General features: G+C 61.9%; 194 protein-coding genes, 5 tRNA genes and 2 pseudogenes. 81 read left to right on the forward strand and 120 right to left on the reverse strand.

Annotated features, from left to right (window positions below; all coding sequences use genetic code 11):
* Positions 1 to 367 precede the first annotated feature (367 nt).
* The 22 genes from gmhB to HB860_RS17945 all read right to left on the reverse strand — a co-directional run bounded on the left by gmhB (position 368) and on the right by HB860_RS17945 (position 21,778).
* Positions 368 to 910, reverse strand: a complete 543-nt coding sequence (gmhB, locus tag HB860_RS17840; RefSeq protein WP_247627504.1) for a D-glycero-beta-D-manno-heptose 1,7-bisphosphate 7-phosphatase — start codon at positions 908 to 910, stop codon at positions 368 to 370.
* Between the two features lie 113 nt (positions 911 to 1,023).
* Positions 1,024 to 2,208 carry an elongation factor Tu gene (gene tuf, locus HB860_RS17845; RefSeq protein ID WP_025328607.1) on the reverse strand — a complete coding sequence of 395 codons (1,185 nt, stop codon included), beginning with the start codon at positions 2,206 to 2,208 and terminating at the stop codon, positions 1,024 to 1,026.
* 54 nt (positions 2,209 to 2,262) lie between these two features.
* Positions 2,263 to 4,368: an elongation factor G gene (fusA, locus tag HB860_RS17850; RefSeq protein ID WP_139439119.1), complete on the reverse strand. Its 2,106-nt coding sequence runs from the start codon at positions 4,366 to 4,368 to the stop codon at positions 2,263 to 2,265.
* 75 nt (positions 4,369 to 4,443) lie between these two features.
* Complete coding sequence (gene rpsG / locus HB860_RS17855) at positions 4,444 to 4,914, reverse strand: 30S ribosomal protein S7 (protein ID WP_010675949.1); 471 nt, start codon at positions 4,912 to 4,914, stop codon at positions 4,444 to 4,446.
* A 93-nt stretch (positions 4,915 to 5,007) separates the two neighbouring features.
* The gene (rpsL, locus tag HB860_RS17860) at positions 5,008 to 5,382 is read right to left on the reverse strand and encodes a 30S ribosomal protein S12 (protein ID WP_005306278.1); all 375 of its coding nucleotides are present in this window, start codon (positions 5,380 to 5,382) and stop codon (positions 5,008 to 5,010) included.
* 182 nt (positions 5,383 to 5,564) lie between these two features.
* Positions 5,565 to 5,843: a sulfurtransferase complex subunit TusB gene (gene tusB, locus HB860_RS17865; protein WP_247627505.1), complete on the reverse strand. Its 279-nt coding sequence runs from the start codon at positions 5,841 to 5,843 to the stop codon at positions 5,565 to 5,567.
* A gap of 7 nt (positions 5,844 to 5,850) precedes the next feature.
* Positions 5,851 to 6,207 (reverse strand): sulfurtransferase complex subunit TusC, encoded by a 357-nt coding sequence (gene tusC, locus HB860_RS17870; protein ID WP_139439123.1) that lies wholly within the window; start codon positions 6,205 to 6,207, stop codon positions 5,851 to 5,853.
* A gap of 9 nt (positions 6,208 to 6,216) precedes the next feature.
* Complete coding sequence (gene tusD / locus HB860_RS17875) at positions 6,217 to 6,609, reverse strand: sulfurtransferase complex subunit TusD (RefSeq protein WP_247627506.1); 393 nt, start codon at positions 6,607 to 6,609, stop codon at positions 6,217 to 6,219.
* Positions 6,610 to 6,695: 86 nt separating this feature from the next.
* The gene (locus tag HB860_RS17880) at positions 6,696 to 7,076 is read right to left on the reverse strand and encodes a RidA family protein (RefSeq protein ID WP_041206542.1); all 381 of its coding nucleotides are present in this window, start codon (positions 7,074 to 7,076) and stop codon (positions 6,696 to 6,698) included.
* A gap of 26 nt (positions 7,077 to 7,102) precedes the next feature.
* Complete coding sequence (locus HB860_RS17885) at positions 7,103 to 7,819, reverse strand: helix-turn-helix transcriptional regulator (RefSeq protein ID WP_025328613.1); 717 nt, start codon at positions 7,817 to 7,819, stop codon at positions 7,103 to 7,105.
* Between the two features lie 196 nt (positions 7,820 to 8,015).
* On the reverse strand, positions 8,016 to 12,320 hold the full coding sequence (gene rpoC / locus HB860_RS17890) for a DNA-directed RNA polymerase subunit beta' (RefSeq protein ID WP_139439129.1): 4,305 nt from the start codon (positions 12,318 to 12,320) through the stop codon (positions 8,016 to 8,018).
* 90 nt (positions 12,321 to 12,410) lie between these two features.
* On the reverse strand, positions 12,411 to 16,439 hold the full coding sequence (gene rpoB, locus HB860_RS17895; RefSeq protein ID WP_025328615.1) for a DNA-directed RNA polymerase subunit beta: 4,029 nt from the start codon (positions 16,437 to 16,439) through the stop codon (positions 12,411 to 12,413).
* A gap of 222 nt (positions 16,440 to 16,661) precedes the next feature.
* Positions 16,662 to 17,024, reverse strand: a complete 363-nt coding sequence (rplL, locus tag HB860_RS17900; protein WP_025328616.1) for a 50S ribosomal protein L7/L12 — start codon at positions 17,022 to 17,024, stop codon at positions 16,662 to 16,664.
* 51 nt (positions 17,025 to 17,075) lie between these two features.
* Positions 17,076 to 17,576: a 50S ribosomal protein L10 gene (gene rplJ / locus HB860_RS17905; protein ID WP_025328617.1), complete on the reverse strand. Its 501-nt coding sequence runs from the start codon at positions 17,574 to 17,576 to the stop codon at positions 17,076 to 17,078.
* Positions 17,577 to 17,833: 257 nt separating this feature from the next.
* A complete protein-coding gene (rplA, locus tag HB860_RS17910; protein ID WP_100860916.1) occupies positions 17,834 to 18,535 on the reverse strand; it encodes a 50S ribosomal protein L1 in 702 nt (233 codons plus the stop codon).
* Positions 18,536 to 18,539: 4 nt separating this feature from the next.
* A complete protein-coding gene (gene rplK, locus HB860_RS17915; RefSeq protein WP_016352267.1) occupies positions 18,540 to 18,968 on the reverse strand; it encodes a 50S ribosomal protein L11 in 429 nt (142 codons plus the stop codon).
* A gap of 134 nt (positions 18,969 to 19,102) precedes the next feature.
* Positions 19,103 to 19,654, reverse strand: a complete 552-nt coding sequence (gene nusG, locus HB860_RS17920) for a transcription termination/antitermination protein NusG (protein ID WP_005323644.1) — start codon at positions 19,652 to 19,654, stop codon at positions 19,103 to 19,105.
* Positions 19,655 to 19,663: 9 nt separating this feature from the next.
* Complete coding sequence (secE, locus tag HB860_RS17925; protein ID WP_025328619.1) at positions 19,664 to 20,035, reverse strand: preprotein translocase subunit SecE; 372 nt, start codon at positions 20,033 to 20,035, stop codon at positions 19,664 to 19,666.
* A 60-nt stretch (positions 20,036 to 20,095) separates the two neighbouring features.
* A tRNA-Trp gene (locus tag HB860_RS17930) sits at positions 20,096 to 20,172 on the reverse strand.
* 52 nt (positions 20,173 to 20,224) lie between these two features.
* Complete coding sequence (gene tuf / locus HB860_RS17935; RefSeq protein ID WP_025328607.1) at positions 20,225 to 21,409, reverse strand: elongation factor Tu; 1,185 nt, start codon at positions 21,407 to 21,409, stop codon at positions 20,225 to 20,227.
* A gap of 171 nt (positions 21,410 to 21,580) precedes the next feature.
* Positions 21,581 to 21,655: transfer RNA gene (locus HB860_RS17940), tRNA-Gly, on the reverse strand.
* A 38-nt stretch (positions 21,656 to 21,693) separates the two neighbouring features.
* Positions 21,694 to 21,778, reverse strand: a tRNA-Tyr gene (locus HB860_RS17945).
* 263 nt (positions 21,779 to 22,041) lie between these two features.
* Here HB860_RS17945 and coaA point away from each other — a divergent pair.
* A complete protein-coding gene (coaA, locus tag HB860_RS17950; RefSeq protein ID WP_139437877.1) occupies positions 22,042 to 22,980 on the forward strand; it encodes a type I pantothenate kinase in 939 nt (312 codons plus the stop codon).
* A gap of 77 nt (positions 22,981 to 23,057) precedes the next feature.
* Here the strand turns inward: coaA and birA are convergent, their stop codons facing one another.
* Complete coding sequence (birA, locus tag HB860_RS17955) at positions 23,058 to 24,023, reverse strand: bifunctional biotin--[acetyl-CoA-carboxylase] ligase/biotin operon repressor BirA (protein WP_247627507.1); 966 nt, start codon at positions 24,021 to 24,023, stop codon at positions 23,058 to 23,060.
* The gene (murB, locus tag HB860_RS17960; RefSeq protein WP_247627508.1) at positions 24,020 to 25,057 is read right to left on the reverse strand and encodes a UDP-N-acetylmuramate dehydrogenase; all 1,038 of its coding nucleotides are present in this window, start codon (positions 25,055 to 25,057) and stop codon (positions 24,020 to 24,022) included. Before murB ends, birA begins: the two co-directional genes overlap by 4 nt.
* 125 nt (positions 25,058 to 25,182) lie before the next feature.
* On the opposite strand from murB, the gene HB860_RS17965 reads away from it, so the two are divergent.
* Complete coding sequence (locus HB860_RS17965; protein ID WP_042650608.1) at positions 25,183 to 25,836, forward strand: potassium channel family protein; 654 nt, start codon at positions 25,183 to 25,185, stop codon at positions 25,834 to 25,836.
* Positions 25,833 to 27,188, forward strand: coding sequence for a TrkH family potassium uptake protein (locus tag HB860_RS17970; protein ID WP_247627509.1), 1,356 nt, complete (start codon positions 25,833 to 25,835; stop codon positions 27,186 to 27,188). Before HB860_RS17965 ends, HB860_RS17970 begins: the two co-directional genes overlap by 4 nt.
* Positions 27,189 to 27,268: 80 nt before the next feature.
* On the opposite strand, the gene HB860_RS17975 is transcribed toward HB860_RS17970, so the two are convergent.
* Positions 27,269 to 29,239, reverse strand: coding sequence for a DNA topoisomerase III (locus tag HB860_RS17975; protein WP_247627510.1), 1,971 nt, complete (start codon positions 29,237 to 29,239; stop codon positions 27,269 to 27,271).
* Positions 29,240 to 29,586: 347 nt separating this feature from the next.
* Here HB860_RS17975 and HB860_RS17980 point away from each other — a divergent pair, with 347 nt between their 5' ends.
* Both HB860_RS17980 and torA read left to right on the forward strand, forming a co-directional pair.
* Positions 29,587 to 30,717: a NapC/NirT family cytochrome c gene (locus HB860_RS17980; protein WP_247627511.1), complete on the forward strand. Its 1,131-nt coding sequence runs from the start codon at positions 29,587 to 29,589 to the stop codon at positions 30,715 to 30,717.
* Positions 30,718 to 30,739: 22 nt separating this feature from the next.
* Positions 30,740 to 33,220 (forward strand): trimethylamine-N-oxide reductase TorA, encoded by a 2,481-nt coding sequence (torA, locus tag HB860_RS17985; RefSeq protein WP_247627512.1) that lies wholly within the window; start codon positions 30,740 to 30,742, stop codon positions 33,218 to 33,220.
* A gap of 126 nt (positions 33,221 to 33,346) precedes the next feature.
* On the opposite strand, the gene HB860_RS17990 is transcribed toward torA, so the two are convergent.
* The 4 genes from HB860_RS17990 to HB860_RS18005 form a co-directional block, all read right to left on the reverse strand.
* Complete coding sequence (locus HB860_RS17990) at positions 33,347 to 33,808, reverse strand: hypothetical protein (RefSeq protein WP_247627513.1); 462 nt, start codon at positions 33,806 to 33,808, stop codon at positions 33,347 to 33,349.
* A gap of 122 nt (positions 33,809 to 33,930) precedes the next feature.
* The gene (locus HB860_RS17995; protein WP_139437893.1) at positions 33,931 to 35,280 is read right to left on the reverse strand and encodes a sensor histidine kinase; all 1,350 of its coding nucleotides are present in this window, start codon (positions 35,278 to 35,280) and stop codon (positions 33,931 to 33,933) included.
* Between the two features lie 37 nt (positions 35,281 to 35,317).
* Complete coding sequence (locus HB860_RS18000; protein WP_025328630.1) at positions 35,318 to 35,974, reverse strand: response regulator transcription factor; 657 nt, start codon at positions 35,972 to 35,974, stop codon at positions 35,318 to 35,320.
* 81 nt (positions 35,975 to 36,055) lie between these two features.
* A complete protein-coding gene (locus HB860_RS18005) occupies positions 36,056 to 36,388 on the reverse strand; it encodes a PepSY domain-containing protein (RefSeq protein ID WP_139437895.1) in 333 nt (110 codons plus the stop codon).
* 63 nt (positions 36,389 to 36,451) lie between these two features.
* On the opposite strand from HB860_RS18005, the gene HB860_RS18010 reads away from it, so the two are divergent.
* Positions 36,452 to 36,700 (forward strand): PepSY domain-containing protein, encoded by a 249-nt coding sequence (locus tag HB860_RS18010; RefSeq protein WP_005332668.1) that lies wholly within the window; start codon positions 36,452 to 36,454, stop codon positions 36,698 to 36,700.
* Positions 36,701 to 36,745: 45 nt separating this feature from the next.
* On the opposite strand, the gene HB860_RS18015 is transcribed toward HB860_RS18010, so the two are convergent.
* Positions 36,746 to 37,384: a protein-methionine-sulfoxide reductase heme-binding subunit MsrQ gene (locus HB860_RS18015; protein WP_247627514.1), complete on the reverse strand. Its 639-nt coding sequence runs from the start codon at positions 37,382 to 37,384 to the stop codon at positions 36,746 to 36,748.
* A 97-nt stretch (positions 37,385 to 37,481) separates the two neighbouring features.
* Positions 37,482 to 38,486 (reverse strand): protein-methionine-sulfoxide reductase catalytic subunit MsrP, encoded by a 1,005-nt coding sequence (msrP, locus tag HB860_RS18020; RefSeq protein WP_247627515.1) that lies wholly within the window; start codon positions 38,484 to 38,486, stop codon positions 37,482 to 37,484.
* A gap of 370 nt (positions 38,487 to 38,856) precedes the next feature.
* On the opposite strand from msrP, the gene HB860_RS18025 reads away from it, so the two are divergent.
* Positions 38,857 to 39,339 carry a DUF1097 domain-containing protein gene (locus HB860_RS18025; protein ID WP_247627516.1) on the forward strand — a complete coding sequence of 161 codons (483 nt, stop codon included), beginning with the start codon at positions 38,857 to 38,859 and terminating at the stop codon, positions 39,337 to 39,339.
* A 43-nt stretch (positions 39,340 to 39,382) separates the two neighbouring features.
* Here HB860_RS18025 and HB860_RS18030 read toward each other — a convergent pair whose 3' ends face one another.
* From HB860_RS18030 to HB860_RS18045, 4 genes are all read right to left on the reverse strand, one after another.
* A complete protein-coding gene (locus HB860_RS18030) occupies positions 39,383 to 40,663 on the reverse strand; it encodes a sigma 54-interacting transcriptional regulator (RefSeq protein WP_139437902.1) in 1,281 nt (426 codons plus the stop codon).
* Positions 40,664 to 40,724: 61 nt separating this feature from the next.
* Entirely contained in the window at positions 40,725 to 41,234 is a 510-nt protein-coding gene (locus HB860_RS18035) for a hypothetical protein (protein WP_247627517.1), read from the reverse strand.
* Positions 41,235 to 41,338: 104 nt separating this feature from the next.
* Positions 41,339 to 42,751 (reverse strand): sensor histidine kinase, encoded by a 1,413-nt coding sequence (locus HB860_RS18040; protein WP_139437906.1) that lies wholly within the window; start codon positions 42,749 to 42,751, stop codon positions 41,339 to 41,341.
* Positions 42,752 to 42,853: 102 nt separating this feature from the next.
* Positions 42,854 to 42,946: a YnhF family membrane protein gene (locus HB860_RS18045; RefSeq protein WP_106885551.1), complete on the reverse strand. Its 93-nt coding sequence runs from the start codon at positions 42,944 to 42,946 to the stop codon at positions 42,854 to 42,856.
* Positions 42,947 to 43,071: 125 nt separating this feature from the next.
* On the opposite strand from HB860_RS18045, the gene HB860_RS18050 reads away from it, so the two are divergent.
* Positions 43,072 to 43,620, forward strand: coding sequence for a 2-amino-4-hydroxy-6-hydroxymethyldihydropteridine diphosphokinase (locus HB860_RS18050; RefSeq protein WP_247627518.1), 549 nt, complete (start codon positions 43,072 to 43,074; stop codon positions 43,618 to 43,620).
* A gap of 70 nt (positions 43,621 to 43,690) precedes the next feature.
* On the opposite strand, the gene HB860_RS18055 is transcribed toward HB860_RS18050, so the two are convergent.
* A complete protein-coding gene (locus HB860_RS18055) occupies positions 43,691 to 44,395 on the reverse strand; it encodes an SDR family oxidoreductase (RefSeq protein WP_247627519.1) in 705 nt (234 codons plus the stop codon).
* 129 nt (positions 44,396 to 44,524) lie between these two features.
* On the opposite strand from HB860_RS18055, the gene HB860_RS18060 reads away from it, so the two are divergent.
* A complete protein-coding gene (locus HB860_RS18060) occupies positions 44,525 to 44,929 on the forward strand; it encodes a CBS domain-containing protein (protein WP_247627520.1) in 405 nt (134 codons plus the stop codon).
* Here the strand turns inward: HB860_RS18060 and HB860_RS18065 are convergent.
* Positions 44,926 to 45,462: a DUF2301 domain-containing membrane protein gene (locus tag HB860_RS18065; protein ID WP_247627521.1), complete on the reverse strand. Its 537-nt coding sequence runs from the start codon at positions 45,460 to 45,462 to the stop codon at positions 44,926 to 44,928. The genes HB860_RS18060 and HB860_RS18065 overlap by 4 nt on opposite strands.
* 83 nt (positions 45,463 to 45,545) lie before the next feature.
* Here HB860_RS18065 and HB860_RS18070 point away from each other — a divergent pair, with 83 nt between their 5' ends.
* Positions 45,546 to 46,310 carry a substrate-binding periplasmic protein gene (locus HB860_RS18070; RefSeq protein ID WP_247627522.1) on the forward strand — a complete coding sequence of 255 codons (765 nt, stop codon included), beginning with the start codon at positions 45,546 to 45,548 and terminating at the stop codon, positions 46,308 to 46,310.
* An 8-nt stretch (positions 46,311 to 46,318) separates the two neighbouring features.
* On the opposite strand, the gene asnC is transcribed toward HB860_RS18070, so the two are convergent.
* Complete coding sequence (gene asnC / locus HB860_RS18075) at positions 46,319 to 46,780, reverse strand: transcriptional regulator AsnC (protein WP_139437917.1); 462 nt, start codon at positions 46,778 to 46,780, stop codon at positions 46,319 to 46,321.
* Between the two features lie 153 nt (positions 46,781 to 46,933).
* On the opposite strand from asnC, the gene asnA reads away from it, so the two are divergent.
* Entirely contained in the window at positions 46,934 to 47,926 is a 993-nt protein-coding gene (asnA, locus tag HB860_RS18080) for an aspartate--ammonia ligase (protein ID WP_139437918.1), read from the forward strand.
* Between the two features lie 387 nt (positions 47,927 to 48,313).
* On the opposite strand, the gene HB860_RS18085 is transcribed toward asnA, so the two are convergent.
* From HB860_RS18085 to rluD, 7 genes are all read right to left on the reverse strand, one after another.
* Positions 48,314 to 49,228 (reverse strand): c-type cytochrome, encoded by a 915-nt coding sequence (locus HB860_RS18085; protein ID WP_247627523.1) that lies wholly within the window; start codon positions 49,226 to 49,228, stop codon positions 48,314 to 48,316.
* Positions 49,225 to 49,356, reverse strand: a complete 132-nt coding sequence (locus HB860_RS22235) for a c-type cytochrome (protein WP_275426689.1) — start codon at positions 49,354 to 49,356, stop codon at positions 49,225 to 49,227. Before HB860_RS22235 ends, HB860_RS18085 begins: the two co-directional genes overlap by 4 nt.
* The gene (locus HB860_RS18090; RefSeq protein WP_247627524.1) at positions 49,353 to 49,856 is read right to left on the reverse strand and encodes a c-type cytochrome; all 504 of its coding nucleotides are present in this window, start codon (positions 49,854 to 49,856) and stop codon (positions 49,353 to 49,355) included. Before HB860_RS18090 ends, HB860_RS22235 begins: the two co-directional genes overlap by 4 nt.
* A 206-nt stretch (positions 49,857 to 50,062) precedes the next feature.
* Positions 50,063 to 50,896 carry an MBL fold metallo-hydrolase gene (locus tag HB860_RS18095; RefSeq protein WP_247627525.1) on the reverse strand — a complete coding sequence of 278 codons (834 nt, stop codon included), beginning with the start codon at positions 50,894 to 50,896 and terminating at the stop codon, positions 50,063 to 50,065.
* Positions 50,897 to 50,955: 59 nt separating this feature from the next.
* Positions 50,956 to 53,529, reverse strand: a complete 2,574-nt coding sequence (gene clpB, locus HB860_RS18100) for an ATP-dependent chaperone ClpB (RefSeq protein WP_202047611.1) — start codon at positions 53,527 to 53,529, stop codon at positions 50,956 to 50,958.
* A gap of 171 nt (positions 53,530 to 53,700) precedes the next feature.
* Positions 53,701 to 54,438 (reverse strand): peptidoglycan editing factor PgeF, encoded by a 738-nt coding sequence (gene pgeF / locus HB860_RS18105; protein WP_247627526.1) that lies wholly within the window; start codon positions 54,436 to 54,438, stop codon positions 53,701 to 53,703.
* 183 nt (positions 54,439 to 54,621) lie between these two features.
* The gene (rluD, locus tag HB860_RS18110; protein WP_005324417.1) at positions 54,622 to 55,602 is read right to left on the reverse strand and encodes a 23S rRNA pseudouridine(1911/1915/1917) synthase RluD; all 981 of its coding nucleotides are present in this window, start codon (positions 55,600 to 55,602) and stop codon (positions 54,622 to 54,624) included.
* Between the two features lie 116 nt (positions 55,603 to 55,718).
* Between rluD and HB860_RS18115 the strand changes: the two genes are divergently transcribed.
* The gene (locus HB860_RS18115; protein ID WP_162852238.1) at positions 55,719 to 56,474 is read left to right on the forward strand and encodes an outer membrane protein assembly factor BamD; all 756 of its coding nucleotides are present in this window, start codon (positions 55,719 to 55,721) and stop codon (positions 56,472 to 56,474) included.
* Positions 56,475 to 56,672: 198 nt separating this feature from the next.
* Here the strand turns inward: HB860_RS18115 and HB860_RS18120 are convergent, their stop codons facing one another.
* The 6 genes from HB860_RS18120 to yqhD form a co-directional block, all read right to left on the reverse strand.
* Positions 56,673 to 58,001 (reverse strand): CoA-disulfide reductase, encoded by a 1,329-nt coding sequence (locus HB860_RS18120; protein ID WP_247627527.1) that lies wholly within the window; start codon positions 57,999 to 58,001, stop codon positions 56,673 to 56,675.
* Between the two features lie 72 nt (positions 58,002 to 58,073).
* The gene (locus tag HB860_RS18125; RefSeq protein WP_247627528.1) at positions 58,074 to 59,474 is read right to left on the reverse strand and encodes an L-cystine transporter; all 1,401 of its coding nucleotides are present in this window, start codon (positions 59,472 to 59,474) and stop codon (positions 58,074 to 58,076) included.
* 156 nt (positions 59,475 to 59,630) lie between these two features.
* On the reverse strand, positions 59,631 to 60,923 hold the full coding sequence (locus tag HB860_RS18130; RefSeq protein ID WP_139437936.1) for a serine dehydratase subunit alpha family protein: 1,293 nt from the start codon (positions 60,921 to 60,923) through the stop codon (positions 59,631 to 59,633).
* A 321-nt stretch (positions 60,924 to 61,244) separates the two neighbouring features.
* Complete coding sequence (gene pntB, locus HB860_RS18135; protein ID WP_139437938.1) at positions 61,245 to 62,729, reverse strand: Re/Si-specific NAD(P)(+) transhydrogenase subunit beta; 1,485 nt, start codon at positions 62,727 to 62,729, stop codon at positions 61,245 to 61,247.
* Positions 62,730 to 62,740: 11 nt separating this feature from the next.
* A complete protein-coding gene (locus HB860_RS18140) occupies positions 62,741 to 64,267 on the reverse strand; it encodes a Re/Si-specific NAD(P)(+) transhydrogenase subunit alpha (protein ID WP_139437940.1) in 1,527 nt (508 codons plus the stop codon).
* 506 nt (positions 64,268 to 64,773) lie between these two features.
* The gene (gene yqhD / locus HB860_RS18145) at positions 64,774 to 65,937 is read right to left on the reverse strand and encodes an alcohol dehydrogenase (RefSeq protein WP_247627529.1); all 1,164 of its coding nucleotides are present in this window, start codon (positions 65,935 to 65,937) and stop codon (positions 64,774 to 64,776) included.
* A gap of 118 nt (positions 65,938 to 66,055) precedes the next feature.
* On the opposite strand from yqhD, the gene HB860_RS18150 reads away from it, so the two are divergent.
* The 3 genes from HB860_RS18150 to HB860_RS18160 are packed head-to-tail and all read left to right on the forward strand — an operon-like array spanning position 66,056 to position 67,942.
* On the forward strand, positions 66,056 to 66,979 hold the full coding sequence (locus HB860_RS18150; RefSeq protein WP_247627530.1) for an AraC family transcriptional regulator: 924 nt from the start codon (positions 66,056 to 66,058) through the stop codon (positions 66,977 to 66,979).
* 1 nt (position 66,980) lies between these two features.
* Positions 66,981 to 67,502, forward strand: a complete 522-nt coding sequence (locus tag HB860_RS18155; protein ID WP_247627531.1) for a lipocalin family protein — start codon at positions 66,981 to 66,983, stop codon at positions 67,500 to 67,502.
* A complete protein-coding gene (locus HB860_RS18160) occupies positions 67,499 to 67,942 on the forward strand; it encodes a GNAT family N-acetyltransferase (protein ID WP_247627532.1) in 444 nt (147 codons plus the stop codon). The genes HB860_RS18155 and HB860_RS18160 overlap by 4 nt, the downstream gene beginning before the upstream one ends.
* 129 nt (positions 67,943 to 68,071) lie before the next feature.
* Here the strand turns inward: HB860_RS18160 and HB860_RS18165 are convergent, their stop codons facing one another.
* A complete protein-coding gene (locus HB860_RS18165) occupies positions 68,072 to 69,961 on the reverse strand; it encodes a methyl-accepting chemotaxis protein (protein WP_247627533.1) in 1,890 nt (629 codons plus the stop codon).
* Between the two features lie 217 nt (positions 69,962 to 70,178).
* Between HB860_RS18165 and HB860_RS18170 the strand changes: the two genes are divergently transcribed.
* Positions 70,179 to 70,703 (forward strand): class IV adenylate cyclase, encoded by a 525-nt coding sequence (locus HB860_RS18170; protein ID WP_247627534.1) that lies wholly within the window; start codon positions 70,179 to 70,181, stop codon positions 70,701 to 70,703.
* 50 nt (positions 70,704 to 70,753) lie between these two features.
* On the opposite strand, the gene HB860_RS18175 is transcribed toward HB860_RS18170, so the two are convergent.
* The 3 genes from HB860_RS18175 to HB860_RS18185 all read right to left on the reverse strand — a co-directional run bounded on the left by HB860_RS18175 (position 70,754) and on the right by HB860_RS18185 (position 72,715).
* Positions 70,754 to 72,124, reverse strand: a complete 1,371-nt coding sequence (locus HB860_RS18175; protein ID WP_247627535.1) for a phosphatidylserine decarboxylase family protein — start codon at positions 72,122 to 72,124, stop codon at positions 70,754 to 70,756.
* A gap of 311 nt (positions 72,125 to 72,435) precedes the next feature.
* Positions 72,436 to 72,512, reverse strand: a tRNA-Trp gene (locus HB860_RS18180).
* A 17-nt stretch (positions 72,513 to 72,529) separates the two neighbouring features.
* Positions 72,530 to 72,715, reverse strand: coding sequence for a hypothetical protein (locus HB860_RS18185; protein WP_247627536.1), 186 nt, complete (start codon positions 72,713 to 72,715; stop codon positions 72,530 to 72,532).
* Here HB860_RS18185 and HB860_RS18190 point away from each other — a divergent pair.
* The 4 genes from HB860_RS18190 (at position 72,714) to HB860_RS18205 (ending at position 75,643) form a co-directional block, all read left to right on the forward strand.
* Complete coding sequence (locus HB860_RS18190) at positions 72,714 to 73,298, forward strand: hypothetical protein (protein ID WP_139437956.1); 585 nt, start codon at positions 72,714 to 72,716, stop codon at positions 73,296 to 73,298. The two genes, HB860_RS18185 and HB860_RS18190, sit on opposite strands and share 2 nt — an antisense overlap.
* Positions 73,299 to 73,530: 232 nt before the next feature.
* Positions 73,531 to 74,451: an aspartate carbamoyltransferase gene (pyrB, locus tag HB860_RS18195; protein WP_005324450.1), complete on the forward strand. Its 921-nt coding sequence runs from the start codon at positions 73,531 to 73,533 to the stop codon at positions 74,449 to 74,451.
* A 17-nt stretch (positions 74,452 to 74,468) separates the two neighbouring features.
* On the forward strand, positions 74,469 to 74,933 hold the full coding sequence (pyrI, locus tag HB860_RS18200) for an aspartate carbamoyltransferase regulatory subunit (RefSeq protein ID WP_005324452.1): 465 nt from the start codon (positions 74,469 to 74,471) through the stop codon (positions 74,931 to 74,933).
* A 218-nt stretch (positions 74,934 to 75,151) separates the two neighbouring features.
* Positions 75,152 to 75,643 carry an arginine repressor gene (locus tag HB860_RS18205; RefSeq protein WP_025328663.1) on the forward strand — a complete coding sequence of 164 codons (492 nt, stop codon included), beginning with the start codon at positions 75,152 to 75,154 and terminating at the stop codon, positions 75,641 to 75,643.
* Between the two features lie 112 nt (positions 75,644 to 75,755).
* Here the strand turns inward: HB860_RS18205 and HB860_RS18210 are convergent, their stop codons facing one another.
* The 5 genes from HB860_RS18210 to HB860_RS18230 all read right to left on the reverse strand — a co-directional run bounded on the left by HB860_RS18210 (position 75,756) and on the right by HB860_RS18230 (position 81,125).
* Positions 75,756 to 77,162: a YfcC family protein gene (locus tag HB860_RS18210; RefSeq protein ID WP_139437958.1), complete on the reverse strand. Its 1,407-nt coding sequence runs from the start codon at positions 77,160 to 77,162 to the stop codon at positions 75,756 to 75,758.
* Between the two features lie 122 nt (positions 77,163 to 77,284).
* Positions 77,285 to 78,289, reverse strand: coding sequence for an ornithine carbamoyltransferase (argF, locus tag HB860_RS18215; protein ID WP_202047623.1), 1,005 nt, complete (start codon positions 78,287 to 78,289; stop codon positions 77,285 to 77,287).
* A 70-nt stretch (positions 78,290 to 78,359) separates the two neighbouring features.
* A complete protein-coding gene (arcC, locus tag HB860_RS18220; protein WP_247627537.1) occupies positions 78,360 to 79,286 on the reverse strand; it encodes a carbamate kinase in 927 nt (308 codons plus the stop codon).
* Between the two features lie 62 nt (positions 79,287 to 79,348).
* Positions 79,349 to 80,569: an arginine deiminase gene (gene arcA, locus HB860_RS18225; protein ID WP_025328667.1), complete on the reverse strand. Its 1,221-nt coding sequence runs from the start codon at positions 80,567 to 80,569 to the stop codon at positions 79,349 to 79,351.
* A gap of 343 nt (positions 80,570 to 80,912) precedes the next feature.
* On the reverse strand, positions 80,913 to 81,125 hold the full coding sequence (locus HB860_RS18230; protein ID WP_247627538.1) for a hypothetical protein: 213 nt from the start codon (positions 81,123 to 81,125) through the stop codon (positions 80,913 to 80,915).
* A 191-nt stretch (positions 81,126 to 81,316) separates the two neighbouring features.
* On the opposite strand from HB860_RS18230, the gene HB860_RS18235 reads away from it, so the two are divergent.
* On the forward strand, positions 81,317 to 81,493 hold the full coding sequence (locus HB860_RS18235) for a hypothetical protein (RefSeq protein ID WP_139437965.1): 177 nt from the start codon (positions 81,317 to 81,319) through the stop codon (positions 81,491 to 81,493).
* 802 nt (positions 81,494 to 82,295) lie between these two features.
* Here HB860_RS18235 and HB860_RS18240 read toward each other — a convergent pair.
* The 6 genes from HB860_RS18240 to HB860_RS18265 all read right to left on the reverse strand — a co-directional run bounded on the left by HB860_RS18240 (position 82,296) and on the right by HB860_RS18265 (position 92,490).
* Complete coding sequence (locus tag HB860_RS18240; RefSeq protein WP_139437967.1) at positions 82,296 to 84,029, reverse strand: methyl-accepting chemotaxis protein; 1,734 nt, start codon at positions 84,027 to 84,029, stop codon at positions 82,296 to 82,298.
* 56 nt (positions 84,030 to 84,085) lie between these two features.
* Positions 84,086 to 85,096 carry a galactose/methyl galactoside ABC transporter permease MglC gene (gene mglC / locus HB860_RS18245; RefSeq protein WP_041206572.1) on the reverse strand — a complete coding sequence of 337 codons (1,011 nt, stop codon included), beginning with the start codon at positions 85,094 to 85,096 and terminating at the stop codon, positions 84,086 to 84,088.
* 16 nt (positions 85,097 to 85,112) lie between these two features.
* Positions 85,113 to 86,633 (reverse strand): galactose/methyl galactoside ABC transporter ATP-binding protein MglA, encoded by a 1,521-nt coding sequence (mglA, locus tag HB860_RS18250; protein ID WP_247627539.1) that lies wholly within the window; start codon positions 86,631 to 86,633, stop codon positions 85,113 to 85,115.
* 53 nt (positions 86,634 to 86,686) lie between these two features.
* Entirely contained in the window at positions 86,687 to 87,673 is a 987-nt protein-coding gene (gene mglB, locus HB860_RS18255) for a galactose/glucose ABC transporter substrate-binding protein MglB (RefSeq protein WP_025328672.1), read from the reverse strand.
* Positions 87,674 to 87,894: 221 nt separating this feature from the next.
* On the reverse strand, positions 87,895 to 90,936 hold the full coding sequence (locus tag HB860_RS18260) for a beta-galactosidase (RefSeq protein ID WP_247627540.1): 3,042 nt from the start codon (positions 90,934 to 90,936) through the stop codon (positions 87,895 to 87,897).
* A 549-nt stretch (positions 90,937 to 91,485) separates the two neighbouring features.
* On the reverse strand, positions 91,486 to 92,490 hold the full coding sequence (locus tag HB860_RS18265) for a substrate-binding domain-containing protein (protein ID WP_106885518.1): 1,005 nt from the start codon (positions 92,488 to 92,490) through the stop codon (positions 91,486 to 91,488).
* A gap of 217 nt (positions 92,491 to 92,707) precedes the next feature.
* Between HB860_RS18265 and galE the strand changes: the two genes are divergently transcribed.
* The 6 genes from galE to bacA all read left to right on the forward strand — a co-directional run bounded on the left by galE (position 92,708) and on the right by bacA (position 99,216).
* Positions 92,708 to 93,721 carry a UDP-glucose 4-epimerase GalE gene (galE, locus tag HB860_RS18270; RefSeq protein WP_247627541.1) on the forward strand — a complete coding sequence of 338 codons (1,014 nt, stop codon included), beginning with the start codon at positions 92,708 to 92,710 and terminating at the stop codon, positions 93,719 to 93,721.
* A 51-nt stretch (positions 93,722 to 93,772) separates the two neighbouring features.
* Positions 93,773 to 94,819 carry a UDP-glucose--hexose-1-phosphate uridylyltransferase gene (locus HB860_RS18275; protein WP_247627542.1) on the forward strand — a complete coding sequence of 349 codons (1,047 nt, stop codon included), beginning with the start codon at positions 93,773 to 93,775 and terminating at the stop codon, positions 94,817 to 94,819.
* Positions 94,816 to 95,964, forward strand: a complete 1,149-nt coding sequence (gene galK / locus HB860_RS18280) for a galactokinase (RefSeq protein ID WP_247627543.1) — start codon at positions 94,816 to 94,818, stop codon at positions 95,962 to 95,964. Before HB860_RS18275 ends, galK begins: the two co-directional genes overlap by 4 nt.
* Positions 95,965 to 96,012: 48 nt before the next feature.
* Positions 96,013 to 97,005, forward strand: a complete 993-nt coding sequence (galM, locus tag HB860_RS18285; RefSeq protein ID WP_247627544.1) for a galactose-1-epimerase — start codon at positions 96,013 to 96,015, stop codon at positions 97,003 to 97,005.
* Positions 97,006 to 97,135: 130 nt separating this feature from the next.
* Positions 97,136 to 98,131: an aldo/keto reductase gene (locus HB860_RS18290; protein ID WP_247627602.1), complete on the forward strand. Its 996-nt coding sequence runs from the start codon at positions 97,136 to 97,138 to the stop codon at positions 98,129 to 98,131.
* A 269-nt stretch (positions 98,132 to 98,400) separates the two neighbouring features.
* The gene (gene bacA / locus HB860_RS18295; RefSeq protein WP_247627545.1) at positions 98,401 to 99,216 is read left to right on the forward strand and encodes an undecaprenyl-diphosphate phosphatase; all 816 of its coding nucleotides are present in this window, start codon (positions 98,401 to 98,403) and stop codon (positions 99,214 to 99,216) included.
* Positions 99,217 to 99,274: 58 nt separating this feature from the next.
* Here bacA and HB860_RS18300 read toward each other — a convergent pair whose 3' ends face one another.
* The 3 genes from HB860_RS18300 to HB860_RS18310 all read right to left on the reverse strand — a co-directional run bounded on the left by HB860_RS18300 (position 99,275) and on the right by HB860_RS18310 (position 101,193).
* Positions 99,275 to 99,940: a ChrR family anti-sigma-E factor gene (locus HB860_RS18300; protein ID WP_247627546.1), complete on the reverse strand. Its 666-nt coding sequence runs from the start codon at positions 99,938 to 99,940 to the stop codon at positions 99,275 to 99,277.
* Positions 99,933 to 100,502: a sigma-70 family RNA polymerase sigma factor gene (locus HB860_RS18305; RefSeq protein WP_025328693.1), complete on the reverse strand. Its 570-nt coding sequence runs from the start codon at positions 100,500 to 100,502 to the stop codon at positions 99,933 to 99,935. The genes HB860_RS18300 and HB860_RS18305 overlap by 8 nt, the downstream gene beginning before the upstream one ends.
* 124 nt (positions 100,503 to 100,626) lie before the next feature.
* Entirely contained in the window at positions 100,627 to 101,193 is a 567-nt protein-coding gene (locus HB860_RS18310) for an LON peptidase substrate-binding domain-containing protein (RefSeq protein ID WP_202047633.1), read from the reverse strand.
* Positions 101,194 to 101,507: 314 nt separating this feature from the next.
* Between HB860_RS18310 and argS the strand changes: the two genes are divergently transcribed.
* From argS to hslU, 4 genes are all read left to right on the forward strand, one after another.
* Positions 101,508 to 103,253: an arginine--tRNA ligase gene (gene argS / locus HB860_RS18315; protein WP_247627547.1), complete on the forward strand. Its 1,746-nt coding sequence runs from the start codon at positions 101,508 to 101,510 to the stop codon at positions 103,251 to 103,253.
* 3 nt (positions 103,254 to 103,256) lie between these two features.
* Positions 103,257 to 104,096, forward strand: coding sequence for an SPOR domain-containing protein (locus tag HB860_RS18320; protein WP_139437992.1), 840 nt, complete (start codon positions 103,257 to 103,259; stop codon positions 104,094 to 104,096).
* A 187-nt stretch (positions 104,097 to 104,283) separates the two neighbouring features.
* A complete protein-coding gene (hslV, locus tag HB860_RS18325; RefSeq protein ID WP_025328697.1) occupies positions 104,284 to 104,817 on the forward strand; it encodes an ATP-dependent protease subunit HslV in 534 nt (177 codons plus the stop codon).
* Between the two features lie 68 nt (positions 104,818 to 104,885).
* A complete protein-coding gene (hslU, locus tag HB860_RS18330) occupies positions 104,886 to 106,214 on the forward strand; it encodes an HslU--HslV peptidase ATPase subunit (protein ID WP_005328414.1) in 1,329 nt (442 codons plus the stop codon).
* 67 nt (positions 106,215 to 106,281) lie between these two features.
* Here hslU and HB860_RS18335 read toward each other — a convergent pair whose 3' ends face one another.
* A complete protein-coding gene (locus tag HB860_RS18335) occupies positions 106,282 to 107,670 on the reverse strand; it encodes an MFS transporter (RefSeq protein WP_247627548.1) in 1,389 nt (462 codons plus the stop codon).
* A 187-nt stretch (positions 107,671 to 107,857) separates the two neighbouring features.
* Between HB860_RS18335 and HB860_RS18340 the strand changes: the two genes are divergently transcribed.
* The 12 genes from HB860_RS18340 (at position 107,858) to rraA (ending at position 122,213) form a co-directional block, all read left to right on the forward strand.
* Positions 107,858 to 108,778, forward strand: coding sequence for a LysR family transcriptional regulator (locus HB860_RS18340; protein ID WP_247627549.1), 921 nt, complete (start codon positions 107,858 to 107,860; stop codon positions 108,776 to 108,778).
* Positions 108,779 to 109,005: 227 nt separating this feature from the next.
* Positions 109,006 to 109,638 (forward strand): TetR/AcrR family transcriptional regulator, encoded by a 633-nt coding sequence (locus HB860_RS18345; RefSeq protein ID WP_247627550.1) that lies wholly within the window; start codon positions 109,006 to 109,008, stop codon positions 109,636 to 109,638.
* Between the two features lie 85 nt (positions 109,639 to 109,723).
* Positions 109,724 to 110,689: a secretion protein HlyD gene (gene hlyD / locus HB860_RS18350; protein ID WP_247627551.1), complete on the forward strand. Its 966-nt coding sequence runs from the start codon at positions 109,724 to 109,726 to the stop codon at positions 110,687 to 110,689.
* On the forward strand, positions 110,686 to 112,440 hold the full coding sequence (locus tag HB860_RS18355; RefSeq protein ID WP_247627552.1) for an ATP-binding cassette domain-containing protein: 1,755 nt from the start codon (positions 110,686 to 110,688) through the stop codon (positions 112,438 to 112,440). Before hlyD ends, HB860_RS18355 begins: the two co-directional genes overlap by 4 nt.
* A complete protein-coding gene (locus HB860_RS18360; RefSeq protein WP_202047642.1) occupies positions 112,437 to 113,546 on the forward strand; it encodes an ABC transporter permease in 1,110 nt (369 codons plus the stop codon). The genes HB860_RS18355 and HB860_RS18360 overlap by 4 nt, the downstream gene beginning before the upstream one ends.
* 2 nt (positions 113,547 to 113,548) lie before the next feature.
* Entirely contained in the window at positions 113,549 to 114,637 is a 1,089-nt protein-coding gene (locus tag HB860_RS18365; protein WP_247627553.1) for an ABC transporter permease, read from the forward strand.
* A gap of 237 nt (positions 114,638 to 114,874) precedes the next feature.
* Positions 114,875 to 117,421 carry a nitrite reductase large subunit NirB gene (gene nirB, locus HB860_RS18370; protein ID WP_247627554.1) on the forward strand — a complete coding sequence of 849 codons (2,547 nt, stop codon included), beginning with the start codon at positions 114,875 to 114,877 and terminating at the stop codon, positions 117,419 to 117,421.
* Positions 117,421 to 117,738: a nitrite reductase small subunit NirD gene (gene nirD, locus HB860_RS18375; RefSeq protein ID WP_247627603.1), complete on the forward strand. Its 318-nt coding sequence runs from the start codon at positions 117,421 to 117,423 to the stop codon at positions 117,736 to 117,738. The genes nirB and nirD overlap by 1 nt, the downstream gene beginning before the upstream one ends.
* Positions 117,739 to 117,790: 52 nt before the next feature.
* A complete protein-coding gene (gene nirC, locus HB860_RS18380; protein ID WP_139438011.1) occupies positions 117,791 to 118,597 on the forward strand; it encodes a nitrite transporter NirC in 807 nt (268 codons plus the stop codon).
* 12 nt (positions 118,598 to 118,609) lie between these two features.
* A complete protein-coding gene (cysG, locus tag HB860_RS18385) occupies positions 118,610 to 120,016 on the forward strand; it encodes a siroheme synthase CysG (protein ID WP_247627555.1) in 1,407 nt (468 codons plus the stop codon).
* Between the two features lie 133 nt (positions 120,017 to 120,149).
* Entirely contained in the window at positions 120,150 to 121,574 is a 1,425-nt protein-coding gene (gene mgtE, locus HB860_RS18390) for a magnesium transporter (protein ID WP_202047648.1), read from the forward strand.
* 153 nt (positions 121,575 to 121,727) lie between these two features.
* Positions 121,728 to 122,213 carry a ribonuclease E activity regulator RraA gene (rraA, locus tag HB860_RS18395; RefSeq protein ID WP_005328442.1) on the forward strand — a complete coding sequence of 162 codons (486 nt, stop codon included), beginning with the start codon at positions 121,728 to 121,730 and terminating at the stop codon, positions 122,211 to 122,213.
* A gap of 272 nt (positions 122,214 to 122,485) precedes the next feature.
* Here the strand turns inward: rraA and HB860_RS18400 are convergent, their stop codons facing one another.
* The 3 genes from HB860_RS18400 to HB860_RS18410 form a co-directional block, all read right to left on the reverse strand.
* On the reverse strand, positions 122,486 to 123,160 hold the full coding sequence (locus HB860_RS18400; protein WP_247627556.1) for a 7-cyano-7-deazaguanine/7-aminomethyl-7-deazaguanine transporter: 675 nt from the start codon (positions 123,158 to 123,160) through the stop codon (positions 122,486 to 122,488).
* Positions 123,161 to 123,265: 105 nt separating this feature from the next.
* Positions 123,266 to 123,559, reverse strand: coding sequence for a DUF3630 family protein (locus HB860_RS18405; protein WP_247627557.1), 294 nt, complete (start codon positions 123,557 to 123,559; stop codon positions 123,266 to 123,268).
* A 10-nt stretch (positions 123,560 to 123,569) separates the two neighbouring features.
* Positions 123,570 to 124,997 carry a protein adenylyltransferase SelO gene (locus HB860_RS18410; protein ID WP_247627558.1) on the reverse strand — a complete coding sequence of 476 codons (1,428 nt, stop codon included), beginning with the start codon at positions 124,995 to 124,997 and terminating at the stop codon, positions 123,570 to 123,572.
* A 104-nt stretch (positions 124,998 to 125,101) separates the two neighbouring features.
* Here HB860_RS18410 and HB860_RS18415 point away from each other — a divergent pair, with 104 nt between their 5' ends.
* On the forward strand, positions 125,102 to 125,404 hold the full coding sequence (locus tag HB860_RS18415) for a c-type cytochrome (protein ID WP_171272867.1): 303 nt from the start codon (positions 125,102 to 125,104) through the stop codon (positions 125,402 to 125,404).
* 12 nt (positions 125,405 to 125,416) lie between these two features.
* Here the strand turns inward: HB860_RS18415 and HB860_RS22390 are convergent, their stop codons facing one another.
* The 3 genes and pseudogenes from HB860_RS22390 to recQ all read right to left on the reverse strand — a co-directional run bounded on the left by HB860_RS22390 (position 125,417) and on the right by recQ (position 127,565).
* A complete protein-coding gene (locus tag HB860_RS22390; protein WP_162519264.1) occupies positions 125,417 to 125,566 on the reverse strand; it encodes an HRDC domain-containing protein in 150 nt (49 codons plus the stop codon).
* Positions 125,557 to 125,739: pseudogene (locus HB860_RS18420) on the reverse strand (HRDC domain-containing protein); the annotation flags it as partial. The gene HB860_RS22390 and the pseudogene HB860_RS18420, both read right to left, overlap by 10 nt.
* A 2-nt stretch (positions 125,740 to 125,741) precedes the next feature.
* Positions 125,742 to 127,565 carry an ATP-dependent DNA helicase RecQ gene (recQ, locus tag HB860_RS18425; RefSeq protein ID WP_111910856.1) on the reverse strand — a complete coding sequence of 608 codons (1,824 nt, stop codon included), beginning with the start codon at positions 127,563 to 127,565 and terminating at the stop codon, positions 125,742 to 125,744.
* Positions 127,566 to 127,698: 133 nt separating this feature from the next.
* Here recQ and HB860_RS18430 point away from each other — a divergent pair, with 133 nt between their 5' ends.
* Together HB860_RS18430 and HB860_RS18435 are read left to right on the forward strand one after the other, a co-directional pair.
* The gene (locus tag HB860_RS18430) at positions 127,699 to 128,163 is read left to right on the forward strand and encodes a thioesterase family protein (protein WP_162519265.1); all 465 of its coding nucleotides are present in this window, start codon (positions 127,699 to 127,701) and stop codon (positions 128,161 to 128,163) included.
* Positions 128,164 to 128,286: 123 nt separating this feature from the next.
* Positions 128,287 to 128,814, forward strand: coding sequence for a hypothetical protein (locus HB860_RS18435; protein ID WP_139438026.1), 528 nt, complete (start codon positions 128,287 to 128,289; stop codon positions 128,812 to 128,814).
* A 243-nt stretch (positions 128,815 to 129,057) separates the two neighbouring features.
* Here the strand turns inward: HB860_RS18435 and HB860_RS18440 are convergent.
* The 9 genes from HB860_RS18440 to HB860_RS18480 all read right to left on the reverse strand — a co-directional run bounded on the left by HB860_RS18440 (position 129,058) and on the right by HB860_RS18480 (position 138,362).
* Positions 129,058 to 129,134, reverse strand: a tRNA-Pro gene (locus HB860_RS18440).
* A 140-nt stretch (positions 129,135 to 129,274) separates the two neighbouring features.
* Positions 129,275 to 130,000 carry an MOSC domain-containing protein gene (locus HB860_RS18445; protein ID WP_247627560.1) on the reverse strand — a complete coding sequence of 242 codons (726 nt, stop codon included), beginning with the start codon at positions 129,998 to 130,000 and terminating at the stop codon, positions 129,275 to 129,277.
* 89 nt (positions 130,001 to 130,089) lie between these two features.
* Entirely contained in the window at positions 130,090 to 130,932 is an 843-nt protein-coding gene (locus HB860_RS18450) for an ABC transporter permease subunit (protein ID WP_025328719.1), read from the reverse strand.
* Positions 130,929 to 131,834 (reverse strand): ABC transporter permease subunit, encoded by a 906-nt coding sequence (locus HB860_RS18455; protein WP_139438030.1) that lies wholly within the window; start codon positions 131,832 to 131,834, stop codon positions 130,929 to 130,931. Before HB860_RS18455 ends, HB860_RS18450 begins: the two co-directional genes overlap by 4 nt.
* A complete protein-coding gene (gene potA, locus HB860_RS18460; protein ID WP_005328474.1) occupies positions 131,831 to 132,985 on the reverse strand; it encodes a polyamine ABC transporter ATP-binding protein in 1,155 nt (384 codons plus the stop codon). Before potA ends, HB860_RS18455 begins: the two co-directional genes overlap by 4 nt.
* Positions 132,986 to 133,061: 76 nt before the next feature.
* The gene (locus HB860_RS18465) at positions 133,062 to 134,141 is read right to left on the reverse strand and encodes a polyamine ABC transporter substrate-binding protein (RefSeq protein WP_282101263.1); all 1,080 of its coding nucleotides are present in this window, start codon (positions 134,139 to 134,141) and stop codon (positions 133,062 to 133,064) included.
* A 121-nt stretch (positions 134,142 to 134,262) separates the two neighbouring features.
* Positions 134,263 to 135,360 (reverse strand): extracellular solute-binding protein, encoded by a 1,098-nt coding sequence (locus HB860_RS18470; RefSeq protein WP_139438034.1) that lies wholly within the window; start codon positions 135,358 to 135,360, stop codon positions 134,263 to 134,265.
* Between the two features lie 54 nt (positions 135,361 to 135,414).
* Complete coding sequence (locus tag HB860_RS18475; protein ID WP_247627561.1) at positions 135,415 to 136,776, reverse strand: aspartate aminotransferase family protein; 1,362 nt, start codon at positions 136,774 to 136,776, stop codon at positions 135,415 to 135,417.
* 254 nt (positions 136,777 to 137,030) lie between these two features.
* The gene (locus tag HB860_RS18480; protein ID WP_005328484.1) at positions 137,031 to 138,362 is read right to left on the reverse strand and encodes a glutamine synthetase family protein; all 1,332 of its coding nucleotides are present in this window, start codon (positions 138,360 to 138,362) and stop codon (positions 137,031 to 137,033) included.
* A 462-nt stretch (positions 138,363 to 138,824) separates the two neighbouring features.
* On the opposite strand from HB860_RS18480, the gene HB860_RS18485 reads away from it, so the two are divergent.
* The 9 genes from HB860_RS18485 to malZ all read left to right on the forward strand — a co-directional run bounded on the left by HB860_RS18485 (position 138,825) and on the right by malZ (position 147,774).
* The gene (locus HB860_RS18485) at positions 138,825 to 139,211 is read left to right on the forward strand and encodes a TraR/DksA family transcriptional regulator (protein ID WP_005328486.1); all 387 of its coding nucleotides are present in this window, start codon (positions 138,825 to 138,827) and stop codon (positions 139,209 to 139,211) included.
* 187 nt (positions 139,212 to 139,398) lie between these two features.
* Complete coding sequence (locus HB860_RS18490) at positions 139,399 to 140,256, forward strand: hypothetical protein (protein ID WP_139438038.1); 858 nt, start codon at positions 139,399 to 139,401, stop codon at positions 140,254 to 140,256.
* 120 nt (positions 140,257 to 140,376) lie between these two features.
* The gene (locus tag HB860_RS18495) at positions 140,377 to 140,847 is read left to right on the forward strand and encodes a DUF962 domain-containing protein (RefSeq protein WP_247627562.1); all 471 of its coding nucleotides are present in this window, start codon (positions 140,377 to 140,379) and stop codon (positions 140,845 to 140,847) included.
* The gene (locus HB860_RS18500) at positions 140,844 to 141,323 is read left to right on the forward strand and encodes a CreA family protein (protein WP_247627563.1); all 480 of its coding nucleotides are present in this window, start codon (positions 140,844 to 140,846) and stop codon (positions 141,321 to 141,323) included. Before HB860_RS18495 ends, HB860_RS18500 begins: the two co-directional genes overlap by 4 nt.
* Before the next feature lie 77 nt (positions 141,324 to 141,400).
* Positions 141,401 to 142,390 (forward strand): 2-hydroxyacid dehydrogenase, encoded by a 990-nt coding sequence (locus HB860_RS18505; protein WP_202047661.1) that lies wholly within the window; start codon positions 141,401 to 141,403, stop codon positions 142,388 to 142,390.
* A gap of 283 nt (positions 142,391 to 142,673) precedes the next feature.
* A complete protein-coding gene (gene yegD / locus HB860_RS18510; RefSeq protein ID WP_182787209.1) occupies positions 142,674 to 144,035 on the forward strand; it encodes a molecular chaperone in 1,362 nt (453 codons plus the stop codon).
* A 540-nt stretch (positions 144,036 to 144,575) separates the two neighbouring features.
* A complete protein-coding gene (locus HB860_RS18515) occupies positions 144,576 to 144,995 on the forward strand; it encodes an META domain-containing protein (protein ID WP_025328730.1) in 420 nt (139 codons plus the stop codon).
* A 69-nt stretch (positions 144,996 to 145,064) separates the two neighbouring features.
* Positions 145,065 to 145,913: an HDOD domain-containing protein gene (locus tag HB860_RS18520; protein WP_247627564.1), complete on the forward strand. Its 849-nt coding sequence runs from the start codon at positions 145,065 to 145,067 to the stop codon at positions 145,911 to 145,913.
* Between the two features lie 31 nt (positions 145,914 to 145,944).
* A complete protein-coding gene (gene malZ / locus HB860_RS18525) occupies positions 145,945 to 147,774 on the forward strand; it encodes a maltodextrin glucosidase (protein WP_139438049.1) in 1,830 nt (609 codons plus the stop codon).
* An 86-nt stretch (positions 147,775 to 147,860) separates the two neighbouring features.
* Here the strand turns inward: malZ and HB860_RS18530 are convergent, their stop codons facing one another.
* Positions 147,861 to 148,394: an ATP--cob(I)alamin adenosyltransferase gene (locus tag HB860_RS18530; RefSeq protein ID WP_247627565.1), complete on the reverse strand. Its 534-nt coding sequence runs from the start codon at positions 148,392 to 148,394 to the stop codon at positions 147,861 to 147,863.
* 85 nt (positions 148,395 to 148,479) lie between these two features.
* Positions 148,480 to 149,616, reverse strand: a complete 1,137-nt coding sequence (locus tag HB860_RS18535) for a DUF5610 domain-containing protein (RefSeq protein WP_247627604.1) — start codon at positions 149,614 to 149,616, stop codon at positions 148,480 to 148,482.
* Between the two features lie 169 nt (positions 149,617 to 149,785).
* On the opposite strand from HB860_RS18535, the gene trmA reads away from it, so the two are divergent.
* From trmA to HB860_RS18555, 4 genes are all read left to right on the forward strand, one after another.
* The gene (trmA, locus tag HB860_RS18540; protein ID WP_247627566.1) at positions 149,786 to 150,892 is read left to right on the forward strand and encodes a tRNA (uridine(54)-C5)-methyltransferase TrmA; all 1,107 of its coding nucleotides are present in this window, start codon (positions 149,786 to 149,788) and stop codon (positions 150,890 to 150,892) included.
* A 221-nt stretch (positions 150,893 to 151,113) separates the two neighbouring features.
* Positions 151,114 to 151,821, forward strand: a complete 708-nt coding sequence (gene rstA, locus HB860_RS18545; protein WP_247627567.1) for a two-component system response regulator RstA — start codon at positions 151,114 to 151,116, stop codon at positions 151,819 to 151,821.
* A gap of 108 nt (positions 151,822 to 151,929) precedes the next feature.
* Positions 151,930 to 153,255 carry a two-component system sensor histidine kinase RstB gene (gene rstB, locus HB860_RS18550; RefSeq protein ID WP_247627568.1) on the forward strand — a complete coding sequence of 442 codons (1,326 nt, stop codon included), beginning with the start codon at positions 151,930 to 151,932 and terminating at the stop codon, positions 153,253 to 153,255.
* A 54-nt stretch (positions 153,256 to 153,309) separates the two neighbouring features.
* A complete protein-coding gene (locus tag HB860_RS18555) occupies positions 153,310 to 153,489 on the forward strand; it encodes a hypothetical protein (RefSeq protein ID WP_247627569.1) in 180 nt (59 codons plus the stop codon).
* Between the two features lie 66 nt (positions 153,490 to 153,555).
* On the opposite strand, the gene HB860_RS18560 is transcribed toward HB860_RS18555, so the two are convergent.
* The 3 genes from HB860_RS18560 to rpmE all read right to left on the reverse strand — a co-directional run bounded on the left by HB860_RS18560 (position 153,556) and on the right by rpmE (position 156,765).
* On the reverse strand, positions 153,556 to 154,812 hold the full coding sequence (locus tag HB860_RS18560; RefSeq protein ID WP_163137477.1) for a malic enzyme-like NAD(P)-binding protein: 1,257 nt from the start codon (positions 154,810 to 154,812) through the stop codon (positions 153,556 to 153,558).
* A 178-nt stretch (positions 154,813 to 154,990) separates the two neighbouring features.
* Entirely contained in the window at positions 154,991 to 156,424 is a 1,434-nt protein-coding gene (locus HB860_RS18565; protein WP_163137476.1) for a DUF2867 domain-containing protein, read from the reverse strand.
* Between the two features lie 125 nt (positions 156,425 to 156,549).
* The gene (rpmE, locus tag HB860_RS18570) at positions 156,550 to 156,765 is read right to left on the reverse strand and encodes a 50S ribosomal protein L31 (RefSeq protein WP_025328741.1); all 216 of its coding nucleotides are present in this window, start codon (positions 156,763 to 156,765) and stop codon (positions 156,550 to 156,552) included.
* Positions 156,766 to 156,912: 147 nt separating this feature from the next.
* Between rpmE and priA the strand changes: the two genes are divergently transcribed.
* Positions 156,913 to 159,120: a primosomal protein N' gene (gene priA / locus HB860_RS18575; RefSeq protein WP_247627570.1), complete on the forward strand. Its 2,208-nt coding sequence runs from the start codon at positions 156,913 to 156,915 to the stop codon at positions 159,118 to 159,120.
* On the opposite strand, the gene HB860_RS18580 is transcribed toward priA, so the two are convergent.
* On the reverse strand, positions 159,117 to 159,656 hold the full coding sequence (locus tag HB860_RS18580; protein WP_247627571.1) for a TetR/AcrR family transcriptional regulator: 540 nt from the start codon (positions 159,654 to 159,656) through the stop codon (positions 159,117 to 159,119). The two genes, priA and HB860_RS18580, sit on opposite strands and share 4 nt — an antisense overlap.
* Positions 159,657 to 159,750: 94 nt before the next feature.
* Between HB860_RS18580 and HB860_RS18585 the strand changes: the two genes are divergently transcribed.
* On the forward strand, positions 159,751 to 160,203 hold the full coding sequence (locus HB860_RS18585; RefSeq protein ID WP_247627572.1) for an HPP family protein: 453 nt from the start codon (positions 159,751 to 159,753) through the stop codon (positions 160,201 to 160,203).
* Positions 160,204 to 160,256: 53 nt separating this feature from the next.
* Here HB860_RS18585 and ompA read toward each other — a convergent pair whose 3' ends face one another.
* From ompA to ilvG, 6 genes are all read right to left on the reverse strand, one after another.
* Positions 160,257 to 161,384, reverse strand: a complete 1,128-nt coding sequence (gene ompA, locus HB860_RS18590) for a porin OmpA (RefSeq protein ID WP_247627573.1) — start codon at positions 161,382 to 161,384, stop codon at positions 160,257 to 160,259.
* A gap of 235 nt (positions 161,385 to 161,619) precedes the next feature.
* Positions 161,620 to 163,152 (reverse strand): threonine ammonia-lyase, biosynthetic, encoded by a 1,533-nt coding sequence (gene ilvA / locus HB860_RS18595; RefSeq protein WP_247627574.1) that lies wholly within the window; start codon positions 163,150 to 163,152, stop codon positions 161,620 to 161,622.
* Positions 163,153 to 163,253: 101 nt separating this feature from the next.
* The gene (ilvD, locus tag HB860_RS18600) at positions 163,254 to 165,095 is read right to left on the reverse strand and encodes a dihydroxy-acid dehydratase (RefSeq protein ID WP_247627575.1); all 1,842 of its coding nucleotides are present in this window, start codon (positions 165,093 to 165,095) and stop codon (positions 163,254 to 163,256) included.
* A gap of 146 nt (positions 165,096 to 165,241) precedes the next feature.
* Positions 165,242 to 166,186: a branched-chain amino acid transaminase gene (locus tag HB860_RS18605; RefSeq protein WP_247627576.1), complete on the reverse strand. Its 945-nt coding sequence runs from the start codon at positions 166,184 to 166,186 to the stop codon at positions 165,242 to 165,244.
* A gap of 12 nt (positions 166,187 to 166,198) precedes the next feature.
* Positions 166,199 to 166,462, reverse strand: a complete 264-nt coding sequence (ilvM, locus tag HB860_RS18610; protein WP_139438078.1) for an acetolactate synthase 2 small subunit — start codon at positions 166,460 to 166,462, stop codon at positions 166,199 to 166,201.
* Positions 166,459 to 168,105, reverse strand: coding sequence for an acetolactate synthase 2 catalytic subunit (ilvG, locus tag HB860_RS18615; protein WP_247627577.1), 1,647 nt, complete (start codon positions 168,103 to 168,105; stop codon positions 166,459 to 166,461). Before ilvG ends, ilvM begins: the two co-directional genes overlap by 4 nt.
* A gap of 383 nt (positions 168,106 to 168,488) precedes the next feature.
* On the opposite strand from ilvG, the gene HB860_RS18620 reads away from it, so the two are divergent.
* The 3 genes from HB860_RS18620 (at position 168,489) to HB860_RS18630 (ending at position 171,995) form a co-directional block, all read left to right on the forward strand.
* Positions 168,489 to 170,006, forward strand: a complete 1,518-nt coding sequence (locus tag HB860_RS18620) for a YifB family Mg chelatase-like AAA ATPase (RefSeq protein WP_247627578.1) — start codon at positions 168,489 to 168,491, stop codon at positions 170,004 to 170,006.
* A 132-nt stretch (positions 170,007 to 170,138) separates the two neighbouring features.
* A complete protein-coding gene (locus HB860_RS18625; protein WP_247627579.1) occupies positions 170,139 to 171,038 on the forward strand; it encodes an acyltransferase in 900 nt (299 codons plus the stop codon).
* 9 nt (positions 171,039 to 171,047) lie between these two features.
* Positions 171,048 to 171,995 carry an acyltransferase gene (locus tag HB860_RS18630; RefSeq protein ID WP_247627580.1) on the forward strand — a complete coding sequence of 316 codons (948 nt, stop codon included), beginning with the start codon at positions 171,048 to 171,050 and terminating at the stop codon, positions 171,993 to 171,995.
* On the opposite strand, the gene HB860_RS18635 is transcribed toward HB860_RS18630, so the two are convergent.
* Together HB860_RS18635 and HB860_RS18640 are read right to left on the reverse strand one after the other, a co-directional pair.
* Complete coding sequence (locus tag HB860_RS18635; protein ID WP_247627581.1) at positions 171,938 to 172,426, reverse strand: DUF523 domain-containing protein; 489 nt, start codon at positions 172,424 to 172,426, stop codon at positions 171,938 to 171,940. The genes HB860_RS18630 and HB860_RS18635 overlap by 58 nt on opposite strands.
* Positions 172,427 to 172,503: 77 nt before the next feature.
* The gene (locus HB860_RS18640; protein ID WP_139438088.1) at positions 172,504 to 173,154 is read right to left on the reverse strand and encodes an NUDIX hydrolase; all 651 of its coding nucleotides are present in this window, start codon (positions 173,152 to 173,154) and stop codon (positions 172,504 to 172,506) included.
* 74 nt (positions 173,155 to 173,228) lie between these two features.
* Here HB860_RS18640 and HB860_RS18645 point away from each other — a divergent pair, with 74 nt between their 5' ends.
* Both HB860_RS18645 and pncB read left to right on the forward strand, forming a co-directional pair.
* On the forward strand, positions 173,229 to 173,864 hold the full coding sequence (locus tag HB860_RS18645) for a nicotinamidase (RefSeq protein ID WP_247627582.1): 636 nt from the start codon (positions 173,229 to 173,231) through the stop codon (positions 173,862 to 173,864).
* Between the two features lie 101 nt (positions 173,865 to 173,965).
* Positions 173,966 to 175,144, forward strand: a complete 1,179-nt coding sequence (gene pncB, locus HB860_RS18650; protein WP_247627583.1) for a nicotinate phosphoribosyltransferase — start codon at positions 173,966 to 173,968, stop codon at positions 175,142 to 175,144.
* Positions 175,145 to 175,217: 73 nt separating this feature from the next.
* Here pncB and HB860_RS18655 read toward each other — a convergent pair whose 3' ends face one another.
* From HB860_RS18655 to rph, 9 genes are all read right to left on the reverse strand, one after another.
* Positions 175,218 to 175,826, reverse strand: coding sequence for a thiol:disulfide interchange protein DsbA/DsbL (locus tag HB860_RS18655; RefSeq protein WP_139438094.1), 609 nt, complete (start codon positions 175,824 to 175,826; stop codon positions 175,218 to 175,220).
* A 225-nt stretch (positions 175,827 to 176,051) separates the two neighbouring features.
* Positions 176,052 to 177,041, reverse strand: a complete 990-nt coding sequence (locus HB860_RS18660) for a serine/threonine protein kinase (protein WP_139438096.1) — start codon at positions 177,039 to 177,041, stop codon at positions 176,052 to 176,054.
* 110 nt (positions 177,042 to 177,151) lie between these two features.
* Positions 177,152 to 178,603, reverse strand: a complete 1,452-nt coding sequence (ccoG, locus tag HB860_RS18665; protein ID WP_247627584.1) for a cytochrome c oxidase accessory protein CcoG — start codon at positions 178,601 to 178,603, stop codon at positions 177,152 to 177,154.
* Between the two features lie 197 nt (positions 178,604 to 178,800).
* Positions 178,801 to 179,064 carry a YihD family protein gene (locus HB860_RS18670; RefSeq protein ID WP_025328759.1) on the reverse strand — a complete coding sequence of 88 codons (264 nt, stop codon included), beginning with the start codon at positions 179,062 to 179,064 and terminating at the stop codon, positions 178,801 to 178,803.
* A gap of 30 nt (positions 179,065 to 179,094) precedes the next feature.
* Positions 179,095 to 180,249, reverse strand: coding sequence for a GGDEF domain-containing protein (locus HB860_RS18675; RefSeq protein ID WP_162519267.1), 1,155 nt, complete (start codon positions 180,247 to 180,249; stop codon positions 179,095 to 179,097).
* Positions 180,250 to 180,410: 161 nt separating this feature from the next.
* On the reverse strand, positions 180,411 to 180,800 hold the full coding sequence (gene cueR, locus HB860_RS18680) for a Cu(I)-responsive transcriptional regulator (protein WP_005323722.1): 390 nt from the start codon (positions 180,798 to 180,800) through the stop codon (positions 180,411 to 180,413).
* Positions 180,797 to 183,226 (reverse strand): heavy metal translocating P-type ATPase, encoded by a 2,430-nt coding sequence (locus tag HB860_RS18685; RefSeq protein WP_247627585.1) that lies wholly within the window; start codon positions 183,224 to 183,226, stop codon positions 180,797 to 180,799. Before HB860_RS18685 ends, cueR begins: the two co-directional genes overlap by 4 nt.
* Positions 183,227 to 183,387: 161 nt before the next feature.
* Positions 183,388 to 184,041: an orotate phosphoribosyltransferase gene (pyrE, locus tag HB860_RS18690; RefSeq protein ID WP_043128766.1), complete on the reverse strand. Its 654-nt coding sequence runs from the start codon at positions 184,039 to 184,041 to the stop codon at positions 183,388 to 183,390.
* Positions 184,042 to 184,124: 83 nt separating this feature from the next.
* Positions 184,125 to 184,841: a ribonuclease PH gene (rph, locus tag HB860_RS18695; RefSeq protein ID WP_041997563.1), complete on the reverse strand. Its 717-nt coding sequence runs from the start codon at positions 184,839 to 184,841 to the stop codon at positions 184,125 to 184,127.
* Between the two features lie 147 nt (positions 184,842 to 184,988).
* Here rph and HB860_RS18700 point away from each other — a divergent pair, with 147 nt between their 5' ends.
* From HB860_RS18700 to HB860_RS18730, 7 genes are all read left to right on the forward strand, one after another.
* Entirely contained in the window at positions 184,989 to 185,852 is an 864-nt protein-coding gene (locus HB860_RS18700) for a YicC/YloC family endoribonuclease (protein WP_247627586.1), read from the forward strand.
* A gap of 137 nt (positions 185,853 to 185,989) precedes the next feature.
* A complete protein-coding gene (locus HB860_RS18705; protein ID WP_247627587.1) occupies positions 185,990 to 186,922 on the forward strand; it encodes a restriction endonuclease in 933 nt (310 codons plus the stop codon).
* A 2-nt stretch (positions 186,923 to 186,924) separates the two neighbouring features.
* Complete coding sequence (gene hsdR, locus HB860_RS18710; RefSeq protein ID WP_247627588.1) at positions 186,925 to 190,440, forward strand: type I restriction-modification system endonuclease; 3,516 nt, start codon at positions 186,925 to 186,927, stop codon at positions 190,438 to 190,440.
* A gap of 125 nt (positions 190,441 to 190,565) precedes the next feature.
* Positions 190,566 to 191,636, forward strand: a complete 1,071-nt coding sequence (locus HB860_RS18715) for a Fic family protein (RefSeq protein WP_247627589.1) — start codon at positions 190,566 to 190,568, stop codon at positions 191,634 to 191,636.
* A 14-nt stretch (positions 191,637 to 191,650) separates the two neighbouring features.
* Entirely contained in the window at positions 191,651 to 193,225 is a 1,575-nt protein-coding gene (locus HB860_RS18720) for a type I restriction-modification system subunit M (RefSeq protein ID WP_247627590.1), read from the forward strand.
* The gene (locus HB860_RS18725) at positions 193,225 to 194,643 is read left to right on the forward strand and encodes a restriction endonuclease subunit S (RefSeq protein WP_247627591.1); all 1,419 of its coding nucleotides are present in this window, start codon (positions 193,225 to 193,227) and stop codon (positions 194,641 to 194,643) included. Before HB860_RS18720 ends, HB860_RS18725 begins: the two co-directional genes overlap by 1 nt.
* Positions 194,640 to 194,996: a 50S ribosome-binding protein YggL gene (locus HB860_RS18730; protein ID WP_247627592.1), complete on the forward strand. Its 357-nt coding sequence runs from the start codon at positions 194,640 to 194,642 to the stop codon at positions 194,994 to 194,996. Before HB860_RS18725 ends, HB860_RS18730 begins: the two co-directional genes overlap by 4 nt.
* 173 nt (positions 194,997 to 195,169) lie before the next feature.
* Here the strand turns inward: HB860_RS18730 and HB860_RS18735 are convergent, their stop codons facing one another.
* From HB860_RS18735 to waaF, 3 genes are all read right to left on the reverse strand, one after another.
* The gene (locus HB860_RS18735) at positions 195,170 to 196,051 is read right to left on the reverse strand and encodes a DMT family transporter (protein ID WP_247627593.1); all 882 of its coding nucleotides are present in this window, start codon (positions 196,049 to 196,051) and stop codon (positions 195,170 to 195,172) included.
* A gap of 145 nt (positions 196,052 to 196,196) precedes the next feature.
* Positions 196,197 to 197,462, reverse strand: coding sequence for a lipid IV(A) 3-deoxy-D-manno-octulosonic acid transferase (waaA, locus tag HB860_RS18740; RefSeq protein WP_247627594.1), 1,266 nt, complete (start codon positions 197,460 to 197,462; stop codon positions 196,197 to 196,199).
* 1 nt (position 197,463) lies between these two features.
* Positions 197,464 to 198,561, reverse strand: a complete 1,098-nt coding sequence (gene waaF / locus HB860_RS18745; protein WP_247627595.1) for a lipopolysaccharide heptosyltransferase II — start codon at positions 198,559 to 198,561, stop codon at positions 197,464 to 197,466.
* A gap of 289 nt (positions 198,562 to 198,850) precedes the next feature.
* Here waaF and HB860_RS18750 point away from each other — a divergent pair, with 289 nt between their 5' ends.
* Positions 198,851 to 199,639: a glycosyltransferase family 2 protein gene (locus HB860_RS18750; protein WP_247627596.1), complete on the forward strand. Its 789-nt coding sequence runs from the start codon at positions 198,851 to 198,853 to the stop codon at positions 199,637 to 199,639.
* A 58-nt stretch (positions 199,640 to 199,697) separates the two neighbouring features.
* On the opposite strand, the gene HB860_RS18755 is transcribed toward HB860_RS18750, so the two are convergent.
* Positions 199,698 to 200,741: a glycosyltransferase family 9 protein gene (locus HB860_RS18755; protein WP_202047699.1), complete on the reverse strand. Its 1,044-nt coding sequence runs from the start codon at positions 200,739 to 200,741 to the stop codon at positions 199,698 to 199,700.
* Positions 200,742 to 200,963: 222 nt separating this feature from the next.
* Between HB860_RS18755 and coaD the strand changes: the two genes are divergently transcribed.
* Positions 200,964 to 201,446: a pantetheine-phosphate adenylyltransferase gene (gene coaD, locus HB860_RS18760; protein ID WP_139744767.1), complete on the forward strand. Its 483-nt coding sequence runs from the start codon at positions 200,964 to 200,966 to the stop codon at positions 201,444 to 201,446.
* Positions 201,447 to 201,521: 75 nt separating this feature from the next.
* Here coaD and HB860_RS18765 read toward each other — a convergent pair whose 3' ends face one another.
* The 6 genes from HB860_RS18765 to radC form a co-directional block, all read right to left on the reverse strand.
* A complete protein-coding gene (locus HB860_RS18765) occupies positions 201,522 to 202,400 on the reverse strand; it encodes a VirK/YbjX family protein (RefSeq protein WP_247627605.1) in 879 nt (292 codons plus the stop codon).
* A gap of 176 nt (positions 202,401 to 202,576) precedes the next feature.
* Complete coding sequence (gene mutM / locus HB860_RS18770) at positions 202,577 to 203,389, reverse strand: bifunctional DNA-formamidopyrimidine glycosylase/DNA-(apurinic or apyrimidinic site) lyase (protein WP_163137455.1); 813 nt, start codon at positions 203,387 to 203,389, stop codon at positions 202,577 to 202,579.
* A 27-nt stretch (positions 203,390 to 203,416) separates the two neighbouring features.
* Positions 203,417 to 203,872: a hypothetical protein gene (locus HB860_RS18775; protein ID WP_247627597.1), complete on the reverse strand. Its 456-nt coding sequence runs from the start codon at positions 203,870 to 203,872 to the stop codon at positions 203,417 to 203,419.
* A 94-nt stretch (positions 203,873 to 203,966) separates the two neighbouring features.
* Positions 203,967 to 204,134, reverse strand: coding sequence for a 50S ribosomal protein L33 (gene rpmG / locus HB860_RS18780; protein WP_005323752.1), 168 nt, complete (start codon positions 204,132 to 204,134; stop codon positions 203,967 to 203,969).
* 11 nt (positions 204,135 to 204,145) lie between these two features.
* Positions 204,146 to 204,382, reverse strand: a complete 237-nt coding sequence (gene rpmB, locus HB860_RS18785) for a 50S ribosomal protein L28 (RefSeq protein ID WP_005307492.1) — start codon at positions 204,380 to 204,382, stop codon at positions 204,146 to 204,148.
* Between the two features lie 136 nt (positions 204,383 to 204,518).
* Positions 204,519 to 205,193 (reverse strand): RadC family protein, encoded by a 675-nt coding sequence (radC, locus tag HB860_RS18790; RefSeq protein ID WP_247627598.1) that lies wholly within the window; start codon positions 205,191 to 205,193, stop codon positions 204,519 to 204,521.
* A 147-nt stretch (positions 205,194 to 205,340) separates the two neighbouring features.
* Between radC and coaBC the strand changes: the two genes are divergently transcribed.
* The 6 genes and pseudogenes from coaBC (at position 205,341) to HB860_RS18820 (ending at position 212,921) form a co-directional block, all read left to right on the forward strand.
* On the forward strand, positions 205,341 to 206,543 hold the full coding sequence (coaBC, locus tag HB860_RS18795; protein ID WP_247627599.1) for a bifunctional phosphopantothenoylcysteine decarboxylase/phosphopantothenate--cysteine ligase CoaBC: 1,203 nt from the start codon (positions 205,341 to 205,343) through the stop codon (positions 206,541 to 206,543).
* 128 nt (positions 206,544 to 206,671) lie between these two features.
* Positions 206,672 to 206,929, forward strand: a pseudogene (gene dut / locus HB860_RS18800) (dUTP diphosphatase); the annotation flags it as partial.
* 129 nt (positions 206,930 to 207,058) lie between these two features.
* Positions 207,059 to 208,288: a tyrosine-type recombinase/integrase gene (locus HB860_RS18805; RefSeq protein ID WP_247627600.1), complete on the forward strand. Its 1,230-nt coding sequence runs from the start codon at positions 207,059 to 207,061 to the stop codon at positions 208,286 to 208,288.
* 436 nt (positions 208,289 to 208,724) lie between these two features.
* Positions 208,725 to 210,584 (forward strand): hypothetical protein, encoded by a 1,860-nt coding sequence (locus HB860_RS18810; protein ID WP_163148335.1) that lies wholly within the window; start codon positions 208,725 to 208,727, stop codon positions 210,582 to 210,584.
* Positions 210,585 to 210,591: 7 nt separating this feature from the next.
* A complete protein-coding gene (locus HB860_RS18815; protein WP_163148334.1) occupies positions 210,592 to 212,490 on the forward strand; it encodes a hypothetical protein in 1,899 nt (632 codons plus the stop codon).
* The gene (locus tag HB860_RS18820) at positions 212,490 to 212,921 is read left to right on the forward strand and encodes an HTH domain-containing protein (protein ID WP_163148333.1); all 432 of its coding nucleotides are present in this window, start codon (positions 212,490 to 212,492) and stop codon (positions 212,919 to 212,921) included. Before HB860_RS18815 ends, HB860_RS18820 begins: the two co-directional genes overlap by 1 nt.
* A gap of 223 nt (positions 212,922 to 213,144) precedes the next feature.
* On the opposite strand, the gene HB860_RS18825 is transcribed toward HB860_RS18820, so the two are convergent.
* Both HB860_RS18825 and HB860_RS18830 read right to left on the reverse strand, forming a co-directional pair.
* A complete protein-coding gene (locus HB860_RS18825; RefSeq protein WP_163148332.1) occupies positions 213,145 to 213,987 on the reverse strand; it encodes a pentapeptide repeat-containing protein in 843 nt (280 codons plus the stop codon).
* Between the two features lie 206 nt (positions 213,988 to 214,193).
* The gene (locus HB860_RS18830; RefSeq protein ID WP_163148331.1) at positions 214,194 to 214,646 is read right to left on the reverse strand and encodes an antitoxin Xre/MbcA/ParS toxin-binding domain-containing protein; all 453 of its coding nucleotides are present in this window, start codon (positions 214,644 to 214,646) and stop codon (positions 214,194 to 214,196) included.
* Between the last annotated feature and the right edge of the window lie 644 nt (positions 214,647 to 215,290).

A 215,290-nucleotide genomic window follows, 5' to 3' on the forward strand; every position in this document is an offset into this window, starting at 1 on the left:
TGCTGAAATAAACTGTGACAACCGAAGTTGTCTTGGTCACTTCACCAGACATTGAAAATCAAAAATTGTTTTTGATGTTCGATGCTGTGAGTGCCCACACAGATTGCTTGATTCAAATTGTTAAAGAGCGACGCAACAGTATGTTGCTGCGGGAGTGGAATTCTACTCAACCGCCTTCTCGAGTCAAGCCTTATTTTCAAAGGCTTTTCTAGGTTATCGACCGGGTTGTTTGCGTTGCCGCTTGCCCTGTCGATGGAGGCGCATTATAGGGAGCTGAAACTTTCTGGCAAGCAGATAATTGCAAAAAGATGGCTTTCATCAACCGTTCGCTCACAAAGCCACCAATGCGCATATTAAGCGAACAAAATCAGCCCGCGGCAGGCACTGAAACGGCAAAATCGTGCAGATTGTCATAGACGACATCAGCCAGCGCAGTGCCCTCGTCGGTCACAGCCTTGCCGGTGCGCACCATCACCTTGTGTCCTACTCCGGCATTGATGGCCGCTTTCAGGTCGGAAGGCTTGTCACCCACCATATAAGAGCGCGCCATGTCGATGCCCAGCTCCTGCTGCGCCAACAGCAGCATGCCGGGTGCAGGTTTGCGGCAATCACAGGGAGCGCCGTGATCCGGATGATGAGGACAGAAATAGATACCATCGAGGTCAACGTCCCGGTCGGCCAGTGACCAGTCCATCCACTCGGTCAGGTTCATGAAGTCGTCTTCACTGAAGTAGCCGCGGGCGATGCCGGACTGGTTGGTGACGACAATCAGCAGATAGCCCTTCTTCTTCAGCAGCTGCAGGGCTTCGATCACCCCGGGCAGGAAATGGAAGTCATCGACCTGGCTGACATAACCTGTGTCTTCGTTGATGACACCATCACGATCCAGAAAAATGGCGGGTTTACTCACGGGCACTACCTCGGTAATAGATGTTTGAAATGTGTCTCACGGGACAATAACGCCCCAAAAAATAAAAGGGGCAGCCGAAGCCACCCCTTTCATGTGTGCATTTAAAGTATCGATTAAGCGATAACTTTAGCTACAACACCAGCACCTACGGTACGGCCACCTTCACGGATAGCGAAACGCAGGCCGTCATCCATCGCGATCGGGGCGATCAGGGTAACAACCATTTTGATGTTGTCGCCTGGCATTACCATTTCTACGCCTTCCGGCAGTTCGATGGTACCGGTCACGTCGGTAGTACGGAAGTAGAACTGCGGACGGTAGCCCTTGAAGAACGGGGTATGACGACCACCTTCTTCCTTGGACAGCACGTACACTTCAGATTCGAACTTGGTGTGCGGCTTGATGGAACCCGGCTTGGCCAGTACCTGACCACGCTCAACTTCTTCACGCTTCACGCCACGCAGCAGGGCGCCAACGTTCTCACCGGCACGGCCTTCGTCCAGCAGTTTGCGGAACATTTCAACACCGGTACAGGTGGTAGAAACGGTGTCTTTGATACCGACGATTTCTACAGTCTCACCTACCTTGACGATACCGCGCTCTACACGACCGGTAACTACGGTACCACGGCCAGCGATGGAGAAGACGTCTTCGATAGGCATCAGGAACGGCTGGTCAATGGCGCGCTCCGGCTCCGGGATGTAGGTATCCAGGTGGTGAGCCAGCTCGATGATCTTCTCTTCCCATGCAGCGTCGCCTTCCAGCGCTTTCAGCGCGGAACCACGTACTACCGGCAGGTCATCACCCGGGAAGTCGTACTCGGTCAGCAGTTCACGAACTTCCATCTCGACCAGTTCGAGCAGCTCTTCGTCGTCTACCATGTCGCACTTGTTCATGAACACGATCATGTACGGGATACCAACCTGGCGACCCAGCAGGATGTGCTCACGAGTCTGCGGCATCGGGCCGTCAGTCGCGGCTACTACCAGGATCGCGCCGTCCATCTGGGCAGCACCGGTGATCATGTTCTTAACGTAGTCGGCGTGACCCGGGCAATCTACGTGGGCGTAGTGACGGATCGCGGTGTCGTATTCTACGTGGGAGGTGTTGATGGTGATACCACGCTCACGCTCTTCCGGTGCCTTGTCGATCTGGTCGAAGGCGAAAGCTTTACCACCGAAGTGCTTGGCCAGCACGTTGGTGATGGCGGCGGTCAGGGTGGTTTTACCGTGGTCAACGTGGCCGATGGTGCCGACGTTTACGTGCGGTTTATTACGCTCAAATTTTTCTTTAGACACGACGTAGTCCTTCTAGGTTAAACCCGCCTACCGTCGTAGGCGGGGAATCATAAATTACTTGGATTTGCGCTCTTCGATCACGGCCTGGGCGACGTTAGTCGGGGCATCGTGATACTTGGCGAATTCCATGGCGTAGGAAGCGCGACCCTGGGTAGCGGAACGCAGGGCAGTCGCATAACCGAACATCTCGGCCAGCGGCACGAGAGCACGAACGATCTTGCCGGACGGGCCGTCTTCCATACCTTCGATCAGGCCACGACGACGGTTCAGGTCACCGATCACGTCGCCCATGTAGTCTTCCGGAGTCTCAACTTCTACTTTCATGATCGGTTCGAGCAGAACCGGGTTGGCCTTCATGAAGCCAGCCTTAAAGGCCATGGAAGCAGCGATTTTGAACGCCAGTTCGGAGGAGTCGACATCGTGGTAGGAACCGAAGTGCAGACGCACGCCCAGATCCATAACCGGATAGCCTGCCAGAGGGCCGGACTTCAGCTGCTCACGGATACCCTTGTCAACACCCGGGATGAACTCACCAGGAATGACGCCGCCCTTGATGTCGTTAACGAACTCGTAGGCTTTGCCTTCTTCCAGCGGGTACATGTCGATAACAACATGACCGTACTGACCACGACCACCGGACTGCTTGGCATGCTTGCCTTCGATGTCCTTGACGGTAGTGCGGATGGTTTCACGGTAGGCAACCTGCGGCTTACCTACGTTCGCTTCTACCTTGAACTCGCGACGCATACGGTCAACGATGATGTCCAGGTGCAGCTCACCCATACCGGCGATGATGGTTTGGCCAGATTCTTCGTCAGTCCATACGCGGAAAGAGGGATCTTCCTGCGCCAGACGGCCGAGTGCCAGACCCATCTTCTCTTGGTCAGCCTTGGTTTTCGGCTCAACCGCGATGGAGATTACCGGCTCCGGGAATTCCATACGCTCGAGGATGATCGGCGCTTTTTCGTCACACAGGGTGTCACCAGTGGTCACGTCTTTCAGACCGATGGCAGCGGCGATGTCGCCTGCGCGAACTTCTTTGATCTCTTCACGCTTGTTGGCATGCATCTGAACGATACGGCCAAAACGCTCGCGCTTCTCTTTGACGGAGTTCAGCACGGAGTCACCGGAGTTAACCACACCGGAGTAAACGCGGAAGAAGGTCAGGTTGCCTACGAACGGGTCGGTAGCAATCTTGAATGCCAGAGCAGAGAACGGCTCGTCATCGGAAGCGTGACGCTCGTCCTTGGTCTCGCCATCCAGCTTCAGACCGTCGATGGCTGCTACGTCGGTCGGAGCCGGCAGATAGTCAACCACGGCATCCAGCATGGCCTGTACGCCCTTGTTCTTGAACGCGGAGCCACAGGTAACCAGGATGATTTCGTTGTTCAGAACACGCTGACGAAGAGCTTTCTTGATCTCTTCCTCGGTCAGTTCTTCACCACCCAGGTATTTTTCCATCAGGTCTTCAGACGCTTCAGCAGCCGCTTCAACCAGGTTCATGCGCATTTCTTGCGCTTGTTCCAGCAGCTCGGCCGGGACGTCTTCGTAATCGAAAGACACGCCCTGGTCAGCTTCGCTCCAGTTGATGGCTTTCATCTTGACCAGGTCGATAACGCCCTTGAAGTTCTCTTCTGCACCGATGTTCAGTTGCAGGGGAACCGGCACGCCTTTCAGACGGGTCTTGATGTGCTCAACGCAGCGCAGATAGTTGGCGCCGGTACGGTCCATCTTGTTGACGAACGCGATACGGGGAACCTTGTACTTGTTAGCCTGACGCCATACGGTCTCAGACTGTGGCTGTACGCCACCTACGGCACAGTACACCATCACGGCGCCGTCCAGAACACGCATTGAACGCTCTACTTCGATAGTAAAGTCAACGTGGCCCGGGGTATCGATGATGTTGATACGGTGCGGTTGGAACTGTTTGCCCATACCGGACCAGAAAGCGGTGGTCGCGGCGGAGGTGATGGTGATACCACGCTCTTGTTCCTGTTCCATCCAGTCCATGGTGGCGGCGCCATCGTGAACTTCACCGATCTTGTGACTTACACCGGTGTAAAACAGAACGCGCTCGGTAGTAGTAGTCTTACCGGCGTCGATGTGAGCAGAGATACCGATGTTACGATAACGCTCAATGGGGGTTGTACGAGCCATTGTCATCCTCTTACTAGGGCACTTGTCCCCAGATAATTAAAGGTGCGCAGAGCCAGAAGACCCTGCGCAAGCGGATTACCAGCGGAAGTGAGCGAAGGCCTTGTTCGCTTCAGCCATACGGTGAACGTCTTCACGTTTCTTGACAGACGAACCCTTATTGTCAGCGGCATCCAGCAGCTCGCCAGCCAAACGCTGAGCCATTGATTTTTCACCACGTTTACGAGCGGCATCAACCAACCAGCGCATTGCCAGGGCATTGCGACGAACCGGACGAACTTCTACCGGTACCTGATAGGTTGCACCACCGACGCGACGAGATTTAACCTCGACCGCCGGACGAATGTTGTCCAGAGCGACTTCGAACAGGGCCAGGTGCTCTTTGCCAGATTTGGTGGCAATGATGTCCAGGGCGCCATAAACGATGGCTTCTGCAACAGATTTCTTACCGTCAACCATTACTACGTTGACAAATTTAGCCAGCAGCTCTGATCCGAACTTGGGATCCGGCAGGATTTTACGCTGACCAACAACACGACGTCTTGGCATTTCAAATTCTCCGTAACTTCAGGGGTTACCCAAAACTAGAAAGTTATCTAACTAGAAACGAATTAACGTTTGGCCTTACTTAACGGAGAACCATTAAGCTTTCGGACGCTTCACGCCATACTTGGAGCGAGCCTGCTTACGGTCTTTAACACCGGCACAGTCCAACGCACCACGAACGGTGTGATAACGAACACCTGGCAAATCCTTGACACGACCGCCACGGATCAGAACAACGGAGTGCTCCTGCAGGTTGTGACCTTCACCGCCGATGTAGGAGGTGACTTCGAAGCCGTTGGTCAGACGTACACGGCACACTTTACGCAGTGCAGAGTTAGGCTTCTTCGGGGTGGTGGTGTATACACGGGTGCATACGCCACGCTTCTGAGGGCACGCTTCCAGCGCCGGCACGTTGCTTTTCACAACGAGCTTGATGCGTGGCTTGCGAACCAACTGGTTAATAGTTGCCATCAAAAGGCTCCTGATAATGACTTCATAAACGTGTGAAAAATCCTCCCCGCAGATACGGGGACGCGAAATTTTATGCCCTGTTGTCTGGGGAGTCAAGATTTATACAATTCGTGCGCCAAAAGGGCAAATGACATCCCGCCATTATTGTGATAACCACTTGAGCTGACAGGCAAAAATGAAAACTAGCCGGCCCAGGTCTGCGGTGATCCCTGTTCGGCGATCAGCTTGATCAGGCCGGCCATGTCGAGTTCCATCCCGATCCTGGGGGACAGGCCCCTCGCCTTCAGGTCTTCCCCCATCACATAAAGCGGGATCCCGCTCAATCGTTCGCACCACTGCGGGGCCGTCGTTGCCACCACGGCGTCCTGCATCAGCACCAGCAGATCCGCTTCCTGACGATAACGCATCACCTGCTCGAGGTCCTGACTGAGGAAGGGAGAGCTCAATACCAGCTGTATCATGGGCACCTCAAAAGCTGATGTGGGTGGTGAAGTTGTCCCACTGGCGGCGGATCTCGGCCGGGCTCAGCACCGTCACGGGGATCAGCAGATCCGCGGCGGTCAGACCACGCTCGGCCAACGACGCCGCACAGACATAGACCTCCTCGACATCGTACAGTTCCAGCATCTTGAAGGTCGGGGCATAGTGACGCTGCAATATCCCCTGTGGCGACTGCTCCCTGACCAGTTGCAGCACGCCATCGCCGATGAGGAACAGCGCCAGGGATTCCGTCAACGCAGAGGTGGCCAGCAAGGCATCCAGGCCCTCTCGTCCACTCGCCGTACCGTGGGGACCACGCCGGCAGATAAAGGCTATCTTGGTCATTCCATCCCCCTAGAGCTGGACGAAGCGGTCGGCGGTCAGACTGGCCTCCGCCAGCTGACCCAGCCCGCTTAAACGAAACGGGGCCTGCAGATTGAACTGGGTCTTGCCGACCCCCTTGGCCTCGGCCTCGTCGAGCACCCCGCGGCGCATGGCGGCGGCGACACACACATCGATGGCAATGCCCTGCGCCAGGGCCAGCTCGCGCCACAGCGCCACCAGGTCGGTCTCATCGCTGGCCGGTGCATGCAGTCCATTGCCGTTATGGACCCCATCCTGATAGAAGAACAGATGGGTCAGCTGATGCCCCTGCTCGATGAGGCTCAGGGCGAAGCGATAGGCGGTGCTGGCCGTCTGGGTGCCATAGGCGGGCCCGGTGACCAGCAGGGCAAAATTCAGACTCATGTCCGGACTCCTGCACAGATGTGCATCCATTCTACCTCAAAGACGAAAAAGCCCCTCCTGGGAGGGGCTCTTCCGATGACTCAGACTCAGACGTAAGCAATGGCTTCGACTTCGACCAGCACATCCTTCGGCAGGCGAGCCACTTCCACGCAGGAGCGCGCCGGAGCAGCGTCACCGAAGTAGCGGGCATAGACCTGGTTGAAGGCCACGAAGTTGTTCATGTCGCTCAGGAAGCAGGTGGTCTTCAGCACCTTGCTGGTATCGGCACCCGCCGCCTTCAATACTGCAACCAGGTTCTTCATCACCTGTTCGGCCTGCGCCTCGATGCCACCGGCAACTATGTCCATGGTGGCCGGATCGAGCGGGATCTGCCCGGAGGTGAACACCAGGTCGCCCAGCTTGGTAGCCTGAACATAAGGACCAATTGCGGCAGGCGCCTTGTCGGTTGCAATCACTTCTTTAGCCATTGTTATCTATCCCCTATCTATGGCGCTTACTCGCTCTCTTCTTCACCCTGCTTGCGCTGTCGGATGTAGAGATACACGGTATGTTTGGAAATATTCAGCTTGTCGGCGACCAGGTTGATCGAGTCCTTGATATCAAATATGCCCTTCTCGAACAACTGGGTCACGATAAAACGATTCTTGGCGTTGTTGGCCACGGAGGGATCGCGGTTGATCTCGTCGATGGTGTTGTCCACCGTCTGGGCAACCAGCTCCTCCACGCTGTTGGCGAAGGTCTCCGGCGATTGACGCTCCACTTGCTGGGGCGTCGGGAAGAATTCGGCCACGAACTCGTGGAAAGGCGCATTGATGTGCAGGTTGATGCAGATAAGCCCTATCACCTGCTTGTCGCGGTTGCGGATGGCGATGGTGCTCGACTTCATCAGCGCACCGGTCCGGCTGCGGGCAAAGTAGCTCTGGGTGTGATCCTGGCCCGTGCTCTCGATGTCCTTGAGCATGCGCAGGGCCAGATCGGTGATCGGTGCCCCCAGGGTTCGCCCCGTGTTGAATCCGTTCGCTATCTTGATCACTGACTCATGCAGATTTTCCAGGGAATGCAGCACCACTTCGCAGTGCTTGCCGAACAGATCGGCCAGGCCCTCGATGAGGCCCTCATAAGAACGCAACAATTCCCTGTCTTCGTCTGTAAAAGCGCGACCGCTCAGTTGCTCTTCGGGAAGCAGTACTTCCTCGATACCGACAGCCATGTTCTACCCCTGTAATAACCATTCAACTTTCCCGAGTTTTCAATTGCGGGGGATCAATGTCAACTTTTTTTGATTTTTTGCTCTATAACCTTGCACTGGATCATCCCCTGCCCCAGCCCGGTGCAAGGTTCTGCCGGCGGGCAGGCAACAAAAAGGGCCCCTTGAAGGAGCCCTTTTTAATCACTGCAGCTGAAGATTACTCTTCGTCAAAACTGCCGGCTGCGTTGAGCAGATCCGCCAGATTTTGCTGAGCCTCATCGGCGGTCACCTGCGGTACACCGACAGCACGGGCTGCGGCGGCACGCTGGTTGATCCGGCTATGGTGGTAGGCAAAGCCGGTACCAGCCGGGATCAGACGACCCACGATCACGTTCTCTTTCAGGCCACGCAGTTCATCACGCTTGCCACCAACGGCCGCTTCGGTCAGAACACGAGTGGTTTCCTGGAAGGAAGCCGCGGAGATGAAGGACTCGGTGCTCAGGGATGCCTTGGTAATACCCATCAGGATATGACGGTAGGTGGCCGGGGTCTTGCCTTCGGCAACCAGTTTACGGTTGGCAATCTTCACACGAGCCACTTCAACCTGCTCGCCTTCGATCAGGTCAGTGTCGCCAGCGCTCAGGATCTCGCACTTGCGCAGCATCTGACGAACGATGACTTCGATGTGCTTGTCGTTGATCTTAACGCCTTGCAGACGGTAAACGTCCTGCACTTCGTTGGCGATGTAGTTGGCGACCGGGCTGATACCGCGCAGACGCAGGATGTCGTGAGCAGACTCAGGACCGTCCGCCAGCACTTCACCCTTCTCAACTTTTTCACCTTCGAACACGTTGAGGTGACGCCACTTCGGAATCATCTCTTCGTAGATGTCGCCACCGTCGGTCGGGGTGATGACCAGACGGCGTTTGCCCTTGGTCTCTTTCCCGAAGGAGATGGTACCGGAGATCTCGGCCAGGATAGCCGGTTCCTTCGGTTGACGTGCTTCGAACAGATCCGCAACGCGCGGCAGACCACCGGTGATGTCCTTGGTACCGCTGGACTCTTGCGGGATACGCGCTACCGCGTCACCCACGCCCACGTTGGCACCATCCTCCAGGTTCACGATCGCCTTGCCCGGCAGGAAGTACTGGGCTGCAACGTCGGTACCCGGGATCATCACGTCTTTGCCGTTCAGGTCGACCAGTTTCACGGTCGGACGCATCTCTTTACCGGCGCTCGGACGTTCGTTGACATCCAGCACGACGATAGAGGAGAGACCGGTCAGCTCGTCGGTCTGACGAGTGATGGTCACACCGTCGATCATGTGTTCGAAGTCCAGGCGACCTGCCACTTCGGTGATGATCGGGTGGGTGTGCGGATCCCAGTTGGCGACGGTATCACCGGCACTCACGGCCTGGCCATCTTTCACTTCCAGCACGGAACCGTAAGGCAGCTTGTGGCTTTCCTTGGTACGGCCCATCTCGTCCATGATGGTCAGTTCGGTAGAACGGGAGGTGATAACCAGCTTGTCGGCACTGTTGGTAACGAACTTGGCGTTCTGCAGCTTGATGCTACCGGTGTTCTTGACCTGGATGCTGCTCTCGGCAGCAGCTCGGGATGCGGCACCACCGATGTGGAAGGTACGCATCGTCAGCTGGGTACCCGGCTCACCGATGGACTGGGCGGCGATAACACCGACAGCCTCACCCTTGTTCACCAGGTGACCACGGGCCAGATCACGGCCGTAGCAGTGAGCACAGTTACCGAAGTCGGTCTCACAGGTGATGGCAGAACGTACCTTCACGCGGTCGACGGAGTTACGCTCCAGCAGGTCACACAGATACTCGTCGAGCAGAGTATTGCGCGCGACCAGGATCTCGCTTTCAGTACCCGGCTTGATCACGTCTTCGGCGACCACACGACCCAGCACGCGCTCACGCAGCGGCTCGACCACGTCACCACCTTCGATCAGCGGAGTCATCCACAGACCTTCGGTCGTACCGCAATCGTCCTCGGTGATCACCATGTCCTGAGCCACGTCAACCAGACGACGAGTCAGGTAACCGGAGTTCGCCGTCTTCAGTGCGGTATCCGCCAGACCCTTACGAGCACCGTGAGTGGAGATGAAGTACTGCAGTACGTTCAGACCTTCACGGAAGTTCGCCACGATCGGCGTTTCGATGATGGAACCATCCGGCTTCGCCATCAGGCCACGCATACCGGCCAGCTGACGGATCTGGGCGGCGGAGCCCCGCGCACCAGAGTCGGCCATCATGAAGATGCTGTTGAAGGAGGCCTGCTCTTCTTCTTCACCCAGGGAGTTGACGTTCCGCTCCTTGGAGAGGTTATCCATCATGGCCTTGGAGACGCGATCGTTCGCGCTGGCCCAGATATCGATAACCTTGTTGTAGCGTTCGCCCGCGGTCACCAGACCGGACAGGAACTGGTCCTGGATCTCGGCGACTTCGGCTTCGGCTGCCGCAATGATGTCTTTCTTGGCATCCGGGATGACCATGTCATCGATACCAACGGAAGCACCGGACAGGGCCGCATAATGGAAACCGGTATACATCAGCTGGTCAGCGAAGATGACGGTGTCCTTCAGGCCCTGCTTGCGATAGCAGGTGTTCAGCAGACGGGAGATGAGCTTTTTGCCCAGCGCCTTGTTGGATACGGATTTGATCCAGTTCTGCGGATTGGCATCCAGATCGGCCTGCTCGGCGGCAGTCAGCACCTTGGGTTCGTCGATCAGCGCGTATTCCATGCCTTTCGGCAGGATCAGGCTCAGAATCGCACGACCAACGGTGGTGTTCTTCATCTCGGTGTGTTCACGCAGGGAACCGTCTTCCTGACGCAGGTATTCGGTAATGCGCACTTTCACACGAGCATGGAGATCGGCCAGACCGGCACGATAGACCTTTTCGGCTTCTTTCGGGCCGGCCAGCACCATACCTTCGCCCTTGGCGTTGATACGGGCACGGGTCATGTAGTACAGACCCAAGACCACGTCCTGGGAAGGAACGATGATCGGCTCACCGGAGGCAGGCGACAGGATGTTGTTGGTGGACATCATCAGGGCGCGCGCTTCCAGCTGGGCTTCCAGGGTCAGCGGTACGTGGACCGCCATCTGGTCACCATCGAAGTCCGCGTTATAGGCGGCACAGACGAGCGGGTGCAGCTGGATGGCCTTGCCTTCGATCAGGGTCGGTTCAAACGCCTGGATACCCAGACGGTGCAGGGTCGGTGCACGGTTCAGCAGGACCGGGTGTTCGCGGATCACTTCGTCCAGGATGTCCCAGACGACGGCTTCTTCGCGCTCCACCATCTTCTTGGCGGCCTTGATGGTGGTCGCCAGACCACGGGATTCCAGCTTGCCATAGATGAAGGGCTTGAACAGCTCGAGCGCCATCTTCTTCGGCAGACCGCACTGATGCAGACGCAGCGTCGGACCTACGGTGATAACGGAACGACCGGAGTAGTCGACACGTTTACCCAGCAAGTTCTGACGGAAACGACCTTGCTTACCCTTGATCATGTCGGCCAGGGATTTCAGCGGGCGCTTGTTGGAACCAGTGATGGCACGACCACGACGGCCGTTGTCCAGCAGGGCATCCACGGACTCTTGCAGCATGCGCTTTTCGTTGCGCACTATGATGTCCGGAGCTGCCAGATCCAGCAGACGCTTCAGGCGGTTGTTACGGTTGATCACGCGACGGTACAGATCGTTCAGATCGGAGGTCGCGAAACGGCCGCCGTCCAGCGGTACCAGCGGACGCAGGTCCGGCGGCAGCACAGGCAGCACTGTCATGATCATCCACTCCGGCTTGTTGCCGGACTGCAGGAAGGCTTCCATCAGCTTCAGACGCTTGGTGGTCTTCTTGCGCTTGGTCTCGGAGTTGGTCTGATCCAGCTCCTCGCGCATGGTCTTGACTTCACCTTCCAGATCGATGGCACGCAGCAATGCAAGGATTGCTTCGGCACCCATCTTGGCGTCGAATTCGTCGCCCCACTCTTCCAGTGCGTCCAGATAGTTCTCTTCGGACAGCATCTGGCTGCGCTCGAGGTTGGTCATGCCGGGTTCGATAACCACATAGGATTCGAAATACAGCACGCGCTCGATGTCACGCAGGGTCATGTCCAGCAGCAGACCGATACGGGACGGCAGGGACTTCAGGAACCAGATGTGGGCAGTCGGGCTGGCCAGCTCGATGTGGCCCATGCGCTCGCGACGGACCTTGGTCTGGGTCACTTCTACGCCGCACTTCTCGCAGATCACACCACGGTGTTTCAGGCGCTTGTACTTGCCGCACAGACACTCGTAGTCCTTCACCGGTCCGAAGATACGGGCGCAGAACAGACCATCACGTTCCGGCTTGAAAGTCCGGTAGTTGATGGTCTCAGGCTTTTTGACCTCACCGAATGACCAGGAGCGGATCATGTCAGGAGAGGCCAGACCGATCTTGATACTGTCAAACTCTTCGGTCTTGGTCTGAGCCTTCAAAAACTTGAGTAAGTCTTTCACGTGTTTCCCCTGTCAGGAGTCTAACCTCGGCGCCCTGCTGCCAAAGCAGCAGGGCGCCCACGTCAATTCTCGAACAATAAGAGCGAGCTCTTACTCTTCGTCCAGCTCGATGTTGATACCCAGAGAGCGGATTTCCTTCAACAGTACGTTGAAGGATTCGGGCATGCCCGGCTCCATACGGTGGTCGCCATCCACGATGTTCTTGTACATCTTGGTACGGCCATTCACATCGTCAGACTTGACGGTCAGCATTTCCTGCAGGGTATATGCCGCACCGTAAGCCTCCAGGGCCCACACTTCCATCTCACCGAACCGCTGACCACCGAACTGTGCCTTACCACCCAGCGGCTGCTGGGTAACCAGGCTGTAGGAGCCGGTAGAACGCGCGTGCATCTTGTCGTCTACCAAGTGGTTCAGCTTCAGCATGTACATGTAACCCACGGTGACCTTGCGCTCGAAGGCGTTGCCGGTACGACCGTCGAACAGGGAGATCTGACCGGATTCCGGCAGATCGGCCAGCTTCAGCAAGGCCTTGATTTCGCGCTCTTTGGCACCATCAAAGACAGGTGTAGCAACCGGCAGACCCTTACGCAGGTTACCCGCCAGGGTACGTACGTCGTCATCAGACAGCTCGGCGATGTTCACTTGCTGGGTGTCTTTCTCGCCCAGGTCGTAGACCTGTTGCAGGAAGTCACGCATCTCGTGCAGCTCGCGCTGATCCTTGATCATGCGGTCGATTTTCTCGCCGATGCCCTTGGCCGCGAGGCCCAGATGCACTTCGAGGATCTGACCGATGTTCATACGGGACGGTACGCCCAGCGGGTTCAGTACGATGTCGACCGGACGGCCGAACTCGTCATGGGGCATGTCCTCGACCGGGCAGATCTTGGAGATAACACCCTTGTTACCGTGACGGCCCGCCATCTTGTCACCCGGTTGGATGCGACGCTTGACTGCCAGGTAAACCTTGACGATTTTCAGTACGCCCGGCGCCAGATCATCACCCTGGATAATCTTGCGACGCTTGTTCTCGAACTTCTTGTCGAAGTCGGCTTTCAGCTCGATGTGCTGTTCGGCGATCTGCTCCAGTTCGATCTGCTTGGCTTCATCTTCGATGGCCAATTCAAACCACTTGGAACGATCCAGCTTGTTCAGACGATCTTCGCTGTAACCGGCGGCCAGCAGCAGGTTGCGGGAGCGGCCGAAGATGCCGTCTTCCAGGATCTTGAACTCTTCGGTCAAGTCCTTCTTCGCTTCCTTCAGCTGCATCTCTTCGATTTCTTTGGCGCGCTTGTCTTTTTCCACGCCATCGCGGGTAAAGACTTGCACGTCAACCACGGTACCGTACACACCGTTCGGCACACGCAGGGAGGAGTCCTTCACATCGGAGGCCTTCTCACCGAAGATGGCGCGCAGCAGCTTCTCTTCCGGCGTCAGCTGGGTTTCACCCTTGGGTGTTACCTTGCCGACCAGGATGTCGCCGCCCTTCACTTCGGCACCCACGTAGACGATACCGGACTCGTCCAGCTTGGACAGAGCGGCTTCACCCACGTTCGGGATGTCGGCAGTGATCTCTTCCGGACCCAGCTTGGTGTCACGGGAGATACAGGCCAGTTCCTGGATGTGGATGGTGGTTAGGCGATCTTCCTGTACCACGCGCTCATTCACCAGGATCGAGTCTTCGAAGTTGTAACCGTTCCACGGCATGAAGGCGACGCGCAGGTTTTGGCCCAGCGCCAGTTCGCCCAGGTCGGTAGACGGGCCGTCAGCCAGCACGTCGCCCGCCATCACCGGCTCACCCAACATCACGCAAGGACGCTGGTTGATACAGGTGTTCTGGTTGGAACGGGTGTACTTGGTCAGGCTGTAGATGTCGATGCCGGCTTCGCCAGGCAGCAGCTCATCTTCATTGACCTTGATCACGATACGGGAGGCGTCGACGTAGTCGATCATGCCGCCACGCTTGGCCACTACGGTAACACCGGAGTCAACGGCCACGGCGCGTTCCATACCGGTACCTACCAGCGGCTTGTCGGCACGCAGAGTCGGTACTGCCTGACGTTGCATGTTCGAACCCATCAGGGCTCGGTTAGCATCATCGTGCTCCAGGAACGGGATCAGGGCCGCTGCCACAGATACGATCTGTTGCGGGCTCACGTCCATGTACTGGATCTGGTCGGCGTTCATAAAGGTGGATTCACCCTTGTGACGGCACGGGATCAACTCGTCTTTCAGACGGCCATCTTCGGTGGTCGCGGCGTTGGCCTGTGCGATCACGTACTTGCCTTCTTCAATGGCTGACAGGTAGTCCACTTCGTCGGTGATCACACCGTCGATGACCTTGCGGTACGGGGTCTCGAGGAAACCGTACTCGTTGGTGCGGGAATACACGGACAGCGAGTTGATCAGACCGATGTTCGGACCTTCCGGAGTCTCGATGGGGCACAGACGACCGTAGTGAGTCGGGTGTACATCTCGAACTTCGAAGCCGGCACGCTCACGGGTCAGACCGCCCGGGCCCAGCGCGGAAATACGACGCTTGTGGGTCACTTCGGACAGCGGGTTGTTCTGGTCCATGAACTGGGACAGCTGGCTGGAACCGAAGAACTCTTTGACCGCGGCGGAGATCGGCTTGGCGTTGATCAGATCCTGCGGCATCAGGGTGTCCAGGTCGCCCAGGGAGAGACGCTCCTTGACCGCACGCTCGACACGCACCAGACCGACGCGGAACTGGTTTTCTGCCATTTCACCGACAGAACGGATACGACGGTTACCCAGGTGGTCGATATCGTCCACCTCGTCATTGCCGTTACGGATGTCGATCAGACGCTTCATGACTTCGACGATGTCGTCTTTGGTCAGCACGCCAACGCCGGTCTCGTCTTCACGACCCAGACGGCGGTTGAACTTCATCCGACCCACGGTAGACAGGTCGTAACGCTCGGAAGAGAAGAACAGGTTCTCGAACAGCTGCTCTGCCGCTTCGCGGGTGGGCGGCTCGCCCGGACGCATCATGCGGTAGATCTCGACCAGAGCTTCCAGGCGGCTGGAGCTGGAGTCGATACGCAGGGTCTCGGACATGTAGGCACCGTGGTCCAGTTCGTTGGTGAACAGAACCTCGAAGTGCTTGAAGCCGGCTTGGGACAGATTGGCTACCGCTTCCAGGCTCAGAGCCTGGTTGGCAGTCACGACCATTTCGCCAGTTTGCGGGTGCGCGTAGTTCTTGGCTGCAACTTTGCCAACAACGTACTCTACCGGCACCTCGATCTGGGTGATGGCGTCTTTTTCCAACTGACGGATATGACGGGCAGTGACACGACGACCGGTCTCAACCACCACGGCGCCATTGGCAATGATGTCGAAGGTCGCAGTCTCACCACGCAGGCGCTCGGGCACCAGATCCATCATCAACTTGCCATCTTTGACCTCGAAACCAATGGTCTCGAAGAAGGTGGCCAGGATTTCTTCGGAACTGAAGTCCAGGGCGCGCAGAATAATGGAGGCCGGCAGTTTACGACGACGGTCGATACGGACAAACAGGTTGTCTTTCGCATCGAACTCGAAGTCCAGCCAGGAGCCACGGTAGGGGATAACGCGGGCGTTATACAGTACCTTACCGGATGAATGTGTTTTGCCTTTATCGTGGTCGAAGAAGACGCCCGGGCTGCGGTGCAGCTGGGAGACGATAACCCGTTCGGTACCATTGATGACAAAGGTGCCGTTCTCGGTCATGAGCGGAATTTCGCCCATGTATACTTCTTGTTCCTTGATATCTTTGACGGTGCCGGCAGCTGCTTCACGGTCGTACAGAACCATACGAAGCTTGACACGCAGCGGCGCGGAGTAGGTCACTCCACGGATCTGGCATTCTTTTACGTCAAATACCGGCTCACCCAGGCGATAGCTGACATACTGAAGCTCAGCACTACCGGAGTAACTGGTGATCGGGAAAACGCTACGGAAAGCGGCCTCTAGGCCATATTCACCTTCCGGGTCAGCCTCGATGAACTGCTTGAAGGAGTCCAGCTGAATGGACAACAGATAAGGCGTGTCCAGTACCTGGTCTCGCTTACCGAAGTCCTTACGAATGCGTTTTTTTTCGGTATAAGAGTAAACCATAGGGTTCCTCAGCTCGCTGATAAGTGACCCACTCTGTCCCGCGGGACAGCTCTGTCTCAACACCGTTTTGTGTTGGCCCGGACGATGAGGCGGTCCGGATTGCTGGTGCACCGAGAGTCGTAAACGGTGTGAAATGCTCTCAGTCTACAGCGCAAAAAGGCTGGTGAACAAACATTCACCAGCCCTAGCCTGTTTTATCAGGCTAATCTACATAAATGCAGATTATTTGATCTCAACAGAAGCACCGGCAGCTTCCAGCTCTTTCTTCAGAGCTTCAGCTTCGTCTTTGGAGACGGCTTCTTTCAGGTTGGTCGGAGCGGCTTCTACCAGGTCCTTGGCTTCTTTCAGGCCCAGGCCGGTGGCAGCACGAACGGCCTTGATGACGGCAACTTTGTTGGCGCCAGCAGCAGTCAGAACTACGTCGAACTCGGTCTTCTCTTCTACTGCTTCAGCGGCCGGACCGGCAGCTACAGCAACAGCGGCAGAAACACCGAACTTCTCTTCCATTGCTTCGATCAGCTCAACAACTTCCATTACGGACATGGAAGCAACGGCTTCGATGATTTGGTCTTTAGTGATAGACATGACAAAAATTCCTGATGTTGAATAAACTCAAACAGCCTAAATAGGCGAGAATCAAGCAGCAGCTTGTTTCTGGTCGCGAACAGCAGCGATAGTACGAACCAGCTTGCCAGCAGAGGCTTCCTTCATGGTAGCCATCAACTTCGCAATCGCTTCGTCGTAGGTCGGCAGCGTGGCCAGACGATCAATTTGTGCTGCGGCGATAAACTCACCGTTAAAAGCGCCAGCCTTGATTTCGAACTTTTGGTTCGCTTTGGCAAACTCTTTGAACAGACGAGCGGCAGCGCCCGGGTGTTCGTTAGAGAAAGCAATCAAGGTAGGACCAGTCAATACGTCGTTCAGGCAACCGAATTCGGTGCCCTCTACCGCGCGACGCAGCAGGGTGTTACGCACAACGCGCATGTACACACCGGCTTCACGAGCGGATTTACGCAGGACGGTCATCTTGTCAACAGTCACACCGCGAGAATCGGCTACAACTGCAGACAGAGCGCCTTTGGCAGCTTCGTTGACTTCAGCAACAATTGCCTTTTTGTCTTCGAGTCCCAATGCCATTGGCTTAACTCCTGGATTGAATCTGAGTCTCATGACTCAGTACTGACACATCCCCCCTACCTTCACAACAGAGGGGAACGATGCGGTAGCAGGATTCCAGAAGAGAAAGAAAACTTTCTCGCTGGGTTTCCGGCACCGTCTACGCAGGAAGGATTAAGGCCTTGCGGCCACCTGCGGTCTTGGACGGAGGTCGAAACCCCCAACCAATCAAGGCGCAAAATTATAGATTAAATTTTGCGCCTTGTAAAATCCATCAATTAGGCCTGAGCTTCCAGAGAAGCTTGGTCTACGGCAACACCGGCACCCATGGTGGTGGAGATGCTGACTTTCTTGATGAAGATGCCTTTGGCGGAAGAGGGCTTGCCCTTTTTCAGAGCAACCAGCAGAGCTTCCAAGTTTTCTTTCAGCTGAACTTCGTTGAAAGAAACCTTACCCAGAGTGGTATGGATGATACCATTCTTGTCATTGCGGTAACGAACCTGACCGGCTTTAGCATTCTTCACAGCTTCAGCAACGTTCGGGGTTACGGTACCCACTTTCGGGTTAGGCATCAGGCCGCGCGGGCCCAGGATTTGGCCCAGTTGACCAACAACGCGCATGGCATCCGGGGATGCGATCACGACGTCGAAGTTCATCTCGCCTTTCTTGACCAGCTCGGCCAGGTCATCCATACCAACCAGTTCAGCACCGGCAGCCTTGGCGGCTTCGGCGTTGGCACCCTGGGTGAATACGGCGACACGGATGTCACGACCGGTACCGTGCGGCAGTACGGTAGCACCACGTACGTTCTGGTCGGATTTACGAGCATCGATACCCAGGTTAACGGCAACGTCAACGCTTTCAACGAACTTGGCGGTAGCCAGTTCTTTCAGCAGGGCAATGGCTTCGTTGATGGAGTACTCTTTGGTACCGTCAACTTTTTCGCGAATAACGCGCATACGCTTGGAAAGTTTTGCCATTGTCTTAATCCTCCACTACCAGGCCCATGGAACGAGCGGAGCCTGCGATGCAACGTACTTTTGCATCCAGATCGGCACCAGTCATGTCCGGCTCTTTGGTCTTGGCGATTTCTTGCAGCTGAGCAACAGTCACCTTACCAACCTTGTCTTTGTTCGGCTTGGCGGAACCAGACTGGATACCAGCGGCTTTCTTCAGCAGGAAGGAAGCAGGCGGAGTCTTGGTTTCGAAGGTGAAGGAACGGTCGCTGTAAACGGTGATCACGACCGGAGTCGGTGAGCCTTTTTCCAGCTTTTCTGTACGAGCGTTGAACGCCTTACAGAATTCCATGATGTTCACACCGTGCTGACCCAGAGCAGGACCAACGGGAGGGCTGGGGTTAGCACTGCCAGCCTTAACTTGCAGCTTGATATAAGCTGTGACTTTCTTAGCCATTACGAAAATACCTCAAAAATGGGTTCTAGCGCCTCGGAGACATGCTCCTGCAAACGGCTCCCCAACAAATAAAGGGGCAGCGAATTATAGAGATAATCGCTGCCCCTGACAACCGTTAAACGTACAGAGTTTAATCAGCCCTTTTCGACCTGACCAAAATCCAGTTCTACCGGCGTTGAGCGACCGAAGATCAATACAGAGACCTTCACGCGGCTCTTCTCGTAGTCCACTTCTTCAACGGTACCGTTGAAGTCGGCGAACGGACCATCGGCAACCCGCACCATTTCACCCGGTTCAAACAGGGTTTTCGGACGCGGCTTGTCGTGGGCATCTTGCAGACGATTGAGGATGGCATCCGCTTCCTTATCGGAGATAGGAGCAGGACGATCGGAGGTGCCACCGATGAAGCCCATGACCCGTGGCACATTGCGTACCAGGTGCCATGTGGTCTCGTCCATCATCATCTGGACCAGGACATAACCCGGGAAAAATTTGCGCTCACTCTTGCGCTTCTGGCCGGCACGCATCTCGACCACTTCTTCGGTCGGGACCAGCACCTCGCCAAACAGCTCTTCCATGCCATGCATCTTGATATGTTCACGCAGGGATTTGGCAACACGGCCTTCATAGCCGGAAAATGCCTGCACGACATACCATCTCATACGTTGTTCACGTTGTTCAGTCATGGCTTTTCCTTACACACCGGTAATCAGGTTGACCAACCAGACCAAGGCACCGTCCAGAACGAACAGCAACAGCCCCATCACGGCGGTCACCGCCAGCACAATCAGGGTTGTCTGAATGGCTTCCTGACGGGTTGGCCAAACGACCTTGCGGACTTCCAGGCGCGACTCACGAGCAAAAGCCAGTGTTGCCTTGCCCTTGGTGGTTTGCAGGGCTACTGCACCTGCAGCAGCGATGACAACGACCACACCCAGGGCGCGGACGGCTGCGACAACATCGGTGAGCAGGTAATTACCCACTACAGCGGCCGCCAGGATGATGAAAACCAGGCCCCAAAGAAGGGTATCCTTGCTTCCGCCCTGTCCCTCAGAACTAACACTCATACAACCCACCTGTATCTGACGTAACCAAAGACACAAAAGCCCCGTACGAGACGAGGTATATGGCAGGGGCGGCAGGACTCGAACCCGCAACCATCGGTTTTGGAGACCGCTGTTCTACCAATTCGAACTACGCCCCTGCATAAGAAAGCCCCTATTATAGGGGCTTTGCTTTATTTATGTAAGCCAAGATTAAGCGATAACTTTGGCTACAACACCAGCACCTACGGTACGGCCACCTTCACGGATAGCGAAACGCAGGCCGTCGTCCATCGCGATCGGGGCGATCAGGGTAACAACCATTTTGATGTTGTCGCCTGGCATTACCATCTCTACGCCTTCCGGCAGTTCGATGGTACCGGTCACGTCGGTAGTACGGAAGTAGAACTGCGGACGGTAGCCCTTGAAGAACGGGGTATGACGACCACCTTCTTCCTTGGACAGCACGTACACTTCAGATTCGAACTTGGTGTGCGGCTTGATGGAACCCGGCTTGGCCAGTACCTGACCACGCTCAACTTCTTCACGCTTCACGCCACGCAGCAGGGCGCCAACGTTCTCACCGGCACGGCCTTCGTCCAGCAGTTTGCGGAACATTTCAACACCGGTACAGGTGGTAGAAACGGTGTCTTTGATACCGACGATTTCTACAGTCTCACCTACCTTGACGATACCGCGCTCTACACGACCGGTAACTACGGTACCACGGCCAGCGATGGAGAAGACGTCTTCGATAGGCATCAGGAACGGCTGGTCAATGGCGCGCTCCGGCTCCGGGATGTAGGTATCCAGGTGGTGAGCCAGCTCGATGATCTTCTCTTCCCATGCAGCGTCGCCTTCCAGCGCTTTCAGCGCGGAACCACGTACTACCGGCAGGTCATCACCCGGGAAGTCGTACTCGGTCAGCAGTTCACGAACTTCCATCTCGACCAGTTCGAGCAGCTCTTCGTCGTCTACCATGTCGCACTTGTTCATGAACACGATCATGTACGGGATACCAACCTGGCGACCCAGCAGGATGTGCTCACGAGTCTGCGGCATCGGGCCGTCAGTCGCGGCTACTACCAGGATCGCGCCGTCCATCTGGGCAGCACCGGTGATCATGTTCTTAACGTAGTCGGCGTGACCCGGGCAATCTACGTGGGCGTAGTGACGGATCGCGGTGTCGTATTCTACGTGGGAGGTGTTGATGGTGATACCACGCTCACGCTCTTCCGGTGCCTTGTCGATCTGGTCGAAGGCGAAAGCTTTACCACCGAAGTGCTTGGCCAGCACGTTGGTGATGGCGGCGGTCAGGGTGGTTTTACCGTGGTCAACGTGGCCGATGGTACCCACGTTAACGTGCGGTTTATTACGCTCAAATTTTTCTTTAGACATGATCGTCCCTCTAAACTAACGCTGAGTACGCGGTGGCAAGCTAACCACAGAACAGTTTATATGATGGATTTGAATCAGGGGGACAGAGAGGATGGTGCTGGCAGGCAGGTTCGATTGCCGAACTCACCCTAGGGTGTGGCTTTCAGAATTACCTGAGCCATATCAGCATCTTGGAGCGGGCAGCGGGAATCGAACCCGCATCATCAGCTTGGAAGGCTGAGGTAATAGCCATTATACGATGCCCGCATTTCTCTAACCCAAAGAACTCAAACCGCAGAGAAATATGGTGGAGGGAGAAGGATTCGAACCTTCGAAGGCAGAGCCGTCAGATTTACAGTCTGATCCCTTTGGCCGCTCGGGAACCCCTCCGATTGCACGAATGCCACAACGGTAATTCTGCTTGCACCCGTTGTGTTTGTCGCTTTTGCTGGGCAAATAGACGACAGACATCCAAGCGTCGCGCATTTTATGGGAAGGATTTTGGGGATGCAACCATTGCGCCTTGCAAAATGTGCATTATTGCCGGGATCCAGGCAAAAAAGCGCTCCTCCTCCGTCCCAACCGGACACGTCCCTTGTCGCTCCCGATCCCTTGGTGTATGGTCGCCCTGCCCAAGAAACAGTGATGACACCATGACGACAGAGCATAACCCCTATTTGCAATTCACCCGCGAACAATGGGCGTTATTGCGCGATGCGGTCCCCCTGACCCTGACCGAACACGATCTGCAAACCCTGCGCGGGATCAACGAGAAGGTGTCATTGCGCGAGGTGGAAGAGATCTATCTGCCCCTCTCCCGCCTGCTCAATCTCTACGTCAAGGCCAAGCAGCGCCGCAGTCGGGTGCTGGAGCAGTTTCTCGGCCAGTCCCGCGGCAAGGGCACCTACATCATCAGCATCGCCGGCAGCGTGGCGGGGGGAAAGAGCACCACGGCCCGTATCCTGCAGGCATTGCTGGAACGCTGGCCCGAGCATCCGCGGGTGGAACTGGTCACCACGGATGGCTTCCTCTATCCCAACAAGGAGCTGGAAGCGCGTGGACTGATGCGGCGCAAGGGGTTTCCGGAATCCTACGACATCCGCCATCTGGTGGAGTTCGTCGCCAACATACGTGCGGGTCACGAGAAGGTCGAGGCCCCCGTCTACTCCCACCTCATCTACGACATCCTGCCCGATGAGAAGAAGGTGGTGGAGCAGCCGGACATCCTGATCCTGGAAGGACTCAACGTGCTGCAGAGCGGCATGGATTACCCTCAGGAGCCCCACAGGGTCTTCGTGTCAGATTTTGTCGACTTCTCCATCTATGTGGACGCCGATGCCGAACTGCTGCGCGCCTGGTACATAGATCGCTTCCTCAAGTTCCGCAGCGGTGCCTTCTCGGATCCCGACTCCTACTTCCACCACTATGCCAAGCTGGCGGAAAGCGAGGCGACCGAGATTGCCAGCAACATATGGCAAGACATCAACTATCTGAATCTGCAAGAGAACATCTTGCCGACCCGGGAGCGGGCCAACCTGATCCTGACCAAGGGACAAGAGCACGCCATCGAGCAGATCAAGCTGCGCAAGTGATCGCAGCGGATCGCAGGATAACGAAGAGGGGGCCCGCAGGCCCCCTCTTCCATTGGATTCTCATGAGCCGCTCTCGCTCAATCCCCCCGGCGCAGGGAGATCTCCCCTCCCAGATAGAGCCTGATCCCCTCGTCCGTCTCCAGCCGCAAGGCACCGCGATCGTCGATCCCCCGGGCTATGCCGCGGATCACCTGCTCCCCCATCAGCAACTTCACCGGTTGGCCGGCAAAGTAGTCGAGTCGGTTCCAGCTCTCGACGAAGCTCGCCAGACCGTTCTGCTCGAAGGTCTGCATGGCCTCTTGCAGGTGCAGGAGTACGCAGGCAGCCAGCTGGTTGCGATCCACCAGTTCGGGCTGAACGTGGCGCAGCTCTGACCAGGCCTGATCGATCTTCTCCCCCTGCTGGCTCGGCATCGCCAGATTGAGGCCGACCCCGATCACCAGATGGCAGCTGGCACCGGCGCTGCCGCTCATCTCCACCAGGATGCCCGCCAGCTTGCGGCCCTGGTAATAGAGGTCGTTCGGCCACTTGAGCTCCACCCCGGGGTAGCCGAGGGATTCCAGCGCCTCCACCACGGCCACCCCCACCGCCAGACTCAGCCCCATGGCGGCCGCCATGCCCTGCTCGAGCCGCCAGTACATGCTGAGGATCAGCTGGCAACCGAACGGTGAAACCCAGGGTTTGCCACGGCGCCCCCGGCCGGCAGTCTGGCACTCCGCCAGGCAACTCTCGCCGGAGCTCAGCTGGTTGACCCGCTCAAACAGATACTGGTTGGTGGAGTCGATCACCGAGAAGCAGTGCACCGGCGCCATGGGGGCCAGGACCTGCAGTTGCGCCTCGTCATAGAGTGCCATGGGGACGGCCAGGCGGTACCCCTTGCCGGTCAGGCTGAACAGATCCAGCCCCAGCTCCTTGAGGGCGGCCATGTGCTTGCTCACCGCCGCCCGGCTGATGCCGAGCTGCTCCCCCAGCTGTTCGCCGGAGTGAAACTGGCCATCGCTGAGCAGGGTGATCAGGGTCTGCCTGACGGGGGTGAGGGTCATGCCAGCACCTCGTCGAGCAAGGTCTCGCCGGTGAGCCCCATGAAGCGCACCTCATGCTCCAGCACCACGCCAAACGTCTGTTCCACGCTATCGCGGACATGGGCCGCCAGGGCGATGAGTTCCATGGCACTGGCGCCCCCGAGGTTGACCAGCACCAGAGCCTGCTCCTGGTGGACGGCGGCGCGGCCGATGGCAAAGCCCTTGAGCCCGCACTGATCGATGAGCCAGCCCGCCGCCAGCTTGGCCTGCCCTTCCCCGGCCGGATAGCAGGGCATCTGCGGGTATTGCCCCTTGAGTGCATCCGCCACCGAGGCCGGCACCACGGGGTTCTTGAAGAAGCTGCCCGCGTTGCCGAGCACCGCGGGATCCGGCAACTTGGCCATGCGGGTGGCGCAGACGGTGTCGAAGATGGCCTGCGCACCAGGGTGCTCGCCGAGGGCCGCCAGGGGACCATAACCGATCACGGGCTGCCAGGCCTTGGGCAGGCGCAAGCCGACGGCGGTGATGAAGTGGGTGTCCTGATAATCGTGCTTGAAGATGCTGTCGCGATAGCCGAATCGGCAGTCGGCCGCCGCTATGCGCTCCACCTCGCCGCTCTGCCAGTTGAATGCCTCCACATAGGCACAGAACCGGGCCAGCTCGACCCCGTAGGCGCCTATGTTCTGCACCGGGGCCGCACCGACGGTGCCCGGGATCAGCGCCAGGTTCTCCAGCCCGTGCCAGCCCTGTTGCAGGGCATGACACACCAGCTGGTGCCACTCCTCCCCCGCCGCCACGTGCAGCAACCAGTGGCTGTCGTCATCCTGCAGCTCGATGCCTTTCATTCGGTTGAGCACGACCAGACCGGCAAAATCATTGCAGAACAAGATGTTGCTCCCACCACCCAGCACCAGGCGCGGCAAGACGCTCAGCTCAGGATCGGCCCGCAACTGGCAAAGATCATCCAGCCTGGCCACTTCGGCCAGCCAGAGGCAGTGTGCGTCCAGGCCCAGGGTATTGAGGGCCGACAGGGGGGCATGGGGAGTGAGTTTCATCTGCGTGTTCCGACAAGGACAAGGGCGCAGTTTACCCCAGATCCCCCGGGACGAAAAACCCGGGTACTGTTCGGACTCAAACCGCTGGAGTAAAGTAAGCCCTTCAGCCCGTTGAGGAAGCATGAATGAACAATCAATTCGCCGTCATCGGCCTCGGCCTGTTCGGCAGCGCACTGTGTGAAGAGCTGCAGTTGCAGAATGCCGAGGTGCTGGCCATCGATATCGACGAGAGCAAGACCCGCCAGATCGCGACCCTGTGCAATCACGTCATCGTCGCCGATGCCACCGATGAGGCCACGGTCGCCGAGCTGGGACTGGCCAATTTCGACATCGTCTTCGTGGCCATCGGCGACAACCTCGAAACCAGCATTCTCACCACGCTGGTGCTGAAGGAGGCGGGGGTGAAGAAGGTGTGGGTCAAGGCGCGCGACAAGTTCCACGCCAAGATCCTGCAAAAGGTGGGGGCCGACAAGGTGATCAACCCGGAGTGGGACATGGGCCGCCGGGTCGCCCAGAGCATGCTGGACAACCGCCTGTTCGACTACCTGGAGCTGGGGCACGAGATGGTGCTGACCGAGTTCGTGATCGGTCTGCAACAGAACGGTCGTACCCTGGCCGACCTCAATCTGCTGCAACAGAACGACTTCCAGTTGCTGGCCATCAAGCGCGGCGAGGTGCTGCACAACGTGCTGACCGGCAAGATGGAGCTGCAACTCGGTGACATCCTGATCCTGGCCGGCAACAAGCACGCCATCGATCACTGGCTCGACACCCTATGATCAACTGGCGCAGCAACTACGCCTTCGCCCTGCATCGGGATACCGAATCCCGCTGGAGTGAAGCCAGGCTGATCCTGGGCAGCTTTCTCATCATCCTGCTGGTCGGTACCCTGTTTCTGGTGCAGCCATCGAGCCACAAGGGCGAAGTCACCTTCATCAATGCCCTGTTCACCGCGACCTCGGCCATCAGTGTGACCGGACTCGGGGTGGTGGATACCGGCACCGCCTTTACCCTGCAAGGGCAGATCATACTGCTGATGCTGATGGAGATAGGGGGCCTGGGCCAGATGACCATGACCCTGCTGCTCATCGCCATGTTCAGCAAGCGGGTCGGTCTGCGCCAGCAGATACTGGCGAAGGAGGCACTTGGCCAGGAGGGCTCGGTCAACATCATCCAGCTGGTGAAGCGCATAGTGCTGTTCGCCCTGATAGCCCAGTTGATCGGCACCGCCATCATGGCCATTCGCTGGGTGCCGGAGATGGGGTGGAGCCATGGCCTCTACGTCAGCTTTTTCCACGCGGTCTCTGCCTTCAACAACGCCGGTTTCTCGCTGTTTGCCAACAATCTCATCGACTACAGAGACGACCCCATCATCAGCCTGACCATACCGGCCCTGCTCATCCTCGGCGGGATAGGTTTTACCGTCATCGTCGACCTGGCGCGCAACCATCGCTGGCGCAAGCTGAAGCTGCACAGCAAGCTGATGCTGCTGATGACCCCCGCCCTGCTGCTGCTTGGCACCCTGATGTTCTGGCTGCTGGAGCACAACAATCCCGCCACCCTCGGCAACGCCGGGCCTAGCGGCCAGCTGCTGGCGGCCTTCTTCCAGTCCGCCACGGCGCGCACCGCCGGCTTCAACACGGTGGACATAGGCCAGATGGTGCCCGCCTCCCTGCTGTTCATGATGATGCTGATGTTCATCGGCGCCGGTACCACCTCGACCGGTGGCGGCATCAAGGTCACTACCTTCGCCGTGGTGTTGCTGGCCACCAGGGCCTTTCTGACCAAGCGACCCCACGTCACCGCCTTCGGCCGTACCCTGTCACCCCAGATAGTGACCCGCTCCCTGGCCATCATCATCGTCAGTACCATGGTGCTGATGCTGGCCATGTTCCTGTTGATGCTCACCGAGTCGCAGCCCTTCGACAAGATCATGTTCGAGACGGTCTCGGCCTTTGCCACCGTCGGCCTCTCGACCGGCATCACCGCCTCCCTGAGCGAACCGGGCAAGCTCATCTTGGTGCTGGTGATGATCTGCGGCCGTCTCGGCCCGCTGACCCTGGCCATCATGCTCTCCAGACCGAGCGAGACCCGGATCCGCTACCCGGAAGAGAACGTCTACACCGGCTGATCGAATGCCAGATAAAGCGAGAGGGGCCCTGGGCCCCTCTCGCTTTTGCGCCTCAAGTCGCCGCCATGATCCCGGCTCACTCAGGCCGCCTTGCTTCTGGCCGGGCGCTTGCCCGCCCCCTTGCGGGGCGCCGCACCTGTGCCACTGGCCGCCGAGCGCTTGCGGCTGAAGCGCCGCTTGCTGGCCCCCGGCGCCTCCCTGGGCAGGGCGCTGAAACTTGCCCCCGAATCCTGCCTGGCCCCCTCGATCAAGACATGCAACTGATCCGTCAGCGGCCCCATAAATTGCTGGTAACTCGCGTGATGCTCGGCGATCCGGCCCAGGTGCTGCTCCCACAGCGCCGTCATGTCCGGCGTGGTGGCGGTGGCAGGCAAGGCCTGGATCAGGGCCCGTCCGGTCGGGGTCGCCTTGATGCTCTTGCCCTGCCGCACCAGGAAGCGCCGCTTGAACAGCAGGTCTATGATGCCGGCCCGGGTTGCCTCGGTGCCCAGGCCATCGGTCTCGCGCAGGATCTTGCGGATCTCGGGATCCTGCACATGGCGGGCGATGCCCGTCATGGCGGCCAGCAGGGTGGCGTCTGTGAATGCCTTGGGCGCCTGGGTCATCTTCTCCAGCAGCTCGCCCCGCTCGCACGACAGTTGCTCCCCTTCTCGCAGCGCAGGCAGGGTGCCGGCCTCCTCCTCATCGTCCTCCTCGACCCCGAGCAGCGCCTTCCAGCCCGCCTTGAGGATGCGCCGCGCCTTGGCCTGGAACAGGCCGCCCGCGATACGCAGCAACACCCGGCTGTCGTTGTACTCGAACGGGGGATAGAACTGCAGCAGGTACTGGCGGGCAACCAGGCCATAGAGCTTGCCCTCGTCGGCGGAGAGGCTGGCCAGGTTGCCATGCTTCTCGGTGGGGATGATGGCGTGATGGGCATCCACCTTGCCGTCATTCCACGCCTTGCTGCGGATCTTGCCGTCCGCCTCGGCCACGGCGCTGGCCAGCGTCGGGGCCGTGGCGGCGATGGCATCCCGCACCTGGGGCGCCCGGTTGAAGTGATCGCTTGGCAGATAACGGCTGTCGGATCTCGGGTAGGTGATGAGCTTGTGGCGCTCGTAGAGGCTCTGGCAGACATCCAGCACCCGCTTGGCGTCCATGCCGAACCGCTTGGCGGCATCGATCTGCAGGCTGGAGAGGTTGTAAGGCAGTGGCGCCGCCTGTTTCCGGGCCTGCTCCTCCACCTCCTCCACCCGGGCTGGCTGGCCCTGGATCCGCTCCACCACCTTGGCGGCCAGCGCCCGGTTGAGCACCCGTCCCTCCTCGTCCTGCCAGGGCGCACAGGCCTCGGAGGGCAGCCACTTGGCGCCGAACCTTTCGTTGCGCTCCGTCACCACATGGGCCAGCACCTCGTAGAAGGGTTTGGGGACGAAGGCCTCTATCTCGAGATCCCGCCGCACTACCAGCCCCAGCAACGGCGTCTGCACCCGACCGACCGAGAGCAGCTCGCTGCAACCGGCCTTGCGCCCGAGCAGGGTATAGGCGCGGGTCATGTTGATGCCGTAGAGCCAGTCGGCCCGGCTGCGGGCCAGCGCCGAGATCGCCAGCGGCACGAATTCCTTGTTGTCTCTGAGTTTGTCGAGGGCGCGGCGCACCGCGGGGGGATTGAGATCGCTGATGAGGCAGCGCTGCACCGGCTTGAGTTTGGGGTAGCCGAGGAAGTCGATCACCTCGTCCACCAGCAGTTGCCCTTCCCTGTCCGGGTCACCGGCATTGACCACGCAGTCGGCCTGCTTGATGAGCCGCTTGATCACGGCAAGCTGGCTCCTGGTCTTGGGCTTGGCCACCAGCTGCCACTGGCTCGGCACTATGGGGAGCTGCTCCATGCGCCACTGCTTGTAGGCGGCATCATAGGCATCGGGCTCCGCCTGCTCCAGCAAGTGGCCGATACACCAGGTCACCACGTCTCCCTGTGCCGTCTCGATGAAGCCCTCCCCCTTCTTGTGGGGCTTGGGCAGAACATCGGCGATGGCGCGGCCAAGGCTGGGCTTTTCGGCAATAAAGAGTCGCATGACTGACAAACCTGATCACTGTATATGCAAACAGTATATATCGAGCCTTTCATAAAGCCCAACACAGGCCCATTCAGGACCAGAGCGTCGCACTGGAGCGCAAAACGTCGCGACAGCGCCGTTTCCAGCATGATTAGTGCGGATATGATGACCAAAAGAGAGCCAAATAAGGCTAAACTGACAAAGTTAACCCTCTGGATTTGATTTAAATTCAAACAAAGGTGTTTTGGTGAAACTTAAAACCAAAAAAAACCAATTTAAAGAATAAAAAGCATAACCGAGGTCAACCCCTCACCCACCAAGACTACTACTATATTGGTAATACCCGATTCGAAGGACACTGCGCCATGCTTGGAAAAATGTTGAGAAAGACCTGGTTCTGGCTCCTGCTGCTCGGAGCCCTGCTGGGCGTCGCGGCACTGGGAGTGACAGTCACAGTGCTGCACAAGACCAGCTCCACCGAATTCTGCGTCTCCTGCCACTCCATGCAGACACCGCTCGCCGAGTATCAGGGCAGCGTCCACTTCCAGAACGTGAAGGGGATCCGCGCAGAGTGCGCCGACTGCCACATTCCCAATGAGCCAGCCTCCTACCTCTGGACCAAGATCCGCGCCGTGAAGGACATCTATCACGAAGCGATCGGTACGCTCGACACGCCCGAAAAATACGAGGCCCACAAGCTGCGCATGGCCCAGACGGTCTGGGATCAGCTCAAGGCCAACGACTCCGCCACCTGCCGCAGCTGCCACAGCTACGCCGCCATGGACATTCTGGCCCAGCGCCCCAACGCTCGCGCCGAGCACCCGGTCGCCATCAAGGAGGGCCAGACCTGCATCGACTGCCACCGCGGCGTCGCCCACATCATGCCTGACATGAGCGGTCTGGCTGCCGCCGGTGCCAGTGAACTGGCTGCCGCCGCGGCCCAGACCCCGGCCAGCGTCACCACCCGTTACGCCATCGCCACCACGCCCCTGTTCCTCGATGCCAAGGCCACCACGGACGAGGGCACCCTGATGCCGTCGACCCAGGTCGAGATCCTGGCCAACGACAACGGCCGCGCCCAGGTGCAGATCGAGGGCTGGCAGCAGGACGGGGTGAGCGAGGTGTTCTACGCCGCCCCCGGCAAGCGCATCCTGAGCGTGCTGGTCGGCGATGCCGCCAAGCAGGCGCTGGTCACCGGCAAGAGCGAGACCGACAGCGCCACCAACCTCACCTGGCATCAGGTCAGCCTGACCGCCTGGGTGGATCAGAGCCAGCTCATCGGCGATCAGGGCAAGCTGTGGCAATACGCCTCCACCCTGATGTCCAACAACTGTACCGGTTGCCACGGTCTGACCGCGCTGGATCACTTCAATGCCAACCAGTGGATAGGCGTCATCAAGGGGATGGAGTCCCGCACCTCCCTCACCCCGGAGCAGGCTCGCATGCTGACCCAATACGTGCAGAAACACGCCAGTGACATGAGCGCGGCACACTAAGGCTGGAACAGAGGAATTCGATATGACTTTTTTCAATGATCAACAGACCAATCTGTCCCGCCGCAGCCTGCTCAAGGGCATGGGGGCCTGTGCCGCCCTGCCCCTGCTCGGTGCCCTGTTCCCGAAGCATGCCCTGGCCCAGGCCATCAGCACCGCGCTGGAGCAATTCCCCACCCTGGTCCCCGCCCAGAAGGGCATACTGACCGGCGCCCACTGGGGAGCCTTCGAGGCCATAGTCGCCGATGGCCGCATGGTGCGGGTCCAGCCGGTGGCCGATGATCCGGCGCCGAACGACCTCATCGACATGGCGCCGTTCCAGGTCCATGCCAAGAACCGCATCAAGTACCCCATGGTACGCAAGAGCTGGCTGGAGCACGGCCCGGGCGCCAAGCCCGAGCTGCGCGGCGCCGACGAGTGGGTGCGGGTGAGCTGGGAGCAGGCCATCGAACTGGTGGCCGGCGAGATCCAGCGGGTCCAGCGCGACGTCGGCCCCCAGGCGATCCACGCCGGCTCCTACGGCTGGAAGAGTGTGGGCATGTTCCACAACAGCCGCACCCTGCTGCACCGCCTGATGAACCTCGCCGGGGGCTTCACCGGCTATGCCGGGGACTACTCCACCGGCGCGGCCCAGGTGATCATGTCCCACGTGATGGGCTCCATCGAGGTGTACGAGCAGCAGACCGCCTGGCCGAACGTGGTGGAACACGCCGAACTGGTGGTGCTCTGGGGGGTAAATGCCCAGGTCACCCTGAAGAACAGCTGGAACATGCCGGATCACGAGGGTCAGGCAGGCTTCAAGGCGCTGAAAGAGAAAGGCACCCGGGTCATTAGCATAGACCCCGTCTACAACGAGACCGCCAAGCTGGCCAACGCCGAGTGGATAGCCCCCAACGCCTACACAGACGTGGCCATGATGCTGGGGGTGGCCCACACCCTCTATAGCGAGAAGAAGCACGATCAGGCCTTCCTCGATCGCTACGCCGTCGGCTTCGACAAGTTCCTCGCCTACCTGCTCGGCCAGGACGACGGTCAGCCGAAGAGCGCCGAGTGGGCGAGCACCGTCTGCGGCGTCGAGGCCAAGGTGATTCGCCAGCTGGCCCTCGACATGGCCGCCAAGCGCACCATGATCATGGCCGGTTGGGGCATGCAGCGTCAGCAGCATGGCGAACAGCCGAACTGGATGCTGGTCACCCTGGCGGCCATGCTGGGCCAGATCGGTCTGCCGGGGGGCGGTTACGGCTTCAGCTACCATTACTCCTCCGGTGGCAGCCCCACCGCCAAGGGCGGCATTCTGGCCGGCATCTCCGCCGGCAACGCCCCCAAGAACAGCCCGGCACCGATCCCGGTGGCCCGTATCGCCGACTGTCTCGCCAACCCCGGCAAGACCATCGACTTCAACGGCCGCAAGGTGACCTATCCGGACATCAAGCTGGTCTACGTGGCGGGCGGCAACCCCTTCCACCACCACCAGGACACCAACAACCTGCTGCAGGCCTGGCGCAAGCCGCAGACCGTGATAGTCCACGAACCCTACTGGACCGCCACCGCCAAGCACGCCGACATAGTGCTGCCGGTCACCACCAGCTACGAGCGCAACGATCTGGAGATGGGGGGCGACTACTCCCAGCGCTATGTGTTCCCCATGCACCAGTGCGTGCCGCCCCAGCATGAGGCCCGCAACGACTTCGACATCTTCAGCGCCATCGCCGCCAAGCTGGGCCTGCAGGAGGCCTATACCGAGGGCAAGGACGAGATGCTGTGGCTCAAGCAGATGTACGACGGCATGGCCGCCCAGGCCCGGGGTGCCCGGGTCGCGCTGCCGCCGTTCAGCATGTTCTGGGAGTCCAACAACTACATCCGCTTCCCGATCCCGGAGGCGAACCACCAGTGGATCCGTCACGCCGATTTTCGCGAGAACCCGCTGCTCAACCCGCTCGGCACCCCGTCCGGCAAGATAGAGATCTTCTCCAACACGGTAGCCGGCATGGGCTATGCCGACTGCGCCGGTCACCCCAAGTGGTATGAGCCCAAAGAGTGGGTGAAGAGCGAGGTGGCCGCGCGCTATCCGCTGTCGCTCAACACCTCCCACCCGACCCAGCGGCTGCACTCCCAGCTGGACAACACCCCCCTGCGGGACAAGTTCGCCATCGCCGATCGGGAGGCCATACTGATCCACCCGGACGACGCCAAGACGCGCGGCATCCAGGACGGGGACCTGGTGCGCGCCTTCAACGAGCGCGGCCAGATCCTGGTGGGGGCGCTGCTCTCGAAAGACATTCGCCCCGGCGTGGTGCGGATCTGCGAAGGAGCCTGGTTCGATCCGGCCAAACCGGGCGAGGTGGGCGCCATCTGCAAGAACGGCAACGTCAACTGCCTCACCTTCGACGAGGGCTCTTCCAGCCTGGCGCAAGGCAACTGCGGTCACATGGCCCAGTTGCAGATCGAGAAATACAGCGGGCCAGAACTCGTCAACACAGCCCATGAGGTACCGGCCAACGCCTGATCCCGGGTGAAAACAAAAACGGCGCCATAAGGCGCCGTTTTTTATCGTGGTTTCCGATGTGACTCAGAAGTCATCTTCCACCATCTACTCTTGCCCGCCTTGCCGCCAGAGCGCAGCCAAGGTGGATCAGAAGTCTCCCTCAACCATGTACTCTTCCGCACACTCGACGAGATGGGGCCAGAGCTCTTCCGGCACCCAGGCTTCGGGGTCATCTTCATCCCCATCATACTGGGTCCAGAAGAAGGCGCGCAGACCGCTCGCGAAGTCGTCGCTAATCTCGGCAAGCTCGGAGAGCGGCCCCAGCCAGGCGATGCGGCGCAGGCCGGAGGCGAGATCGTTGATGGCATCCATCAGGGTGCGATCGTCCTGACTCTGCTCCACCAGCAGGGTGAAGCGCTCGCGGGCGCTCTCGGTCTGATCCTCGTCCAGTTCGCCCACATCGGCCAGCAGATCGACAAAGTCCTCCAGCAGGAACTGGATCAGGGACTCCCTGTCCTCAAACCACTGGATCTGGGCCCCCTTGGTACCCAGCACGGAGGCATCGAACGAATCATCGAGATGGCACAGCGCCCATGGATCGTCAGTCATTGCTACCCTTCCTACCACTTGAATTAAGGACTCTATCTTATGCCTGGTGCGCCCCCCATGCTACCTCGGAGGACGACCCGGGCCCGAGCGGCCCATGCCGGGCCGCCTCGCTCATACGAACGCTAACCGTCGACCCTGGCCACCTTGGGCAGGGAGAGGGAGGCGGCAAGCCCTCCCAGCTCGGCGCGCCCCATGATGAGGCTGCCACGATAGGCTTCGGCCAGGTCTGAGACTATGTTGAGGCCGAGCCCGGAGCCCGGCACCTTCTCGTCGAGGCGCACCCCGCGCAGCACCGCCTTGGCTATCTGATCCTCGCTCATGCCGGGGCCGTCGTCCTCGATACGCAGGGTGATCCAGCCCCCCAGCTCGGCGCTGGAGATGCGCAGCTCGCTGGCAGACCACTTGAAGGCGTTCTCCAGCAGGTTGCCCACCATCTCGTCGAAGTCCTGCTCCTCCACCCCGACCGCCAGGTTGGCCGGCACCTGCAGGTCCACCGTCTTGCCCGGGTAGAGACGGGAGAAGGCGCGACAGATGTACTCCACCCGCGCCCGCACCGGGGTCGAGACCCCGAGGATCTTGGCGGCCCCGGTGACCCGCGCCTTGCCGAGGTGATAGTCGATGTGGCGCTGGATCTGGTCGAGCTGCTCGCCGATGGCGGCCTGATCCTCGGGGGGCAGCTGGGCCACCTGATTGCGCATTATGCTCAGCGGCGTCTTGAGGGCGTGAGCCAGGTTGCCGGTGTGGGAGCGGGCCCGCTGCAGCAGCTCGCCGTAGTGGTGCAGCAGGCGGTTGATGTCTTCCACCAGCGGCTGGATCTCCAGCGGATAGCGCAGCCTGAACCCCTCCTGATGGCCCTGATGGACCCGGCCCAGCTCGCGGCGCAGCAGATGGAGCGGACGCAGGCCGTAGACGATCTGGAACATGAAACCCAGCACCAGACCGGCGGCCGCGAAGCCGAGACCGAGGAAGAGGCTGATCCGGGTCTTCTTCAGGGTCTGGGTCAGGGCGCTGCTGTCCTTGGCCATCACCAGAGTAAACACCTTGTCAGAGCCCGGCAGCAGCACGGTGCGAGTCATGATCAGCAAGGGCTCCTTGTTGGGCCCCTTGCCGACGAAGAGATCCGGATCCCCGAAGGCCGACTTCAGGCCGTGGGCGCTCAGATGCACATCCCACAGGGAGCGGGAGCGGCTGACCACGGCATCCCCCAGCTCAAGCTGCCAGTAATAGCCGGAATAGGGCTGGCGGAAACGGGGATCCGCCATGGGCTCGGTGACCACGGGCAGGCCGTCGGGCTGGATCTCGAGGCGGGAGAGCAGATCGTAGAGCTGCAACCGCAGGCCGTCGGCCTCCGCCTCCTGCCAGTAGTTGCGCATCATGGTCTGCAGGCTGAAGCCGGTGGCGAACAGGAAGAGCCCGCACCAGACCAGTGCTATGGCCACCAACCGTCCCCGCAGGGTACGCACCAGCCTCATTCACCGCCCCCCAGCCGTGCTGGCATCAACGCCCGTCTCACTCGTTGATCCGGTAGCCGAGACCGCGCACCGTCTCGATCAGATCTGCGTGGGTCTTCTTGCGGATCCGGCCGATGAACACCTCCACCGTGTTGGAGTCGCGATCGAAATCCTGGGCATAGATGTGGTCGATCAGCTCGCTGCGGGACACCACCTTGCCCCTGTGCTGCATCAGGTAACCCAGCACCCGGAACTCGTGGGCGGTGAGCTTGATGGGGGTCCCTTCGTACCATACCTGAGAGGCCGCCATGTCGAGCCGCACCCCGCCAATCTCCAGGATGGAGCTGGCGTTGCCCGCCGCCCGCCGCACCAGGGCCTGTACCCGGGCCACCAGCTCGGCGACCTGGAACGGCTTGGTGAGGTAGTCATCTGCCCCGGCGTTGAGCCCTTCTATCTTCTCGTGCAGCTGGCCACGGGCAGTCAGCACCAGCACGGGTGTGTCTATCCCCTTGCTGCGCCACTCCTTGAGCACGCTCAGGCCATCGCGACCCGGCAGGCCGAGATCCAGAATGATGGCGTCGTAGGGTTCGGTCTCGCCGAGAAAACCCGCCTCGTTGCCATCGTGGCAGAGATCGGTCACAAACCCGGACAGGCGCAGCTGTTCCGCCAGCTGGCCCGCCAGGATCTTTTCATCTTCAACTATCAGAATTCGCATAAATGGGTATCCAAAGCAGAGTTGCGCCTGTCGCGGCGGCGATTGGGGGACGAGTCATCAAGGCGGGGAGCATGCGGCGGATCACTCCTCTTCCGGGGGCGGACGAGGCTCGAACAGGCGCTCCAGATGATGACCCTTGAGCCACACCATCTCCAGGTTGTCGGCGCGATAGCCCACCTTGATGACGCTGTTCTCGTCGTCGATGAGCCGAAGCTCGTAGAGCCAGACCCCGTCCTCCTCCCCCAGATCGACGCGCAGTACGCGCACCGGCAGGCGGGAAGCCACCTCCATCAACTCATGAAAAGGCCGGATCCGCCCCTCGCTGACCGCCTGTTGCAGCAAGGCCTCGTTCGGCTGGGCCGCCTGGGCCAGCATCGGCAGCAGCAATCCAAGCAGGGGCAGCGCGCTATTCATGGGTGATTCATCTCTCAAAACCTAACATAATGCCGTTTATAGTGTGCCAGCCATGAATCCGGAATGAATATGATCCCACGCAGTATCCTGCTGATCCTCTGCCTTTTTTCCACCCTTGGCTGGGCGGCTCAGGCGCGTCTCGACATGCCGGCCCTGGTCAAGCTGTTGCTGGCACAAGGGTACCACGACATTCGGGAAGTCGAGCTGGAAGGGGACAAATTCGAGGTGGAAACCCTGGACGCCGACGATAGGCGAGTGCAGCTGCAGGTCGATGCCTACAGCGGAGAGATCACCAAAAAAGAGGCCGATTAGGCCTCTTTTTCTAGGTGCGCTGCGCGGGGATGAGGGCGTGGCCAGTCACGCCTCTTTCAGTTTCTGGCGTTGCTGCCGGCGCTGGCGCCAGGGACGCAGCAGTTTCTCTCGCCGCGGCCACAACAGCCCCCCCGCCAGCAACAGGTAGATGAGGGGCTCCTGCCAGCCACTCTTGACCGACCACCAGTAGTGCACCGGCACCAGCAGGGCCACCGCATAGATCCAGTTGTGCAGCTTCTGCCAGCTTGGCCCCATGACCCGCAGCAGGGCCGGGATCGAGGTGATGCTGAGCGCCAGCAGCAACAACAGCGCCACCATGCCCACCACTATGTAGCTGCGCTTCACCAGCTCGCCGCCGATCAGCCCCCAGTCGAACTGCAGATCCAGCCCCAGCCACACCATGAAATGCAAGCCGGCCCAGGTCGCGCACCAGAGCCCGAGGGGGCGGCGCAGCTTGATGAGCTGCCCCTGGCGCCAGCGTTTGGCCAGCGGCGACACCAGCAGGGTGAGCAGCAGCAGGTGCAGTGCCCCCTTGCCGAGGTAGTGGGTCAGCCCTTGCACCGGATCCCCCCCCAGCAACCCGGCCGGCACCGCATAGCCCAGCCAGAGCAGAAAACCGAGCGAGGCCAGGTGTACCAGCAGGCGCAAGCCTTTGATATGGGCTGTTTTCAGTCTCGGCGTCATATCGCAGTTCCCGTTATGTTGTTCCCAGCCCTCATCCCCAACCCTTCTCCCACCAGGGGAGAAGGGGGCACAAGACCATTCGGGCAGAGCGTCAGTTTCAATACCATTTGCGCAGATCCATCCCCTGATAGAGGGAGGCCACCTCGTCGCCATAGCCGTTGAACATCAGGGTCGGCTGGCGCTTGGCGCCGAAGATGCCCCCCTCGCCGATGAAGCGCTCGCTGGCCTGGCTCCAGCGCGGATGATCCACTTCGGGATTGACGTTGGCATAGAAACCATATTCGTTCGGTGCCAGCAGGTTCCAGGTGGTGGGAGGCATCTCCTCCACCAGACGGATGGAGACGATGCTCTTGATGCTCTTGAAGCCGTACTTCCAGGGCACCACCAGCCGGATGGGCGCCCCGTTCTGGGCTGGCAACGTCTTGCCGTAGAGCCCCATCGCCAGGAAGGCGAGCGGGTGCATCGCCTCGTCGAGACGCAAGCCCTCCACATAGGGATAATCGATGCCGCCGCCGAGGGAGCGGGAGGCCTGTCCCGGCAGCTGTTCGGGATCATAGAGGGTCTCGAACGCCACGAACTTGGCGCGACTGTTGGGCTCGGCCCGACGGATCAGATCCGCCAGCGGGATGCCGCTCCAAGGCAGCACCATGGACCAGGCCTCCACGCAGCGCAGCCGGTAGATCCGCTCCTCCAGGGTGCTCTTGTTGATGAGATCCCACACATCCAGGGTAAAGGGGTTGGCCACCTCCCCCTCCACCTTGAGCGTCCAGGGCTCGGGCTTGAGGTAGTGGGCGTTGCGCGCCGGATCCCCCTTGTCGGTGCCGAGCTCATAGAAGTTGTTGTGGCTGGTCGCCTTCTCCAGCGGCGTCAGGGTCAATCCGTCCTGCCGGGTCGCAGCCTTGTAATTGAGTGGTTTGGTGGCAGGCGCCGGGGTCGACTCCTCGGCGGAGAAGAGATCCAGCAGGCTGGCCTGGGTGGGAAACGCCAGGGTGGCGGCACTCAGTCCCAGCCCTTTCAGAATGAGTCGGCGATCCTGATAGACGGCTTCCGGCGTGACATCCTGTTCGGTGAGGTGATGAGAGGAACGGCGCTTGATCAACATGGAAAACTCCCGGGGCAATGAGGCTGACAACCATAAGACCCGCCCCGGCCGAGTTTTATTTCACACAAATTTACATGGGCTGGTAAAGAGGCAGTGCCTTGGCCATGGTGCCGACCAGGAACAGCAGAATGAATACCAGCAGGGGGACTATCACGTTTGGCGCCATCAGACTCACTCCATGAGCAGGACAGGGCCTCTAACTATGGTCGAAGGCCAAGGACGCCTCCAATGAATTTTTTTCGCGAGCGCAAGCGTATTCCCGAGTTGAAAAGAGTGACGGAGATCACACACAATCCGGCCCCTGCTTGCCGCCCCCTTGCCGAAGGGTAGGCTGCCTCCTTTTCCGAATTCAACCACTGAGAGTCATGCCATGAGCCCATTGATCGCCATCGCCATCACGACCGGGATCCTCTCCGCCGTCTGGGGCGGACTGGCCGCCGCCCTCGGCCTCATCTCCTGGGTCGGCTTCCTCGGTTGTACCAGCTATTTCGCCTCGAGCGGCGGTTACAAGGCGCTGCTGCAGACCCTGCTGTGCAATGCCAGCGGCATGCTGTGGGCACTGCTGCTGATCCACGGCGAAGGTTGGTGGGGGGCCGGCATGGCGGGCTATCTGATGACGGGTGTGGTGGCGACCCTGATGTGCGTGCAGGCCAGGCAGCAGTGGCTGGGCTACATTCCCGGCACCTTCGCCGGTTGCTGCGCCACCTTCGGGGCGGCGGGGGAGTGGCGGCTCATCCTGCCCTCCCTGGTGATAGGCGCGCTCTTTGGCTACCTGATGAAGGCGAGCGGCCTCTGGCTCTCCCACAAAACCCGGAAGGCCCAGGCAAGCACCGGCGTGACCGATCCGGCCTGAACAAGGGTAGCGGCAAGTCGCCGACTAGCCGCTCCCGCCTCGCTCATCCCTTCGATTTGAAGTTTGCCGCCTCGATACCGTGCCGATTCAATAACTTGTAAAAATCGGTGCGGTTTCTTCCCGCCATGTTGGCCGCCAGGGTCACATTCCCCTCCGTGGTGCGCAGCAGGCGGATCAGATACTCCTTCTCGAACTCGGCGCGGGCCTCGTTGAACGAGGGAATGCCACCGACGCCACCGCTCAGGGCCGATTCCACCATGGCGGCGCCGATCACCGGGCTGCAGCAGAGGCTGGCGAGCTGCTCCACCACCCCATAGAGCTGACGGACGTTGCCGGGCCAGGCCGCCGCCGCCAGCAGGGCCAGCGCCTCCGGCGAAAAGCCGAGGGCGGCGCAGTTGTCGTGACGACTGCGATAGTCGTCCAGCGCCTGGCGCGCCAGCAGGGGGATATCCTCGCTGCGGGCACTGAGGGGCGGCAGGGTGATGTTGGCCACGTTGAGGCGGTAGAAGAGATCCTCCCGAAAACGCCCCTCCTCCATGGCGGTAACCAGATCCTGATGGCTGGAGCTGATGACCCGCACCTCGGGGGTGCCCTGACCATATTCCGCCAGCACCTGCAGCAACTTGGCCTGCAACGACTCCGACAGATTCCCTATCTCGTCGAGGAAGAGGGTCGCCCCCTTGGCCTGCTCGAACAGGCCGGACTGTCCATCCTCGCCAAACAGCTGCAAGTCCAGCACAGGCCAGGGCAGCGCGGCACAATTGATGGTGTGCAGCGGCTGGTCACGGCGACGGCTTGCCTGATGCAGCGCCTGGGTCATCACCCCCTTGCCGGAGCCCGAAGGGCCCAGGATCAGCACGGGCACCTCCATGGCGGCGATGCTGCTCGCCTGGATCAGCAACTGCTCCATCTGGGGGTTGCGGGTCTGGATGAGGGATTGCCACTCGTGCTGCTGTTTCGGGCGGGTCAGACTCAGGGCGTGCTCTATGGTGACCAGCAGCTCGTCCTTGTCGATGGGCTTGGTGAGAAAGCTGAACACCCCGGAACGGGTCGCCTGGATGGCGTCGGGGATGGTGCCATGGGCGGTCATGATGATGACCGGCATGCCGAGCCACTGGGACTGGATCCGCTCGAACAGCGCCAGTCCGTCCATGCCGCCCATCCGCAGGTCGCTCAGCACCAGATCGGCCCGCTGCTGACGCAACCTGTCCAGCGCCCCCTCGGCGCTGTCGGCGGTATCCACCTCGTAACCCTGACTGCGCAGGCGCATGCTCATCAGCTTGAGCAGGCTGGCATCGTCGTCCACCAGCAGAATGCGACTCATGCTCTCACCCCTTTACCCTGAAGACCTGTTGTTGTTCCCTGCCTTGCACGCCCTCGGCACGTCATGGCTGGGCGCCCCCATTGAGCTTGCGCTGGTTGAGCTGTTCGTCGATGGCGGAGAGCTGCTCTATCTGGCGGCGCAGACGCTGCACCTCCTGGCTCTGATCGTCGCGGCGACTGTCACGGGCCAGCAGCTCCTCGCCGAGGGCTATCCAGCTGCGCAGGAAGGCCTGGGCATCCAGGCCGAGCTCGGGCAGCAGGGCCTTGAGCTTGTCCAGCCCGGCCCGGCGGCTCGCCACCGACTCGGACGGATGGGTGTTGACCATGGCCAGGCTGACCCGGCTCTCGAGATCGGTGGCACCGGCCAGCCGCTCGCGCTCCTGCGCCCGCTGCTGGGGACGGCTGGCCAGCAGCCAGTCCGAGTATTGCAGGCGTACCTGCATCTCTTTGTTGGCGAACTCCATCCGCTTGGCGAGGACCTGCTCGGAGGGCTCTGTCAGGCTGCGCGATGGCAGCAGGGAGCAGCCTGCAAGCAGGCTCATCATCAATACGGGTACAACGAATCGTTTCATCTTGAATGCCACTTCAGATCCTGGTGGGGAACAGGCACCTGCCCGTTCCTCTCATATTCTGTGTCAATGCGCCGCCCGCACCTGCGGGGTAGCCGCCGCGCCCGTCAGCTTGGGCGCACGTTCAAATCCAGCCGGAAACAGACATCGGCCTGTTTATCCTCAATTAATTTAAGCTCGCCCCCCAGACTCATCGCCGACTCGCGGGCAATGGAGAGGCCCATCCCGGATCCTTTCAACAACCCCTGGCGCACTATGCTGCCCTGCTCGAAGGGCTCGAAGATCCGCTCCCGCTCGTCTGGCGGGATGACGGGCCCTTCGTTGGCCACCTCCAGCCAGCTGCCGTTGGCATCCTGGCCGGCACGGATCCAGATCTGGCCACCCTTGGCGCCATAACTGACCGCGTTGGAAAACAGGTTGTCGAGGATGAGTCGCAGACGATAGGGCTCGGCCTGCAGGCTGATGGGCTCGGGCGGCAAGTGTACACTGATTTGTTTGGATTCCAGCGCCAGCCGGTATTCTGCAGACAATTCTGACAGCAAGGGGGCCAGCGGCACCGCCGTCAGGCTGAACACCTCCTGCTGGCTGAGGCGGTTGAAATCGAGCAGGCGCTCGATCAGGGTCTGCAGCCGGCGGCTGTTCTCCTCCAGCATCTGGCAGATCTCCTGCTGATCCCCATTGAGCGGCCCCACCAGCTGTTCGGAGAGCAGATCTGCCCCCTCCCGCAGCACGGCGAGGGGGGTCTTCAGCTCGTGGGAGACGTGGCGCAGGAACTGGTACTTCTGCTGTTCCAGCTCCTTGAGCTTGTCGTGCAGCCAGCCGATCCGCTCTCCCAGCAGCACCAGTTCGGCGGGGCCATCCACCGGGCGCTTGTCCGGCTCGACACCGGCTCCCAGGCTCAGGATCCGCGACTCAATCTGACGCACGGGGTGGATGATGAGGTAGGTAAACAGCAGCACCAGCAACAGGCTGAGCCCCGCCACGAAGCCGCTCACCCACCAGATCTCCTTCCTCAGTTCGGCGATGGCCGCCCGCATGCCCGCCACATGCTCATCGACCTGGCTGCGGGTGACCACTTCCAGTTGCTGGTTGAGCTCATTGAACCGGGTGAATTTGGGGCTGGTCGCCTCCTGTCTGGCCTTGCGCAGATCCTGCAAGCCATCCAGCCAGGCCAGGGTGGCCTCGAGATCCGTGTAGGCGGCGGCATCCGGGATGGACTGCCGATGGGTGGCGAGCAGCTCGCGATAGCGGGCCAGCTGCTGCTGATAGCTGCCGAGGATACGTTCGTCCCCCAGCACCGCATAGCGGCGCAAGGTGCGCTCCAGATCGATGGCCTGGGTGGTGAGCAGGGTTGCCCGGCGGGTATCCCGCACCGCGCGCTCCATCTCGTCGCTGGTCAGCTGACCCAGGTGGGAGAGCGCCTGGCTGTCGTGCCAGATCATGCCCCCCAGGGGCATCAGCACCAGCACGAAGCCCATCAATACCACCTGGAGCAGGGAACGGGGCCGAACCTTGGTCATCTTCTGCTGTCTCGATTCGTCATGGGTGGGCCAGCATATCCGCACTCCATGAAAAAGCAAAACCGGCCAGGGGGCCGGTTTGATTGCACTCGGGGTCCGGATTCACGCCAGACCGACGGACGCCAGGCAGATTATCAGGATCACTGCCAGGGCACCTGAGGCGGTCAACAGCGCCCACTTCATTTCCACACTCATATGAACCTCCTTTCTGCCAATCAGAGTTGGATCACAACAGATAACGGCATGTTAATTCATAGTAAATCCGATAACCGTGAGCTGCGTATATATTTCAGACGAGCCCAACCCAAGGAATGGCAACCATGTTTTACCTCTGCAGCATTGGATCCAACCTAGACCCCATCCAGCACGTCAGCCAGGCCGTGGAAGAGCTACTGGCCCGCTTCGGCCAGCTGCGTCTGAGTTCGGTGATCCAGACCAAACCGGTGGGGATGCAGTCGCGCCATGACTTTCTCAACTGCCTGTTCGTCGTCCAGAGCGAGCTCTCCGCCGCCCAGTTGAAAGCCGAATTCGTCACCATGGAGCTGGCCCATGGGCGGGATCGCGGCAATCCCCTGTGCAAGGTGACGGACAGGCCCCTCGACATCGACATCCTGGCCAGCCACGAGAGGGATGCCTTCGCCGGGGTCGGGGTGGATGCCTATCTCGGGGATCTGCTGGCCGAGATGTATGAGGGGGGGCGGGTCGGCGCCCACAAGGTGACGCTGCGTCTGCAGACCAGCAAGGTGTTTGCGCCGCTGAACTTCGGCCAGCAGCCCGTGACCCTGCGCCAACCCGCCGAGCAGCGTCAGGAGCTGCCCGCCGTGCACCCGGACCTGCCTGCCCATCAGGCGACCATTCGACCCCACTAGGCGCCCGGCACAGGGCGGCGAGGGCCCGGACAGGCCACCGTCGCCCCGCACCATCGCCCTCCCATGACAGCTAGATGACGGCGAGGGCCCGGCCACCGTCCACCCGGATGCTGGCCCCCGTCATATAGTCGTTTGCCATCAAGAGCCTGACTGCCTGCCAGATGGGTTCCAGTCCCCCCTCCCTCGCCAGCGGCGTCCGGGCCAGCACCTGCTGGCGCCAGGCGTCCCCATGTTCATCGAGGAACAGAATGGGGCCGGGCTCTATGGTATTGACCCGCACCTCGGGTGCCAGCTCCCGGGCAAAGCTCATGGCCAGCGAATGGGCCCCCGCCTTGGTGGCCACATAGGCGGCGAACTGGGGCGCCGGTGCGTGAATGTAGATGTCGGTGATGTGGATGATGCTGGCGTTGGGATTGCCAGCCAGCTTGGGGGCCAGGGCCCGGTTCAGCTGGAAAGGGGCCGCCATATGCACCCGATAAAACTGCTCGAACTGCGCCAGCTGCGCCGCCGGCTCACCGGCCTGCGGCTCAAAGGCCGAGGCGTTGTGGATGATCAACGCCAGATCGTCATGGCCACCCAGCGCCGTGACAAGGCGGGCCACATCCCCTTCCAGGGCGAAATCCGCCTGCACCAGTTCCACCCCCAGATCCCGCAAGCGGGCCAGCTCGGGCCGCTCGCTGCGATAGCTGCCCGTCACCTGCCAGCCTGCGGCCACCAGCTGTTCGCACAGGTAGAATCCCAGCCGACGGCCACAGCCCGTTACCAATGCACGCATAACCTCTCCTTTTGTCAGTGCTTGCCGACCCGGGGCCCTGCCTATCAATCTCCACGGCACAAGCCATTGGCCCCGTCCGCCGTCCAGCGGACATAGTGACACCACTTTAACTCTTTTGGAGCCACCCAGATGCTGCAGATCCGCAATCACATGAGCCGCCCGACCCACTTCCTCAGCCCGCAACTCGGCCTGGCCGAGGCCCTCGACAGACTCCATCAGGCTGACGCGAGCGGCCTGCCGGTGCTGGATGACCAGAAACGGCTGATCGGATTCCTCTCCGAGCAGGACTGCATCCCCAGCCTGCTCACCGGCAGCTATCACTGCGACAGCCGCACCCGGGTGGAGGATCTGATGAGCCGCACCCCGCTGTTCGTCAGCCCGGACGACAGCATCCTGGATCTCGCCCGCCAGATGACGGGGGCCAGGCCCAAGGTCTATCCGGTACTGGAAGGGGGCAAGGTGATCGGCACCATCAACCGCCGACAGGTGATGCAGGCCCTCAACGCGCAGATGAAGCAGTGCCAGGCCACCTAGAGCTGATAGCGTCCCCGATCGCCGATATCGAAATGCAGGGGCATGCGCCACTTGGCCAGACTGAGCAGGCCAAGCAGCAGGCCGCTCGCCAGGGCAACCAGGGCCGTGGCCCAGGCGAAGCGGGTCAACTCCAGCAACCACAGCAGGGGTAACAGCAGAGGCAAGAGCCTGATGCCCGGGATGGCGAAGCAGAACTGCTCCTTGAACGCCAGGCCACTGAGGGTTGCCAGGGCCGCCCCCAGCACCAGGATGGCGGGGGCGCCGCAGGCGGCAAGCATCAACCCGCCCCAGGCCAGCCCCTGCAGGAGAAACCGGACCCGCTTGTCATAAATGTGCAGGCAGAATCCACACAGGCCGCTGGCCACCACCAGCATGGTCAGCCAGACGGAGGGAGACAGGGGCACCGGTCCCCCCAGCAAGCCAACCCCTCGACACAACAGCAGCAAAGCTGTCAGACTCAGACCGAGACGATAGAGACGGACAGAGAGCCTGTCGATGCCATCCAGTTCGCTTTCTACTTCAGGGTTTGCCATCCGGGGTCGTCTCTTGTCAGGTATCTGCTGGTCACTATACCCCGTTGCGCATAAACCAGCCCCGAGTGTTCAGGAGATGTGATTTGCGAATCTTGCTCGTGCTCTGCTTGCTGCTGCCCTGCTGGCTGTCGGCCAGGGAGCTGGTCATTGGCGGCCTTCTTGAGCCCCCCCTGAAGTGGCTGGATGAGAAAGGGCAGCCACGAGGGCTGGATGTGGATCTGGTCACCACCATCTTTGGCGTCCTCCGGGTCCCCATCAGGATAGAGCTGCTCGATTCAGGTGCCAGACTCACCCGCAACGCCGAGGGCGGCGTCTATGACCTGCTGCTGAGCCACTCCTACAAGCCGGAGCGGGAGGCCTATCTGCTCTATCCCAAGCAGGCCCATATGCTCCATAGCTGGCACTTCTTCGTGCGCAAGGCCGACATGGAGAAGATCCACTACGATAGCCTGGTCGATCTCAAGCCCTGGCGTATCGGTGTCACCAAGGACTTCTCCTACACCCCCGCGCTCACGGCGGCCATGGCCGACCCGACCTATCGCTTCCAGGAGATTCCCATCAACCAGTTGCAGCTGCGCAAGCTGATCGCCGGGCGCATCGATCTGGTTCCCATGTCCCTGGTCACCGCCTTCACCCAGATAAAAGAAGAGGGGCTGGAGGGCAGGCTCGGCTACCTTCCAAAACCCCTCAAGACCAGCCCCTACTTCAATGTCTGGACCCGCTCCCGGGCCGATGCCGACACCCCGGCCCTGATGGCGGCCTATGACGCCGAACTGCTGCACATGAAACAGGATGGCCGGCTCAAGGCCCTCTACCACAAGTACGGAATCCCCTATATCGCACCCTGATCAGTCGGTCAGGGCTTCACGTCTCTCAGAATGGGATTTTGCAGCGAAATCAGGGTTTCGGTGGACTGGATCTCGTCTATGGTCTGGATCTTGTGGATCAGCACGGTCTGCAACTCGTCGATGGAGCGGGTCATCACCTTCATGAAGATGCTGTAGTGGCCCGTGGTGTAGTAGGCCTCCACCACCTCGTCCAGCGCCTGCAACTTGGCCAGGGCCGAGGGGTAATCCTTGGCACTCTTCAGATTGATGCCGATAAAGCAGCAGACGTCGTAACCCAGCTTCTTGGGGTTCACCTGTACCCGGGTCCCCTCGATGATCCCCGCCTGCTTCATCTTCTCCACCCGCACATGGATGGTGCCCGGGCTGACCAGCAGTTGTTTTGCAAGCTCGGCGTAAGGGATACGCGCATTCTCCATCAGGGCGGTGAGGATGGCCTGATCGAGATTATCGATCCGATAATTTTCCGACACTTTTTTGCACTCCCGTTGACGATATATCAGTAAAAGCCCGGATATTTTGAACGAAAAAATACGTAAAGCCTATTTCTATTATCGAATATTGAATTTAGTGCGCAATCTGTTGAAGAATCGCCACATCCAACGGGTTTGAAACAGGTATTTCCCATGAAACAGCACTACATTCGCAGCCAACAACAGATCAGCTTCGTCAAAGAGATGTTCTCCCGCCAGCTCGCCCAGCAACTGGGCCTGATGGAGGTGCAAGCCCCCATTCTGAGCCGGGTCGGTGATGGCACTCAGGACAACCTCTCCGGCCACGAGAATGCGGTGCAAGTGAAGGTGAAGACCCTGCCGCAGCACAGCTACGAAGTGGTGCACTCCCTGGCCAAGTGGAAGCGCCAGACCCTGGGCCGCTTCGGTTTCGGCCCGGGTGAGGGCATCTACACCCACATGAAGGCGCTGCGTCCGGACGAGGACAGGCTGACCCCCATCCACTCCGTCTACGTCGATCAGTGGGACTGGGAGAAGGTGATGCCGGGTGAGCGCCGGGATCTGGCCTATCTGCAGGAGACGGTGCGTGGCATCTGGGCCGCCATCAAGGCCACAGAGCGCGCGGTCTGCGCCGAGCACGAGCTGACCCCCTTCCTGCCGGCGGAGATCCAGTTCCTGCACAGCGAAGAGCTGCTGACCCGTTACCCGGATCTCGATGCCAAGGGGCGCGAGCGCGCCATCGCCAAGGAGCTGGGGGCCGTGTTCCTGATCGGCATCGGCGGCGCCCTCTCCCATGGCGAGCGCCACGACGTGCGCGCCCCGGACTATGACGACTGGAGCAGCGAGAGCGAACTGGGTCTGGCCGGCCTGAACGGCGACATCCTGGTGTGGAACCCTGTGCTGGAAGACAGCTTCGAGATCTCCTCCATGGGGATCCGGGTGGACGCAGAGGCCCTGCGCCGCCAGCTCGCCATCACCGGCGACGAGGATCGCCTGCAGTACGACTGGCACCAGGACCTGCTGGCCGCACGGATGCCGCAGACCATAGGCGGCGGCATAGGCCAATCCCGTCTGGCCATGCTGTTGCTGCAAAAAGAGCACATAGGTCAGGTCCAGGTCGGTGTCTGGCCATCCGAGATGAAGGCAGCTATCCCGGGCATGCTGTAAGCAGGTCATGGGCATAGGGTCATCTCGGGTCGGCACAGAGGAGCACATAGACCAGCAGATACAGGTCGGCGTCCGGCCATCCGAGATGAAAGCTGCCGTCCCGGGCATGCTGTAAGCAGATTGATGGTATCCGGCAACCCATGCCGGATGCTGAAGGTGTGTGGCGGTACGGACTGAAAGAGCGCAGTCCGGACAGGCTGTAAGGAGAGGGGCATCCTGGATGCCCCTCTGCGAAACCGGGGCTTGCCCCTGCGACCCGCTCAACCCACGCAAGGTCGCATCGAATACATTCCTCCCGGCAATCCTCGGATTGCCGTTTTTTTTGCCTGCGGCCGGGCGGCCCATGAAAAAAGGGGCCTGAGCCCCTCTGTAGTCCTGCCTCAGCCCTCAATACGCCTTGCTGCCCAGCAGGTGCCCATCCACCGGGGAAGGCAAGCCGTATTGGGAGTAGGTGCCATGGAACGCCTTGGTGGTCTGGCCGAGATCCCCCTTGAACCTGGGGTCCTGAGGGCGCTCGTGGCTGTTGATGTAAAGGGAGACATCCCAGGCCTGCTGATCGCTCAGGCTCCCTCCCTGGGAGAGCGGCATGTTGCTCTTGATGAAGGCCGCCGCCTTGTCGATGCCGTGCATGCCCGCGCCCCAGTTGTAGCTCTCCTTGCCCCACAGGGGTGGGAAGACGTAGCGATCCGCCACCTTCTTGCCCTCCCCCTCGCCGCCGTGGCAATCGGCACACCGCTCGGCATAGACACTCTGGCCCCGCTTGAAGTCGGGGGCCTGAGGAGGTGTGGCGATGGCGAAGAAGTTGCGCCCGGGCAGTTTGTCACTGATGGGGGCACCGCTCGCCAGCCAGTAGGAGTAGGCCACCAGATCCCGGATCGCCTGGCTGTCATAGGCGGGGGGCTGGCCCTCTCTGGCATTCATCGAATAGAGGAAGCAGCCTTGCAGCCGATCCTCATAGGTGTTCACCTTGTTGTTCTTCTTGCGATAGGCGGGATAGGCCGGATAAGCCCCCCACATGGGACTGGCACCGGCAATGATGCCGGCGCCCAGGTGACAGTTGCTGCACTGCAAGCCGTTCCCCGGCTGGCCCTGCCCCCTGAGCTGCTGGGTGTTGACGAACAGGCTGTAGCCACGCTTGATGGCCGCCCCCATCTCCCCCTCCGGCACGGCAGACCAGTCGGGCACCTTGTGGTAGTTGCCATCGGGCGCCTTCTCCCCGAGCGGGACGCTGAACTGATCCTCGAACGCTGCGCCATGAGCCAGACCGGCCAGCAGGCAGGCCATCAGATATGCATGCTTCATTTCGCCACCCCCTGCGCCGCGAAGTAGTTGGCCACGGCGTCCATTTCCGCCTCGCTGAGGGACTTGGCGATGGCAGGCATGGAGCCCATGGCGCCAAGCGGGCGCTTGTCGGCCTTCCAGTAGATCAACTGGCGCTTGAGGTAGGCGGGATCCTGACCGGCGAGACGGGGAAACAGGGAAACAGGGGCATGACGCCGACGCCACTCGGGCCGTGGCAAGCCACGCACGCCGGCAGATTGCGCTCGGGTTTGCCGGCCAGGGCCAGCCGCTCCCCCGTCTCCATGTCCCCGGGCCACTTGTCGCCGCTCCAGTGCAGACTCACCTCCTTGGCGGCGGCCTGGCTGGCAAAATGGCTGGCCGCCCGGGCTATCTGCTCGTCGCTCAACTGGTAGATGATGGGATTCATGAAGTCGCTGACCCGTTTGCCGCTGCGAAAGGCGCGCAACTGCTCGCTCAGGTAGGCCTCCGACTGCCCCCAGAGATTGGGGATGTTCGACTCCTTGGGCACGCCGTTTATCCCGTGGCAGGTGGCGCAGATCTGGGGCACATCCTCGATCGCTTGCGCCCCCTGTGCCGCCAGGGGCACCAGGCTGCTGCACAGCAACATGAGCGAAAATCGTGTTCTCATTGGCAAAGGCTCCCTCTCCTGACAATGACAATGGCGTCATTAATGGTATGAAGCCTATCACTACAATTCGATGACCAATAGTTATCGCCATGTTAACGCCAACATGCTGCGACAATAAAAAACGCCAGCCCGAGGGCTGGCGTGGTGCTGGCCGATGGCCTCATCGCCGCCGCACTGGCCGGGCTCGCTTCCCCCCTGGCTCAGGCTCACTGTTTCTGGGACGGGAACACATGCTCAAAACCCGCCCCTATCTGGGTTTGCCGTGGCAGCCCCACCTTCCACTTGCCGGTACAGTGGCAGGCAAAGAGGCTGCCGACCCCTTCCCGTTGCAGATAGGACCCCAGCGCCGCCGCCCGCCGCGGGCCGGAAAATTTCAGGTGTAGGCCGCCGATGACGGCGTGCACTCTATCGTCGGCACACACCTCCCTGGCCCGCTGCACTATGTTCTCGACCCCGGCATGACCGCAGCCGATGAAGACGATGAGGCCCTGCTCGCTCTTGTAGACCAGCGCCGAGTCGTCGCTGATGAGATCCTTCTCCACTCGCCCGCCTCGCACCATGTAACCCAGCAAGGAGGGTCTGGCCTGATCCCGTCGCAGTATGGATCCCAGGAACACCAGCCGCTCGGACAGCCAGACCGGCTCGGCCGAACAGTGAGGGAGCAGCCCTCTCGCCGCCAGTTGTTGCGGATCCAGATCGCCCGAGAGGCGGTAGAGGTTGTAGCGCCGGGGCAGCAACGGCAGGAAGTAGCCCCGCTCATTGAACACATCCGGGCAGGCGATCAGCGGGATGGGATCGGGGTAGACGGGCAGGGAGCCGATGCCACCCACATGGTCGTAATGACCGTGGGACAGCACGACGTGGGTGAGGGAGCCGAGATCGACCCCCATCACGGCGGCGTTATGGCGCAGCGCCCGGCCCCGACCACTGTCGAACAACACCCTGAGGCCGTCACACTCCAGCAGCAGCGCCAACCCTCGCTCGGGCAGACAACCAGGCAGATGAACCTCATCATCCACCAAGACGGAAAACGTCAGCATCTCAATCCCCCTGAAAACAAAACGCAGGCACAAGGCCTGCGTTTTGAGTCGACAACCCATCACTGGGTCATGGTGAGCCCGTTGCTGTCGGCACCCAGCAGCAGCCGCTTGCCGGGGATGACCCGACCGCTGAGCAGGGCCTGGGCCAGCGGGTTTTCCACCTTCTGCTGAATGGCCCGCTTGAGGGGACGCGCCCCGTAGACGGGATCGAAGCCGGCGTGGACCAGCTTGGTCAGCAGCTCCTCGCTCACCTCCACCTCGAAGCCCTGGGACTCCAGACGACCCATCAGGCTCTTGAGCTGGATCCGGGCGATGGACTTGATGTGATCCTCGCCGAGCGGGTGGAACACCACAGTCTCGTCGATCCGGTTGATGAACTCCGGGCGGAAGCTGCGGGTCAACAGCTCCATCAGCAGGGACTTCATCTCCTCGTAGTCCTTCTCGGCGTAGTGCTCCTGGATGAGATCCGAGCCGAGGTTGGAGGTCATGATCACCACGGTGTTGCGAAAATCGACGGTGCGGCCCTGACCATCGGTCAGGCGGCCATCATCGAGCACCTGCAGCAGTATGTTGAACACGTCCGGGTGCGCCTTCTCCACCTCGTCCAGCAGGATCACCGAGTAGGGGCGACGGCGTACCGCCTCGGTGAGATAACCCCCCTCCTCGTAGCCCACGTATCCCGGAGGCGCCCCCACCAGACGGGCCACGCTGTGCTTCTCCATGAACTCGGACATGTCAATGCGCACCATGGCGTCCTGGGTATCGAACAGGAACTCCGCCAGCGCCTTGCACAGCTCTGTCTTGCCCACCCCGGTGGGCCCCAGGAACAGGAAGGAGCCGATGGGGCGGTTCGGATCGGAGAGCCCGGCCCGGGAGCGGCGGATGGCGTTGGAGACTGCGTCCACCGCCTCTTCCTGACCGATCACCCTGCTGTGCAGCTGATCCTCCATCCGCAGCAGCTTGTCGCGCTCCCCTTCCAGCATCCGCGCCACCGGAATACCGGTCCAGCGCGCCAGCACGTCTGCGATCTCCACATCGGTGACCCGGTTGCGCAGCAGGCTGGTCTCCTGCATCTCCGCCTGGGTGGCAAGATCCAGCTGTTTCTCCAGCTCGGGGATGCGGCCATATTGCAGCTCGGACATGCGACCGAGATCCCCGGCCCGGCGGGCCACCTCGAGATCCTGACGGGCCTGCTCCAGCGCCGCCTTGATGTGCTGGGTACCGGCGAGGGCGGCCTTCTCGGCCTTCCACACCTCTTCCAGCTCGTTATATTCCCGCTCCTTCTCGGTCAGCTCATGGTTGAGCAGATCGAGCCGCTTGCGACTGGCGTCGTCGTCCTCCTTCATCAGCGCCTGCTGCTCCAGCTTGAGCTGGATGATGCGCCGCTCGAGGCGGTCCAGGGACTCCGGCTTGGAGTCGATCTGCAGCCGTATGCTGGCCGCCGCCTCATCGATGAGGTCGATGGCCTTGTCAGGCAGCTGGCGATCCGCGATGTAGCGGTGGGACAGCTGGGCCGCCGCCACGATGGCCGGGTCGGTGATCTGCACATGGTGGTGCAGCTCATAGCGCTCCTTCAGGCCACGCAGGATGGCGATGGTGTCCTCCACCGAGGGCTCCTCCACCAGCACCTTCTGGAAACGGCGCTCCAGGGCGGCATCCTTCTCCACATACTGGCGATATTCATCGAGGGTAGTGGCACCGACGCAGTGCAGCTCGCCGCGCGCCAGGGCGGGTTTGAGCATGTTGCCAGCGTCCATGGCCCCCTCGCCCTTGCCGGCGCCGACCATGGTGTGCAGCTCGTCCACGAAGAGGATGACGCTGCCCTCCTCCTTGGCAAGATCGCTGAGCACGGCTTTCAGCCGCTCCTCGAATTCGCCGCGATACTTGGCACCGGCCACCAGGGCCCCCATGTCCAGCGACAGCACCCGCTTGTTCTTGAGCCCTTCCGGCACCTCGCCGTTGATGATGCGCTGGGCCAGCCCCTCGACGATGGCGGTCTTGCCGACGCCGGGGGCCCCGATCAGCACGGGGTTGTTCTTGGTGCGGCGCTGCAACACCTGGATGGTACGGCGGATCTCTTCATCCCGCCCGATGACGGGGTCGAGCTTGCCGAGTTCGGCCCGCTCGGTGAGGTCTATGGTGTACTTCTCCAGCGCCTGGCGGTTCTCCTCGGCGTTGGCATCATCCACCTTCTTGCCGCCACGGACCTTGTCGATGGCCTGCTCGAGTTTTTCCTTGGTCAGCCCCTGGGCGCGCAGCAGCTCCCCCAGGTTGCCCTTCTCGTCGAGGGCTGCCAGCACGAACAGCTCGGACGAGATGAATTGATCCTTGCGCTGCTGGGCCAGCTTGTCACAGACATTGAGCAGACGGCCGAGGCCGTTGGAAAGCTGCACGTCCCCTTCGACGCCGCTCACCTTGGGCAGGCGGTCTAGCTCCTCGCCGAGACGGGAGCGCAGGGCATTGATGTCCATCCCGGTCAGGGTCAGCAGCGGGCGGATGGAGCCGCCATCCTGATTGAGCAGGGCAGTCATCAGGTGGACGGGTTCGATGAATTGGTGGTCACGACCCAGTGCGAGAGACTGGGCATCGGAAATAGCGACTTGGAATTTGCTGGTCAGGCGATCGAGGCGCATTGCACTCCCCCTTTGAAACAGACACGCCGCTTGCGCGGCAAACAACATAACTTTCTGAGATGAAAGATGAGGCCCGTACGGGCTATTTCAAGGGGCGGGCCTGGTTATTTTTTCTGCAACGAGGGCGCTGGCAGGATCCCCGCCCTTGCAAGATGCAGGGCGGGAGATTCGTCAAGGCGTCAGCCAGATGATGGAGGCCATGCGGCCGGTCTGGCCATCGCGGCGATAAGAGTAGAACTGCTCGCTGTCGCTGAAGGTGCAGTATTCGCCGCCATAGACAGCATTCACACCGGCGCGGGCCAGGCGCAATCGGGCCAGCTGGTAGATATCCGCCAGCCACTTGCCCTCATGGCTGGAAGGCACGAAGGCGGCATCCGCCTCGCCCTGCTCCGCCATAAAGGCCTCGCGCACCTCGCCACCCACTTCAAACGCAGCGGGGCCGATGGCCGGGCCAAGCCAGGCCAGGATCTCCCCCGGTTCGCAGCCCATGGCGGCGATACTGGCTTCCAGTACCCCCTCCTTCAGCCCACGCCAGCCGGCATGAGCGGCAGCCACCACAGTGCCGGCCCGATCGCAGAACAGCACCGGCAGGCAGTCGGCCGTCATCACTATGCAGGCCTGCCCGGCCTCGTGGGCGCAGGCCGCATCGGCATCCGGCGCCTTTTCATAGTCGCTGCCGACCCTATGGACTGCGATGCCGTGCACCTGGTTGAGCCAGTTGAGGGGCCCGGGGATCTGCGCCGCCTGCTGCAGGCGGACACGGTTGGCCTCGACCCGTGCCGGCTCGTCCCCCACATGGGCACCCAGGTTGAGACCGGCGAAGACCCCTTCGCTCAGGCCGCCATCCCGGGTGGTCGACAGGGCCCTGACATTGCCAGGAGCGGGCCAGTCGGGTTCAATCCAGTTCATCTGTGACTCCTTCCATTCACGGATATAAAAACGGGGCTCCTGAAAGGGAACCCCGTTTGTCATCTCTTCGGGCCGGACGGCGGCAGAAACCGACGCAGGCCCTATCGCATCAGCTCCAGACCAGATCGTCCGGGTTGGCGAGCGTTAACTGTACGCAGCACTCTCATCGGTACCGACCTGGCATCAACTCCAGACTAAATCATCCGGATTGGCGAGCGTATCGGCACGCAGCACTTCCATCAGATCCAGCATGTCTTGCGGCGTGGCAGAGTGCCACTCCATGACTTCGCCGGTGATGGGGTGAGCCAGCTTCAGCATGGTGGCGTGCAGCGCCTGGCGGTTGAAGTTGCGCAGGGCCAGGGTCAGCTCAGGGGTCGCATTGCGCAGCAGGCGCAGACGGCCACCGTAAGCGGGATCCCCCACCAGCGGATGCTTGATGTGCGCCATGTGGACACGGATCTGGTGGGTACGACCGGTTTCCAGACGCAGACGCAGACGGGTGTGGCCACGGAACTTCTCGTGCACCCGGTAGTGGGTCACGGAAGGACGGCCATTGGGCACCACAGCCATATGGGTACGCTGGGTCGGGTGACGACCGATGGGAGCATCCACAGTGCCGCCTGCGGTCATGTGACCTATGGCGACGGCCTCGTATTCACGGGTGATCTGACGCGCCTGCAGCGCCTCCACCAGATGGGTCTGGGCCGGGATCGTCTTGGCAACCACCATCAGGCCAGTGGTGTCTTTATCCAGACGGTGCACTATGCCGGCACGGGGTACCTCGGCGATGCCGGGGTAGCGGTGCAGCAGGGCGTTCAGTATGGTGCCGTCCGGCGTGCCGGCGCCCGGGTGGACCACCAGACCGGCCGGCTTGTCGATCACCAGAATGTGTTCATCTTCATAGACGATGTTGAGGTCGATGTTCTGGGCATCCCAGCGGGTGTCATCTTCCAACTCGACATCTACATGTACCTGCTGCCCGGCCACCACTTTCTCGCGCGGGGTATTGGCAACCTGACCGTCCAGGGTCACTCTGTCCTGTAAAATCCACTCCTTGATGCGGGTTCTGGAGTAGTCTGGAAACAATTCGGCCAGGGCCTGGTCGAGTCGCTGCCCGAATTGGTGATCCTGAAATTCGCCTGTCAGTTCAATATGCTGGCTCATGTATGGTCTCTTGAGCGGGGGTATCAATTCGAAATAATCCGGGTATTCTAGCTTTTCTTTTAGCCAAGCATAACGGATACTTTGCCAATTTCGTGGAAATGGACCGGATGTTGTTGATGGGAAAGAAGTCTCGCCTGCTGATGTCGCTCGCCTTGGTCGCTACGCTGATCACTGGCTGTTCCAGCACCAAACCCAAGGTTCCCGACGAACCGCCGGAAGTTCTGTACCAGAAAGCCCGTCTCAAACTGGACACAGGCAACTACCTGAATGCCATCGAATTGCTGGAAGCGCTGGACTCTCGTTATCCGTTCGGCGCCTACTCCAACCAGGTGCAGCTCGATCTCATCTACGCCTACTACAAGCAGGATGATACCGCCCAGGCGATCGCCAATATCGACCGCTTCATCCGCCTCAACCCGGCGCACAAGAACATCGATTACGTGTTCTACATGCGCGGTCTGACCAACATGGCGGCGGATTACAACTTCTTCCAGGACTTCCTGGGCATCGATCGGGACGACAAGGACCCCTCCTACGCCCGTCAGGCCTTCCAGGACTTCAAGACCCTGCTGCAGAACTACCCGAACAGCCAGTATGCGGCCGATGCCCGTGCCCGCATGGTCGGTCTGAAGACCCGCCTCGCCCGCTACGATCTGGGGGTGGCCGAGTATTACGTGAAGCGTGATGCCCTGATCGCCGCAGCCAACCGCGCCAAGCTGGTGGTCGAGACCTATCCCGACACAGTGGAGACAGAGAAGGCACTGGAGATCATGGTCAACGCCTACGATACCCTGAAGATGCCGACCCTGGCCCGCCACGCCCGCGAAGTGCTGGCCAAGAACTACCCGGACAATCGCCTCGGCCGCGGCTGAGCATGACGGGGACAAAAAACCGATGCCTTGGCATCGGTTTTTTTATGGCTGCAATCTGCCCGCAGAGTGCACCTCCCATGACGGCGCCCTGCATGCGCCGTCATCTCCATTCAGCTACTTGGCCACGTTGCCCGCACGTTGAGTGCATCCCAAGCATGGAAAAAGAGCGCATAGGCAAGCGCCGCCATGACTGCCCAGCTACTTGGCGACGTTGCCCGCCACGTTAAGCACGTCCCAGGTGCGGGAGAAGGGGGGCGCGTAGGCGAAGTCCAGCATGCCGAGCTGATCCGTGGTCACCCCCATGGTGATGGCCACCGCCAGGGCGTCGATGCGGTGTACCGCCCCCTTGCGACCCAGGATCTGGCCCCCCAGCAGCCGCTTGCTGCCCGCCTCATAGACCAGCTTGACGTGAATGTCGGACTGGCCCGGGCAGTAGTTGGTGTGACACTTGTCCTTGATCACCACGGTGCGATAGTCGATGCCCATCGCCTTGGCTTCCTGCTCGGAAAGACCGGTGCGGCCCGCCTCCAGCCCCAGCACCTTGAGCGCCGCCGAGCCGAGCGTGCCCGGGAATTCCTGTTCGGCCCCCGCCAGGTTCTCCCCCACCATGCGCCCCAGCTTGTTGGCTATGGTGGCGAGCGGCACATAGACCTGCTGCTGCTTGACGCTGTGCCAGACGCTGGCGCAATCCCCCGCCGACCAGACATTGGCCAGCGAGCTGCACCCCTGACGGTCGACCTCGATGGCGCCGTTGCCGAGCCGCGCTATGCCGCTGTCGGCCAGGAACTCGGTGTTGGGCCTGACCCCGGTGCAGACCACGACGATATCGGCCTCGTACTCCCCCTGGTCGGTGCGCACGCCGCTGACCCGGCCCTCCCCCAGCAAGGCCTGGACGCGCTCGCCGAGATGCAGGGAGACGCCCTGCTCCCGCAATTCGGTCTCGATGTGCTGGGTGATCTCGCCATCGAACGCCTCGGGGATGACCCGCTCGGCCAGCTCGATGAGACGCACCTCCTTGCCCTGATGGACCAGGGCCTCGACCACCTCCAGCCCGATAAAGCCGGAGCCGATCACCACCGCCTTCTTGCTGCGCGGATCCTGCACCGCAGTCTTGAGCGCCAACCCATCGCTCATGCGGCGCAGGCCGAACACCCCTTGCTGCTGCAGGCCGGGGATGGGGGGCATCTGTTCGCGGGCACCGGTGGCGATCATCAGCCGATCGTAGCTATCGGTAAAGCTGTCGCCCTTGTGCTCGACGACCAGGGTCTGGGCGGCCGCATCCAGACTCAGCACCCTGTGGCCAATCTTCACCTCGATCCCCTTGGCGGCGAACTGCTCCGGGGTGAACTCGGCCATGTAGCCGGGCTCCTGGAAATCGTCCCCCACGAAGTAGGGCAGACCACAGGCGCCGAAGGAGATCACCTCTGAGGCTTCATACACCACAATCTCGGCGTCCCTGGCCAGACGGCGCGCCTTGGCCGCCGCACTCATGCCGGCGGCTTCGCCACCGATGATCACAATACGCATAGCTTGACTCCAGTCACGACAGGGGAGGCTTCGCCTCCCCTTTTCATATACAAATCAGAAGATGAGGCCAGGTCAGACCCTGGACTCTTCCCCGTCCAGGCTTACCTCGGCATCGCCGTTGAAGACGGCCATGTCGGTCTGTCCCATCAGCCGGCTGGTGAGGGTGCCGGCGGTGATGGAGCCGGAGACGTTGAGGGCGGTACGACCCATGTCGATGAGGGGCTCGATGGAGATGAGCAGCCCCGCCAGGGCCACCGGGAAGTCCAGGGCGGAGAGCACGATCAGCGCCGCGAAGGTGGCGCCGCCCCCCACACCGGCCACCCCGAAGGAGCTGACGGTGATGATGGCGATGAGCGTCATGATGAAGCCGGGATCCAGGGGATTGACCCCCACGGTCGGGGCTATCATCACCGCCAGCATGGCCGGGTAGATGCCGGCACAGCCGTTCTGGCCTATGGTGGCGCCGAAGGAGGCGGCGAAGTTGGCGATGCCCGCCGGGATGCCGAGGGCCCGGGTCTGGGTCTGCACGTTCATCGGGATGGAGCCCGCACTGGTGCGCGAGGTGAAGGCGAAGGCCAGCACCGGCATGATCTTCTTCAGGAAGCGCAGCGGGTTGATGCCCACCAGGCTGACCAGCAGCAGGTGCACCAGGAACATGATGGCGATGGCACCGTAAGAGGCCAGCACGAAGTTCAGCAGGTTGATGATGTCCGCGTAGTTGGAGCCGGACACTACCTTGGCCATCAGCGCCAGCACACCATAGGGAGTGAGGCGCAGCACCAGGGTCACCATCCGCATGACGATGGCGTGGGCGACCCCCATGAAGCGCTCGAAGCTGGCGAAGATCTCGGGCTGCTTGCGGGCGATGCCGGTGGCGGAGAGGCCGATGAAGATGGAGAAGATCACCACGGCTATGGTGGAGGTCTTGCGCGCCCCCGTCATGTCGAGGAAGGGGTTGGCCGGAATGAACTCCAGCACCATCTTGGCAAGGGACATGCTCTCGACGCTGCCGAGGCTGGTCTGCAGGGCCGCGCCACGGGCCGTCTCGGCGGCGCCGGCGGTGAGCCCCTCGGCACTCAGGCCGAACAGGTTGGACATCAGTATCCCGGCCCCGGCGGCGATCATGGTGGTGAAGATCAGCACCCCTATGGTCAGGGCGCTGATCTTGCCGAGGGCGCTGCCGCCGGAGAGCTTGAGGATGGCGCCTATGATGGAGACCATGATGAGCGGGATGATGATCATCTGCAGCAGCTTCACATAGCCGCTGCCGACCAGATCCAGGTAGTCGCCGGTCTGGACCAGCACCTCGGAGCCGACACCGTACAGCAGTTGCAAGGCCCAGCCGAACAGGACCCCGAGCCCCAGCCCCGAGAAGACGCGGCGGGTGAAGCTGACGTGGGTCTGCTGCAAGCGGTAGAGAAACAGCAGCAACATGACCAAGATGGCCAGATTACCGATAACGCTAAGAGTCATGATATTCCCCAAAAATAAACGGGCGAGGCCCGAGATGGATGGACGGGCGCACCCTGCACCTCGCCCCGAAACTGGCCGCATCGTGGCGGCACGCCCCCCGTTCGGGGTGACGTCGATATCTGCAAAAACCGGGGGCGGCCAGTGCCGCCCCCCTCATCAGCCAGCCTTGCCCTGCTGCTTGGCCCGCATGATGTTGATAATCTCTATGTCGGTGTCCAGCATCCCCTGTTTCGAGAGGCGGCCCAGGTTCGCTATGGTCTGGTCCACGTCGTCGGAGACTATGCCCTCGCTCTGGGGCACGTGCAGGTTGTTGATGGCCATCAGCGACGACTTGACCGCCGCCGAGGTGGAGGTCGACACCTTCATGGAGCAGGCGCTGCCGGCACCGTCGCAGATGATGCCGGAGACGTCGCCAATCATGTTGTTGATGCAGTGGCTGATCTGCTCGAACTGGCCTCCCAGCAGCCAGGTGATGGCGGCGCCCGAGCCCATGGCGGCTGTGCTGGCGGCGCACAGGGCCGACAGCTTGTTCTGGTAGGCCTTGATGTAGATGGCCACCAGGTGGCTCATCACCAGCGCCCGGGCCAGCTGTTCGTCATCGGCCTTGAGGAAGCGGGCGGCGGCGACCACCGGCATGGTGGCGGCTATGCCCTGGTTGCCCGAGCCCGAGTTGGACATGGCGGGCAGCATGGCGCCGTCCATGCGCGCGTCCGATGCGGCAGAAGAGAGGCGCATGGCCAGGGTCATCAGATCGTCCGAGAGCAGCTTGCGCTCCACCTGCTCGGTGAGGATCTTGCCGATGCGCAGGCCATAGCCCTGCAGGCCCTCGTCCGCCAGCGCCTGGTTCATGGTGGCGGCCTCGCGGATGAAGTCGATCTCGGCCAGCGGCGCCTGCAACGCGAACTCCACGATCTCCCGCAGCGTCATGGCGGGCTTGTCGGATTTCGCGGGCTGGATCTGCACCCCGGGGGCACTGTCCTGCTCCATCAGCACCTCGCCATCCTTCTCCAGCAGCACTATGCGGGTGTGATCCGTGCAGATCACCACCCGGGCGCTGTGGCCGTCGGCCTCGGCCAGCACCTCGGCGTAGAGGACGTCAGGCACGTCCTTCACATCCACCTTGATGATGGGCAGCAGCGCCTTGGCGGCGTCCACCTGGGCCGGGGTGAGGGTCTTGAGCACCTCCAGACCCGCATCCGGGTTGCCCCCCGTGATGCCGACGGCGGCGGCCACCGGCAGGCCTATCATGCCGGTGCCGGGGACCCCGACCCCCATGCCGTTCTTGAACAGGTTGCCGCTGACCCAGACGCTGATACGGGTCGGATCCTGCCCCAGCAGCTTGCGGCAGTTGGCGGCGGCCAGCGCCACCGACATGGGCTCGGTGCAGCCCAGGGCCGGCACCACTTCACGCTTGAGCAGAGTAATAAAGTCGGTCCATTGTGCTTTCATCTGTGGTTTCTCTGGTTCACTGTGCCGCAGGCATCGTATGAGGGTATGGGTGCTATCTGGAGGGCCGCCCGCCGGGCCACCCCGTCCATGTCACTTTATTTGATTCTAGTGGCACGAGCCTCAAATAAAATTGAGCCCCCTCGCCTTTTGCCGCCATTATGCCTTCCAGCGAGGGCAACGTCACCGGATTGCTGCCCTGCCGCCGGCAACGGATCGCCCCTCCCGGCCAAGGCCCTTTGTCATCAATGTCTTGCCCGCCCCCGTGAAAAGCGGGCAATAAAAAAGGAGGCCGAAGCCTCCTCTTGTCTCATCCCATCGGCCTTAGAGCGCCTTCAGGATGGCCTCGACGCTGGCCTTGGCATCGCCAAACAGCATCTGGGTGTTCTCCTTGAAGAACAGCGGGTTCTGGACACCGGCGTAGCCAGTGTTCATGGAGCGCTTGAAGCCGATGACGTTCTGCGCCTTCCACACTTCCAGCACCGGCATGCCGGCGATGGGGCTGCCCGGATCTTCCATGGCGGCCGGGTTGACGGTGTCGTTCGCACCTATCACCAGCACCACGTCGGTGTCGCTGAAGTCCTCGTTGATCTCGTCCATTTCCAGCACGATGTCGTAGGGGACCTTGGCTTCCGCCAGCAGCACGTTCATGTGACCAGGCAGACGACCGGCAACCGGGTGGATACCGAAGCGCACCTTGACGCCGCGCTCGCGCAGCTTGTGGGTTATCTCGGCAACCGGGTACTGGGCCTGCGCCACCGCCATGCCGTAGCCCGGGGTGATGATGACGGAGCTGGCGTTCTTCAGCATGTCGGCCACGTCTTCGGCGTTGGTCTCGCGGTATTCGCCCATCTCCTGATCGGCCGTGGAGGCCACACCGTCGGAGCCGAAGCCACCGGCGATGACAGAGATGAAGGAGCGGTTCATCGCCTTGCACATGATGTAAGAGAGGATGGCACCGGAGGAACCCACCAGGGCACCCACCACGATCAGCAGGTCATTGGAGAGCATGAAGCCCGCCGCCGCCGCCGCCCAACCGGAGTAGGAGTTCAGCATGGAGACCACTACCGGCATGTCGGCGCCGCCGATGGAGGCGACCAGATGCCAGCCGAAGGCGAAGGCGATCAGGGTCATCAGCAGCAGGGCGAAGGTGGAGCCACCGGCGTTGACGAAGTGGATCATCAGCGCGATGGAGACCACCACGGCCAGCAGGTTCAGCTTGTGGCGGTGCGGCAGCATCAGCGGCTTGGAAGAGATCAGGCCACGCAGCTTGCCGAACGCCACCACGGAACCGGTGAAGGTCACGGCACCGATGAAGACGCCGAGGAAGACTTCCACCAGGTGTATGTTCAGCATGGCGCCGGAGAGGTGCTCGACCTGGGCGACGCTGGCCGCCTGCTCGAACGCCGCCCGGGCCGCAGCCAGGGTCGCATCCAGGTTGGAGCCGACGGAGACCACCACCTCAGCGGGTGCGGAGGGGTGCAAGTCGATGAAGCTGTTGAAGCCCACCAGCACCGCCGCCATGCCCACGAAGCTGTGCAGCACGGCCACCAGCTCGGGCATCTCTGTCATCTCGACCTTGAGCGCCAGACGCACGCCGATGGCGCCGCCGATGACCATGGCCAGGATGATCCAGTGCACGCCACTGGTTTCCGGGTTGAAGACGGTGGCGAGCAGGGCGATGGCCATCCCCGCGATACCGAACAGGTTGCCATGCTTGGCCGTTTCTTGCTTCGACAGTCCCGCGAGACTGAGGATGAAGAGCACGGCGGCAACGATATAGGATGCTGTTACCAGTCCTTGAGACACGTTAAACCCCCTTAATCCTTACGGAACATCTTCAGCATGCGCTGAGTGACGGTGAAGCCACCGAAGATGTTGATACTGGCAATCAGCACGGCGATAAAGGCCAATACGGTGACCAGGGTCGACCCTTGCCCAATCTGCAGCAGGGCACCGACCACGATAATGCCGGAGATGGCATTGGTGACCGACATCAGCGGCGTGTGCAGGGCGTGAGAGACGTTCCACACCACGTAGTAACCGACCACGCAGGCCAGGATGAAGACGGTGAAGTGGGAGAGGAAGGCGGCAGGTGCCACCGCAGCGACCCAACCGAAGGCGGCGATGCCGAGGGCACCGAACACGAACTTCTTGTTGGAGGGCTTGGCCTCTTCTTTCTTGGCTGCCGGTTTGGCGGCGGCCGGCTTCTGCGGTGCGGCGGAGACGGAGATGGCGGGGGGTGGGAAGGTCACTTCACCGGCCTGGATCACCGTCATGTTGCGCTGCACCACGTCTTCGAAGTCGATGGCGACCTTGCCGTCCTTCTCCTTGCACATCAGCTTCATCAGGTTCACCAGGTTGGTGCCGTAGAGCTGGGAGGATTGGGCGGGCAGACGACCCGGCAGATCGGTGTAACCGATCACCTTGACGCCGTTGTCGGTGACATGCAGTTCACCCGGTACCGTGTATTCGCAGTTGCCGCCGGCCTGGGCCGCCATGTCCACGATGACGGAGCCCGGCTTCATGCTGTCCACCATCTCCTTGGTGATCAGCTTGGGTGCCGGCTTGCCCGGGATCAGGGCGGTGGTGATGATGATGTCCACTTCCTTGGCCTGCTGGGCGAACAGCTCCATCTCGGCCTTGATGAACTCTTCGCTCATCACCTTGGCATAACCGTCGCTGGAGGCGCCATCTTCGCCGCCGAAGTCCAGCTTGAGGAATTGCCCACCCATGGACTCGATCTGCTCGGCCACTTCCAGGCGGGTGTCAAACGCACGCACGATGGCGCCGAGGGAACCGGCAGTCCCGATGGCAGCCAGACCGGCCACACCGGCACCGATCACCAGCACCTTGGCGGGCGGAACCTTGCCGGCGGCGGTGATCTGACCGGTGAAGAAGCGACCGAACTGGTGGGCGGCTTCGACCACGGCGCGATAGCCACCTATGTTGGCCATGGAGGAGAGGGCATCGAGGGACTGGGCACGGGAGATCCGCGGCACCATGTCCATCGCCATCACATTGATGTTGCGCTCGGACAGCTTCTTGACCAGCTCGGGGTTCTGGGCAGGCCAGATGAAGCTCACCAGGGTGGCACCATCCTTAATTTGTGCGATCTCGGCATCGGTCGGCGCGTTGACCTTGAAGACAAGGTCGGCTTGCCAGACGCTCGGCACCACGCTGGCACCGGCAGCCTCGAAGGCGGCATCATCGAAGCTGGCCAGCTGGCCGGCACCGGCCTCGATGGCGACCTCGAAGCCGAGCTTTTTCAGCTGCTCGACGGTGGCCGGGGTCGCTGCGACCCGGGTCTCACCGGCGAGACTCTCTCTCGGTATTCCAATCTGCATGACTATTCCCTGATGGTTAATAAACAATCATTGCCCAGTCTCTCATGTCTGAGGGGACAAGGCATGATCAAAGTGCAGGTCACGGGCCCTTTGTTATGAAAATCAGCAGGCTTTACCTCAACCTCCTGTCATGGTCAGGCCCCCGCTTTTCAGGCGCGAAGGTGATTAGTATCAAATTTTGGAGTTTTATTACAACCACGACCCCGAGCGAGCGGGTACAGAATTCAGCCCATCCCGGCTCATGATTAAAAAAAACAAACCAAATTAGTGGCTTATACCAGCAAAATGCGCTGAAAAAAGTGATCCAACCAGTCAAAAAAAATGTTTTGCCGAGCCTCTACCTTAGCGTTTTTTGTTCTTATGAAATCTGCCGTTGGCTCATCAGATGAGATGAAAGGGGAAAAAGTAACCGTTTTGTAACGACTCGGGGGCCGCGCCGCCGCCACAAGGCGGGAGCGGGCCCCCTGATTCAACCCCGGACAAGGCCGGAACTGGTCTCTCGCCTCTTACCAGGCGGCTTCATAAATATGCCGGCTCTGCACCAGGTCGATGTCGCCGCGCTCCCCGAGCGCCGTCATGCCGTGTTCTTCGAGCTTGGCCAGCAGGGCGTCGATATTGGCGTCGGCCAGGCCGTAGTCCCGCAGCCGGGTCTTGACCCCCATCCGCTCGAAGAAGTCGCGGGTAGCGGCGATGGCGCCGTCGATGCGTTCGGCCTCGCTGCCGCTGCGCAGATCCCAGACCCGCTCGGCGTATTGCAGCAGCTTGGCGCGCTTCTGCTCACGCTTGGCCTGCAGCAGGGCGGGCAGCACCACCGCCAGGGTCTGGGCGTGGTCCAGGCCGTGCAGGGCGGTCAGCTCGTGACCCAGCATGTGGGTGGCCCAGTCCTGGGGCACGCCGGCGCCGATCAGACCGTTGAGCGCCAGGGTGGCGCTCCACATGATGTTGGCGCGCACGTCGTAATTTTCCGGCTCAACCAGCGCCTTGGGGCCCTCCTCGATCAGGGTCAGCAGCAGCCCTTCGGCGAAGCGATCCTGCACCTTGGCGTCCACCGGGTAGGTGAGGTACTGCTCCAGGGTGTGGATGAAGGCATCCACCACGCCATTGGCGACCTGACGGGCCGGCAGTGTGTAGGTGAGCACGGGATCCAGCACGGCGAAGCGCGGCATCACGAAGGGGGAGAAGAAGTGCTGCTTGTCCCCTGTGCTCCTGCGGGTGATGACGGCCCCCATGTTCATCTCGGAGCCGGTGGCCGGCAGGGTCAGCACGGCGCCGAGGGGAATGGCGGAAGCCACTTCACCGCCCACGGTCTCGAGGATGTGCCAGGGCTCCCTGGCCAGATCGTAGTGGGCGGCCGCGGCGATGAACTTGGTGCCGTCCAGCACGGAGCCACCGCCAACTGCGAGCAGGAAGTCGACCCGCTCGGCACGGGCCAGCTCCACGGCGCCCATCAGGGTCTCGTACGCCGGGTTGGGCTCTATGCCGCCGAACTCGAACAGGGTCAGGCCCGCCAGCTCGCTGCGGATCTGCGCCAGCAGGCCGCTGCGCACCACGCTGCCGCCGCCGTAGGTGATGAGGACACGGGCGTCGGCCGGGATCTGGCCGCGCAGCTGGGCCACCTGGCCCTTGCCGAACAGCACCTTGGTGGGGGTGTGCAGGATGAAGTTGTTCATGGGATCTCCTGGGGTGATCGTAGTCGGTAAGGTATGGGTTGCATTTTTCTCTTATAACCACCTACCATCAAGGGATCTTTCTGCCGATTTCTTGCCTATTTCTACTGAGCCTGGATAAATGAGTACAAATCAGCCCATCGCGGCGACCCACCAGTCCGCCCTCGCCAGCCGCCTCGCCGCCCTGGCGCCGCACCCGGGGATCACCGCCGCCCCAGTGCCCGGCGTGCACCTCATCTACACCACCGAGCACCACGACCGCATCCCTGTGCTCTACCGGCCGCGCATGATCATCATCCTGCAGGGGCACAAGGTGGGCTATCTCTCGGACTTCACCTTCCGCTACGACCCCGAGCACTACCTGATGATGACCCTGCCGCTGCCCTGCGAGTGCGAGTGCTTCGCCTCCCCCGAAGCCCCCCTGGTGGGGCTCTCGGTGGAGATCGACGTGGCGGCGCTGCAGGCCCTGCTGCTGGAGATGGGGGATGCCGCCCCCGCCCCGGCGGAGCCCGGTCGCGGCGTGGTCTCCGTGCCCCTCTCCGAGACCATGCTCTGCGCGGTGGAGCGCCTCATCGACGTGATGGACAAGCCGCTGCACGCCCGGGTGCTGGGGCCCCAGATAGTGCGCGAGATCCTGTTCCACGCCCTGCACGAGGGGGGAGCCCCCGCCCTGCTGGCCATGGCCAGCCGTCACAGCCAGGTGAGCCAGATCGCCCGGGTGCTGCGTATCATGGAGCAGCGCTTTACCGAGAACCTGACGGTGGAGGAGCTGGCCCGGGAGGCGAACATGAGCGTCTCGGCCTTCCACCACCACTTCAAGGCGGCCACCGCCACCTCGCCCCTGCAGTACATCAAGACCCTGCGCCTGCACCGGGCGCGGCTGATGATGCTGCACGACGGCCTCAAGGCCGGGGTGGCGGCGGACAGAGTAGGCTACGAGAGCGGCTCCCAGTTCAGCCGCGAATACAAACGCTTCTTCGGCAACACCCCGAGCGAACACGCGGCACGCTTCCGCTCGGGACAACTGCGTATCGTGGAGGGATGACATGCGCACACTGATCCTGCTCGCTCTGACCCTGCTGGCCACCGCCTGCACCGGCATTCCACCGGGGCACCAGGTGGTCAAGCCCTTCCAGCTCGACCGCTATCTCGGCACCTGGTACGAGGTGGCCCGCCTCGATCACGGCTTCGAGCGCGGCCTGAGCCGGGTCACCGCCAGCTACAGCCTGCGGGATGACGGCGGCGTCAGGGTGATCAACCGGGGGCAGGATGAAGAGGGGGAGTGGCGCGAGGCCGAGGGGCGCGCCTACTTCGTGGGCAACAGCGATGAGGGGCGCCTCAAGGTGAGCTTTTTCGGCCCCTTCTACGGCAGCTACAACGTGCTGGCGACGGACTATGACCTCTCCCTGGTGAGCAGCTACAACCTCCAGTACCTCTGGATCCTCTCCCGCACGCCCCATCCGCCCAAGGAGAAGGTAGAGGCCCTGGTCGAGCGGGCCAGGGGGCTCGGCTTTGCCACCGACCAGCTTATCTGGGTCAGCCAGGATCCGGCCGGGAACACCCCATGAGGATCTTCCAGGCCACTCCCCCGGACATTCCCAGGATCACCCCCCTGTTCGTGCAATACCGGGCGTTCTACCGGCTGCCTGCCGAGCCCGAGGCCGCCGGGGCCTTCCTGATGGAGCGCTGCACCGCCGGGGAGTCGGTGCTCTTCGTGGCCCAGAGCGAGGAGGGAGAGGTGCTGGGATTTGCCCACCTCTATCCCCTGTTCTGCTCCCTCGCCCTGAAACGCATCTGGCTGCTGTACGATCTGTTCGTGGCGCCGGCGGCCCGCCAGCAGGGGGTGGCCCAGGCGCTGCTGGCGCGGGCCGATCGCCACGGCCAGGAGACGGGCGCCGCCTTTCTGATGCTGAGCACCGCCACCGACAACCGGCAGGCCCAGGCGCTCTACGAGGGGCACGGCTACCAGCGGGATATCGAGTTCTACAGCTACATCAAACCCCTCTGAGCCCCTGATCGGGCCGGTTTCGAGGCCGGAGCACGGCATTATTCAGCAGGTGCATGACGAGAAAACATCCATACACCACATGAATAAAGGCGACCCCCGGGGTCGCCTTTGTCACATCCGGGTCCCAGCCTAGAGCCGGAAGCGCCCGATCTCCTGCTCCAGCCGCTCGGTGAGAGACTTGAGCTGGGCCGCCTGGGCGGCCTCTTCGCCAGCCTGGGACGCCAGCGCCTGGGAGACGTGGCGGATATTCTCGGTGTTGCGGCTGATCTCGCCGGTCACCGAGGTCTGCTCCTCGGCCGCCGCCGCGATCTGGGTCGCCATGTCGCTGATGGCGCCTATGGCCTCGTTGATCCTGCCCAGGCTGAGATTCGCCGCTTCGGCGTCCTCCACGCTGGTGCCCGCCAGCTGGCGGCTGGTCTCCATGCCCCCCACGGCGCGGCGGGTGGTCTGCTGCAGCGCCTCGATCATCAGCTGGATCTCGGCGGTGGAGTCGTGGGTGCGGCGCGACAGCACCCGCACCTCGTCCGCTACCACAGCAAAGCCGCGCCCCTGCTCCCCGGCCCGGGCCGCCTCGATGGCGGCGTTCAGGGCCAGCAGGTTGGTCTGCTCGGCGATGCCGCTGATGGTGGCCAGAATGCCGCTGATCTGCTGGGCGTGGCCATCCAGCTCGTGGATGGTCTGGCTGGCGTCGGAGACCTCCCCCGCCAGCCCCGTGATGCTGCGCTGGCTCTGGCCGACCTGGGACTGACCCGCCACGGCCAGTCTGACCGCATCGCCGGAGGTGGTGGCGGCAAACTCGGCATTGCCGGCGATCTCCTGGGTGGCGGACGCCATCTCGGTCACCGCGGTGGCCACCATGACGATCTCGTCCTGCTGCTCGCGCACCCGCTGGCTGCGCGCCTCGGCCCCCGCCGCCTGGGTCCGCGACTGGGCAGCCAGTTCGATGGTGACGTCCCGCAACCGGCTGACGATGCCGTGCAGCCGGGCCACGAACAGGTTGAAGTTCTGGGCCAGCAGCCCCACCTCGTCCTTGCTGTGAGCCGCGATCTGCACGGTGAGATCTCCCTCGCCGTGGGCGATGTCGGCCAGCGCCTTTGACACCCGGCCGAGATCGGCGAAGAGGTAGTTGAACATGGCGATGAGCAGGGCGCTGAACACCAGCAGCAGCATCAGGGTCAGCCCCACCAGCTGCCACAGCAGGCTGGCGAAGGGCGCCTCCAGCACATCCTTGTACATCACCATGGCAAGCAGCCAGTCGGTGCCTGGCACCCCCTGCACCGACAGCAGCACCTCACGCCCCGCGATGGTGGCGACGTGAAGCTCGCCGTCCCGGCTCCAGCCCTCCAGGGTCGCCCCTGTGAGGCCGGGGGCCAGCTCGGCCACCTGTTTCAGGGCCAGCTCCTTCTGCGGGTGGCCGACGATGAGGCCGGAGCTGTCCAGCAGCATGGCGTAGCCCTCCCCCTGTACCTTCATGGCCAGCACCTCGTCGATCAGGGCATCCAGGGAGAGATCCGCCCCCGCCACCCCGATCACCTGACCCTGATGACTCACCGGCTCCGCCAGGGTCACCACCATCTGCTGCATGGTCACGCTGACGTAGGGAGGCGTGACGATCAGCTTGCCCGCCTTGCTGGCGCTCTGATACCAGGGGCGCACCCTGGGGTCGTAGTTGGCGGTGTTGAGGGAGGGATCGTGGCGGGTCATGGCCCCCTGCGCCGAGCCGAAATAGGTCAGGCCGAAGCCGCCGGAGGTGCGGGTCTGCAGCAGGTGCGGCACCAGGGTCGCCTGGGGATTGTCGGCAATGACGGCGGCCAGGGCATCGACCGCGTGCTTGCGATCCGCCATCCAGTTGCCGATGGCCACCGAGTGGGCGTGACCGTAGTTGACCGCCTCGCTCTGGATGGCGTCAAGGGTCCGTGTTTTGAGGGTGTGGAAGGCGACGATACCGAGCAGGGCAGCCATCAGCAGCACTACCCCCAGGCTGGTCGCGAGCAGCTTGCCGCGCAACGAGAGTGTCATGACTACAAATCCTTGTGGTGACAGGAGGCCAGGAATACCCCCATCTTGGTAGAGACTATCGGCGCCACCAGGGTCTTACTTTAGTGAATCTGTTCGATTTCTGCTTTGTCGGCGACAGACTGTGCTGCGGTTCACGAAACTGGTGGCATGCCTGGCCGCCGGCATGTGCTATCTGTGATAGGTTAGGCACTGTAGTTCCCAAGGAGCCCCTCATACCATGCCCCGAAATATCGAGATCAAAGCCCAGATCACACGGATCGACGCCCTCCTCCCCAAGGCGGCCGCCATCGCCGATCGGGGCCCCGTCGAGATTGCGCAGGATGATACTTTCTTTCGCTGCGAGTCAGGCCGACTCAAGCTGCGCACCCTCTCCCACAGTAGCGGTGAGCTCATCTTCTACCGCCGAGCCGATCGGCAGGGGCCCAAGGAGAGCTTCTATCAGGTCACTCCAACGAGCGAGCCGGACAGCCTGCGAGAGACCCTCAGCCTGGCCTGTGGCCAGATAGGTCGGGTGCAGAAGACACGCACCCTGTTTCTGGTCGGCAGAACCCGGATCCATCTCGATCGGGTCGAGAGGCTAGGCCACTTTCTCGAGCTGGAGGTAGTGCTGGAAGATGAGGAACCGCTCGAAGCGGGGATACAGGAGGCCCATGAGATCATGGCGCGTCTCGGGGTGGCGCCATCCCAGTTGATCGAAGGCGCCTATCTTGACCTGCTGGCCCAACAACAGAGTGCGCGGTGAAGCGAAGAGGCAGCCCTTGGGCAGCCTCTTCGCTATGTCTGGCGCGCTCTCTACTTCACCCGGGCAATGGCGGTGTTTACCCTCAGGTTGGTGGCCTCCAGGCTCGGGGTCTGGCCATGGAAGTCGAACGCCAGCTCCACCCCCTTGCGGAACAGCAGGCAGTGGGTGGAGCCGCCGAAGTGGAACATGCCGAGCTGATCTCCCTTCTTCACCCTGTCCCCCTCCTTCACCGTGATGTCGCAGCTCGATACCTCCGCCATCCCCACCGGCACCACGCACATCAGGCCTATCCTGGGGTTGTCGGCCTCGATGAAGATCAGCGCCCGGGTCGCCACCGAGGTGAGGAAGGGCTGGGAGTTGTTGGGAGCGCTGGGATCGGCGCCGTCGGCGTCGAGGAAGCCCTCATACTGGTTCTCCAGGTAGTAGGTGCCATTGACCACCCTAACCTTGCGGATGGTGCCGCTCACCGGGCTGTGCCAGCGGTGATAGCTCAGGGCGCTGAGGAAGGCCTGATAGACGGTGCCGCCGTCGAACAGCGGCGCCGTGTCATCGAAGTCGAGCATGTTGTCGAGGGAATAGGGCTGACCCTTGAGCCAGAAGCGATCGCTGCGGCTCACCCCGCTCTTCACCTGCAGCGGGGCCGACTCGCAGGCGCTGACGATGACGCCGTCGTCCTCCGGCGCCGACACCGGCCGCACGCCGGGGCGGAAGGTGCGGGTGAAGAACTCATCCCAGCAGCCGAAGCCATAGTGGGGATCCGCAGGATTGCACTGGAAGATTTGCTCGAAGCTGGCGGGCGTGGGGTTGGCGCCCTCCCCCAGGGCGGAGCGGGCCACCTGCACCATCTCGGCCTGAGCCAGCTGGCCGAGCCAGGGTACTATCAGAGTCTCCCGATCCAGCCGGCTGACCGGCTCGGTCAGCACATAGCGGGAGGCCGGGCTTTGCAGAAACTGCGCCCAGTAGCCGAGGATCTTCTTGAATTGCTGGTTGATCAAGGTATTGGCAAAGAACAGATAGCCGGAGCGGGTCGCCATGGGCCAGTCGAGCAGGGCGTTGATGGGGAAGCCGATGAGCCCGGAGGGGGACTGGCTCGGGATATCCTGATAGGCCTCGGGTGCCGTGGTCATGATGCCGTTGAGCAGGATCAGGAAGTCGTCGAAGCTCTTCAGCTCGATCTGCCCGAGCGGCGTCAGGTGCTCGTGACGCCAGGCCTCCTTGAACATGGCATAGGCCTGGGCGTGCAGCAGGGGATCCGACCTGACCAGATCCTGCAGCTGGGCGATGGGGGCCACCAGCGGCCGCGGTTGCTGCGCCACATACAGCTGGAGCCGCTTGATCCAGCGTGTGATGTGGGCCTGATCCTGTGGCACCCAGCCACCGGGGCGAGACTTGTTCAGTCGGGTTTCAACGGCCTTGTTCATGACTCATCTCCTCGCATTGTCTTCACGCCCAGAATCCACGGCTTGAGCATCCATGCTGACGAACCGCCACGTACCCCTCAGGCAGCGCGCGGCGCAGCTCATGTGGTGTAGCACAGGGACGCGGACGGCACGACTGCCAGAAACGACAGGGCAGAAGGCGGCAATAGCGACTAGCGAAGAGCAACTGGGCCAGGCCCTTGAAAGGCAGGGGAAGCCAAGGTGTCAGGAGGAGAAGCGGAGCGGGGTCGCCGCAGAAAGCGGGAAAGGCAGAAATGCGAAAGGCCAGCTCAATGAGCTGGCCTTTCTGAAAATGGCAGGGGCGGCAGGACTCGAACCCGCAACCATCGGTTTTGGAGACCGCTGTTCTACCAATTGGAACTACGCCCCTGCAACAAACGAGGCGAATTATACAAAGCCGGGATCAAAGGTAAAGGCTTTTTTCTCACTTTCGATGCGATCGAACAATTCACGAGCAAATCGCGGCAATTCCCGCAACCAGCCGGGGTAACTTGCTGTATTTGCAGTCCCGCCGGGGTAGGAATGGGGCATAAATGGGGGTAGGGTGAAACCAGCTACAGGGAGGTCGTTCATGCTCAATTACCGCCTGCTTCAACAACTTGCGCCCCTCAACTTCCGGGATGAGCGCAAAACCGAGTCCCTGCCTGACTATCTCGAGCGGGTCTCTCCCCTGGTGCCCTTCATTCCCCAAAATGTGCTGACCCAATGGATTTACCGTCATTGGCGCGGTTTTGAGTCCAACTGGAGCTTTATCGACCTCGCCCGCCACCACTTCGAGTGCGAAGCCTGGGACACGGCCCAGGTCGTGAGCCAGATAGGCTCCCGCCACATGGAGGTGATCGAGCGCTGGGGGGAGATGCTGCGCAGCAACCGCTATGTGCGCCGCTCCTGGCTCGGCGAGGACATGCTGAGCCGGGGCACCTGGTCCGAGCCCATCATAGTGCTCGCCCCCGAGCCCGGTGCCTGCTACCCAGATGGCCAACCCCTGCCGCAGCCATATTGCCTGCTGGAGGGGCACCACAGGCTCGGTTATCTGCGCAGCATGGCCGAAGACGGCCTGCCGCTGCAGCCCGAGCACCAGGTCTGGATTTGTCGACCCGTTCGCGACACTCAAACGTTTTTACCGGCAAATCCTGCCTCTGAAATAAATTTTTGACAATTCAAAAACCAGCCCTATAATCTGTCCGGTTTTGAAAAAGGTCGGGACAGGACGATGCCGTTTTTGATGAAAAAAGCAGCCTTGCAGACGGGTGGAGCGCACCAGAGCGGCCCCGTTGTTTCCGGTTTCCGACCCACAGATCCCCAGTTGTTTTTAAAAAGAGCCCCTGTTTCAGGGGCTTTTTTTTGTGCCAGAAAAACCTTCATTGATGTCAAAGGGAATGCAGACGATGACCAATCCACTCTATAACAAACACGTCATCTCCATCTCGGACCTGACCCGGTCCGACATGGAACTGGTGGTCGCCACCGCACAGCGGTTGAAGGCCGAACCCGACACCCGCCTGCTGAAAGACAAGCTGGTCGCCAGCTGCTTCTTCGAGGCCTCCACCCGTACCCGTCTCTCCTTCGAGACCGCGGTACAGCGCCTCGGCGGCAACATCATCGGCTTCGCCGACGGCGGCAACACCAGCGCCAAGAAGGGCGAGACCCTGGCCGACTCCATCAAGATCATCGGCTCCTATGCCGATGCCGTGGTGATGCGCCACCCGAAGGAGGGCGCCGCCCGTCTGGCCTCCGAGTTCTCCCGGGTGCCTGTCATCAACGGCGGTGACGGCTCCAACCAGCATCCGACCCAGACCCTGCTCGATCTCTTCTCCATCCATGAGACCCAAGGCAAGCTGGACGGCCTCAACGTTGCCTTCGTCGGTGACCTGAAATACGGCCGCACCGTCCACTCCCTGGCCCAGGCCCTGAGCCTGTTCAACTGCCGCTTCTTCTTCATCTCCCCGGAAGCCCTGGCGATGCCGGACTACCTCTGCGAAGAGCTGGAGGAGAAGGGCATTCAGTTCAGCGTCCACGAGACCATGGAAGAGGTGATGCCGGAGCTCGACATCCTCTACATGACCCGAGTCCAGAAAGAGCGCTTCGACGAGACAGAGTACAAGCACATGGCCGCCAAGTTCGTGCTGGAGCTGGCGACCCTGGAAGGGGCCAAGCCCACCATGAAGATCCTGCATCCCCTGCCCCGGGTCGACGAGATCGAGGTCGCCGTCGACAAGACCCCCCACGCCTACTACTTCCAGCAGGCGGAAAACGGGGTCTATGCACGCCAGGCGCTGCTGGCACTGGTACTGAACGAAACCGTCTAAGGGAAAAGGGGAACATCATGTCCGAGAAGAACCAACTGCAAGTCGAAGCCATCCGTCACGGCTCCGTCATCGACCACGTCCCCGCCGGCCAGGGCATCAAGATCCTCAAGCTGTTCCAGCTGATCGAGACCCAGGAGCGGATCACCGTCGGCTTCAACCTGAAATCCGGCGCCCTGGGCAAGAAGGATCTCATCAAGATAGAGAACACCCGGCTGACCGAGCAGCAGGCCAACCAGCTGGCGCTGTTTGCCCCGACCGCGACCGTCAACATCATCGAAGACTTCGCCGTGGTGAAGAAGCACCAGCTGAAGCTGCCGGAGTTCATCGCCGGGGTCTTCCACTGCCCCAACTCCAACTGCATCTCCCACAACGAGCCGGTGGACAGCTACTTCCGGGTGCGCGAAGTGAAGGGCGCGGTGCGCATGAAGTGCAAATACTGCGAGAAATCCTTCACCCAGGACATCGTCAGCGAACGCTACTGATTTTCCGCCTGCAATTGATATCCATGTGGGCCCTATCGGGCCCATTTTTGACCCCTGTCACATCACTTATTCCCCCTTTGGTTATAATTTGCCATCTCGCAACGGCTAGACATCGCTCATCACCTACCGAAATGCTCGTCATCAGTGTTTTTCGCTATGAAAAACAGGCATGACAGACTGAGCGCCATAGCCATCTGTCATCGTCAAAGGAAGTCGCCATGGTCAAGACCCTCAGTCGCCCCCCGGAACAGGAGTCCGACCTGGCCCAGCTCGATGCCTGCCGCCAGATCATCGGCCAGCACTGCTACAGCACCCAGGAAGAGATCCGCCGCGAGCTGGCGGAGCGCGGCTTCGCCGACATCAGCCAGTCCACCATCTCCCGCCTGCTGCGCCGCCTCGGCGTCGCCAAGGCCCAGAATGCCAACGGCAAGAAAGTCTACACGCTAGTTGACGAGCAGCTGGAACCCGCCGGCAGCACCCGCTCCGTGCACGACATGGTGCGCGCCGTGGTGCACAACCAGCAGATGGTGCTGGTGCACACCACCCCGGGGGCCGCGACCGTGGTGGCCCGCCTGCTGGATCGCCACGCCGATCCCGAGATCCTGGGGGCCGTGGCCGGCAACGACGTGGTGCTGATAGCCCCGCGCCACATCAGCCGCACCCGCCAGGCCCATGCCGCCGTGGTGCGCACCCTGGAGCAGGCGCGCTAAGCCAAGCCCGCTTGCAGCAAGGCGACCCCTGGGTCGCCTTTTTGTTGCCTGTCATCCTGACCATAAAAAAACGGGAGCCCGCAGGCTCCCGTTGCATCTTGCTTGTCATCCCTCAGGAGAGCACGGCCCCCAGGCTCAGGCAGACCACGATCAGCACGGTCAGGATACCGAGCAGGGGCGCCACCCACTTCAGCCAGCGCACATAGGGCACCTTGGCGATGGCCAGGCCACCCATGACCACGGCGGAGGTCGGGGTCACCAGGTTCACCAGACCGGAGGCGGACTGGTAAGCGGTCACCACCAGCTCGCGACCCACGTTGGCGAAGTCGGCAAGGGGCGCCATGATCGGCATGGTCAGCACCGCCAGACCGGAGGAGGACGGCACCAGGAAGGAGAGCACCACCTCCAGCACGAACATCACGTTGATGAACACCACTGTGGAGAGGCCGGTCACTATGCCTTCCGCACTGTTCAAGATGGTGTGGGTGATCATGCCGTTGTCCATCACCACCACGATACCGCGGGCGATACCTATGATGAGGGCCACGCCGAGCAGGTCACGGGCACCGTCGATGAAGTTGGAGGTCAACTCCTCCTCGCTCATGCGGGAGATGAGGCCGACTATGATGGCGGCAGCCAGGAAGACGCCGGAGATCTGCGCCATCCACCAGCCGAGCACGGCCACCCCGTAGATCATCACGGCGAAGGCGGCGACGAAGATACCCAGCACTATCTTGCGAGTCAGAGTGAACTCCAGCATCTGGTCACTCTTGTTGCCGAGGAAGTGGGCACGGTTCTCCTCCCACTTGTCGGCCACCAGGGACTTGCTCGGATCGTTGCGCACCATCTTGGCGTAACGCATCACGTAGGCCACGCACAGCAGCCAGCCGGCCACCAGCATGGCAACCCGCAGCCAGATGCCGTCGGTGAAGGAGATGCCGGCCGCGTTGGCGGCAATCACGGTGGCGAACGGGTTGATGGTGGAGCCGAGCGTCCCTATACCGGCGCCGAGCAGCACGGTTGCGGCGGCGACCACAGGGTCGAAGCGGGCGGCCATCATCACGGGCACCAGCAGGGTGTAGAAGGGCAGTGACTCTTCCGCCATGCCGTAGATGGTGCCCCCTGCGGCGAACAGCGCCATCAGGATCGGGATCATCCACTCCTCGCGGCCACGCAGACGATCGGTGACGCGCTCGATACCGGCATCGATGGCACCAGTCTTGGTCACAATGCCAAGGAAGCCGCCGATGATCAGGATGAAGAGGGAGACGTCGATGGCGCCTGCCTCATAGGTGTCGTGGTTGTAGAGGCCGTCGATGGGTGCCAGCAGCACGTCGACGATCCCCTGGGGATTGGCATCCACCAGCTTGTAGGTGCCTGCCACCGGCACTTCCTTGCCGAGGGCTTCATTCATTACCATGTCGTATTTGCCGGCCGGCACTATCCAGCTCAGGGCGGCCACCAGGGCGATCAGCACAAACAATATGGTGTAGGCTGACGGGAACTTGAATTTGGTCATGGTCCAGCTTCCTTCTGTGGGTGTGGTATCCATGTATCTGCGGGTCGTAGGGTTAGAGGTATTATGCCGCCGTCACATGGTCGAAAAGCCGGGGGTCACCCCCCGGCACCACTACTGCGACCTCAGTCGCCCAGCGTAGCAACCATCACTGCCTTGATGGTGTGCATCCGGTTTTCGGCCTCGTCGAAGACTATGCTGTGCTCGGATTCGAACACGTCCTCGGTCACTTCCAGACCCTTCATGCCATATTTGTCGGCCACTTCCTTGCCCATGGTGGTCTCGTCGTTGTGGAACGCCGGCAGGCAGTGCATGAACTTCACATCCGGGTTCTTGGTGGCGTTGATGACGTCCATGTTGACCTGATAGGGGGTCATCAGCTTGACCCGTTGGTCCCAGGCTTCCTTCGCTTCACCCATGGAGACCCAGACGTCGGTATAGAGGAAGTCGGCACCCAGCACGCCCTCCTTCACGTCTTCGGTCAGGTGAATGCGCGCACCTGTCTCTTCGGCGATCTGGCGGCACTTGGCAACCAGCTCCTCTTCTGGCCAGAAGGCTTTCGGCGCGACCAGGCGGATGTCCATGCCCATCTTGGCGGCACCGACCATCAGGGAGTTGCCCATGTTGTTGCGGGCGTCGCCCAGGTAGGCGAACTTGATCTGATCCAGGCGCTTGCCCTTGCCGTGCTCCAGCATGGTCATGAAGTCGGCCAGGATCTGGGTCGGGTGGAATTCGTTGGTCAGACCGTTCCAGACCGGCACGCCGGCATGGGCGCCCAGCTCTTCCACGATCTCCTGACCGAAGCCACGGTACTCGATGCCGTCATACATGCGACCCAGCACACGGGCGGTGTCCTTCATGGACTCCTTGTGACCGATCTGGGAACCACTTGGGCCGAGGTAGGAGACCTGGGCGCCCTGGTCGAAGGCCGCCACTTCAAAGGCGCAGCGGGTACGGGTGGAGGTCTTCTCGAAGATCAGGGCAATGTTCTTGCCGGTGAGGTGCTTGCGCTCATAGCCACCGTATTTGGCTTTTTTCAGGTCGATGGCCAGATCGATCATGTATTGGATTTCGCGCGGGGTGAAGTCCAGCAGTTTCAGGAAGTTACGGTTACGCAGATTAAAAGCCATGATGAGTTCTCTCTATATTTGTGTCAGACCAATTCGGGCAGTGTTGTTAACTACGCAGTGATTCAACGACTCAAGCATTCACGGTATGGGTGGCGACTATATTGGTGCCGGCTTCCCCCTTGAGGATGGCGAGGCCATCTTCCAGGGAACCTATGCCGACCATGCCGCCGGTTGCCTTGACGAATTCGCAGGAGGCTTCGACCTTGGGCCCCATGGAGCCGGCATCGAACTTGACCCCGGCCAGCTCGGCCGGGCTGGTGACCCGCAGCGGGTGCTGGGTCGGCTTGCCCCAATCCAGGTAGACGGCATCGGCGTCGGTCAGGATCAGCAGGGCATCGGCCTTGATCTGCTTGGCCAGGTAGGCGGCAGACATGTCCTTGTCGATGACGGCTTCGATGCCGGTCAGGCACTGGCCATCCCAGGTCACCGGAATGCCGCCACCACCGGTACAGATGATGAGGTGGCCCTGGGCGATCAGGGTTTCGATGGCATCGCCTTCGACGATGCGCTGGGGCAGCGGGGACGGCACCACACGGCGGAAGAACTTGCCGTCTGCCTTGACGCTCCACTGCTTCTCGGCAGCCAGGGCGCGGGCTTCGGCTTCCTCATAGACGGGGCCGATGAACTTGGTCGGATTGGCAAACGCCGGATCCTTGGGGTCGACCTGCACCTGGGTCAGCAGCGCGGTGACGTTGCGGCTCGGCATCAGGTTCTTGAGCTCCTGGATCAGCATGTAGCCGATCATGCCCTGGGACTCGGCGCCCAGCACATCCAGGGGATAGGGGGAGACCTTGGTGTAGGCGCTGTTCTGCAGGGCCAGCAGGCCGACTTGCGGGCCGTTGCCGTGCACCAGCACCACGTTGTAATCCTCGGCGATCCGGGCGATGGTCTTGGCGGCGGTCGCTATGTTCTTGCGCTGGATGTCAGCTTCGAGGGGCTCGCCACGACGGAGCAGGGCATTGCCACCCAGGGCGACGACGACAGTTGGTTTTTTCATGAGTGTTACTCTCGAGTCTTGGTGTGTGTGGCGCCAGCCTCTGCCGGCGCCACGCCGTCTTGTCAGATGCCGTCACGTTCCATCGGGCAGCTCATGCAGCGGGCGCCGCCGCGGCCACGTCCCAGTTCTTCACCCGGGATGGGCAGCACTGTGATGCCGGCCTTGTCGTACTTCTCGTTGGTGTAGGTGTTGCGCTCGTAACCCACCACCACGCCGGGGCGTACTGTCAGCACGTTGTTGGCATCATTCCACTGCTCGCGCTCGGCCTCGAAGCTGTCACCGCCTGTGGTGATGAGCTTGAGCTGATCCACGCCCAGCGCCTTCTCGATGGCGGTGACGAAGTAGCCCTCTTCCTTGATGTTCATGCCGGTGGCGCCGCCCGGGGTCAGGCTCCAGCAGTTCACGTCCTTGCGGATGACTTCCGGATAGACGGAGAAGGTGTCTATGTCCATGTGGGTCATGACGGTGTCCAGGTGCATGCAGCTGCGGTGTTTCGGCAGTTGCATGGCGATGACCTGCTTGGCCTGACCGTGCTTGAACAGGCCGCGGGCCAGGTGCTCCACCCCTTGCGGTGTGGTGCGCTCGGACATGCCGATCAGCACGGCGCCACGGCCGATGACCAGGACGTCGCCCCCTTCGATGGTGGAGTTGTCGTAGTCGCGATCCTCGTCACCGAAGTACTTGATGAAGTCCTGACCGGCAAACTGCGGGTGCCAGCGGTAGATGGCCTTCACATGGTTGGTCTCGCGGCGACGGGCGGCCTTGGCCATGGGGTTGATGGAGACGCCGCCATAGACCCAGCAGGAGGTGTCACGGGTGAAGAGGTGGTTGGGCAGCGGCTCTATGATGAAGTCGGTCGGGGCGTGCATGCCGACCACCATGTTGACACCGCTGTAGGGCATCTCTGAGTAGGTCAGGCCACCGGAGAGGATGCGGGCCAGCTCGCGGTGCGGCATGTCCGCCAGGAAGCAGCGCACGTCGTTGGCCAGGGCGGTGCCGAGGCGATAATCGGAGACCTGGTGTTGCAGCAGCCAGGCTTTGGCTTCCGGCACATCCAGGGTTTCGGCCAGCAGGTTGGTCAGCAGGAAGACTTCGACATTCTGATCGCGCAGTACCTGAGCGAATTTGTCGTGCTCCTGACCGGCACGTTCAACGGACAGGACATCGTCGAACAGCAGATCCTGGCAGTTGGAAGGGGTCAGACGCTTCAGACTGAGGTTGGGGCGGTGCAGCATGACGCGGCGCAATTGGCCAACTTCAGAACCTACATAAAATTTGCTCATGATTATATTCCGTCTAGCAGTGGTCCCTGCGAGTGATTGAATAGATTCCTTCTATTCTGGCTCGTGGCTAAGGCGGGATATTCTTTATGTAGGGTATTCAGCTTGTGTTCTATCCTGCCCTTGCCTTTCGTGATAGAGGTTAGGACTAGCAATCACTGCAAACTTAGACATTGATCACATTCACTCGAGACTGAATAAAATCAGGAGTTAATTTATGATGGAGTTTACATAAATGACATTTACCCATTAATGCTGACCGCATGTTTACGCAATAAAGGCAGCTTTTATTTCGCCAAGATAGCGTTTTCATTCATGTGTGATATCTATAAATGGATATTCGTAATTATAAATCGCCAATAAAAACATGAGCATAGATGCATTTTATTTTTTGTTTGAATTTTATGCGTTCATCCATGCATTTATCCTCATAAATACTCCCTCCCCTCGTCACATAAATAGTCATCTGCATCCCTTCGTCTGAATAATCCATCTCTTGTCCCAGATCATGGCATCGGCGCCAACCCGCACGGACAGCCCTCCGTGCTGTGGTACTCATCGCATCTCCTTTATATGGATATGCATTCTGAGCGCATCCTGGTGATGCTTTTCTCACCAGCGCCATTGCATCCGGGTTTTAAAGTTTTTTCATTAGTTGAATTTATTGCGCCGCCTTGCGCTGCTCCCTGGTTCGCCTTAACTCAGAAAGTGATCAAGATCACGCTATTTTCTATCACCAAGGAGATAACCATGAAGATCAAGTCGCTGTTTCTGCTGGTCGCCCTGGTTCTGCCCATGACACCGGCCCTGGTTCAGGCCCAGGGCGCCCCCGCCATGCCGCTGGTGGTGTGCCATGTTGACCAGGCCCCCCAGATGCTGATCCCCGCCTATCTGTGCCAATGGTATGGCGGTCAGCAGCACCACTGATACTGCCCCCAGGGGGAGGATCCCTCCTCCTGGCTTGTCAGCGTCCCACACCGGCATACCCTTCCCCCTATAGCCAGCTCCTGTTAGCCGCTTCCGGCCAGCAACCCCATGCAACCCTCCGTGTTCCCCCTCAACCCGACCTGGCACAGGCGCCTCCGACCTGGATGCTGCCGGCCCCGACTCGCCTATCCGCGATCGACTCTGACCCTGGTGACTTTTCTGAACCTCAGTTAAACGGGCTGTGAGACATTCGCCATGACAGGTGTAAGCCAAGCGCCTCAAAAATTCTCGCCATAGTCGGAAGATAGGCGCAAAAAAGCCGCACTTAAAAATCACAAGATATTGATCCAAAAAGAAATAACATCATTATCATTTCTCGAGAAACGAGTTTGGCAAAAACGTTTTTCAACATGCCGTTGTCGTCCCCCGGGAAATCCTTATAGTTACTCCTGCACGGACGCAATGAAGTCGGTCAGGAAGACTGGCTGCCAGGGTTGGGCAAATGGACTCACCACAGGATGTGGTAAAGGACACCTCCCAGGACGGAGAAAGTGCGACGGGAACGGATGACTCGTCAGGCCATGATGGCTAAAGGACACCCCAAAGGATTGGGAAGGGGAAACCTAAAGGAAGAGGTATAGTCAGGGATTGCAGGGAGCAACTTCGTTCAAGGATATGAGCGATAAGACTATCGGGGGCGACGCAAGTCGCCCCCATCTTTTTTGGGCGTTTTTCACGCTTTCCCGGTGCGCTGTCACCCTGACCACGGCGGCCAGGGTGCCCATCACCAGTCCAACCGACCTTATTCCAGCCGGAAGTGCCCCACTATCTCCCGCAGCCTGTCATAGGTGTGCTGCATCGAGGTCGAACTCTCCACCGTCCGCTCGCCATTGCCCTTGAGCTGAGTGATCACCTCGGCGATGGCGCTCATGTTACGGTTGATCTCTTCGGCGACCGCGCTCTGCTGCTCCGCCGCCGTGGCGATGTGGCTGATGAGATCGTTGATCTCCACCACCTCCCCCGCCATCAGATCCAGCGACGCATTCACCTTGCTGGTGTTCTCTGCCGCATCCTGACAGCTCTGCCGGGTGTTGCCCATGGCCGCCACCACTGTCTGGGTGCCCCGCTGCAACCGGGTCAGCATGGTCTGGATCTCGGCCGTGCTCTTCTGGGTACGCCCCGCCAGGGAGCGTACCTCGTCGGCCACCACCGCAAACCCGCGCCCCTGCTCACCGGCCCGGGCTGCCTCGATGGCAGCGTTGAGGGCCAGCAGGTTGGTCTGCTCGGCGATGCCACCGATGACCCCCAGGATGGAACCTATCTGCTGCACATCCTGCTGCATGGCGGCGATGGAGTGGGCCGTGGTCTCCACCTCGGTCACCAGGGCGGTCACGCTGGCCATGGCCTGATCCACCACCCGGCGCGACTGGCTCGCGAGCTGCTGGCTCTGGCCGGTCAGCTGGGCCGTGCTGGCGGCACTCTCGGAGACGGAGACCGCGGTGCGGCTCATCTCGTTGATGGCGGTGACCACCTGCTCGGTCTCCCGCACATGATCCGCCAGCAGTCCCTGGGCGGAGCCGGTCTGACTGGCCAGCCCCTCGATGCCGCTGTTGAGCTGGCCGCTGGCTTCCCGTACTTCTCCCATCATCTCCTGCAGCCGCTCGATGAAGCGGTTGATGCCCGCCGAGATCTGGCCGAGATCATCCGTGCTGGTCACCGTCAGCCGGCGGGTCAGATCGCCGCTGCCGCGAGAGAGCTCCAGCACCAGATCCCGCAGGGAGAGAATGGGCCTATAGGCCACATTGAGCGCCAGCATCGCCAGCACCATCACCACTATCGCCACGCCGAACAGCGCCATGATGATCTGGCCGTTGAGGGACCGGGTCATGGACCGGATGTAATCGAGGTCCACGTAACCGGTCAGGGTCCACTGACTGCCACGGATATCTAGCTGGTTGGGGCGAGACTCGCTCTCCCCCTGTGGCTTGCTGCTGTAGAGCACCTGGCCCTGACTGTCGCTCAGGGAGAAGTAGCGTCCCTCCCCGCTCACCTTCTCCAGCAGCGCCTTGAACTCGCTCATGTCGAGGTAGTAGAGGTAGGCGGAATCGGCACCGCGCGGCACCAGGATGGAGATGACCGGCTTGCCGTCCAGCTGCTCCAGCGGGCTGACGGTGATCTGGTTGTTGGCGGCGGGGATCAGCTTGCGCAGAGCCTCGACCCTGGCCTTGTCGTCGATGACCCCGTTCACGTCGAATGCCATGTCGCCGATCAGCTTGACGATGTTGTGAAAGCCGGTCTCCTGCAGCGCCTTCTTGACGCTGGTCACCCCGAGATTGAGGTTCGCCGCCAGCAGCACCTTCTGGTTGATGTCACCGGCCAGCTTCTCCTTGACCAGGGTGATCTGCTCGTTGATGTTCTGGGTGGCCTGGGTGCGGATGTAGCCGCTGATGAAGTGGTTGACGCTAAACCAGGCGGTACCGATGGTGACCAGGATGGCGAGCAGCAGCAGCGCGTTGATCTTGACTTTGAATGCCATGGATTGGTTCCCTCCAAAGAGAAAGGGCCGGGATAACCCGGCCCCCCTGCCAATGCTTACTTCTTCTTGGCGTACTTCATGGAGTCCAGGGCTACCGCCAGGATGATGATGCCGCCCTTGATGATGAACTGCCAGTAGGGACTGACACCTATGTAGGTCAAACCATAGTTGATCAGCGTGAAGATAAGCACGCCGGTGATCACACCCGCGACAGTTCCCACACCGCCGGCGAAGGAAACCCCGCCCACCACGCAGGCCGCGATGGCATCGAGTTCATACATGAAGCCGAGGTTGTTGGTGGCGCTGCCGATCCGGCCCGCTTCCAGCATGCCGCCGAAGGCGTAGAAGACGCCGGCCAGGGCATAGATGATCACCAGGTTGACCGCCACGTTGACGCCGGAGACCTTGGCCGCCTCCGGGTTGCCGCCGATGGCGAAGATGTTCTTGCCAAAACGGGTCTTGTTCCACAGCACCCAGACGAAGACGCTGGCGATGGCCGCATAGAAGGTGAGATAGGAGAGCTTGAATCCCCCTATCCGGATAAAGCCCTGGGCGAAGCTGGAGAAGCGGGGGTCGAAGCCGGCCACCGGGGAGGCACCTACCGAGTCGAAGTAGAGGGAGTTGATGCCGTAGACGATGATCATGGTGCCCAGGGTAGTGATGAAGGGCGTCACGTTCAGGTAGGCCACGATCAGGCCGTTGACCAGACCGATCAGGGCCCCCACAGCACACACCAGCAGGATCACCGCCGGGATGGGCACTTCACCCAGACTGGGGAACACCTTGTTGACGTTGGTCAGGGCCTGCAACATGGTGGCCGCGATCAGCGCCGCCAGACCGACCTGACGACCGGCCGAGAGATCCGTCCCCTGGGTGATGATGATGCCCGCCACCCCCAGCGCGATGATGACCCGCACCGAGGACTGGGTCAGGATGTTGCTGAGGTTGGTGAGGCTCAGGAAGGATGGCTCCTGGATCACGATAACCATGAGCAGCACCAGCAGCACCAGATAGATGGCGTTTTCCTTGAGCGCCTGCATCAGATTGAAATTTTTAGCCGACTCCATAAATGTCTTCCTGTCTCTAGAGGTACAGAGATGCCAGGCGCAGTATCTCGCTCTGGTCAGTTTCTTTGGTATTGACGATCCCGGCGACCCGGCCATTGCTCATCACCATGATGCGGTCGGTGATCCCCAGCAGTTCGGGCATTTCGGACGAGATGATGATGATCCCCTTGTCCTTCTTCGCCAGCTCCAGGATGAGCTGGTAGATCTCGAACTTGGCCCCGACGTCTATGCCGCGGGTCGGTTCATCCAGCATCAGGATCTCCGGCTGGGTCAGCAGCCAGCGGCCTATGATCACCTTCTGCTGGTTGCCCCCGGAGAGGGAGCCAATCTGTGTCTGCTGGGTCGGTGTCTTGACCCGCATGGAGTCGATGACCCACTGGGTATCGCTCTTCATCTTGTTGTCGCTGAGCAGCCCCATGGATCCCTTGTAGTTGTCCATGTTGGCGATCAGGGAGTTGAAGGCGATGTCGAGACGGGAGTAGATCCCGGTGGAGCGGCGCTCCTCCGTCACCAGGGCGAAGCCGTTCTGGATCGCCTCATGGGCGTTGCGATTGGCGACCTCCTTGCCGTGCAGCTTGATGACACCGTCGCTGTGATCGCGGATGCCGAACAGGGTCTCGACTATGTCGGTGCGCTTGGCCCCCACCAGACCGGCGATGCCGAGGATCTCCCCCTTGTGCAGGTTGAAGCTCACGTCCTTGATGGAAGGCTGATTCTTGGCCGTCAGGTGCTCGACTTCGAGGATCACCTCTTTGGGCTGGTTGGTTTTCTCCGGGAAGCGCTGGGTCAACTCGCGACCGACCATCATGCCGATGATCTGATCCATGGTCATGCCCTCGAGCGGCTGGGTCGCCACCCACTGGCCATCCCGCAATATGGTGATCTCGTCACAGAGCTGGAAGATCTCTTCCATCTTGTGGGAGATGTAGACGATGCCGCACCCCTTGTCCTTCAACTTGTTGATGATCTTGAAGAGGTGGTTGACCTCTTTCTCGGTCAGGGAGGAGGTGGGTTCGTCCATGATGACGATCTTGGCGTCATAGGAGAATGCCTTGGCGATCTCGATCATCTGCATCTGGGAGACGGAGAGGGTGCCGACCTTGACCCGCGGGTCTATGTCGATGTCCAGTTCGTCGAAGATGCGCCTGGTGTCGTCATACATCTTGCCGTGGTCGATGAACCACCCCTTGGTGGGGTAGCGACCGAGCCACATGTTGTCCATCACGGTGCGTTGCAATACCAGGTTCAGCTCCTGGTGCACCATGGAAACGCCATTCTCCAGCGCCTCTTTGGAAGAGGTGAAGTTGATCTCCTCGCCCTTGAAGAAGATCTTGCCCTGATCCTTCTCGTAGATGCCGAACAGGCACTTGAGCAGCGTGGACTTCCCTGCGCCATTCTCGCCCATCAACGCATGCACAGAATGAGGACGGACCCGTAAATTGACATTATCGAGTGCCTTGACGCCAGGAAAGCTCTTACTGACGTCAATCATCTCCAACAGCCATTCTGATTGTTGCCGTGTTGTCATATCAGCCATCACATCTGGTTGAAAAAAGGGCAAGGGGATCTCCCTTGCCCTGAGGGGAGGAATTACTCGAATTGGGACAGGTTGTCTTTGTCTACGCCCACGTAGGCAACGCGCACGACCTTGTTGTCGATCTTCCAGTTGGTGCCTTCACCGGCCGGCTTGCCTTCAGCCAGGTTCTTGGTCAGCTCGAAAGTGGCCTTGGCCTGGTTGGCCGCATCGTTCAGCACTGTACCCGCCATGGCACCGCTCTTGACCATGGCCAGGGCTTCCGGCAGGGCATCGACGCCGAACACCGGGATGGCAGTCTTGCCCTGGGCTTTCAGGGATTCAACAGCGCCCATTGCCATGCCGTCGTTGTTGGCGATGACCACTTCGATCTTGTTGGCGTTGGGGCCGGAGATCCAGGCGTCCATCTTGTCTTTCGCCATGGCGGTATCCCACATACCGGTATCCATGTGCAGCTGTTCTGTCTTGACGCCGCCGTCATTCAGGGTCTTGACGACGTAGGTGGTGCGGGCTTCCGCATCCGGGTGGCCCGGTTCGCCCTTCAGCAGCACGAACTGGATGACGCCATCCTTGTTCAGATCCCACTCGGGGTGTGCCTTCCAGTGCTTGGCGATCAGCTGGCCCTGGATGATGCCTGACTCCTTGGAATCGGTACCCACGTAGTAGGCCTTGTCATAGCTGGCCAGATCGGCCGCGCTCGGTTCCTTGTTGTAGAAGACCACGGGGATCTCGTCCGCACGGGCCTTCTCGATCACGACAGGGGCCGCCGCCGGGTCAACCAGGTTGATGGCCAGCGCCTTCACGCCCTTGGCCAGCAGCACGTCGATCTGGTCGTTCTGCTTGGACTGGTCGTTCTGGGAGTCATTCATCAGCAGCTCCACGCCGGGATTGGCTGCCGCTTCCTTCTCGATGGCCTTGCGCACCACGGCCATGAAGTTGTCATCATACTTGTAGACGGTGACACCGATACGGGTATCGGCCTGGGCTTGGGCTCCCGCCATCAGTCCCATCAGCAAGGTGGCAACTGTCGTGAGTTTTTTCATTGTTATGCTCCGATCTCTAATATCTGTTTTTGTAGGGAATGCTGTACACCATTTGAACTGGCGCCAGCCTAATGTAATCAGTTTGTTGTATGGCGGTCTGTGATCATGGCAACAAAATGAAAACGTTTACACTCTGTTACATAGAAGCAATATTGTTAAAAATTAAATAGTTATGTAAGTTAAGGCCTCTTTCGAAGCCACACCATGCAAGACTAGTCCATCTAGCGAAAAATGCAGTTCCAGATGTAACTTCCGGGCGGCAACCAGAATTCGGGCCGCACGCTCTGGCTCCAGGAGTCATCCCCCCCGACCCCCATGTGGAAGCCATCCAGACAGAGGTGCACTCCCCCCCGGGCCACCAGATCAGTCTGATGACGGGCCTGGGCCAGCTGCTGCTGGCTGTAGCGGCTGACGCTGAAGTGAAACTGGCCCTCGACGACAATCTCGCCAAGCTGCAGTTCACGGGTATCGCAGCGCAGTCCGTTGTCGGTCGGGAACACATAGGGGGTGTGCAGGGCCGCAAGCGGCAACTGCCAGCGATGGAGGTCGGCGGCAAGCAACCTGTCCGGGTAGTTCTCGTGGGGACCGCGCCCCAGCCAGCTCACTTCGTCGACCTCGTCGGCCAGCCAGAGCCTGGCGCCGATCCGGGGCAACGACGGCATGTCGGCGGCAACCTCCACCTCGATGCGCAGCGCCATGGCGCCGTCGGCATCAAAGCTGTGATGCCAGCGGGTCAGCAGCCGCAGCGACTCCCCGACGAAGTAACCGTGGGATGCGACCAGCGTCCCCCCATCGGGGTTAGCCTCCAGGCCGAGGCAGCGGTGCTGCAGATCATTGAGCCCGGCCTCCTGCCAGCGGGCAATCCAGGCGTTGGGGTCCGCGTGATCCGCCTCGCTGGTGCCGATGTCGTTGTCGAGCGGTGCCCGGTAGAAGTGATCGGCGATGGCCTCACGCAGCCGCTCACGGCCCTGTTTCTGCCAGCTGCTGATGCGGCCGCTGGCCTTGTCCAGCCGCCACTCGCTGCCCGCGGCACGCACCAGCCAGTGGTCCGGCTGCTCGCTCAAGGGGGCGGGCGCCCGGGTCACCGGCATGGCCAGAGGGGTCGGCAACAGGCATTGCTGGCGCGCCACCTCGTGATCCGCCCCGGCCCAGGCCGTGGCAGTGGGCTGCACTATGGCCAGATCCAGCCAGGCCAGGGAGCCTGCGGCAAAGTCCGGCAGCCGCTCCAGCAGGGTCAGCGTCACGCTGCCTCTGGGCGCCAGCGCGAGCGGGCATTCACCCTGGCTCAGCACCACACCGTCCTCCAGCAACTGCCAGCGCAGCACTTCGTTGTCCGTGAGACGGAACAGGTATTCGCTGGCGATCTCCACCGTCAGCGGCTTCTGGCTTTGCAGGGTCAGCACGAAGGGCTGCTGGGCCCGTTTCGCCTCGAACAGGGCGGGATGCGGCGTGCGATCCGGGAACAGCAGGCCGTTGCAGCAGAACTGGCGATCGTTGGGAAGATCGCCAAAGTCACCGCCATAGGCCCAGAAATGGCGGCCATCGTCGGTCTGCTTGTCGAGCCCCTGATCCACCCAATCCCACACGAAACCGCCCTGCAGGCGGGGATGATCGCGAAATGCCTGCCAGTAGTGGGCGTAGCCCCCCAGGCTGTTGCCCATGGCGTGGGCATATTCGCAGAGGATCAGCGGCCGGGTCTCTTCCGGCAGGCCTATCCACTTGGCCAGCGCCCACTTGGGCACCGCCGGGAAGGGTTGATCCTGGTGGGTACGGGCATACATGGGGCAGATGATGTCGGTGGCCGGGGTATCGGCCCCGCCCCCTTCGTACTGGACCGGGCGACTCGGATCCGCCCGTTTGACCCACTGGTACATGGCGTCGTGGGCCGGACCATAGCCGGACTCGTTGCCCAGCGACCAGATGATGATGCTGGGGTGGTTGAAGTCCCGCGCCACCATGCGGGTCACCCGCTCGAGGAAGGCGCTGCTCCAGGCAGGATCCTGCGCCAGCCGCCCCATGGGGGTCATGCCGTGGGTCTCAAGGTTCGCCTCGTCCACCACGTAGAGGCCGAGCCGGTCACACAGCCGGTAGAACTCGGGATGGTTGGGGTAGTGGGAGCAGCGCACCGCGTTGAAGTTGTGCTGCTTCATCAGCCGCAGATCCTGCTCCATGGCGGCCGGGGTCACCACATGGCCCAGGGCGGGATCGTGTTCGTGGCGATTGGCGCCACGGATCAGCAGGGGCTGGCCGTTGACCCTCAGCAGGCCGCCACGGATCTCCACCGCCCGAAAACCCACGTCATGGGCCTCGCTTTCGATGGGCTCGCCCTGCTCGTCCAGCAGGGTCAGGGTCAGTCGATAGAGGTGCGGCGTCTCGGCGCTCCACTTGTGCGGCGCCGCTACCTCCAGCCACAGCTCGGCCCTGTCTGTGTAGGCGCCCTTCTCGTCGATGGCACCAGTGCCCAGCGGCTGGCGCCGATCGGCGATCAGGGTCTCACCGAAATAGAGCCTGGCCTCCACCGCCAGCCCTGCGCCCTCATTGACCTGCAGCGCCACCTTGAGACGGGCATCCCGGTAACAGGCGTCCAGCACCGGGGTCAGCCGCACGTCCAGCAGCCGGCGCTCGGGTTTGTGCAGCAGGCTGACAGAGCGGAAGATGCCGCTCATGCGCCACATGTCCTGATCCTCCAGATAGGAGCCATCGGACCAGCGCAGCACCAGCACGGCCAGCCGGTTCGGACCTGCCTGCAGGAAGTCGCCGAGATCGAATTCGGCGGGCAGCCTGCTGTCCTGGGAGTAACCGACCCAGCGGCCGTTGCAGAACAGATGGAAGGCGCTGTCCACCCCATCGAAAATGATGCGGGTCTGGCCGCTGGCCAGCCAGTCGACGGGCAGTTCAAACTCGCGGGCATAGCAGCCGGTGGGATTCTCGGCCGGCACCCGGGGCGGATCGCAGGGGAAGGGGTACTTGATGTTGGTATAGATGGGGCGATCAAACCCCTGCAGTTGCCAGTTGCCAGGCACCCTGATGGGAGTCGCAACGGGCAGATCCCCACTCAGCCACGCCTCTGGCACCAGCTCGGGGGCCTCGAAGAAGGAGAAACGCCAGTCGCCATCGAGCAGCATGCGGGACGGCGAAGGGAGCCCGGCACGGGCATCGGCCTCGCTGCGCCAGCTGAACAAGGGGGTATGGGCAGGCAGACGATTCACCGAGGTAATCGCCTGGGTCTGCCAGTCCTGACGGGCCACAATCTCCCTGAGCATTCTTCTCTCTCCCTGCATGAAACAGATAACGCATGCAGTGTAGGGGAGTTTTGCCCGGTGATCGGCGATCTCGCTCACACAGATGTAAACGATTACACTGATTTTGTTAAGTAAAACAGAGTAAAAATAAGATAAATGAAAGTAAAAGGTCACCCCGCCGCACAGGCAGGCTGAAACCGGGCGATCCGGACCGGGGAAGCGGGGAAAAAGAAAGGATTCGGCTTCGAACGGGGCGTTTCAAGGCCCATCATCAGAGCCGCAGCTTGCAGCGGCGCCTCTGCGTCCCAATCCACCGCCATGACGGCGACAGGGGGCGCGGCGCGCATAGTCCGACGGCTGTTGATTAGAGACTGGGGCGCTTAGCAGAAACCTGAGCCTGTAGACGTGCCTCCACCGCCTTCACCCCACCGCCATGACAGCGACAGGGGGCGCGGCGCGCAGAGTCCGGCGGGCGCCACCGAGGGGCTGTTGAGCTGAAGCCTGAGTCTGTAGACGAGCCTCCAACCGCCTTCACCCCACCGCCATGACGGCGGCGGGAAGATGAAGCGATCAGAGCCTGACGGGCGCGACCGAGTGGCGATTGATCAGGGTCGGGGTGTAGATCCGGCTCTGCACCGTCTCGCTCTCCCCGGCGGCGAGTTGCAACGCCAGCTTGGCGGCCTGGGCGGCCATGAGCTCGATGGGATAGCGCATGGTGGAGAGCTTGGGCCTCAGGTATCTGGCATAGATGATGTCATCGAAGCCCACCACCGAGACCTCTTCCGGCACCTTGAGGCCGTTATCCGCCAGTACGGAGATGGCCCCTGCCGCCATGGCGTCGTTGTAGGCCACCACGGCCGTGATGGGCAGCCCCTTGGCCAGCAGGTTGAGCATGGCGCGCTCCCCCCCTTCCTCATTGGGCATGCCGCTCTCCACCAGCTCGGGATCGGCGCTCAGGCCCGCCTCGGCCAGGGCATCCTGATAACCCTGATGGCGTAGCAGGGCATCCTCGATGGCGTGATCCGAACTGAGGAAGGCGATGTGGCGGTGCCCCAGCTCCAGCAGATGGCGGGTCGCGGTGGCGGCCCCCTGCCGGTTGTTGAGGGCGATGCAACGCCCCCTCAGGCTCGGGATGTCGCGGTTGATCAGCACCATGCCGGGGGCCCGCAGGGCGTAGTCGATGAGCTCCTCGTCGCTGAGCGCCTTGCTGTGCACCACCAGCGCCTCGCAGCGCTTGCCGATCAGCAGCTCGATCGCTTCCCGCTCCTGCTGGGCGCGGTGAAAACCATTACCCATCAGCAGGTGCAACCCCTGCTCCACCGCCACTGCGGCGACCCCCTTGACCAGAGCACCGAAGAAGGGATCCGCCACGTCACCGACCACCACACCCATGGTGTCGCAGGTCTGGCTGACCAGAGCCCGGGCGTTGGCGTTGGGGGTGTAGCCCAGCTCGGCCATGGCCTTCTGCACCACCTCGCGGGAGGCGGCACTGGCCTTGGGTGAGTTGTTCATCACCCGTGAAACCGTTGCCACCGATACATTGGCCAAACGGGCGACATCCTTGATGGTGCTCATGCTGTTTTCACTTATTTCACGGTTCGATATGGCGCCATTATACCGGGCAATGTCACTGATAACAGGGGGAAAAGCCATGTCGATGCATTTATAACCACACAAACAAGTGTAATCGTTTCCACAATTTTGTTAACCAGTTCACAGTTTGTCCGCCAGCCCCTCGGCTAGACTCCTGCTCAGGCTTTCCTTGCGTGAGGCACGAACGGTGGAGAAGAGGATGAGAGTACTGGTGACCGGCGGTTGCGGCTATATCGGCAGCCACACCTGCCTGGCCTTGCAGGCGGCAGGCATGGAGCCCGTGGTGGTGGACAACCTCTGCAACAGCAAGGCCGCCGTGCTGACACGGGTTGCCGCCATCAGCGGGCAGGTGCCCCGCTTCTATCAGGGGGACATTCGAGATCCCGCCCTGCTGGACAGCATCTTCGCCGAGCAGCAGATAGACGCCGTGATCCACTTCGCCGCCCTGAAAGCGGTCGGCGAATCGACCCGGATCCCCCTCGAATATTATGAGAACAACCTGAGCGGCACCCTGGTGCTGCTGCAGGCGATGAAGCGGGCCGGGGTTCACAACCTGGTGTTCAGCTCCTCGGCCACCGTCTACGGCGACCCGGCCAGCACCCCCATCCGGGAAGACTTCCCCCGCAGCGCCACCAATCCCTATGGCCGATCCAAGCTGATCATCGAGGAGATCCTCGAGGATCTGCAGGCCGCCGAACCCCACTGGAGCATGACCCTGCTGCGCTACTTCAACCCGGTCGGTGCCCACGACTCCGGCACTCTGGGGGAGGATCCCCAGGGCATGCCCAACAATCTCATGCCCTACATCACTCAGGTGGCCATAGGCCGTCGTGACTGCCTCTCGGTCTTTGGAAACGATTACAACACCGTGGACGGCACAGGGGTGCGCGACTATATCCATGTGATGGATCTCGCCGAGGGGCACGTCAAGGCGCTGCACCACTGCGCGGGGCGAGGCGGCGTCCACCCTTACAACCTGGGCACCGGCCAGGGCCAGAGCGTGCTGCAGATGGTGGCGGCGTTCGAGGCGGCATGCGGCCGCCCCCTGCCCTGTCGCATCGAGCCGAGGCGCCCGGGCGACATCGCCGAATGCTGGGCAGACCCCGCCAAGGCCGAGCGCGAGCTTGGCTGGCACGCCAGCCGGGATCTCGCGGCCATGTGCGCAGACAGCTGGCGCTGGCAGCTCGCCAACCCGAACGGTTACGAGGAGTAGGCCTGCCGGCCTGCCCGTTACGATTTTCTCAACTCATTGATTGGAGTGATGATGTTCAACCCTGTTGATCACCCCCACCGCCGTTTCAACCCGCTGACCGGCCAGTATGTGCTGGTCTCCCCCCACAGGGCCAAGCGCCCCTGGCAGGGTCAGGTCGAAAAAATAAGCCAGGCACCGAGCCAGTCCCACGATCCGGACTGCTTCCTCTGCGCCGGCAACAAGCGCGTCACCGGCGACCAGAACCCCGACTATCGGGACACCTTCGTCTTCACCAACGACTTCGCCGCCCTGATGCAGGACACCCCGGCCGCCGACGGCGAGCAGGATCCCCTGCTCAAGCTGGAGGCCGCCCGCGGCACCAGCCGGGTCATCTGCTTCTCGCCGGATCACGGCAAGACACTGCCCGAGCTGCCCCTGCCCGCCATAGAGGCGGTGATCCGCACCTGGATGAGCCAGGTGGCCGAGCTGTCGAGCCAGTGGGAATGGGTGCAGGTCTTTGAAAACAAGGGCGCCGTCATGGGCTGCTCCAACCCCCACCCCCATGGCCAGCTGTGGGGCAGCGACTTTCTGCCCAACGAGATAGCCCGCGAAGAGCTGCACCAGCGCGACTGGCTGGCCGAGCACGGCCGCCCGCTGCTGCTGGACTACGTGGAGCGCGAGCTGCAAGACCGCTCACGCATCGTGGTGGAGACGGCACACTGGCTGGCAGTGGTGCCCTTCTGGGCGGCCTGGCCGTTCGAAACCCTGCTGCTGCCCAAGGCCCATGTGCCCTCAATGCTGGATCTCACCCCGGAGCAACAAGAAGATCTGGCGGTGGCGCTCAAGGAGCTCACCAGCCGCTACGACAACCTGTTCGAATGCAGCTTCCCCTACTCCATGGGCTGGCACTTCGCGCCGCCGCGCTCCGATTGCCCCGAGGCCTGGCAGTTGCACGCCCACTTCTACCCGCCCCTGCTGCGCTCCGCCACGGTGCGCAAGTTCATGGTGGGTTTCGAGATGCTGGCAGAAACACAGCGGGACCTGACGCCGGAGCAAGCCGCCGAGCGCCTGCGTTCCCTCTCCCCCGTTCATTACAAAGCCAATGAGGTGACCCCATGACCCCCAGCCAACGCGTCAGCGCCGTGTTTGCCGAGCAGTTTGAGCAACAACCCGACCTGCTGGTGCGCGCCCCCGGTCGCGTCAACCTCATCGGCGAGCACACCGACTACAACGACGGCTTCGTGCTGCCCTGTGCCATCGACTACGAGACCTGCGTCGCCATCGGCCTGCGCAGCGACAACCTGGTGCACGTGGTCGCCGCCGACTACGGCAACCAGCGGGATCTGTTCAGCCTGGACAAGCCCATCACCCATCACCCGGACCAGCGCTGGAGCGACTACATCCGCGGCGTGGTCAAGCATCTGCAGGCCCGTGGCCATGCCCTGCGCGGCCTCAACCTGGTGGTCTCGGGCAACGTGCCCCAGGGCACCGGCCTGTCGTCGTCCGCCTCCCTGGAGGTGGCCATAGGCCAGGCCTTCAAGGAAGCCCTGGGGCTTTCCATCAGCCAGGCCGACATCGCCCTCAACGGCCAGCAGGCGGAGAACCAGTTTGTCGGCTGCAACTGCGGCATCATGGATCAGATGATCTCGGCAAGCGGCGAGGCGGACCACGCCCTGCTGCTGGACTGCCGCTCCCTGGAGACCCGCCTCATCCCCATGCCCACTGATTTGGCGGTGCTGATCATCAACTCCAACGTGCGCCGCGGCCTGGTGGACAGCGAATACAACACCCGCCGCCAGCAGTGCGAGACCGCCGCCCGTCACTACGGGGTCAAGGCGCTGCGCGACCTGGATCTGGCCGCGCTGGAGGCGGGCAAGGCCGGACTGGACGAGGCCTGCTACCGCCGTGCCCGCCACGTGGTGGGGGAGAACGCCCGCACCCTGGCCGCCGCCGACGCCCTGGCGAGCGGCGATCTGGTACGCCTCGGCGAACTGATGGGGCAGTCTCATGCCGCCATGCGGGACGACTTCGAGATCACCGTGCCCCCCATCGACGGCCTGGTGGAGATCATCAAGGCCCAGATCGGCACCCAAGGGGGCGTGCGCATGACAGGGGGCGGCTTTGGCGGCTGCGTGGTGGCCCTGCTGCGCCCGGCGCAGGTGGACGAGGTGATCGCCGTGGTCGAGGCCGAGTACCCGGCCAGGTTTGGCCTCAAGGCGGACTGCTACGTCTGCCGCGCCAGCGCCGGGGCCGGCAGGCTCTAACGGGAAGCACATGAGTGACAGCTCACCGATCATCGAAACGGGCAAACCATGAAGATATTCGAACTGGAAAACGAGGAGGGGCTGCGCCTGCGCGGCCTCGAATTTGGCGCCACCCTCACCTCCCTCAGCCTGCCGGTAGCGGGCCAGCGCCGTGAAGTGCTGCTGGGCTGCGCCGACGAGGATTATGCCGCCCAGCAGGTGTGGCTGGGGGCGGTAGCGGGTCGCTTTGCCAACCGCATCGGCGGCGCCGAGCTGGTACGAGGGGACGAACGCTGGTCTCTCGACGCCAATCAGGCCCCCCACTGCCTGCACGGCGGGCGCGACGGATTCCATCGCCAGCCCTGGCAGATCAAGGAGCAGGAGGCGGACAGGGTCAGGCTGGCGCTGCTCTCAAGGGCGGGAGATCAGGGCTTCCCCGGCAACCTGCGGGTGACCCTGGAGTACCGGCTGGAGCAACAGGATCTGGTGGTCGACTTCATGGCCAGCACGGATGCGCCGACCCCGGTCAGCCTCACCAGCCACGCCTACTTCAATCTCGATGGCCACCAGGGCGGCAGCGATGTGCGCTCCGATATTCGCAATCATGCCATCAGCATCAATGCCGATCGCTTCCTGCCCACCGACCAGAGCGGTTTGCCGCTCGCCATCACGCCGGTGGAAGGCCCCTTCGATCTGCGCAATGAGCGCCTCATCGGGCAGGATTGGCTGAGCCATCCCCAGCAGCTGCAGGCCAAGGGCTTTGACCACGCCTTTGTGCTGAACGGCCCCGAACAGCCGTGGGCGGCACGGGTGGTCTCGGGGGATGGGCAGCTGGTGATGGAGGTCCACACCAATCAGCCCTCCCTGCAGTTCTACACCGGCAACTGGTTGGCCAGCACGCCGGACCGCAGTGGTCGGCCATACCGGGATTACGACGGTTTCTGCCTGGAGGCGCAGCAGCTGCCGGACAGCCCGAACCGGCCCGAGCTCGGCGACCCCTGGCTGCTGCCAGGCCGGCTGTATCACCATCAGACCCGTTACCGTCTGATCCCCGCAGGCTAAGACCCCTCCCGACCTCCCCCTTCGAGAGGGGGAGGTGCGATGACACTTATCCCCTTAAGAAGAGGAGGGGGCTCTTCGCCTCCTCTTGCTAACGACAGTCCACCGAGCCAACCCAGGAGTCTTGATGAACATGGATGATCACTACCTCGCCGCGCCGGATCGTTACCAGCGCCAGCCCTACCGTCCCGCCGGTCGCCACGGCCTGCGCCTGCCCGGCATAGGCCTCGGCCTCTGGCACAACTTCGGCGCCGGGAGCGATCCCGCCAGGGTGAAGGCCATGGTGCATCAGGCCTTCGATCTCGGGATCACCCACTTTGATCTCGCCAACAACTACGGGCCGCCGCCAGGTTCCGCCGAGACCACCTTCGGCGGCGTGCTCAAACGCAGTCTGGCCCCCTACAGAGACGAGCTCATCATCGCCAGCAAGGCGGGTTATGTGATGTGGGACGGTCCCTACGGCGATGGCGGCAGCGCCAAATACCTGTTTGCCAGCCTGCACCAGAGCCTGCGCCGGCTCGGGCTCGACTATGTGGACATCTTCTACCACCACAGGCCGGATCCCCGCACCCCGCTGGAGGAGACCTGTCAGGCGCTGGCACTCATGGTGCGCCAGGGCAAGGCGCTCTATGTCGGCCTCTCCAACTACCCGGCCGAGCTTGCCGCCAGGGCGGCGACCCGGCTGGCCGAACTCGGCACCCCCTGCCTGGTCAACCAGCTCAAATACTCCCTGTTCCAGCGCGACATCGAGGCCGAGACCCTGCCGGTCTGCCGCGAACAGGGGATGGGGGTGGTCGCCTTCTCGCCCCTGGCGGGGGGCCTGCTCAGCGATCGCTACCTGGAAGGGATCCCGGCGGATTCCCGCGCCGCCAGCGCCAGCCCCTTCCTCAAGCCCGACCAGATCACCGCGGACAAGCTGGTCCGCATTCGCGCCCTCCACGCCCTGGCGCAGCAGAGGGGCCAACCCCTGTCACAGCTGGCATTGCAGTGGGTGCTGCGCGATCCCGTGGTGAGCTGCGCCCTGATCGGCGCCAGCAGCCCGCAGCAGATAGTGAGCGCGGTCGAGGCCCAGGCCCTGCCGCCACTGGACGAGGCGCTGCAGCAGCAGATCCTGGCGGTGCTGGCATGACGAATTGGCCCCGCCACGGGCCGCTGGCTGCCCGTGGCGGCCATGTCAGAAGGTGACGGGCGGCAACCACGCCCGGGACAGAACCACTCAAGCCGCAGCGCCCTGGCCCCGCACCATGCGGAAGGGGCCGGCCGCCAGACAAGGGCCGGAAACCGCACAGGAGCCCCCAATATTCTCTGGTTGCCCGCGTGATTTTCCGCCATCATTGGCCGCCCCGACCCTGATCGGGGCTGATTTTATCCGGACCCATCAACCAAGAGATCTGTACCATGACCGAATCCTACGCCCTGTTTGTGGCCTTCGTGCTGGGCATAGTGGAAGGCCTGACCGAGTTTCTGCCCGTTTCCTCCACCGGCCACATGATCATCGTCGGCCACCTGCTCGGTTTCGAAGGCCCCAAGGCCGCCACCTTCGAGGTGGTGATCCAGCTGGGCTCCATCCTGGCCGTGGTCGTCATGTTCTGGCGCCGCCTGTTCGGCCTCATCGGCATCCATTTCGGTCAGAAACCGGCACCTGGGCATGCCACCCTCTCCCTGGTGCACATCATCCTCGGCATGCTGCCCGCCGTGCTCATCGGGCTGGCCATCCACAGTTGGATCAAGGCCCATCTGTTTGGCCCTGAAACCGTGATGTATGCCCTGGTGGCCGGCGGCATACTGCTCATCATCGCCGAGAAGTGCCGCCCCGCCGTCACCGCAGAGACCCTGGACGACATCAGCTACAAGCAGGCGTTCGGCATAGGTCTGTTCCAGTGCCTGGCGCTCTGGCCCGGCTTCTCCCGCTCCGGCGCCACCATCAGCGGCGGCATGCTGATGGGCATCAGCCGCCATGCGGCGGCCGAGTTCTCCTTCATCATGGCGGTACCCATGATGATGGCGGCCAGCGGACTGGACCTCTACAAGAGCCGCGACTTCCTCTCCATGGCCGACCTCCCCATGTTTGCGGTGGGCTTCGTCACCGCCTTCGTGGTCGCCATGATCGCCATCAAGACCTTCCTGGCGCTGATCCGTCGTCTCGACTTCATCCCCTTCGCCATCTACCGCTTCGTGGTGGCCTTCGCCGTCTACTTGGTATTTGTGGCCTGATTCAGCCGCGACACCATGAAAAAGGGACCTTTCGGTCCCTTTTCTATTGCTGCCCACCTCAGTAGAGGCGGTGGCTGATGCCGTTGAGCAGCCGCGACAGTCCCTTGGTGAAGTGGACGGGGGCGTCCTGCACCGTGTAGCAGAGGCAGCCGTCCGGGGTGTGCGGGCTGTGGGCGTGGCTGGCGTCGCGCCAGATGAAGTCCCCCGCCTGATAGCAGGTGTCCCCCTCCTGTATGTTGCCCGCCAGCAGCAGGGTCAGCTCATAGCCCTTGTGGGTATGCTCGGGGATGCGGCCACCGGCCTCGATATGGAGCAGGCTGGCGCGGGCCCCCATCTCGTCCAGCGGCAGGCTGTGCTGGCGAATGGCGCCCACATGGCGCCACTTGGGCGCATGGTGGCGGGCCAGCACCCGTGGCAGCCGGTAGGATTGGCCCGCGACCCGCAACTCGGGCGCTGGCGGCGCGCGCGGCGCTAGCTCGGCCGCCGTCGCCACGGGCTGTTGCAGTATCTCCGCCAGCATGGCGTCGAGCCCGGCCGGCAGCCCCTGGTCCGGTGCGGCCGGCGCCAGCAGCTGGTTCGCCAGCTCGGCCTCAAGGGTCTGTACCCGGGCGGCACACTCGGGGCAGAGCTCGCAATGGGCAGAGACACCGACGGCCAGCGGCAGGGGCAACTCGTCGGCGGCGAAGGCCCGCAACATGAGTTCGGTCGGATGGGTCTTAATCATGGCCTTGCTCCACTTGCTCTTTCAGTTTCTGTAATGCCAGCCGGAGGCGGGACTTGATGGTCCCGAGCGGCACACCTAGCCTGTCGGCCAGCTCCTGCTGGGAAAACTCCTGCAGATAGATGCCGCGCACCACCTGCTGTTGCGGCTCCGGCAGGGTGGCGAGGTAATCGGCCATCTGGCGGGTCAGCACGGCGTCTTCTCCGCCGCTCAGGTGCTCCTCCTCCGCCCTAAACTCCAGCAGGGGCCACAGCTCCTCGGCGCAGAGATCCTCCTTGCTGGCGCGACGGCGCCGCAGCATGTCGAAACTCTGGTTGCGCATGACGGTGTAGATCCAGGTGGTCGGCGCCCCCTTCTCGGGGTGATAGAGGCGCGCCTTCTGCCACACCAGCAGCATGGTCTCCTGCACCAGCTCGAGGGCGTTGGCTTCGCTGCCGAGGTGGCGCATCCCGTAGCTGCGGATACGCGGCGCGAAGTGGTGGAACAGGGTGGCGAAGGCGACCTTGTCGCCATGCTCGGCCACCCGGATGAGAAGAGACGTCAGATCGCCATCTGGGTTGTCCATGGGGGGCGATGTCCTGCGTGGAGCCGATTGTGGTTGGCCAGTATATGCCATTGCGCCATCCCTTGAGTGTTGCTGTCATCACCATTACGACGGGCGGGGCAAAAGGATCACCGGGGACGGGAATTCAGTGGCTCGCGACCAGCAGGCCGCTCAACAGGGAGAGGGCGGGCTGGTTGTCCTTGGCCGCGACCAGCCACTGCTTCTGCTCCACCGGGATGGGCAGCACCTCCAGCCAGCGCTGGGCTACCCAGCTGGCGTCATCCCAGTCGGGCTCGGGGTAGAGGGCCGCGTACTCCGGATAGTCGTTGAACACATCCTGCAGCGCCTTGGCCAGGGAGTGCTGGTCGGCCTTGAGCCGGCCGCTCTGCCAGGGGGGCAGCGGCTCCACCTCGCCGACCCGCAGGCCGTCCGGCTCTTGCCACAGATCGACTATCCTGACCCGCTCCACCCCGAGCACCGTGATGCCGAGCAGGCCGTCCGGCAGCAGATCGAAATCGATGATCCGCACCCGGGTGGCGATGGGATACATGTTGCGCAGGGCATCGGGCTGGCGGGGGTCCAGCATGCAGAGCGCAAACTCCCGCTCCTGCACCTCGGCTATCATGCGCTGATACCTGGGCTCGAAGATGCGCAGCGGCATGATGCCGCCGGGCAGTAGGTGGGCGGAGAGTGGAAACAGCACCAGTGTCATGGGAATCGTCCTCTAGCGACTTCCTCTAAGGATACGACCGCCGGACGACACGGGATCATTCAGACCAAATTGGAATAAATAACCCCTTAACAATCAGGGGAAAATAGCCTGGACAAGCCGCTTCGATATGCAGTAGAAATGGATAACCACCACTTATACAAATCAATATCCTGCAATGTGGTGAAAAACGCAGTGAAATATCCGCCACCCCAAGGGGGTCGGGCCATTCCTATAGTTTTCTCGGCCCGATGCGGGTAAAATTCACGCCCTTATCCAGTCAGTCATTTTTCGACGCGCAACCTCGGTGGTCAGTTATGAAAGAGCATATTCATCATCTACTTGAACAAACGGTAGCCAATCTCAAGTCCGCGGGCGTCCTGCCGGCCGACCTGGAAGCCCGGGTGCAAGTAGACCGATGCAAGGAGAAGGCTCACGGCGACCTGGCCACCAACCTGGCCATGCTGCTGGCCAAACCGGCCCGCAAGAACCCCCGTGAGCTGGCCGCTGCCATCATAGAGCACCTGCCCGCCTCCGATCTGATCGCCAAGGTCGAGATCGCCGGCCCCGGCTTCATCAACTTCTTCTTCGACCCGAGCTGGCTGGCCGGTCAGGTGGAAGCCATGGTGACCTCCGCCAACGCCAACGTGAAGCTGCCGACGCCGCAAACCGTGGTGGTGGACTACTCGGCGCCGAACGTAGCCAAGGAGATGGCGGTGCACCACATCCGCTCCACCGTCCTCGGTGACGTCGCCGCCCGCGCCCTGGAGTTCCTCGGCCACAAGGTGGTGCGTGCCAACCACATCGGCGACTGGGGCACCCAGTTCGGCATGCTGATCGCCTACCTGGAGAAGATGGCCAACGAGCACGCCTCCGACATGGAGCTCAAGGACCTGGAGGCCTTCTACACCCAGGCCAAGCGTCACTACGACGAGGACGAAGCCTTCGCCGAGCGCGCCCGCAACTACGTGGTCAAGCTGCAGGGTGGCGATGAGTACTGCCGCACCATGTGGAAGAAGCTGGTCGACATGACCATGGAGCAGAACCAGCGCAACTACGACCGCCTGAACATCTCCCTGTCCAATAAGGACATCATGGGCGAGTCCATGTACAACGACATGCTGCCCCAGATAGTGGCCGACCTGAAGGCCCGCGGCCTGGCGGTCGAGAGCGAAGGGGCGACCGTGGTCTTCCTGGACGAGTTCAAGAACAAGGATGGCGAGCCCATGGGCGTCATCATCCAGAAGAGCGATGGCGGCTTCCTCTACACCACCACCGACATCGCCTGTGCCAAGTACCGCTACGAGAGCCTGGGCGCCGACCGTGTCATGTACTTCATCGACTCCCGTCAGCACCAGCACCTGATGCAGGCCTGGACCATCACCCGCAAGGCGGGCTATGTGCCGGAGTCCGTCCCCCTCGAGCACCACGCCTTCGGCATGATGCTGGGCAAGGACGGTCGTCCCTACAAGACCCGCTCCGGCGGCACCGTCAAGCTGGTCGATCTGCTGAACGAAGCCGAGGAGCGCGCGAGTGCCCTGCTGGAGAGCCGCAACAGCGATCTCTCCGCCGAAGAGAAGGCCAAGGTGGTGCACGCCATCGCCATGGGCGCGGTCAAGTATGCGGATCTCTCCAAGAACCGCACCACAGACTACATCTTCGACTGGGACATGATGCTCTCCTTCGAAGGCAACACTGCCCCTTACCTGCAGTACGCCTACACCCGTATCCAGTCCATCTTCCGCAAGGCGAACATCGATGCCGAGGCCCTGACCGGCCACGTGACCCTGAACGAAGAGGCCGAAGAGGTGCTGGCCCAGAAGCTGATCCAGTTCTCCGACGCGGTCAACGGCGTGGCGGACAAGGGCATGCCGCACCTGCTGTGCACCTATCTATACGAGTTGTCCGGCAACTTCATGACCTTCTACGAAGCCTGCCCGATCAACAAGGACGGCGTGGACGAAACGACCCGCAACAGCCGCCTGCTGCTGTGTGCCGCCACCGCCAAGGTGCTCAAGCTGGGCCTGGGCGTACTGGGCATCCACACCCTGGAGCGCATGTAATAGATGGCGACCCGGGATTACGTCGGCAACAGCCCGAGACGACGGGCCGGTGGTCGTAACATCAAGAAAGCGGCACCTCGCCGCTTTCCTGTTATCCCGGCACTGCTGGCCGGGGCCCTGGTCGTCGGCTTTGGCGCCTTCCTCTACCTGATCAACGGCAAGGGGGCGGATGCCCCCACCATCGAAGAACAGGTGAAGGCCAACAAACCCAAGGCACAGGGTCATACCCTGCCCCAGGAGAAGTGGAGCTACATCGAGCGGCTGGAGAACAAGCAGGTGGACATCATAGAGCCGCCGCCCCAGCCGGGCGTGCTGCCGCCACCGCCTGCCGAGACCCTCACCTTGCAACCCGAGAAGCTGCCGCAGCCGGTACCGACCGAGATCCCCCAGCCCGGGACCCCTCTCGGCCAGGTGAAGCCCTTCCAGCCGCAGCCGGTGCAACCGACCAAGCCGGCCACCGGCGCCCCGGTCGCCAGCGCGCAGGAGCAGGTGATCAACCAGAAGGCCGAGCGTGAGCGGATGGAGCGGGAGATCCGTGCCGAACTGGAGCGGGAGCGCGCCGAGGCCGCCAGGGCCAAGGCGGCGACCCAGACGGCGGCAGCCGACGGCGGTCGTTACATGATGCAGTGCGCCGCCCTGCGCTCGCAGGATTCTGCAGAGTCGCTCAAGGCGCGCATCGCCTTCGGTGCCGGCCTCTCCTCCAGCCTGCAGGTAGTCAATGGTGCCAATGGCACCGTCTACAAGGTGATGGTGGGCCCCTTCAGCGGCAAGGCGGCGGTCGATGCGGCCAACCGCAAGCTGCAAGGCTCCGGCATCAGCGGCTGCATCCCCAAGAAAGGCTAGCCACACAGCCAATCAAGAAGGGCCGGGGGACAACCCCGGCCCTTCTCCTTTCGACTCCCCTCTCCCTCGCCGACAAGGCCTCCCCCTTTTTCCCGACAACAGGCAGGCTTGAAAAGCCGGTTTGCCATCCCCATCTTTCTTGCCATGCACAGTCCGGCCGTCATTCGGCTCAAGCGAGGTAAGTAAAGTGACTACCATAGTTTCCGTCCGCCGCAACGGCCAGGTCGTGATCGGCGGTGATGGCCAGGTCTCCCTCGGCAACACCGTCATGAAGGGCAACGCCCGCAAGGTTCATCGTCTCTACAACGGCAAGGTGCTGGCAGGTTTCGCCGGCGGCACCGCCGACGCCTTCACCCTGCTCGAGCGCTTCGAAGCCAAACTGCAGGCCCATCAGGGCAACCTGGAGCGCGCCGCCGTGGCGCTGGCCAAGGACTGGCGCACCGATCGCGCCCTGCGCCGCCTCGAGGCCCTGCTGGCCGTGGCCGACGAGCACAAGTCCTTCATCATCACCGGCAACGGTGACGTGGTGCAGCCGGAGCATGATCTGATCGCCATCGGCTCGGGCGGCAACTTCGCCCAGTCCGCCGCCATCGCCCTGCTGGAAAACACCGATCTGGATGCCAGGACCATAGTCGAGAAGTCCCTCAAGATTGCGGGCGACATCTGCGTCTTCACCAACGGCAACCACACCATCGAAGTGCTGGACTACAGCGCCAAGTAAGGGCGCCCGTCAGCCAACTCATTCTCCAAGGGGTGGGCCCTGCCCGCCCCGGATACAGGAACTCCATCATGTCCGAGATGACCCCGAGAGAAATCGTCCACGAGCTGGACCGTCACATCATCGGTCAGGCCGATGCCAAGCGTGCGGTGGCCGTGGCCCTGCGCAACCGCTGGCGCCGGATGCAGCTCAGCGAAGAGATGCGCCATGAAGTGACCCCGAAAAACATCCTGATGATAGGCCCGACCGGGGTCGGCAAGACCGAGATCGCCCGTCGTCTGGCCAAGCTCGCCAACGCCCCCTTCATCAAGGTGGAAGCGACCAAGTTCACCGAAGTGGGCTATGTGGGCAAGGAAGTGGACAGCATCATCCGCGATCTCACCGATGTCGCCATCAAGCTGGTGCGCGAGACCGAGATGGAGAAGATGAAATACCGCGCCGAGGAAGCCGCCGAGGAGCGCATCCTCGACGCCCTGCTGCCGAACCCGCGCAACAGCTGGGGCGAGGAGGAGAAGGCCGACAACTCCAACACCCGCCAGATCTTCCGCAAGAAACTGCGGGAAGGTCAGCTGGATGACAAGGAGATCGAGCTGGATCTCGCCGCCACCCCCATGGGCGTCGACATCATGACCCCGCCGGGCATGGAAGAGATGGCCAACCAGCTGCAGGGGCTGTTCCAGAACCTGGGCCAGCAGCAGAAGAAGAAGCGCAAGATCAAGGTCAAGGAGGCCATGAAGGCGCTGATCGAAGAGGAGGCGGCCCGCCTGGTCAACCCGGAAGAGCTGAAGCAGAAGGCCATTGCCGCGGTCGAGAACAACGGCATCGTCTTCCTCGACGAGATCGACAAGATCTGCAAGCGCGGCGAGAGCTCGGGCCCCGATGTCTCCCGCGAAGGGGTGCAGCGCGATCTGCTGCCCCTGGTCGAGGGTTGCACCGTCAACACCAAGCACGGCATGGTCAAGACAGACCACATCCTGTTCGTCGCCTCCGGCGCCTTCCAGGTGGCCCGGCCGTCGGACCTCATCCCCGAGCTGCAGGGTCGTTTGCCGATCCGGGTCGAGCTGACCGCCCTCACCACCCATGACTTCGAGCGGATCCTGACCGAGCCGAACGCCTCCCTGACCGATCAGTACCAGGCGCTGATGGCCACCGAAGGGGTCAAGATCGAGTTCACCCAGGACGGTATCCGCCGTCTGGCCGAGGCGGCCTGGCAGGTCAACGAGCGCACCGAGAACATAGGTGCCCGCCGTCTGCACACTGTGATGGAGCGGCTGATGGAAGACATCTCCTATGACGCCTCCGAGAAGTCCGGCGAGACCTTCGTCATCGACACCGACTACGTCAACGCCCACCTGGGTGCCCTGATCGAGGACGAGGATCTGAGCCGCTATATTCTGTAAGCGCGCTCCTCCTGATGAAAAACGCCTCCCTTCGCGGAGGCGTTTTTGTATGCGTTTCTGCTCCAGCTCAGGCGCTGACCGGCACCGCCTCCCGGCGGCGACCCACCAGCCAGAGCGCCAGGCCAATCAACAGCGCGCTCAGGGCGAAGAGGGCCCGGGTGCCAAACACCAGCTCGCTGGCCAGGGTCAGGCCCTGCTCCCCCACCAGGGCGGCGAACAGGCCGCCGAGCCCGGCCACCCCGGTCAGCTGACCCAGATTGCGCGACAGGGTCAGCAGACCGGCGACGGCGCCCCGGGTCCGCTCACTCGCCCCACCCACCACGGCACTGTTGTTGGCGGTCTGGAACAGGGCATAACCTGCGGTCAACAGCAGTATGGGCAGCAGATAGCCGAGCGGGCCGAACCGCCCCGCCGCCCCGGCCAGGGCGAGGGCCGCTGTCCCCATGACGGCCAGCCCCAGCCGGACCACCTGCCGTGCCCCCAGCCTGTCCACCAGCCAGCCGGCGGGCATGCCCGTCAGGGCCGCCAGCAGGGGCCCGCCCGATATCATCAGGCCGACAGTCCCGAGACTGAGGCCGAAGACCCCCCTCAGGTAGAAGGGACCTATGAGCAGGGTCAGCACCATGACGCTGGCCACCAGGGCGCTGGCGACAAGGCCGTTGCGCAGCCCCGGGGCCCCCAGCAACGCCAGCGGCAGCAGGGGCACAGGGGCGTTGCGCTCGCGGCGAACGAACGAGGCCGTGACCAGCAGGGCCCCCGCCCCCCACCAGAGGGCCAGGGCGCCCCCCAGGGTCAGCGCCAGGCCGTAGCAGAGCAGGGCCGCCACCAGCAGTGACAGGCTCGCGAGGTTCATCCTCTCTTCTTGTGGCGAGCCGCCATCCCGGGGCAGACCGAGCCGGGCACAGCCCAGTGTCAGCAGGCTGAGGGGCACCAGCAGCAGGAAGGGGGCCTGCCAGCCAAAGCCGGCCGTCAGCAGGCCGCCAAAGGAGGGGCCGAGCGCCGTGCCGCAGGCCGACAGGGTACCGAGCAGCCCCATGCCCCAGCCCCGCCGCGCCGGCGGCACCAGCTGGCCCACCATGGCCAGTGCCAGGGAGAGCATGCAGGCCGCAGCGATCCCCTGCAGGGCACGGGCCGCGATCAGCCAGCCTATGGTCGGTGCCAGGGCGCACAGCAACGAGGCCAGCGCAAAGAGCCCCAGCCCCAGGAGCAGCAGGCGACGCCGACCGAACCTGTCCCCCAGTCGGCCGGCCACCACAGTCAGGCAAGTGATCCCCAGCAGATAGGCCACCAGCACCCACTGCAGACTGGCAAAGGGCACGGCAAAGGCCTGCCCCAGGGCAGGCAGCACCATGTTGGCCAGGCTCCCCCCCAGCATGGGCAGCAGGGTGGCGAGGCCGAGCGCCAGCAGGCCGAGGCGGCGAGCGGCAGAGGTCGGGAGGGGGTTGAGTGGCGACATGATTCGATCTCCGGCAGAGGATGATGCCCACAAGGCTAGCGGGAGGCATGATCAGGCGGAAGACGCACGACTTGCAGCTTATAGCTGCACCAGACGCCATATGAAGAGAGAGGTTCTCGCGTATGATGAAGCCAACCGGCCGTCATGGGTCCATCACCCGGGATCCCGGCTCGACGAGGGCAATGCCATGAATACCCCCGACTTCAATCTGCTGCTGACCCTGGATGCCCTGCTGGACGAGGGCAGCGTGGCCGGTGCCGCCAGACGACTCTCCTTGAGCCCCTCCGCCATGAGCCGGGCCCTGGCCAGGCTGCGCGAGACCACGGGCGACCCCCTGCTGGTGCGGGCGGGCCGGGGTCTGGTGCCCACGCCGCGGGCCCTGGCCCTGCGCGCTCAGGTCAGCCAGCTGGTGCAGGATGCGCACGCCGTGCTGCGCCCCCAGCAGGAGATAGATCCTGTCCGGCTGGTGCGCACCTTTCGCCTGAGATCCAACGACGGCTTCGTGGAGGCGGTCGGCCCTGCCCTGCTGGCCCGGCTCGCCGCCGAGGCCCCCGGGGTCAGGCTGCACTTCCTGGCCAAACCCGACAAGGGGAGCGGCCCCCTGCGCAGCGGTGAGCTGGATTTCGAAACCGGCGTCATAGGCGCAGAGACGGCGCCCGAGCTGCGTACCCAGGCGCTGTTTCAGGACAGCTTCGTCGCCGTGGTACGTCCGGGCCACCCCCTGTGCGAGGGCCCCCTGACCGCCGCCCGCTATGCCGCCGCCCGCCACATACTGGTGTCGCGGCGCGGGCTGGAGCAGGGCCCCATAGACGAGGCCCTGGCGAGCCTCGGGCTGACACGCGCGGCGGCGACCCTGGTCCCCGGCTTTGCCACTGCCCTGGCCCTGGTGCGGAGCAGCGACCTGGTGGCGACCGTGCCCGAGCGGCACTGCGCCGCCCTGCACGCCGATCTGGTGACCCTGCCCCTGCCCTTCCCGCTGGCAGGGATCAGGGTCGCCCTGATCTGGCACCCCAGCCAGGACGCCGACCCGGCTCACCGCTGGCTGCGCGCCCTCATCCGCGAGACCTGCGCCCAGGCCCCCTATGGAGGAGACGCCAGGGAGAGCTGATCGCCCCCGGCGGCAGACAAGTCCACCTGCGGGCCGCCCGGGAAGCAGGGCGTGGCCGTACGGGCGTCCGAGACTTCTGGTCCGCTGCACCCGCCCTTTCCCTCCTTCACACAGCGCCGCAAGGCGCCGCTCACCCTTGTTCAAAAAAAGATCGACCCGCCCCCTTCCCTCGGATTTATACGAGCGTATAATTCAGTTCAGAATCTATGCAGCAGGAGCCTTGCTGAATGCACCCCACTCGTCAAAAACTGCTCGATACCGGCCTTGCTATCGCGACCGACAAGGGGTTGCGCGGCCTCACGGTACGCGAGCTGGCGGCGGCGGCCGAGGTCAATCTCGGCACCTTCGTCTACCACTTCGGCAACCGCGACGCCTTTATCGACGAGCTGGTGGAGCTCTGGTACGCCCCCCTCTATGACGAGCTCAAGGCGGTGGCGGCCAAAGGCTCCTACCCCTCCGCCATCGCCATGTTCGAAGCGACCATGGAGGCGCTGATCGCCCTGGTGGCGCGCCAGCGCGGCTTCATCAACCACTTGTTTGGCGATGCCCTGGCCGGCGAGCGCGCGGCCCAGCGCTTTCTGCTGAGCCTGCCGCGCCGCCACCCCCTACTGCTGCTCGAGCAGGTTCAGAAGGCGCAGGCGGAGGGCGCTCTGGTGGCGGGCAACCCGCTGCAGCTGATGATCTTCATCATGGGTTCGGTGGGTCTGCCCCTGGTGATCGCCGGCGGCGGTCGCCAGCTCGGCTGGTTGCCCCCGGAGGCCGCCCCCTTTCTGTCCCAGATAGACAACCCTGAGGCCGCCCGGCAACGCCTGGTATGGGCCCTGTGCGGCCTGCGCCGCCCCGAAGGAGATCCCGCATGAAACAACGCATCGCCATCCTGGCCCTGCCGCTGACCCTGCTCAGCGGCTACCTCGGGTGGCAGGGCCGCCCCGAAGGAGATCCCGTATGAAACAACGCATCGCCATCCTGGCCCTGCTGCTAACCGTTATCGGCGGTTATCTCTGGTGGCAGGGCCGCCCGGCCGACGGCTCCATCCTCTACGGCAACGTCGACATCCGCGATGTGAACCTGGCGTTCAGGGTCGGGGGCAGGGTCAGCGAGGTGTTGGTGGATGAGGGGGACGTCATCGAGGCGGGTCAGCCGCTGGCCCGTCTCGATCCCGTGCCCCTCGCCCATGAGCGCGACAGCGCCCGCGCCAATCTGGCCGCCCTCACTGCAGCCAATGCCTTGATCCACAAGGGGTATCGCAGCGAAGAGACGGACCGTGCACGGGCCGAGCTGGCCGCCGCCGAGGCGGCCGCGCTCGAGGCAGAGCAGCAATGGCGCCGCCAGAGCGCGCTGGCGGCGACCGGCGCTATCTCCCGTGGCCAGCTCGACAGCGCCCGCTCCCAGCGGGATCAGACCCAGGCCCAGGTGCGCGCCACCCGCGAGCAGCTCGGCCAGCTCGAGACCGGCTACCGCCCGGAGGAGATAGCCCAGTCCGATGCCCAGCTGCAAGGGGCCAAAGCGGCGCTGGCCAGTGCCGAGCTGGCGCTCGCCGACGCCGTGCTGACCGCCCCGAGCGACGGCATCCTCCTCACCCGCGCCATCGAGATCGGCAGCATGGTGCAACCGGGGGCCACCGCCTTCAACCTCTCACTGACCGCCCCGGTCTGGGTGCGCGCCTATGTGGAGGAGCCCTGGCTCGGCCACTTCCCGAGCGGCGCCAAGGTGACTCTTACCACAGACTCTCGGCCGGAGCCCTATCAGGGGGTGGTGGGCTTTGTCTCCCCCACCGCCGAGTTCACCCCCAAATCCGTGGAGACGCCGGATCTTCGCACCCACCTGGTCTACCGGCTGCGCATCGTGGTGCAGGATCCTGACTCTGCCCTGCGCCAGGGGATGCCGGTCACCGTCAGGCTGCAGCCATGAATGCCGCCATCCAGCTCGCCGGGCTCACCAAGCGCTTCGGCGATCGGGTGGCCCTCAACGCCATCTCGGCCACCATTCCGACCGGCGGCATCACGGGCCTGGTGGGCCCCGACGGCGCAGGCAAGAGCACACTGCTGCGCCTGCTGGCCGGTCTGCTGGTGCCGGAGGCCGGGGAAATCCGGGTGCTGGGGCTGGATCCGGTGCGCGAGGGGGATGCCCTGCGTCAGCGCCTCGGCTACATGCCCCAGCAGTTCGGGCTCTACGAGGATCTCAGCGTGCAGGAGAACCTCAGCCTCTACGCCGACTTGCGCGGGGTGCTGGAGCCGGAGCGCACCCCCACCTTCGAGCGGCTGCTCGCCTTCACCGATCTCGCCCGCTTCACCGCAAGGCCGGCGGGCAAGCTCTCTGGCGGGATGAAGCAGAAGCTGGGGCTGGCCTGCGCCCTGCTCGGCACCCCCGACGTGCTGCTGCTGGACGAGCCCGGGGTCGGGGTCGATCCCATCTCCCGCCGCGCCCTCTGGCAGATGGTGCGGGAGCTCGCCCAGGGAGGCATGACGGTGCTCTGGAGCACCGCCTACCTCGATGAGGCCGAGCTGTGCGATCACGTGCTGCTGATGGCGGACGGCGAGGTGCGCACCAGCGGCACCCCGGCGACACTCATGGGCGCCATGGCGAGCCGCTGCTGGCTGCTGGAAGCGGGAGAGCTGGACGGCCGGGAGCGGCGGGCCCTGTTGCGCCGCGCCCTGGCCCACCCGGCGGTGATGGACGGCACCGTGGCGGGGGAGCGGGTGCGCCTGCTGCTGCACCCGGGCATGACGCCCCCGCCGTTGGCAGAACTGCAACTGACCAACGGCACCTTTCAACCGGCCCAACCCCGGCTCGAAGATGCCTTTATCGATCTGCTCGGCGGCGGCCCCGGAGGGGAATCCAGCCTGGCGCAGCTGATGCGCGAGGCCTGCCTGCCCGAGGGGGTCTCCCCGGAGGCAGTGATCGAGGCGCGCCGCCTCACCAAGCTCTTCGGCGACTTCACCGCCACCGACGACGTCAGCTTCGCGGTGCGCCGGGGGGAGATCTTCGGCCTGCTCGGCCCCAACGGGGCGGGCAAGTCCACCACCTTCAAGATGGAGTGCGGCCTGCTGCGCCCGAGCAGCGGGCAGGCGCTGGTGACCGGCATCGATCTGGCCCGCAGCCCCTCGGCGGCGCGTCAGCACCTCGGCTACATGGCCCAGAAGTTCTCCCTCTACAAGCAGCTCACCGTGGCCCAGAACCTGTCGTTCTTCGCCGGCATCTACGGCCTGTTCGGTCGCCAGCAGCAGACGCGTATCGACGCCATGGTGGAGGCGTTCGCCCTCGGCCCCTGGCTCGGCCTGCAGACGGAATCCCTGCCCCTTGGCCTGCGCCAGCGCCTATCGCTGGCCTGCGCCCTGCTCCACGAGCCGCCGCTGCTGTTTCTCGACGAGCCCACCTCAGGGGTCGATCCCGTGACCCGGCGGGAGTTCTGGTCCCACATCAATGCCCTGGCCGATCACGGGGTGACAGTGCTGGTCACCACCCACTTCATGGACGAGGCGGAGTATTGCGATCGCATCGCCCTCATCTACCGCGGTCGCCTGCTGGCCCTGGGTACCCCGGACGAGCTCAAGGGGCTGGCGGCCAAGGACGCAGCAACTTCTTTGCCCACCTCTTCATTGCCAACAATGGAAGAGGCCTTTATCACCCTGGTCGAGCAGGCCAGCGAGGAGGACGCATGAGCATCAACCGCCGCCGACTGCTGGCCCTGTGCCGCAAGGAGTCCCTGCAAATAGTGCGCGACCCCAGCAGCATCCTCATCGCCTTCATCATGCCCGTGGTGCTGCTGGTGGTGATGGGCTACGCCATCAACCTGGACGTGGACCACCTGCGACTCGGCATCTGGCGCACCGATAGCGGCGCCCCTGCGGTACGGCTGGAGCAGGCCCTTCGCGGCTCCACGGCGCTGGAAATCCACGGCGGCCCGAGCAAGGCGGCGCTGCTCGCCAGTCTGGAGCGTGGCGAGATCCGCGGCCTGCTGGTGATCGATGACGGCTTCTCCGCCGCCCTGGCCGGTCAGGGGGATGGCACGCCGAAAGCCCTGCTGCTCACCGACGGCTCCGAACCCAACACGGCGAACTTCGTCACCAACTACGTGCAGGGGATCTGGCAGGGGTGGCTCGCCAGGGAGGGATTCTCCCTGCCGCTGGCGGTGGAGAGCCGCGCCTGGTTCAACCCGGCCCTGGTGAGCCGCAACTTCCTGGTGCCGGGCTCCATCGCCGTGGTGATGACCATCATAGGCGCCCTGCTCACCTCCCTGGTGGTGGCCCGGGAGTGGGAGCGCGGCACCATGGAGGCGCTGCTCGCCACCCCGGTGACCAAGACAGAGCTGCTGCTCTCCAAGCTGCTGCCCTACTACGGGCTCGGCATCGCCGCCATGCTCATCTGCCTGCTCTTCTCGGTGGCCGTGATGGGGGTGCCCTGGCGCGGCTCGCTGATCTCCCTGTTCGTGCTCACCACCCTGTTTCTCGGCAGCGCCCTCGGGCTCGGGCTCTTTCTCTCCACCGTGATGCGCAGCCAGTTCAACGCCGCCCAGGCCGCGCTGACGGCGGCCTTCCTGCCGGCCATGATGCTCTCGGGCTTCGTGTTCGAAATCGCCAGCATGCCGCCCCTGCTGCGAGCCATCACCCACCTGATCCCGGCCCGCTACTTCGCGAGCTCGTTGCAGACCCTCTACCAGGCGGGCAACGTGCTCTCCATCCTGCTGGTCAACGGCGTCTGCCTGCTGCTGCTGGCCGCCTTCTGGCTGGCCCTCACCGCCCGCAAGACGCGGCGCACCCTGGAGTAAACATGCTGATCCGACTCTGGTGGCTTATCCGAAAAGAGTTGCAGGCCCTGATGGGCAATACCCAGGGGCGCTTCCTGCTCATCATGCCGGTACTGCTGCAAACCGCCCTCTTCCCCTTCGCCGCCACCCTGGAGGTGACCGGCAACACGCTCGCCATCTACGACCAGGATGGGGGGGCGCAGAGCCGGGAGCTCATCGAGCGACTCACCCACATGCCCGCCTTCACCACTGTGATACCGGTGGCGGGCGAGGCGGGGATGACCAATGCCATCACCGAGCAGCAGGCGCTGATCGGCCTCATCATCCCGCAGGATTTCTCCCGCCGACTGGCGCGTGGCGAACCGGCCAAGGTGCAGCTCATCATCGACGGGCGCCGCTCCAACGGGGGCCAGGTGGCGGCGGGCTACATCAATCAGGTGATCGCCCGCTGGCAGAGCGAGGGCAAGGGGCTACCTACGCTCACGGTGCGCCACCTCTACAACCCCAACATCGAGTTTCGCTGGCACGTGCTCCCCTCCCTGGTGGCCATCATCACCACCATAGGTTGCCTCATCGTCACCGCCCTGTCGGTGGCGCGGGAGCGGGAAGAGGGCACCTTCGATCAGTTGCTGGTCTCCCCCCTCACCCCGGGCTGGATCATGGCGGGCAAGGCGGTCCCCGGCATTCTGGTGGCGGTGGGCCAGGGTGCCATAGTCGCGCTGGCGGCCCGCTTCCTCTATCAGGTGCCGTTTGGCGGCAGTACCACGTTGCTGATGGCGGGCATGGTCTGCTACGGCCAGGCGCTGGCGGGGATAGGGCTCTTCGTCTCGTCCCTCTGTTCGACCCAGCAGCAGGCGTTTCTCGGGGTCTTCTCCTTCATGGTGCCGGCGGTGATCCTCTCGGGCTATGTCTCCCCCATCGAGAACATGCCGCTGTTGTTCCAGTGGCTGGCGGCCGTGGATCCCCTCAGCCACTTCATCCTGCTGCTCAAGGGGGTCTTCCTCAAGGATCTCGGCTGGTCGGCGGCCTGGCCCCTGCTCTGGCCCCTGCTCGCCATCGCCGGTGTCACCCTCTCCCTGGCGCTGGCCATGTTCCGCCGCCATATCGCCTGATGACCCGGCCCCTGCCAGGGGCCGGCCTCTTGCCCGCCAGGCCGGCACTCAACCGGGGCCGCGCCGGGCACGGAAACCATCAACTGGCATACCCATTTATGTATAAGTTTGAATTTCCTCGAATTACCCCTGAGGAGATATATAAATAGACACTTGATTTGCATCAATCGACCGCCCCCGCCGACTCGGTAGCCTAGCCTCAGAATGATGTTTTATTACTCCAAACTTGAGGCAACTATGAGCAAAGTCAGACTGGTCGTTGTGGGCAACGGCATGGTGGGGCACCGCTTCATCGAAGAGCTGATCGAGCGGGCCGATCCGGACCGGTTCGAGATCACCGTCTTCGGTGCAGAACCCCGTCCCGCCTACGATCGCGTCCATCTCTCCTCCTACTTCTCCCATCACACCAGCGAAGATCTCTCCCTCGTCAAACCCGGCTTCTACGACAAGCACGGCATCCGCCTGCTGCTCGGCGAAGCGGTGAAAAAAATCGACAGGGCCAACCGCGAGGTGCACTCCAACAAGGGCACTGTGGTCGAGTACGACAAGCTGGTGCTGGCCACCGGCTCCTACCCCTGGGTGCCACCCATCCAGGGCAGTCAGCACCACGAGTGCTTCGTCTATCGCACCATAGAGGATCTCAAAGCCATCCGCAGCGCCGCCAAGAGCGGCAAGAGCGGGGTGGTGATCGGGGGGGGTCTGCTTGGCCTCGAAGCCGCCGGCGCCCTCAAGGCGCTGGGTCTCGAGACCCACGTGGTGGAGTTTGCCCCTGTGCTGATGGCCGAGCAGCTCGACGGTCAGGGTGGCCAGCTGCTGCGCCGCAAGATCGAATCCATGGGTGTGCAGGTTCACACCAGCAAGAGCACCAGCGAGATCCTGATGCACGGCGGTCGCGACGCCCAGCACCGCCTCGCCTTCGCCGACGGCAGCCAGCTTGAAGTGGATGTGGTGGTCTTCTCTACCGGCATCCGCCCGCAGGACACCCTGGGCCGTTATTGCGAACTGGCCATAGCCCCGCGTGGCGGCGTGGCTGTCGACGATCACTGCCTCACCTCAGACCCCGACATCTACGCCATCGGCGAGTGCGCCGCCTGGCAGGGTCGCTTCTTCGGCCTGGTGGCGCCCGGCTACAAGATGGCTCAGGTCACCGTCGATCACCTGCTCGGTGGCGACAGCCGCTTCGAGGGGGCGGACATGAGCGCCAAGCTCAAGCTGCTCGGCGTCTCCGTCGGCTCCATCGGCGATGCCCATGGCCGTACTCCCGGCAGCCACAGCTATGTGTTCCAGGACGATCAGGCCGGCGTCTACAAGAAGATCGTGGTGAGCGAAGACAACAGCCGATTGCTCGGCGCCGTGCTGGTCGGTGACGTGGAAGATTACGGCAACCTGCTGCAGCTGATGCTCAACGCGCTGCCGCTGCCGAGCCACCCGGATACCCTGATCCTGCCCGCCTACGCCGGGGCCAAGCCGACCCTGGGGGTGGATGCCCTGCCTGAGAGCGCCCAGATCTGCTCCTGCTTCGACGTCTCCAAGGGCGACATCGCTCAGGCGGTGGCCGAGGGTCACACCACGCTGGCCGCCATCAAGCAGCACACCAAGGCCGGTACCGGCTGTGGCGGCTGTGTGCCGCTCATCAGCCAGGTGCTCAACGCAGAATTAGTGAAGCAGGGCATAGAGGTCAACAACCACCTCTGCGCCCACTTCCCCCACTCCCGTCAGGAGCTGTTCCATCTGGTCAAGGTGGAGGGGATCAAGAGCTTCGACGAGCTGCTGGCCAGGCACGGTCAGGGCCACGGCTGCGAGGTGTGCAAACCAACCGTCGGCTCCATCCTCGCCTCCTGCTGGAACGACTATGTACTGAGCCCGCTCAACACCCAGCTGCAGGACACCAACGACATCTTCCTCGGCAACATGCAAAAGGACGGGACCTACTCCGTCATCCCGCGCATGGCCGGTGGTGAAGTGACGCCGGAAGGGCTGCTGGCGGTGGCCGAAGTGGCCCGCGACTACAAGCTCTACACCAAGATCACCGGCGCCCAGCGCATCGGCCTGTTCGGGGCCCAGAAGGATGATCTGCCCGCCATCTGGCGCAAACTGCTGGCGGCGGGCTTCGAGACCGGTCAGGCCTACGCCAAGGCGCTGCGCATGGCCAAGACCTGCGTCGGCAGCACCTGGTGCCGCTTCGGCGTGCAGGACAGCGTCGGCCTCGGGGTCTTCCTCGAGAACCGCTACAAGGGCATCCGCACCCCCCACAAGATGAAGTTCGGCGTCTCCGGCTGTACCCGCGAATGTGCGGAAGCCCAGGGCAAGGATGTCGGCATCATCGCCACCGACGCGGGCTGGAACCTCTATGTAGGTGGCAACGGCGGCATGAAACCGCGCCACGCCGACCTGCTGGCTTCTGACCTCGACCGCGAGACGTTAGTCCGGTTGATAGACCGCTTTATGATGTTCTACGTCACCAGCGCCGACAAACTGCAGCGCACCTCGGTCTGGCTCGGCAATCTGGAAGGGGGCGTCGACTACCTGCGCGAGGTGATAGTCCATGACAAGCTGGGGCTGGCCGACACCCTGGAGCGCGATATCCAGACCCTGATCGACAGCTACGAGTGCGAATGGTCGCGCACCCTCAACGAAGAGGAGGCACTCAAGCGCTTCAGCCACTTCATCAACAGCGACAAGCGCGACCCGGACGTTCAGTTCGTCGCCGAGCGCGACCAGCACAGGCCCGCCACCCCGGCCGAGCGCATCCCCGTCTACCAGATCGAGGTGGAAACCAAATGATGAAACTCGCATGCCAACTCAACGACATACTCCCTGGCACCGGCGTCTGTGCCCTGCTGGAAGGACGCCAGATCGCCCTGTTCCGCCCGAGCGCGGCGGCCGAGGTGTTCGCCATCGACAACCGGGATCCCTTCTTCGCCGCCAACGTGCTATCGCGCGGCATCGTAGGTGAACACGAGGGTGAGCTCTGGGTCGCCAGCCCGCTCAAGAAGCAGCACTTCCGCCTGCGCGACGGCCACTGCCTCGAGAACGCCGCCATGTCGGTGCAAAGCTATCCCGCTGAGGTGCGCGACCAGCAGGTCTGGGTCGCCGTCTAACACCATGCATATCAAGGGCTGCCCGCGGGCGGCCCTCTTGAAGGAAACAAAGATGTATACCGACACCATCAACAAGTGCGCCGCCAACGCGGCCCGCATCAACCGCTTCGAGCGCAGCGACAAGCTCGGCTTCTGGCTCAGCTCCGCCATGGCGGGGGCCTATGTGGGCCTTGGCATCATCCTGATCTTCACCCTCGGCAATCTGGTGGATCCCAGCGTGCGTCCGCTGGTGATGGGGGCCACCTTCGGCATAGCCCTCACCTTAGTTGTCATCGCCGGCTCCGAGCTGTTTACCGGCCACACCATGTTCCTCACCTTCGGGGTGAAGAGCGGCAAGATCACCATGGCCGACCTGCTGCGCATCCTGCCCCAGACCTGGGCCGGCAACCTGCTCGGCTCCATAGCAGTGGCGCTGATCTACTCCTACGGCGGCAGCCTGCTGCCGGACGCGGGCAGCCTGGCCCACAAGGTGGCGCTGGCCAAGACCCAGGCACCGGCCCTGACCCTGTTCATGAAAGGCGTGCTGTGCAACTGGTTGGTCTGCCTCGCCATCTGGATGGCGCTGCGCACCGAGGGTGCCGCCAGGTTCATCGCCATCTGGTGGTGCCTGCTGGCCTTCATCGCCTCCGGCTACGAGCACTCGGTCGCCAACATGACCCTGTTCGCCCTCTCCTGGTTTGGTGCCCACTCCGAGGCCTACACCCTGGGCGGCATCGGCCACAACCTGCTGTGGGTGACGCTCGGCAACACAGTCTCCGGCGCCCTCTTCATGGGCCTCGGCTACTGGTATGCCACCCCCAAGGCGGAGCGCCCGGTCGCGGTGAGCGACGCCACCGCCAGCCAGCGCAAAGCAGCCTAATCAGGAGGCCCCATGGACTACTTGCCCATCTTTTGCCGACTCGACAACAAACCCGTGCTGCTGGTCGGCGGCGGCGAGGTAGCGGAGCGCAAGGCGCGCCTGCTGCTGGATGCCGGTGCCCAGCTCACAGTCGTGGCCCCCGAGCTCGACCCCGAGCTGGCTGAACTGGCTGCCAACGGGAACATCGAGTGGCTGGCCGGTGAATTCGCGCCGCAGCAACTGGCGGGCAAGTGGCTGGTGGTGGCCGCCACCGATCGGCGCGAGGTGAACGCGCTGGTCTACCAGAGCGCGAATCAGGCGCGGATCTTTGCCAACGTGGTGGACGACCCGACACGCTCCAGCTTCATCATGCCGTCCATCATCGACCGCTCGCCGCTGATGGTGGCCATCTCCTCCGGCGGCAAGGCCCCGGTGCTGGCCCGGCTGCTGCGGGAAAAACTGGAAGCCCTGCTGCCCCAGCATCTGGGCGCCGTGGCGACCTTCGCCGGTAGCCTGCGGGAGCGGGTCAAGGCGCGCTTCGCCACCATGGGTGAGCGACGCCGCTTCTGGGAGCGGCTGCTCGGGGCCGACCGGCTTGGTCAGGCGCTGGCGCGGGGGGATAGCGCCTCTGCCAATCAGCTGGCCGACAGCCTGTTTGCCGAGGAGAGCAAGGCTCACGGCGAAGTCGTGCTGGTCGGTGCCGGCCCCGGCGATCCGGGCCTGCTCACCCTGCACGCCCTGCGCCAGATGCAGCAGGCGGACGTGGTGGTCTATGACCGGCTGGTCTCGGAGGAAGTGATGGCACTGGTGCGCCGGGATGCCAAACGCATCTTCGTCGGCAAGCAGGCGGGCAACCACTGCGTGCCGCAGGAGGGGATCAACCAGCTCTTGCTGGAGGAGGCGAAGAGGGGCCAGCGAGTGGTGCGGCTGAAGGGGGGCGACCCCTTCATCTTCGGTCGTGGCGGCGAGGAGCTGGAGACGCTGGTGGGCAGCGGCATCGGCTTCCAGGTGGTGCCGGGGATCACGGCAGCCAGTGGCTGCGCCGCCTACGCCGGTATTCCGCTGACCCACCGCGATCACGCCCAGAGCGTGCGCTTCGTCACCGCCCACGGCAAGGGGGGGGCCCGGGATCTCGACTGGCCGCTGCTGGCCAAGGACAAACAGACCCTGGTGTTCTATATGGGGCTTTCATCTTGTGCGGTGATCCGTGAGCAACTGCTGGCCCACGGCAAGGGGGGCGACACCCCGGTGGCGCTGATCGAGCGCGGCACCCAGCCGAGCCAGCGGGTCATCCGCGGCACCCTGAATGAGCTGCCCGAGCTGGCGGTGGGGGTCGAGAGTCCGGCCCTCATCATGGTGGGATCCGTGGTGACCCTGGCAGACAAGCTCGCCTGGTTCGGGCAAGGAGGCGCCGCAGACGCGGCCCTGGCTTCGGCCTGATATCGCTTCATATGCCAACGCCACCTCAGGGTGGCGTTTCTTTTCCTGCATTTACTGTCATAACCTCTTGTTTTGAATTTGGTATCCTATGGAGCAAGGCCATCCGGCCAACCGAATTCAGGAATCTTGCTGCATGTCTCTCCCCCCCAAGAACAGCGCCAAACAGCGTGAACACGACAGAGCCCGCATCCTCACCCTGCTGCTGGCCGACGATGCCCTCACCGACAGCCTGCTCGATCCCCAAGGGGTGCAGGACGCCGAGCTGCGGGATCAGACCAGCGAGCTCACCCGGCTGGTCAACAGCCTGCCGGCCGCCGACGTCGCCGATGCCCTGGAGTCCCTGCCGCCGGACGAGCGCCACGTGCTCTGGCAACAGGTTGACCCGGAGCGCCACGGCCAGATCCTGGTCGAGGCGTCGGAGACGGTGTGGGACAGCCTGATCAGCGGCATGAGCGACAAGGAGTTGCTGCATGCCCTGCGTACCCTCGACATCGACGACCAGATCTATCTGGGCCAGTACCTGCCTCGCAACCTGATGGGCCGGTTGCTCACCTCCATGGCCCCCGACCAGCGCGACCGGGTGCGGGAGGTGATCCGCTACGGCAAGCACACCGTCGGTGCCATGATGGACTTCGAGCTGATCACGGTACGGGCCGACATAAGCCTGGCGACTGTGCAGCGCTATCTGCGCCAGCTCGGCAAGATCCCCGCCAACACCGACAAGCTGTTCGTCACCGACAGGCGCAACCGGCTGCAGGGGGAACTGCCGCTCACGACAGTGCTGCTGCACAGACCCGAGACCCTGGTAGCCGAGGTGATGGAGAAGGATCCGATCACCTTCGATCCGGAAGACAACGACGAGGCGGCCGCCCGTACCTTCGAGCGGGACGATCTCGTCTCCGCCGCCGTGGTGGATGGCAAGGGCAAGCTGATGGGGCGGCTCACCGTCGCCGAAGTGGTGGACCTGGTCTATGAGGAGAGCGACACCGATCTGCGTCGCATGGGGGGGATCAGCGAGGAAGAAGACGTGTTCGCCCCTGTCGCCAAGGCGGTCAAGACCCGCTGGGCCTGGCTCGCCCTCAACCTCTGCACCGCCTTCGTGGCCTCCCGGGTCATAGGCCTGTTCGAGCACAGCATCTCGCAGCTGGTGGCGCTGGCGGCCCTGATGCCCATAGTCGCAGGAATTGGCGGCAACACGGGCAACCAGACCATCACCATGATAGTGCGAGCCCTGGCGCTGCAGCACATCCAGCCGGGCAACGTCTCCTTCCTGCTGTGGCGGGAGCTGGGGGTGGCGCTGATCAACGGCCTGGTGTGGGGCGGTACCATGGGGGTCGCAACCTACTTCCTCTACCAGGATGCGGCCCTGGGCGCCGTCATGACGCTCGCCATGGTGCTGAACCTGCTGGTGGCGGCCCTGATGGGGGTCATCATCCCCATGACCATGAGTCGGCTGGGGCGGGATCCGGCGGTGGGGGCCAGCGTGATGATCACCGCCATCACCGACACCGGCGGCTTCTTCATCTTCCTCGGTCTCGCGACCCTGTTCCTGCTCTAGCCCCGGATGGCAGGCCCTTGTCCCGCACAGGAATCCGGTGGCGTCGCCGCGACAAAAACGGGGATTACCACCTCTGGGCAAGGAATAGTCGTTGAAATGCCAACCCCACTCCTTATACTGGATCCACCTGTTTCCAGCGGTGGATCTGACACAATGGAATACAACACTTCAGAACTGTGCGACATCTATCAGGACATGGTGGATGTACTCGAACCCATGCTCTGCTCCTTCGGCGGCCGTGCCTCTTTCGGCGGCGTCATCACCACGGTCAAATGCTTCGAATCGAACGGTCTCATCCGTGAAGTCGTCAAAGAGAACGGCGTCGGCCGCGTGCTGCTGATCGACGGCGGCGGCTCCATGCGCCGGGCCCTGATCGACAGCGAGATCGCCACCACGGCGGCGGAAAACGAGTGGGAAGGCATCGTCTGCTACGGCTGCGTGCGCGAGGTCGACATCCTGGAAGATCTCGACATCGGCATCCAGGCCCTGGCCGCCATTCCGGTCGGTGCCGACCACAAGGATGTGGGAGAGACGGATCTGCCGGTCAACTTCGGCGGTGTCACCTTCCTGCCGGACGATCACCTCTACGCCGACACCACAGGGGTGATCCTCTCCCCCGATGCGCTCGACATCGAATGAGCAGACACAGACTGAAGATGGGAGCCTTGGCTCCCATTTTTTATGGCTGCAACTTGCTGAAAAACAGACAAAAAAAGAGGGCCAGTAAACAACTGGCCCCTTAACTGGAAGCAATGTGAGCAATGTCGTGCCTTCACAAGAAGTCCATCACGTTGGAACGAATGAAGTCTTTCCCGGAAAACAAGGTAACAATAATCATTCTCATTTAACTGTGCAAGCCCTATTTGTAAAAAGTGCAAAAAAAATGACCACCGCGCGGGTGGTCATTCTCGTCAGGCTTGTCGTGTGGCCGTTTGCAGACTGGCCAGGCCGGCCTCCCCCACCAGCTTGCGGCTGAGGTAGCGCAGCAGCACGCCGTAGAGTGGCACGAACAATCCCAGGCTTATCAGCAGCTTGAATACGTAATCCACGGTCGCGATCTCGACCCAGTGCTCGGCCATGAAGGGATCCGTGCTGCGCCAGAAGGCGATGCTGAAGAAGGCGATGGTATCCACCAGGTTGCCAAACAGGGTCGAGGCGGCCGGTGCCACCCACCAGGCCCTGAGCAGCCGCAGGCGGTTGAACACCACCACATCCATGAACTGGCCCACCAGATAGGCCATAAAACTGGCCAGGGCGATGCGCGCCACGAAGAGGTTGAACTCCGCCAGGTTGCCCATGCCCTGATAACTGCCTTCGAAGAAGAGCACGGAGAGCACATAGGAAACGGCCAGGGCCGGCAGCATCACGGTCTGTATGATCTTGCGGGCCAGCCCGGCGCCGAAGATCCGCACCGTCAGATCGGTGGCCAGGAAGATGAACGGGAAGCTGAAGGCACCCCAGGTGGTGTGGAAGCCGAAGATGGTGATCGGCAGCTGCACCAGGTAGTTGCTGCTGGCGATGATCAGGATGTGGAACAACGAGAGACGCACCAGCGCCGTCTGGTGCTGAGCAGGGGTCAGATTCATGTTGTGACCTTTTTGGTTAATGGGGTTAGGGAACCCATACCGCCACCATGGCGATAATTGAGGGGCGAGATTATACGCCCCGACACGGATAGTTCAATCCTTATGCTATGAGGCGGCTGAGTGCTGATGGCCGAGCCAGAGCACCACCTCCCTGTCGTCCGGGTGCGTCGCCTCCAGCCAGCAGCCGCTGTGCTGCTCATACTCCAGCCGCAACCGGCTGCCTTCGAACTCCAGCAGCCAGCTGTGGCGATCCGCTCCCCACTCCCGCTCGAGTGCCGCCAGTTCCCACTCCTGCAGCAAGGCCTCGGCAAGAGCCGGGAAGCTGTCCCAGTCAAGGCCCGGGCAGACCAGCAACACCACCCCGGCCTCCCGATCCGTCTGCGTGACACGCCAGTTCATCTGTTGTTCCTCAACTGCTGCAAGAGAGCTCGCCACCGCAATACCACTGGGGAACCGGGGTCGCCAGATCCTCGTATTCCGGCTGCTCGTCATAGGGGCGCTGCAGGGCGGCAAACAGCCGCTCGAACGGTGCCATGTTCCCCGTCTCGGCGGCGTCTATCACCTGCTGGGCCAGGGCATTGCGCAGCACGTACTTGGGATTGACGGCATCCATCCGCACCTTGCGCGCCGCATCCTGGCTCCCTTCACGGACCAGCCGGGCCCGATAGGCTTCGAGCCACTCCTGCCAGGCGGTCGGGTCCGGCAACAGCGCCAGCAGGGAGGCGGGCCACTCCCCCTGGGTGGTCAGCTCACCCAGGCGACGCAGGAAGAGGTGATAGTCCACCCGATGTGCCGCCAGCGACTGGAACAGCTGGCGGAACAGGGCAGGATCTTCATCCTCCCAGGTCTCCAGGCCAAGCCGGGCGCGCATCAGTTCGGAGTAGTGCAACATCAGCTGATGCTCGTACTGGGCCAGGGCCGCAGCCAGCGCATCCCCATCGACGTGGTCAGCCAGCGCCTGGGCCAGCTTCTGCAGGTTCCAGTAACCCACCGCCGGCTGCTGATCCAGGGCGTAGCGACCACCCGGATCCGAGTGGTTGCAGACAAAGTCCGGCACATAGGCGTCGATGAAACCGTAGGGGCCGTAATCCAGGGTCAGCCCGAGCAGGGACATGTTGTCTGTGTTCATCACCCCGTGACAGAAGCCCGCCGCCTGCCACTTGGCGATGAGGCGCGCGGTGCGCCGCACCACCTCGGCGAACAGCTCGGCACCGCTTTCCAGTTCGGGGAAGTGGTGACGCAGCAGATAATCGATGAGAGCCGGTATCTTCTCCCCCTGGCCGCTCCAGGCGAAGTACTCGAAGTGACCGAAGCGCAGGTGACTGGGCGCTGTGCGCAGCACTGTCGCCCCGCTCTCGACCTGCTCCCGGTAGACGGGTTCGTCACTGCCCACCAGCACCAGGGCCCGGGTGGTCGGAATGCCGAGGGCATGGAGCGCCTCTGAGGCGAGGTATTCGCGGATGCTGGAGCGCAGCACGGCGCGGCCGTCGCCGAAGCGGGAAAACGGCGTCTTGCCCGCCCCCTTCAGGTGCAGATCCCAGCGCTGGCCATCCGGCGCCTGCTGCTCCCCCAGCAGCAGGGCGCGGCCATCCCCCAGGCGCGGGCTGTAACCGCCAAACTGATGCCCCGCATAGACCTGGGCCACCGGCTGCATGCCCGGCAACGGCTGCCCCAGTCCGCAGCAGGCGAGCCAGTCTGCCTCGCTCACCTCACCGAGCCCCAGCTCCCCAAGCAGTGCACGGTTCAGATGCAGCAACCTGGGGGCATGCAACGGCTGGGGGACCACGGGCTCGCAGGCCCAGGGCAGTTCGGTGGCGAAAGTGTTGATCAACTTCATGGTGATGGGGGTTGTCCCTGCGTATGCTCGTGTCACTCTTTATACCGCCGTCTGCCCGCACAGGCTAACAGGCGATCGCGCTATTTCATTTCACGGAGAAAACAATGCAAAAATGGATATATGCCCTGCCCCTGCTGGCACTGGCCTGGGGACATCAGGTCAAGGCCGCCGACATCGAAGCGGGCAAGGCCAAGGCGACTGTCTGCGCCGCCTGTCATGGGGTGGATGGCAAGGCGAGTGTCCCCGTCTATCCCCATCTGGCCGGACAGAACTCTGCCTATCTGCTGAAACAGATGAAAGCCTTCAAGGAGGGCAGCCGCACCGAGCCCCTGATGGCGCCCTTCATGGCGATGCTGACCGAAGCGGATATGGAGAACCTGGCGGCCTATTACGCCAGCCTGAAGTAGCCTGACGGCACCCTATCCCCGATGCGGTCGATTACGCTGCGCTAATCGACCCTGGCGGCGGCAATACTCGATGATAAGGTCCATAAAAGCCTCACCGAAGCGCTCCAGCTTGCGGTGGCCGACACCGTTGATGGCCAGCATCTCGTCCTCGGTCATCGGCATCGCCGCTGACCCCAGCTCCACCAGGGTCGACCCTGGCGGCGGCAATACTCGATGATAAGGTCCATAAAGGCCTCGCCGAAGCGCTCCAGCTTGCGGTGGCCGACACCGTTGATGGCCAGCATCTCGTCCTCGGTCATCGGCATCGCCGCTGACCCCAGCTCCACCAGGGTCGACCCTAGCGGCGGCAATACTCGATGATAAGGTCCATAAAGGCTTCACCGAAGCGCTCCAGCTTGCGGTGGCCGACACCGTTGATGGCGAGCATCTCGTCCTCGGTCATGGGCATCAGCTGGGCCATCTCCACCAGGGTGGCGTCGTTGAACACCACGTAGGGCGGCACCTCTTCATCCTCGGCGATCTGCTTACGCAGGGCCCGCAGCTCCTTGAACAGCCGCTTGTCGTAGTTGGCATTGTCGAGCAGGCCGCTGCGCTTCTCCTTGCGGCTGGAGATGGGCTGCAAGCGCGGCACCGCCAGGGCCAGCGTCGTCTCGCCACGCAGCACGGGGCGGGCCGCCTCGGTCAGCTGCAGCACCAGGTTGCGAGTGATGTTCTGGGTCAGCAGCCCCTTGTGGATCAGCTGGCGGATCACGCTCATCCAGTATTCGTGGCTCTGATCCTTGCCGATGCCGTAGGTCGACAGCTTGTCGTGACCGTGATCCTTGATGCGCTGGTTGAGCGAGCCCCTGAGCACTTCCACCACATAACCCACCCCGAAATTCTGCCCCACCCGCCAGACGCAGGAGAGCGCCTTCTGGGCATCTTCGGTGCCGTCATAGCTCTTGGGGGGATCCAGGCAGATGTCGCAGTTGCCGCACGGCTTGTCGTTGTACTCGCCAAAATAGTTGAGCAACACCTGACGGCGGCAGGTCTGCGCCTCGGCGAAGGCCGCCATCACGTTGAGCTTGTACTGCTCCACCTGCAACTGCTGGGGATTCTCTATGTTGTCGAGCAGCCGTCGCACCCGGCCTATGTCGGCGGGATCGTACAGCAGCAGCGCCTCGGCGGGGGTACCGTCACGGCCGGCCCGGCCGGTCTCCTGATAGTAGGATTCGATGTTCTTGGGGATGTCGTAGTGCACCACGAAGCGCACGTTGGGCTTGTCGATCCCCATGCCGAACGCCACCGTCGCCACCACTATCTCGACGTCGTCCTTGAGGAAGGCATCCTGGGTGCGTAGCCGCTGATCCAGCGGCAGGCCCGCATGATAGGGCGCCGCCTTGCAGCCGTGGCGGGAGAGCCGCTCTGCGACTTCCTCCACCCGGTTGCGGCTGGAGCAGTAGACGATACCGCAGTTGCCCTTCTGGCTCTGCACGTAGCGCAGCAACTGTTCCGCTCCCTTGAACTTCTCCACCAGGCTGTAGCGGATGTTGGGTCTGTCGAAGCTGGCGGTATGGATGAAGGGATCGTTGAGTTCGAGGCGATGCAGCATGTCGCTGCGAGTAGCCTCGTCGGCGGTGGCGGTGAGCGCCACCACGGGCACCTGGGGGAACCACTGCTTGAGCCGCCCCAGCGCCGCGTATTCGGGGCGAAAATCGTGGCCCCACTGGGAGACGCAGTGGGCCTCGTCGATGGCGAACAGCCCGAGGGGCAGCTCCGCCAGTCGATCCAGAAACTCGTGCTGCAGCAGCCGTTCGGGGGAGACATAGACCAGCTTGATCTCGCCGCGGCGCATGGCGGCAAAGTTCTGGATCATCTCCTCCCGGCTCAGGGCCGAGTTGATGTAGACGGCCGCCACACCGTTGGCGCGCAGGCTGTCCACCTGATCCTTCATCAGCGAGATAAGGGGGGAAACCACCACCCCGAGACCGGGCCGCAGCAGGGCCGGGATCTGGTAACAGAGCGACTTGCCGCCACCTGTGGGCTTGAGCACCAGGGCATCGCGCCCCGCCACTATCTGTTCGATGATCTCGAGCTGGCCCGGCCGAAATTGCTGGTAGCCGAAGACCGCCTGCAGCAAGGCAAGGGGGGTATCGGGCAAGGTGTCGGCAATGGCGGTCATGGGCTCTCCTTTGGGGTCGCCATTCTAAAGCAGCCGCCGCCCACAATAAACCTGCCATTGCGACTGTTAAGGAAGTGTTGCAGACTGGCTGGAGTTTTTACTCGGCTTTGATGACAGGGATCGGTATCAGAGAATGAAACAGATGTTGAAGAAGATGGCGCTCAGTGGCATTGCCAATCTGTTCGCCGAGAAGATGCCGTTCAACAAGCTCATCGGCATGCAGGTAACCCACTATGACTTCGAGAAGGTGGAGCTGCGCATCAAGATGGATGACAAGCTGATCGGCAACCCCTTTCACAACATACTGCACGGCGGCGTGACCGCCAGCCTGCTGGATGTGGCGGGCGGCATGATAGTCGCCGCCTCCTGCATCGACGAGCTGGAGGACTTCTCCCCCAGCTACCTCAAGGAGCGCTTCTCCCGCCTCGGCACCATAGACCTGAGGGTCGACTACCTGCGGCCCGGTCGCGGCAACGAGTTCATCGCCACCGCCCACATCATTCGGGCAGGCAGCAAGGTCGCCGTCGCCCGTATGGAACTGCACAACGAAGAGGGGACTCATATCGCCTTTGGTACCGGCACCTACCTGGTCGGCTAATGGCCTTTATTGCATAAAAAGTGCGCTTCTAAGCTGATTTTAATCATTAGAATAGTTACCCCCGCCACCGGTCAGGGTCCATACTGAAAGTCGGGATTGTGTGCAGAGGGAGGATTGCAGACGATGAGCGCGATGCTGGCTACCCAACCATCCAGAGCCTTGTTGACACAGCTCGAGTCCATGCGCGAAGAAGTGCAGACGCCCGAGTGCCGTCACTGGTTGGAACAGGAGCTGGAGGGGTATTCTCTCTGTTCACCCCTGCCTTGGTATCGCATCATTGCCTGTCGGCAACGCGGTCACTTCCTGAATCTGAAGACGGGGAAATATCTGACTTGCCATATCGGCAGCCAAACGCTAAGCCAACGCGACCTGGCCCAAGTTCAGTTCATCTATGCCCGTGAACCCGCCGCCCACTATTTACTGCGTCATGATTCCCATATCGAGCCCTGGCCAGAACAGCTGCTGGAAGCGTATCGAGAGCAGTTGATCCCCGGCCATCTCTGCCTGCAGGCCTGGCACGAGCCCGTGTCTTCTCTGCGGTCACAACTGATGGAGGGAATAGCACATTTCATCAGCGAGTACCCCAAGCATGCGGCTCTGCAAACTCAGCACGGCTTCAAGGCATTGCGGCATCAACACTGGCATATCTGAATCATGCGCCCAGAGCGCAAGGAGGGCACCATCGACAAGACCCACAACGAGATTGCCACAATCTAGAGTGCCGGAGTCAGGATCAGACTCCACCTGTGGGGCCACCGAGCGGTGGCCCTTTTAATGGGTGGCATTCAGTACCAGGCAATCGACTCCATGTACCTCTCCTGCCCGTCTGCCGAGGGCGACCAAGGCAAACGGCCAAATGCGAAAAGGCCGCTCGATGAGCGGCCTTTTCCAATGTGGTCGGTGTGAGAGGATTCGAACCTCCGACCCCTTCGTCCCGAACGAAGTGCGCTACCAAGCTGCGCTACACACCGATGTCTGCGGGGCGAGAATTTACCGAAAGCCCCGACATGACACAAGCCTTTTTTTGCATCTGCCGTAAAAAAAGGGCTTTACGCTCAATAATCCAGCGTTTCAGGGCGATACGGGGCGCCGGGCTCGCCCAGGTGCTCAGTTACGCCTTTGGCAGCAGCTGAAACTCGGCGGGTCCCAGCAGACGCCGACTCCAATCGGCAACGACCCCGTGCTCCAGCCAGTGGGCCGCATGCTGGCGCCAGTTGGGAGAGAGCGCCGGGTTGTCCAGCAGCAGTTGCAGGTCCCCTTCGTGGCGGGCCTGGTTGAACAGGATGTCGGCGGTGCGCTTCACCGTCAGCTCGGGATAGGGCCTGTCCATCAGCAGCAGTTCATCCACCGGGGCCACGTGCCCCTCCTCCAGCACCCGCAGCAGCCAGCCGCAGCGGCCGCTGAGCTGCATCACCTGGGAGAGGTGCGGGTAGCCAAAGCGTTGATTGAGCTTGAAGCAGGGGGATCTCGGCTGGCTGATCTGGACCAGGGCGGCACCGAGGCGATAGACATCGCCGATGCAGGCCTGCGCCTCGGTCAATCCGAGGCCGGAGAGGTTTTCGCCAAAGGCCGCTGGCTGCCAGGAGGCTCGGGGGGCAGGCAGACCCAGCGCGGTTTGCCAGCTCTTCCACCAGGGGTAGTGATCCGCAGGATAGTAGTGCAGGGCGCGATCCGGGCCGCCGTGATGGCGCTTGTCGCTCTGCTCATCGCCCTCCAGGCCCGAGAAGCCGCACCACAGGGGATGTCCTGCCTCATGCTTGTCGATGGCACTGACGAGTCCGGGGGCGAGTTCGGCATTCATCTCGGCGCTCTGGCCGATAAAGAGAGAGATCCGCATTCCATTCTCCTGACGGATGAGAGAATGCGGATCTTAGGGGCTGTTGAGCCGTCGACGCAAGCCGCGTGACGGCCTCAACAGCCCCGGGGTCAGGCGACGGCCTGCATCTGGGTGGTCATGGCAATCTCGGCGCGGCGGCGTTTCTCCGCCCTCGCCATCAGGTACCAGCTGCCGAAGGTGAACAGCGACACCGACAGCAGGATCAGGCTGGCCACCGCGTTGATCTCGGGTTTCACCCCGAGGCGCACCGCCGAGAAGACCTCCATCGGCAGGGTCGTGGAGCCCGGACCCGAGACGAAGCTCGCCAGCACCAGATCATCCAGCGACAGGGCGAACGACATCATGCCCCCCGCCGCCAGCGACGGGGCTATCATCGGGATGGTGATGAGGAAGAACACCTTCCACGGCTTGGCGCCCAGATCCATGGCCGCCTCCTCGATGGAGAGATCCAGCTCCCGCAACCGCGCCGACACCACGATCGCCACATAGGCGGTACAGAAGGTGGTGTGGGCGATCCAGATGGTCAGCATGCCCCGCTCGGCGGGCCAGCCCACCAGCTGGGCCATGGCCACGAACAGCAGCAGCAGCGACAGACCCGTGATCACCTCTGGCATCACCAGGGGCGCCGTCACCATGCCGCCGAACAGGGTGCGGCCACGGAAGTGCGGGATCCGGGTCAGCACGAAGGCCGCCACTGTCCCCAGCGCCACCGCGGCGATGGCGGTGTAGAAGGCGATCTCCAGGGAGCGGAACACGGAGCCAATCAACTGCTTGTTGTCGAGCAGACCGAAGTACCACTTCAGGGACCAGCCCCCCCACACAGTCACCAGCTTGGAGGCGTTGAAGGAGTAGATGACCATGATGATCATGGGCAGGTAGATGAACAGCAGCCCCAGCCAGAGCATCAGCTTGGCAAAACCAAAGCGCCTCATACTTTCCCCTCCAGCTCTTTGGCTTGGTTGCGGTTAAACAGGATGATCGGAATGATCAGCACCGCCAGCATCACCACTGCCAGGGCGGACGCCACCGGCCAGTCACGGTTGTTGAAGAACTCCTGCCACAGCACCTTGCCTATCATCAGGGTCTCGGGGCCGCCCAGCATCTCGGGGATGACGAACTCGCCCACCACGGGAATGAAGACCAGCATGCAACCGGCGATGATGCCGTTCTTGGAGAGCGGCACAGTGATCTGCCAGAACCGGGTCAGGTTGCGGGCGCCGAGATCGGAGGCCGCCTCCAGCAGGCTCTGATCGTGCTTCACCAGGTTGGCGTAGAGCGGCAGCACCATGAACGGCAGGTAGGAGTAAACGATGCCGATGTAGACAGCCAGGTTGGTGTTGAGGATCTGCAAGGGCTCGTCTATCACCCCTATCCCCAGCAAGACGCTGTTGAGCAGGCCGTTGTTGCTGAGGATACCCATCCAGGCGTAGACCCGGATCAGGATGGCGGTCCAGGTCGGCATCATGATGAGCAGCAGCAGAACGGTCTGGGTCTCCTTGTTGGCCCGCGCAATGGAGTAGGCCATGGGATAGCCGATCAGCAGGCAGAGCAGGGTGCTGATGAAGGCCATCTTGAGGGAGCCCAGATAGGCCGCGATATAGAGCTCATCCTCCTGCAGCAGCAGGTAGTTGCCCATGTTGAGCAGTATGGTGAGCTGATTGTCGGCCCAGCTCATCACGTCGGTGTAGGGCGGGATCGCCACATCCGCTTCGGCGAAGCTGATCTTCACCACTATGACGAAGGGCAGCAGGAAGAACAGGAACAGCCAGAAGAAGGGAATGCCGATCACCAGCTGGCGTCCCCCCATCTGCTTGAGTCGTCTCAATGCCTTCATGATTGCAGCACCACGCCGCTGTCATCTTCCCAGTAGAGGAACACCTGGTCATCCCAGGTTGGCCGCTTGCCGTGGCGTTCGGCATTGGCGATGAAAGCCTGAACGATTTTGCCCGAGGGCAGCTGGATGTGATAAACCGAGTGGCCGCCCAGATAGGCGATGTCATAGACCTCACCCTTGGTCCAGTTGAAGTCCGGATGCTCGATCTCCTCCGGCTTGTGCAGGCTCATCAGCAATTTTTCCGGCCGCAGGGCGTAGGTCACCTTCTTGTTCTCGGCGCGGGAGCTGATGCCGTGACCCACGTAGATGGGCTGCTCCAGATCCGCGCAGGCGATGGTGGCGTGGTCCTGCTCATCTTCCACCAGCAGGCCGTCGAACAGGTTGACGTTGCCGATGAACTCGCACACCAGCCGGCTGGCCGGGGTTTCGTAGATGTCCATCGGGCTGCCGATCTGCTCGATGCAGCCGAGGTGCATGATGGCGATCCGCTCCGCCATGGTCATGGCCTCTTCCTGATCGTGGGTCACCATGACGCAGGTTACGCCGACTCGCTCGATGATCTCCACCAGCTCCAGCTGCATCTTGGAGCGCAGCTTCTTGTCCAGCGCCCCCATGGGCTCATCGAGCAGCAGCAGCTTGGGGCGCTTGGCCAGCGATCGGGCCAGGGCGACCCGCTGGCGCTGACCGCCGGAGAGCTGGTGCGGCTTGCGACGGGCATACTGGGTCATCTGCACCAGCTTGAGCATCTCCTCCACCCGGGCGTCGACCTCAGCCTTGGGCAGGCCATCCTGCTTGAGGCCGAAGGCGATGTTCTGCGCCACCGTCATGTGGGGAAACAGGGCGTAGGACTGGAACATCATGTTGATGGGACGTTCATAGGGCGGCATGTCGGTAATGTCGACCCCATCCAGGAACAGCCGCCCCTCGGTGGGGCGCTCGAACCCGGCCAGCATCCGCAGCAAGGTGGACTTGCCGGAACCTGAACCACCCAGCAGGGCGAAGATCTCGCCCTTGTGGATGTTGAGAGACACGTTATCGACCGCCAGCGTTTCGTCGAACTGCTTGCTTACCCTGTCTATTTTGACCAGCACTTCTTTACGCTGCTGGCTGCCCTCGAGGGCTTTCTTGTAGGCACTGGAGGCTATCGCCATTACCAAACTCCCAAAGGTGATACCGGCCGGGGCCGATCCATCAATACAATCTGGCGCCCCGGGATGGGCGCCAAGGTTAGGTTCCGGACTTGATCTTGGTCCAACTCCGGGTGATCAGGCGCTGCACCGAGCGGGGATGTGCTTCCTGCACATACAGACGCTCCAGCACCGCCTGGGGGGGATAGACTGACTCGTCATCGCGCACGGCCTTGTCCATGAACTCTCCCGCCTTGAGGTTCGGGTTAGCGTAGCCCACGTAGTCGCTCACCTTGGCGATGACTTCAGGTTCGAGAATGTAGTTGATCAGGGCGTGAGCCTCTTTGACGTTGGTGGCATCGGAGGGGATAGCCATCATGTCGAACCACAGATTGCCCCCCTCCTTGGGGATGCTGTAGGCAATCTTGATCCCCTTGCCCGCCTCGTCGGCCCGGGCCGCCGCCTGCAGTATGTCACCGGAGAACCCCGCCGCCACACAGATGTCGCCATTGGCGAGATCCCCTATGTACTTGGAGGAGTGGAAGTAGGTCACATAGGGGCGCACCTTGAGCAACTGCTCTTCGGCACGCTTGAGATCCGCAGGATCGTGGCTGTTGGGATTGAGGCCGAGGTAGTTCAGGGCAGCCGGGATCATCTCGTCCGCCGAGTCGAGGAAGGCCACCCCGCAATGGGAGAGCTTCTTCATGTTTTCCGGCTCGAAGATGGTCGCCCAGGAGTCAATCTTGTCGACTCCCAGCACGGCCTTCACCTTCTCGACGTTGTAACCGATGCCGTTGGTGCCCCACAGATAGGGCACGGCGTACTGATGGCCCGGATCCACCTTGTCGAGCTGCTTGAGCAGCAGGGGATCCAGGTTGCTCAGGTTGGGCAGCAGGGCGGGATCCAGCTTCTGGAAGGCCCCCGCCTTGATCTGCTTGGCTAGGAAATTGTTGGAAGGCACGACCAGATCGTAACCGGTGCGTCCGGTCAGCAGCTTGCCCTCCAGCGTCTCGTTGGAGTCAAACACGTCGTAGACGGTCTTGATCCCGGTCTTCTGCTGAAAGTCACTGAGGGTGGTCTCGCCGATATAATCGGACCAGTTGTAAAAATGAACCACAGGGGCTGCCTGGGTCAGATTTGCAAACCCCAGGGTCAGGGCCAGCGTTGCCATCTTGGTCATGTGCACGTATCAGTCCTCGTTTGTGTGATTTTGCCAGTCGCGCATCCATACGCGCCGTCCAACCTGTCGGGTGGTCACCACCCTCCCGGCCGAACTGCGGACCGGGAGGGGTACTCGTCACTTACTTACCTGATTTGATCTTGGTCCAGCTGCGGGTCATCAGACGCTGCACCTTGGCCGGCAGATCCGGGAAGGTGTAGATCTTCTTGAGGGTGTCCGCCGTCGGGTAGATGCCCGGATCGTTGCGGATCGCCTCGTCCACCAGCGGAGTGGCTGCCTTGTTGCCGTTCGGGAACTGCACCACGTTGGTGATGTTCGCGATCACTTCCGGCTTCATCAGGTAGTTGATGAAGGTGTGGGCTGCCTCGACGTTCTTGGCGTCCGCCGGGATGGCGATCATGTCGAAGAAGCTGCCAGCCCCCTCTTTCGGAATGGTGTAAGTCAGGCTGACACCGTTCTTGGCTTCGGCGGCGCGTGCCTTGGACTGCTGCAGGTCACCTGAGTAACCCACCGCCACGCACAGGTTGCCGTTGGCCAGATCCGAAATGTACTTGGAGGAGTGGAAGTAGGCGGTATAGGGGCGGATGGAGAGGAACAGCTCCTCTGCCTTCTTCAACTCGTCCGGCTTCTGGCTATCCGGCTTGAAGCCCAGGTATTGCAGGGCGGCCGGCAGCATTTCGGTCGGCGAGTCGAGGAAGGAGACACCGCACTCCTTCAACTTGGCCATGTTCTCCGGCTTGAACACCAGATCCCAGGAGTTGACCGGCGCATCGGCACCCAGCACGGCCTTCACCTTCTCGGCGTTGTAGGCGTAGCCAATGGTGCCCCACAGGTAAGGGATGGAGTACTGGTTGCCCGGATCGCTCGGTTCGAGCGCCTTGAGCAGATCGACATCCATGTTCTGCCAGTTGGAGAGTTTGGACTTGTCCAGCTTCTGGAAGACGCCTGCCTTGATCTGCTTGGCCAGGAAGGGGTTGGACGGGACGACGATGTCATAACCCGAACTGCCCGCCAGCAACTTGGCTTCCAGCACCTCGTTGCTGTCGAACACGTCGTACACCACCTTGATGCCCGTCTCCTTCTGGAAGTTTTCCAGCGTATCCGGCGCTATGTAGTCGCTCCAGTTGTAGACGTGCAGCACCTTCTCGTCGGCCATCGCCCCGGTACTCATCATGACCAGCGCCACGGAAGCAGCCATCATTCCCTTTTTAAAAGACATAGTCCTTGTCTCCTAAGCAAATTGTATGCGTAAGCCAATCTGCCCGGTTTCAGCCTATTCCTGCAGCTTTGCAGCCGTCAGATCCAGACTGAGCCTGGCCAGTTTGACCAATTCATCCACCTGTTCCTCGGTGATCACCAAGGGGGGCGATATGATCATGGTATCGCCGACAGCCCTCATCACCAAGCCATTGTTAAAACAGAACTCCCGACAGGTCATCCCGGCGTGCAGTTCGGCCGGAAAACGACGTTTCGTCTGTTTGTCCTGGACTATTTCCAGCGCGGCGACCAGGCCTTTACCCCGGGTTTCTCCCACCAGCGGGTGATCGGCGAGCTCGCTCCAGCGGCGCTGCAAATAGGGGCCGATACTATCATGAACGCGCTTAACTATGCTCTCACTTTGCATAAGCTGGATGTTGGCGATGGCCACGGCGCAGGCCACCGGATGACCGGAATAGGTGAAGCCGTGGTTGAACTCGCCCCCCTCCTCCACCAGCACCCTGGCGACCCTGTCCCCCACCATCACGGCCCCCATCGGCAGGTAGCCCGAGGTGATGCCCTTGGCCAGACACATGAGGTCAGGCGTGATGCCGAACCCTTCGCTGGCAAACCAGTGACCGGTGCGGCCGAAACCGCAGATCACCTCGTCGGCGATGAGCAGGATGCCGTACTTGTCGCAGATACGCTGGATCTCGGGCCAGTAGCTATCGGGCGGAATGATGACGCCGCCGGCCCCCTGGATAGGCTCGCCGATGAAGGCGGCCACCTTGTCCACCCCCAGTTCCAGGATCTTCTCTTCCAGCTGGCGGGCACGGGCCAGGCCGAACTCCTGGGCGCTCATGCCCTCCCCCTCGCCGAAGTGATAGGGCTGATCGATGTGAACTATGCCGGGAATGGGCAGGCCACCCTGGGCGTGCATGCCCTTCATGCCCCCCAGACTGGCGCCCGCCACCGTGGAGCCGTGATAGGCATTGTGGCGGCTGATGATCACCTGCTTGTCAGGCTGCCCCTTGCTGGCCCAGTAGTGACGCACCATGCGCAGCACAGTGTCGTTGCACTCCGAGCCCGAGCCGGTGAAGAAGACGTGGTTGAGATGAGGGGGCGTGATCTCGGCCAGCAGGGTCGCCAGTTCGGCGGCGGGGGGATGGCTGGTCTGGAAGAAGAGGTTGTAGTAGGGCAACTGCTGCATCTGTCTGGTGGCGGCATCCACCAGCTCCTGGCGGCCATAACCCAGGTTGACGCACCACAGGCCCGCCATCCCGTCCAGGATACGGCGCCCGTCGGAGTCTTCCAGATAGACCCCCTCGGCCTTGGTGATGATGCGGCTGCCCTTCTTGTTCAGGGCCTGAAAGTCGGTAAAGGGATGCAGGTGGTGGCTGGCATCCAGTTGCTGCCACTCGCGGGTGGTCTGCTTCATTGCTTGCTCCTCGGTTCCTTCGATGTAAGCGATGTTTATTCGTCAATGTCGAGGGCGGATGGCACTCTCCCGGTCACTGCTACTCACGGGCGGAATGCTGCGTTGCCTGCTCCTCGGTTCCTTCGATGTAAGCGATCGTCGTGCCGTCATCCATGGGCTGGCCACGGGCGCGGGCGCCATCGGCCGCCCCTCACGAGCCAGTGCCATCTTGCTTTGAGAGTGACGGGAGAGGCCTGCGCCCCTCCCGGGACGGGTCAGACGTTCAGCAGCAGGAATTCCCGTTCCCAGCGGCTGATCACCCCGAAGTAGGTCTCGTACTCCTTGCGCTTGACCGCGACGAAGGCGCGGATGAAGCGCTCCCCCAGCATGTCCTTGATGGGTTCGCACTGCTCCAGATGGCTGAGCGACTCCTCCAGGGAACGGGGCAGGCTGTAGGGCAGGTCATAGGCACTCGCCTTCATCTCCTGCATGGGCTCCAGCTTCTCCAGCATGCCGAGGTAGCCGCAGGCCAGGGTCGCCGCCAGCGCCAGATAGGGGTTGGCGTCGGCACCGGCGAAGCGGTTCTCGACCCGGCGCGCGCTCGGCTCGGAGAAGGGCACCCGCAGGCCGCAGGTGCGGTTTTCCACGCCCCACTGCACGTTGCGCGGCGCGCTCTCGCCGAAGGTGAGGCGGCGGTAGGAGTTGACGTTCGGCGCCAGCAGGGCGGTCACTGCCGGGGTGTACTTCTGCAGGCCGGCGATGAAGTGCATGAACAGGGCGGAGTTGCCCCCTTCGCTGGTGCCAAACAGGTTGCGCCCCTCGGCGTCTTCCAGGCTCTGGTGGATGTGCATGGCGGAGCCCGGCTCGTCGCTCATGGGCTTGGCCATGAAGGTGGCATAGATGCCGTGACGGTGGGCCGCTTCCCGCATGGTGCGCTTGAACAGGAACACCTGGTCGGCGAGATCGATGGCGTCACCGTGCAGGAAGTTGATCTCCATCTGGGCGGCGCCGGACTCGTGGATCAGGGTGTCCACCTCCAGCTCCTGGGCCTCGCAGTAGTCGTACATGTCCTCGAAGATGGGATCGAATTCGTTGACCGCATCTATGCTGAACGACTGGCGTGCCGTCTCGGGGCGGCCGTTGCGGCCCACCGGCGGCACCAGCGGATAGTCGGGGTCTTCGTTGCGCTTGACCAGATAGAATTCGAGCTCGGGGGCCACCACCGGCTTCCAGCCCTGCTTCTCGTAAAATGACAGGACCCGGCGCAGCACGGAGCGCGGCGCTATGTCGATCAGCTTGCCATTGATGTCGAAACAGTCGTGAATCACCTGAGCCGTGGGCTCCAGTGCCCAGGGCACGAAACGAATGGTGTTGGGATCGGGATAGAGCTGCATGTCCCGCTCCAGCGGGTCGATCATGCTGTCGTCATCCGGGTACTCGCCGGTCACCGTCTGGGTGAAGATGACCTCGGGCAGCCGCATGCCCCCTTCGCGCAGAAACTTGTTGGCTGGAATGATCTTGCCTCGGGCATTGCCGGTGAAATCCGGGAACAGGCACTCCACTTCCGTGATGCGATTGCTCTCCATCCAGCCCTTGATACTGTCCATGTTAAACCCCGACTCTACGGTTGTCATTGGCAAGGGTGTCTAATATAAGGAACACCCTTGTTAAGAAAATGTAATCAACCTCACCATAAAAGCCCGTGATAAAGGCCTTTGTCAAGCAGTGGTGTTTAAAAAACTATAAACAACGGCCGGTATAATGACCAATGCGGCACCAAATACTAAACACCCTGTGTCACTATCAGCCCACTGCAAGCCCGATGCCAAGGCTGGACAGAAGCTGCTCGATACTCAGTCAGCCCCTGTCGGAGCGGGCCCATTTCTTTGCAAGGGCGCACAATCCTTATCCAATTCTCTTTGCATACCTGCATTTTTTTGGTACAAGGCCCGCCCTGATTTGCACTCTCCTGCATGGATTTGGTGCAAATCGGACTACAGGGGCTTGGTCTGCGGGCCGACAGCCCCCATAAATGGGAAAAATTGGGAAACTGACTGGTAGCAAACCCTATGTGTGATTTCATGACTGAAGACCAACTGGCCTTTTACAAGGGTCAGATCGAGCGACAAATCCTCGAGCTCGAAGAGCGTCTCAACTCCCAAGCCAGCCAGGCCATCGCCACCGATACCAACGAGATGGCCGATGAAATTGATCGTGCCAGCATCGAGGAGGCCCGCCGTCTGGAGCTGAACCGCATCGAGCACGACAAGCTGCATCTGCGCAAGCTGAAAGGGGCGTTGAAACGCATCAATGAAGGAGACTTTGGCTACTGCGAATCCTGCGGTGACGAGATCTCCCTCAAGCGGCTGCAGGCTCGTCCTGAGTCCCGCTTCTGCGTCGAGTGCCAGAGCACCAAGGAATTCAACGACACCCACGTGTTCCGCCGCGTCGCCTGATGCGCCAGTGAACCGTCACCACCTTGTCGCACCGGGCCGCAGGCAAGGCAGTGCGCAGGCACCGGCGTCCGTATAGACAGACGAGCATGCCGGGCTGCACATGAACCTTGTTTGCGGCTTCACAGCAAGAGCGTGACAACTTCTGTTAGACTCCGGGCAAGTCCCGGACTCTACAGGAGATCAGAGCGTGAAATGGCTCATCAAGCTGTGTTTGTGCCTGCCGCTGCTGGCACAGGCGCAGACTCTCACCGTCAAGGTCCCCAGCCGACCGATCAATGACCTCGACAGCGAATACCAGCTAAAGCTGCTGGAGCTGGCGCTCGACCGTGCCGGGCAGCCCTACAAGCTGGAGCGGGTCGACCTCAATCTCAATCAGTTCACCCTGCAGCAGGAGCTGCGCAAGGGCAAAACCATCAATGTGTTCTGGATGGGTACCTCCAGCGCCCTCGAATCCGCCCTGATCCCCGTCCCCATTCCGCTGTTCCGCGGTCTGGAAGGGCTGCGGCTATCGTTCATTCACGGCGATGCCCAGGAGAAGTTCAACCAGGTCAACACCCTGGCGGATCTCAAGCAGCTGAAGGCGGCCCAGGGGGTCGGCTGGGCCGACAACAAGATCCTGGAGCAGGCGGGCATAGCGACCTATGCGGGGCGCTACAGCAACCTGTTCCGTCTCATCAACGACGGCGACAAGCTCGACTTCTTCCCCCGTGGTCTGGTGGAGATCTTCGCGGAACGCCGTGAGCTGGCGGCCCAGTACCCCAATCTCGCCATAGAGCAGCACCTGCTGATCCGCTACCCCTTCGCCGAGTTCTTCTTCGTCAGCCCAGAGTCTCCCAAGCTGGCCAAGGCGATCCAGACCGGACTGGAGCGGGCCTATGCCGACGGCAGCTTCATGAAGTTCTTCCACGAGAATCCCAGGGTGCGCGAGGCCCTGGCCAGTGCGAACCTGGAGCAGCGAGTCACCATCTCCCTGCCCAACCCGGACATGACCCCCTTGCTCAGGAGCATTCCAGCCCAATATTGGGATTATCCCCCCAGGCAGTAATGCCGGGATTCCAGAGCCCTATTTGCTGGGACTATCCCCCCAGGCAAGGGCAGTAGTCCCTGACCGCAGGCTCGCAGGGAATAAGCGGGCCGGTTTCAACCGCAGCACCAGGGAGGTGCCATGAAACGACTCGACGACTGGTTCAGCGACTACGGCCAGAGCCACCAGCACCCGGTCAATGTGGCCATCCACAAGGTGGCGGTGCCCGGCATCTACCTCTGCACCCTGGCCCTGCTCTGGTGCCTGCCGGCAGGCCCGCTGCCGCCGTCCCTCAACTGGGCGGCGCTGGTTGCCATTCCGGTGCTGGCCTTCTACCTGAGGCTGTCGTTTGCCCTGTTCGTGGGAATGGCGATCCTGACCGCGCTGGGACTGGCCTTCTGCCACAGCTGGCAAGGCCCCTTGCTGTGGCCGGCCCTGTGCGGCTTCGCGCTGCTCTGGGTAGCCCAGTTCGTCGGCCACCGGATAGAGGGGAAGCGCCCCTCCTTCCTCGCCGACCTGCAATTTCTGCTGGTAGGCCCCGCCTGGGTGCTGGCCAGCCTCTATCGTCGCTTGGGCATCCCCTACCGAGGGAAGCCAAAGGAGAAACCATGACACACCCTTCCCCCCTCACCCACGCCCTGCCTCTGCTGCTGGGCATGCTGTTTGCCGGTCCGGCGCTGGCCGACAAGGCCGACCCCGTCGGCGAGGTGAGCACCGCCTTCAAGCTGGTCGGCCCCAATCACAAGATCCTGGTGGAGGCGTTCGACGACCCGAAAATCGCCGGCGTCGCCTGCTATCTGGCGCGCCCCAAGACCGGGGGCGTCAAGGGTGGCCTCGGGCTGGCGGAAGATCCCTCCCACGCCTCACTGTCGTGCCACCAGATAGGCCCCATCACCCTGCCCGCCAAGCTCAAAGCCGGGGAAGAGGTGTTCGACGTCAGCACCTCGCTGGTGTTCAAGGAGCAGAAGGTGGTGCGTTTTTACGACGAGAAGCGCAATGCCCTTGTCTATCTGACTTACAGCACCAAGTTGGTGGATGGTTCGTACAAGAGTGCAGTGAGCGCCGTTCCCATCATGCCGTGGGGCTGAATCCCCACCATTTATCCCGTGATGACGGTCACTATTTGTTGTAATTTAACCACATCATTATCTGCGGAGAGCGCCCCATGAGAGTCGCCGTTTTCAGTACCAAGAGCTACGACAAAGAACACTTCAATCAGGCCAACAGCCAGTACGGCTTCGAGCTGGAGTTCTTCGACGTGCGGCTGGAGGCCAAGACCGCCCGCCTCGCCCATCACTTCCCCGTGGTCTGCCTGTTCGTCAACGATGACGCCGACCGGGAGGTGCTGACCGAGCTGGCCGCCAATGGCACCAAGGTCATCGCCCTGCGCTGCGCCGGTTACAACAACGTGGATCTGGTGGCCGCCAAGGAGCTGGGCCTGAAAGTGGTGCGGGTGCCCGCCTACTCCCCCGAGGCGGTCGCCGAGCACGCGGTGGGCCTGATGATGACCCTCAACCGCCGCATCCATAAGGCCTACCAGCGCACCCGGGATGCCAACTTCTCCCTGGAGGGGCTGGTCGGCTTCAACATGCATGGCCGCACCGCCGGCATCATAGGCACCGGCAAGATCGGCATCGCCACCCTGCGCATCCTCAAGGGCTTCGGCATGCGCCTGCTGGTGAGCGACCCCTACCCGAACCAGGCGGCCATCGATCTGGGGGCCGAGTACGTGGACATCGACACCCTGCTGCGCCAGTCCGACGTCATCAGCCTGCACTGCCCCCTGTTCAAGGAGAACTACCACCTGCTGAACAAGGAGGCCTTCGCCAAGATGAAGGACGGGGTGATGATCATCAACACCAGCCGGGGCGGCCTGCTCGACTCCAACGCCGCCATCGAGGCCCTCAAGACCTCCCGCATCGGCGCCCTGGGGCTGGACGTCTACGAGGAGGAGGAAGATCTCTTCTTCGAGGACAAGTCCAACGAGGTGATCACCGATGACGTCTTCCGCCGCCTCTCAGCCTGCCACAACGTGCTGTTCACCGGTCACCAGGCCTTCCTGACCCGGGAGGCGCTGCACGCCATCGCCGACACCACCCTCGGCAACATCCAGGCCATCGAGAGCCAGGGCCGCAGCGACAACGAGGTGGAGTGACCCCCCCCCCCCGCAGCGATGAAGGACAGAGGGCGCCACGCCCTCTGTCTCCTGTGCCGACAGGCGCCCCGCTCCTCCTGTTGCCCGCCGCGAGCGCAATAACCATGGCGCCGGGTTGTGAGACTCGGCGCCTTCGGGTAGGCTACCAGCCCTTTTTTGTACAGGAGTCTGGCAAGCATGTTCATCGGATTTGCTCACTGTACCTCCGACTGTGCGTCGGGTTGTAAGACCCTGCACCTTCGGGTAGGCCAGTCCTCCTTTCTTACTCTGGAGTCTGGCCCCCATGTTTATCGGATTTGATTACGGTACCTCCAACTGTGCCGTGGCCGTGATGGAACAGGGCAGCCCCAGGCTGCTGACCCTCTCCGGTTCCCACTACCTCCCCTCCACCCTGCACGCCCCGCACCGGGACGCCATCGCCGGCCTGCTGGCCGAACGGCTGGCCAGCACCCAGCAGGCGGAGTACCTCAAGCTGCGGGGCCCCGTGGTGACCCGGGCCCAGGCGGTGCGTCGCCAGATGCGCGAAGAGGGGCTCATCGACGAGCTCAGCTTCGGCGGCGCGGCGCTGGAGCGCTACCTGGAGGAGCCGGATGACGGTTACTACATCAAGTCGCCGAAATCCTTCCTCGGGGCCTACGGCCTCAAGGCGCCCCAGATAGCCCTGTTCGAGGACATCGTCTGCGCCATGATGCTGCACGTCCGCCACGAGGCGGAGCAGCAGACCGGCGCCCCCGTGCGCCAGGCGGTGATAGGTCGCCCGGTCAACTTCCAGGGGCTGGCCGGGGAGGAGAGCAACCGCCAGGCCATCGCCATCCTGGGTGAGGCGGCCCGCCTCGCCGGTTTCGAGCGGGTGGAGTTTCTCTACGAGCCGGTGGCCGCCGGCTTCGAGTTCGAGGCGCGCCTCACCGAAGATGCCGTGGTGCTGGTGGTGGACATAGGCGGCGGCACCACCGACTGCTCCATGCTGCGCATGGGCCCGAGCCACCGCGACCGGCTCGATCGCAGCGGCGATCTGCTCGGCCACAGCGGCCAGCGCATCGGCGGCAACGACTTCGACATCCGCCTAACGGTGGAGGGCATGATGCCGCTGCTCGGCATGCACGAGACCCTCAAGACCGGCAAGCCGCTGCCCCATCCGCTGTTCTGGGACGCGGCCGCCATCAACGACGTCAGCGCCCAGAGCCGCTTCTACAGCCTGGACACCGCCCGCCAGCTGCAGGATCTGCAGCTCGACAGCCAGCCCGGCAGCAAGCTCTCACGGCTCGCCAGCCTGCGGGCCCACAAGCTGAGCCACCAGCTGGTGTGGCGCGCCGAGCAGGGCAAGATCGCCCTCTCCGACCATGAGCTCAATCACCAGACCCTGAACGAGCTGGAGAAGGGGTTGGAGGCGGAACTCACCCGCCCTCAGCTGGCCAGTGCCTCGGCCCCCCTGCTGGAGAAGATCGGCGAGCTGATGGACGAGGCGATCGCCGCCGCCGGCGTGGCGCCGGATCGGATCTTCGTCACCGGTGGCAGCGCCCGCTCCCCCCTCATCAAGGCCTTCATTCGCCAGAAGCTGCCCGCAGTGCCTCTGGAGGGTGGAGATGACTTCGGCTCCGTGGCCTCGGGTCTCGCCCGTTACGCCGAGCGGTTGTTCGCCGGCTGATCCCCGACACGCCAAAGGCTGCCCACAGCATCCCCTCTGGAAGGAGGGGATGACTTCGGTTCCGTGGCCTCGGGGCTCGCCCGTTACGCCGAGCGGCTGTTCGCCGGCTGATCCCCGACACGCCAAAGGCTGCCCACAGCATCCCCTCTGGAAGGAGGGGATGACTTCGGTTCCGTGGCCTCGGGTCTCGCCCGTCACGCCGAGCGACTGTTTGCCGGCTGATCCCCGACACGCCAAAGGCTGCCCACAGCATCCCCTCTGGAAGGAGGGGGTGACTTCGGTTCTGTGGCCTCGGGCCTAGCCCGTTACGCCGAGCGGTTGTTTGCCGATGCATAAGCCGGTTCACCGATAGACGTGCAAAAGGGGTCAGATGATGACCCCTTTTGCGTGCAATCCGACTCGCCCGGGGCGGGTGTTGCCATTTGCCGACACCCCCTCCTCCCCCGGGGCGACAGAAGCGGTCGGGCACCTCCCCCCTCGCCCTGCCGCCCAGGCCCGGGGACGGGTATGCTTGTCATACCCACCACCGGAGCCCCTTCAATGCCCAGATTTCTGCTACTGCTGCTCGCCCTGCTCCTGCTCAGTGCCTGCAGCAGTACTCCCCGCTTCGCCTCGCAAGATCTGCAGCACCACCACTGGGTGCTCGACAAGCTGGATGGCCAGGCCATCCCCAGCAGCCGCGTCAATCCCCCCGACATCGAGATAGGGGAGCACTTCACGGTCAACGGCATCGCCGGGTGCAACCGCTACTTCGGCCAGGGCCATCTCGAGGATGACAGGCTCTGGGTCACCAGCCTCGGCAGCACGGCCATGGCCTGCCCGCCCAGGCTCGATCAGATCGAACAGGCGGTGCTCGCCACCCTGATGGAGGGCGCGACCCTGAGCGGCACGCCACAGACCCTGATCCTGACCGGAAAACGGCACCGTTTGGAATACAGACTGCGAGACTGGGTGTACTAGGGCTCACAAAACCACTCGCCGACAGGAACAACTGGCCCAGCTGTGGCACAATATGAGGCACTGTTCGCAATGGAGGCTGCCTCAGCCATGTCGATGGATCGCCTGTTTGGCAAGATCAAACAACTGCCCACAATCCCGCAGCTGCTGCACGAGCTGATGCAGAGTTTCAACGATGAGAATGCCCGCATCGACGAGATCGCGGCCAAGATCGCCATGGACCAGGTGATCAGCGTCAAGGTGCTGCGGATGGCCAACTCCGCCGCCCTACGCCGGGGCAACGAGGTGACCTCCATCGAGCAGGCGGTGATCCGCCTCGGCTTCAACCGCTTGCGCTCCGTGGTGGTCGCCTCCGGCATCATCAGCAGCTTCAAGGCCCCCCCGGGCTTTGACAAGCACCGCTTCTGGACCCAGACCTTCCAGGTCGCCACCATAGCCCGCACCCTGGCCCAACAGACCAGGGCAGTGGATCCGGAGAGCGCCTTCACCTGCGCCCTCATTCACAACATCGGCGAGCTGCTGATCCAGAGCACCTTGCCGGAGGAGGCCGGGCTGATCAACCTGGCCATCGAGAAGGGGAGCAGCCGGGTCGAGGCCCAGCGGGAGATGCTGGGGTACGACTATGCCCAGCTCGGCGCCGAGCTGGCGAAGCGCTGGAACCTGTCGGCCTCCTTCGTCGATGCCATCGCCCAGCAGCTGGATCCCCTCTCCTACGAGCCCGTCAGCAAGGAGGCGGTGCTGATCCGGCTCTCCGTCTTCGTCTCCTTCGCCTGGCACGCCGGAGTACCGGCCCAGACCATCATAGCGCGCTTCCCCAAGCCGCTGGCCGACCAGCTCGGGCTGGATCCCGCCACCCTGGCGGATCAGCTGGAGCAACTCCACGAGCAGGGCAATGCCCTCGCCGACCTCCTGACCCAGTAGCCTCTGGCCACCCTCTGATGCAGTAGATACCATGACCCATCCCTTCCTGTTTCATCCCCAGGTGGCACCCTGGTTCAAAGAGAGTGCCGATACCCTGTTGCTCACCCTGTTCAGCGAGCTGGACGCCCCCATCCGCGAGGTGTGGCTGCGTCACGAGCCGGACAACGAGGAGTATCTGGTGGCCATGCGCCCGGTCTCGACCCGGGACAGGCTGCAGGTCTGGCAGGTCGAGCTGCCGCTGGCCAGGGGGCAGGAGATCCACCTCTACTGCTTCAAGTGCCTCACCGACCAGGAGCAGTGGTGGCTGCACGGGGCGGGCGTCAGCGCCGCCATGCCGCCGCGGGAGCAGCATTTCCGCTTCAACAGCCATCACCAGCCGCCGGCCTGGGTACAGGATCAGGTCTTCTACCAGATCTTCCCCGACCGCTTCTGCAACGGGGATCCCTCGCTGAGCGTCAGGCATCACGAGTACGAGTACCGCGGCAAGGCGGTCATCAGCAAGGCCTGGGGGGAACCGGTCAGTCGCCACGAGGAGGGGCACGGCGCCTGCGAGTTCTACGGCGGGGATCTGGCGGGGATAGACGCCAAGCTGCACTACCTGCAATCCCTCGGCGTAACGGCGCTCTACCTCAACCCCATCTTCGATTCGCCGAGCAACCACAAGTACGACACCCAGGACTACTTCAAGGTGGATGCCCACCTCGGCACCAATGCCCAGTTTGCCGAGCTGACCCGCAACCTGCATCAGCGCGGCATGAAGATCATCCTGGACGCCGTGGTCAACCACACCTCCACCGACCACCCCTGGTTCTGCCCGCCGCTGGGGGCCCAGAGCAACCCGGACTCCCCCTGGCGCAGCTTCTACACCTTCGATCAGGAAGGGGATTATGTCAGCTGGAAGGGCATTCGCAGCCTGCCCAAGCTGGACTTCTCCAGTGAGCAGGTGCAAGACGCCGTGTATCGGGCAGACAACGCCATTCTGCGCTACTGGATGCGGGCCCCCTACCAGATCGATGGCTGGCGCTTCGACGTCATCCACATGCTGGGGGAGCGGGGCTCGGCCATGGGCAACAGCGGCCATGTGCGCGCCATTCGCGGCGCGGTGAAGCAGGAGAACCCGGACGCCTACGTGCTCGGCGAACACTTCTTCGAGGCGAGCCAGTGGCTGCAGGGGGATCAGGAGGACGGCGCCATGAACTACTACGGCTTCGCCCACCCCATACGCGCCTTCCTGGCGGGACAGGACATCGCCTATCACCCCATCCGGATCAGCGCCGAGGAGCTGGACAGGTGGCTCAAGCTGGCCCGGGCCCATATCCCCTTCAAGAACCAGCTGGCCCAGTTCAACCTGCTGGACAGCCACGACACCGCCCGCTTCCTGCACCTGCTGGGGGAGGACAAGCAGCGGATGCGGCTCGCCGCCACCCTGCTCATCACCTATATCGGCGTGCCCTCCATCTACTACGGCGACGAGGTGGGGCTCTCCGGCGGCAACGATCCGGACTGCCGTCGCTGCTTCCCCTGGGACACCACAGACTGGGATCATGTGCTGCATGACCACTACCGCCGCCTGATCCAGCTGCGCCGCCAGCGTCCGGCCCTGCGCCGGGGCGACATCCAGACCCTCTACGCCGGCCCTCACAGCTATGTGTTCGCCCGCACCCTGCAAAGCGATCAGGTGGTGGTGGCCTGCAACCGCCACCCCACCGAGCCGCGCACCATCAGCCTGCCCCTGTGGCAGACAGCCAGCCCCGCCAGCCGCTTCACCGACGCCTTCAACGGCGACAAGTTCGAGGTGGTGCAAGGGGAGGTGCAGCTCACCATACCGGCCAACTCGGCCAGGGTGCTGCTCTCCAGCTGAATGCGCTGTTGGCACGCGGAAAAGCAAAACCGGAGCCCAAGGCTCCGGTTTTTCTTTATGTCCCTTCGGCCAGCCTTGTGGCAACCTCAGTAGTTGATGCTGACGTAGGGCACTTCGGGCACGTCCCAGGCCTGCTTGAGATAGACGGTGAGTACGAAGAAGAAGTTCGCCAGCAGGTTGGCGAAGCGGTAGAGGATGGGGTCGAAGCGCACGCCGCTCTCTTCGAGGCGCACCAGCAGGCGCACCACCTTCTTGCTGCCGCAGCGGCACAGGTGCAGGGTGGGAATGGGCTGGGGTCCCTGGGGCAGCACGAAGCCGGTGACCCGGCCGCGGCTCGCCTCGTTGTAGTGATCGTAACGCCCCTTCAGCCAGTCCAGATCCTCCTCGAAGATCCCGAGCTTGCCGCGCACCGAGCCGTTGAGGTTGTAGATGAGCCGCTGCAAGATCGCCAGATCCGCCAGCATGGGCTGGGTGTCTGCATCCGGCACCAGGTGGGACAGCACGGCCCCCACCTTGCAGCAGAGCTCGTCGGTGGCGATCTCGTAGTCGCACTGGAACTGGGTCTCGAAGATGAAGGGGTAGCAGAGCTCGCGCTTGTCTCTTGGCTTCTTGGGGTTCATGGCATCGTCTGGCTGGAGAAAAGGGCAGTGTGCCAGCCCCGGCCCGGGGTGGCAAACACCGCATCAGAGGGGCGACGAACCGGAATCAGCTCGTCGCCATCTGCTGGCCGAGCAGCCTCATGGCCTCCAGCATCCGCTGGTTGAAGCCCATGAAACCGGCGCCCTCGGCCGCCTCGCTCTGGCCTCGCGCCGCCAGCACCGCAGGGGTCAACCCCTGCTGCTGGGCAGGCGGCAACAGGGCATCGGCCTGCTGCTGCAGCCGACTCAGCTTCGGCAGGTAGTCCGCCAGCGGCTTGAGCCCCTCCTGCAGCGAATGGGCCCCCTGATAGGTCTGGCTCAAGCGGGCCGACTGCTTGAGCTTGAGGGAATAGGAGGCCAGCTGGCTATCGTCCAGTTGCAACCCATCCAGCCTGTCAGCCAGGGTCTTGCCCTCCCCGCCCCCGAAGAACTGGCCGGCCAGCTCGTCCAGCCCCTTGACCAGCTTGCCGATGGCGTCCATCTCGCCACTGTCGAGATCCCCCTCCAGGGAGAAGTCGAAACTCTGGCTCGACTTGAGGCTGAACTGGTTGCCGCTCCCGTCGCTTCGGGACTTGAACTGCCAGCTGTCGCTGAAGCGCAGCATTACCTTGTCCCCGTCCCGGGTCTCTATCTCGAGGAAGGCCTGCTGCCGGCTGGCCATCTTGGCCGCCCCGAGATCCGTGGTCGAGACCTCGCCAAAGAACTCTTGCTCGAAGGACTCCAGTCCCTCCTGGATCAGCTTGTAGCTCTGATCCATGCCGGTCTTGATGTCCTCGTTGTCCGCCCAGTCCCCGAGCTGCTTTCTGGCGTCGCCGAAGCCCATATCCACCCCCTTGCGGGCCTGCTCCATCATCTTGGCCAGATCCTCATCCGACTTGCCGTCGGCACGGGCCGCCCCCAGCCGTCCGGTGACGAACTGCAGCACGTTGTCCGCCACGGCCTCGTAATCGAACAGCGTCTCTGGAGTGATAGCCTCCGGCGGGCTCAGCTTGAACTCCTGACTCCTGGGGGCCTGATAGTGCTGGCCATTGATCTCCAGCGCGAATTGCAGCGCCTGCTGGATCAGCACCTGGGCCCACTTCGGGGGCTTGTTCAGGGAGACCTCCTCCCCGCTGTCTGCCGGTTTCGACTCTGCCTGTTGAGGCGATTTGGGAGCAATGCCCACTCCCTTGGGTTGGGCTACGCCCATGCCATCGATCTGCATCATCACTCTCCCGCCATAGTGGTGGATCGGTTATCGGCCCGACTGACCACTTCTTGACCACAAAAAACTTGGACAATCCGCAACGGCCTTTTAAAATCCCCACCCTTTGGTTGGCTGCGGCCTTCCCCCGGTTTCTGCCCGGCCCTGCCGGTGTGCATCTGAGGTATCTATGACCCAATCCCAGCGGACCCCCGCCGACTACCAGGCCCAGCTCGACGAGAAGCGCGATCGCCTCACCCAGCTGTTCGCAGACTTCAACCCGCCCGCGCTTGAGGTCCATGCCTCCCCCGCCGAACACTACCGGATGCGTGCCGAGTTCCGCATCTGGCACGAGGGGGATGACCTCTTCCACTGCATGTATGCCCAGGCCACCAAGGAGATCATCCGGGTCGACAGCTTCCCCACCGCCAGCCTGCTCATCAACCGGCTGATGCCGGTGCTGCTGGCAGGGCTGCGCCCGCACCCTATGCTGCGCCGCAAGCTGTTCCAGATAGACTACCTCTCCACCCAGTCCGGCCAGCTCTGCGTCAGCCTGCTCTATCACCGCAAGCTGGAGAGCGAGTGGCAGCAGGCCGCAGAGGCCCTGCAGGCCGACCTGCGGGCCCAGGGGTTCGATCTGCAACTGATTGGCCGCGCCCACAAGCAAAAGATCTGCCTGGGGGAGGAGTTCGTCATCGAGCGGTTGACGGTGCAAGGCCGCGAGCTGGTCTACAAGCAGGTGGAGAACAGCTTCACCCAGCCCAATGCCGCCATCAACGAGCAGATGCTGGGCTGGGCCCTGGATGTGACCCGCGGCAGCGAGGGTGACCTGCTGGAGCTCTACTGCGGCAACGGCAACTTCTCCATCGCCCTGGCCCAGAACTTCCGCAAGGTGCTGGCCACCGAGATCGCCAAGCCGAGCGTGGACTCCGCCCAGTTCAACATCGCCGCCAACGGGGTGGACAACCTGATCATACTGCGCATGTCGGCGGAGGAGTTCACCATGGCGATGCGCGGCGAGCGGGAGTTCAACCGCCTCAAGGGGGTCGATCTCGGCGCTTACCAGTGCAACACCATCTTCGTCGACCCGCCCCGGGCCGGTCTCGACGACGCCACAGTCCGGCTGGTGCAGGAGTACGACAACATCCTCTACATCTCCTGCAACCCCGAGACCCTGCAGGCCAACATGGCAGTGCTGGGCGAGACCCACGAGATCGCCCGCTTCGCCCTGTTCGACCAGTTCCCCTGGACCCACCATATGGAAGCCGGTGTCTATCTGCGCCGCAAGGCGGGCTGATTCGAACCGCCTCCCCCCGGCCCGCCACATGGAAACCGGGGGTATCTACGCCACAAGGCGGACCAAACTCTCCTCCTCACCCCCACCCTTCTCCCGCCAGGGGAGAAGGGTGCAAAGGGCCCGCGGGCCCTGTTTTGATTAGTTATCCCGGTGCAGAGCGCTGGCGCAGCCGTTATGCTGGCGACACGCGCATTCGCGCCATAGCCGGGGGCCACGCCGCCATGCCACGCGTTCTGTTTGTTGAAGATGATCCCGACATAGGCCAGCTCATCAGCAGCTGGCTCGGCCGCCACGACATAGAGGTGCTGCTGGAGACCCGGGGCGATCTCGCGCTGGCCAGGGTCGAGGCCGAACAGCCCGATCTGGTGCTGCTCGACATCATGCTGCCGGGGCAGGACGGCCTCTCCCTGTGCCGGGATCTGCGCCCACGCTTTGCCGGCCCCATCGTCATGCTTACTTCCCTCGACAGCGACATGAACCAGATCCTCAGCCTGGAGCTCGGGGCCAACGACTACATCCTCAAGACCACGCCGCCCCCCGTGCTGCTGGCCCGGCTGCGGGTCCAGTTCCGCCAGCAGGGGCAGGCGCCGCAACCGGCCGCCCTCAGCGCGCCGCCCCAGCGCCTGCAGTTCGGTCGCCTGCGGATCGACGGCCCGAGTCGGGACGTGCGCCTCGACGGCAACAGCGTGCCCCTCTCCACCGCCGATTTCGATCTCTTGTGGGAGCTGGCCTGCCACGCCGGTCAGATCCTGGGGCGGGAGGCCCTGTTTCGCAGCCTGCGTGGCCGCGACTACGACGGCCAGGATCGCAGCATGGACGTGGCCATCTCCCGCCTGCGCCGCCGGCTCGGGGATGACAGCACCAACCCGACCCGGATCAAGACGGTGCGCCAGAAGGGCTATCTGCTGGTGCCCCAGGCCTGGGAATAAGCAATTACCGAATGACCTTGATGCTCTCTGCCACCTTCTCCCCTTGCGGGAGAAGGGTTGGGGATGAGGGGGGCGCCCAGACGCAATCCAGGCAAGAGGAGAGCCCCCATGCGCCGCCTGTTTATCCAGTTCTACCTGCTGCTGATCGGCTGCTTCGGCCTCGCCATCCTGCTCATCGGCCTGGTCTATCAGGTCAGTGCCGAGCGGGCGGGGGACCGCTATCTCGAGCACATGATGCAGGGCTCCCTGGGGCTGCTCACCGGCGAGCTGGCCCGGCTGCCACCCGCACGCTGGCCCGCCCGCGTGGGGGAGCAGAGCCAGCAGCTCAACCTGCCGCTGCAACTCGGCGCCCTCGCCAACCAGCCGCTGGCCAGGGAGGATCAGGCCTTCCTCGAGGCGGGCAACATCGTCATCGTCGAGGAGGATGACACCTTCCTGCAGCGCATCCCGGGCACCGACCAGGTGCTGATCGTCGGCCCCGTCCCCTATCTCTCCTACCTGCACGAGCTGCACTGGGTGGACGTGGGCCTGCTGCTGCTCATCGGCCTCTCCCTCGGCCTGCCCATTCTGCTCTGGCTGCGCCCCCACTGGCACGGCCTGCAACGGCTCGAACAAACGGCCCGCCGGGTCGGTGACGGGGATCTCTCCTGCCGCACCGGCCTGCCCCCCGGCAGCAGCCTGGGCCGGGTCGGTCGCACCTTCGATCAGATGGCCGAGCAGTTGCAGGCCATGCTGGCCAGCCGCAAGCAGCTGACCGACGCCATCGCCCACGAGCTGCGCACCCCCCTGGTGCGGCTGCGCTACCGACTCGCCATGCTGGCCGAGCCCCCCTCGGCCGAGGAGCAGCAGGGGCTGGAGCGGGATCTCGGCGCGCTGGACGCCCTCATCGAGGAGATGCTCACCTACGCCAGGCTGGATCGCCCCGAGCTGCCGCTGCAGTGCAGCGATCTCGAGCTGGGCTGCTGGGCCGGGGAGCGGCTCCCTGACTGGCAGGCGCTGCGCCCGGACAGACGACTCGCCCTCCAGCTTCCCGCCCATCCCCTGCCCTGGCGCGGCGACATCCGCCTGCTGGACAGGGCGCTGGAGAACCTCATCGGCAACGCCCTGCGCCATGCCGCCAGCCGGGTGAGCCTCGCCATGAGTCGGCAGCAGGATCACTATCTGCTGGAGGTGGCCGACGACGGCCCCGGCATAGATCCGGCGCTGGCGCCCCAGATCTTCGAGCCCTTCGTGCGGCTGGATCAGAGCCGGGACAGGCGCACCGGCGGCACGGGCTTAGGCCTCGCCATAGTGCGCAGCATAGCGCGCCACCACGGCGGCGAGGTGCAGTTGCTGCCCGCCGAGACGGGGGCCCGCTTCTGCCTCAGGCTGCCCGTACATTTGGATACAAACCGTCACCAGCCACTCACTGAACCTCAGGCCCGGCAGTCCTAGGATGACGTCATGGAGAGCCGCTCCATGTCATCAAACCGAACGAGGAACTGGAATATGAAAAAGCTGATCCCCCTGAGCCTGGCTGCTGTCTTCGCCCTGACCTCCGGCTTCACCATGGCTGCCACCCCGACCAAGGCTGCCGCACCCCAGGCCACCCAGACCAAGGTGGTGAAAAAGCATCGCAAGGCGACCCATGCCGCACCGGCCGTGAAAGTGGCCCCCAAGACCAAGTAACAGGCGCACAAGCTCCCAATGAAAAGGGGCCCCATCATGGGGCCCCTTTTGTCGTGCTCAGTCGGCTCAATCTTGCATGTAATCTGCCGGCAGCGCGATGCGCGCCACGCCGGAGGCTACCGCTGCCAGCGCCACGGCGCGGGCCACACGGGGCAGCAGACGGGCATCCATCGGCTTGGGAATGACGTACTCCTTGCCGAAGGTGAGCGCACTCACCCCGGCGGCGGTCAGCACCTCGGCCGGTACGGGTTCTTTCACCAGGCCACGAATGGCCTCCACCGCCGCCACCTTCATGGCATCGTTGATGCGACTGGCGCGCGCGTCCAGGGCGCCGCGGAAGATGAAGGGGAAGCAGATGACGTTGTTGATCTGGTTCGGATAGTCGGAACGACCCGTGCCCATGATGAGATCGCTGCGCACCGAGTGGGCCAGGGCGGGCTTGATCTCGGGATCCGGGTTGGAGCAGGCGAAGATCACCGGATTGGGGGCCATCAGGGCCACCGCCTCGGCGGGCAGCACGTCCGGACCGGAGACACCGACAAACACGTCCGCCCCGTCGATGACATCCATCAGGGTGCGCAGGGGCGTGTCGTTGGCGAAGCGCTGCTTGTACTGGTTCAGATCGGTGCGACCGCTGTGGATCACCCCCTGACGGTCCAGCATGAAGATATTCTGTGGCGCAGCGCCGCACTTGATCAGCAGATCCATGCAGGCGGTGGCGGCGGCACCGGCCCCCATGCAGACGATACGGCTCTGCTCGATGCGCTTGCCCTGCACTTCCAGCGCATTGAGCAGGCCGGCGGCGGTGACGATGGCGGTGCCGTGCTGATCATCGTGGAATACAGGAATGTCGCAGCGCTCGATCAGCGCCTGCTCTATCTCGAAGCACTCTGGAGCCTTGATGTCTTCCAGGTTGATGCCGCCGAAGGTGTCGGCGATGGCGGCGACAGTGTCGATGAACTGCTGGCTGGTCTCGTGCTTCACCTCGATGTCGATGGCGTCGATGCCGGCGAAGCGCTTGAACAGCAGGGCCTTGCCCTCCATCACCGGCTTGGAGGCCAGCGGCCCCAGATTGCCCAGCCCCAGGATGGCGGTGCCGTTGGAGATGACGGCCACCAGGTTGCCCTTGCCGGTGTAGCGGTAGGCATCGGCCGGGTTGGCGGCGATCTCGCGCACCGGCTCGGCGACGCCAGGGCTGTAGGCCAGGGCCAGATCCCGCGCGGTCTCGGCGGGCTTGGTGAGGGCTATGGCTATCTTGCCGGGAATGGGCTGGGCGTGGTAATCGAGCGCTTGTTGACGAAGATCGTGACGCAGATCGGACATGGGGGACCCCGATACGGAAGTGAATGAGTGGTGCATTGGCTCGCCAGTGGCGAGGGCTGGGGATCATAAAGAAAACCCGCCCCCTTTCACAGCAGAAAATATCGCCAAGTCGCACTGACAGCCAACTCAGCAGCATCTCCTGCCGTCCACAAATACCTATTTAGTTATAGATTCGATTTCAGTCCATCACGGGAATACCGGCCCTCGCCTCCGCCTGGCGGGCGATGGCCTCCGTCATCCCCTGGAAGATGAAGAGGTGGAAGGGCAGCATGGCGAGCCAGTAGGCCAGGCCCCAGGCCCCCTGGGGGTGCCAGTGGGCGGTCACCCGCAGCCGGGTCAGGCCGGACTCCTGGGGCTGGATGTTGAACTCCAGCCGCCCGACGCCGGGGGCCTTCATGTTGAACAGCAGATCCAGCCTGCGTCCCTCGTCCACCCCGAGGATCTGCCAGGAGTCCAGCATGTCCCCCTTCACGAAGCGATCCGGATTGGTACGACCCCGGGTGAGCGCCGGGCCCCCTATCAGGTGATCCATCCATTCTCGTACCACCCACAGCTCGTTCATGTAGAAGTAGCGCTGCTCGCCCCCCAGCTGCTGCAGCACCTGCCACACCACCTCGGGGGAGGCGAGGCACTCGGCCTCCCCGCTGGCGGTGCGATCGTAGAAACCGTACTCGGGATGGCGCCAGCGCAGGCCAAGCGGCGTCTCCTCCCCCTGCTGCTCGGCGCCGAGCTTCTGCTCCAGCGCCAGGCTCTCCGTCAGCGCCTCGTCGAAGCTGAGCAGGTGCTGGGGCAGCAGGGCCCGCAGTGGGCCATCGTCGGCCGGAATGTCGTGCTTGAGGCCGCCCACCAGCGCCTTGGCGATGGGTTGGGGCACAGAGGTGGCAAACTGCAGCCACCAGGCGGAGAGCCGGGGGCTCAGGAAGGGGATGGGAATGATGGGGCAGCGCTTGCCGATGTGGGCGGCAAACCTCTGCAACTGCTGCTGATAGCTGAGCAGCTCGGGGCCGGCCGCGTTGAAGATGCGGCCATCCACCCCTTGCGCCTCCACCAGGCCGCCCAGATAGTGCAGCAGGTTGGAGAGGGCTATGGGGGGCGTGCGGGAGCGCACCCACTTGGGCGTCACCATCATGGGCAGGTTGAACACCAGATCCCGCATCACCTCGAAAGCGGCGGAGCCGGGCCCTATGATGATGCCGGCCCGCAGCTCCACCGTTGGCACGCCCGCTTCCCGAAACAGCTCACCGCAGTGACGACGGGAGTTGAGGTGGCGGCTGTTGCAGGGGATCGGTTGTATGGCCCCCAGATAGACGATGCGGCGCACCCCGGCGGCGCGGGCGGCGGCGGCGAAGTTCTTCACCCCCTGCTGTTCCAGCCGGTGAAAACCGGCGCCTGCCCCCATGGCGTGCACCAGATAGAAAACGGTATCCACCCCGGCAAGGGCCGGCAGCAGGGTGATGGGCTTGAGGCTGTCGGCGAGACGAAACTCCACCCCCTCCGGCAGGCGGCAGGGGCGGCGGGCCCCGGCGATGACCCTGTAGCCCAACCCTTGCAGGTGGGGTACCAGATAGGAACCTATGTAACCCGCCGCACCCATCACCAGACAGTTTCGCATTCCAACACTCCTTGCCATCCCCCATGGACTCGCACCACCATAGGGCAAAGCGGGGCAATACAGAATGCCAGCCAGTAAAAAAGGCGCCCGATGGGCGCCTTTTTCAGAATTCTTCAGAAGTAAGATTACTTCTTGGCAGTCAGACCACCGAAACGCTTGTTGAACTTGTCTACGCGGCCGCCGCTAGAAACTTCTTTCTGCTTGCCGGTATAGAACGGGTGGCATGCGGAGCACACGTCCAGGTTCAGATCTTTACCCAGGGTAGAGAAGGTATTGATGACGTTACCGCAAGAGCACTTGCAGGTGATGGCTACGTACTCAGGATGGATACCAGCTTTCATGGACAACCTCGATTATCAGGCCGTGTCGCCATCCGATCTCTTGTCGGACACCACACGATTGTTGAACACAGTTTCAAAGGCTGCGAATAATATAGGAAATGCCTGAGTTCAGGCAAGTGGCTTCGCAGAAAAAATAGGCAACCCTTGGTGGATTCATCGCAAACGCTTGATCTGGTTCGTGTCGCTGTCCCGGTACCGTTACGCCGTCACTTCGACTATCTCTCCCCTTTGCCCCTGCCTGAGCCCGGTTGCCGGGTCGAGATCCCTTTCGGCCCCCAGACCCTGGTCGGTCTGGTGGTGGATCACCCGACCGAGAGTCAGGTGCCCCGCGCCAAGTTAAAGCCCTTGAAGCGGGTGCTCGACACGGCCCCTGTGCTGGGGCCCGACATACTGGCGCTGATGGCCTGGAGCGCCGGCTACTACCAGCATCCCCTGGGTGAGGTGCTGCCTCACGCCCTGCCTGTGCTGGTGCGCAAGGGGGAGCCCGCCGCCTACCGGGAGCTGGAGTTCTGGTTTGCCACCGAAGCCGGGATGGCAATCGATCTCAACGAGCTCAAGCGGGCCGCCAAGCAGCAGCAGGCCCTCGCCCTGCTGCGCAAGGGCCCCCAGACGCCGTCTGCGCTCAAGCAGGAGGAGATTCAGAGCGCTGCTCTCACAGCGCTGGAGAAGAAGGGCTTGCTGGAGAAGCGCAGCCTGGAGCCGAGCCACGACGGCGACTGGGCAACCCATTTTGACGCCGGTGAGGGGCTGCGCCTCAACGGCGAGCAGGCATTGGCGGTGGCTGCCGTCACCAGCCAGAGCGACAAGTTCGGCGCCTTCCTGCTGGACGGCATCACGGGATCCGGCAAGACAGAGGTGTACCTGAGCATACTCGAGCCCCTGCTCCGTGCGGGCAAGCAGGCGCTGGTGATGGTGCCGGAGATAGGCCTCACCCCCCAGACCATCAACCGCTTCCGCCGCCGCTTCAAGGTGCCCGTGGTGGCGATGAACTCCGCCATGAACGACAGGGAGCGGCTCGATGCCTGGCTCGCCTGCCGCGACGGCGGCGCCGCCATCCTGATCGGCACCCGCTCCGCGGTCTTCACCCCGTTCAAGAACCTCGGCATCATCATCATCGACGAGGAGCACGACGGCTCCTTCAAGCAGCAGGACGGTTTTCGCTACCACGCGCGGGATCTGGCGGTGATGCGGGCCCATCGCGCCGGCATCCCAATCCTGCTCGGCTCGGCCACCCCGTCGCTGGAGACGCTGCACAACGCCCGCACCGGCAAGTACCACCACCTCAGCCTGACGCGGCGCGCCGGCAACGCCCAGACCGCCCGCCAGGTGATCCTGGACATCAAGAGCGTGCGGCTGCAGGCCGGGCTCTCTCCCCAGCTGGAGCAGCTGATGGCGGAGCACCTGATGGCCGGCAACCAGGTGATGCTGTTCCTCAACCGGCGCGGCTATGCCCCCTCGCTTATCTGCCACCAGTGTGGCTGGAGCGCCGCCTGCGAACGCTGTGACGCCTGGTACACCTGGCATCAGGCCGGGCGTCGGCTGCACTGCCACCACTGCGACAGCGTGCGCCCGCTGCCTCATAGCTGTCCGGAGTGCGGCAGCAATGAGTTGATCGGCTCGGGAGTGGGCACCGAGCAACTGGAGCAGCTGCTCACCACTGTTTTCCCTCAATACCCTGTGGTGCGCATCGATCGGGACAACACCCGCCGCAAGGGGGAGCTGGAGACCCACCTCGGCGACATCAAGGCGGGCAAGTACAAGATCCTGATCGGCACCCAGATGCTGGCCAAGGGGCACCACTTCCCGGACGTAACCCTGGTGGGTCTGCTGGATGTGGATGGCGCCCTGTTTTCCGCCGATTTTCGCGCCGCCGAGAAGCTGGCCCAGCTCTACACCCAGGTGGCGGGCCGCGCCGGTCGCGCCAGCAAACCCGGGCTGGTGGTGCTGCAGAGCCACCACCCGGAGCACGCCCTGCTGCAGGACCTGACCCAGAACGGTTACGGCCATTTCGCCGATACCGCGCTCAAGGAGCGCCGCCTGCTGGGGTTGCCGCCCTTCAGCTATCAGGGGTTGTTCAGGGCCGAGGCCAACGGCCGGGACGAGGTGCAGCTATTCCTCACCCGCCTCGCCGATACCCTGCGCAGCGCCCGTTATCCCCAGGTGCAGGTGCTCGGGCCCATCAGCGGCTTCATGGAGCGCAAGGCGGGCAAGTTCCGCATGCAGCTGCTGGTACAGGGGCCAAACCGGGCGCCGCTGGCGCAACTGCTGGATTGGGCGGTGAAGGAGCTGGACGGCTGGCCGGAGACCAAGAAGGTGCGCTGGAGCCTGGACATAGACCCCACGGAGTTGAACTAGCGCCCCTCACCCAGCACGGCAGGTGCCATCACCCTGACCTGCTCCAGGGCCATTGGGTGTTGATAACTGTGCGCCATCACCACGGCCCCTTCCAGCAGCAGGCATAGCCCGGTGGCCTGCTCCTCGGTGCATTCGAGGGCATCCCTGACCCAGTTCAGCAGCGCCAGCTTGTGGGCCATAACCAGCTTGCGCACCGGATGGCGCGCATCAGAGAACTCGGCACTGGCATTGATGAAGTTGCAGCCGTAGAAATCGCTGCGACCAAACCAGTCGGCAAAGCCGTCGAGCAGCGCCAGCAACCTGGCCTCCCGCCCCGACACCCCATCCATCCTGGCATCGAGCAGGGCAAAGAACTCCGCATCCCGCGCCATCAACACCGCCTCGATCAAGGCGTCCTTGGTGGGAAAGTGGCGATAAAGGGTGCGTTTGGTGCTGCCCGCCTCGGCCCAGATGCGATCGATGCCAGTGGCGTGAAAGCCATGGCGGTTGAACAGCCGGTAGGCTGTCGCCATCAGTTGTTGACGTTTCTCACTCACACTGATTTCCCTCTTGAAGTACACCGATCTGTCTACCTAATGTCGCAACTGAGATCAAGCAACCCGTCACACATTGAGGAGACAGAAGATGGAGATGAAACAATGGAGACCCGCCTTGCTGGCAGGCGCAGGCGCCAGCATGGCCATAGCCCTGCTCGGCTGGCTGGATCTGAGCTGGCAATTGACCCTGCTGATGGCACCCTTCGGGGCGAGCTGCGTGCTGCTCTTCTCCCTGCCACAAAGTCCGCTGGCCCGTCCGCAGAACGTGCTGGGAGGCCACCTGCTGTCGGCGACCCTGGGCTTGCTGGTGCAGTTGCTGCCCCTGCCCATGGAGCTCAAGCTGGCCCTCGGTGTGGGCCTCTCCGTGGCCATGATGCAGGGTCTGGGGCTGATTCATCCCCCCGCCGGGGCCAATCCACTGCTGGTGTTGCTTACGGCACAATCCTGGCCTTTCCTCTGGCAAACAGTTCTGCCCGGCGCCTTGCTGCTGATCATGGTTAGTCATTGCGCCAAGCGCCTGCAAACGTCACGGCTCACACCCACATAAACAACGAGGGGGCCTGGGCCCCCTCGTTGTGTTTATCCCATGACTGCTCCGGCTTATTCGGCGACCTGTGAGACCCCGGTCAGGCGCACCTCGACCCGGCGATCCGGGGCCAGACAGGCGATCATCTGCGCCTTGGCGCCCTCCGGGCAGCTGCCCCCCGTCACCGGTGACGACTCGCCCTGCCCCTCGGCCCGCACCTTGTCGGCAAACAGCCCCTTGGCAATCAGGTAGTCGGCCACAGTGCGGGCACGCTGCTCCGAGAGGGCCTGGTTGTAGGCATCGGATCCCAGCCGGTCGGTATGACCGATCACCGTCGCCACCCCGTCTTTCGGGTTGGCCGCCAGGATCTGGGCAAACAGGTTGTCGAGGGCCTGGCTCGCGGCCGGTTTCAATGTCGCCTTGTTGAATTCGAACAAGACGTCCGAGTCCAGGCTGAACTGCTTCTCCACCAGCACGGGAGCCGGGGCGGGCGCAGGCTCGGGGGCTGGCGTCGGCGCCACCGGCTCGTCACCGACCTGACCGAAGCGATAGAGCATGCCCACCGACAGCAGGCCGTTGTCCATCTCAATGCCGGATTCATCCAGCGAAGTCTTGCCGAGGGGGGTGGTGTACTGGTATTCGAGGCGCGCGGCCCAATCCCTGTCGATGGCATATTCGATGCCCAATGCCCCCACAAAGGCGGCGCCGTGATACTTGCCCCCACCCGATGCCGAGAGGTTGCTGGTGCCATCGTTGGCCCAGGCACTGATGGAGCTGTCGGTCCAGGCGTAGGCGCCCCCGAGGCGGCCGTAGATATCCAGGGCCTCGGTCGCCGGGAAGCCGATCTTCATGGTGGCCTGGATCATCTGGGCCTTGGCCTCCCCATCCAGTCCTGCCTCCACCCCGTTGCCGCTGAAGCGCTGATCGACCTGATACTTGCCGAGCCAGTCATAGCCGAGCTCGACGGCCACGTTGCGGTTTACCTGATAGCCGGCGAAGGCCCCCAGGCCGAGGTCGCTGTGATCCCGGCCGGGATCAAAGGCATCGAACAGCTCCTTGACCTGCTCGTCGTAATCCACCCCGTAAAAATTGGACCAGCCGGCCTTGCCGCCGACATACCAGGTGTTGTCCTGGGCGGCAGCCTGCACCGTCCCCGTTGCCATCAGAGCGCCGACGAAGACGGCGAGCATAGATCTGTTCATGGATGAGCCCCTGCAATGAATTGTTATGACGCGACTGCGCCTCTCTTCCCTGACGGGGCCCTGAACCCAAGCCCCGCACTCAGATTATCCCATCTGCAACCAGCCTCAAACGACCAGGGACTCAGGAGTGTGATATTGGCGACATTATCGGTAGATGCGCCCCCTGGAGCGCTCATAAAAAAACGAAGAGCCAGGCTCTTCGTTTGCATCTCAAGGCGGGATGGTCAAGCCGCCGTCACTGACTGCCCTGGCTCGCCAGGAACAGGCGGTAGGCGGGATCCTCGCTCACCTCCTTCCAACCGTAGCCAATCTCGTGCAGGTAGTCGTGGAAGGCGGCCACGTCCTCGTCCGGCAGCTCGAAGGCACACAACACCCGGCCATAGTCGGCGCCGTGGTTGCGGTAGTGGAACAGACTGATGTTCCAGCGGCAACCCAGGGTCTCGAGGAAGCGCATCAGGGCACCCGGCTGCTCCGGGAACTTGAAGCTGTAGAGACGCTCACCGAGGGGCCGGGCCGGGCGGCCGCCAATCATGTAGCGCACGTGGTTCTTGGCCAGCTCGCTCTCGGTCATGTTGACCACGGGATAGCCGTTTTCCTCCAGTTGCTGCTGGATCTGGCCGAGCTCCTCGTCACCCCCGGTGAGGCGCACCGAGACGAACAGGGAGGCCTGGGCCGCATCCGCGTAGCGATAGTTGAACTCGGTCACCATGCGGGGCCCAAGCTGACGGCAGAAGTCGAGGAAGGCCCCCTTGCGCTCGGGTATGGTCACCGCCAGCATGCCCTCGCGCTTCTCGCCGATCTCGCAGCGTTCCGACACATAGCGCAGGCTGTGGAAGTTGACGTTGGCGCCGGACAATATGGCCGCCATCCGGCCGCCCTTGACCTGCTCCCGCTCGCTGTAGGCCTTGAGGCCGGCCAAGGACAAGGCGCCCGACGGCTCGGCGATGGCGCGGCAGTCGTCGAAGATGTCTTTCAGCGCCGCGCAGATCTGGTCGTTGGAGACGGTCACCACCTCGTCCAGATACTGGTTGCACAGACGGAAGGTCTCCTCGCCGATGCGCTTGACCGCCACCCCGTCCGCAAACAGGGATACCCGCTCCAGGTTGACCGGCTCGCCGGCCTCCATGGCGGCCTTGAGGCAGGCGGAGCCCTCGGCTTCCACCCCGATCACCTTGACGTCCGGCAGCAGCTGCTTGATGTAGACAGCCACCCCGGCGGCCAGGCCGCCCCCCCCCACAGGCACGAACACGTGGGTGAGGTGGGTGTCCTGCTCCAGCAGCTCCTTGCCTATGGTGCCCTGGCCCGCGATCACCTCGACGTCGTCAAACGGCGGTATCAGGGTATAGCCCTCGGTTTCGGCGAGGCGCCGACTCTCCGCATAGGCCTCGTCGAAGCTGTTGCCAAACAGCAGCACGTTGCCACCCAGGCGGCGCACCGCATCGATCTTGATGTCCGGCGTGGTCTTGGGCATCACTATGATGGCCTTGATGCCGAGCTTGGCCGCCGACAGCGCCACCCCCTGAGCATGGTTGCCTGCCGAGGCCGCCACCACGCCGTGGGACTTCTGCTCGGCGCTCAGGGTGGCGATCTTGTGATAGGCACCCCGCAGCTTGAAGGAGTGCACCGGCTGCAGGTCTTCCCGCTTGAGCGCCACCTGGCTGCCGAGTCGCTCGGAGAGTTTTTTCAGGGTTTGCAGCGGTGTCACCCGCGCCGCCTCATAGACGGGAGAGAGCAACACCTTGCGTAGATAATCCGCCGCAGAGACCATGTCTTACTCCTCCCGCTTGCTGAGGTCGCGTACCGCGCCCTTGTCGGCACAGGAGGAGGCGAGCAGCTCTTTGCATAGATGATTTGTCATTCCTTTCATCATCACTCCTCCAGCTTGCTAAGGTCGCGCACCGCGCCCTTGTCGGCGCTGGTGGCGAGCATGGCATAGGCACGCAGGGCGTAGGAGACCTGGCGCTGACGATTGACCGGCTTCCAACCACGGGCCGAGGCTGCCATGCGGCGAGCGGCCAGCACGCTGTCAGCCACCTCCAGCACCATGCTGCGGGCCGGGATGTCGATATTGATGATGTCCCCATCCTCCACCAGCCCTATGGTGCCGCCGGAGGCCGCCTCGGGAGAGACGTGACCGATGGAGAGGCCAGAGGTGCCGCCGGAGAAGCGACCGTCTGTGATCAGGGCGCAGGCCTTGCCGAGGCCCATGGATTTCAGATAGGTGGTGGGATAGAGCATCTCCTGCATGCCGGGGCCCCCTTTCGGGCCTTCGTAGCGGATCACCACCACCTCGCCTGCCTGCACAGTGCCGTCCAGGATGCCGGCGACCGCCGTGTCCTGGCTCTCGAACACCCGGGCCGGGCCGCGGAAGCAGAGGTTCTCGTCATCCACCCCGGCAGTCTTGACGATGGCACCATCGAGGGCCAGGTTGCCGGAGAGCACCGCCAGTCCCCCTTCCAGGCTGTAGGCGTTGTCCAGAGAGCGGATGCAGCCTTCTGCCCGGTCCAGATCCAGCTCGGGCCAGCGGCAATCCTGGCTGAATGCCTTGGTGGTGCGAATACCGGCCGGGCCGGCGCGGTAGAAGTCGTGCACCGCCTTGTCATCGCAGCGGCTGACGTCGTACTGCTCCAGCAGCTCGTGCAAGCTGGTGCCGAGCACGTTGCGGGTATCCCCGTGTACCAGACCGGCTCTTTCCAGCTGGCCCAGGATGGCGACCACGCCACCGGCGCGGTGCACGTCTTCCATATGGTACTTCTGGGTGGACGGGGCCACCTTGCACAGCTGGGGCACCTTGCGGGACATGCGGTCGATGTCGGCCATGGTGAAGTCCACACCGGCCTCCTGGGCCGCCGCCAGCAGGTGCAGCACCGTATTGGTGGAGCCACCCATGGCGATGTCCAGGGCCATGGCGTTCTCGAACGCCGCCTTGGTGGCAATGTTGCGCGGCAGGGCGCTCTCGTCATCCTGCTGGTAGTAGCGATTGGCCAGAGCGACGATGCGCTGACCCGCCAGCTTGAACAGCTGCTCCCGATCGGCATGGGTCGCCAGCAGGGAGCCGTTGCCCGGCTGGGAGAGACCCAGCGCCTCGGTCAGACAGTTCATGGAGTTGGCGGTGAACATGCCGGAGCAGGAGCCGCAGGTGGGGCAGGCGCTGCGCTCGATCTGATCGCTCTGGGCGTCGGAGACCTTGGGGTCGGCGCCCTGGATCATGGCGTCCACCAGATCCAGCTTGATGATCTGATCGGAGAGCTTGGTCTTGCCCGCCTCCATGGGGCCGCCGGAGACGAAGATCACCGGGATGTTGATGCGCAGGGCGGCCATCAGCATCCCCGGGGTGATCTTGTCGCAGTTGGAGATGCAAACCATGGCGTCGGCGCAGTGGGCGTTGACCATGTACTCCACCGAGTCGGCGATCAGCTCCCGGGACGGCAGGGAATAGAGCATGCCGCCGTGGCCCATGGCGATGCCGTCATCCACGGCGATTGTGTTGAACTCCTTGGCGACGCCGCCGGCGGCCTCTATCTCCCGGGCCACCAGCTGGCCCAGATCCTTGAGGTGCACGTGACCGGGCACGAACTGGGTGAAGGAGTTGACCACGGCAATGATGGGCTTGCCGAAATCCTGATCTGTCATGCCGGTGGCACGCCAGAGGGCGCGGGCCCCGGCCATGTTACGTCCGTGGGTGGTGGTGGCGGATCTCAACTTCGGCATTGTCTCTACTCCCTGAATGCCCCTGGGGCGCATTGTCTTTCAACATGAATGTGTGATTCGCGGATCGGGAATCGATCCTGGTGAAGGCACCACGGGGAGCCTTCACCGGAAGCGACTCGGGGAGGCGTGACGCCTCCCCTCTCTCATCAGTCGTTGACCGGGGTCAGCCAGCCCCACTTGTCCTCGGTCTTGCCGTTGAACAGGCCGAAGAAGGCGTTCTGCAACTGCTCGGTCACCGGGCCACGGCTGCCAGCGCCCACCTGCATCCGATCGACGGAGCGCACCGGGGTCACCTCGGCCGCCGTGCCGGTCATGAAGATCTCGTCCGCCACATAGAGCGCCTCGCGAGGCAGTGCCTGCTCGCGCACCTCATAACCCAGATCGCGGGCCAGCGTCATGATGGTGTCGCGGGTGATGCCGGGCAGGATGGCGGCGGTGGCGGGCGGGGTGAACAGCACGCCGTTCTTCACCAGGAACAGGTTCTCCCCCGCCCCTTCGCTCAGGTAGCCGTTCACGTCCAGCGCCAACCCCTCGGCGAAGCCGTTGCGCTTGGCCTCGCGACTGATCAGCTGGGACGACAGGTAGTTGCCCCCGGCCTTGGCGCCTGTGGGTATGGTGTTGGGCGCAAGCCGGCTCCAGGAGGTGACGCACACATCCACCCCGTTCTTCAGCCCCTCTTCCCCCAGATAGGCGCCCCAGGGCAGGGCTGCGACCATGAGGTCTGCCTTGGCATCCAGCGGCGGGTGCAGCCCCAGCCCCACGTTGCCGACAAAGGCCAGCGGGCGCAGGTAGCCGCTTTTCAGGCCGTTCTCGCGCACCACGGTGCGGCAGGCATCATTCACCTCGGCCTCGCTGTAAGGCACCTCCATCCAGTAAATTTTGGCGGAGTCGAACAGGCGGCGGGTGTGCTCCTGCAGGCGGAAGATGCAGGTCCCCTTGGGGGTGTCGTAGGCGCGTACTCCCTCGAACACCGAGGAGCCGTAGTGCAGGGCGTGGCTCATGACGTGCACCTGGGCATCCTGCCAGGGCACCAGTTTGCCGTTGAACCAGATGTATTGCGGGTGAGTGGCGGATTGGGAAGGCTGTGACATTGGCTTGGCTCCTTAAGCGCTGATCCGGGGTTGCTGTTCCAGTGCATCGACCCGGGAGACATCCACCAGCTTGACCAGCTGGCTCCACAACTGCTGGATGGGACGCTCCGACTCGACAGTAACCGTGATCCGCAGCTGTTGGCAATCCTGCTCCATGTTCAGAGCGCAGAGAGCGAAGCCACGGTGACGCACCACCCGCAGCACCCGCTCCATCACTTCGGGTCTGGGCTGGGCGTGAATATGCAGGGTGTGTTGGTGAAAGCTGTGCTGCTTCATGGGCGTTGCTCCATCATCTTGTGGTTGGCGACTCCCGGCGGAACCAGGGGCCAGACGTTTTCTTCCTCTGAAATGGCCACATGCAGCAGGTAGGCGCTCTCGCTTGCCAGCAGGCGGTCGAGTGCACCGGCTATCTGCTCCTTGCATGTGATGGTTTCGCCCGGGATGCCAAACGCGGCGGCCAGGGCGATGAAATCCGGGTTGTCGGAGAGTATGGTCTCGCTGTAGCGGCCGTCGAAGAACAGCTCCTGCCACTGGCGCACCATGCCGAGGCGTTGATTGTCGATCAGCACCATCTTCACCTTGAGCTGGGCCCGGCGTATGGTGCCGAGCTCCTGCACGTTCATCATGAAGGAGCCGTCACCGCTCACCAGCACCACCTCGTCATTCGGGCGCGACATCTTGGCGCCGATGGCGGCGGGCAGGCCGAAGCCCATGGTGCCGAGGCCCGCGCTGGAGAGGTGATTGCGCGGGCTGGTGAAGCGCATGTGCTGGGCCACCCACATCTGGTGCTGACCCACGTCGCAGGCCACTACGCTGGTCTCGGGCAGCCGTGCCGAGAGCTGCTTGAGCAGGGCCGGGGCATAGATGGGCTGGCCGGGGTGGTCGTAGCGGAAGGCATAATCGCGAGCCATGGCGGCGCAGTGCTCACGCCAGGGATCGATCGCCAGCGCCATGGCCAGGGCGGGCAACACCCGCTTGAGATCCGTGGTGATGCCCACGTCGGCGGCGCGGCGCTTGCCGAATTCGGCGGCATCCACGTCCAGGTGGATCACCCTGGCCTCGGGAGCGAACTCCTCCAGCTTGCCGGTCACCCGATCATCGAAACGGGCACCCACCACCACCAGCAGATCGCACTGCTGCACCGCATAGTTGGCGGCCTTGGTGCCGTGCATGCCGAGCATGCCGAGGTAGACGGGGCTGTCGGGATCCAGCGCACCTATCCCCTTGAGGGTGGTGACCGCCGGCATACCGGTGGCGGCGGCAAAGTCCCGCAGCTGCTGCTCCGCATTGGCCATGCCCACACCACCGCCGACATAGAGCACCGGGCGCTCGGCGGCGGCCAGCAGGGTGTGGGCCAGGGTCAGCTCGGCCGGATTGAGGGGCTCGGGCTCCTCCACCGCAAACAGCGGGCTCTGGGTCGGCACGGCGGCGAGCTGCACATCCTTGGGAAAGTCGATAAGCACAGGACCCGGACGCCCTTCGGTGGCGATGGCGAAGGCTTCCGCCAGCACCCGCCCCAGATCCGCGGGGTCAGTGACCATGAAGGAGTGCTTGGTGCAGGAGAGGGACATGCCGAGCACGTCGACCTCCTGAAACGCATCCGTGCCCACGGCGGCGCAGGGCACCTGACCGCTGATGGCGACCAGGGGCACGGAATCGAGCAGCGCCTCCGCGAGGCCGGTCACCAGGTTGGTGGCTCCCGGGCCGGAGGTAGCGATGCAGACCCCCACCTGGCCGGAGGCGCGGGCATAACCCACGGCGGCCATGGCGGCACCCTGCTCGTGACGGCAGAGCTGATGGGCCAGGCCACCGTCATACAGGGCGTCGTAGACCGGCATGATGGCCCCGCCCGGGTAACCAAACACCTGGGTCACACCCTGTTTCTTGAGAGCCTGTACCAAAAACTGCGCGCCGTTCATGTGGAAATCCTGTCCTTTGGTCGAAAAAAAACCCCCGGGCCGTGAGGCTCGGGGGTCGCTTGTTTCGTTCTGTCCGGTGGTGGGTCTATCCCTTGTTCCGTGCAGCTAAACGAGCCCCGAGCGGTGAGATAATAATCACCACTAGGACCACAATAATGCTGACGAAACGGGAGGCCATGTTCATAGTTACAACCGGAAATCCTGTGAAATGGGGGCGGTTTGCACCGCGAATGGCTATTAGAACTAGCACGGTGATTTTTATTGGGCAAGCATTTTTTACCTGACAAGACTCTGATTTTGACTGATCTGCAAGCTGCTCTCTGGAACAAAAAACTAATAAAAAACGGTTAACCAGCACATACATCAAACCAAGGACGGGATTTATGTCATTAGCTGTGGTTTATAGCCGTGCCAGCCTGGGGATCGCGGCGCCGCAAGTCACGGTGGAAGTCCATTTATCCAACGGGCTGCCCGCCTTCAACATGGTGGGCCTGCCGGAAACCTCGGTGAAGGAGTCGCGGGATCGGGTGCGCAGCGCCCTGCTCAACGGCAACTTCGAGTTCCCCTCCAAGCACATCACCGTCAACCTGGCCCCCGCCGATCTGCCCAAGGAGGGAGGCCGTTTCGATCTGGCCATCGCCATCGGCATTCTCGCCGCTTCCAAGCAGATACCTGCAACATACCTGCTCGATCACGAGTTTTTGGGGGAGCTGGCCCTGACCGGCGAGATCCGTCCCGTGCTCGGGGTGCTGCCCGCCGTGCTCGCCTGCCGCGACGCCGGGCGCACCCTGCTGGTACCGCGGGAGAACGGCCCCGAGGCCTCCCTCATCCAGGATGCCGAGGTGCGCACCGCCCACCAGCTGCTGGCCGTCACCGCCTGGCTGGCGGGTCAGTACGAGCTGCCCCTGCCGGAGCCCCAGACCACGGACGCCCTGCCCGACGTGCCGGATCTGCAGGACGTGATCGGCCAGTCCCAGGCCAAGCGGGCGCTGGAAATCGCCGCCGCCGGCAGCCACAACCTGCTGTTCATCGGCCCGCCCGGCACCGGCAAGAGCATGCTGGCGAGCCGATTGCCCGGCATACTGCCGCCGCTGAGCGAGCAGGAGGCGCAGCAGACTGCCGCCATCCATTCCATCGGCGGCCTCACCCCCCGCGCCGGTCACTGGCACCACAGACCCTATCGCACGCCGCACCACAGCGCCTCCGCCGTCGCCCTGGTGGGGGGCGGCAGCCACCCGAGGCCAGGGGAAATCTCCCTGGCCCACAACGGGGTGCTGTTTCTCGACGAGTTGCCTGAGTTCGAACGCAAGGTGCTGGACTCCCTGCGAGAGCCGCTGGAGACGGGCCACATCACCATCAGCCGCGCCGCCCGCCAGGTGGACTTCCCCGCCCGCTTCCAGCTGGTGGGCGCCATGAACCCCAGCCCCTGCGGCCACTACGGGGACGGCCAGACCCGCTCCAGCCCGGATCAGATACTGCGCTACCTCGGCAAGCTCTCGGGCCCCTTCCTCGACCGGTTCGATCTGACGGTGGAGGTGCCGCTGCTGCCCAAGGGGAGCCTGACCGGCAAGGCGGAGCGGGGGGAGTCTAGCCGGCAGATCCGCGATCGGGTACTGGCGGCGCGGGAGCGCATGCAAAGCCGCAACGGCAAACTCAACAACCTGCTTGATAGTCGTGAGATAGAGGATATTTGCCGATTATCGCCGCAAGATGCCGAATTTCTGGAGAACGCCATCCAGAAGCTGGGGCTCAGCATCCGCGCCTGGCACCGCATACTGCGGGTGTCGCGCACCATAGCGGATCTGGCGGGGTGCCCCGCCATCGAGAAGGAGCATCTCATCGAGGCGCTCGGTTACAGGGCCATGGACAGGCTGCTGTCACGGCTGCGCAGCGGCCAGTGATCGCGACATGATGGCGAAGAGATCCCGGCGTCAATGCGGTGCATTCATGGTCTAGCGCCGGATCGGCTGATATTATGGCCACAGATCTGACCACCTGGTTGCCACCCACAGACACGAAAACGGATCCGATTCATGCACAACAAGCTGATAGAGCGGCTGCGCGGCTGCCTCTCGACCCTGCTCTATTTCCTCAACACCCTCTTCTGGTTTGTCCCCATACTGCTGCTCGGCCTCGTCAAGCTGCTGCCGCCGCTCAAGGGCTGGCGCACCCTCTGCAACGCCCTGCTGGACGGCTGTGCCAGCTGCTGGATAGGTTTCAACAACCTGATCCAGAAAACCATCATCAGAACCCCTTTCGAGGTGGTCGGAGTGGACAAAGGGCGCCGGAATGAGTGGTATATGGTGGTTGCCAACCATCAATCCTGGGTCGACATACTGGTACTGCAGCGGATTTTTAATCAAAAAATTCCCTTCCTGAAGTTTTTCCTCAAGAAAGAACTGATTTGGGTACCTTTTCTCGGTCTGGCCTGGTGGGCGCTGGACTTCCCCTTCATGCGGCGATATTCACGCAGCTTGCTGGAAAAGAAGCCGCATCTGAAGGGAAAAGACATAGAAACGACGCGCAAGGCCTGTGCCAAGTTCCGCCACATTCCGGTGAGTGTGATGAACTTCGTGGAGGGCACCCGCTTCACTGCCCACAAGCATGACAAACAGGGCGCGCCCTATCGCCACCTCCTGCACCCGAGGGCTGGCGGCATCGCCTTCACCCTGGCGGCCATGGGGGATCAACTGCACAAGCTGGTGGATGTGACCATCGCCTATCCGGGCGGCATCCCCAGCTACTGGGACTTCATGTGCGGTCGGGTCAAGGAGATCAAGGTTCGGGTCCGCTTTCTGCCGATCGAACGCAATCTGGTGGGGGATTACTTCAATGACCCCGAGTTCCAACAAGAGTTTCAACAGTGGCTGAACGGGATCTGGCGCGAGAAAGACCAGACCCTGGGTCAGCTGCTGGCGGACAAGACGCAGTAAACGACGCCCATGCTAAGCCTGCTCCCCGGCCCCCTGGTGCTGCTCATCAGCGCCGGCCTGACCATATTGTTCACCGCCCTGTGCGCCAGCCTGATCCTGCTGGTCTCCCTAGGGAAATTGCTGTTGCCCATCCCGGCCTTCGGCCGTGCCTGCAGCCGGCTCAACAATGGCTTCATGAGGCTGTGGCTGGGTTGCAACGCCCTGGTGATCCGCCTCACCACCCGCATCGACTGGCAGCTCGAGGATGAGACCCGGCTGCGCAAGGATGGCTGGTACCTCATCATCAGCAACCACATGAGCTGGACCGACATAGTGGTGCTGGGCCATCTGTTCCGGGACAGGCTGCCGGTGCCCAAGTTCTTCATGAAGCACGAGCTCATCTACATACCGCTGCTGGGGCTCGCCTGCTGGGGGCTCGACATGCCCTTTATGCGCCGCTACTCACGGGAGTTTCTGCTGCGCAACCCGCACCTGAGAGGCAAGGACATAGAGACCACCCGCCACGCCTGCGAGAAGTTTCGCCACATCCCCACCACAGTCATCAACTTCGTGGAGGGGACCCGCTTCACCGAGGCGAAGCGAGAGGCGACCCGTTCCCGCTACCGCCACCTGATGCCCCCCAAGGCGGCGGGGCTCGCCTTCACCCTGGCGGCCATGGGGGAGCAGTTCGACAGCCTGATCAACGTCACCATCCGCTATCCGGACAACAGTGAAACGCCGTTCAAGGACTTCCTGATGGGGCGGATGAAGCGCATTCAGGTGCGCATCGAGGAGTTGCCGGTGGATGAGGCGCTGGTGGGGGACTACTTCAACGACAAGCAGTTCAAGCGCGGTTTTCAGGCCTGGCTGAACCAGCGCTGGCAGGAGAAGGACGACGTTCTGGAAGAGTGGCAGCGAGCTCAGGAGCCCGCTGCGGTGGCCGCCAGGGAGAGGGCCGACGCCAGCTCGGGCAACTGATCCTCGCTGAACACCTGAATGCCGTGACGGCGCAGCAGGGCCGTGGTCTTGCCCTCTCCCGCCATGGAGACGCCTTCAAAGCGGCCGTTGTAGATGCGACCACTGCCGCAGGAGGGGCTCCCCTCCTTGAGCAGGGCAAAGCGAATGCCCTGTGCCAGGCAGAGCCCGAGCGCCAGCTCGGCGCCGCGATCGAACTCGGCCGTCACATCCAGTCCGTTCTCGGTCACCACCCGCTCGCCCTGCCGCTCGGCGGGTGGACGGGGGGTAGGCAAGCCGCCCGCCACCTCGGGGCAGAACGCCAGCGCCCTCCCCTCGGCCCCCAGCGCATTCAGCCAGTCGCTGACGATCCCCTTGCTCTGACCGTCGTAGCGTACCGGCTGGCCCAGCAGGCAGGCACTCACCAGCACCTTGTGCATTCCCGTCTCTCCCATGCTGTCACTCCCTGTGTGAGGGTACCCGCGCACCAGACCCGCTATCGGGCGACAATCCGGTTTTCGCAGGCACCGGCTTATGCTTCCGCGCCGTGCATCACCTGATCGAACATCACGCAGCAGGGGTTCTCCAGCCGGTAGAGAATGGCGGGCCTCTGCTTGCCGGTGCGCTTGCGGCCGGTATCCACCAGGATGTCGGCGCGATGGATCCGCTTGCGAAACGCCGCCGTGTTCATGGGGGTTTGCAGGACTATCTCGAACGCCCGCTGCACCTCGGAGAGGGTGAACTCGGCCCCCAGCAGTTGCAGCGGCAGTGTGCTGTAGCGGCTCTTGATGCGCAGCCGCTCCAGCCCCATGGCGACCAGCTGGCCGTGATCGAAGGCAAGATTCAGGTCGGGCAGGTCGGCAAGCGGGTGCCAATGACCTCGCACTGCTTCCGCTTCCGGCTCCACCAGACAAAGATAAACCAGGGTAGTGGACCAGCCACGGGGATCCCGTTCCAGATTGCCGAGGGTACAGACCTGCTCGCTGTAGCAATGACCCAGCCCCCACTCCCCCAGCAGGCGGTGACGGGCGGCATCCAGATCCCGATCCCGGGTCTCGTCGATGCGCAGGGCCGGCAGCTGCCAGCAGTGGCTAAAGGGGGGGCGATCCCGGGTCTCGAGGAGCAGCTCGAGCCGCTCCTCGTGCAACCGCAGCACCACCATATCCAGACTCATTCTCGGCATCCTGGTCGACCTGCTCGCCTTCTAATAATGTTTGGTAGATAATATCACAAGAATATTATGTGCAGGAGCCACCCATGGGAACCATCGCCAGCCTGGATATAGATGCGCAGAAGGGATTCACTCCCCTCTGCCCGAACGAGCTGCCCGTCGCGGGCGGGGCTGACATAGTGGCCGCTCTCAACGCGCAGGCCGCCCTCGCCAGCCTGCGAATTGGCAGCAAGGACGCCCACCCAGCGAACGCCGCCTGGGTCGTGACACACCCCGCCGCCATGCTGCAACCGCTGGACCTGCCCAACGCCGACCTCACCTGGCCGGCCCATTGCGTGCCGGGCACCCCGGGCTTCGAACTGCTCGATGGCCTGCCCACCCCCATCGACTATGACTTCTTCATCTGGAAGGGGGTCGAGCCGGACCTGCATCCCTATGGCGCCTGCTACCATGACCTGGCCGAGCGGCGCAGCACAGGGCTTATCGAATTCCTGCAAGCACGGGGGGTCAGCACAGTGCTGGTGGGGGGCCTCGCCACCGACTACTGCGTCAAGACCAGCGTGCTGCAGCTGCGCCGCGCCGGTTTCCGGGTGATCGTCCATCTCGATGCCTGCCGTGGCATAGCGCCCGAGACTGTGGCCCAGGCCCGCACCCGGATGACCGAGGCCGGCGCCGAACTGGCCCAGACCCTGGTCGATGTACAACGCCTGCTGGACGCCTGATATGTCACCCATTTTTTCCCGCCAATCCGATACCGGCGCCTGCACTCTACATATGCGGCAGGGGAGCGCCATCGTGCTCACCCGTCTGCGGGGAGCCTGATATGCCACCCATTCTCACCAGCCTGCTCGACACTGACGCCTACAAGCTGCACATGCAGCAGGCGGTGTTCCATCGTTACCCGGATGCCGAAGTGGTGGCCGAGTTCCACAGCCGCAACGAGGAAGACCTGCTGCCCATGATGGGCGAGATCGAGGAGCAGTTGCGCCTCGCCGGCTCCCTGCGCCTGACCGAACCCGAGCTCGATTTCCTGGCCGAGCGCCCCTTCTTCACCGCCGATTACCTCGATCACCTGCGCCGCAAGCCGCTGGATGCCTCCTTGCTCAAGGTGTTCGAGCAGGATGGCCGCATCAATGTGCGGGTCGAGGGGCCCTGGCAGGACGTGATCCTGTGGGAGATCCCTGTGCTCGCCATCATCAGCGAGATGCGCAACCGCTTCCGCTATCCCCAGTTCGGGGTGAGCCAGGCCCTGGCGCGGCTGGATCAGAAGATCGACAAGCTGGAGCGGGAACTCAGCCCCGAGGAGATGAGCGAGTTCAATCTCATCGACTTCGGCACCCGTCGCCGCTTCTCCCATGCCGTGCAGGATGCCGTGGTGGGCCGCCTCAAGGAGCGGCTGCCGGCATTTCGGGGCACCAGCAACTACCAGCTGGCCCAGAAGTACCGGCTGCCGGCGGTCGGCACCCAGGCCCACGAGTGGTTCCAGGCCCACCAGCAGCTCGGCTTCCCGCTGGAACACAGCCAGCGCGCCGCCCTCATCAGCTGGCTCGACGAGTTCACCAACCACCTGGGCATAGCCCTGACCGACTGCATCACCATGGATGCCTTCCTGCGCGACTTCGATTTCGAGCTGGCCAGCCGCTATCAGGGGCTGCGCCACGACTCCGGCGACCCCGTGGTGTGGGGCGAGAAGGCCATCAGCCACTACCAGCGGCTCGGCATAGATCCCAAGGACAAGACGCTGGTCTTCTCCGACGGTCTCAACCTCGACAAGGCCGTCGAGCTACTGCGCCACTTCCGTGGCCGCATCAACACCAGCTTCGGCATCGGCACCAAGCTCACCTGCGATCTGCCCGGCGTCAGCCCGATGAACATCGTCTTCAAGCTGATGGAGTGCAACGGCGGCCCGGTTGCCAAGATCTCCGACAGCCCGGGCAAGACCCTGTGCCGGGACGCGGACTTCATCCGCAACCTCAAGCAGGCCTTCCACGTCGGGGTGTGACCCCCCGGAAACAGCAGACAACAAAAAGCCCGCCGGTTCGCACCGGCGGGCTTTTTTATCGCCTCGGGAGAGGTCAGTCTTTCTTGGCCAACAGGAATTTCACCAGCTGGTTGAACTGCTCCTGGGAGGTGATGGATTCAATCTTCACCATGTATTTGCCATTGACCAGGAAGGCCGGCACACCGCGCACGTTGTAGCTCTCGGTGTTGCGATCGAACTGGGAGACCATGCCGGAGACGGCGAAGCTGTCGACGGCACCGTCAAACTCTTCGGCCGGTACGCCGTTGTCCACGAAGATCTGCTTCACGTCGGCACGGCTCTGCGGCACCTGACGCTGGGTGTGGATCTTGTCGAAGATGACCGGAGTCAGCTTGCCTTCGACGTTCAGCAGGTTGGCGACGGCATAGGCGCGTTGCATCTCCGGGCCCATCTCGCGGCCCAGGAAGGCCACCGGGTTCTTCTTCATCGGCACGCCTTCCGGCAGGCTCTTCTTCAGATCTTCGGCGATCGGCTCGAACTTGGCGCAGTGCGGGCAGAAGTAGGAGAAGAACTCCAGCACTTCAGGTTGGGCGCTGCCGGTCTGGGTGACCACGTCATAGTTGACGCCTTCCTTGAATTCCGGGGCGGCGTGAACCATGGGGATCATCAGCATGGCAGCGAGGAAAAATAGTACTTTTTTCATGACGTTTCCTGTTAAGGGATCACTGTGAGGCACGCCCGGCGAACCGAAGCAGTCCAAGCCTATTGCCTCACCCTCCCGCCGTCAATGGCAAAGGCGGGTGGCCAAGCCTCTCGCCCCGGCATCCTGGGCCAGGTTGCCGGGGCTTGCCCGGCCGGCATCAGCGTCAGCAGCAGTGCCTGGAGCGCATCCTGCTGGCCGTACTGCGGGTACCACGAACCGTCTGGCTTACCAGTTCGGCATCAGCGTCAGGGGCGGCGCCTTGAGCGCTTCCAGCTGGTCGTGCAGGGTCGCGATCTGCTGGCGCCAGTAGTGATCCGTATTGAACCAGGGGAAGTGACGGGGGAAGGCGGGATCCTCCCAGCGCCGGGCCAGCCAGGCCATGTAGTGGACTATGCGCATGGCTCGCAGGGGCTCTATCAGCGCCAGCTCCCGTGGGTCGAACTCCATGAACTCCTCGTAGCCGGCCAGCAGGGTGTCGAGCTGGATCTGCTGCTCGTGACGCTCGCCGCTCAACATCATCCAGAGATCCTGGATGGCGGGACCGGTGCGGCAGTCGTCGAGATCGACGAACAGGGGGCCGTCGCGCCACAGTATGTTGCCCGGGTGGCAATCCCCGTGCAGGGAGATCCGCGCCACGTCCAGGCTCATGGCGTCCCCCACATGGCGGATCAGCTCGTCGAGCACCCCGAAGAACTGCTTGGCCAGGCCGCTCGGCACCCACTCTCCGGCCGCCAGCAGCTGACGCGGCTCGTGCAGCATGCTCTCCACGTCCAGCTGGACCCGATGGTGGAAGGAGTGACTGGCCCCGACCCTGTGGATGCGACCGAGATAGCGCCCCACCCACTCCAGCTGATCCAGGTTGTCCACCTCGAACTGGCGGCCACCGACGCTATGCCAGATGGCGAAGGGGTAGCCCTGATGCTCCAGCAGGGTCTCGCCGGCAAAGGCGATGGGGGCGGCGACCGGGATCTCCGTCTCACGCAGGCGAGCGGCAAACTCGTGCTCCTCGAGGATCTGGGCCCGGCTCCAGCGACCGGGGCGGTAGAACTTCACCACGTAACGGCGACGATCCTCATCCTGAAACTGGTAGACCCGGTTTTCATAGCTGTTGAGCTCGATGAGACCGGAGTCGATGCGCAGGCCGCTGAGATCGATCGCATCCATGATGAGATCGGGATTGAGGTCGGAATAGTTGAAACGCATGTCATCCACCATGAGAAAGGGGCGCTGTTGCGCCCCATTCTATCCGAGATAGCCGATCAATGCCGCCCATGATCCCGATCCGGGGCATGCCACGGACGCCCGTGGCTCGCTGGGTCGGCCCCTCAGAGCCGGCTGATAAACTTGCTGGGCTGGCGCAGGGTGCCCTTGCTGTCGTCCGGTGCGGCCCCTTCCCGTTTGAGCACGAACTGGACATCCAGGGTCGGCCGCTTCAGGTTGAAGGGATCCACCGCCAGGCTCACCGGCAGGGTGAAGATTTCCCCTGGTTTGAGCGTCACTTCCCGCGGGCCGAACCACTGGTGCTCCGGCAGCCCTTCCACATCCAGCTGATAGGTCTGGGATTGCAGGGTCTTGTTGAGGATCTTCAGGGTATAGGTGTTCTCAATGAGCCCCTCGCTGTTCTCCCGGAACAGCTGGTTGCGATCCCGCAGTATGTCGAGCCCCATGGGCATGATGGACATGGCGTTGTAGACGAAGACCCCCAGCATGACGACCATCACCAGGCCATAGCCGATCAGCTTGGGCCTGGCCACATGGGTCTGGTTGTGGGCCAGCTTGTGCTCTGTGGTGTAGCTGATCAGCCCCTTCGGATAGCCCATCCGATCCATGGTCTGATCGCAGGCATCGACGCAGGCGCCGCAGTTGATGCACTCGTACTGCAGGCCGTCGCGGATGTCGATGCCGGTCGGGCAGACCTGCACGCAGAGGTCGCAGTCGATGCAGTCCCCCAGCCCCAGCGCCTTGGGATCGGCCTTGCGGCCACGGGCGCCACGGGTCTCGCCGCGCTTGGTGTCGTAGCCGACTATGTAGGTGTCCTTGTCGAACATGGCGGACTGGAAGCGGGCATAGGGACACATGTGGATGCACATGATGGCGCGCATCCAGCCGGCGTTGCCGTAGGTACAGGCGGCGAAGAAGATCACCCAGAAGATGACCCAGCCACTCGCCTGCAGGGTGAAGAAGTCAGGCACCAGCTGGAACACATCCTGGAAGTAGGCGACGAAGGTGAGACCGGTGCCCAGGGACAGTAGGATCCAGGCCAGGTGCTTTGCGCCCTTGCGGGCCAGCTTCTCGCCACTCCAGGGGGTGGCATCCAGCTTGCGGCGCTTGTTGGCGGCGCCTTCCAGCTTCTCTTCGAACCAGATGAACATGAAGGTCCACACCGTCTGGGGGCAGAGATAGCCGCACCAGACCCGGCCGAGGAAGGTGGTGACGAAGAAGAGGGCGAAGGCGGCGATCATGAAGACCCAGGCCAGCAGGGTCAGATCCTGCGGCCAGATGGTGGCGCCGAAGATGTGGAACTGCTGATGCTCCAGATCGAACAGCACCGCCTGGCGGCCGTCATAGCGCAGCAGGGGCAGAGTGACGAAGAGAGCGACGAAGAACCAGCCCATGGCCTTGCGCACCCGCTGCCAGTAGCCGGTCTGGGACCTGACGTAGATGCGGTTGCCGGGATTGAACCTGTCATCGCCCGCCTTGAACGTGTGGGGATTGAAGGTCCCGGTGACGTTCTTGTCGGTCACATCCTTGATATCGATCTTGTCCTGGTCGGCCATTGCAGCACATAGCTCCACTCATATTGTTATGAAGCCGATTATATCTTAAACAGCCTGCTAATTGTGTGGGTTAAATGTATCTATAGTTCGAGTGCCGTCGCAATTTCAGGCAACAAAAAAGGCCCATAGCCAGTTGACTATGGACCTTTTTGGAGATTCTCTTGAAACCTTCCTCTTCCGGCAACCCGGCGGCCGGGTTACTTGATGCCGCGGGCCTTGAGCAGGGCTTCCTTGAAGTCAGGAACATGATCCTTGGCCAGGCCCGGGATCATCGCCTGCTTGTCGGATTCGCGCATCTTGAGGTGGTAGATCAGCATGTCGTCGGTCAGCTCGGACAGGGCGCCCTCATAGCCGGCTTCTGCCGCCAGTTTGGCGATGAATTGCACCAGGCTGAGATCCTGCTCCTTGATCCAGGCGGGCTGCAGCAGCTCCAGCAGCTCTTCGATACGATGACATTGCATAGACAACCTCTTTAATCTGTCATGTGAAACTCAGGCAACCTTACCCATCAAGGCTACTTCGATACGATCCCGGCCATTATGCTTGGCCTGATAGAGGGCCGCATCCGCTTTTTGGATGAGCTCGGCGATGGAGTGGTGCTGATCCGGTACCAGGGTCGCGACCCCGAAGCTGCAGCTGACCCGGCCGGATACCCGGGACTTGTGGTGGGGAATGCCAAGGGTGCGCAGGGCCGTGCGCACCTGCTCGGCGATCTGCATGGCCCCCTGCAAGGTGGTGCAGGGCAGCAGCAGGGCGAACTCCTCCCCGCCGTAGCGGGCGGCCAGATCGTCTTCCCGCCGCAACACCTCGGCCAGCAGGCTCGCCACCTGCTGCAGGCACTGGTCCCCCAGCTGATGACCATAGTGATCGTTGAACTGCTTGAAGTAGTCCACATCCACCAGCACCAGGGAGAGGGGCGCCCTGGCCCGGTGACAGCGGCGCCAGGCCCGCGCCAGGGTGTCGTCCAGGTGAGCCCGGTTGGCGATGCCGGTCAGGCCGTCCAGGCGGGAGGTGAGCTTGAGATGCTCGGAGACCGCCTTGAGTTCGGCCACCAGTTCGGCGTTGGAAAAACTGTGGTAGAGGGAGGCCACCTGATCCCGGCGCAACCGGCGCAGCAGGGTTGGCAGAAACACGAACAGGTAACCCGCCAGCATGCAGGAGACAATCCGCTCCTGCTCGTTGCCGCCGCTGAGTTCGAACAGCATGGCAAACCCGAGGGGCAGCACGGCCCCGTAGAGGGTGCGGCGACTGCCGAACAGCATGATGGCGCTGCCGGTGAGGATCAGGCTGGTGAGCATCAGCATGGCGGCGCGGTAGGTGTCCGGCAGCCTGTCCATGTAGAGCAGCACGCCGAGGGCCCAGATGATGGAGGTGATGGTCACCCCGATGAAGAGCTCCCGCTCCAGCACCGGCAGCGGCAGCTCTGCCAGCCGGGGTTGACGCCAGCGCAGGTGCCACCAGCGTCCCAGCAGCAACAGGAAGACCAGGCCAAGCCAGCCGAGCGCCTCCCTGGCGGGCAGGTAGTCGTGGAACAGCAGGCTCCAGCTGATCGCCAGCAGCGCCAGACAAGGCAGGCTGAAGGAGGCGTGGGTATAGAGCTGGACCATGATGGCCCGTCGCACCTGGTGATTCACACTCTGGGTCAACTGGGTACTCCCTGTACAAGAGCCGCACAGTCTACCACTCCCTTTTCCTGCTCAACAATCAATCGCCCGCTATTAAGCAGCCACTCAGCCCCTGACGCGCCGTGCCACGCCGGCAGGATCCCGGGACACTCCAGCCTGCTCGCGCTCGCCCGGCAACCCCCTCAACCCTTCTCGAGCTCGTCGAGTATGGGGCACTGGGGATTCGCGTCCCCGTGGCAGCACCCCACCACCTCCTCCAGGGAACTGAGCATGGCCTGCAGGCCGGCGATGCGGGCCCGCAGATCGACGATCTTCTCCTGCGCCAGCTTCTTCACCTGGGCACTGGTCCTGTGCTCGTCCCGGTAGAGCGCCAGCAGCTCCTGACACTCCTCCAGGTTGAAGCCGGTCTCCCGCGCCCGCTTGACGAAACGCAGCTCCCGCAGGGCGCCGTCTGTGTAGCTGCGATAGCCGTTGTCACTGCGCACCGGCGCCGAGATGAGGCCGATGCTCTCGTAGTAGCGGATGGTCTTGGCGGACAGCCCAGTGGCCTTGGCAACCTTGCTGATGTTCATGGATGACTCCTTCTCGATTCAGATTGGCGCTGGCTGCCCGCCCTGGGCTGCCAGCGTTTCAGTAACAGGGAATTGCTCAATACCGTGATGCTGCTCAGGGCCATGGCTGCCCCCGCCAGCTCGGGGCTGAGGTAGCCCAGCGCCGCCAGCGGAATGCCGATGATGTTGAACACGAAGGCCCAGAACAGGTTCTGCTGTATGGTGCGCCAGGTGGCCGCCGAGATGTCGATGGCATCGGCCACCAGCCGCGGGTCAGATCGCATGAGGGTGATGGAGGCGGTCTCCATGGCGACATCCGAGCCTGAGCCCATGGCGATCCCCACGTCCGCCGCCGCCAGCGCCGGGGCGTCGTTCACCCCGTCCCCCACCATGGCCACCAGGCCCTGGGTACGGGCGCGCAACGCCTCTACTTTCTCCACCTTGCCGGCGGGCAGCACGGAGTCGAAGGCACCGTCCAGCCCCAGCTTGGCGGCAATGTGGGCCACCGGCGCCGGCGCGTCGCCGCTCACCAGCCAGCTGGCGATGCCGCGCTGGCGCAGGGTGGCGATGGCCTCGGGGCTCTCGGGTCTCAGGGTATCGGCCAGGGCGGCGATCGCCACCGCCACGCCGTCGATGGCGACCCAGACCCGGGTCGCGCCGTCGGCAGGCTGTTCATCCTGCTGTGGTGGCTCGATGCCGAGCTGAGCCAGCAGGGAGGCGTTGCCGATGGCGACCCTGTGACTGGCCACCTGACCGAGGATGCCGGCACCGACCCGTACCTCCACCGCCTCGGGCTGGGGCAGCACGACCTCCTTGCCGACCGCCTCGCGCATCGCCAGCGCCAGCGGGTGCTCGCTCGCCTGCTGCAGGGCGGCGGCGAGGCGCAACTGTTCGTCGCTGCCGCTCCAGCTCGCCAGCACGGGCCTGCCCTGGGTGAGGGTGCCTGTCTTGTCAAAAATCAGCGCCTTGATGGCGTGGGCCTTCTGCAGGGTATCCACGTCCTTGATCAGAATGCCGTGACGGGCCGCCACCCCGGTGCCGGTGACGATGGCGGCCGGGGTCGCCAGCCCCAGCGCACAGGGGCAGGCGATCACCAGCACGGCGACGGCGGCGAGCAGCGCCTGACCGAAGTCGTTGCTGGCGGCATACCAGGCCAGCAGAGTGAACAGGGCGATGGCCATGACCACGGGCACGAAGATGGCGGAGACCCTGTCCACCAGCTGCTGCAGCGGCGCCTTGCCCATCTGGGCGCGCTCCACCAGGGTGATGATCTTGCTGAGGCTGGAGTCTTCACCCACGGTAGTGGCCTCGATCTCCAGCACGCCGGAGCGGTTGATGGCGCCGCCCAGCACGGCATCCCCCAGTGCGCGCGGCACCGGCAGGCTCTCACCGGTGAGAATGGATTCATCCAGCTCGCTCGCACCACTCAGGATCTTGCCGTCCACCGGCACCCGCTCCCCCACCAGAACCCGCAGCCTGTCGCCGCGCAGCACCTCGTCAATGGCGACGTTCTGCCAGGCCTGGCCGCGCCAGACGGTGGCGGTGTCCGGCCGCAGCGCCATCAGCTCGCGAATGGCGGACTGGGTGCTGCGCCGGGCGCGGGCCTCCAGCAATTTCCCCAGCGAGATGAGCGTGATGATGATGGCGCTCGCCTCGAAATAGAGCTGGCCGCTGGCGGCCATCCCCAGGGTCAGCAGCAGATAGAGGCTGTAGAAGTAGGCGGCACTGGTGCCGGTCGCCACCAGCACATCCATATTGGCTGCCCTGTTACGCAATGCCAGCCAGGCGCCGCGATAGAAGCGTCTGCCTACCCAGAACTGCACCGGGGTGGCGAGCACCAGCTCCAGCCAGGCGGGCAGGTGCCAGGGCAACAGGCCAGCCATGGCGATCATGCCCACCAGCAGCGGCAGGGTGAGCAGGGCCGAGATCACCACCTGAGTCAGCGCCTGGCGGGCGGCTGCAGCCTCCTGCGCCTCACGGGCCAGCAGTTGCTGACGGCGCTGGCTGACGGAGCCTTGCGCCAGCTGGGCACCGAAGCCAAGGGCTTCTATATGCTCACGCAACGAGGCTGGCGTCTGCATCCCCGGCACCAGCAGGATGCGGGCCTGCTCGAGGGAGAAATTGACCTCGGCCGAGATGACGCCGGGCAGCTCTGTCAGCATCTTGTTCAGCCGAGCCGAACAACCGGCGCAGGTCATGCCACTGATTTGAAACGACACGGATTCGCTGCCATAGCCGTAGCCCTGCGCGGCTATGCTGTCCAGCACAGCGGGCAGGCGATCGCTGCTGGCAAGCTCGATGGCCGCCTGCTCCAGTGCGAAGTTGACGCTGGCCTGCACCCCGTCGAGTTGATTGAGGGCGGCGGTGATGCGGCTGGCGCAGTTGGCGCAGCTCATGCCGCTGAGCGGCAACTGAAGATGGATGGGAACTTGAGTCTGGGTAGTCATGTTGTTCCTCCTCGGAACCCCTCGGCCAGAAAATGCGCCTATGACCAAACCCTAACCTTTACTGTAAGGGCAAGCTCAAGTCAGGATACCCGCTTTTATCAAAAATAAAAAAATGGCGCCGCCCCGAGCCAGGGGCGACGCCATGATGGCAGGCGAGGTCGTCAGATGCCGTACTGGGCGCGATAGGCCTTCATGGCCGCCAGTTGTTCGGCCAGCGCGGGCTGCTCTGCCTGCTTCTCTTCCAGATAGGCGATGAGGTCGCTCATCTGGATGATGGCGATGATGTGGGCGCCGTAGTCACGCTCCACTTCCTGGATGGCGGAGAGCTCGCCCTTGCCCTTCTCCTGGCGGTCCAGGGCGATCAGCACCCCGGCCAGGGAGGCGCCGTTGGCCTGGATCAGATCCATGGATTCGCGGATGGCGGTCCCGGCGGTGATGACGTCGTCCACCAGCATGATGCGCCCCTTGAGCGGGCTGCCCACCAGATTGCCGCCCTCGCCGTGATCCTTGGCCTCCTTGCGGTTGAAGCACCAGGGCACGTCCACGTCATGCTGCTCCACCAGTTGCACCGCAGTGGCGGAGGCGATGGGGATCCCCTTGTAGGCCGGGCCAAACAGCACGTCGAATTCGATGCCGGCATCCATCAGGGCGGCGGCATAGAAGCGGCCGAGGCGGGCCAGATCGCGGCCGCTGTTGAACAGGCCGGCGTTGAAGAAGTAGGGGCTCTTGCGGCCGGATTTCAGGGTGAACTCACCGAATTTGAGAACCTGTTTCTCCAGGGCGAACTCGATAAATTGACGCTGGTAGGCTTTCATTCTGGCTCCTTGCTTGGCATGTCGTTAACTGGTGTGGGGGTATAAAAAAACGCGGTCGATGCCGCGTTTTTAAAATCAGAAATTCAAGCGAGCGCCTGCTTCTGCAGCGCTATGATGTCGTCGATGCCGCCCTTGGCCAGCGCCAGCATCGCCAGCAGCTCCTCGTGGGTGAAGGGCTCGGCCTCGGCGGTGCCCTGCACCTCTATGATGCGGCCGTCTTCGGTCATCACCACGTTCATGTCGGTCTCGGCGGCGGAATCTTCCACATACTCCAGATCGCAGATGGCTTCGCCCTGATACATACCGACGGAGACGGCGGCGATCATCTGCTTGAGCGGACTCTGCTTGAGCATGCCCTTCTCCACCATCCAGTTCAGCGCGTCCACCAGGGCCACGCAGGCGCCAGTGATGGCGGCGGTGCGGGTGCCACCGTCGGCCTGCAGCACGTCACAGTCCACCGTGATGGAGTGCTCACCGAGCGCGGTAAGATCCACGGCGGCGCGCAGGGAGCGGGCGATCAGCCGGGAGATCTCCAGGGTGCGGCCGCTCTGCTTGCCGGCGGCCGCCTCGCGGTTCATGCGCGAATGGGTGGAGCGCGGCAGCATGCCGTACTCGGCGGTGACCCAGCCCTGCCCCTTGCCTTTCAGGAAGCGCGGCACGCTGGTGTCGACGCTGGCGGTGCACAGCACGCGGGTGTGGCCGAACTCCACCAGCACAGAGCCTTCCGCATGCTTGGTGAAGTTGCGGGTGATGGTAACCGGGCGCACTTGCGCGGCACTGCGATCGCTGGGACGGGACATGGGACTGACCTCTGGGCTGGCTCAAATTGGCGGGGGATTATAAGTGATCCCGCCCCAAATATCAGCCGCTAAAACCACGGCATCGGCTGACGGGGCAAGCCTGGCTGAGTATACTGGCCGCACACTTCATCAAGCCCGGAACAATCAATGATTCACAGCATGACCGCCTACGCCCGCAAGGAATTCAAGGGCGACTGGGGCACAGCCGTTTGGGAAATTCGTTCGGTCAACCAGCGCTATCTGGAAACCTATATCCGCCTGCCGGAGCAACTGCGCAGCCTGGAGCCGGTCCTGCGTGAGCGTTTCCGTGCCAAGCTGCAGCGCGGCAAGGTGGAGTGCAGCCTGAGGTTCGAGGCAGCGCAAGCCGCCGCCAGCCAGCTCCATATCAATGAAGAGCTGGCCAGGCTCATCATCGACAGCGCCAACTGGGTAATGAAAGAGGCGGGCCAGGGCCAGCTCAACCCGGTGGACGTGCTGCGCTGGCCGGGTGTCATGGCCGCCGCCGAGCAGGACATGGACGCGGTCGCCACCGAGCTGCTCGGCGGTTTCGATCTGACCATGGAAGAGTTCCTCGCCTCCCGCGCCAGCGAAGGGGCCAACCTCAAGGCACTGATCCAGCAGCGCCTGGACGGCATCCAGGTGGAAGTGAAGAAGGTGCGCGAGCACCTGCCGCAGATCATCGAGTGGCAGCGCCAGAAGCTCACCGACCGCCTGGCCGAGGCCAAGGTGGAGCTGGATCCCGCCCGCATCGAGCAGGAGATCGTGCTGCTGGCCCAGAAGATCGACGTAGCCGAAGAGCTGGATCGCCTGGAGATGCACATCGGCGAGACCATCAAGATCATGAAGAAGGGAGGCGCCTGCGGCCGTCGTCTCGACTTCATGATGCAGGAGTTCAACCGCGAGTCGAACACCCTGGGTTCAAAGTCCATCAACGCCGAGGTGACCCAGTCCGCCGTCGAGTTGAAGGTCCTCATCGAGCAGATGCGCGAGCAAATTCAAAACATCGAGTGATCCCTCTCGCCGATGCACCAGCCCCCGCCACCCGGGGGCTTTTTTATTTCATATCCCCAGTGTGATCAACGGCATGGCCCCAGTCGGGCCGCTTGTGGCAAGATAGGTGACTGCCTTTCACCGAGTCCCTGTCCACCATGAATCTACCCAGTTATGAAGCCATGATGCCTGCGGTGCTCAAGGTGCTGGCCGATGGTCATGCCCGTCCCCTTAGGGAAGTATTCGAGCGGGTTTGCCAACACTATGCCTTCACCCCGGAACAGCTGGCAGACACCTTGCCAAGTGGCCGCCAAACCACCATCCGCTCCCGGGTCGGCTGGGCCAAGACCTATCTGGTCAAGGCGGGGTTAATCGAGCAACCCAAACGCGGCATTTGTCTTATCACCGAACGGGGTAAGGTGGCGCTGGCCTCGGGTCACCCCATCGACAATCACTATCTGGCCCAGTTCAACGAGTTCGTCGCGTTCACTCTGGCCTCCAGTGAAAGCATGGGCAATCCGTCCCGGATCGTGACGGACGCAACGACACAGTCCACGCCAGAGCAGGCCAGTACACCGCAAGAGCAGATTGAGCAGGCTCTGGCAGCCATCAATCAATCCCTTGCCGATGACTTGCTAGCCGAGATCCTTACCATGTCTCCCCGCTTCTTTGAACAGCTGGTAGTCGATCTCATGGTGGCCATGGGTTATGGCGGAAGCCAGCAGGATGCGGCCCGCACTACCCGTTACAGTAGTGATGGCGGTATCGACGGCATCATTAAGGAAGACAGACTCGGACTCGACTCCATTTATCTGCAGGCCAAGCGTTACACCGACAAGACGGTGGGCCGCCCAGACATTCAGGCTTTCGCAGGAGCGCTGGATCTGCACAAAGCCCGCAAGGGGGTCTTTATCACTACCTCAAGCTTTAGCCGCGAGGCACAGGAGTTCGTGGGACTGATTGAGAAGCGCATTGTCCTGATTGACGGCCCACGTCTCGCCGCCCTGATGATTGAATACGGCGTCGGCGTCACCACCCGCCAGACTCTCACCATCAAGACCCTGGATTCAGATTACTTTCTGGAAGATTGACCATGACCGAGCGCAGCAACTTCTATTTCCTTCAAGCCCATGCCCCCATTCTGCTTGAGCTGGCGCAGGGCGCTGAACGGGCATTCGTCGGTGATCCCAACACGACCCTGGTCAAGTTGCGTCAACTGAGTGAAGCCTTGGCCCAAGATATTGCAATGCGCTGCGGTATTGCCGCCCAGCCGCAGACAACACAGGCCGAGCTGCTCTATCTGGTTGGCCGTGAGTTGTCGCTGGATCCGATCGTGATGAACCTGTTTCATGGGCTGCGCAAGGCAGGAAATCATGCGGTGCATCAGTTCAAAACCCGCCACAAGGAGGCCTTGGCCGGGCTGAAAGTCGCTCGAGACCTGGCTGTCTGGTACCACCGCTTCTTTGGCAAGGGGAGCGAACATTTCAAACCAGAGCCCTTTATCGTCCCCAAAGATCCCAGCGCCGAGCTGCACCAGTTACAGGAGCAGATAGCCAGGCTCAAGGACGAGCTCACCAGTGCCAGCAGCCAGCTCGATCAGAATCAGGAGTTGGCCGAGTTGCTGGCGCGGGAGAAGAAGGAGTATCAGGAGCTGGCTGAGCTGATGGACAGCGAGGCCAGAGAGCTTGCCTCCCAGGCCAAGACGCACCAACAGGCGCTCGCTACCCAGCAGCAGGAGTTCGAACGTCGCCTGGCCGAGTTGCAGCAGCAATTACAGCAGCAAAGCGAAGAGGCCAGGAAGCAGGCTGCACTGGCCCTGCAAGGGTTTGCCAGCAAGGCAAAGCGCATCACCGACACCTTAGTTCTCGACGAGGCCAGTACCCGCATTCTCATCGATCAACAGTTGCAGGATGCTGGCTGGGAGGCAGACTCCGAGCAACTCGATTACCGCAAGGGGGCTCGTCCGCAGAAGGGGCGCAACATGGCCATCGCCGAATGGCCAACCGAGCATCACGGGGAGAAGGGTCGGGCCGATTACGTGCTCTTTATCGGCCTGATGCCGGTCGCCGCCGTAGAGGCGAAAAAGATGAATACCAATGTGGCCGGCAAGATCCCTCAGGCGGGGCGCTACAGCAAAGGATTTGCCCTGTCAGGTTTGATGGTCAGCCCCTGGGTGCTGGAGGGACGCTCGTCCCCCTGGCACGATGGTCAAGGTGAACAGTATCAACTCCCCTACCTCTACTCCTGCAACGGTCGCCCCTTTGTCAAACAGCTGGCCGAGCAATCCGGCATCTGGTTTCGCGATGCCCGCCACCCGAGCAATCTCGCCCGTGCACTGCAAGAGTTCCACTCGCCGGAGGGGCTGCTGGATCTGCTCAAACGCAGCCGCGAACAAGCTGAGCAGACACTCAAGCAAGAGGGGTTTGGTTACCTCAAGGTGAGACCCTATCAGCAGAAAGCCATCGAGGCGGTGGAATCTGCGCTCTCGCGCGATCAGCGCGACTGTCTGCTGGCCATGGCGACGGGGACGGGCAAGACCCGCACCATCATTGGTCTGATGTATCGCTTCCTCAAGGCAGAGCGTTTTCGCCGCATCCTCTTTCTGGTGGACAGGACCGCACTCGGCGGCCAAGCCCTGGATGCGTTCAAAGATGCTCGCCTCGAACAAAACCAGACCCTGTGGTCTGCCTACACCATCGCAGAGCTCGGAGACATGGCGGCGCAAGCCGAGACCCGCATTCAGGTCGCCACCGTGCAGGCCATGGTCAAACGTATCTTCGCCAGTGACAACCGACCGCCGATCGATGAGTTCGACTGCATCATAGTGGACGAGGCTCACCGGGGTTACGCCCTGGATCAGGAGATGACCGAAGGGGAGCTCTCCACCCGTGATGCCGCGCAATATCTCTCAAGCTACCGTCGGGTGCTCGACTACTTCGATGCGGTCAAGATTGGCCTCACCGCCACCCCGGCAAAACACACCAGCGAGATTTTCGGCAAGCCGGTCTACCTCTACTCCTACCGTGAGGCGGTGGCCGACGACTGGCTGATCGACCACGAATCGCCGATCCGTTTCCAGACCGAGCTGACCGAGCATGGCATCAACTTCAGCAAGGGCGAGAAGGTGACCGCCATCGATACCCGCACCGGCGAGATTGAGACTGCGGAGCTGGAAGACGATCTCAACTTCGAGGTGGATGCCTTCAACAAACGGGTGATCAACGAATCCTTCAATCAGGTCATCTGTCAGGCGCTGGCACAGGAGCTGGATCCCTTCGGAGAAGAGAAGACCATGATCTTCTGCGCCACAGACAACCATGCCGACATGGTCAAGCGACTGCTGGATGCCGAGTTCCAAGCCCTTTACGGCGAAAGCTATAACCAGGAGGCGGTCGCCAAGATCACCGGCAAGAGTGACAAGGTGAGCACCCTGATCAGCCGCTACAAGAACGAACGCTACCCCAATATCGCCATCACGGTGGACCTGCTTACCACCGGCATCGACGTGCCGCGTATCTGCAATCTGGTCTTTATGCGGCGGGTCAAGTCACGGATCCTCTATGAGCAGATGATGGGGCGGGCCACCCGTCGCTGCGACGACATAGGCAAGACGGTGTTTCGCATCTATGACCCGGTTGATATCTATGCCGCGCTGGCCGAGGTCAACACCATGCAACCTCTGGTCAAGAATCCCGATATCACCCTGGCGCAGCTGGCCGGTGAGCTTAGCGATGAGCGCTGTCTGGAGCAAGCCCTCAACGTGGCGGGAGACGAGCCGGGCCAGAGCCAGGCCGATACCATCTTGAATCAGCTCAGCCAGAAGCTGATGCGGGTACTGCGCAAGGCCGAGAGCAAGGCGGATCGCTACCCGGCCTTGAAGCAGAAGCTGGCCGAACTGGGGGAAGAATGGGGTATTGAGCCTGGCAAGCTGCATCAGCACCTCCATCAGCTAGGGCCAAGGCAGGCCAGCCACTTTTTGCGCCAGCACGCCACCCTGCTGAGGGAACTGGCACAGGTGGAGGAGCTGATCGGCAGCGAATATCGTCCGGTGATTTCAGATCATCAAGACAGGCTCACTCTGCGCGAGCAGAGCTACGGTGCCTATGGCAGGCCAGAGGATTATCTGGATGGTTTCGCCGACTTTATCCGTCAGCAGATCAACAGCAATACCGCGCTGATGGCGGTAGTTAATGCCCCGCGAGACCTCACTCGGGTTCAGCTAAAAGAGATCAAACTGCTGCTCGACAGCGCCGGTTTCAAGGAGGCCAACCTGCAGAGTGCCTGGCGCAACCAGACCAATCAGGACATCGCCGCCAGCATCATAGGCCATATTCGTCGCGCCGCCCTTGGCGAGCCGCTCATCCCCTATAGCGAACGGGTACGGCTGGCGATGGAGCAGATCTACCGCAGCCAGAGCTGGACGCCCGTCCAGCGCAAGTGGCTGGATCGTCTGGCTAGGCAGCTGGTGCATGAGGTTATCGTCGATCGCGACTTTATCAACGAGCGCTTCGCCGATGATGGCGGCGCCAAGCGGCTCGACGGTCTGCTCGGCAAACAGCTGGATAAACTGCTGACGCAGCTTGGCGACGCGCTCTGGCAAGTGGCCTGACAAGCGGCAGCAGCCCCGACAGATATAGAAAAGGGCGCCTTTTATCTATATGGGCCGTGATATGTATAGAAAATTAAAATTTCTATACATACAATCGCCGCCATACACAGAAAAGGGGACTTTCTATGCCCATCACCCCGCTGCCGCTGGTCAATATCGCCGAGCTGGAGAGCCGCGCCGTGCTCAAGAAGAGCGCCGAAGCTCACCGCTATCTGGCCGAACTCAAGGGGGTGGCCGCCAGCATCCCCAACGAGGGGATCCTGATCAACACCCTGTCCCTGCAAGAGGCAAAAAACAGCTCGGAGATCGAGAACATCATCACCACCCAGGATGATCTCTACCGCGCCAACCTGTTTGAAGAGGCGGTCAATCCGGCCACCAAAGAGGTGCAGGACTATGCCGCCGCCCTCAAGCAGGGCTTTGCCACCGTGCGCCATCAGCAGCTGATCCGGCTGGCCGACATTCTGGCGGTGCAGCAGTGTTTGGAAAAGAACCGCGCCGGCTTGCGCCGTCTGCCCGGCACCGATCTCAAGAATGCCCGCACCGGCGAGGTGATCTACACCCCGCCCCAACATGCAGACGAGATAGCCGCCCTGATGGACAATCTGGTGTGCTATATCAATGACGACGAGCTCTGTGATGCCGATCCCCTGGTCAAGATGGCCATCATCCACCACCAGTTCGAGAGCATTCACCCCTTCTATGACGGCAATGGCCGCACCGGCCGCATCCTCAACCTGCTCTATCTGGTGGCTCAGGGGCTGCTCAACCTGCCGGTGCTCTATCTCAGCCGCTACTTTATCCAGGACAAGGGGCGCTACTACCGCGAACTGCAAGCGGTGCGCGATACCGGTGACTGGGAGCCCTGGCTGCTCTACATGCTCGATGCGGTGATCGACACGGCCCAGAGCACCATAGCGCTCATCACCGGCATCAAGGAGCTGATGGCCAGCTACAAGCAGGGCATCCGCGAACAACTGCCCAAGATCTACAGTCAGGATCTGCTCAACAACCTCTTCAACCACCCCTATACCAAGATCGACTTTGTCATGGGCGATCTCGACGTGACCCGCATCACCGCCACCCGCTATCTGGATCTGCTGGTCGAACAGCAATTCTTGCAAAAACAGAAGATTGGTCGCGGCAACTACTACATCAACCAGCCCCTGTGTGCCCTGCTGGCGGCTCACAGCTGATAACCGGAACTCTCATGCGCAACAACGATATCGTTCAAAAACTGTGGAACCTCTGCGACGTCCTGCGTGACGACGGCATCAACTACTCCGACTATGTCACCGAGCTGGTGCTGCTGCTCTTTATCAAGATGGTGCACGAGAACGAAGAGGCGGGCATTCTGGCCGCCCACACCCTGCCCAAGCAGTGCCGCTGGCCAGAGCTTGCCAATCGCTCCGGCCTCAACCTGCTCAACCACTATCGCCAGATGCTGGTGGATCTCTCCAAAGACCAGGATCCCCTGATCGCCGCCATCTATGCCGATGCCCAGACCCGGCTGCGCGAGCCGCGCCATCTGGAGCAGATGATCAAGACCCTCAATCTGATCGACTGGTTCAGCGCCAAACAGGATGGCCTGGGGGATCTCTATGAAGGGCTGCTGGAGAAAAACGCCGGCGAAACCAAATCCGGTGCAGGCCAATACTTCACTCCGCGCGCCCTGATCAACAGCATGGTGCGCTGCCTCCAGCCCCAGGCGGGGGAAGTGATTCAGGATCCGGCTGCCGGCACCGCCGGTTTTCTTATCGCCGCCGACCAGTACATCAAGAGCCAGTCGGACTATGACGACTTGACGCTGCAACAGGTGCGCTTCCAGAAGCAGAAAGCCTTTATCGGGGTCGAGCTGGTGCCCAACACCCGTCGTCTGGCCCTGATGAACTGCCTGCTGCACGGCATGGAAGGGGATGAAGAGGGGGTGGTCCACCTCGGCAATGCCCTGGGACAGGCGGGTGCCGCCTTGCCCAAGGTCGATGTCATCCTCGCCAACCCCCCCTTTGGCACCAGCAAAGGCGGCGAGGCCAGCAATACCCGCGACGATCTCACCTACAAGACCAGCAACAAGCAGCTCGCCTTCTTGCAGCATATCTATCGCGGCCTCAAGCCCGGTGGCCGCGCCGCCGTGGTGCTGCCCGACAACGTGCTGTTTGAAGCCGGGGTCGGTACCGAGGTGCGCCGCGACCTGATGGAAAAATGCAACCTGCACACCATACTGCGCCTGCCCACCGGCATCTTCTACGCCCAGGGGGTCAAGACCAATGTGCTCTTCTTCCAAAAAGGCAGTACTTCGGACCCCTATCAGCAGGAGGCCTGCACCCAGGCAGTCTGGGTCTATGACCTTCGCACCAATATGCCGAGCTTTGGCAAGCGCACCCCCTTTGGCAATGCCGCCATTGGCTTTACCGAGGCCGAGTTCGGCACAGATCCCCATCTGGGCCCCTTTGAGCAGGTATTTGGTACTGACCCCAATGGCGCCGGTTTGCGCACGGAAGGGGAATACAGCTTCGGCGCAGAAAAAGTCGAGCTGGCCGAGGATGCCGCGAACCAGAACACAGACCCCGAGCTGGCCCGCAGCCGCTGGCGCTGCTTTGGCCGGGAGTGGATCCGTGACCACAAGGGCGATTCGCTGGACATCAGCTGGCTCAAGGACAAAAACAGCGTCGATGCCGCTGCCTTGCCGGAGCCGCTGGAGCTGGCCAACGAGGCCAAGGCCGAGCTGGAAGCTGCGCTGGCCGAATTGCAGGATCTGGTTAAAGCGCTGGAGGATATGGCTTGATGATCTCATTGCCTACCGAGTGGGTGGAAACCACTCTTGATAATATTGCCGATTGGGGATCTGGTGGTACACCATCCAGAAAAAATGAAGATTATTATGGTGGTGATATCCCATGGTTCAAAACTGGTGACCTCGGGGAAAAAGTAATAAAAAAACCAAGCGAGTTTATTACCGAGCTCGGTCTGAAAAACTCGAGTGCCAAGCTCTTTCCAAAAGGTGCGGTAGCCATTGCAATGTATGGTGCAACCATTGGGAAAACATCTATTCTTGGTATAGACGCGACAACCAATCAGGCTTGTGCTGTTGGCAATCCCAAGCATAATATTGCCACGTCAGAGTTTTTATATTATCTTTTGCTAAATGAGAAAGATAACTTTATTGCAAAAGGAAAAGGTGGAGCGCAACCAAATATATCTCAAGCACTAATAAAAGAGCACGTGGTTTATTTTCCACCATTCGCGGAACAAAAAGAGATTGTCGGCCGACTCGATAAGTTTCTGGCTCGGGTAGAGGCAACTAAAGCCCGTCTGGCTTGTATCCAAGTTATTATTCAACGTTTCCGTAAATCCCTTCTTGCTGCTGCGGTTAACGGAGAATTATCCAAAGACATTCATTTAAATATCGATAAGTTTTCTGATAAATACTCTTCTGACTGGCGATGGCCAGACATTCCTCTTAGCTGGTCAGTTCGTTTATATCCAGATGTAGTTGATAGTCGACTTGGAAAAATGTTGGATAAAGTAAAAAATATTGGATCACCAATAAACTATCTTGGTAACATTAATGTTAGATGGTTCAACTTTGCCACGGAAAATTTACAAAGGATCCTTGTATCCGAAACGGAAAGAAAAGACCTTTTAGTAAAAAAAGGGGATGTGTTAATTTGTGAAGGTGGTGAGCCTGGCCGGTGTGCGATTTGGAATAAAAATGAAGAAATTACCTTTCAAAAGGCATTGCATAGAGCAAGAACCAAAGGAGATATAATTCCAGAGTGGTTGGTTTATAACTTAAAAAATGATGCTGATAACTTGACGCTCGCACAATTATTCACTGGCACAACTATAAAACATTTAACAGGTAAAGCGCTGGCTAAATATCCGATTAGGGTGCCACCTATTGAAGAGCAAAGATTAATCGTCTGCCGGGTAGAGCGGCTATTTGCCTATGCCGATACCATTGAACAGCAGGCCAAAGCGGCCAAGGAGCGGGTCGATAAGCTGACCCAGGCCATTTTGGCCAAGGCGTTTCGCGGCGAGTTGACCGCCGACTGGCGCGCCGCCAATCCTGACCTGATCAGTGGCAACAACAGCGCCGCCGCCCTGCTGGCACGCATCCAGGCCGAGCGGGCCGCCGTCAAACCACGCAAGCGGGCGAGCAAACCAGCAATCAACCCCACCTTGTCAGGAGTGACCCAATGACCCCAGTTCGCCCCAATAAGAACCGCTCCCGCCGCCTGCGCAAGAAGCTGCATCTGGGGGAGTATCAGGAGTTCGGTTTTCAACTCGCGTTTACCCTGAAACCCGAGTTGGCAAGCTTTGAAGAGGCGCTCGATCGCTGGCTCGCCTTTATCGAGTCGCAAGGCTGGGGCTTCGGTGGCGGTGGCGCCCTCTCGGGGCATGAGATCGACGGCTATCTCTGCCAGTTTGCCGGGGGCACGCTCACCGAGTCGGATAGAGAGCAGACCGCCCAGTGGTTGACCAGCCAAGCCTGGGTGGCCTCCCACCAGATAGCGCCCTTGAGCGATGCCTGGTACGGCCCATGGGAAGGGTAACGGTTTCCATGGGGTGAGCCACCGAACTATCCCCCCAGAAAACGAGCGACAGTCCCCCTGCCCAGCGCCCCATTCAAACAGCATCCCCTCCCCCTTTGAAAAAGAGCGGGCCTGCAATGGCAGGCCCGCTCTTTTTACTGACACCGCTTCGTGCTTGTTGGTGAGGCAGACTCTTATCCGTTGGATACGTTGAACTTGCGGCTGCGCAGCAGCAGGGGGAGCTGGTAGAGCACCAGGGCCCCCAGCACCAGGCCGGCGCCGGCCAGCTTGGCAGGGCCCAGCGGCTCGTCATAGAAGAGGGTGCTCAGGATAAGGGTCCAGACCGGTTCCAGCAGCATCAGCAGGGCCGCATGGGCCGTGGTCATCCGGCTCAGGGCGTGGGTGAGCAGCCAGTAACGCAGGGTGGTGGCGATCAGGACGCTGGCGGCAAACCAGCCCCAGATGCCAGAGCTGATGTCGGCGGGCCACTGCTCGGTCAGCAGGGAGAGCAGGGTGCCGAGCAGCCCGGTCACCGCCAGCTGGATGCAGGTGAGCCAGGTGGGGGGAATGGACTGGGCGAAGTGGCGGTGCACCGCGAGCTGTACCCCCAGGGTGGCGGCCGCCGCCAGGAACCAGAACAGGGAGAGCGACACGCCCCAGTGGGTGCTGCTGGAGAGCAGCAACAGGCCGGCCACAGCGACGGGCAGGGTCAGCCAGTAGTGGCGGCCGGGTCTGGCCTTGAACGCCGCCCAGGCGGCGAGCGGCGCCATCAGGGTGGCCACGCTCATGATGAAGGCGCCACTACCCAGGGCATCGCTCTGGCTGATGGCGGTGACCCAGAATAGCAGGCTGGCCCCGAGCAGGGTGCCGCATCCGGCGGCGCGCAGCAGTTGCGAACGGCTGGGGGGCGGCTCGCGCAGCCAGGCCAGTGGTAACAGCAGCAGGGCGGCCAGCAGGAAACGGCTGCCGATAAAGGCGGCGGTGGGCAGTTCGCGAATAGCCTCTTTCGAGAAGAGCCAGCCAGCGGCGGCCAGCAGGGTGACCAGTATCATCAGCAGCAGGGGAGCGCGGTTCATCGGGGCATCACAGGGTCAGGGCAAAGGGCAGAGCATAAAGGAAAGCAGGCCGGATTGCCTGCGGCGTTTGCCCCTGCCCCGGGAGCAGGCGGGACGACGGGCGGGTGCAGGATAAGGCACGGGGTGGCCACCAGGGCCACCCGCGCTAGTCGTTTTCCAGCGCGGCGAGGCAATGGGACAGGGTGCGCGCCAGCGCCCCCTGGTTGCGCAGCACCACGGCACGGGCCTGCTCCCCCATCTGGCGGCGGGCGCCCGCATCGCCGAGCAGTGTATTCACCTTGTCGCCCAGGGCATCGGCGTCCGCCACCACGGCGGCCCCCCCCTGAGCCACCAGCTGGCGGGTGATGTCGCTGAAGTTGAAGTAGGCGGGGCCAGTCAGGCAGGGTTTGCCGAGCGCCGCCGGCTCCAGCAGGTTGTGGCCACCAATCTTCACCAGGCTGCCGCCGACGAAGGCCAGATCGGCGGCAGCCAGCATCAGCGGCAACTCGCCCATGGTGTCGCCCAGATAGATTTTGTCGCTCTCGCCGACCGCACTGCCCGCCGTGCGCCGCACGCAGCCGTAGGGGGCGCACAGTTCAGCCACCCGGGCAAAGCGCTCGGGGTGGCGCGGCACCAGGATCAGCAAGGCGGACGGATGCGCCCTGAGCACCCGATCGAAGGCGGCCAGCACCTGCTCGTCCTCTCCCTGATGGGTGCTGGCGGCGATCCAGACCGGTCGCTCCTGTCCAAGCTGCTGGCGCAGGGCGCGGCCCCGGGCCTGCACCTCGTCGCCAAACTGGATGTCGAACTTGATGGAGCCGGTCACCGCCAGCCGCTCGCGGCCGATCCCCAGACGATGGAAGCGATCCGCGTCGTCCTGGTGCTGGCACAGCAGGTGAGTCAGCGGGCGACTGAGGGCATCGAAGGCGCCCTGGAAGCGGGCATAGCGCTGGCAGGATCGCTCGGAGAGCCGGGCATTGAGTATGGTCACCGGCAGGTGGTGCGCCTCGCAGGCTGCCAGCCAGTTCGGCCACAGCTCGGTTTCCATCACCCAGAGGGCGCGGGGCTTGAAGGTGGCCAGAAATGCCGAGACGGCCCAGGGGTAGTCCAGGGGCGCATAGCGGTGCACCACCAGATCCCCGAGCTTGGCCGCCTGCTCGGCGCCGGTGCGGGTGGTGGTGGTGAGCAGTATGGGCAAGGAGGGCTGCTCCGCCTTGAGGGCGCGGATGAAGGGGCTGATGGCCAGCGTCTCCCCCACGCTCACCGCATGGATCCAGAGCGGCGCCTCCTGCCCTGTGGCAGGTGCCCGTCCCAGGTGCTCGGCCCAGCGCTTGCCGAAGCCGGGCTTGCCTTTTTTGGGCTTGTAGAGCGCCAGCAGCGCCAGCGGCAGGCCCAGGTGGATCAGCAGGTTGTAGAGCAGCCGATAGATCATGCTACTGGCCTTCGCCGCCGGTCGCGGGACCCGCCACCGGTTGCAGCGCTATGGTCAGATCCGCCCCGTCGCTGCGCTCCAGCCGTTTGCCCGCCTCGATGACCTGCTCCGGCATCAGCTCGATCAGGCACTTGAGGTGGCCGAACTTGCAGGTGCGCTTGAAGCAGGGGCGGCATTCGATGTCGGTGTGCACGATCTCCACCCTGTCCGCCAGGGGCGGCGTGTAGAGCGGCGAGGTGGAGCCGTAGACGCCGATCAGCGGCCGGTTGAGGGCGGCGGCGACGTGCATCAGGCCCGAATCGTTGGCGATGACCCGACCAGCCAGGGCCATCAGATCGATCGCCTCGTGCAGGCTGGTCTTGCCCGCCAGCACGTGGCAGTTGGGGCGGGACAGGGGATTGATCCGGTCCCGTATGGTGTTCGCCACCTCCACATCCTTGCCGGAGCCGAAGATCCACACCTGCCAGCCTTCATCCAGATGCTTCTGGGCCACCACGGCGTAGTGCCCCTCGGGCCAGCGCTTGGCCGGGCCGAACTCGGCCCCGGGGCAGAGCACCAGCACGGGGCGGCCGCGATTCAGGCCGAGCCGCTCCAGCGCCTTGCCCTGGTTGACGAGATCCACGTGCAGGGAGGGATGGGGAATGGACGGAATGTCGCTCCGGCTCTTCATCTGCGCCTTGGGGTAGGCCAGCGCCAGATAGGCTTCCACCATCAGCGGGAAGGCTTGCTTGTTGCTGCGCATGTCGTTGAGCAGGCCGAAGCGGTGCTCCCCCTTCCAGCCGGTACGCACCGGGATCCTGGCAAACCAGGGAATGAGCGCCGACTTCATGGAGTTGGGCTGGATGATGGCCTGATCGTACTTTTCGGCAGCCAGCTGCTTGCCGAGCCGGCGGCGGGCCCCCAGCTTGAAGTCACCGTGACCGAGCGGCATGGGGATGGCCTTGTCCACCTCGGGCATCCGCTCAAGCAGGGCCACGCACCAGGCCGGTGCCATCACATGCAGCTCGCTGCCCGAGTGGTTGGCCTTGAGTGCCTTGTAGAGGCTCTGGGACATCACCATGTCGCCGACCCAGGAGGGGCCGATCACCAATATCTTCATCGCGCGTCTTCTCTCGGGACTGGCCCGGCAGTTAATCGTTACTGGGCGAGATTATGCCCCAAGAAAGGCCGAAGAAATAACAGAAGATACCTGCCTGATGCGCAAGAGGCCTTCCAGGGCCGCGCTGCGGGAAGTGGATGCTCCCTCTTGTCAGCACCGGCGCCCTGTCCCCCGTCGAAAGCGGCTCGACATGGCCAGCGGCCCCATGCCCCCGCCGGGGTTTTAGGCTAGAATGGGCGCCAATCCGAGCATGACCCGCCCGCCGGGCGCCAACAAGAGTCCAGAACCCGTGAAAAAACCGACCCTGGCGGCCGTCCTGATCGTCAAGAACGAAGCCGACAACCTGCGCGCCTGCCTCGCCTCCCTCGATGGCCTAGTGGACGAAATCGTCATCCTGGACTCCGGCAGTCAGGATGAGACCCCCGCCATCGCCGCCGAATTCGGCGCCCGCTTCTTCGTCAACACGGCCTGGCCTGGCTTCGGTCGCCAGCGCCGCCTCGCCCAGTCCCATGTCCAGTCGGAGTGGGTGCTGTGGCTGGATGCGGACGAGCGGCTCACCCCCGAACTCAGGGAGGCCATCAAGGGGGTCATGGCCAATCCGGCCGGCGACACCATCTACTCCATCCCCCGCCTCTCCTGGGTGTTCGGCCGCTTCATCCGCCACAGCGGCTGGTACCCGGATCGGGTGCTGCGCCTCTACCCCAGGGCGCTGACCGGCTACAACGAGGCCCTGGTGCACGAGAAGGTGGAGGTGCGCGCCAACATGAAGATCGTCAACCTGCACGGCGACCTGCTGCACTTCACCTACCGGGATCTGGAGCACTATCTGGTGAAATCCGCCGGCTACGCCAGGGCCTGGGCCGATCAGCGCACCACTCGCGGCAAGAAGGGCTCCCTCGGCCAGGGACTGGTGCACGCCATCGGCTGCTTCCTCAAGATGTACCTGCTCAAGGCTGGCTTCCTCGATGGCAAGCAGGGACTGCTGCTGGCCATCCTCTCCGCCCACTCCACCTTCGCGAAGTACGCGGACCTCTGGATCCGCCAGCAACCCCAGGCGCCGGACCAGGCCCCCAAGTAAGCCGGCATGGCGACACCCCCATGACGAGACAGGGCCCCGAGGGGCCCTGTCTGCATTCTCAGCGCTCTGCCCGCCAGAACGGCGGAGCCCAGCGGGCGATCGCCGCCGCCATGGTCTTGGGATCGAGCTGGCTCATGTCTTCCGGGTGATCGCTGTCTTCCGGCGGGCTGAAGGCCAGATGACGCCCCTCGCTGTTGAGCGGACGCCAGCGCAGCGGCGTGGCGGAGCGGTGCGCCGGGAAGAAGCCGATGGTCGGCACGTCCAGCGCCGCGGCTATGTGCAGCGGCCCCGTGCTACCTGCCACGAACAGGGCGGCATTGGCCATCACCTGACAGAACTTCGGCAGCCCCTCGTCGGAGCGGTAGATCCAGCCGTTGCCGCCGTGGGCCAGCAGCTCGGCCGCCAGCTGCTCCGCCTTGCTCTCCTCTCCGGGCCCCGCCGTCAGCACGCACTGCAATTCCGGGCAGGCCTGGTTGAGCTTGATGATGAGGCGCGAGTACTGCTCGATGGAGAGGTTGTTGGCCGAGCCGCCGCTGCCGGCGTGCACCATCAGCCAGGGGCGGCTCGCATCCAGCCTCAGCCGGCTGGCGACCTGCTCGCGCACCTGTTGCAGGCTCTCGGGATCGAAGCTGAGGTAGGGCCCCTGGGGCTCCACCACGCTCAGTTGCTGGTCGGCCAGGAAGCGGCGCACCAGATCCAGGTTGTACTCGTACTCCGGCTTCTGGGAGCGGGAACGGCGCTGCACCAGCCGCTGGTTGTAGAGCACCTGGGCCAGCTTGGTGGCCGGGGCCAGCCGGTAGGGAATGTGCGCCTTCCACACCAGCTTGGCGTTACGGGTGTTGGAGAAGAGGCAGATGGAGGCATCGAAGGCGGCCGCCTTGATGCGGGCCAGCAAGGCCCGTTGCTGTTCCTTGTCGGCCCGGGCACCCGGATCCAGGATGATCTCGTCGATCCAGGGGCAGAGGCGGGCCAGCGGCGCCGTGTAGGCGGGAACCAGGGCAGTCACATGACACTCCATGGAGCGCTTGAGCATGGCAAAACTCGGCCAGGCCAGCATGAAGTCACCAATCTTGTCATTGCGTACTACCAGAATGCGTTTCATAAAAAATCCCTTTGCTCCCTGTCACCAATGCAGGGAGGCTTGATGCGCGGTGCGGCTATTCTTGCCTGATGCCGGGCTATTCTCAAGCGAAGACGCCGAGGGGCCCTGATTTGGGCGATCCAACCTGGGGCGTCGCGCCAGAAATCCGCGCCATCCGGTCGCGACAAACCACCAACAGACCCTATAATGCGACCAATTTTCCCGGTTGCAGGAATCAGCAGCATGACCAACAAGGTAATCTATCCCGGCACCTTCGACCCCATCACCAACGGCCACACCGATCTCATTGGCCGGGCCGCCAGGCTGTTTGACGAGGTGGTGGTCGGGGTCGCCAACAGCCCGAGCAAGCGGCCGCTGTTCGATCTGGCGGAGCGCGTCCTGCTGGCTCAGCAGGTGACCGCCCATCTGCCCAACGTCAAGGTGGTGGGCTTCTCCGGCCTGCTGGTGGATTTTGCCAGGGAGCAGCAGGCCAACGTGCTGATCCGCGGCCTGCGCGCCGTCTCCGACTTCGAGTACGAATTCCAGCTGGCCAACATGAACCGCCGCCTGATGCCGGAGCTGGAGAGCGTCTTCCTCACCCCGGCGGAAGAGAACTCCTTCATCTCCTCTACCCTGGTGAAGGAGGTCGCCCTGCACGGCGGCGACATCCACCAGTTCGTCGATCCCCTGGTGGCCCAGGCCATCGCCGCCAAACAGGGCAAGTGACAACGCAAACAGGCTACCCCAGGGTAGCCTGTTTGTCGGGGCAGTTGACGCTGCCCCTGTCTCCCGCCCCTGCCGTCAGTCCGGCGTGCGGTTCAGCACCTGCTGACAGTTGAGCGCCAGCTCGTCCAGCCAGGCGTAGCGACGCCGGTACATGGCCCGCTTCCTGGCGGCCACCTCCTCCAGCGGCTTGCGCACCACGGGCTGCAACCGCACGAAGTTGGCATCCTGATCCAGGGCACCGAACTCCTGCCACAGCTCGTCATAATCCGCCTGCAGGCAGGCCTTTTTCTTCTTGCTGTAGCGTCTGGCCTGGAAGATGTGCGCCTTCATCCGTACGGCCGAGACACGGCTTGCGCCCATGGCGCCGGCCAGCGCCATCACCAGCATCACCACCAGCGACTTGGGTCTTATGCCATGGCCCGCCTTGGTCAGGGCTCGTACCTGCTCCTGGGGCTGCTCGACACCGGGCTCGGGCCCCTGCACCGAGCCTATCACCAGCGCCAGCTCGTGCTCGCTGCCCGCCAGCGAGAAGGCGCAGCTGTAGAGCCGCTCCCCCTGCTCGTTGACGATGGAGAGGGCCAGTTCGGCCTCCCGGCGGAAGGTGCCGTCGTGGCGCAGCACCAGGCGACAGCCCCCCTCTGGGTAGCGGCCGAGTTCGATCCCCTCTCCCAGATAGAGCGGGTCGATCAGGTCCGGATAACGGGCCAGCAGCAGCCGGTAGTGATCCTCCACCATCCTGACTCGCTGGTTCACGGTCGAGCAGGCGAAGCGATAGGGGCGCATCGGCTTGTCGAGCAGCTCGGGATAGTGGGCAGGCAGGGCCCTAAGGGGTTCTGTCTGAAACAGCTCGAACACCCGGTTCAACTGCGGCCGGTAGAGCAGACTGCGCAGCACGAACTTGCCGCGATTGAAGGTCTTGCGGGCGCTGTCATCGGGATAAAGGAAGCGGGCCATTTTCTGGGCGCAATAGTGCCCCTGCCGGGATAAATGATCCCAGTCTATTGATTCTGCTGTCATTTTATTATCTCTTCTGCGTGTACAGCGAGATACTAGTCAGCGACAGCCGGGGCTTCAACAGACTGGAAATACGTCGTTACAACTTCACCGCGTCTCCCCCCAAATGGTCCGGATCAGCGCTGGCAGTGGGAGCAGAACACAGTGGTTCTCTGACCCATCCTCACCTCGGTCAGCAGGGTATGGCAGTGGAAACAGGGCTGGCCGCCCCGGCCATAGACCTGCAACTGCTGCACGAAATAGCCCGGCTTGCCGTCGGCACTGGTGAAATCCTTGAGGGTGGTGCCCCCCTGGCGAATGGCCTCGGCCAGCACCCGCTTGATCTCTGCCACCAGGGTCCCCAACCGCTCGCCGCTGATGTTGCCCGCCGCCCGCTTGGGGTGAATGCCGGCGGCGTAGAGCGCCTCGTTGGCGTAGATGTTGCCCACCCCGACCACCACCTGGTTGTCCATCAGGAACTGCTTGATGGCGGTGCTGCGCCCCTTGGCTCGCGCCCGCAGATAGTCGGCGCTGAAGGCGTCGGTGAGCGGCTCGGGCCCCAGCTTGGCGAGCAGGGCGTGCGCCTCGGCGGGTTCACGGGTCCACAGCAGGGCGCCGAAACGGCGCGGATCGTTGAGCCGCAGCAGCTTGCCGTTGGCGAGCTCGATGTCCACGTGATCGTGCTTCTCGGCCGGGGTGCCTATGTCCAGCACCCGCAGGCTGCCGGACATGCCGAGATGCAGGATGGCGGTGCCAAAATCGGTCTCCAGCAGCAGGTACTTGGCACGGCGGCTGACCCTGTGGATGACGAGATCCACCAGCTCCTGGATCTCCCCAGGCACAGGCCAGCGCAGCCGGCCATCCCTGACCACCACACGGGTCACCTTGATGCCGGTGAGCCAGGGAGAGATCCCCTGGCGGCTGACTTCGACTTCCGGTAATTCAGGCATAGACAGGTCTCTCGCTCACGGCAGGATTCAGGGGGTGGGGCGCAGCAGGTCGCGGTACTGCTCCTGGCTCAGGGTGAGCCAGGTCGAGGGGGGCAGCAGGGCGGCAAACTTGCCGTCGTCCTGATAGAGCCCCACTTCAACCGGATCGCTCTGGCCGGCGACCCATATCTTGAGGGTGACAGGGGTGCCGCGCACGGCCCCGCCCGGGGGCAACAGCCAGCCTTGCCATGTCTCGATGCGGGCGGCCAGCTGGGCGCTGCTGAGCCCCAGATCCGGCCCGCTGCGCCAGCCCTGGCCGATCCGCTCTATCTGCCAGCTCGGCCCCTGCCAGGTCAACACCACGGCAGATTCGGGCAGCAGGGGACGGGCGCGCTGGGCGCTGTTCTCCTGCTGGGCCTGCTCCAGCCGGTGCAGCAGGGTGATAACGATCAGCACCACCACTATGATCACGTTATTCCAGCCTTTACGGCTCAATTTGAACATGGCAAGCCTCCCTTTGAAGCGGCAGTGTACTGAATTCCATCCATAAAAAAACCCGGCACTAAGCCGGGTTTTTTGGGAATGCAGCATCAAGTGATTACTTGATTTTGCCTTCCTTGTAGATCACATGCTGACGAATAACGGGATCAAATTTCTTGATCTCCATTTTTTCGGGCATGGTGCGCTTGTTCTTGGTAGTGGTATAGAAGTGACCAGTACCGGCGCTGGAGTTCAGGCGAATCTTATCGCGAATACCTTTAGCCATGATCTAATTCCTTATACCTTAACGCCGCTGGCACGCAGTTCAGCCAGAACCACTTCAACGCCGCGCTTGTCGATGATACGCATGCCTTTTGCGGATACGCGCAGGCTTACGAAGCGTTTTTCACTCTCAACCCAAAAACGGTGAGTGTGCAGGTTCGGCAGGAAACGACGCTTGGTAGCGTTGTTAGCGTGCGAACGGTTGTTACCAACTGCCGGGCGCTTGCCGGTTACTTGGCATACTCTAGACATGTCAGTCTCTCCAAATCTTACTTCATTGCTCGAGCAAATATCTGCCCCGCTGGCCTTCGATTGCGGGGCAAACAGAAGGCGGCATTTTATACAGCATCCGTGATCAAAGATCAACTAATACAGTGCCAGAGCCCAGTCATAACCAACCACGCTCTGCGAAAGAAACCGTGATGCCGTCACCGATCACCAAGTGATCCAGCACTCTGATATCGACCAAGGCCAGGGCGGCCAGGATCCGATCCGTGATCTGGCGGTCGGCCCGACTGGGCTCGGCTACGCCGGACGGGTGATTATGCGCCAGAATCACGGCGGCTGCATTATGTTTGAGCGCGATCTGCACGATTTCCCTGGGCCAGACGCTCGCCGAATCCAGGGTGCCGTAGAAAAGTTCAACAAATTGAATCACTCTGTGCTGGTTATCGAGCAATAACAGCGCAAACACCTCCCGCGGCCTGTCCCGCAGCTGAGCCTGCAGATACTCCCGGGTCAGCTGGGGGGACGTGAGGGCCTCCCCCCGTTGCAACTGCTCGGCAAGATGCCGTCTGCCCATCTCCAGCACCGCCTGCAACTGGGCATATTTGGCCGGCCCCAGCCCGTGAGCGCCGCAAAAAGCCTGTTGCTCGGCCCCGAGCAGCCCCCGCAGGGAGCCGAACTGCTGCAACAGCTGGCGGGACAGATCCACCGCGCTCAGGCCGCTGACCCCGGTGCGCAGGAAGATCGCCAGCAATTCCGCATCGGAGAGCACCCCCGCCCCACGGCGCAGCAGCTTCTCCCGGGGGCGCTCATCTTCCGGCCACTCCTTGATGCTCATTTGTCTCTCCCTCACGGCTATTGAGAGAAAACATAGCAAAAAATCGCGGGAGCCCGACCACAACTCCCCCATGTCAGCCTCTGTCGTCGTCCATCGCCTGTGCTATCTTAGCCGACCAGTCAGAGTGAGCCGAAAGAGAAGCAGTAGATGAGATTGGCCGATAAACGCATCCTGTTGGGTGTCAGTGGCGGGATCGCCGCCTACAAGAGTGCCGAACTGGTACGCCGCCTGAAAGATCAGGGGGCCGAGGTACGGGTGGTGATGACCCGCTCCGCCAAGGAGTTCATCACTCCCCTGACCCTGCAGGCCGTCTCCGGCCACCCGGTGGCCGACAGCCTGCTGGACCCGGCCGCCGAGGCGGGCATGGGGCACATCGAGCTGGCCAAGTGGGCGGATCTGGTACTGATCGCCCCCGCCAGCGCCAACCTGATGGCGCGCATGGCCGCCGGCATGGCGGACGAGCTGCTCACCACCCTCTGCCTGGCCACCCCGGCAACCGTGGCGCTGGCCCCGGCCATGAACCAGCAGATGTATCGCAACGCCGCCACCCAAGCCAATCTCAAGACCCTGGCCGACCGCGGCATCCTGCTGTGGGGGCCGGATTCCGGCAGCCAGGCCTGCGGTGACGTGGGCCCGGGCCGGATGCTGGATCCCCTCGAACTGGTGGAGCGCTGCTGCCAGCAGCTGGCTGCCGAGCCGTTGCTGGCGGGAGTCAAACTGCTGCTCACCGCAGGGCCGACTCGCGAGGCGCTGGATCCGGTGCGCTACATCAGCAACCACAGCTCCGGCAAGATGGGGTACGCCATCGCCCGCGCCGCCCGCGAGGCGGGGGCAGAAGTGACGCTGGTGAGCGGCCCTGTCGCCCTGTCCACCCCGCAAGGGGTGACAAGAGTCGATGTGGAGAGCGCCCTGCAGATGCACGAAGCTGTGATGAGCCGGGTCGGTGAGTGCGACCTCTTTATCGGCTGCGCTGCTGTGGCGGACTATCGCCCGGCCCAGGTCGCCAGCCAGAAGATCAAGAAGACTGGTGACAACGACCAGATGGCGCTGACCCTGGTCAAGAATCCCGACATCATCGCCGCCGTGGGGGCACTGTCAGACAAGCCCTTCACCGTCGGATTTGCCGCCGAAACCGTGGATGTGGAACAATACGCCCTCGACAAACTGCGACGTAAGCGGCTGGACATGATCGCCGCCAACGACGTGTCCCGCGCGGGTCAAGGCTTCAATGCCGATGACAACGCCCTGACCGTCTTCTGGCAAGGGGGTCAGGCCGCCCTGCCCCTGGCCGACAAGCTGACGCTGGCTCGTCATCTTGTCGCCCTGATTGCACGCCACTATCGACCCTGAGCCCCGGGCCATTACCACTGGCGACGGACTCACGGCGACCGGCATCGCATTGACAACATGCTGGGCGACCCAAGGGCGCCCACTGAACCACTCGATCGCCCCGGGGCGATCCAATTGAAAAACGATTCATGACGACACAAATTGAACTGAAAATCCTGGATGCCCGCATCGGCACCGACTTCCCGCTGCCTGCCTACGCCACTCCGGGTTCCGCCGGCATGGATCTGCGCGCCCTGCTGGATGCACCGATCACGCTGGCACCGGGCGACACCACCCTGGTGCCGACCGGGCTCGCCATCCACATTCAGGATCCGGGTCTGTGCGCCACCATCTTGCCCCGCTCCGGCCTAGGCCATAAGCACGGCATAGTGCTCGGCAACCTGGTCGTTATACGTCATTAATGAAGCTGTCTCATTCGTTGCATAGTAGAGAATATTGTCCTTTCAATGGTTCACATGAATTTATAAGCCGCATGGATAGAATGTCTCAATAGTCTCATCATCTGGAGCTGAGCGATGGCTGAACTGTTTTACTTTGATAAGGGCATCTTTGATCAGCTGCCACCAGTAGAAAGAACCAAGTTCAGGGCTCTTCTTAAGACAAATATGATTCCAAATGGTCGGCCCTTTTTTTTGGATGACAATGGCCTGCCAGAACAGATACTCGACGGTTTTTGTAAATACCTACTCTGTCCTCAACGTGCTAGTATTCAGACTTGGAAGACATACGCCAATCAGGTCTCCATCTTCATTCGGTTTATGACTGCCCAAGGAAAATCTTGGCAACAGGCAACAAAATGTGACTTAGACCTCTACTACACCATCCGAACCAGTGGTGAATACCAGAATCAACCCGCCCTAAAAGATCGCTCATGGAATGTGGCTAAAAGCGCCATTGTGCATTTGTATGAATACGCCCTTGATAAAGGGCTCATCGATAGCACTCCATTCAAGTACCGACGTTCAAAGACTATGTTCGGCGGCAAAAATGTAGAAACTGCTGATTTATCTGCTAAATACACTCCAGAACCAGTAAATTTTATCAGCATCACTAACTACCAACGCATCTGGCGCCCTCTTATAGCTAACGGCGAGAACTCTCAACGGAATCTGGCTTTAATTGATACCCTGATAGTCTCAGGGTTACGTATTTCAGAGGCGCTAAACCTCGACGTTCATCAGCTCCCAGATCCAGATGACCAATGCTATGCCGGACTGAGGAGTGTGACGCTTAAAGTAGTTGGGAAGGGCAAAAAAAGCCGCGATGTTCGAATTCCAAAAAGGATCGTTCGAGCAATCAGATTCTATTGTGATGAGGAAAGAGCAGAGATCCTCACTCGGGCAAAATCTGACCACACGCGCAAAAAGTCCCCGAAACAATCCAGCAAGATCTTTTTAGCACGAACAGGGCGCCCTCTCTCTAGCCGCACCGTGGAGAGTTTCTTTGCTGCTATATCCAGCAGAGCTGGTATACGACTAACCCCCCATGGCTGCCGCCACAGCTTCGCTATCTATCAGCTGGATGCCATGATTAAACGCATGGCCCAAAATCTCAGGGAGCTCCGAGAGAATGGGTCCGATGCATATCGACAGATCTTGAACGACCCACTCAGAGAGTTACAGAAACTGTTAGGGCACTCCCACATATCGACTACCTACATTTACCTCGACTTCCTAGAGGACTCTGAGGCTCTGGTTGATGAATCTTTGGGGGATTGGACTAAATGGGAAAACGAAAATTCCTAACCCGAAGGTTATCCCCCACTAAGTGCTCCCCCTAATACTTGCAGGCAGATCTAAGGGGCCTCCTACAGCAGCTCACTCGACCGCAGTAATTAGAACAAGTTTGACTGTGTTGTATCCAAAATCGTGGCGGTCTGGAGGTGCTAACCTAGAATTTGCGAATGAATTACCCCCATTAATAGTGCAGAATAAACAAAGATTAATTAAGCCACACTTAGCATATGATTCCAAAAAACCACAAAAATTAAGTGTTATATATGTCTCGCTTTATGAATATAGACCTCAACAAATGATTGATTTAGATAGAAAAAATCAAATCTCCTTAGACTCTGATAATTATTAAAGTGTAAAATAATCAATAACTTACACCAATTGAAAGCAAAAACTTTCTTGGCTAGTCTACATTCCAGTTTAGGCTGACATGGTGCAAGTAGACGTTATGTCCAAGGTAGAGTTCGAAAAAATCCCCCAAACAAACAACAATATCCGCAGCCTAGGCAGCCTAGTTTTCGATAAACGTCACGAATTGGGCGACCGGGCACATCTAGATCTCACTAACATTTCCTCACACCAGGTATTAGCACGGGATTTTATTGCTGCACTCTATCAACACACCTCTCCCAGCCGGATAGCAAGTGACCTCACAATCTGGCCCTATGTCCAAACCATTAAGGAGTTTTTGGAATACGTAGATCAAAAAAAACTACCTGAGCAATTCCGAATGATGGAAATCACGTATGAATTTTTATTGGAATACCGAGCACACATCAAATTAACCTCGAGTGGTTTTAAATCCAGCCATTCACGTCGGCATTTCGGTAACCTAATCAGGCTACTCGCGGCGGCACAGGCTATTGACCTCGCACGTTCAGATTTCTCCCCCCCTCGAAATTTCGCTTATAAATCCGATAGTGACCGGATACAGCCATATACAGCTGGTGAGGCCCTCGATCTGGAACATGCCTGCCGCAGCGATATACGAGCACTGCTGGCTCGGCTCGATACTGGGAGACAGCTACTCACTACTGGTACTGATCCGAGAGGGCATAATAATAGACGCGACCCGCAGACTGGTCGAATGTTGCGTCTCGCCCCCAGTGAGCGACCATGGCTGCAACTGCCCAATATTTTGTGGTACATCGTCAATGTCATGAATGGGGAGTACCTAAAAAGATCAGCGCTACTTGCTGGCGGCCACAGCACATTTAATAATGTTATGATGGGATGTTATGATGTTCCATATAGAAAAAAAGACACATACTCGCTGCTATACCCCCTCACAACCGATCTAATACCATTTATAAATCTGCTAGCAAAAAAAACCGGCCGCAATGAATCATCAATTCTGAGTCTGACTCGAGACTGTTTACAGGAATACGATGGGCGCTTTGTCCTCTGGTATGAGAAAAATCGCGGTGCTGCACGTAGATATAAGAAAATAATTGATAATGAAGGGCAATTCTCTCCTGTTGCGCTGATACAGGTGCTCTTACAAGTCACAGAGCCACTAGTCAAATATGCCCCCTTGGCGGATCAAAAATATCTATTCCTAGGACTAACTGTAGAGGGACAGGGGCGAGAGCCAGTTAAAAAACTGGATCCTAGCTATATCAAGGCTCAGATGAACTGCATTGGTGGTTGGTGTGACCAACATGAACTCGCTGATGAAAATGATCAGCCGCTACGGGTATCGTTGAGACGCTGGCGTGTAACATATCTCACCAACCGCTATAAAAGATATGGACAACTGAGCAAAGTCACTAGGGATGCAGCACATACGCTAGCTACTACGACCGTCGATTATATTGCGAATGATTCAACCAAGCATATCCATGAGCAGGCTATCAGAGATGCGCTTAATGAAGTAAGACATCTGGCTCGTCCTCAGATCGTGCCAGATGACAATCCTGAAAAAATCGCGGTAGTTTTAGATACGGATATAACTACCGCTGGGAAAATTACCAGAGGTGAACAGGATGTATTATTTGCATCCTGCTTGGATTTTTACAATCGGCCTGGTGGTCAACCGAATATGCCATGTGATAAACCATGGGGCTGTTTCACGTGCTCCAATGCCATCATTACACGCCATGTGCTGCCTCGCGTAATAGCACTTCGCGACCTGATTATACAGGCCCGTACCGAATTATCCGCAGATGACTGGAATGGGAAATTTTCGTTCCTCTGGCATGTAATAACCCATGATGTTCTGCCACGATTTTCATCCGATGCTATTGAGGAAGCTGAGCGTCTAGCTCAGGAGCAGATTTTTTACATCCCACTGGATATCAGGACGTAATATTGCAATGAAACTGAACCCTACCGCCTCTCTGCTTGAAGCAGGACTAACAACCAGTAAGTTTGTCTCTCCTGACACGGCAGTTTCTACCCAATCAGTATTTAGCAATGCACTATGGAAGATGTCCTCGCTCGTGAGTACCCCTGGTATATCAGAGTCCGATAAGACCTGGGATTTTCGAGACGTTCCTGGCTATCCATATGGATTCTCGTTAGCAATGGCTGAATATGCATATGCCAGACTATACAACGCAGTCGCAACTCATGACCGAGAAAGTGAATGGTTAACTCTACATAATGAGCTATACATTCTAAAAAGCTTCTCTAAATACTGTGCAAGTCAGGGCCGACAAGGCTTTTACGAGGTTGATAACAACCTGCTCGAACGATACCTGGATTATACCATGTATGTTGAGTGTAAGACGGACGCTAGAATATATAATATATTTCGCATCATATATCGTCTATGGGAGTACAGCAGCCGGATTACTATGCCGCTCACCAACATGCCGTTCGATAGACCATTCAATAAAATGTTCACCCAGAAAAAAGATCGGGTCGATACTGAGAATCGGACACCGCCGATTCCTGAGCCTATCTACACCGCCATCATGAGTGCAGCATTAGATTACGTGTTGGAATACAGCCATGTTATCCTGGACACTTGGGAGCAGTTGCACATTTTATGGCATAGTGAGATTGCACACTTGCATTTGAGCGAGAGCATGAAAACCAAGCGGTTCACTATAGTCGCAAAAAAATTAATGAAAGATGTTAATTCTGGCTGGCTGAAAAAGCCAATACAGACATACGGTGATCTATATGTTGAACTTCAGCAATTGCGCACAGCATGCACTCTCACTATTCTAGCCTACTCGGGTATTCGCACCACAGAATTGCTATCTTTGACCGCAGGATGCTACATAAAAGATTTTAGTGTAGATGGTCAATCTATCTACTATATCAATACTATTTTACATAAACATACAGGTAATGGCAGAAAAGATACATGGGTTGTCATCGAGGAGGTCGTTAACGCCATTAAAATAATAGAAGCATTAACAAGAAAAATAAGAGATGCTGCAAACGATCAGCGCCTCATGCTCACTGATGGCTCAAACAACAGTTTTAGTGTAAATAAAATTTTCACAGGAAGAACCTTTACTGAGTTCACGATGACATCAATTGTTTACCAACTTAACTCTTTCAGAGATCATTGCAATGTAAATCTAGACCGCGCACCAATACCTGAGTGGCCCAATGAATTTGGCGTGTCTGAACCATGGTCGTTCAATGCTAGGCAATTTCGCAGAACATTAGCCAGATTCATAGCCAGACAACCATTCGGTATCATTGCTGGCATGCTGCAATACAAGCACGTTGAGGTTGCTATATTCCAGGGATATGCTGGTGAAGAACCTGAGTGGAATAAACTGCTGAAACAGGAAAAAGTTCTTGCGAGTGTCGATATTTTGGGTGAATTAGCAATGGATCTATCACAGGGAATGGTGGCTGGTGAATTTGGCACCCATCTGAAATCGCAGTTCAATGCAGAATTTCGTGGACGGGCCGAGGATTATCCACCATCACAGATAGCAAAATGGTTGGCAAACACAAATAAAGCTTTATTTGTAGGTAAATTCAATTTTTGTTTCTTCGACCAGACCAAGGCGATTTGCACATCAAGAAACCCATCTATAGACAAACCCATAATAAATTTCTGTCAACCAAGTAATTGTAGTAATGCCTGCATCTCAAAACGCCATAAATCCCTATGGGAAGCTCAGTTAACTCAAGCCCATGAGTTTTACAGGCACCCGAAGACCTCTGTATTTCAGAAACACCAACTCCAAGTTGAAATTCTGAGTTTAGAGAGTGTCGTCCAAGAATTAAAAGAGGCTCAATAATGGCAGATAAACATCATCAGGCTATCATTGATGCACTGGATGTATTAGCTAGAGGGGCATCCACCAAAACCAATGGCAAAATAACGAGTGTTAATTTAGCTCGAGAAGCTGGAGTCAGTAGAGCAACCATTTATCGATATCTTGATGAATTTCAAGACCTAAATGATGCGTTTGAGGCGTTGAAAAAAAACGGGATCCAACGAACTGACAATGCTCCTATAACGTTACTTGAGGCATATCAGCAACGAGAATTAGAGGTGAAAAAGCTTCGTTCGGAGTTGAAAGAATGCAAACAAGATATTGTCAACATAAATAAACTGAGAGCTCATCAAATCCAACTTCTATGGATGGAAAATAATCGATTACAAGATGAGCTCTCTCGATTAAAAAGTCTAGTAGCAGACAATATTTCCAATCTGCTCACTAAGTGATAGCTATTGATTAAGCCTCAGGTTGACATTAAACAGGCTGATTTTGTGAGATCTTAACTATCATGCATACTAGAAGGCCAAGATTTCCAGTAAAAATTGTAGCATAATTTTGTTGACTATTAGCCAATGAGTGGTATATTTTTCTTCAGTAATGGCGCGATGTGGGTCAGCTACTCCATGTAAACTTGGGTAGTGAAGGGGTTCAATTCCCCTATTGCCACCATTACAACCCCTTAATATCACTTCTTAATGACTTCAGTTCATTTTTTAATTCATCATCAACAACGATATAATCCAAGCATTTTGCCCTTAGTAAGTTTGCTGCTTTAAGATATTTTGCACCCCTAAAATTTGCATTTCTCAGATTTGCATTCTCAAAATTTACTTCCCGTAAATTACATTCTTTAAAAATCGAACTCTGTACGTCTGCATTAATGAATTTGGCACGTTCAAGATTAGAGTGTGAATAGTCCACTCCATGGGCTGTAGCATTAATAAATGCAACCTTTTTCATTTTACAACCCAGAAAAAGTGTGGACTTTATTTGTGTTTCAGAGAAGTCCGCTCTGAGAAGAGTCGTTTCAGTGAAGCTTGTCTCAGAAATTAATGACTTCATAATTTTTAAATTATTAAGAGTTGAGTCTTTCACATTCAACCCGTTGACCCTGACGCTTGAAATTATCAACTCATCAACATTAAAATTCATTACCCCTAATTTATTTAGCCTATACATTAGGCCTATTTTCCGATGATTCACCTCAGGTAAATCTAGGTAGGACATGTCATTCAATTCATTAATCATATTTTTCCGCTCATTATATATAGAGCGCCTAGTATCTAGCCACACTACGACGACCCCGATTATGAGGATATCAAACACCATACCATGGGCTTCAACCAGCACATTCTCCCAAAATGACTTATTATATAAACCAATTGTTGTATTAGGAAAAATATGACTACTTACAAAATCCCAACATAGAGTAAGAAACACAACTATAAGCAATATTAATAAAAACAATGAACTTACTGCCCTGAGCGGTGTTTTGTTAACAACATTAAACATTAATTTTTATCCTTTTGAAAATGCTGCTCAATCATATTAACTCAACATATCAACACATTTTCTATATATCGCCCACTTTGAGTCCCATTAGTTGTAAGCTTTAGTAACTTAATTTTTATAACTTTTTAAAGTTGAGAAAGTAAATATCAATTGCTTTTAGGTATTTTTGAAAAATCATTGCTAATTTCCGCATCGGAACTATCACTTTATTGACACACCCCATGCTGAATCCGTCCCACCAAATTCACAACAGCCTGAACCCCCATCGGTGTATTCAGCAATGTGGCTGGAGCCACGCCACCGAGGCCCCAGGCTGGTCTGTTTATCCATGACAACGCCTTGGCAGTATCGTTCTTGTTGAGGGATAGTGCCGCATTGAGGGCCTGTACAACGCCGTATACCCTAGCACCCTGAGAGATTGATAGGGGGGCCCCAATCCTCAGCTTGCGAGCAACAGTGTGGCGGCTAATGCCTGCTAGGCGGCATATCAAACCTATGTCTGCACTCATCAATTCAGCCAGTCGATGAATGCTGCCAGGAGCTACGCCAGCCACGATCCATAGATGCGACCCCAACGGGTCGCTGGGGATCCCAAGAGAGCTAGATAGCGTCATCACAGAGGCTTCGGTCTTACCTGGATGATAACTGGAATAGGACATGATGAAATCTCCCCTGAACCTACGATACGCGATTACCCTATCCTATCCGTTCAATGTGGCGGTGGCGATGTTTGTTGGATGAGGTACTGGATGCAGAGGTTGAAGAGCCCAATTCGGGTAATACCAACTTTTTCGTGAATCTCTGTGCATAATTCTATCTGGGGTCTTTATGAGACTTGAATTCTCATATATTTACTATGCTATAACCAAGCTAGCTAGCCGAGAGAACATTCAGTGACCATCAATTTTGATTATCGTTGTGGCATCTTAGAGGCAGCCGACACAAAAACTGGCCGAGAATGGTGTTGGTATAAGGGTGATCCCGAGGTTACCAGAACTGAAAATGGCGAGTTATTGAGTTCGATAGGTGTTCCTATCGGAGCCACTGTTGTTGAGGTGAAAACCCTTATTCGCATGGATACCAAAAAGTAGCCAAAAACAGGTTGCACCATATATAGTCAGTCCGCGTATGATAACTCCTATTCTCATCAGATTAGGGAAGGTGCGAATAAGCGGGGAAATTCTTCTCGGCTGACTCAGTCATTTCATTTCTTCATGTTTGAGCCGTTTTTTCTCCCGTAAATGCCTTGAATCAGCCTATTTAGACCGTTTCTTCGCCATTTAAGGCGTTATTCCCAGTTTTT

Origin of the sequence: Aeromonas genomosp. paramedia (genome assembly GCF_023093515.1) — a bacterium.
In the GTDB taxonomy this organism is placed as follows: domain Bacteria; phylum Pseudomonadota; class Gammaproteobacteria; order Enterobacterales; family Aeromonadaceae; genus Aeromonas.

Excerpts from the sequence above, each read along its gene's own strand:
- ilvG (WP_247627577.1), bottom strand. The coding sequence starts at position 168,105 with ATGAACGGCGCGCAGTTTTTGGTACAGGCTCTCAAGAAACAGGGTGTG.
- HB860_RS18455 (WP_139438030.1), bottom strand. The coding sequence starts at position 131,834 with ATGAAGGCATTGAGACGACTCAAGCAGATGGGGGGACGCCAGCTGGTG.
- pgeF (WP_247627526.1), bottom strand. The coding sequence starts at position 54,438 with ATGAACTGGATTGAACCCGACTGGCCCGCTCCTGGCAATGTCAGGGCC.
- arcA (WP_025328667.1), bottom strand. The coding sequence starts at position 80,569 with ATGAGCAAATTTTATGTAGGTTCTGAAGTTGGCCAATTGCGCCGCGTC.
- pyrE (WP_043128766.1), bottom strand. The coding sequence starts at position 184,041 with ATGAAAGCCTACCAGCGTCAATTTATCGAGTTCGCCCTGGAGAAACAG.
- HB860_RS17995 (WP_139437893.1), bottom strand. The coding sequence starts at position 35,280 with ATGAGGCTGGTGCGTACCCTGCGGGGACGGTTGGTGGCCATAGCACTG.
- yqhD (WP_247627529.1), bottom strand. The coding sequence starts at position 65,937 with ATGAACAACTTCATCCTGCACACCCCCACCAAGGTGCTGTTCGGCAAG.
- HB860_RS18150 (WP_247627530.1), top strand. The coding sequence starts at position 66,056 with ATGAGTACAAATCAGCCCATCGCGGCGACCCACCAGTCCGCCCTCGCC.
- HB860_RS18085 (WP_247627523.1), bottom strand. The coding sequence starts at position 49,228 with ATGAAGCATGCATATCTGATGGCCTGCCTGCTGGCCGGTCTGGCTCAT.
- HB860_RS18160 (WP_247627532.1), top strand. The coding sequence starts at position 67,499 with ATGAGGATCTTCCAGGCCACTCCCCCGGACATTCCCAGGATCACCCCC.
- HB860_RS18645 (WP_247627582.1), top strand. The coding sequence starts at position 173,229 with ATGGGAACCATCGCCAGCCTGGATATAGATGCGCAGAAGGGATTCACT.
- HB860_RS18755 (WP_202047699.1), bottom strand. The coding sequence starts at position 200,741 with ATGAAACGCATTCTGGTAGTACGCAATGACAAGATTGGTGACTTCATG.
- birA (WP_247627507.1), bottom strand. The coding sequence starts at position 24,023 with ATGACCCTCACCCCCGTCAGGCAGACCCTGATCACCCTGCTCAGCGAT.
- galK (WP_247627543.1), top strand. The coding sequence starts at position 94,816 with ATGACCCCCAGCCAACGCGTCAGCGCCGTGTTTGCCGAGCAGTTTGAG.
- rplL (WP_025328616.1), bottom strand. The coding sequence starts at position 17,024 with ATGTCTATCACTAAAGACCAAATCATCGAAGCCGTTGCTTCCATGTCC.
- HB860_RS18300 (WP_247627546.1), bottom strand. The coding sequence starts at position 99,940 with ATGATTAAGACCCATCCGACCGAACTCATGTTGCGGGCCTTCGCCGCC.
- HB860_RS18505 (WP_202047661.1), top strand. The coding sequence starts at position 141,401 with ATGAGAGTCGCCGTTTTCAGTACCAAGAGCTACGACAAAGAACACTTC.
- rplK (WP_016352267.1), bottom strand. The coding sequence starts at position 18,968 with ATGGCTAAGAAAGTCACAGCTTATATCAAGCTGCAAGTTAAGGCTGGC.
- HB860_RS18060 (WP_247627520.1), top strand. The coding sequence starts at position 44,525 with ATGCTGCAGATCCGCAATCACATGAGCCGCCCGACCCACTTCCTCAGC.
- radC (WP_247627598.1), bottom strand. The coding sequence starts at position 205,193 with ATGAGCATCAAGGAGTGGCCGGAAGATGAGCGCCCCCGGGAGAAGCTG.
- HB860_RS18705 (WP_247627587.1), top strand. The coding sequence starts at position 185,990 with ATGAATCTACCCAGTTATGAAGCCATGATGCCTGCGGTGCTCAAGGTG.
- HB860_RS18465 (WP_282101263.1), bottom strand. The coding sequence starts at position 134,141 with ATGACCAAGATGGCAACGCTGGCCCTGACCCTGGGGTTTGCAAATCTG.
- rluD (WP_005324417.1), bottom strand. The coding sequence starts at position 55,602 with ATGAGCCAGCATATTGAACTGACAGGCGAATTTCAGGATCACCAATTC.
- mglC (WP_041206572.1), bottom strand. The coding sequence starts at position 85,096 with ATGGAGTCGGCTAAAAATTTCAATCTGATGCAGGCGCTCAAGGAAAAC.
- pncB (WP_247627583.1), top strand. The coding sequence starts at position 173,966 with ATGCCACCCATTCTCACCAGCCTGCTCGACACTGACGCCTACAAGCTG.
- HB860_RS18165 (WP_247627533.1), bottom strand. The coding sequence starts at position 69,961 with ATGACACTCTCGTTGCGCGGCAAGCTGCTCGCGACCAGCCTGGGGGTA.
- HB860_RS18825 (WP_163148332.1), bottom strand. The coding sequence starts at position 213,987 with ATGTTTAATGTTGTTAACAAAACACCGCTCAGGGCAGTAAGTTCATTG.
- yegD (WP_182787209.1), top strand. The coding sequence starts at position 142,674 with ATGTTTATCGGATTTGATTACGGTACCTCCAACTGTGCCGTGGCCGTG.
- HB860_RS18500 (WP_247627563.1), top strand. The coding sequence starts at position 140,844 with ATGACACACCCTTCCCCCCTCACCCACGCCCTGCCTCTGCTGCTGGGC.
- HB860_RS18620 (WP_247627578.1), top strand. The coding sequence starts at position 168,489 with ATGTCATTAGCTGTGGTTTATAGCCGTGCCAGCCTGGGGATCGCGGCG.
- HB860_RS18175 (WP_247627535.1), bottom strand. The coding sequence starts at position 72,124 with ATGAACAAGGCCGTTGAAACCCGACTGAACAAGTCTCGCCCCGGTGGC.
- HB860_RS17990 (WP_247627513.1), bottom strand. The coding sequence starts at position 33,808 with ATGACTGACGATCCATGGGCGCTGTGCCATCTCGATGATTCGTTCGAT.
- HB860_RS18355 (WP_247627552.1), top strand. The coding sequence starts at position 110,686 with ATGAATGCCGCCATCCAGCTCGCCGGGCTCACCAAGCGCTTCGGCGAT.
- HB860_RS18055 (WP_247627519.1), bottom strand. The coding sequence starts at position 44,395 with ATGCGTGCATTGGTAACGGGCTGTGGCCGTCGGCTGGGATTCTACCTG.
- HB860_RS18320 (WP_139437992.1), top strand. The coding sequence starts at position 103,257 with ATGGCGACCCGGGATTACGTCGGCAACAGCCCGAGACGACGGGCCGGT.
- malZ (WP_139438049.1), top strand. The coding sequence starts at position 145,945 with ATGACCCATCCCTTCCTGTTTCATCCCCAGGTGGCACCCTGGTTCAAA.
- tuf (WP_025328607.1), bottom strand. The coding sequence starts at position 21,409 with ATGTCTAAAGAAAAATTTGAGCGTAATAAACCGCACGTTAACGTGGGT.
- HB860_RS18485 (WP_005328486.1), top strand. The coding sequence starts at position 138,825 with ATGTGTGATTTCATGACTGAAGACCAACTGGCCTTTTACAAGGGTCAG.
- HB860_RS17885 (WP_025328613.1), bottom strand. The coding sequence starts at position 7,819 with ATGGCTGTCGGTATCGAGGAAGTACTGCTTCCCGAAGAGCAACTGAGC.
- mglB (WP_025328672.1), bottom strand. The coding sequence starts at position 87,673 with ATGAAAAAACTCACGACAGTTGCCACCTTGCTGATGGGACTGATGGCG.
- msrP (WP_247627515.1), bottom strand. The coding sequence starts at position 38,486 with ATGTTGATCAAGCGCCGTTCCTCTCATCACCTCACCGAACAGGATGTC.
- HB860_RS18240 (WP_139437967.1), bottom strand. The coding sequence starts at position 84,029 with ATGGCATTCAAAGTCAAGATCAACGCGCTGCTGCTGCTCGCCATCCTG.
- coaBC (WP_247627599.1), top strand. The coding sequence starts at position 205,341 with ATGAGATTGGCCGATAAACGCATCCTGTTGGGTGTCAGTGGCGGGATC.
- secE (WP_025328619.1), bottom strand. The coding sequence starts at position 20,035 with ATGAGTGTTAGTTCTGAGGGACAGGGCGGAAGCAAGGATACCCTTCTT.
- HB860_RS18625 (WP_247627579.1), top strand. The coding sequence starts at position 170,139 with ATGCACAACAAGCTGATAGAGCGGCTGCGCGGCTGCCTCTCGACCCTG.
- HB860_RS18305 (WP_025328693.1), bottom strand. The coding sequence starts at position 100,502 with ATGGACAACCCAGATGGCGATCTGACGTCTCTTCTCATCCGGGTGGCC.
- HB860_RS18045 (WP_106885551.1), bottom strand. The coding sequence starts at position 42,946 with ATGAGTGTGGAAATGAAGTGGGCGCTGTTGACCGCCTCAGGTGCCCTG.
- tusD (WP_247627506.1), bottom strand. The coding sequence starts at position 6,609 with ATGAGTCTGAATTTTGCCCTGCTGGTCACCGGGCCCGCCTATGGCACC.
- HB860_RS18430 (WP_162519265.1), top strand. The coding sequence starts at position 127,699 with ATGAAACAGATGTTGAAGAAGATGGCGCTCAGTGGCATTGCCAATCTG.
- rstB (WP_247627568.1), top strand. The coding sequence starts at position 151,930 with ATGCGCCGCCTGTTTATCCAGTTCTACCTGCTGCTGATCGGCTGCTTC.
- coaA (WP_139437877.1), top strand. The coding sequence starts at position 22,042 with ATGACGACAGAGCATAACCCCTATTTGCAATTCACCCGCGAACAATGG.
- HB860_RS18805 (WP_247627600.1), top strand. The coding sequence starts at position 207,059 with ATGGCTGAACTGTTTTACTTTGATAAGGGCATCTTTGATCAGCTGCCA.
- tusC (WP_139439123.1), bottom strand. The coding sequence starts at position 6,207 with ATGACCAAGATAGCCTTTATCTGCCGGCGTGGTCCCCACGGTACGGCG.
- rpmB (WP_005307492.1), bottom strand. The coding sequence starts at position 204,382 with ATGTCTAGAGTATGCCAAGTAACCGGCAAGCGCCCGGCAGTTGGTAAC.
- HB860_RS18170 (WP_247627534.1), top strand. The coding sequence starts at position 70,179 with ATGCCCCGAAATATCGAGATCAAAGCCCAGATCACACGGATCGACGCC.
- HB860_RS18735 (WP_247627593.1), bottom strand. The coding sequence starts at position 196,051 with ATGAACCGCGCTCCCCTGCTGCTGATGATACTGGTCACCCTGCTGGCC.
- hslU (WP_005328414.1), top strand. The coding sequence starts at position 104,886 with ATGTCCGAGATGACCCCGAGAGAAATCGTCCACGAGCTGGACCGTCAC.
- HB860_RS18685 (WP_247627585.1), bottom strand. The coding sequence starts at position 183,226 with ATGACTACCCAGACTCAAGTTCCCATCCATCTTCAGTTGCCGCTCAGC.
- pyrB (WP_005324450.1), top strand. The coding sequence starts at position 73,531 with ATGACCAATCCACTCTATAACAAACACGTCATCTCCATCTCGGACCTG.
- clpB (WP_202047611.1), bottom strand. The coding sequence starts at position 53,529 with ATGCGCCTCGATCGCCTGACCAGCAAATTCCAAGTCGCTATTTCCGAT.
- HB860_RS18010 (WP_005332668.1), top strand. The coding sequence starts at position 36,452 with ATGAATATGATCCCACGCAGTATCCTGCTGATCCTCTGCCTTTTTTCC.
- tusB (WP_247627505.1), bottom strand. The coding sequence starts at position 5,843 with ATGATACAGCTGGTATTGAGCTCTCCCTTCCTCAGTCAGGACCTCGAG.
- HB860_RS18345 (WP_247627550.1), top strand. The coding sequence starts at position 109,006 with ATGCACCCCACTCGTCAAAAACTGCTCGATACCGGCCTTGCTATCGCG.
- HB860_RS18335 (WP_247627548.1), bottom strand. The coding sequence starts at position 107,670 with ATGTCGCCACTCAACCCCCTCCCGACCTCTGCCGCTCGCCGCCTCGGC.
- HB860_RS18030 (WP_139437902.1), bottom strand. The coding sequence starts at position 40,663 with ATGAGTCGCATTCTGCTGGTGGACGACGATGCCAGCCTGCTCAAGCTG.
- cueR (WP_005323722.1), bottom strand. The coding sequence starts at position 180,800 with ATGAACATCAGCAAGGTTGCCAAGGCCACTGGGCTGTCCGCCAAGACC.
- HB860_RS18450 (WP_025328719.1), bottom strand. The coding sequence starts at position 130,932 with ATGAGGCGCTTTGGTTTTGCCAAGCTGATGCTCTGGCTGGGGCTGCTG.
- ilvA (WP_247627574.1), bottom strand. The coding sequence starts at position 163,152 with ATGGTCTCTGCGGCGGATTATCTACGCAAGGTGTTGCTCTCTCCCGTC.
- HB860_RS18310 (WP_202047633.1), bottom strand. The coding sequence starts at position 101,193 with ATGACACTGGTGCTGTTTCCACTCTCCGCCCACCTACTGCCCGGCGGC.
- potA (WP_005328474.1), bottom strand. The coding sequence starts at position 132,985 with ATGGCGATAGCCTCCAGTGCCTACAAGAAAGCCCTCGAGGGCAGCCAG.
- HB860_RS17970 (WP_247627509.1), top strand. The coding sequence starts at position 25,833 with ATGATCAACTGGCGCAGCAACTACGCCTTCGCCCTGCATCGGGATACC.
- HB860_RS18765 (WP_247627605.1), bottom strand. The coding sequence starts at position 202,400 with ATGGCCCGCTTCCTTTATCCCGATGACAGCGCCCGCAAGACCTTCAAT.
- HB860_RS18495 (WP_247627562.1), top strand. The coding sequence starts at position 140,377 with ATGAAACGACTCGACGACTGGTTCAGCGACTACGGCCAGAGCCACCAG.
- HB860_RS18275 (WP_247627542.1), top strand. The coding sequence starts at position 93,773 with ATGTTCAACCCTGTTGATCACCCCCACCGCCGTTTCAACCCGCTGACC.
- argF (WP_202047623.1), bottom strand. The coding sequence starts at position 78,289 with ATGGCTTTTAATCTGCGTAACCGTAACTTCCTGAAACTGCTGGACTTC.
- HB860_RS18555 (WP_247627569.1), top strand. The coding sequence starts at position 153,310 with ATGAAAAAGCTGATCCCCCTGAGCCTGGCTGCTGTCTTCGCCCTGACC.
- coaD (WP_139744767.1), top strand. The coding sequence starts at position 200,964 with ATGACCAACAAGGTAATCTATCCCGGCACCTTCGACCCCATCACCAAC.
- nirB (WP_247627554.1), top strand. The coding sequence starts at position 114,875 with ATGAGCAAAGTCAGACTGGTCGTTGTGGGCAACGGCATGGTGGGGCAC.
- HB860_RS18360 (WP_202047642.1), top strand. The coding sequence starts at position 112,437 with ATGAGCATCAACCGCCGCCGACTGCTGGCCCTGTGCCGCAAGGAGTCC.
- HB860_RS18655 (WP_139438094.1), bottom strand. The coding sequence starts at position 175,826 with ATGAAAAAAGTACTATTTTTCCTCGCTGCCATGCTGATGATCCCCATG.
- HB860_RS18025 (WP_247627516.1), top strand. The coding sequence starts at position 38,857 with ATGAGCCCATTGATCGCCATCGCCATCACGACCGGGATCCTCTCCGCC.
- HB860_RS18635 (WP_247627581.1), bottom strand. The coding sequence starts at position 172,426 with ATGGGAGAGACGGGAATGCACAAGGTGCTGGTGAGTGCCTGCCTGCTG.
- HB860_RS18630 (WP_247627580.1), top strand. The coding sequence starts at position 171,048 with ATGCTAAGCCTGCTCCCCGGCCCCCTGGTGCTGCTCATCAGCGCCGGC.
- HB860_RS18130 (WP_139437936.1), bottom strand. The coding sequence starts at position 60,923 with ATGAAAGCACAATGGACCGACTTTATTACTCTGCTCAAGCGTGAAGTG.
- HB860_RS18260 (WP_247627540.1), bottom strand. The coding sequence starts at position 90,936 with ATGCTCAGGGAGATTGTGGCCCGTCAGGACTGGCAGACCCAGGCGATT.
- hsdR (WP_247627588.1), top strand. The coding sequence starts at position 186,925 with ATGACCGAGCGCAGCAACTTCTATTTCCTTCAAGCCCATGCCCCCATT.
- rpoB (WP_025328615.1), bottom strand. The coding sequence starts at position 16,439 with ATGGTTTACTCTTATACCGAAAAAAAACGCATTCGTAAGGACTTCGGT.
- ilvM (WP_139438078.1), bottom strand. The coding sequence starts at position 166,462 with ATGAAGCAGCACAGCTTTCACCAACACACCCTGCATATTCACGCCCAG.
- HB860_RS18435 (WP_139438026.1), top strand. The coding sequence starts at position 128,287 with ATGAGCGCGATGCTGGCTACCCAACCATCCAGAGCCTTGTTGACACAG.
- HB860_RS17980 (WP_247627511.1), top strand. The coding sequence starts at position 29,587 with ATGCTTGGAAAAATGTTGAGAAAGACCTGGTTCTGGCTCCTGCTGCTC.
- HB860_RS18520 (WP_247627564.1), top strand. The coding sequence starts at position 145,065 with ATGGAGGCTGCCTCAGCCATGTCGATGGATCGCCTGTTTGGCAAGATC.
- HB860_RS18475 (WP_247627561.1), bottom strand. The coding sequence starts at position 136,776 with ATGAAGCAGACCACCCGCGAGTGGCAGCAACTGGATGCCAGCCACCAC.
- HB860_RS18470 (WP_139438034.1), bottom strand. The coding sequence starts at position 135,360 with ATGTCTTTTAAAAAGGGAATGATGGCTGCTTCCGTGGCGCTGGTCATG.
- mgtE (WP_202047648.1), top strand. The coding sequence starts at position 120,150 with ATGTCTCTCCCCCCCAAGAACAGCGCCAAACAGCGTGAACACGACAGA.
- HB860_RS18125 (WP_247627528.1), bottom strand. The coding sequence starts at position 59,474 with ATGACTCTTAGCGTTATCGGTAATCTGGCCATCTTGGTCATGTTGCTG.
- HB860_RS18265 (WP_106885518.1), bottom strand. The coding sequence starts at position 92,490 with ATGAGCACCATCAAGGATGTCGCCCGTTTGGCCAATGTATCGGTGGCA.
- rpmE (WP_025328741.1), bottom strand. The coding sequence starts at position 156,765 with ATGAAAGCTGGTATCCATCCTGAGTACGTAGCCATCACCTGCAAGTGC.
- asnA (WP_139437918.1), top strand. The coding sequence starts at position 46,934 with ATGAAACAGCACTACATTCGCAGCCAACAACAGATCAGCTTCGTCAAA.
- HB860_RS18715 (WP_247627589.1), top strand. The coding sequence starts at position 190,566 with ATGCCCATCACCCCGCTGCCGCTGGTCAATATCGCCGAGCTGGAGAGC.
- waaA (WP_247627594.1), bottom strand. The coding sequence starts at position 197,462 with ATGATCTATCGGCTGCTCTACAACCTGCTGATCCACCTGGGCCTGCCG.
- HB860_RS18530 (WP_247627565.1), bottom strand. The coding sequence starts at position 148,394 with ATGAACCCCAAGAAGCCAAGAGACAAGCGCGAGCTCTGCTACCCCTTC.
- HB860_RS18005 (WP_139437895.1), bottom strand. The coding sequence starts at position 36,388 with ATGAATAGCGCGCTGCCCCTGCTTGGATTGCTGCTGCCGATGCTGGCC.
- HB860_RS18190 (WP_139437956.1), top strand. The coding sequence starts at position 72,714 with ATGCTCAATTACCGCCTGCTTCAACAACTTGCGCCCCTCAACTTCCGG.
- HB860_RS18090 (WP_247627524.1), bottom strand. The coding sequence starts at position 49,856 with ATGAGAACACGATTTTCGCTCATGTTGCTGTGCAGCAGCCTGGTGCCC.
- mglA (WP_247627539.1), bottom strand. The coding sequence starts at position 86,633 with ATGGCTGATATGACAACACGGCAACAATCAGAATGGCTGTTGGAGATG.
- HB860_RS18000 (WP_025328630.1), bottom strand. The coding sequence starts at position 35,974 with ATGCGAATTCTGATAGTTGAAGATGAAAAGATCCTGGCGGGCCAGCTG.
- HB860_RS18410 (WP_247627558.1), bottom strand. The coding sequence starts at position 124,997 with ATGAAGTTGATCAACACTTTCGCCACCGAACTGCCCTGGGCCTGCGAG.
- HB860_RS18515 (WP_025328730.1), top strand. The coding sequence starts at position 144,576 with ATGCCCAGATTTCTGCTACTGCTGCTCGCCCTGCTCCTGCTCAGTGCC.
- HB860_RS18015 (WP_247627514.1), bottom strand. The coding sequence starts at position 37,384 with ATGACGCCGAGACTGAAAACAGCCCATATCAAAGGCTTGCGCCTGCTG.
- rpsL (WP_005306278.1), bottom strand. The coding sequence starts at position 5,382 with ATGGCAACTATTAACCAGTTGGTTCGCAAGCCACGCATCAAGCTCGTT.
- arcC (WP_247627537.1), bottom strand. The coding sequence starts at position 79,286 with ATGAAAAAACCAACTGTCGTCGTCGCCCTGGGTGGCAATGCCCTGCTC.
- HB860_RS17880 (WP_041206542.1), bottom strand. The coding sequence starts at position 7,076 with ATGGCTAAAGAAGTGATTGCAACCGACAAGGCGCCTGCCGCAATTGGT.
- HB860_RS18120 (WP_247627527.1), bottom strand. The coding sequence starts at position 58,001 with ATGCGTATTGTGATCATCGGTGGCGAAGCCGCCGGCATGAGTGCGGCG.
- HB860_RS18140 (WP_139437940.1), bottom strand. The coding sequence starts at position 64,267 with ATGCAGATTGGAATACCGAGAGAGAGTCTCGCCGGTGAGACCCGGGTC.
- nirD (WP_247627603.1), top strand. The coding sequence starts at position 117,421 with ATGAAACTCGCATGCCAACTCAACGACATACTCCCTGGCACCGGCGTC.
- HB860_RS18730 (WP_247627592.1), top strand. The coding sequence starts at position 194,640 with ATGACCCCAGTTCGCCCCAATAAGAACCGCTCCCGCCGCCTGCGCAAG.
- HB860_RS18660 (WP_139438096.1), bottom strand. The coding sequence starts at position 177,041 with ATGGTGGATGACATGCGTTTCAACTATTCCGACCTCAATCCCGATCTC.
- rpmG (WP_005323752.1), bottom strand. The coding sequence starts at position 204,134 with ATGGCTAAAGGTATTCGCGATAAGATTCGCCTGAACTCCAGCGCCGGT.
- HB860_RS18535 (WP_247627604.1), bottom strand. The coding sequence starts at position 149,616 with ATGCAGATCGATGGCATGGGCGTAGCCCAACCCAAGGGAGTGGGCATT.
- ilvD (WP_247627575.1), bottom strand. The coding sequence starts at position 165,095 with ATGCCGAAGTTGAGATCCGCCACCACCACCCACGGACGTAACATGGCC.
- HB860_RS18820 (WP_163148333.1), top strand. The coding sequence starts at position 212,490 with ATGGCAGATAAACATCATCAGGCTATCATTGATGCACTGGATGTATTA.
- HB860_RS18815 (WP_163148334.1), top strand. The coding sequence starts at position 210,592 with ATGAAACTGAACCCTACCGCCTCTCTGCTTGAAGCAGGACTAACAACC.
- HB860_RS18040 (WP_139437906.1), bottom strand. The coding sequence starts at position 42,751 with ATGACCAAGGTTCGGCCCCGTTCCCTGCTCCAGGTGGTATTGATGGGC.
- HB860_RS18565 (WP_163137476.1), bottom strand. The coding sequence starts at position 156,424 with ATGCGAAACTGTCTGGTGATGGGTGCGGCGGGTTACATAGGTTCCTAT.
- HB860_RS18185 (WP_247627536.1), bottom strand. The coding sequence starts at position 72,715 with ATGAACGACCTCCCTGTAGCTGGTTTCACCCTACCCCCATTTATGCCC.
- waaF (WP_247627595.1), bottom strand. The coding sequence starts at position 198,561 with ATGAAGATATTGGTGATCGGCCCCTCCTGGGTCGGCGACATGGTGATG.
- rpsG (WP_010675949.1), bottom strand. The coding sequence starts at position 4,914 with ATGCCAAGACGTCGTGTTGTTGGTCAGCGTAAAATCCTGCCGGATCCC.
- HB860_RS18670 (WP_025328759.1), bottom strand. The coding sequence starts at position 179,064 with ATGCAATGTCATCGTATCGAAGAGCTGCTGGAGCTGCTGCAGCCCGCC.
- argS (WP_247627547.1), top strand. The coding sequence starts at position 101,508 with ATGAAAGAGCATATTCATCATCTACTTGAACAAACGGTAGCCAATCTC.
- galM (WP_247627544.1), top strand. The coding sequence starts at position 96,013 with ATGAAGATATTCGAACTGGAAAACGAGGAGGGGCTGCGCCTGCGCGGC.
- fusA (WP_139439119.1), bottom strand. The coding sequence starts at position 4,368 with ATGGCTCGTACAACCCCCATTGAGCGTTATCGTAACATCGGTATCTCT.
- HB860_RS18640 (WP_139438088.1), bottom strand. The coding sequence starts at position 173,154 with ATGCCGAGAATGAGTCTGGATATGGTGGTGCTGCGGTTGCACGAGGAG.
- HB860_RS18340 (WP_247627549.1), top strand. The coding sequence starts at position 107,858 with ATGAATACCCCCGACTTCAATCTGCTGCTGACCCTGGATGCCCTGCTG.
- HB860_RS18775 (WP_247627597.1), bottom strand. The coding sequence starts at position 203,872 with ATGTTCAAATTGAGCCGTAAAGGCTGGAATAACGTGATCATAGTGGTG.
- rstA (WP_247627567.1), top strand. The coding sequence starts at position 151,114 with ATGCCACGCGTTCTGTTTGTTGAAGATGATCCCGACATAGGCCAGCTC.
- HB860_RS18095 (WP_247627525.1), bottom strand. The coding sequence starts at position 50,896 with ATGCTGACGTTTTCCGTCTTGGTGGATGATGAGGTTCATCTGCCTGGT.
- HB860_RS17965 (WP_042650608.1), top strand. The coding sequence starts at position 25,183 with ATGAACAATCAATTCGCCGTCATCGGCCTCGGCCTGTTCGGCAGCGCA.
- rplJ (WP_025328617.1), bottom strand. The coding sequence starts at position 17,576 with ATGGCATTGGGACTCGAAGACAAAAAGGCAATTGTTGCTGAAGTCAAC.
- HB860_RS18830 (WP_163148331.1), bottom strand. The coding sequence starts at position 214,646 with ATGTCCTATTCCAGTTATCATCCAGGTAAGACCGAAGCCTCTGTGATG.
- HB860_RS18050 (WP_247627518.1), top strand. The coding sequence starts at position 43,072 with ATGTTTTACCTCTGCAGCATTGGATCCAACCTAGACCCCATCCAGCAC.
- recQ (WP_111910856.1), bottom strand. The coding sequence starts at position 127,565 with ATGACCGCCATTGCCGACACCTTGCCCGATACCCCCCTTGCCTTGCTG.
- rph (WP_041997563.1), bottom strand. The coding sequence starts at position 184,841 with ATGTCCCGTCCCAGCGATCGCAGTGCCGCGCAAGTGCGCCCGGTTACC.
- cysG (WP_247627555.1), top strand. The coding sequence starts at position 118,610 with ATGGACTACTTGCCCATCTTTTGCCGACTCGACAACAAACCCGTGCTG.
- HB860_RS18725 (WP_247627591.1), top strand. The coding sequence starts at position 193,225 with ATGATCTCATTGCCTACCGAGTGGGTGGAAACCACTCTTGATAATATT.
- nirC (WP_139438011.1), top strand. The coding sequence starts at position 117,791 with ATGTATACCGACACCATCAACAAGTGCGCCGCCAACGCGGCCCGCATC.
- HB860_RS18115 (WP_162852238.1), top strand. The coding sequence starts at position 55,719 with ATGGGAAAGAAGTCTCGCCTGCTGATGTCGCTCGCCTTGGTCGCTACG.
- bacA (WP_247627545.1), top strand. The coding sequence starts at position 98,401 with ATGACCGAATCCTACGCCCTGTTTGTGGCCTTCGTGCTGGGCATAGTG.
- murB (WP_247627508.1), bottom strand. The coding sequence starts at position 25,057 with ATGAAACTCACTCCCCATGCCCCCCTGTCGGCCCTCAATACCCTGGGC.
- HB860_RS18445 (WP_247627560.1), bottom strand. The coding sequence starts at position 130,000 with ATGCGGATCTCTCTCTTTATCGGCCAGAGCGCCGAGATGAATGCCGAA.
- galE (WP_247627541.1), top strand. The coding sequence starts at position 92,708 with ATGAGAGTACTGGTGACCGGCGGTTGCGGCTATATCGGCAGCCACACC.
- HB860_RS18405 (WP_247627557.1), bottom strand. The coding sequence starts at position 123,559 with ATGAACTGGCGTGTCACGCAGACGGATCGGGAGGCCGGGGTGGTGTTG.
- mutM (WP_163137455.1), bottom strand. The coding sequence starts at position 203,389 with ATGCCTGAATTACCGGAAGTCGAAGTCAGCCGCCAGGGGATCTCTCCC.
- hlyD (WP_247627551.1), top strand. The coding sequence starts at position 109,724 with ATGAAACAACGCATCGCCATCCTGGCCCTGCTGCTAACCGTTATCGGC.
- trmA (WP_247627566.1), top strand. The coding sequence starts at position 149,786 with ATGACCCAATCCCAGCGGACCCCCGCCGACTACCAGGCCCAGCTCGAC.
- HB860_RS18035 (WP_247627517.1), bottom strand. The coding sequence starts at position 41,234 with ATGAAACGATTCGTTGTACCCGTATTGATGATGAGCCTGCTTGCAGGC.
- rraA (WP_005328442.1), top strand. The coding sequence starts at position 121,728 with ATGGAATACAACACTTCAGAACTGTGCGACATCTATCAGGACATGGTG.
- nusG (WP_005323644.1), bottom strand. The coding sequence starts at position 19,654 with ATGACTGAACAACGTGAACAACGTATGAGATGGTATGTCGTGCAGGCA.
- torA (WP_247627512.1), top strand. The coding sequence starts at position 30,740 with ATGACTTTTTTCAATGATCAACAGACCAATCTGTCCCGCCGCAGCCTG.
- HB860_RS18205 (WP_025328663.1), top strand. The coding sequence starts at position 75,152 with ATGGTCAAGACCCTCAGTCGCCCCCCGGAACAGGAGTCCGACCTGGCC.
- HB860_RS18365 (WP_247627553.1), top strand. The coding sequence starts at position 113,549 with ATGCTGATCCGACTCTGGTGGCTTATCCGAAAAGAGTTGCAGGCCCTG.
- pyrI (WP_005324452.1), top strand. The coding sequence starts at position 74,469 with ATGTCCGAGAAGAACCAACTGCAAGTCGAAGCCATCCGTCACGGCTCC.
- HB860_RS18235 (WP_139437965.1), top strand. The coding sequence starts at position 81,317 with ATGAAGATCAAGTCGCTGTTTCTGCTGGTCGCCCTGGTTCTGCCCATG.
- HB860_RS22390 (WP_162519264.1), bottom strand. The coding sequence starts at position 125,566 with ATGCCGATGACCGAGGACGAGATGCTGGCCATCAACGGTGTCGGCCAC.
- HB860_RS18700 (WP_247627586.1), top strand. The coding sequence starts at position 184,989 with ATGATTCACAGCATGACCGCCTACGCCCGCAAGGAATTCAAGGGCGAC.
- HB860_RS18810 (WP_163148335.1), top strand. The coding sequence starts at position 208,725 with ATGTCCAAGGTAGAGTTCGAAAAAATCCCCCAAACAAACAACAATATC.
- HB860_RS18155 (WP_247627531.1), top strand. The coding sequence starts at position 66,981 with ATGCGCACACTGATCCTGCTCGCTCTGACCCTGCTGGCCACCGCCTGC.
- HB860_RS18290 (WP_247627602.1), top strand. The coding sequence starts at position 97,136 with ATGGATGATCACTACCTCGCCGCGCCGGATCGTTACCAGCGCCAGCCC.
- HB860_RS18065 (WP_247627521.1), bottom strand. The coding sequence starts at position 45,462 with ATGGCAAACCCTGAAGTAGAAAGCGAACTGGATGGCATCGACAGGCTC.
- HB860_RS18585 (WP_247627572.1), top strand. The coding sequence starts at position 159,751 with ATGAAACAATGGAGACCCGCCTTGCTGGCAGGCGCAGGCGCCAGCATG.
- HB860_RS18230 (WP_247627538.1), bottom strand. The coding sequence starts at position 81,125 with ATGAGTACCACAGCACGGAGGGCTGTCCGTGCGGGTTGGCGCCGATGC.
- HB860_RS18560 (WP_163137477.1), bottom strand. The coding sequence starts at position 154,812 with ATGTCCGATCTGCGTCACGATCTTCGTCAACAAGCGCTCGATTACCAC.
- HB860_RS18720 (WP_247627590.1), top strand. The coding sequence starts at position 191,651 with ATGCGCAACAACGATATCGTTCAAAAACTGTGGAACCTCTGCGACGTC.
- HB860_RS18605 (WP_247627576.1), bottom strand. The coding sequence starts at position 166,186 with ATGTCACAGCCTTCCCAATCCGCCACTCACCCGCAATACATCTGGTTC.
- ompA (WP_247627573.1), bottom strand. The coding sequence starts at position 161,384 with ATGAACAGATCTATGCTCGCCGTCTTCGTCGGCGCTCTGATGGCAACG.
- HB860_RS18415 (WP_171272867.1), top strand. The coding sequence starts at position 125,102 with ATGCAAAAATGGATATATGCCCTGCCCCTGCTGGCACTGGCCTGGGGA.
- HB860_RS18210 (WP_139437958.1), bottom strand. The coding sequence starts at position 77,162 with ATGACCAAATTCAAGTTCCCGTCAGCCTACACCATATTGTTTGTGCTG.
- HB860_RS17975 (WP_247627510.1), bottom strand. The coding sequence starts at position 29,239 with ATGCGACTCTTTATTGCCGAAAAGCCCAGCCTTGGCCGCGCCATCGCC.
- HB860_RS18400 (WP_247627556.1), bottom strand. The coding sequence starts at position 123,160 with ATGAATCTGACCCCTGCTCAGCACCAGACGGCGCTGGTGCGTCTCTCG.
- ccoG (WP_247627584.1), bottom strand. The coding sequence starts at position 178,603 with ATGGCCGACCAGGACAAGATCGATATCAAGGATGTGACCGACAAGAAC.
- HB860_RS18480 (WP_005328484.1), bottom strand. The coding sequence starts at position 138,362 with ATGGACAGTATCAAGGGCTGGATGGAGAGCAATCGCATCACGGAAGTG.
- rplA (WP_100860916.1), bottom strand. The coding sequence starts at position 18,535 with ATGGCAAAACTTTCCAAGCGTATGCGCGTTATTCGCGAAAAAGTTGAC.